Raw genomic sequence first — 192,772 nt, 5'->3', positions numbered from 1 at the left:
CACCCGCCTGCAAGCCACCTACGACAGCGACTTCATCAGCGGCGGCAACACCGCCATCAACAAAGGCAACTACCTCCCCGGCGTCCCGCAAACCACGCTCTTCGCCGAACTCAACTGGAAGCCCCGCGACTGGGTCAGCACCGCCCTCGAGGGCATGTACCGCAGCAAGGTCTACGTCGAAGACACCAACCAGCAACACGCAGCGCCGGGCTACAGCGTATTCAACTGGCGCGCGCGCTTCGAACAGAAGGTGGAGCACTGGACCTTCCACCAAACCCTGCGCCTGGACAACTTGCTCGACCGCCAGTACGTCGGCTCGGTGATCGTCGGCGACAGCAACAACCGCTATTACGAAGCGGCGCCGGGCCGCTCCTGGTATGCGGGGGCAGGCGCTGAGTACCAGTTTTGATTAATGGCTTTCCAGCATGCGCCGGCTGGCGAAACTGAAGGTCAGCACCACAAAGATCAAAACTCCAGTCGCCACCTGCTGCCAGTAAAAATTCCAGCCGATCAGCAACAGACCGTTGGCGATCACGTTGATGAACAACACCCCCAACAGGGTCCCGGGAATATTCGCGCGGCCCTGACGGCTCAGCGTGGTGCCGATAAACACCGCACCAATCGCGTTGAGCAGGAACGCATTGCCGGACAACGGCACGTAGGCGCTGACCGTCGAGCTGAGCAACACACCCGCCACGCCGCAGGCCAAGGCAGTTGCCAGGGCCACGACGGTGACTATGCGCCGCACCGACAACCCCGAGTAATACGCCAGCAGCGGCTGGGTGCCCTGGGCCAGCAGTTCGCGGCCCAGACGCCCACGCGCTAATGCCAAGCCGTAGAACAGCGCCAGGCCCAACACCACCAATAATGGCGTCAGCCCTGTCAGTTCAGGCTTCAAGCCTTGAGTGATATAGATTGGCTGGCCACCATCCGAGAGTAATTGTTGGGCACTGGTGCCGATAAACAAGGTGCCCAAGGTGGCCAGGAAAGGACTGATCCGCAGCCCGGCAATCAGCCCGGCATTCAACACCCCCACCAGCAATGCAGCAGCCAGCGCACCGGTTGCGGCGACTGCCCAGCCGTGCCCGCCATTGAGCAGCACCACGAAGCTGAAACTGGCGAAATCCAGTGCCGTGCCCACCGACAGGTCGATGCCACCGGCGGCCACCGCATAGGTCATGCCGATGGCAACAATCGCCAGCAACACGAAGTTATTCAGCACCAGGCTTTTCAAGTTACCGCCACTGAGGAACCCCGGCGCCTGCACGGCAAACACCAGCACAATGACCACAAACACCAGCGGTAAAGTCAGCGGCAGTAATGAGCGCGCGTTCATGAACTGACTCCTCGCTTCAATGCACTGGACGCCGCCACCACCAGCAGAATCAGCACACCTTGCACCCCGTTGACCCAGAAGTTTGAGACGTTGAGCAACTGAAAACCGTTGATCAAAAAACCAATCAACAAGGCCGCGAGCAAGGTGCCCGGAATACTCGCGACCAGTCGCCGGGAAAACACCACGCCCAGAAAAGCGATCGCCACCACCGACAGCAACATGTCGCCGGAACCGGTGGTGCTGCCACTGAAGAACGCGGCCGAACACAACGCGGCCACTGCGGCACAAGCGCCCGACAGCAGGTAACTCGACAGCACATAGCCCGCATTGCGAATGCCTGCCGCTTCGGCGGCCTGAGGGTATTCGCCCACCGCATGCAAGCGCAGCCCATAGGCTGAATGTTGGATCAGCAACGTCAGCAGTCCACCCGTCACCAGCAACACCCACGCCAGCACCGGCACTCCCAACCATGCACCGCTGCTGAGCACATCGAGCAACGGCGAGTCCGTGGAGACCACGGTGTTTTCGGTCAACACCAGTTCGAGCCCGGCCAATACATTCATGCTCGCCAGCGTCGCCAACAACGGTGGCAAGCGCAGCACCACCACCGCCAAACCATTGAGCAGGCCGACCACCACGCCACAGCCTAACGTCAGCAGCAAGGTGATCCAGAGATCCAACCCAGCATTGTTGAGGCGACTGAACACCGCAGCACATAACCCCAGATTGGCCGCCAGCGACAGGTCGAGGCCGCCGGCAACCACGTTCGAACCACCACCGATAATTACGCAGGTAAGCCCGAAGGCCAGCACCCCGAGGATCGCCGACTGGCTGAACACATTGGCGAGGTTACTCACCGACAGAAAGTTCGGTACCGCCAGGGTAAACCCCAGCAGGATCGCGAGGAATACGCCCACAGAGCCTCGGCGCAACACCAGCACCCACAAGCGCTGCGACAACCCTGGCGTCGCGACTTCAAGCATGCTCAACCTCCCGAACGTGCACAGCAACAGCCGGCACCGCGCCCGTGGCACACGCCAGCAACTGATCACTGTCGGCCTCTCCCGCGCGGAACTCCCCGGCAATTTCACCGCGATGCAGCACCAGAACTCGATCGCTGATCCCGAGCAGTTCCGGCAAATCCGACGACAACACCAACACCGCAGCGCCCTCTTCCACCAAGCGTCCGATCAAACGATAGATCTCCACTTTGGCGCCAACATCCACGCCCACACAGGGCTCGTCCAACAAGTACACCGCCGAGCGACGGCTCAGCCATTTACCCAAGGCGACTTTCTGCTGGTTGCCACCGCTAAGCTGGCTGACTGCCGCGTGAGGCCCGGACGCCTTGATCGCCAATTCGTCGATCAACCGCAGGCTTTGTGCCTGCTCCTTGCGACGGTTCAACAGACCCCAGCGAGAGAACTGCTCGAGCCCCGCGAGCGTCAGATTCTCCAGCACCGACAGCACCGGAGAAATCCCCTGGCTGCGCCGCTCCTCCGGCACCAGGGCAATCCCCGCCGCAATCGCCTGACCGGGGGAACGCAGGCGTAGCAAACGCCCCTCCAGATGAATGCTGCCACTGTCAGCTCGCTCAACGCCGAACAGCGTCTTGAACAACTCCTTGGCGCCCGAGCCCACCAGCCCGGTCAACCCGACGATTTCACCGCGCCGTACTTCCAGGTCAATCTGGCGATACCGCCGTGCCAGGCTCAGAGAGCGCACTTGCAGCAAAGGTTCGCCAGACTCGACCACCGCCTTGGGGTACATCTCCTGCACCTCACGGTTAACCATCAGCCGTGCAATCTCGCGACTGTCGGTATGCCGTGGCTCCACCACCGCCACATCCCGGCCATTGCGCAGCACCGTAACTTCATCACACAGACTGTCGATTTCTTGCAGGTAATGGGAGATGTACAGGATCGACAAACCCTGGTCCCGCAGATGCTTGACGATGCGCAACAACTGATCGACTTCGCGTTTGACCAGCGCCACGCTGGGCTCGTCGAACACCAAAATCTTGGGCTTGCGAATCAACGCCCGAGTGATTTGCAGCACCTGGCGCTCGGCGCTGTTCAGCTCGCCCACCAGCGCACCAATCGGCAATTGCAGATCGAAATATTCCACCAGCAAACGCTCGGCTTCACGTGTCTGCCTGCGCCGATCCACGAAGGGGCCGCGCCGCAACTCATGCCCGAAAAACAGCGCCTCGCCCACGGTAAAACTCGCCGGCAGCAAGCGCTCCTGGTGGATGAACTGCACACCCAACGCGTCCACCTTGCGCGGCGACAGCGACGTGTATAACTGGCCGTCGATACTCACCTGCCCCGCGTCCGCCTTGTGGATACCGGCGAGGATCTTGATCAAAGTCGACTTGCCCGCACCGTTCTCGCCCACCAAACCGTGAATGGTGCCGCGCTCAACCTTGAGGCTGGCATCATCCAGCGCCAGGGTGGCGCCGAAGCGCTTACGCAGGTTTTGCAGGTGCAACGCTGTCATCAATCACCCCGCAGTTGCTGAACCTGCGCCAGGTTGGCGGCGGTGGTCAGCAAGGTCGCCACGTGGGTTTCCTTGGGCAAGTCACGCTGCCCGGCGAGGTAACGCGCCACGTTCTGCACGGCGGTCTTGCCGATCAACGCCGGCTGCTGAGCCACCACCGCGCCGACCGGCGAATTCGCCTGGCCGAGCAACTCCAGCACTTGCGGAGTGCCATCGACGCCATAGGTTTTGATTTCGGTGCGCTTGGCATCGATCAGCGCCTTGCTCGCACCCAGTTGCGGAATATCCCACGCCGACCAGATCGCCGAGACGCTGCCCGTCGGGTACTTGTTGAGCAACGCCGACACCTGGGAGTAGGCGTCCTGCACGGTGTTGGGGATGACGTCGCGCAGCTCCGGCTGGATGATTTCCAGTTGTGGGTAATCCTTGAGCGCCAGCTTCAACTGGTCATAACGAATCGCACAGACCGGCACGCCGTAGAAGCCGTTGAACACCAGGATTTTGCCTTTGCCACCGGCGTCCTTGATCAACTGATCGGCCAGCGCTTTGCCGGTGGCGACGTTATCGGAGGTGGTGTTGTTGAGGCTGTATTGCGAGGGGGCATCGATGGTGAACAGCGGGATGCCGGCCTTGCTGATGCGCTTGAGCCAGGGGTCGATGACGCTGAGGGTGCCGAGAGTCTGGATGACGGCGTCGGGCTTTTGGGTGACCACGGTTTGCAATTGGGTAACGAGGTTTTTGTCGTTACGCCCAGCGTCCAGGGTAATCGGCGTGCCACCTAGGCGTTTGATTTCGTCGACCTGGGCTTGGAAGGCTTTGATATCGAAGTAGTGACTGGTGCCGGTCATGCTGACGGCGATGCGCTTGCCGGCGAGGGAGGGGACGGCGTCGTCGCCTTCGGTGGCTTGGGCGGCGTGGCTCAGCAGTAAGGCGGCGCCTAAGCAGATCAAACGGGAAATAGAAGAAAGGCTGGAAGACATACAAGGCTCCGCTTGGACGACCGATGAAAGGATTCACCGGATGGCATTGCAGAGCGCATGCCAGGATTTTTTATCCAATAAAATCAGCGAGGTATGATTTTTTAGCGAGTGAAGACTGTCGTTATCGGGCGCCAAGTGTTCGATTGCTGTTGATCAGGCAACAGTTGATTCGATCTGGGGGGACATATCCGTTTCTGCGGTAACGGCTGCTATTGGTTCCGCTCTTACAGCCAGCCCTTTCAAGGTCTTTGAAAAACTGGCCATATCTGGCTGATACCAACCAGTTAAGGGCGAACACTGTCCCTGTGGCGAGCGGGCTTGCCCCGCGTTGGGTTGCGAAGCGACCCCAAAAGGAAGAATGCGGTGAGTCAGGCACTCTTCGGCTGCTGGTTTTGGGGCTGCTTCGCAGCCCAACGCGGGCGATGCGGCGACCCGACAAGCCCGCTCGCCACAGGTTACTTATTGCCTGTTCTACCTAAAGACCTTGAAAGGGCTGGCTGTAAGAGCGAAACCATAAGCAGCCGTTACCTAAATAACGGATATGCACCCAATCAAACCGACCCACCAACCAACTTGGGCAACCGCTGATCAATCACCTGATACAACGCACTACCCACCGGCCAATTACGCATAAACCGCGCCCGGTCCCTGGCAAACGCCGGAGCAAAACTCGCAGCAGACCCATGCTGACGCATAGCATCCAGATCGATCAAAACCCATCGATCCCGATCCCAAAACAAGTTGTGCCCCTTGAAATCCCCATGGCTGATCCGCTCACGGATCAACTCCGCAAACAACCGATCCAACGCCACCAGCTCAGCCTCAGGCGCATCCCCGCCCTCAACATACGGCGCAAAACGCTCAATGAGATCCGGCCCCGGCAAATACTCAGTAACCAGATAAGCCCGACTGCGCAGCCATAAAAACCGCTTCTCCAACACCGCCAACGGCTTGGGCGTAGCAATCCCAAGAAACGCCAGGCGATTGCCCTCGTACCAGGAATGCCACGCACGGCTGGGCCGCCAGAAGCGCCTGAGCCAGTGGGTAAAACCCTTGATGTTGTAGCGTTTGATCACCAGCGGCCGACCGGCCACCTCGACCTTGGCCACAGTAGCCGAGCCACCGGTCTTATACAGATGCCCCTGGTCCAGCAACGCATCAGCACGCTCCAGCACCGGCAACATCGCAGCCTCTTCCTCGCGACGAATTGCGCGCAAGGCAAAGGCGCCACGCACCACGCTGAACAGCGTGCATTCGCGGCCGACCTTGTTCAAAAAGTCCTTCAAACGCCAGGCGCTGACCTTGCGTACCTGCTTTTCCAGGGCTTCCAGCGGCAGAGCGTGCTCGCCGTTGGCCAGGAGGTAATACACGAGCAGTTCTTCGGTAAACGGCTCAAGATTCTTCGGCAACTGGGCAAAAAATACACCGAGGTTTTCCAACACCCGGTTGCGCGACAGCGGCTTGCCCGCGTCTTCGACGCGAATCCCGGCACCATCGATCAAGTACAGCTTGCCGCCCTGGCGCAGCAGGTTGTCCAGGTGCAGGTCTTCCTGCCACAGCCCTTTGGCGTGCATCTGGGCAATCGCACCCAGTGCTTCGGCCAGTACGGCGGTCTGTTCATCCGCCAGCGGCGGCAAACCTTCGACCGCCTGCCAAGCATCGGCGAGGCTTTCAGCGCCTTCAATAAACTCAAACAGCAGCCACCCACCCTCGCCTTCCTGCAAGCCATCGGCCAGCAACAACGGCGTGATCAAGCCTTGCTCAGCCAGTAGGCGCACACCGTTGCGCTCTCGCTGAAAATGCCGCGCGGCCTTGCTGCCCACCAATAATTTGGCCAGCACCGGGCGCCCGCGCCAGACCGCCGCGCCCACATAGCGCTCGCCCGGCAATACTCGCAGCAGGCTGAGCAATTGCAACTGCCCTGGGCCTGCCGCGTCCGCCAATTCGATAGTCAGCGGCAGGCTGGGGGTGCGGCCGGCGGTTTTCAGCTCGGACAAACGCATCAGCGGTTCTCCTTGCGACTGCGGCGGGCCGTCAGGCGCTGGAACCAGGCGCCTACCAGCGAGCTGTCTTCAGGCTGTTCCAGGTAGGCTGCCAGCAGTTGCCGCACTTGGGTGTCCGACCACTGCGGCGCACGCCGCAACAGCGGCTCCAGATCCTTGACCCGATCGCGCACGCCGAACAACAGCGGGCGGGTTTTTTCCAGGTCGATCAACTGCGCGGTGTAACCGTCGCCGGCGGCCTGCAGGAAAATATGTTTAGGGTAAAAACAGCCGTGCACCTGACCCACATTGTGCAGGTGGCGAGCCAACTGACCACAAGCCAACAGGATCGCCCGGTGCTGGGCGTCGCTCAATTGCGACCACTGCTCCAGCAACGAATCCAAGTCGTTCCAGCCGTCGAGCGCGCGGGTCAACAACATCGCGCGGCGCGCGCCATTGACCTTGCGCTCACCGAAGAACGCGGCCTGCAACGCAGGGATACCGAGCTTTTGGTAACGGCTGATATTGCGAAATTCACGGGCAAAGCTGGGCTCGCCAAACGGCTTGTACAACGTACGTGTCAGGTAGTTGCTCTGGCGCTTGAGGTAGTACCCCTGGCCTTCGAGCTCCAGGCGAAACACGCTGCTCCAGCCGCCATCACTGGTATTGGGCTCATCCACCGCCTCCAGTTGCCGGGCCCACAGGGCGTCGAAGGTTGCGAGGCCGTTGCGCTCCAGCAGAGCGCGGTCTTCGGCCGCCAGAAAATCACTCATTCGCGCCCCTCGAAAAACTTCACCACGTGGCGAATTCGCTGTTTGTCCGACGCCGTCAGGTGCGTGCGTTGGCGATATTGCATGTAGAAGCGCAGGCGCTGGGTGGCCGACAAGTGATACTTGGCAACCTTGTCCAGGCAGGCCAGGTCTTTGGTAATACGGTATTTGAGCCAGAAACCGCGCCAGAAATCACCGTTGGGGCAATCGATCAGGTACAGGGTTTTCTGGTCATCGACCAAAAGATTGCGCCACTTCAAGTCGTTATGGGTGAAGCGATGTTCGTGCATCGTTCGGGTGTATTCGGCGAGCTGACGACTGACCACATTGACCCACTTTGGGTCTTTCAAGCAGGCGTCGTTACGGTCGGCCAACACTGACAAGTCTTCGGTTTTCGGCAGCTCGCGGGTGATCATCGCGCCACGGTCATAGGCCAGTCCCTTGCGCTCCAAACCCCAGGCCACCACGTCAGCGGTGGGAATACCCCACTTGGCGAAGCGCTTGAGATTCTGCCATTCGGACTTCACTCGAGGTTTGCCCACGTAGCGGCGCAAGCCTTTGCCGGCACCAATGTAGCGCTTGACGTAATAGTTGACCCCACCACGCTCCACCCGAATCACTTCCGACAACGGGTCGCGCGTCAGTTGTTCGCCTTGCAAGGCAAACACTGCCTCAAGGCTTCCAAAATCATCTGCCAGGTTGGCGTAAGCCGGTTCGAGGTTCCAACCAGCCATCAGATCGCATCCCCCAAGCGTTGCTTACGCGCGTAAAGCTTGTCGGCCTTGCGTTGCAACACGCTCAGGGACGCCGACTGCTCGGCGAGAATCTGGCGTAGCGGCTGACGGAAGTAACCTTTGAGAAAACGCAACTTGTCACGCAGGGTCAGGCCAATTTCCATCGCTGAGTAATACAGCGCGGACAGGTCTTTGTTGCGCCAGCGCAGCGGCAGATGGGCACGCAGTTGGGCGCGGTGCAGGTCGATCACCGACAGCTTGATGTCGCGGGCGTCGATCGGTTTTGCGGTGTCCAGCAGAAAGTGGCAGAGGTAGCAGTCGCGGTGATTCACACCGCCACGGTGCATATCGCCAATCATACGCGCCAGTTCCGCCGTCAATGCATGGCGCAGGGCGGGCGTGGGCGGCTGCGTGACCCAGTTGATGGTCAGGTCTTCCAGGCTGATGGTCGGGGCCAGTTCCTCGGTGATAATGAACGAGTGTTGGTTCGCCGGGTTGCTGCCTGTTTCGCCGAATGCCACGCCGGTCATGGTCGGTACGCCGAGCTGTTGCAGACGGTGGATGGCCGCCCACTCAAGGCCTGCGCCCAGTACTGGCAACTTGACAGTAATCAGATTCTTGAAAATTTCGCCCCAGCCGACGCCGCGGTGGATTTTCACGAAATACGGGCGCCCCTCCACCTCGGTGCGCAAGGTGCGACGCGCCGCCAGTTCACGAAACACTTGGCCTTGCAGTTTCTCGACTTCGGCGAAGGCATCACGCCCGGCCCATAAGGTCTTGAACGGTTCGGCAAGAATCAACTTCATCGCTTTGGCTCCGCCAGAATCACATCCGCAGCGTGCTGCGGCATGCTATAGAGGTCAGCCGTCTCGGCGAAGGCCAACCCATTGCGGCCCCAGGCCGCGCGCTGTTCAGTGTCGGAGAGCATTTGCGCCAGGTATTGGTTGAGCTGCGCTTGTTCAAACGGCTCATCCAGCACCCGACCGCTGTCGGCTTCGGCGATGTAATGGGCATAACCACACACGGCCGAAACCAGCACCGGCAACCCGGCCACCACGGCCTCGAGCAACACGGTGCCGGTATTTTCGTTGTACGCCGGGTGGATCAACAGATCGGCGCCCAACAGGAAACGCGGGATGTCGCTGCGGCCCTTGAGGAACTGCACATTATCGCCGAGCCCCAATGTGGCGCTCTGCAGTTGGAATACTTTGGGGTCGTCCTGGCCAATTACAAACAGGCGCGTACGTTTTTTTAGTTCCGCCGGTAGAGCGGCCACGGCCTTTAGGCTGCGATCGACGCCCTTGGTCTTGAAGCCGGAACCGATTTGCACCAGCAGCAGGTCGTCATCACCCAGGTTGAATTCCTTGCGGAAACCTTCGCGAATCTCGGCGGCGTTCGGCGGTGCGCGACGGTCCAGGGCAATGCCCGGCGGCAGCAGGTGGAAACGCTCAAGCGGGGTGTCGTAATGCTTGATGAACAGCGGCTGTTGCACTTCGGAGATCATCAAGACTTCGGTCTTGGCGTCCTTGGCAAACACCGCGCGCTCGTACTCGGCAAAGTGCCGATAACGGCCAAAGCTGCGGTACAGCGAGTGACGCAGGTTTTGCGCCTTGTCTTCATAGCAGCCGTCGGCGGCGTAGTACACGTCCAGGCCGGGCATTTTGTTGAACCCGATCAAGCGGTCCACCGGGCGCTTGGCCAGGTCGGCTTCCATCCAGGCGCTGAGCTTCTCGTTGCGCCGATGGTTGAAGAACGCCTTGACCGGCGCCACCAGCACTTCGAAACCGGGCGGGATGTCGCCTTCCCAGATCAGCGTGTAGACACGAATCTGATGGCCGCGCTGCTGGCACTCCAGGGCGATGCGCATGAAGTCACGCTGCAGACCGCCGAAGGGGAAATATTTGTACAAAACAAAAGCCAGTTGCATCAGTGCAGTTCCTCAGCCAGTAACAACGTGCTCAGTCGGCTTGCCACACGCTCAGGGTTCAGGCGCGTGAAGCACAGGGGCGACTCGCGCTTGATGTCGAACCGACGCAGGTCGTCGGCCGTCGGTTGATAGGTACATTGCTTTTGCAGACACGGCGCGCATGGGAAGTCGCTGGCCAGGTGAATCTGGCCCTTGCCGTAGGCACCGGTCAGGCCTGGGTTGGTCGGGCCGAACAAAGAAATGGTCGGCACATCCAACGCGGCGGCCAAGTGGCCGAGCCCCGTGTCCACCGCCACGCAGGCGCGGGCGCCCGCCAATACACGGGCGACACCGGCCAGGTTGAGCTTGGGCAGCACTTCAGCGTGTTGCAGGCCTTGGGCCAGGCGTTCGGCTCGGGCCTTTTCGGCGGCGTTGCCCCATGGCAACTTCACGTCCACACCCAGGCGTCCCATGCGTTCGGCCAGCTCGCGCCAGTAGGCTTCAGGCCAGTGCTTGGTGTCCCAAGTGGTGCCGTGCAGCAACAGAACGAAGGGTTTCGTTGGCGGCAGGCCGAGCAGCTTGTCGACGTTCAGGCCATAGTCGCCCAGGCCTTTGGGCAAGTCGTAGCCGAGGGCCACGGCGAACAGCTGGCGCAGACGCTCCACCGCATGTTGCCCGCGCGCCACGGCCAGGCGTCGCGAATAAAAGCGGGCGGCGATGGGCTCGCGGGCAGAATTTTTATCGAAGCCCGCCACCGGAGCGCGCACGTAGCGCGTCAGCCAGGCGCTTTTGAGCAGGCCCTGGGCGTCGATCACCAAGTCGTATTTGGTCGACTGGATGCGCTGCTTGAAGCGTCGCCACTCACCACTTTTGATGGTCTGCCAGATGTTTTTGCGCCAGCGACGAATCGCCACCGGGATCACCTTGTCCACCGCCGGGTGCCAAGTGGGGATCTCGGCAAAACCTTCTTCCACCACCCAGTCAAAGCGAATGCCGGGGATCGCCCGCGCCGCGTCAGTCAGTGCCGGCAAGGCGTGGATCACGTCACCCAGGGACGAAGTCTTGATTACCAGTACTCGCAAACTAACGGACCTCGACCACAGAGCCCTGCAACCGCTGCAAGGCATCGCTGACCGGTTGCGGCAGCAACTGGCGCAGACAATTGTAGTGGCCGAATCGGCAAGTGCGATCGAAACACGGGCTACATTCCAGACCCAAGCGTACCACTTCGACCTTATCAGCCAATGGCGGGGTAAAGCCTGGAGAGGTCGAGCCGTAGACCGCCACCAGCGGACGGTTCAGCGCAGCGGCCACATGCATCAGGCCGGAGTCGTTGGACACCACCGAGTCGGCACAGGACAACAGGTCGATGGCTTCAGCCAGGGACGTGTCGCCACTGAGGTTCACCGCCTCCTCGCGCAGGCCGGGAATCAAACGCTGGCGGATGTCTTCACCCACCGAATGATCGTTCTTCGAGCCGAACAGCCACACCTGCCAACCTTCGCGGATCTTCATCTCGGCGACTTTGGCGTAGTGCTCCGACGGCCAGCGCTTGGACTCGCCAAACTCAGCGCCTGGGCACAGTGCCAGCACCGGGCGGTCGAGCATCAAGCCGAACTTGGCCAGGGCCGCGTCGCGAGTCACCGGGTCGATCTGTAGGCTGGGGCGCGGGTAAGGCGTGGGCAATTCGGCACCCGGCTCATAGGCCAGAGCCATGAAGCGCTCGATCATCAGCGGGTAGCGCGCCTTGTCGAGCGTGCGCACATCATTGAGCAGGACATAGCGAAACTCGCCGCGCCAGCCGGTACGTTTAGGAATGCCGGCGAAATACGGCACCAGCGCCGACTTGAGCGAGTTGGGCAACAGGATGGCCTGGTCGTACTGCCCGGCCAGGGATTTACCGATACGACGACGGGTTGCCAACTCCAGGGCGCCATGGCCGAGCGGAAAGCTCAAGGCCTGGCGCACTTCGGGCATGCGCTCGAGGATCGGCCGGCTCCACTCAGGGGCGAGCACGTCGATTTGGCAGTCGGGATGACGTTGCTTCAAACACTGGAACAGTGTCTGTGCCATTACCATGTCACCGACCCAACTGGGCCCAACGATCAGAATATTCATCTAGTTTCCACAAACGATGCGGGGAGGCTTATGCCTCCCCGCCCTAATAGTGTTTCAGCTCAACCCCAGCTCCTGCCAGATTCGCATTACCTGACGCCGTTCGTCGGCGAACTGATCCCCGGTGACCGTACCGGCCTCATTTTGCAAAGCCTGTCGATGCGCGGCGGAACGGTAGGCCTTATACACCTCGCGCAGCAAATGGGCATCGGCGGCGGGCATCAACCCCACCTGCTCCAGGCCTTCCAGAATGCGGATATTGTCGGTATAGCGCAGCAACAATGGATGCTGCGCAGACCACGCCAAAGCCGCGTATTGCACCATAAATTCAATATCGACGATACCTCCGGCGTCCTGCTTGAGGTCGAACACGACGGTAGGTTCGAAGGCATTGGCGCCGGTACCGGCCGCCGTGCTCTTGGTCCCCAGGTTGTCGCGCATCTTCGCACGCATCTCGCTGACCTCTTGGCGCAGCTTTTCCAAGTCGCGTTCACGCCCTAACACTGTAGCGCGTACTTGCTCAAACGCATGGCCCACATCCTGACTACCCACCAGCACCCGCGCGCGGATCAGCGCCTGGTGCTCCCAGGTCCAGGCTTCATTTTGTTGATAACGCTCGAAAGCCCCCAGGGAGCTGACCAGCAAACCGGATGCACCTGAGGGCCGCAGCCGCATATCCACTTCATACAGTTGCCCGGAGTTGGTCTGGGTGGTCAGCAAGTGGATGATCCGCTGGCCCAGGCGCGTGAAGAACTGCGCACCGTCAATCGGTTTGGCACCATCGGTCTCGGCCTGCGGATCACCGTCGTGGATAAACACCAGATCCAGGTCCGAACCATGCCCCAGTTCGATGCCGCCCACTTTCCCATAACCGACAATGATGAACCCAGGGTCGCACAAGGTGCCGTCCACCCGTTGTGGCGAGCCGTGGCGGGCCACGGTCTGGCGCCAGGCCAGGGCCAGCACTTGCTCGAGAATGGCTTCGGCGAGCCAGGTCAGGTAGTCGCTGACCTTCATCAGCGGCAAGCTGCCGGCGATTTCCGAGGCAGCGACGCGCAAGCGGTGGGCCAGCTTGAAATGGCGCAGGGCTTCCATCTGCTGCTCAAGGTCATCCTCGGGGATACGCGTCAGGCGCTCGCGCAGCTCGGCGGCCAGCTCCGGCGCCAATGGCGGTTTGAACAGGCGACCTTCATTGAGCAGTTCGTCGAGCAACAGCGGAAAGCGGGTGATCTGTTCGGCGATCCAGGGACTGGCGGCACACAAGGTCAGCAAGCGACGCAGGGCGCCGGGGTTTTCCGTCAGCAGCACCAGGTAGGCGGAACGACGGGCGACCGCTTCCACCAGCGGCAGCACGCGCTCCAACACCAAGTCAGGGTTGGCGTGCTCGACGGCTTGAGCCAACAACCGCGGGATAAATGCATCCAGCCGCTCACGGCCCAGACGCTGCATGGCGCGCAATTGCGGACTGTTTCGCAGGCCGGCCAAGGCTTTGAGGGCTTTGGTCGCGTCGGTAAAACCGCCTTCGGCCAGTTGGCGACAAGCGGCCTCTTCGTCCTGAGACTCTTCCCACAACGGCAACCATTCACCGCCCACCACCAGCTCGCTTTCTTCGCCCTCTTCTTCGTCCGGATCAGCGATGACTTGGCGGAAGTGCCAGTCCACTCGGCCACGCCAGTACATCAAGCGCTCGTGGAAAGCGGCCCAATCAGCGAAGCCCAACATAAAGGCAATACGCGCCTGGTCTTCCGGGCTGTCCGGGAGCATTTGCGTCTGCCGGTCGGCAATTGCCTGGATCGCGTGCTCGGTGTAGCGCAGGAATTCATAGCCATTGCGCAACTCGGCGATCACCGCCGGTGGCAAATAACCTTGACCTTCCAAGGTGCCCAGCACCTTGAGCAGCGGCCGCTGTTGCAGGCTCAGGTCGCGGCCACCGTGGATCAACTGGAAGGCCTGGGCGATAAATTCAACTTCGCGGATGCCACCCGAACCCAGCTTGATGTTGTCGGCCATACCCTTGCGCCGCACCTCCTGCTGGATCAACTGCTTCATGGTGCGCAGCGCTTCGATGGCGGAAAAGTCCAGGTAACGCCGGTAGACGAACGGCCGCAGCATCTCCAGCAATTGCGCACCGGCGACTTGGTCGCCGGCGACTACGCGCGCCTTGATCATGGCGTAGCGCTCCCAGTCGCGGCCCTGGTCCTGGTAATACTGTTCCAGCGCGTTGAAGCTGAGCACTAGGGCGCCGGCCGAACCGTAGGGACGCAGGCGCATATCGACGCGGAATACAAACCCGTCGACGGTCATCGGGTCGAGGGACTTGATCAATTTCTGACCAAGCCGGATGAAAAACTCCTGGTTATCCAGGGCACGCTTGACCCCTACCGTCTCGCCACCTTCGGGGTAGGCGAAGATCAGGTCGATATCCGAGGACAGGTTCAGCTCCACGGCGCCGAGCTTGCCCATGCCGAGGATGACCATGTGCTGCGCTTCACCGCTGCGCCGGCCGGTGGGTGTACCGAATTGCACGCAGTGGCGCTGGTACAACCATTGGTAAGCCTGGTCGATGCTCGCGTCGGCCATGTCGGAAAGGTCACGGCAGGTTTGCACCAAGTCAGCCTGGCGTGTCAGGTCGCGCCAGATGATGCGCACTTGTTGGCGTGTGCGCTGGCGACGCAGCACACGACCCAACTCATCTTCCGTTTCAGCTTGTTGCACGACGCTGGCGATCTGCCCGCACAGCTCGCCGGGCGCAAAGCTGCGGTCCAACTCGCCCCAGGCCACCAGCTCGAGCAACATCAAAGGGTCACGAAGGCTCTGTTCAATGACGAAATCACTGGCGGCGCACACGCGGGCAAACTCAGCCCACCGTTGCGGCGTCCACGCAGAAAGGCCATGATCGTCGCCCAGCGCGGCCACTGCGTCACGAAATGACTGCTCGGCCCGCTTGGCGTATGGCAAGAGAATGGCCGGCAATTGGGCCAGTGTTGGAAGGCTCATGGTCTATCCTTGATCGGCGCGTAAATGGCTTGTTGCTGTGAACGCAAGAGGCACGCTCGGTGAAGGAGTGTCGAACAAAGGTTATAAATAGCTGAAATTAATTTAATCTTGGCAGGCAACATCAAACTTTCACCTTTTCTTGTTCGCAATAGATCAACAATAACGATTATGCTCACCAGCCAGACCGAGCCATACGCTCAGTCTTGTGTAGTTTTACTACTCGTATATACATTCGAAAGGCTGAAATGGCCGACGATTTGTAGTAAAACTACAGGACGCCGAAGCAACCTTCGGCCATCCAAGAATTTATGTCGTCTGCCCACAAGGCCAGTCGCAAACTTCAGGCAACCGATTCTGGTAGCCTTTCCGCCCTGGAGCAAGCCATGCAAGACCTCGATCCCGTCGAAACCCAGGAATGGCTGGACGCCCTGGAATCGGTTCTCGACAAAGAAGGCGAAGACCGTGCTCACTACCTGATGACCCGTATGGGCGAACTCGCGACCCGCAGCGGCTCGCAACTGCCCTACGCCATCACCACGCCATACCGCAACACCATCCCCGTTACCCACGAAGCACGCATGCCTGGCGACCTGTTCATGGAACGCCGCATTCGCTCGCTGGTACGCTGGAACGCCATGGCGATGGTAATGCGCACGAACTTGAAAGATTCGGACCTGGGCGGTCACATCTCCAGCTTCGCTTCCAGCGCAACGTTGTATGACATCGGCTTCAACTACTTCTTCCAGGCCCCGACCGACGAACACGGCGGCGACCTGATCTACTTCCAGGGCCACACCTCGCCAGGCGTCTACGCCCGCGCGTTCATGGAAGGCCGCATCAGCGAAGACCAGATGAACAACTTCCGCCAGGAAGTCGACGGTCAGGGCCTGTCGTCCTACCCGCACCCTTGGCTGATGCCTGACTTCTGGCAGTTCCCGACCGTATCCATGGGTCTGGGCCCGATCCAGGCGATCTACCAGGCACGCTTCATGAAGTACCTGGAAGCACGCGGTTTCATTCCGGAAGGCAAGCAGAAAGTCTGGTGCTTCCTGGGCGACGGCGAGTGTGACGAGCCGGAATCCCTGGGCGCCATCTCCCTGGCCGGCCGCGAGAAGCTGGACAACCTGATCTTCGTCATCAACTGCAACCTGCAGCGCCTCGACGGCCCGGTTCGCGGCAACGGCAAGATCATCCAGGAACTCGAAGGCGTGTTCCGCGGTGCTCAGTGGAACGTGACCAAAGTCATCTGGGGCCGTTTCTGGGACCCACTGCTGGCCAAAGACGTCGACGGCATCCTGCAACGTCGCATGGACGAAGTCATCGACGGCGAGTACCAGAACTACAAAGCCAAAGACGGCGCGTTCGTACGTGAACACTTCTTCAACTCGCCTGAACTCAAGGCGATGGTTGCTGATCTGTCCGACGACGAGATCTGGAAACTCAACCGTGGCGGCCACGACCCGTACAAGGTCTACGCGGCGTACCACGAAGCGGTCAACCACAAAGAACAACCGACCGTCATCCTGGCCAAGACCATCAAGGGTTATGGCACCGGTGCCGGCGAAGCGAAAAACACCGCACACAACACCAAGAAAGTCGATGTCGACAGCTTGAAGTTGTTCCGCGATCGCTTCGACATCCCGGTCAAAGACGACGAGCTGGAAAACCTGCCGTTCTTCAAGCCGGAGCCGAACAGCGCCGAAGCCCGTTACCTGAGCGAGCGCCGCACCGCGCTGGGCGGTTTCGTGCCACAGCGTCGCGCCAAGAGCTTCGACATCCCGACACCACCACTGGATACCCTCAAGGCAATCCTGGACGGCTCGGGCGACCGTGAAATCTCCACCACCATGGCTTTCGTGCGGATCCTCGCGCAGCTGGTCAAGGACAAGGAAATCGGTTCGCGTATCGTACCGATCATCCCGGACGAAGCTCGTACCTTCGGTATGGAAGGCATGTTCCGTCAGTTGGGCATCTACTCCTCCGTCGGCCAGCTCTACGAGCCAGTCGATAAAGACCAGGTGATGTTCTACAAGGAAGACAAGAAGGGCCAGATCCTCGAAGAAGGCATCAACGAAGCGGGCGCCATGAGTTCCTTCATCGCTGCCGGTACTTCGTACTCCAGCCACAACCAGCCGATGCTGCCGTTCTACATCTTCTACTCGATGTTCGGCTTCCAGCGTATCGGCGACCTGGCTTGGGCAGCAGGCGACAGCCGTACCCGTGGCTTCCTGATCGGCGGCACCGCCGGCCGTACCACGCTGAACGGCGAAGGCCTGCAACACGAAGACGGTCACAGCCACATCCTGGCTGCCACCATCCCGAACTGCCGCACCTTTGATCCAACCTACGGCTATGAGCTGGCGGTGATCATCCAGGACGGCATGAAGAAGATGACCGAAGAGCAGCAGGACGTTTTCTACTACATCACCGTGATGAACGAGTCCTACCAGCAACCCGCCATGCCGGCCGGTGTTGAAGAAGGCATCATCAAGGGCATGTACCTGCTCGAAGAAGACACCAAGGAAGCGGCGCACCACGTGCAGCTGATGGGCTCCGGCACCATCCTGCGTGAAGTCCGTGAAGCGGCGAAGATCCTGCGTGAAGAGTTCAACGTCGGCGCTGACGTATGGAGCGTTACCAGCTTCAACGAACTGCGTCGCGACGGCCTGGCCGTAGAGCGCAACAACCGCCTGCACCCAGGTCAGAAGCCTGCCCTGAGCTACGTCGAAGAGTGCCTGGCCGGCCGTAAAGGTCCGGTGATCGCCTCTACCGACTACATGAAACTGTTTGCTGAACAAATTCGCCAGTGGGTCCCGTCCAAGGAATTCAAAGTCCTGGGCACCGACGGTTTCGGCCGCAGTGACAGCCGCAAGAAGCTGCGTCACTTCTTCGAAGTTGACCGTCACTTCGTGGTGTTGGCAGCCCTGGAAGCCTTGGCTGACCGTGGTGAGATCGAACCTAAGGTGGTGGCTGACGCTATCGTCAAGTTCGGGATCAACCCGGAAAAACGCAACCCACTGGACTGCTGAGGAGATTTTTTGTGAGCGAACTCATTCGCGTACCTGACATCGGCAGCGGTGAAGGTGAAGTAATCGAGCTGTTTGTGAAGGTTGGCGACAAAGTCGAAGCCGACCAGAGCATTCTGACCCTGGAATCGGACAAGGCGAGCATGGAAATCCCTGCTCCCAAGGCCGGCGTGGTCAAGAGCCTGAAAGTGAAGCTGGGCGACCGCCTGAAAGAAGGCGACGAACTGCTGGAGCTGGAAATCGAAGGTGCCGCTGCTGCGGCCCCTGCGGCTCCTGCTACTGCACCCGCTGCTGCTGAAAAGCCAGCCGCTGCCGAGGCCCCTGCGGCCCCGGCTGCTGCACCTGCCGCAGCCAGTGTTCAGGACATCCATGTTCCGGACATCGGTTCGTCGGGCAAGGCCAAGATCATCGAGCTGCTGGTCAAGGTCGGCGACACCGTCGAAGCCGACCAGTCGCTGATCACCCTGGAGTCCGACAAGGCCTCCATGGAAATCCCATCGCCGGCTGCCGGCGTAGTGGAAAGCATTGCAGTCAAACTGGAAGACGAAGTCGGCACTGGTGACTTCATCCTCAAGCTGAAAGTACAAGGCGCTGCGCCTGCTGCTGCTCCAGCTCCGGCCGCTGCACCGGCGGCCAAGGCTGAAGCGGCTCCGGCCGCCGCTGCTCCGGCACCTGCTGCAAAAGCCGAGGCCGCACCAGCCCCTGCTGCTGCACCTGCGCCTAGCGGTGCCAAGGTTCACGCCGGCCCAGCCGTACGCCAACTGGCACGTGAATTCGGTGTTGAGCTGAATGCCGTATCGGCCACTGGCCCTCACGGTCGCGTACTGAAAGAAGACGTGCAGGCTTACGTCAAAGCCATGATGCAGAAAGCCAAGGAAGCTCCGGCTGCAGGCGGCGCTACCGGTGGTTCGGGTATTCCTCCGATCCGCACCGTGGACTTCAGCCGCTTCGGCGAAATCGAAGAAGTGCCGATGACCCGCCTGATGCAAATCGGCGCGGCAGGTCTGCACGCCAGCTGGCTGAACATCCCGCACGTGACTCAGTTCGACCAGGCCGACATCACCGACCTTGAAGCTTTCCGCGTTGCGCAGAAAGCCGTGGCCGAGAAGGCCGGCGTGAAACTCACCGTGCTGCCACTGCTGCTCAAGGCGTGTGCTCACCTGCTCAAGGAACTGCCGGACTTCAACAGTTCGCTGGCACCAAGCGGCAAAGCGATCATTCGCAAGAAATACGTGAACATCGGCTTTGCCGTCGACACCCCGGATGGCCTGCTGGTACCGGTCATCAAGAACGTCGACCAGAAGAGCCTGCTGCAACTCGCTGCCGAAGCCGCTGCACTGGCAGCCAAGGCCCGCGACAAGAAGCTCACCCCGGACGACATGCAGGGCGCGTGCTTCACCATCTCCAGCCTCGGTCACATTGGCGGCACTGGCTTCACGCCAATCGTCAACGCGCCGGAAGTGGCAATCCTGGGTGTTTCCAAGGCCACTATCCAGCCTGTATGGGACGGTAAAGCGTTCCAGCCGAAGCTGATGTTGCCGCTGTCGTTGTCCTACGATCACCGCGTGATCAACGGCGCCGCTGCTGCACGCTTCACGCAGCGCCTGAGCCAACTGCTCAACGACATCCGCACCATCCTGCTGTAAGCCACAGCGGGCCTCCCCTTCACCGGGGAGGCCTGGTTGCAACGATTTCCGAGCGCCACGCTCGTACCTCAACCCCGCCAATTGGCGGGGCTTTTTTTGGTCTATTTTCAAGCAAGAACTTGGACATAAAAAAAGAGGTTGTACACCCCCTTCACCCAGATTGTAGAAATCCCCCGCCCGGCCGATAACAGCCTTATAGCACTTAGCCTTTATCCTCTCTTGTCAGTCCGTGCTGCATGATGCAACCTTGCCGCAAACGACAGTAAAGAGGGCGTAAGCCCGGCGCCGTAGGCATCTTCCCAAGCGAGTTTCCCCATGAAAAGCCAATCCGATGTCGCCCGAATGGCGGCCGAGGTAGTGACGCAGTTACCGGTGCCTTCGCGCCTCGGTATGTTGCGTTTCGAACGGCTTAATGAGGCTAGCTGGGCTCTTTTGTACCTCGACCCCAATTGCGAGCGCCAATTCGGCCTGCCGGCGGTCGAACTGTGCGCCTTGATCGGCACGCCCTACGCCAGCCTGATGGAACCCCAGGCGCGCTATCAGTTGCACGACACCATCCAGCAGCAACTGACCCAGAGCCCGCATTACCTGGTGCGCTACACCCTGCACACCAACGACGGCCCGCTGAGCCTGCTGGAAATGGGCGAGGCCTACAAACAACACAACCGCCATCTGTTGCGCGGCTACCTGATGGTAGTCGATGGGCTGTTCAGCGAGATCCCTGCACCCGCGCCGACCGCAGACCTGGAAAACCAGAACAGCCGCCTGCAAATTGCGTTGGAACTTAATCAACGTGCCCAGCAGGAACAGTTGCAGCACCTGGAACGCGTGCGCGCCCAACAGGAGCTGATTCTGTTGCTGGCGCGCCAGCGCTACACCACCCCCAACTCGCTGCAGGAAGCTGCCGAGCTGATCACCCGTAGCGCTTGCGACATCTACCAGATTGACTGCGCCAGCATCTGGAACCTCGAAGGCCAGCGCCTGGTGCCGATCTCGGCGTACCAGCGTACCGAACAACAGCACCATCTGCCTGAACCGATCGACGCCAGCAGTTTCCCGGACTACCTGGAAGCCCTGCATTCCAGCCGCGCCATCGACGCCACCCACGCGATGCGAGACCCGCGCACCCGGGAAATGGCCGAGAGCCTGCGCGCCAAGGATGTTCACGCGATGCTCGACGCCAGTATCCGCGTCGACGGCCAAGTCGTCGGCGTGTTGTGCCTGGAACAAAGTGGTAGCCCGCGGGACTGGCAATCGGATGAGATCGCCTTTGCCGGAGAGTTGGCGGACCAGTTTGCGCAAGTGATCAACAACCACAACCGCCGTACCGCCACCAGCGCCCTGCACCTGTTCCAGCGCGCCGTGGAACAAAGCGCCAACGCCTTTCTGCTGGTCAATTGCGACGGCGTGGTGGAGTACGTCAACCCAAGCTTTACCGCAATCACCCAGTACAGCGCCGAAGAAGTCCATGGCCATCGCCTGGCGCAACTGCCGGCCCTGGAGAACCTCAGCGAGTTGCTGTTCGATGCGCCGTCGAGCCTGGCCAAGAGCAACAGTTGGCAAGGTGAATTCAAGAGCCGTCGCAAGAACCTGGAACCCTACTGGGGCCAGTTGTCGATCTCCAAGGTCTATGGCGACAACCGTGAGCTGACCCACTACATCGGCATCTACGAAGACATCACGCAGACCAAGCTGGCCCAACAGCGCATCGAACGCCTGGCCTACACCGACAACCTGACCAACCTGGGCAACCGCCCGGCATTCATCCGCAACCTCGATGAACGCTTTGCCCGAGACAGCGATACCCCGATCAGTCTGTTACTGGTGGATATCGACAACTTCAAGCGGATCAACGACAGCCTCGGCCACCAGACCGGCGACAAACTGCTGATCAGCCTGGCCCGCCGCCTGCGTAACAGCCTGAGTGCCGGTGGGAGCCTGGCGCGCTTTGCCAGTAACGAATTTGCGGTGCTGTTGGACGACGCCGACCTGGAGACGGGCCAACAAGTCGCCAGCCAGCTGTTGACTACCCTCGACAAACCGATGTTCGTCGACAACCAGTTGATCAGCGTTACCGGCTCCGTGGGCTTGGCCTGCGCTCCGCTGCATGGCCGCGACCCGCAGACCCTGATGCGTAACGCCGGCTTAGCCCTGCACAAGGCCAAGGCCAACGGCAAACACCAGGTGCAGGTGTTCACCGAAGCGCTGAACGCCGAGGCCAGTTACAAACTGTTCGTGGAAAATAACCTGCGCCGCGCCTTGACCCAGAACGAGTTGGACGTGTTCTACCAGCCCAAGCTTTGCCTGCGCAGCGGTCGCTTGCTGGGTATGGAAGCGCTGCTGCGCTGGAACCATCCGGAAAAGGGCATGATCCGCCCCGACCAGTTCATCAGCGTGGCCGAAGAAACCGGGCTGATCATCCCCATCGGCAAATGGATCGCTCGCCAGGCCTGCCGTATGAGCAAGCAATTGAGCGCCGGTGGCATGGGCAACTTGCAGGTGGCGATCAACCTGTCACCCAAGCAGTTCTCCGACCCCGACTTGGTGGCCTCGATCGCCACCATCCTCAAAGAAGAGCAGCTACCGGCCAACCTGCTGGAGCTGGAGCTGACCGAAGGCTTGCTGCTGGAAGCCACCGAAGACACGCGCCTGCAACTGGACCAGCTCAAAAGTTTTGGCCTGACCCTGGCCATGGATGATTTCGGCACCGGTTACTCGTCGCTGAGCTACTTGAAAAAATTCCCCATCGACATCATCAAAATCGATCGCAGCTTTATCCACGAAATCCCGGATAACCAGGACGACATGGAAATCACCTCGGCAGTGATCGCCATGGCCCACAACCTCAAGCTCAAGGTGGTGGCCGAAGGTATCGAGACAGGCGAGCAGCTCGCGTTCTTGCGTCGACATCGCTGCGATGTGGGCCAGGGCTACTTGTTCGACCGGCCGATCCCCGGTGCAGACCTGATGAAGATGCTTAAACGCTACCCGCGCGGGCCAATCGCCTGACAGCGCTGTAACACTCGGGCACACTGGCTACCTGACTACTTACCTAACTCAATCTGACTGAGAGGACTGATCATGGTCTTGCGCTCGGAAATTCTGGTGAACAAAAACGTGCTTCCTACTCAAGAACAGGCCTTGCCTGGCCGTGAAACGCCGATGTCTTTACCCGAGACTCATTTCGTCAACGGCAACCCGCTGCTGGGCCCATTTGTCGACAACGTAGAGTTTGCGATCTTTGGCCTGGGTTGCTTCTGGGGCGCAGAGCGCCGTTTCTGGCAGCGCGAAGGCATCGTCAGCACGGTGGTGGGTTATGCCGGCGGCTACACGCCGAACCCGACCTATGAAGAAGTTTGCTCGGGCCTGACCGGCCACAGCGAAGTGGTTCTGGTGGTGTTTGACCAGGACAAGATCAGCTACGAAGAGCTGCTGAAAATGTTCTGGGAACTGCACAACCCAACCCAGGGCATGCGCCAGGGCAATGATATCGGCAGCCAGTACCGTTCGGTGATCTATGCGGTCAAGCCGGAGCATCTGGAGGCGGCGAAAGCCAGCGCCCAGGCGTATCAGAATGAACTGACCAAGGCTGGCCTGGGCACCATCACCACGGAAATCGAAGAAGCACCGACCGTGTACTTCGCCGAGGCGTATCACCAGCAGTATTTGGCGAAGAATCCACAGGGTTACTGCGGGATCGGCGGCACAGGCGTGACCTGCCCGATCTAAGAGTGACGCTGATCTAAAAATGTGGGAGCGGGCTTGCTCGCGCCCACATTTGCTCTGTGCATGGCTGTAGATCGGATTACTCAGCGATCAACCAATCCATCTGCCACCCGCCCTGGGTCTGGCCAAGTTTCTTGGACAGCCACGGCAGCAGCTCGCGCAACTCCTCCTCCAAACCCCACGGCGGGTTGGCAATCGCCAGGCCCGAACCGGTCAAGGTGTTGGGCGTGTCCAGCGGATGCACCAATAACTCCACCCGCAACAACTTCGGCGCACCAGTACCGGCCAGGTCCTGGTAGAAGCGGCGCAACATGCGCTGGTCCTTCACCGGATACCAGATCGCCGCGACGGTCTGGCGCATGCGGCTGACCGCTTCCTTGAGGGACGCCGCGCAGCGCTGCATCTCGTCGAGCTTTTCGAACGGGGGGTCGATCAGCATCAACGCGCGCTTTTCCGGCACCGGCAGCAAGGCACGCGGAACATGCCAGCCTTCGCCCAGGTGCACTTTGACCCGGCGATCGCCTTTCATGTTGTCCTTGAGCAGCACACCGTCTTCCGGGTGCTTTTCATTGAGCAACACACGGTCCTGGGGCCGCGTGAGGCGCCGCGCCAGCTCCGGCGAGCCCGGGTAGTAGCGCAACTGGCCATCCGGGTTCATCTCATGCAGCACGCGCATGTAATCGGCGGTCAACGGCGGCAGGTCGTTCTCGCCCCACAGACGGGCGATGCCTTCCAGGTATTCACCGGTGCGATTGGCCTGGTCGCCTTGCAGGTCGTACAGACCGATCCCGGCGTGGGTGTCGAGGTAGGCGAACGGCTGCTCCTTGCGCGACATCAGGGCGATGAGACGGGTCAAGGTCAGGTGTTTGAAGACATCGGCGTGGTTGCCGGCGTGAAAGGCGTGACGATAATTCATGGTTGCTCCTGCGCAGGGGGCGAAGTTTACCTTCTACGGGGGCAAAGGTGCAGAGTTGTGGTGAGCGGGCTTGCCCCGCGTTGGGCTCACCTCAACTCTAAAGCCAGATAGTCGGTCAGCGCTTTGTGGCCGATATCCGGCATTCGCGCAAAATAGGCGACCTTGTGCTGCAAGGTCGTTGGCGTGAAGGCGGTGTACAGATCCGGGCGCTGCTCTTCGAGCCATTGCAGCAGGTTGTCGATCAGCACTTGCGGTGATTGCTCCGCCAGGTGTTCCAGAATCGGTGCCGGAACTCGCCACCATGGACTGGTTTTGGCAGCCGTAACCTCGCCCGTCGCCACCGACAGTGCCTGGCCATTGATCAGGTAACGTTGGAACACCGGCAACACCTTTCCCGCCTCATCGCCCAGCGTTTGCAACATCGGCAAAAACTGAGCGCCATCCCAGAAGCGTAAAAAGACCTGCTGGTCATCCGGCAAATACACCTTGGTCAGGCTTTGCAAGTGCGCCACCACCGTTTCCAGTGGGCTCGACGACACCGCCAGCCAGCCCCAGTCTGTCGACTCGGTCGTTGCTATCCAATCGAGAAAGGGGCTGTCGGGTTCGACGATGCCGACATAGGGCATTACTTCATCCCACTCGGCGTAGGCCGTGCCTGCCCAAATTGGTTGGGGTAGGATCCCGGCGGCTGTGCTTCGCCAGGTATCGAGAGGTTTGGCGTCGCTGGCGTTACTAAGAATGGCGAAGAGGTGTTCGGTAGACTGGAAGGAGATTAGCCACTCGCGAGGCAATAATTGTTTCGGCATTGGAGATACTCCTATTACAGTAAGACGTGAGCAAATAAAGCAAATTCAAAAATACAATCTAAAACCAGTCAACATCTTGCCACCCCATGAAATCGCCAATTGCGAGTAAGATAAAAATTCCAAAAAAAGCTCCCACCGTAGATCCACCTAAACACCTCAAATTCAGCTTTAGCCCCTTGGGAAATTCAGCATAATCTTCAGCACTGAGGCGCCCAAGATTTATCGCCTGGGTCGGAAAGGCGAAAGCACCAATCACATCCCTAACCGCCCACGATCGACTTATAGGGTCCCAACCAATACTTACATCTGCATCTATAAGATGCCCGCTACGCCTTAAATGCAGACTTATTTTTTCAACTTTGAAATAGGCAATATATAAAGCCCACACAGGCATTAAAACCACCAGCAAAAAAAACACAAACAAAAAATAGAGTATACGTCTTGCGCGCCATATATTTGCACTGTAAATCCTCCCTCCGTTAGCCTGACCTTCTTACACTTAGCCTCACGACGGACCTGCTATCAGACTGCGAAAATACTCCTCACGCTTGGGAGATAAATAATCAGCATTAATACCTGCGACCCTCGAATGGGTTACTTAATCCAACCCATATATTTACCGACGACCCATAACGTTATGGCGTACACCCCAACCAACATCAAGAAAAAACCCCACAGCCTCAACTCACGCATTAGCTTGCAGGGAACACTTTCAAGCTCCTCACGAGTAACCGCCCCATCATTAATATGTATTCTCTGGAAGACAAACATTCCCGAAACCGCATTTACGAAAAACACCCTACCGAAAAAGCTAGAGCCGACGAATCCCTTCCGATACGACACTAACTTACAGGACCCTAAACATTTAAAAATCTCGTCAACTTTAAAATAGGCAATGTAAACCTGAGCCAAAAAAACGATAACAACCAAGATAGCTAACACCCCAACGCAGTACATATAGACAGTTCGACCGTCGCCCATGACTACTGAGTCCTCTCGTAAATATATTCCCCAAAACTTTCTCCAACACTGGCCAGGCCCTTTCCGCCTAAGGCGCTGGCAGCGCCGACTACAACTAAACCGCAAACTAATCCGCCTACTCCGACCGTCGCAACCCCAATTCCGGCGCAAGCGGCTGAAGCCCCATAAGCACCCAAAGGCTTGGCAACGATGGAGCTGCTAAAAATGACGAAAATGTTTTCGGTCGATTGAATCGGGGAGTGGAATAGCCATCTGCGGGGTATGGACTGCATTAGCATTAAAGAATACTCCTTCACGATAAAATATGGGTAAATAATCCACCAATAACCGAGCCTCTAAAAATTTTTATCAAGCCACCCCATATACTTACCAACACCCCACAAAGCGATACACACTCCAACCAAGAAAAACAAAACATATACCAAAGCCTTTAGTTGAAATTTAAGCCGATAAGGAACTCCTTCAAACTCCTCACGAGTAAACCCACCGTCTTTTATATGTGTTTCAGGAAACACAAGCATCCCCGCAATCGTCAGTACAAAAAACGACCTACTAAAAAATCCTCTCCCAAGAAGACATTTACGAACTAAAACAACATTTGAATTACCTAGGCACTCCAATATCTCATTAACTTTAGAATAAGAAAAATAAACTTGAACCAAGAAGGTCAAAAAAATAAACATAAATACGCCTAACCAGCACCACATATAAAACGCGTAAAACTCACCTTTCATTACTTCCCCCCTCATAAATAAAATCTCCGATCCTCTCTCCAGCTAACGCCCCACCCGCACCACCGAGAGCAGTGCCTGCACCTATAGCAACACAAACTGTGCCCGCACTCGCCGCTGCTGAAGCACCACCTAACCACCCCCCCCAGCGCTCCCGACAAAATTGCCACCTTCTGTATATTTCACTCTTTGACAATCATCCTCACTTCCAACTCGACACGTTTCCCTCACCTTCAATGCCGAGGCTGATGCCCCTAGTCCAATTCCAACAAACCCGCCGACCTTCATATACTGACTCGCTCGAGCAACACCCCGAATGTGTGTTGCATATCCAGGAATACCTTCTGATACACCGGCCTTACTCCAATGATGAACCAAGCTGCGACTGGAAATCCCTAATACGCTTTTGAGCTTTGGGTGATCGGCAATACCAACACCTTTTCGCACCAGTGGTCCGAGGCTATTATCCAACTGAGTTAGCAATCGCTTACGCTCAGCGAGAAACTCAGCACCTTGCAAATTGCCCTGTATTTTGAAGGTTTTGACGTGCAACTTTTCGATATCCACGAGGATGGACTGGGTTCGCGTCAAGTGACTCGCAACCATTGACGACCCAACCCCCACCGCCATCGAACTCTGCGCCAAAAACGCACCAATCTCCTGCTGGTGTTCAACCATAAACGCCGCCTCGTCATCACTCATTGGCTTCAGCGCTTCATTCACCTCCTGCGCCGCTTCCATGAGCAACGCCTCTTCGCGGGTGCATTGGCTATTGAGCGGATCACTGAGTACGAGCATTTGCCCCGGCCTGGTGTATTGCGTGAGCTGTGGATTGAGGCTACGAAAACGCTCCAAGACGATCGCGCTGGGCGATTCGAACAGCGACTTTTCCAACGCATCCCGAGACATCGCACGCTGCACAATATGGAACCCCGGCTCGACGCCCGAGGTTTTACCAGCAGTGGCTCCCGCCCCCTTACCGCCGTGTTGCGTGAGATCACACTGACCGTTTTTGCAGCGCTCACATTCTTCACAAAACGGCGCGCTGCGCCTCAGGCTGGTCACTTGCACGGGGCTTAGCGGTGCAGGGATAACCGCCAGCAGCTTTTCCTTGATTCCCGGCATTACCGGGGCAGCTGTGGGAGCAGGCGCACCGCCGAGCTGGATCGGCACGCTGCTGAATATGCCGCCCGCCGACAGCGTGATCGACTGCCCGCCCGCCTGGATCGTAACGGTGGCACCCGCATCGATAACGACACTTTGCCCTGCACCTATTTGAATAGTCCGCCCGGCACGCATCTGCTGCGAACCACCGACCACCAGATGATCATCCTGCTTGAGCTCGGTCAGGCGGTTGCCATGGGTAATACGTTGCTCTTCGCCTCGCAGCTCATGGTGCGACTCCCCTCCCACCTTCACCCGACGCTGGTTATCGACCTGCACCTGCTGGTCATGCAACACATGTTGAGTCCAATCACGCTGGGCCCGCAGGTAGATTTCTTCAGCGCCCTTGCGGTCTTCGATGCGCAGTTCGTTGTAGCCACCGCCGCCGGGGCTGCTTTGACTGCGGAAAATACTGCGGGTCATGGCGGCTGGCAGGTCGAGCGGCACGGGGGTCGCCGCATTGGGCAGGCAACCCACCACCAGCGGCATGTCCAGGTCGCCATTGACGAAGCCCACCAGCACCTCCATACCGACCCGTGGAATCAGCACCGAACCGTAACGGTCATGGGCCCAGCCGCTGGCAACGCGCAGCCAGCAACTGGAGTGGTCGTCGTGCTTGCCATTGCGGTCCCAGGCCATTTGCACTTTCACCCGACCGTATTCGTCGCAATGGATTTCGCTGTTAGCAGGGCCGGTGACTACCGCGTTCTGATAGCCCGAGATAGTTGGGCGCGGCTGCTCAGGCAGTGGCGGTCGAAAGATCACGTCCCACGGTGCGGCGACAAACTCGTTGCGATAGCCCTGGCGAAAATCCCCTCCTGATACTTCGGTTACGGCCTCCTCCAGCACTTGGGGCTGCTTGCCTTCGTGGGTGACTTGCGTCACCAGCCATAAGTCATTCCAGCCCTCGCGTGAATGCCCGCTCAGCTTGAGGAAGCGGCCGCTGACCAGCGCAGGCTCGTCACCCTCGCCATGGGCAATTCGGTAGTCACTGCGATGGCGCTCCAGCCCACGTTGAGCGAGGTATTTGCCGTGGGGTCGATCGCTGAAACCACCGGGGTAATCCTGCTCTTCGAGGTTCGGGAGCTGCTCGCCAGCCACCGCACTTTCCAACCCCAGGCGCGGCTTGCGGAAGTCGTAATCGCGCAGGTTCACCGCCGTGGTGCGGGTCTGCAATTGCACGGTAAATCGCTTGATCGCCGGGGTGCCGGCCACCATCCCGGAACCGGCAGTGTAGGGGGTTGGCTGGTCGGGCTCGGCAAACACCGTCTGGTCATCGCCAAACACCAGCAGGTGTCCCTCGGGCGAATGCTGGAAGTGATAGTGGATGCCAAGCTCGGCACACAACCGCTGAATGAACGCGAGATCAGTCTCACCGAACTGCACACAGTACTCTCGCGCAGGATAAGTACCGCTCAGGCGAAACTCGAATCGGTCACTCTGAATCCCCTGCCCCACCAGCACTTGCGCGACAATCTGCGGCACCGTCTTGTGCTGGAAAATGCGCTGGTGACTGCTGTGTTTCAGATACGCCAATTGCGGCACCAGACTGATCTGATAACGCGTGAGGCGCCGCCCGGAGTCGCCTTGCGCCACTCGGCAAACCAGGCCGTGGATGCCATGGCCCTGATCATCAAAACCGAGATACGCCTGGCGATGCAGCAAGCTTTCCAGGTCGAGATCAGGCTGCTCACTGACCAGCTCAAGGTCAAAACGGTAGGGCTGACTGATGATTTCGGCCCCCTTGAACTCAAACACCTTAAGTTCAATGGGCCCCCCGTCGAGGGTCAGGGTAAAAGCACTTTGATTGGCAGGAGCGAACATCCGGTGTTTCTCTGCGAGGAGTAGGCGGCCGATTCTGCACCACTGTTCCACCCTACTGAGCACACCCAAAACAAATCAGTAAATACCTACAAATAAGCGTCCGAACTTTCTTCAGACCGGCGTAAATCACACGCAAAAAAAGGCCCGCCATCCGTAGGACGCGGGCCTTTTTTCCAACTCAGCGGGTGCTTAGCACCCGACGAATTACTTGTTGAGGTTGTAGTCTTTTTCCGCTGCATCAAAGCGCTCGACCATGCCCGCAGTCGGTGCGCCCAGCTTGCTCACGAAGTAGATCGCCAGGCTGGCGAAAATGAAGCCTGGAATGATTTCGTACAGACCCAGCAGGTTAAAGTGCTTCCAGACGATCACAGTGGTCGCGCCAACCAGAATGCCGGCGAGTGCGCCGTTACGGGTCATGCCTTTCCAGATCACCGAGATCAGCACCACAGGGCCGAATGCTGCACCGAAACCGGCCCACGCGTAGCTGACCAGGCCGAGTACGCGGTTATTTGGGTTGGCCGCCATGGCGATGGCGATCAGGGCGACCAGCAGCACCATAGCGCGGCCAACCCACACCAGTTCAAGCTGGGAGGCATTTTTGCGCAGGAAGGTTTTGTAGAAGTCTTCGGTCAGGGCACTGGAGCACACCAGCAATTGGCAGCTCAGGGTGCTCATGACGGCCGCGAGAATGGCCGACAGCAGCACACCCGCAATCCATGGATTGAACAGCAACTTGGCCAGCTCAATGAACACACGCTCATGGTTCTCGTTGACGGGGCCAGCCACTTCCGGGTGCGCCGAGAAGTAAGCGATACCGAAGAAGCCCACGGCCACGGTGCCACCCAGGCACAGGATCATCCAGGTCATGGAAATGCGACGCGCGTTGGCGATCGACTTCACCGAATCCGCCGCCATAAAGCGCGCGAGGATGTGCGGCTGGCCGAAGTAGCCCAGGCCCCAACCCATCAGCGAGATGATGCCGATGAAGCTGGTGTTTTTCAGCATGTTGAAGTTGTCAGGGTTCTTGGCTTCGATCGCCAGGAAGGTGGTGTCGACGCCGCCGGTGGCCAGCAGCACGATGATCGGCGTAAGGATCAGCGCGAAAATCATCAGCGTGGCTTGTACGGTGTCGGTCCAGCTGACTGCCAGGAAACCACCGACGAAGGTGTAGGCAATGGTCGCAGCAGCACCGGCCCACAGCGCAGTCTCGTAGGACATGCCGAAGGTGCTTTCAAACAGGCGGGCACCGGCGACGATGCCGGAGGCGCAATAGATGGTGAAGAACACCAGGATCACCACCGCGGAGATGATCCGCAGCAGGCCGCTTTTATCTTCGAAACGGCTGGAGAAGTAATCCGGCAGCGTCAGGGCGTCGCCGTTGTGCTCGGTCTGCACCCGCAGGCGACCGGCCACGAACAACCAGTTCAGGTAAGCACCGACGATCAGGCCGATGGCGATCCAGCTTTCCGAAAGGCCTGACATGTAGATCGCGCCCGGCAACCCCATCAACAACCAGCCGCTCATATCGGAAGCGCCGGCCGACAAAGCTGTCACCACGCTACCGAGGCTGCGACCGCCGAGGATGTAATCGGAAAGGTTGTTGGTGGAGCGATAGGCCATGAAGCCGATCAGCACCATTGCTGCGATGTAGATCACAAACGTGATCAGGGTTGGATTACTAACGCTCATAAGAGTGACGCCCTGGCTTTGTTTTTATGTAGCAGCGGTCTGTCAGACGACCACCCGTTGGTAACCGGGTAGACGAAACTGTGTGCCGCGCATTTATGACTGACGTTTCCCCAGGAAAGCCGCCAGCCGATGAACCGAACCTTTGAGGCGGTTGCACCTTGGGCGCGAATGCTATTCAACAAAGCAAATAAGGTGCAACCAGTTTCTTGAGAATAAGTTGCACCTAAGCGTGTTTTGCGTAAAACACCGTGTTTTTGCTCCTTTTCGGAGCAAGAACAGCCGATATAAGAAGTAAATGCACCAAGGCGAAGCGGATTCCGTCGAAGGCCGGATTTTTTCCTGTTGAGCTTCAAAAAATTCATGAACAAAAGGGTTGCACCCGGTTGCACCTCTTCATGGGCAAAGCTAATCTTGCCGCCAGCAGATGCCACTCGGTAGTGGCACCCATGAGGATAAAAAGATGGCAACGACCACCCTTGGGGTCAAACTCGATGACCCGACCCGCGAGCGCCTTAAGGCCGCCGCGACCTCCATTGATCGCACGCCGCACTGGCTGATCAAGCAGGCAATTTTCAATTACCTGGAGAAACTGGAGGGTGGTGCAACCCTGACCGAGCTCAATGGCTTGAGCACCAAGGACGCTGAAGACGCAGGCGAAGTCCAGAACGACCACGCCCACCAGTGTTTCCTGGAGTTCGCCGAAAGCATCCTGCCGCAGTCGGTACTGCGCGCCTCGATCACCGCTGCTTACCGTCGCCCCGAGCCGGAAGTGGTGCCGATGCTGATCGAACAGGCTCGCCTGCCGGCCGCGATGGCCGAAGCGACCAATAAGCTGGCCGCCTCGATTGCCGAGAAGCTACGCAATCAGAAAAGCGCTGGCGGCCGTGCCGGTATTGTTCAGGGCCTGTTGCAAGAATTTTCCCTGTCGTCCCAGGAAGGCGTGGCACTGATGTGCCTGGCCGAAGCGCTGCTGCGCATCCCGGACAAAGGCACCCGCGACGCGCTGATCCGCGACAAAATCAGCACTGGCAACTGGCAGCCGCACCTGGGCAACAGCCCGTCGCTGTTCGTCAACGCCGCCACCTGGGGCCTGCTGCTGACCGGAAAACTGGTCGCCACTCACAATGAAAGCGGCCTCACCTCGTCCCTGAGTCGCATTATTGGCAAGAGCGGCGAGCCGATGATCCGCAAGGGTGTCGACATGGCCATGCGCCTGATGGGCGAGCAGTTCGTCACCGGCGAAACCATCGCCGAAGCCCTGGCCAATGCGAGTAAGTTCGAAGCCAAGGGCTTTCGATATTCCTATGACATGCTCGGTGAAGCCGCACTCACCGAACACGATGCGCAGAAGTACCTGGCGTCGTACGAGCAAGCCATTCACTCCATCGGCAAAGCTTCTCACGGCCGTGGGATTTATGAAGGCCCGGGCATCTCCATCAAACTCTCGGCACTGCACCCGCGTTACAGCCGCGCGCAGTACGAGCGCGTGATGGACGAGTTGTACCCGCGTCTGCTGTCCCTGACCTTGCTGGCCAAGCAATACGACATCGGCCTGAACATCGATGCCGAAGAAGCCGACCGCCTGGAGCTGTCGCTGGACCTGCTGGAACGCCTGTGCTTCGAGCCGCAACTGACCGGCTGGAACGGCATCGGTTTCGTGATCCAGGCTTACCAGAAGCGCTGCCCGTATGTGATCGACTACGTCATCGACCTGGCGCGCCGCAGCCGCCACCGCCTGATGATCCGCCTGGTGAAAGGCGCGTACTGGGACAGCGAAATCAAGCGCGCCCAGGTCGAAGGCCTGGAAGGCTACCCGGTCTACACCCGCAAGGTGTACACCGACGTTTCCTACATCGCCTGTGCACGCAAACTGCTGTCGGTGCCGGAAGTCATCTACCCGCAGTTCGCCACGCACAACGCCCACACCTTGTCGGCCATCTACCATATTGCCGGTCAGAACTATTACCCCGGCCAGTACGAGTTCCAATGCCTGCACGGCATGGGCGAACCGCTATACGAGCAAGTGGTAGGCAAGGTCGCCGATGGCAAACTGAACCGTCCGTGCCGCGTGTACGCCCCGGTCGGCACTCACGAAACATTGCTGGCTTACTTGGTACGCCGCCTGTTGGAAAATGGCGCGAACACCTCGTTCGTCAACCGTATTGCCGACCAATCCATCTCCATTCAGGAGCTGGTAGCCGATCCGGTGGCCAGCATCGAACAAATGGCCACGCTGGAAGGCGGCTTCGGTCTGCCACACCCGCGTATTCCATTGCCGCGTGACCTGTACGGCAGCGACCGCGCCAACTCGGCGGGTATCGATCTGGCGAACGAACATCGCTTGGCGTCACTGTCTTGCGCCCTGCTGGCCACTGCTCACAACAACTGGAAAGCTGCGCCGATGCTCGGCTGTACATCCAGTGAGCAGCCGGCTGCACCCGTGCTGAACCCGTCCGATCTGCGCGACGTGGTCGGCCACGTACAAGAAGCCACCGTCGAAGACGTCGACAATGCAATTCAGTGCGCAATCAATGCTGGCCCGATCTGGCAGGCCACCCCGCCCGCTGAGCGCGCAGCCATCCTGGAACGCGCCGCCGACTTGATGGAAGGCGAGATCCAACCGCTGATGGGCCTGCTGGCCCGCGAGGCCGGCAAGACCTTCGCCAACGCCATCGCCGAAGTGCGCGAAGCCGTGGACTTCCTGCGTTACTACGCGGTGCAGGCCCGCAACGATTTCACCAACGACGCCCACCGCCCATTGGGCCCGGTGGTCTGCATCAGCCCGTGGAACTTCCCGCTGGCGATCTTCAGCGGCCAAGTGGCTGCTGCTCTGGCCGCCGGTAACCCGGTATTGGCCAAGCCTGCGGAACAGACTCCGCTGGTTGCAGCCCAAGCCGTGCGTATCCTGTTGGAAGCCGGTATTCCGGAAGGCGTGCTGCAACTGCTGCCGGGCCAGGGAGAAACCGTCGGTGCTCGCCTGGTCGGCGATGATCGCGTCAAAGGCGTGATGTTCACCGGCTCCACCGAGGTGGCGCGCCTGCTGCAACGCAATGTCGCCGGTCGCCTGGACGCCCAGGGCCGTCCGATTCCGCTGATCGCCGAAACCGGTGGCCAGAACGCGATGATCGTCGATTCCTCGGCACTGACCGAACAAGTTGTGATCGACGTTGTGTCGTCAGCCTTCGACAGCGCCGGCCAGCGTTGCTCGGCCCTGCGCGTGCTGTGCCTGCAGGAAGATTCGGCAGACCGCGTGATCGAAATGCTCAAGGGCGCCATGGCGGAATGCCGTCTGGGCAACCCGGAGCGCCTGTCGGTCGACATCGGCCCGGTGATCGATGCCGAAGCCAAGGCGGGTATCGAGAAACACATCCAGGCCATGCGCGACAAAGGCCGCAACGTCTACCAAGTCGCCATTGCCGATGGCGAAGAGATCAAGCGCGGCACCTTCGTGATGCCGACCCTGATCGAGCTGGAAAGCTTCGACGAGCTGCAACGGGAGATCTTCGGCCCGGTGCTGCACGTGGTGCGCTACAAGCGTAAAGAGATCGACCAATTGATCGGCCAGATCAACGCTTCGGGCTACGGCCTGACCCTGGGCGTGCACACTCGCATCGACGAGACCATCGCCAAGGTGATCGACAACGTCAATGCCGGTAACGTCTACGTGAACCGCAATATCGTGGGTGCCGTGGTCGGCGTGCAGCCGTTCGGCGGCGAAGGCCTGTCGGGTACTGGCCCGAAAGCCGGTGGTCCGCTGTACCTGTACCGCCTGCTGTCAACTCGCCCTACGGATGCAATCGAGCAATCCTTCGCTCGGGGCGACACGTTAGTCGCACCGGATGTACGCCTGCGCGATGCCATGAGCCAACCGCTGACAGCCCTGAAAACCTGGGCAGACAGCAATAAGCTCAGCGACCTGAGCGCGCAGTGCAGCCGATTCGCCGCGCAATCGCAAAGCGGTATCACCCGCCAACTGGCCGGCCCGACCGGCGAGCGCAACAGCTATGCGATCCTGCCCCGCGAGCACGTGCTGTGCCTGGCGGAAGTGGAAGGCGATCTGCTGACCCAACTGGCGGCGGTACTGGCCGTCGGTGGCTCGGCGGTATGGCCGGAAACTGACCTGACCAAGGCCTTGTTCACACGCCTGCCGAAGGAAATTCAGGCGAAGATCAAGCGTGTGGCCGACTGGACCAAGGACGAGGTGGTATTCGACGCGGTCTTGCACCACGGCGATTCCGACCAACTGCGTGCGGTGTGCCAGCAAGTGGCGCAGCGTGGCGGGGCAATTGTCGGGGTGCATGGTTTGTCGCAGGGTGAGACAGCGATTGCGCTGGAGCGTTTGGTGATTGAGCGTGCGTTGAGCGTCAACACCGCTGCGGCGGGTGGTAACGCCAGCCTGATGACCATCGGCTAACTACCCCTTCAGTGATCGTTCCCACGCTCTGCGTGGGAATGCAGCCAGGGACGCTCCGCGTCCCAAAGCGTGACGCAGAGCGTCACAAGAGGCATTCCCACGCGGAGCGTGGGAACGATCTCGTACTCTTCCTTGTTTTGCCCTTCCATCACGCAAATCAATCTTGCTATCCAGCCTCTATTCGCGCACTTAGACTCAGGCCATTCCCTTAGAAGGTAAGCCGCCATGTCCGAGACGCTGCTCAGTTCCCGCAATCTGGCTTTCGAGCTGTACGAAGTCCTCGATGCCGAGAGCCTGACCCAGCGCGAGCGGTTTGCCGAACACAATCGCGAAACGTTCGATGCCGCCATCAGCACCGCGCGCAGCATTGCGGAAAAATATTTCGCGCCCCACAACCGCAAAAACGACGAAAACGAACCGCGCTACGAAGACGGCAAGGCGATCCTGATTCCAGAAGTGAAACCGGCGGTTGATGCGTTTCTTGAAGCGGGCTTCCTCAACGCCGCTCGCAGCTTCGAAGCGGGTGGCATGCAGCTTCCGACGCTTTTGTCGCAAGCCTGTTTCGCGCACTTCCAGTCCGCCAACGCGGCCTCCACGTCCTACCCGTTCCTGACCATGGGCGCCGCCAACCTGATTGAAAGCTTCGGCACCGAGGAGCAGAAACAACGCTTCCTGCAACCGATGATCGACGGCCGCTTCTTCGGCACCATGGCCCTGACGGAGCCGCATGCGGGATCTTCTCTGTCGGATATTCGTACGCGTGCAGAACCTGCAGCTGACGGCAGTTATCGCCTCAAGGGCAACAAGATCTTCATCTCCGGCGGCGACCACCCGCTGTCGGAAAACATCGTACATATGGTGCTGGCCAAGTTGCCGGATGCACCGCCTGGGGTGAAAGGTATTTCGCTGTTTATCGTGCCAAAGTTTCTGGTCAACGATGACGGCAGCCTCGGCGAACGCAACGACGTGCTGCTGGCCGGGTTGTTTCACAAGATGGGATGGCGCGGTACTACGTCCACCGCGCTGAACTTCGGCGATAACGGTAACTGTGTCGGCTATCTGGTGGGCAAGCCGCATCAGGGTCTGAGCTGCATGTTCCAGATGATGAACGAGGCGCGCATTGGCGTGGGCATGGGCGCAGTCATGCTCGGTTACGCGGGCTACCTGTATTCACTGGAATACGCCCGCGAACGGCCGCAAGGTCGCCTGCCCGACAGCAAAGACCCAACCACCGCACCGGTCTCAATCATCCAGCACGCCGATATCAAGCGCATGCTATTGACCCAGAAAGCCTACGTTGAAGGCGCCTTCGATCTGGGGCTGTACGCCGCACGCCTGTTCGACGACACCACCACCCTGGAAACCGATACCGAACGCAAGAGAGCCCACGAATTGCTGGACCTGCTTACGCCCATCGTCAAATCCTGGCCGTCGGAGTTCTGCCTCAAGGCCAACGAACTGGCGATCCAGATTCTCGGCGGCCACGGCTACACCCGTGAATACCCGGTAGAGCAGTATTACCGTGACAACCGCCTGAACCCGATCCATGAAGGCACCCACGGCATCCAGTCCCTGGACTTGCTGGGGCGAAAGTTGGCGCAAAACGGCGGCGCAGGCTTGAAGCAACTGATCCGCCTGATCGCCGAAACCGGCGCGCGGGCACAGGAGTATCCATCACTGACTGCACTGCGAGAGCCGCTGGAGCATTTGGTCGGCCGCCTGCAAAGCGTGACGATCGGCCTGTTGACGGATCTCGCCCAAGGCAAGGTCAACAGCAGCCTGGCAAACTCGGCGCTGTACTTGAAGGTGTTCGGGCATACGGTGATTGGCTGGCGCTGGCTGGAGCAGGCGATCCGCGCCGAGGAAGGACTGGCCAAGGGCAATGCGGCCGATGTCGCCTTCTATAAAGGCAAGCTCCAGGCCGCTCGGTACTTCCTGACCTGGGAAGTGCCGAGCTGCCATCATGAACTGGCGATTCTGGAGGCACGCGACGATACGTGCCTGGGGATGCAGGACGCGTGGTTCTAAGGCTGTCCAATCGCCTTGGAAATCACATCGACCGTGGCGCTGACTTGCTCTTGGTAACGGTCGAGTTCCTGCTGGTGATGCTTTTGCATTTCGATCTGCTCGGCGCACAGGTTCAGCGCAGCCAGTACCAATAGTTTGTCGCCGATCAGGGTCGGGTACTTTTTCTTGGTGGTGGCCAGGGAGGCCTTGAGCATGGTCACGGCGTGCATCAGGGTTTGGTCTTCCCCGGCCGGTGCCTTGATCGAGTAATCCTCTCCGAGAATCGAAACGACCTTTATCCCTTCATTCATGCGCCGACAGGACCTGCGCTCACACGCTCAACCAACGCCTGGATGCGCGCGGCGGTGGCGCCGTTCTTTTCTTCCTGCTCCATCAGGTTCAATTGCAGGCTGTCATTTTCATCTTTGGCACGGGCCAGTTCTGCCTTGAGGGATTCGTTGCTGCCCAGCAGGTCCTGATTCTGCTGTACCAGGTCGCTGACCAGTTGTTCCAATTGGCTCAGGGATGTTTCTAACATTTTGATTTCTCGGGCTTTTTCAAAGGGCGGTGACGATAAAGAATATTCACCTCGGATGCCAGGGTTATCCCAGGCGCGCAGCCCGTTTTTTAAGGGCCGGGCCGCACTTTCGAGCCTTAGTGACTCCAATTCCCCCTTCTGGTTCCTGAGCCCACCCAAACCTCCGCCAGATGCGACAAAAGCGCGCACTGCCTTAAGACTTTAGTCGCATGGCCGATAGGTGACTTACACCTCGTCTCATGGCCGCACGGATCGCGCTTCCCCCCAGGACTCCAGCATGTCTCTTCGTAATATGAATATCGCTCCGAGGGCCTTCCTCGGCTTCGCGTTTATTGGCGCATTGATGTTGTTTCTCGGTGTGTTCGCCCTGAACCAGATGGGCAAGATCCGTGGTGCGACCGAAGACATCACCCTGTCCAGCGTGCCGAGTATTCGCGCCCTCGACGAATTCACCCAACTGACCCTGCGCCTGCGGGTGCTGTCGTACCGCTTGCTGACCAACCGCGAGCCGGACGTGCAGCAAAAGACCCTGGAAGCCTTCGAAGTACGCAACCAGCAAATCCGCACCGCCCAGGGCATCTACGAAAAGCTGATCGACAGCGGCGAAGAACGCGCAGCCTACGATGAATACGTGCGCCTGCTCGGCCAGTACCATCAGATCGAAGAGCGCATGAAGAGCCTCTCGCGGGCCAATCAGGTAGAGGAGTTGCGCACCCTGCTTAACACCGAACTGCTGGCCAACTCGGAGCAGGTCAACGCGGTACTGACGCGCCTGGTGGAGATCAACAACAAGGCAGCCGACGCTGCCAACCAGCAAGCCGAAGACCAATACAACATGGCGTTTGACCTGGTGGTCGGCCTGTTGATCGTGGCCACGGCGCTGACCCTGTTGTTCGCCTGGCTGCTGACCCGCAGCATCACCCTCCCTATTTCCCAAGCCCTGGAAGCGGCTGAAGAAGTGGCCGAAGGCAACCTGACGCGCCCGATCAAGGTTGACGGTAACGACGAAGCTGGCCGCCTGCTGGCCGCCATGGCCAAGATGCAGGACAAGCTGCGCGACACCCTGCAACGCATCGCAGGCTCCGCCACTCAGTTGGCGTCCGCCGCCGAGGAACTGAACGCCGTCACCGACGAAAGCGCCCGCGGCCTGACCCAGCAAAATAACGAAATCGAACAAGCCGCAACCGCCGTCAATGAAATGACCAGCGCCGTCGAAGAAGTCGCGCGCAACGCGGTAAGCACCTCCGAAGCCTCGCGTAACGCTACCACCTCCGCCGGTGACGGCCGCGACCTGGTGCAGGAAACCGTCAGCGCCATCGAGCGCATGAGCGGCGATGTGCAAGCGACCGCCACGCTGATTGGTGATCTGGCCAATGAGTCCCGTGATATCGGCAAGGTGCTGGACGTGATTCGCGGCCTGGCCGACCAGACCAACTTGCTGGCCCTGAACGCGGCGATTGAAGCCGCGCGCGCTGGTGAAGCGGGCCGAGGGTTTGCGGTGGTAGCCGATGAAGTGCGGGCCCTGGCCCATCGCACTCAGCAATCGACCAGTGAAATCGAGCGGATGATCGGCAGCATTCAGACCGGCACCGAGCACGCGGTGGACTCGATGCGTAACAGCACCGAGCGCGCCGAATCGACGTTGAACATCGCCAAAGGCGCAGGGATGTCGCTGGATACCATCAACACGGCCATTATCGAGATCAATGAGCGCAACCTGGTGATCGCCAGCGCGGCGGAAGAACAGGCGCAAGTGGCGCGGGAAGTGGACCGTAACCTGGTGAACATTCGTGATTTGTCGGTGCAGTCGGCGACCGGTGCCAGCCAGACCAGTGCGGCGAGCAGCGAGTTGTCGCGCCTGGCGGTGGATTTGAATGGGATGGTGGGGCGATTTCGTCTCTAACTCCCCTTGATCGCTCCCACGCTCCGTGTGGGAATGCCTCTTTGGATGCCCTGCGTCCGCTCCAGGGCGTGACGCGGAGCGTCACAAGCTGCATTCCCACGCAGAGCGTGGGAATGATCTTTTGACAGCGCAGCAATTCAACAGGTTAGAATCGCTGGCACGCAGACTGCATGGTCAGTTTGTGCCTGTTTTTCCTGCTCATGGAGTACTGCCTTTGAATGCGACGACCATCAACAGCCTGTTCTTGATCGGCGCGTTGCTGGTGGGTGCGAGCATTCTGGTGAGTTCTCTTTCGTCCCGACTGGGCATCCCGATTCTGGTGATCATCCTGGCTGTGGGCATGGTCGCCGGTGTCGACGGCGGCGGCATCATCTTCGATAACTACCCGACCGCCTACCTGGTGGGCAACCTCGCCTTGGCCGTGATTCTGCTCGATGGCGGTTTGCGCACACGGGTGGCGAGTTTCCGCGTGGCACTGTGGCCGGCGTTGTCGCTGGCCACCGTGGGGGTGTTGATTACCACCGGCCTCACCGGCATGGCGGCGGCCTGGCTGTTCGACCTCAATATCATTCAAGGCTTGCTGATCGGCGCCATCGTCGGCTCCACAGACGCCGCCGCCGTGTTCTCGCTGCTGGGCGGCAAGGGCCTCAACGAACGGGTGACCGCCAGCCTGGAAATCGAATCCGGCAGCAACGACCCGATGGCGGTGTTTCTCACCGTTACCCTGATCGACATGCTCGCCAGCGGCCAGACCGGGCTGCACTGGAGCCTGCTGGGCCACCTGATCCGCGAATTCGGCATCGGCGGCATCATCGGCCTCGGCGGCGGCTGGTTGATGTTGCAGATGGTCAACCGCATCAACCTGGCCAACGGCCTGTACCCGATCCTGGTGATTTCCGGCGGTCTGGTGGTGTTCGCCCTGACCAACGCCCTGCACGGCAGCGGCTTCCTCGCGGTGTACCTGTGCGGCCTGGTGATCGGTAACCGCCCGGTGCGCAGTCGTCATGGCATTTTGCATATGCTCGACGGCATGGCGTGGCTGGCGCAGATCGGCATGTTCCTGGTGCTGGGCCTACTGGTCACACCCCATGATTTGCTGCCAATCGCATTGCCGGCCTTGGGCCTGGCGTTGTGGATGATCCTGTTTGCACGGCCGCTGTCGGTAATGGTCGGCCTGCTGCCGTTCAAGGCCTTCCACGGTCGTGAAAAAGCCTTTATCGCCTGGGTCGGCCTGCGCGGTGCGGTCCCGATCATTCTGGCGGTGTTCCCGCTGATGGCCGGCCTGCCCCATGCACAGCTGTACTTCAACCTGGCGTTCTTTATCGTGCTGGTGTCGCTGCTGGTGCAGGGCACGAGCCTGCCGTGGGTGGCCAAGCTGCTGAAAGTGACCGTACCGCCAGAACCTGCGCCGATTTCCCGCGCGGCGCTGGAAGTGCACGTTACCAGCGCATGGGAGCTGTTCGTCTACCGACTGGGTGCGGAAAAATGGTGCATCGGCGCGGCACTGCGCGAACTGAAAATGCCCGAAGGCACACGCATCGCCGCACTGTTCCGTGGGCAGCAACTGCTCCATCCGTCGGGTAGTACGGTGCTGGAAGTCGACGATTTGCTCTGTGTAATCGGCCATGAACACAACCTTGCGGCCCTCGGCAAACTGTTCAGCCAGGCACCGCAACGCGGCCTCGACCTGCGCTTTTTCGGCGACTTCGTACTGGAAGGCGACGCCCAACTGGGCGCGGTTTCCGCCCTGTACGGGCTCAAGCTCGAGGGTATCGACCCGGATATGCCACTGAGCAGCTTCATCACCCAGAAAGTTGGCGGGGCACCGATCGTCGGCGACCAAGTGGAATGGAACAACACGATCTGGACCGTCGCCGTCATGGACGGGAACAAGATCGGAAAAGTCGGCGTCAAATTCCCCGAAGGGAGTCGCCCAGGTCCTGGGCTCTTCCTCTAAACTGCGGGGCTATTGGCGCCACGCCCCCACCTTCTTTGCCTAGCTAGACCGGTACCCATGACACTACTGCGCACCTTCTTAGCCACCACCTTGCTGGGCCTGACCCTTTGTGTCGGCAACGTTTACGCCGCCGACCCGCCCAGCGCCGACGCCATCCAGCAAACCCTGGACAAGCTGCCCGACCGCAAGCTGCCCGACGCCGACATGAAGGCGCTGCAAACCATCCTGCAACAGACCCTGACCTACCTGGGCAACAAGCAGGATTACGAGCAGCGCCTCGTCGACCTCAAGCGCCAGCTGGAAGACGCCCCGCGCCAGACCACCGATAACCAGCGCGAACTGGTCCGGCTCAAGGCCACCAAGGTCATCCCGGTGGCGCAGCGCTACGCCACCCTGCCGGTACCGCAACTCGAGCAATTACTGGTGCAACGCACCACCCAGCAAGGCGACCTGCAAAAAGAACTGGCCGACGCCAACAGCCTGACCATCGCCGCCCAGACCCGCCCCGAGCGCGCGCAAACCGAAATCAGCAACAGCCAGACGCGCATCCAGCAGATCAACACGACCCTCAAGCTCGGTAAAGACAACGGCAAAACCCTCAGCGGTGACCTGCGTAACCAGTTGAACGCGGAACTCGCCGCGCTGAACGCCCTGATCCCCCTGCGCCGCCAGGAACTGGCCGGTAACAGCCAATTGCAAGACCTGGGCAACAGCCAACATGACCTGGTGGTAGAAAAGACCGCGCGCCTGGAGCAAGAGATCCAGGACCTGCAAACCCTGATCAACCAGAAACGCCTGGCCCAGTCCCAGCAGACCGTTACCCAACAGTCCATCGAAGCACAGAAAGCCGGTGGCAGCAGCCTGCTGGCCTCGGAAAGCGCCGACAACCTCAAGCTGTCCGACTATCTGCTCAAAAGCACCGACCGTCTCAATGAGCTGACCCAGAAAAACCTGCAAACCAAGCAGCAACTGGACACCGTAACCCAAAGCGACTCGGCCCTGGACGAGCAGATCAACGTGCTCAAGGGCAGCCTGCTGCTCTCCAAGATTCTCTATAAACAGAAACAAGCACTGCCACGCCTCACCGTGGACCGTAACCTGGCAGACGATATCGCCAACATTCGTCTGTACCAGTTCGAGGTCAACCAGCAACGCGAGCTGATCAGCTCCCCCGCCACCTATGTGGATAACTTGCTGGCCAACCAGCCGCCGGACGACGTCACCCCGCAACTGCGGCGCACCTTGCTGGAACTGGCAGTCACCCGTAGCGATCTTCTGGAACGCCTGAGCCGTGAATTGAGCGCACTGCTGAACGAATCCATCACGTTGCAGTTGAACCAGAAACAGTTGCTCAGCACCGCCACCACCTTGCGCGCGACGCTCGACGAGCAGATGTTCTGGATCCCCAGCAACAAGCCGCTGGACACCGAATGGCTGGAAACCGTACCGGATCACCTGAGCAGGCAGGTCACTACGTTGCCGTGGGCCTCCAGCGTCAGTGAACTGTATGACGGCCTGACCCAGCGCCCGCTGCTGTTCCTGCCGTTGCTGCTGTTGATCGGTGCCCTGTTGTGGCGTCGCAGCTACCTGTACCTGCGCCTGAAAAAGATCCACCTCGATATCGGCCACTTCAAGCGCGACAGCCAATGGCACACGCCAGTGGCGATCCTGGTGAATATCCTGCTGGCGTTGCCGGTGACCCTGGGCCTGGCGCTGTGCGGTTATGCGTTGCAGATCGACGCCCGTGGGCAAAACGCCAACCTCGGCGCGGCGCTGTTGCAGATCGCCCAGGCATGGCTGGTGTTCTACACCGCCTACCGCATCCTCGCGCCGGGTGGCGTGGCGGAACTGCACTTCCGTTGGGAACGACCTCAAGTGGCCTTTCTCCAAGCGTGGATACGCAAACTCGGGTTGGTGGTCCTGGCCCTGGTGGCCGTGGTGGCCATCGCTGAACATCAGCCTGCGGCGCTGTCCGACGACGTGCTGGGCATCGGCGTGGTGCTGACCTGCTACGCGCTGATGGCCTGGCTGCTGGGGCGCCTGCTGCTGAACAGCCCGACTCACGAAAAAGCCTCGTTGTTCCGTAAAGCCATGGGTTTGCTGTTTACCGCCCTCCCGATAGCCCTGTTTATCGCAGTGTGCTTTGGCTACTACTACACCGCGCTCAAACTCAGCGACCGGTTGATCAATACCCTGTACCTGCTGATGTTCTGGCTGGTGATCGAAGCCACCTTCGTACGGGGCCTGGGGGTTGCCGCACGGCGCCTGGCCTATGCCCGGGCTTTGGCCAAACGCCAGGCCGCCAAGGAGGCCGGCGATGGCGAAGCGGTGATCGAGGAACCGACCCTGGACATCGAACAGGTCAACGAACAGTCGATGCGACTGATCCGCCTGGCCTTGCTCGGCGGCTTTATCGCGGCGCTGTATTGGGTGTGGAAAGACCTGATCACGGTGTTCTCCTACCTGGACAACATCACACTCTACGAATACACCAGCGGCACCGGCGCCAATATCAGCATGGTGCCGATCAGCATCGGCGACTTGCTCGGGGCGTCGATCATCGTCGGCATCACCTTCGCCCTGGCGCGCAACTTGCCCGGTTTGCTGGAAGTGTTGGTGCTGTCCAAACTGGACCTGGCCCAAGGCAGCGCCTACGCCACCACGACCTTGCTGTCCTATGTGATTGCCGGCGTCGGCTTTGTCTCAACCCTGTCCACCCTCGGCGTGAGCTGGGACAAGTTGCAATGGCTGGTCGCAGCGCTGTCGGTGGGATTGGGCTTCGGGATGCAGGAGATCTTCGCGAACTTTATCTCCGGCATCATGATCCTGTTCGAGCGTCCGGTACGGATCGGCGACACCATCACCATCGGCAACCTGTCGGGTACGGTGAGCAAGATTCGTATCCGCGCCACAACCATTACCGACTTTGATCGCAAGGACATCATTGTCCCGAACAAGACTTTCATCACCGGGCAACTGATCAACTGGTCGCTGACCGACACCATCACCCGCGTCACCCTGAAGCTGGGTGTGGATTACGGCTCCGACCTGGATCTGGTGAAGGAACTGTTACTTCGGGCCGCGCGAGAAAACCCGCGGGTGCTGAAAGAACCGGAACCCCATGTGTACTTCCTCAACTTCGGCGAAAGTACCCTCGACCACGAACTGCGCATGCACGTGCGCGACCTCGGTGACCGTAACCCGGTGATCGACGAGGTGAACCGCTTTATCAACCGCGAGTTCAAAAACCACCACATCAACATCTCGTTCCGCCAGATGGAGGTCTACCTCAAGAACCTTCACGGCCAGGAATACAAACTGGTGGAAGTCGACACCCCGGCCAAGCCCGCCAACGACGGCGGCGTGCAAGCACCACCGCCGAGCAAACTCGACTAAAACGCCTATCCCCAGCAGAATGCTCGGACATTCTGCTGGAGATGGCCGGTGAAAGCCCTCGACGAACTGACCTTCGACAACCGCTTCGCACGCCTGGGCGACGCGTTCTCAACCCACGTATTGCCCGAACCCCTCGACGAACCGCGCCTTGTGGTGGCGAGCAATGCCGCCATGGCCCTGCTCGACCTCGACCCGGCGGTGGCTGAAACGCCGGTATTCGCCGAGCTGTTCAGCGGACACAAGCTGTGGGCGGAAGCGGAACCGCGGGCGATGGTCTATTCAGGGCATCAGTTTGGCGGCTACACGCCGCAACTGGGCGATGGCCGAGGGTTGTTGCTGGGCGAGGTGTATAACGAAGCGGGCGAGCATTGGGACCTGCACCTCAAGGGCGCCGGGATGACGCCTTACTCGCGGATGGGCGATGGCCGCGCCGTGCTGCGCTCATCAATTCGTGAGTTTCTCGCCTCTGAAGCGCTGCAGGCGCTGGGCATCCCCAGCAGTCGCGCGTTATGTGTGATCGGCTCCAGCACCCCCGTGTGGCGTGAGAAGCAGGAACGCGGCGCGATGGTGTTGCGCCTGGCTCACAGCCATATCCGCTTCGGGCATTTCGAATACTTCTATTACACCAAGAAGCCTGAGCAACAGGCAGAGCTGGCGGAACACGTGTTGAAACTGCACTTCCCCGAGTGCCAGGAACAGCCTGAGCCGTACTTGGCAATGTTCCGTGAAATCGTCGAGCGCAACGCCGAGCTGATCGCCAACTGGCAGGCGTATGGCTTCTGTCATGGGGTGATGAACACCGACAACATGTCGATCCTCGGCATCACCTTCGACTTCGGGCCATTTGCGTTTCTTGATGATTTTGACGCGCACTTCATCTGTAACCATTCCGACCATGAAGGGCGTTATTCCTTCAGCAATCAGGTGCCGATTGGGCAGTGGAACCTCAGTGCGCTGGCCCAGGCATTGACGCCGTTTATCAGCGTCGATGCCTTGAAAGAAGCGCTTGGCCTGTACCTGCCGCTGTACCAGGCACATTACCTGGACCTGATGCGTCGCCGGCTGGGGCTGACTACCGCCGAAGAGGATGACCAGAAGCTGGTGGAGCAGTTGTTGAAACTGATGCAGAACAGCGGCGTGGACTACACGCTGTTCTTCCGCCGCCTGGGGGATGAGTCAGCGGCGTTGGCTGTGGCGCGGTTGCGTGATGACTTTGTCGACCTTGCCGGGTTTGATGCCTGGGCCGAGCTGTACAAAGCCCGCGCAGCGCGGGACGGCGATGACAGCGAAGAACAGCGCCGTGAGCGGATGCACGCGGTAAATCCGCTGTACATCCTGCGCAACTATCTTGCGCAGAACGCCATCACCGCCGCAGAGTCAGGGGATTACAGCGAAGTGCGGCGGCTGCATGAAGTGCTGTCCAAGCCGTTTGAAGAACAGCCGGGGATGGAACAGTACGCCCAGCGGCCACCGGATTGGGGCAAACATTTGGAGATTAGTTGTTCGTCGTAAAAGCCTCAGATAAAGGTTTCTACTGAAACGCCAAAACGCTCGGCTAGCCAACGAATTTGCCGCAGGTTGAGCTGGCGCTTGCCGCTCAAGACCTCAGAGACGACCGACCGGGCGCCAACGCCTGGCAGGTCGCTCTGGGTGAGATTATGTTCGCGCATCATGTAGCGCAGCACATCGACACCACTGGCGACAGGCATGGGGCGATGCTCATGATCGTAAGCCTCGATCCAGTCACTGAGGATATCCACCAGGCTCATCAGCGGGCTGTCCTCGTCCTGAATATCGCAATTTGCTATAGCTCAAAACAGACCAATGGTTCAAAACAAAACAGGCTCTAACAGCCTAGATTGGCGACTCACATCAGCACGGGCGAAACTGTGAGTGGATGAGTCATCCTCCTACACGCCTTGATAAACCCAGTATCCGGCTCCAAATACACTCCATTGGCCACATCAGAGGAGCCCTCCATGTCCGAACCTTTTGTAATCCCCTGCCCGCATTGCAACGGCCTCAACCGCATCCCCGGCGAGCGCCTGGGCGATGCGCCGAAATGTGGGCGCTGCAAACAACCAGTTTTATTGAACAAGCCTTTTGAGCTGAAACAAGGCGACTACGCCAGCCAGATCAAGGGCGACCTGCCGTTGCTGGTGGATGTGTGGGCCGATTGGTGCGGGCCGTGCAAGTCGTTCGCGCCAGTGTTCGAGCAGGCGGCTGGACAGTTAGAAGGTAAGTGCCGGCTAGCCAAGCTCGACAGCGAAGCCAACCAGCAGTTGTCGGCGCAGCTGGGGATTCGCTCGATTCCCAGTTTGATCCTGTTCAAGAACGGCCGCGAAGTGGCGCGCCAAAGCGGGGCGTTTGCGCTGCCGCAATTGATGAGTTGGCTGCGTAGCCAGGGCGTGTAAACACGGTCAAATGCGGGAGATTCTATGTTCAGTGACCGAAGAACCTTAGAAATGCCCATCCAGACGCACAAGCCGGGCGACTCTGGCTTACCTGTAGGCAACGATAAAGGCCACACCCTTCTTGCCAGATCGTTCCTACGCTCTGCGTGGGAATGCATACCGTGACGCTCTGCGTCACCCATGCGCAGATCTTAAGGTGTGCGGCGTCAGGCGGGACGCGGAGCGCCCCAGGCGGCATTCCCACGCAGAGCGCGGGAACGATCAGTGCATCAGGCGTTTTCCAGCAGGTTATGCAACTCCACAAACTGCTGTGTCAGCTTATGCCGAGGGTCCAGGTGGATCAGCGGCTTGCTCTCCTGGTGCGACTCGCGCATGCGCACGGAACTGGCCAGGTACACCGGCAGCACCGGCAGGCCTTCAGCAATCAATTCATCAAGCATTTGCTGCGGCAGGCTCGCCCGAGCCTGGAACTGGTTGACCACGATGCCTTCCACTTCGAGGCCTTCGTTGTGGTCTTCCTTCAACTCTTCAATTTCAGCCAGCAGGCCGTACAGGGCCTGACGAGAGAAGCTGTCGCAGTCGAAAGGGATCAGCACTCGATCAGCGGCAATCAGCGCTGAAACCGCGTAAAAATTCAGCGCCGGCGGCGTATCCAGGTAGATCCGATCGTAATCTTCGCTCAGCTCATCCAGCAGCTTTCGCAGCTTGTTGATCTTGTGCTTGGCCTCAAGTTTGGGCTGCAGGTCTGCCAGTTCTGCGGTAGCGGTGATCACGTGCAGGTTGTCGAACGGGGTTTCGTAGATATCCACCTGGTTTTTCTTGGAAAACGGCCCGGAAGACAGGGTTTGCTTGAAAAAATCTGCGATCCCCATGGGGATATCGTTGCCGGTCAGCCCGGTGAGGTACTGGGTTGAGTTGGCCTGTGCATCGAGGTCCACCAACAGGGTTCGATAGCCTTCACTGGCACTGACCGCCGCCAGGTTGCAGGCAATGCTGGACTTGCCAACGCCGCCTTTCTGATTGAACACCACACGCCGCATGGAAAAACCTCCGTGTATCAATGAATGTCCGAGTGTAGAGGGCAAAAGCGCCTGTTAGCTACCTCGTTCATCCATGCACTGCTGCATCACAGGCACTCTGCGCACCGACGGCGATCCGAACCCGACAAATTAAAAGGAAGAGTCCGACAATCCAACCCACCCTCCGGTAAAGGACAATCTGTAAATCTTCACCATCTATTTGTAATCAGCCGTGAACAATTCTTTACCAAAGTTTGCTAGAACCCCACAGCACCGGGATAATGCGCGCCATTCGGCCATTGTTCCCTGTCCCGGTATTCGGGGCCAACGACCGCACATGGAAGCCCGCAGGGGCGGGATAACTTCTCAGTGATCACTTTCAACATCGCCCAATGGCGTGCGTGGGCGCCTGGCCTTGACAGCGCGGACGACTGGCATGCCTGGTGCCGAGCCCCGGTGGTGCTGCCTGCCAGCGACGCCTCTCCCGACGTGTCATTCCTGCCGGCCATGCAGCGCCGGCGCCTGAGCCGCCTGGCGCGCATGGCGTTCAGCGTGGGCTGGCCGCTGGCCGAGGGGCTGGAAGACCTGCCGCTGGTGTTTATTTCCCGGCACGGTGAGACCCCGCGCACCCTCGATATCCTCAGCGACCTGGCCAACGACCAACCGCTGTCGCCCACCCAGTTCAGCCTGTCGGTGCATAACGCGGTGATTGGCCTGTGGTCGATCCTGCGCAATGAAACCAGTGAAATGACCGCCCTCGCGGCCGCCGGTGATGGCCTGGAGCACGGCATGCTTGAAGCCGCCGCACTGCTTAACGAAGGTGCTCCGGCGGTATTACTGGTGATCACCGAAGAACAGCCACCCGAGACCTATGCCAGCTGGATCCACGATGTACCGTTCCCCTATGCCCTTGGCCTGCTGCTGACACCGGGCGACGAGTGGCAACTGGAACTCACAACCGGCGCTGTCCAACCCACTCAAACCCAGTGGCCTCACGCCCTGAACCTGCTGCGCACCCTGCTCACTGAACAGGCCGCCTGCCAACATGCCTGGAAGAACCGCGTATGGAACTGGCAACGCAAGCCCTGACCGACAAGCCACGGGACGCCTATTACTGGCGCCTGTTCGCCACCGCCGCGAGCTTCTTCCTATTCGGCGTGGGCGGACTGTGCCTGCGTTTACTAGTGTTTCCATTGCTCGGTTGCCTGCCAGGCAGCGCTGAAAAGCACCAGCGCCGCGCCCGCCACACCATCAGTTGGCTGTTCTGGTGCTTTGTTCGCCTGATGCAACGCGCCGGCGTGTTGACTTACAGCGTCGAAGGCGCCGAAAAGCTTGGTCGTCCGGGCCAGATGATCATCGCCAACCACCCGTCGCTGATCGACGTGGTGTTCCTGATCGGCCTGGCGCGCCAGGCCAACTGCGTAGTTAAGCAGAGCCTGTGGCAAAACCCCTTCACCCGTGGCCCGGTGCGTGAAGCCGGCTACATCAGCAACGATGGCAGCGCCGAAATGCTCGATGCCGCCGCCGCGGCCCTGCGCGAAGGCCAAACCCTGATCATTTTCCCCGAAGGCACCCGCACCCCACCCGGCGCAGCGCCTGCCTTTCATCGCGGAGGCGCCGCCATCGCGCTGCGCGGTGCGACAATCATCACCCCCGTGGTGATCAAGGTCAGCCCCACCACCCTGACCAAGGCCGAACCCTGGTATCGCATCCCAAAATGCCGCGTGCACTTCAGTTTGCGGGTGGGTGCCGATATAGAACCACAGGCGTTTGCCGCACTCGGGCCCGCGCCCCAGGCTTCACGCAAGCTCAACGATTACCTGCACCACTATTTTATTAAGGAGCTCGCCGAAGATGAGCGACAGACACCGCCTTGAGCACGACATAAAGACGCTGATCATCGAGGCCCTGGGCCTGGAAGACATCAGCGTCGACGACATCGGTAGCGACCAAACCCTGTTCGGCGAAGGCCTGGGCCTGGATTCGGTAGACGCCCTGGAATTGGGCCTGGCGATCCAGAAAAAGTACGGCATCAAGATCGATGCCGACGCCAAGGACACCCGCAATCACTTCACCAACGTGGCCAGCCTTGCGGCGTTTGTCACGGCCAGACAGGCAGCTTGAGACCGGACCATGCAAACTCGTGACGATATTTTCAACACCCTGCGCGATGCCTTGGTGGAACTGTTTGAACTCCCCCCGGAGCGTGTCACCCTCGATGCCAATCTGTATCAGGACCTGGAAATCGACAGCATTGATGCCGTGGACCTGATCGACCATATCAAGCGCCAGACCGGCAAGAAGATCGCCGCCGAAGAGTTCAAGGCGGTGCGTACCGTAAACGACGTGGTTGAGGCGGTGTACCGTCTGGTCACGCCCGCCGCATGAGTCGGCTGATCGGCCTTGGCCTGTTGTTGGCGGGGCTGCTGTACCCCTTCGCGGTGTATTACGGCACCGAACACTTTGCACCGTGGCAATTCGGCCTGCTGCTGGGCAGCCTGTGGCTGATGCGTGCGCTGACGGGTGCACGTCGCCCCGGCAGCCGCTGGATGGCCGTGGCGGTGATCGTGTTCTGCTTGGTGCTGGCATGGTTCGATAACCCGCACCTGCTGCGTTGGTACCCAAGCCTGGTCAGCGCCTTCATGCTGGCGCTGTTCGGTTTGAGCCTGAAATACGGCCCGCCGATGGTCGAGCGCCTGGCGCGCATGACCGACCCGGTACTGCCACCGCACGCGATTGTGTATACGCGCCAGGTCACCGTGGTGTGGAGCGCGTTTTTTCTATGTAATGGCCTGCTCGCCGCCGCTCTCACCCTGTGGGCGCCGCTGAGCTGGTGGACGTTGTACAACGGCCTGATCGCCTACGGGCTGATGGGGCTGTTGTTTGCCGTGGAATGGCTGGTACGACAAAGGGTTCGAGGCCGCGTATGAATGGGTTGAAACTTGAGCACGTGTTGCTTGAGCCGCTGGAACAGCGTTTGGTCACCACCGAGCCTGCGATGAATCACGCTCAACTGTGGGCGCACTCCCTGAGCCTGGCCGCAGGCCTGCAAGCACGTGGCATCCAGCGTTTGGCGGTGCATCTGGAAGATGCCGGCTTGCTGGCCATTGCCTTGCTAGGCGCTTGGCGGGCCGGGGTCAGCGTGTTGCTGCCCGCCGACTTGCAGCCTCAGACCCGACAGCGCTGGGATGATGCCGTTGACGCATGGCTGATCGAGGCCACTGACCTCGACGCGCTGTATCAGGCACCTTTGAGCCCTGCCGAACTCGATCTGGACACTTGCCAACTGAGCCTGTGCACCTCCGGCTCCAGCGGCGAGCCCAAGCGTATCGACAAGACCCTGCGCCAACTGGCCAACGAAGTTGAGGCCCTGGAAGCCCTGTGGGGCGCGGACCTCAAGGGCGCCTGCATCATCGGCAGCGTCGCCACACAGCATATCTACGGCTTGCTGTTCCGCGTGCTGTGGCCGTTATGCGCCGGTCGCACCTTTGTGCGCCAACAGTTGGCCTTCCCTGAAGATTTACAACGCGCCAGTCGCGAACACCCGCAGTTCGCCTGGGTCGCCAGCCCCGCGCTGCTCAAGCGCATGGGCGATAACCTCGATTGGCCTGCGCTGAGCAAAGTGGCGCGGGTGTTCTCGTCTGGCGGCGCCTTGCCTATCGAGGCCGCAGGTGAGCTTTATGATCGCTTGCAACAATGGCCGACGGAAATCCTCGGCAGCTCGGAAACCGGCGGCATCGCCTGGCGCCAAGGTGCACAACCCTGGCAGCCTTTTGCTGACGTTCAACTGAGCCAGGACGCCGACGGCGCCCTGCGCATTGCTTCGCCCTACCTGCCCGACGGGCATATCGAACAGACCGCTGACGCTGCGCGCATCCACGCCGATGGGCGCTTCGAACTGCTCGGTCGCCTGGACCGCATCGTCAAACTGGAAGAAAAACGCATCTCCCTGCCGATGCTGGAACAGGCGCTGATGGCCCACCCGTGGGTCACCGAAACCCGCCTGGGCGTGGTGCAGGAAAACCGCGCTTCCCTCGGCGCGCTGGTAGTGCTCAGTGCCGACGGCCTGCATGCCTTGCGCAACCAGGGCCGCCGCGCCGTCACTCAAACCCTGCGCCAACACCTGAGCCAACACTGCGAAGCCCTGGCCCTGCCCCGCCGCTGGCGTTTGCTGCGCCAGTTGCCACTGAATGCCCAAGGCAAACTGCCCCAGGCCGATGTCGCCGCACTGTTGCTCGCGCCCCGGCCGAAAACGCCGGAAGTGCTGGAGCAGGTCGAAGCCGACGGTGAATGGACCTTGCAACTGAGTATCCCGCCGGACCTGGCCTATTTCAGCGGCCACTTCCCGGCAACGCCGGTACTTCCGGGCGTGGTTCAGGTGGAATGGGCGTTCAACCTGGGCCAACAACTGCTCGATTTGCCGGCGACCTTTGCCGGCATGGAAGTGCTCAAGTTTCAGCAACTGGTGCGCCCCGGCGACAAAATCGAGCTGCACCTGCGCTTCGACCAGGAACGCAGCAAGCTGTACTTCGCCTACCGCAACGGCGTTGCAGCTTGCTCCAGTGGTCGAATTCAACTGGTAGCCGCCCATGCATAACCCCTGCGCACTGATTCCGGTCTATAACCATGAAGCCGCCGTGCCGGCCGTGGTTCACAGCCTGTTGAACAGCGGCCTGCCGTGCCTGTTGGTGGACGATGGCAGCAGCCCGGCTTGCGCAGCGGTACTCGCACAATTGGCGACGCTTGAAAACGTCACCTTGCTGACGTTGCCAAACAACCAAGGCAAGGGCAGCGCGGTCATGGCCGGTTTCCGCGAAGCCGCGCGCCAGGGCTTTACCCACGCGTTGCAAGTGGACGCTGACGGCCAGCATGACCTGCGCGAAGTCGAAGCCTTTATCGATGCCTCGCGCACCCATCCAACCGCCATCATCTGCGGCTACCCCGAATACGATGAGAGTGTACCCAAGGGCCGTTTGTACGCGCGCTACCTGACCCACGTGTGGGTATGGATCAACACCTTGTCGCTGCAGATTCGCGACTCTATGTGTGGCTTTCGCGTGTACCCGCTCGCGCCCACGCTGGCGCTGATGGACTCGGCCTACATCGGCACGCACATGGATTTCGACTCGGACATCCTGGTGCGCCTGGCCTGGCGCAACCAACCGATGCGCTGGCTGCCGACGAAGGTGCATTACCCCGCCGACGGCCTGTCGCATTTCCGCCTGTTCCGCGACAACGTGCGCATCTCCGTCATGCACACCCGCCTGTTCTTCGGCATGTTGGTGCGCGCGCCGATGATTCTGTGGCGACGGTGGCAGGCATGAGCGACAGCACCAAGCACTGGGCCGACCGCGAGGAGCGCGGCAGTTTCTGGCTGATGAAACTCACCGCCGTCGCCGCCAAGGTGCTCGGCCGTCGACTGCTGAGCCCGGTGCTGTACGGCATCGTTCTGTACTTTTTCCTGTTCGGCCGCACCGCGCGCCAGAGCGCCTGGGAATACCAGCAGCGCCTCGCGCAATGGAGCGGTCGCGATGAGCTGCGCCCTACCCACAGAAGAGTCTTCGGCCAATTCATGGCCTTCGCCGACGCCTTGCTCGACAAGCTCGACGTGTGGAACGGCAAGCTGCGCATCGAGCAAATCGAAATCAACGACCCCGCGCAATTGCGCGGGCAACTGCGCGGCGAACGTGGGCAGATGCTGGTGGGTGCGCACCTGGGCAACCTGGAAGTGTGCCGAGCGCTCGCGGAGATCGGTGAACAAGTCACCATGAACGTGCTGGTGCACACCAAGCACGCCGAACAATTCAACCGCCTGCTGGGCGAGGCCGGGGCCACCCATCTGCGCCTGATTCAAGTCAGCGAGTTGGACCCGGCCACCATGCTGCTGCTCAGCCAGCGCCTGGACGAGGGCGAGTGGCTGGCCATCGCCGGCGACCGCGTGCCGCTGCATGGCGGGCGCACGGTGCGCGTGGATTTCCTCGGCGTTGACGCCGCCTTCCCCCAAGGCCCGTGGCTGCTGGCCGGCCTGCTCAAATGCCCGGTCAACCTGCTGATGTGCCTGAAACACAACGGCCGCTATCGCCTGAGCATCGAGCCGTTCGCCCAATTGATCGAATGGAAGCGCAGCACCCGCGAGCAGGTGATCGCCCAGTGGACCGCATGCTACGCCGCGCGCCTGGGCCAGTTCTGCCTGGAAGCGCCCCAACAATGGTTCAACTTTTACCCTTTCTGGAAGACCGATGACGACGCATCTTGAGCCGGTAACCTTTGGCGAACGCCCATTGCGCATTGAAGACGTGCTGGCCCTGGCCAACCGTCAGGCGCCCACGCAGTTGCAAGATGACGCGGCGTATCGCCAGCGCATTGCCAAAGGCGCGCAGTTCCTCGACTCGCTGCTGGACAAGGAAGGCGTGATCTACGGCGTGACCACCGGCTACGGCGACTCGTGCGTGGTGGCGGTGCCGTTGCAACACGTCGAAGCGTTGCCGCGTCACCTCTACACGTTCCACGGTTGCGGCCTGGGCAAGTTGCTCGATGCACAAGCCACCCGCGCGGTACTGGCGGCGCGTTTGCAGTCGCTGTGCCACGGCGTGTCCGGCGTGCGCGTTGAGTTGCTGGAGCGCCTGCATGCGTTTCTCGAACACGACGTTCTACCGTTGATCCCGGAAGAGGGCTCGGTGGGCGCCAGCGGCGATCTGACCCCGCTGTCCTATGTGGCCGCGACCTTGTCCGGCGAGCGTGAAGTGATGTTCCGTGGCGAGCGTCGCCAGGCCGCCGACGTGCACCGTGAGCTGGGCTGGGACCCGCTGGTTTTGCGCCCAAAGGAAGCCCTGGCGCTGATGAACGGCACCGCCGTGATGACCGGCCTGGCCTGCCTGGCGTTCGCCCGTGCCGACTACCTGCTGCAACTGGCCACACGCATCACCGCGCTGAACGTGGTGGCGTTGCAAGGCAACCCGGAACACTTCGACGAGCGCCTGTTCGCCGCCAAGCCGCACCCGGGGCAAATGCAAGTCGCCGCCTGGCTGCGCAAAGACCTGGCGATTGATGCACCCACCGCACCGCTGCATCGCTTGCAGGATCGCTACTCGCTGCGCTGTGCACCCCACGTCCTCGGCGTGCTGGCCGACAGCCTGAACTGGCTGCGTTCGTTCATCGAGATCGAACTGAACAGCGCCAACGACAACCCGATCATCGACGCCGAAGAAGAACGTGTGCTGCACGGCGGCCACTTCTACGGCGGCCATATCGCCTTCGCCATGGACAGCCTCAAGACCCTGGTGGCCAACGTCGCCGACCTGCTCGACCGTCAACTCGCGCTGCTGGTGGACGTGCGCTACAACCACGGCCTGCCGAGTAACCTGTCGGGCGCGCCGGCCGACCGCGCGATGATCAACCACGGCTTCAAGGCGGTGCAGATCGGTACCAGCGCCTGGACCGCCGAAGCACTGAAAAACACGATGCCGGCCAGCGTGTTCTCGCGCTCCACCGAGTGCCATAACCAGGACAAGGTGAGCATGGGCACCATCGCCGCGCGCGACGCAATCCGCGTGCTGGAGCTGACTGAACAAGTCGCCGCGGCCACCTTGCTCGCCGCCAACCAAGGTGTTTGGCTGCGTGCCCAAGCTGAAGATGCGCGCGCCCTACCGCCGGCCTTGGCCGCCATGCATGCAGAACTCGCCAAGGACTTCCCGCCGGTCATCGAAGACCGTGCCCTGGAAGGCGAGCTTCGCCTATGCCTGAAGCGCATTGCAGAACAACATTGGAGGCTGCATGCGTAGCCAGGGCGTACTGCACAGCGACACCGAAATCCTCGTGCCATTTTTCGACGTCGACACCATGAACGTGGTGTGGCACGGGCATTACGTGAAGTACCTGGAAGTGGCGCGCTGCGCACTGCTGGATAAGATCGGCCACAACTACACGGCGATGCTCGAGTCGGGCTACGCCTGGCCGGTGATCGATATGCAGCTGCGCTACGTGCGCGGCGCGATGTTTGGCCAGACGATCAATGTGCGCGCCAGTTTGGTGGAGTGGGAGAACCGCTTGAAGGTCAATTACCTGATTACCGACCTTGCCAGCGGCGAGCGCTTGACCCGTGCCAGCACCGTGCAGGTAGCGGTGGACGTCGCCAGCCGTGAGATGCAATTGGCGTCGCCGACAGTATTTGTGGAAGCGGTTGAGAGGGCCTTGGCATGAGAGTATTTCTCCTGTTGGCGGGCCTATTGCTGAGCCTCAGCGCCCATGCCTTCGACCTGCAACAACTCAGCGATCAATTGGCGAAACCGTCAGTGATCCACGGCAGCTTCATTCAAGAAAAACACCTCCGTGCCCTGCCCCAACCCTTGGTCAGCAAAGGCACCTTCGTGCTCGCCAAAGACCACGGCCTGCTGTGGCTGCTGAAAACCCCGCTGCAACAGGACTACCGCATCAGTGCTCAGGGCATCGCCCGCCGTGACGCCAATGGCTGGCAACTGCTGCCGAACAAGAGCGCCGGTGCCGAGCAGAATCGTCTGTTCCTCGCCGTGCTCCAAGGCGACAGCAGCGGCTTGCAGCGTGATTTCGAATTGCAGCTGCAAGGCGAAGCCAGCCAATGGAAGCTGACGCTGATCCCGCGTTCGCTGCTGTTAAAACAAGTCTTCACCCAGATCAACATCGACGGTGGCGAGCGGGTGCAAAAAATCGAACTGCTGGAGACCCAGGGCGACAGCACCGTGCTGCGTATGCAGGACAGCACTGCAGCTCTTCCACTGAGTGACGCGGAGCAACACGACTTTGCCCAGTGAGCGCCTGCTGCCGCGCCTGTTCCTGATTCTGCTGGTAGGCGTGCTGGCCCTGGCCGGCTGGCAATGGCGCCACGGTGCACCGCTGTCGGCCAACCTGATGGAGCTGGTGCCGGGCAACACGCCGGACGCTCTGGAGCAGCTAGCCGAGCAGCGCATGCAGGAACCGCTGAACCGCGAGATGCTGGTGCTGGTCGGCCATACTGACCGCCAGCAAGCAGTGTCCATCGCGCAGCAATTGAGCGAGCGCTGGCAGGCCAGTGGCCTTTTTGAAAAGGTCCAGTGGAACCTGCAAGCCGACTTGCCGGCACTGCGTGAGCAACTGCTGCGCGGGCGTCTGGCAATGCTGTCGGCCAAAGACCGCGAGCAACTGATCGACCACCCCGACGCATTCATCCAACAGCGTGTGCAGTCGCTGTTCGACCCTTTCACCGGATTCAGCCTGGTCCCGAGCCAGGACGATTGGCTGGGCCTGACCGGACGCATCCAAAACAGCCAGCCGCAGCACGGGTCGGTGCAGCTGGATATCGGCAGCGGCGCATTGATCGCCGACGCCGACGGCAAGAGCTGGGTGTTGCTGCGGGCGCGTACTACCGGCAATGCCTTCGATATGAAACTGCCGGTGCAAGTGGCGGACTTACTTAAAGCGAGCCGTGAGCAAGCCAGCCAGCAAGGCGCACAACTGCTCGCGGCCAGTGGATTGCTGTATGCGGCGAATGGTCAGCAGCAGGCCACGCGGGAAATCACCTGGGTCGGTGGCGGCGCCACCCTTGGCATTCTGTTGCTGCTGTTGTTGGCCTTCCGCCGCTGGCGCGTACTGCTGGCGTTTGTGCCGGTGTTGGTGGGCATGCTGTTTGGCGCGGTGGCCTGTGTGGCGCTGTTCGGCCATATGCATGTGATGACACTGGTGCTGGGCTCCAGCCTGATCGGCGTGGCGGTGGATTACCCGCTGCACTATCTGTCGAAAAGCTGGAGCATGAACCCGTGGCGCAGTTGGCCTGCGCTACGCCTGACACTGCCAGGGCTGAGCCTGAGCCTGGCCACCAGTTGCATCGGCTACCTGGCGCTGGCGTGGACGCCCTTCCCGGCGCTGACGCAAATCGCCGTGTTCTCCGCAGCCGGCTTAGTCGGTGCCTACCTGTCGGCAGTGTGCCTGTTACCGGCGCTGCTCAAGGGCATCGAATTGCGCCCGGCGCAGTGGCCGCTGCGCATCGCCGAATGCCTGTGGCTAGTGCGTGCTTCGTTGATCAAACGCGTGCCGAGCCCGGTGCTGCTGGCGTTGGTACTGCTGTTCTGCGCCGGTGGCCTGTGGCACTTGAACAGTAAAAACGATATTCGCCAATGGATCGGCGCGCCGCCGCAATTGCTGCAAGAGGCGCAGGCCGTAGCCCGCATCACCGGCTTCCAACCCACCAGCCAGTTCTTCCTGGTGCGAGCGGACAATCAGCAGCAGTTGCTGGAACGCCAAGCCGCCCTGGGCCAACGCCTGGACCAATTGGTGAACATGGACAAGCTTCAGGGTTACCTGGCGCTCAATCAGATCGTCAACCTCCCTGCCGAACAACAACGGCTGCGTGATGCGCTGAACACGCTGCCGCAACACTGGCAGCCGCTGCTGGACCTCGGCGTCCCCGCCAGCGCCCTGCAAGCGGAGCTTGGACACTTGCAGGCGCTGCCCATCGAAAACATCGATGCCGCGCTGATCGGCCCATTGGCCGAGCCTTGGCGCATGCTGTGGCTGGGCCCGGTGGACAGCGGCGTGGCGGCGATGGTCAGCCTGCAAGGCTTGAATAACCCGGCGCTGCTGCGAGTCCAGGCCGTGGATTTGCCGGGGGTGCAGTTGGTGGATCGCTTGGGGGACTTGAACCGGGTATTCGCCGACACGCAGATCAGCGCCGCTGAACTGAAATTGATGTCCTGCGTGCTGATCGTACTGCTGCTGATCCTGCCCTTCGGTTTTGGCGGTGCCTTGCGTATCGTCGCCCTGCCATTGCTCGCCGCACTGTGCAGCCTGGCCAGCCTGGGTTGGCTGGGCCAGCCGCTGACCCTGTTCAGCCTGTTTGGCCTGCTGTTGGTCACGGCCATCAGCGTCGATTACGCGATTTTGATGCGCGAGCAGATCGGCGGTGCCGCCGTGAGTCTTTTGGGTACGCTGCTGGCAGCGCTGACGACCTGGTTGTCGTTTGGCCTGCTGGCGGTATCGAGTACGCCGGCTGTGAGTAATTTCGGCTTATCGGTCAGCCTGGGCCTGGCATTCAGCTTTATGCTGGCGCCCTGGGCCGGGCAACAGAAACACGCCTTATGAATGAGATTATCGCCAAAGTGGCAAGGAGCCCTCGTGCCCACAGTTGAAATGGAACGTCGCCAGGTGGTGGTGATCGGTGCCGGGCCGTCCGGTGCCATCGCCGCCGCGCTGTTAAAGCGCAACGGGCATGATGTATTGATTATTGAGCGCCAGCATTTCCCACGCTTCTCGATTGGCGAAAGCCTGTTGTCCCACTGCATCGACTTTATCGAAGAAGCCGGCATGCTCGACGCCGTGCAGGCGGCGGGCTTCCAGGTGAAAACCGGTGCCGCGTTCGCTTGGGGCGAGCACTACAGCGCGTTTGATTTCGGTGACACGTTCAGCAACGGCAAGCCCACTACCTTCCAGGTGCAGCGCGGCGAATTCGACAAGTTGCTGGCCGATCAGGCCAAGTTGCAAGGTGTGGACATTCGCTACGGCGAAACCATCGTCGGTGTGGATCTGGGTGGCGAGTGCCGCTACCTGCACGTACGCCGAGAGAACGGCAGCGAGTACCACCTCAAGGCCAAGTTCGTGCTCGACGCCAGCGGCTATGGCCGCGTGCTGCCACGCTTGCTGGACTTGGACATGCCGTCGAATTTCCCGGTGCGCCAGGCGGTATTCACCCACATCGAAGACCGCATCGAACACTCAGGCTTCGACCGCACCAAAATTCTCGTAACGACCCACCCGACGAAGCGCGATATCTGGTTCTGGACGATCCCGTTCAGCAACGGCCGCTGCTCGGTGGGCGTAGTTGCCGCCAAGGAACACTTCGATGGCCGCGACAGCGATCTCGACGCCTGCCTGCGTGGATTTATCGACGAAACCCCTAGCCTGTCCGGCGTGCTACAAAACGCCGTTTGGGATACGCCCGCGCGCACCATCGGCGGCTATGCAGCCAATGTCAAAACCCTGCACGGCCCAGGCTTTGCGCTGCTGGGCAACGCGGCGGAATTCCTCGACCCGGTGTTCTCCTCCGGCGTGACCATTGCCATGCGTTCGGCGAGCATGGCCGCAGGCCTCCTGCATCGCCAGCTAAAGGGCGAAACGGTGGATTGGCAAACCGAGTTTGCCGAACCTTTGAAGCGCGGCGTCGATACCTTCCGCTGCTACGTCGAAGGCTGGTACGCCGGGACCTTCCAGGATGTGATTTTCCACCCCGGCAGCTCGCCGGAGATTCGCCGGATGATCTGTTCGATCCTCGCGGGTTACGCCTGGGATGAGCGCAACCCGTTTGTCAGCGAGCCCAAGCGGCGGCTACGGATGTTGTCGGAGATTTGTGCAGGGGATGCAGTGTGAGCAGTCAGTACCTGAGTAAAAACTACGTCGAAGAAACCAAGTTCGGTTTCTGGTTCCTGCGCAGCCACACTTGGCAGCACCACGTGTTGCGCGTGGCGATCAACGACCTGCGCAGCCTGTTCAGCGACCCGCTGCCGGTGGCGCCAGTATTGCTGGACGCCGGTTGCGGCCAGGGCAAGTCGTTCCGATATTTGCAGCAAGTGTTCACGCCAGAGCGCCTGATCGGCCTGGATGCCGACCCCCACAGCCTGGAACTGAGCAAGGCCGAAGCGGAACGCCAAGGTTTGGCCATCGAACTGATCGGCAGCGACTGCGCTACGCTCAACGTACCGGACGCCAGCGTCGATATCCTGTTCTGCCACCAAACCTTCCATCACCTGGTTGAACAGCATCGCGCACTCAAAGAATTTTATCGGGTACTCAAGCCGGGCGGCTATTTGCTGTTTGCCGAGTCAACTGAAGCCTATATCGACACCTGGGTGATTCGCTGGCTGTTCCGCCACCCGATGCACGTGCAAAAAAGCGCCGAAGAGTACCTGGAAATGATCCGCGAACAGGGCTTTGAATTCGGCCCGCAGAATGTCTCGTACCCGTACTTGTGGTGGAGCCGTTCCAGTGATTTCGGCCTGCTGGAGCGCTGGGGCCTGCGCAACCCGCCGCCGGTGGGCCAGCGCGAAGAAACCCTGGTCAACTGCGTGGCGCGTAAACCCTTGGAGAGCGTCGCCCCATGATCCGCTTGCTGTTGATGGGTTGCCTGTTGCTGCTGAGCGCTTGCGCCAGCCAGCCACCGCTGCCCGAAAAAGTCCCGGCCCTGGCCTTGCCGATGCAACTGCATGTGCAGCGCCTGGCGGACGGCCAGAGCCAGGACTGGTTGCTGGTGATCCAGCATGAAGGTGGCGGGATTCGCTGGTCGATGATGGACCCGTTGGGCATTCCCCAGGCACGGCAAAAGCTGATCAATGGCGAGTGGCAAGCCGATGGACTGTTGCCGCCCAACCCCCAGGCACGGGAGTTGTTTGCCGCGCTGCTGTTTGCCCTGACCTCGGCGGATGACGTGCCTGCGCTGTATCCGAACGCCCAGGCGATGGACCTCACACGCACCCTGCCGGGTCATTGGCAAATCGTGTATCAGTCCTCAGAGGTGTTCAGCGTGAACATGGCGGGGCAGCCGTTGAGCTATCGCATCACGCCGCTGGGTGCTGCCCGATGACCGCCTATCTGAATGCGCTCGGCGTGATTTGCGCCTTGGGCCGTGGCCAGGCCGAAGTCAGCCGCAGCCTGTTTTCCGGTGACTGCTCCGGTATGCGCGCCGAAAGCGGCTGGGTGCCGGATCGCGTGCTGCCGGTGGCCGGTGTACATGGCGAACTGGCGACCATCCCTGTGGAACTGAACCAGCAAAGCAGCCGCAACAACCAGTTGCTGCTGGAAGCGGCGCTGCAGATTGAGGATGAGATCCGCCAGGCGATCCACACCTACGGCGCCTCGCGGATCGGCATTGTGCTGGGCACCAGCACCTCGGGTATCGACGAAGCGAGCCGTGGCATCGCGCATTACCTGCGCGACAAGCAGTTCCCCGGCGACTACGACTACCAGCAACAGGAACTCAGCGCCCCGGCAAACTTCCTTGCCGACTGGCTGCAACTGAGCGGCCCGGCCTATGTGATTTCCACCGCCTGCACCTCCAGCGCTCGCGCACTGATGAGTGCCCAGCGCCTGCTGGATCTGGGCGTGTGCGACGCGGTGATCTGCGGCGGTGTCGACAGCCTCTGCAAGCTGACCCTCAATGGGTTTAGCTCGCTGGAAGCGGTGTCGAGCGAGCGCTGCAATCCGTTTTCGGTGAACCGTAATGGCATCAATATCGGCGAAGCGGCCGTGCTGTTTCTGATGACTAAACAGCCAGCACCTATTGCCCTGTTGGGCAGCGGAGCCAGTTGCGACGCGCACCATATTTCCGCGCCAGAGCCTACCGGCAAAGGCGCGTTGCTGGCGATGCGCAAGGCCCTGGCCAGCGCAAAACTTGCGCCTGAACAAATCGGTTACCTGAACCTGCACGGCACCGCGACCCAACATAACGACGCCATGGAAAGCCTGGCGGTAGCCAGCCTGTTTCCGAATGGCGTGGCCTGCTCGTCGACCAAACCCATGAGCGGCCACACCCTCGGTGCAGCCGGTGCGTTGGAAGCGGCGTTCTGCTGGCTGAGCCTGACCCACGGTGTGGTACCGCCGCATGTGTGGGACGGCAACGCCGACCCGACGCTGCCTGCCTTGCAATGGGCGCACACCGGCGACACCTTGAAAAAACGCTGCCTGATGAGCAACTCGTTTGCCTTCGGTGGTAACAACGTCAGCCTGATAATCGCAGAGGCCCCATGATCAACTGGCCACTCGCCGAACTGCTGCCCCATGCGGGCGACATGATCCTGATCGACCAGGTGCTGTCGTTCGATGAAGAGCAGATTCACACCCGCGTCACCGTCACGCCCGGCGGCCTGTTCAACCAGCCCGACGGCAGCCTGCCGGCCTGGGTCGGCATTGAGTTGATGGCGCAAAGCGTCGCCGCCTACGCCGGTTGCCGCGCCCGCCAAAAAGGCGAAGCGGTGGAACTGGGTTTCCTGTTGGGCACACGTAAGTTCGAGTGCAATGTGGAGCACTTCCCGGCAGGCGCCGAGCTGACCATCCACGGCCTGCGCTCCCTGGAAGACGATAACGGCATGGGTGTGTTCGAATGCCACCTCACCGGCGACGGTATCCAGGCCAGCGCCCGCTTGAACGTATTTCGACCGCCCCAGGCGGCCAACTATTTAGATGAATCGAAGGACGAAACGCCATGACTGAATCCGTACTGGTCACCGGCTCCAGCCGTGGCATCGGCCGCGCCATTGCCCTGCGCCTGGCCCAGGCCGGGCATGACATCGTGCTGCATTGCCGCAGTGGTCGTGCTGAAGCGGAGGCGGTGCAGGTCGAAATCGAGGCACTGGGGCGTAAGGCGCGGGTGCTGCAATTCGACGTGGCGGATCGCGCAACCTGTAAAGAAATCCTGGAAGCCGATGTGGAGCTGCATGGTGCCTACTACGGCGTGGTGCTCAATGCCGGCCTGACCCGCGACGGCGCGTTCCCCGCGTTGTCCGAAGACGATTGGGATGTGGTGATGCGCACCAACCTCGACGGTTTCTACAACGTGCTGCACCCGGTGATGATGCCGATGATTCGTCGTCGCGCTGCCGGGCGCATCGTGTGCATCACCTCGGTCTCCGGGTTGATCGGCAACCGTGGCCAAGTCAATTACAGCGCTTCGAAAGCCGGCTTGATTGGCGCCGCCAAGGCCCTGGCCATTGAGTTGGGCAAGCGCAAAATCACCGTCAACTGCGTGGCACCCGGGCTGATCGACACCGCGATGCTCGATGAAAACGTACCGGTGGATGAACTGATGAAGATGATTCCCGCGCAGCGTATAGGTACGCCGGAAGAAGTGGCCGCAGCGGTGAACTTCCTGATGTCGGCCGAAGCCGGCTATATCACTCGCCAAGTCTTGGCCGTGAATGGAGGTCTGTGCTGATGAAGCGCGTCGTAGTGACCGGCATGGCCGGCGTCACCTCCCTGGGCAGCGATTGGGACAGCATCGCGGCCAACTTTCGCGCCAACCGCAGCGGCATTCGCCGTATGGATGAGTGGGACCGCTTTACCGAATTGAACACCCGCCTGGCCGGGCCTATCGACGACTTCGCCGTGCCCGCCCACTGGACCCGCAAGCAACTGCGCAGCATGGGTCGCGTCTCGCGCCTGGCGGTGTGGGCAGCGGAGCAGGCGCTGAAGGACGCGGGTTTGCTCGGTGACGAATCGATCAAGGACGGGCGCATGGGCGTGGCCTGCGGCTCGTCCACCGGCAGCACCGACGAGATCAAGGCCTTCGGCAATATGCTGCTGAACTCGGTGGCCGAGGGGCTGAATGCCAACTCCTATGTACGGATGATGCCGCACACCACGGCAGCGAATATCAGCATCTTCTTTGGCCTCACCGGGCGCTTGATCCCCACGTCCAGCGCCTGCACCAGTGGCAGCCAGGGCATCGGCTATGCCTACGAGGCGATCAAGTTCGGTCGCCTGCCCTTGATGCTCGCCGGCGGCGCCGAAGAACTGTGCCCCACCGAAGCCATGGTGTTCGATGCGCTGTACGCCACCAGCCTGAAAAACGACGCCCCTCAAACCAGCCCGCGCCCTTACGACAGTGCTCGTGACGGCCTGGTGATCGGTGAAGGCGGCGGCATGCTGGTGCTTGAAGAACTGGAGCACGCCTTGGCGCGCGGTGCGCACATCCACGCCGAGCTGGTCGGTTTCGGCAGCAACGCCGACGGCCAGCACACCACTCGCCCTGAGCAGAAAACCATGCGTCGCGCGATGGAACTGGCCCTGGAAGATGCCGGGCTGGAGCCCTCCGCCATCGGCTACGTCAACGGCCACGGCACTGCCACCGACCAAGGCGACATCGCCGAGACCCTGGCCACCAGCAGCCTGTTTGGCAGCCGCATGCCGATCAGCTCGCAGAAGAGCTTCCTCGGCCACACCTTGGGCGCGTGCGGGGCGTTGGAGTCTTGGTTCAGCATCGAGATGATGAACCGCGATCAATACGTGCACACCTTCAACCTGGATTCGGTCGACCCGCAGTGCGGCGAGCTGGATTACCTGCAAGGTGAATTCCGCGAGATGCACCACGACTACGTAATGAACAACAACTTTGCCTTTGGCGGCGTCAACACGTCGCTGATCTTCCGCCGCTGGTCTTGAATTTTTAATCGATTGGAGAAAACGGAATGTCTTCCTTGCTACGCGCCACCCTGATCACCCTGGCCCTGCTGACCACCGCCGGTTGCACCAACAAACCGGTACTCAATACCCAGCATGAGCTGCCGGTCGATACCCAGGTCAGCGAAGAAAAAATGAAAACGGTCATCATCAACGCCCTGCAAAAACGCGAGTGGACGGTGCAGCGCCTGAGCCCGCAATTGGTGCAGGCCGAGATCAACGTACGCAACCAGTACTACGCCGCAATCGACATCCGCTACACCCGTAACAGCTACGCTATCACCTACCGCGACAGCCGCGATCTGGGCTACAAGGACGGCAAGATCCACCGCAACTACAACCGCTGGGTAAGCATGCTGGACCGCGACATCATGGCCGCGCTGCACAGCAATGGCGTGAACGAAGCGGGCTCGGCGGCGCAGTTGTTTGAGCAGACGGGGACGTCGAAGCAGAATTGAGGCTCGCTGCTCTCCAGAAACGACAAAGGGCGCCTTTCGGCGCCCTCTTCACAAACAGGTTGGCTTGTCATCGCCGCTTCCTGCCTGGCTCTGCGATGGCTGGTTGCCCAGGATCCTCAGAGTCTCACAAGCCCCTTTCGGGAACGTGGGCAGTATGCCTGAAAACGGCTTCCCTGCAATCCGTGGCAATGTGCCGCTCATTACTCATCGCAACCCTAGCGCACTGCGTACCGCCGCTTTTATCGCGAGAAACTGATCATTGGTGAGCTCAGCGATTGTGTAAGTTCGTTTGCCATGACGGTCCTTACTTTTGATTCGATCAAGTCGGCCCAAGCTGACGGTGGCGACAATGTCGCATTTTGCCCAGCAGATTGGACTCGCGCCTTGAAGATGACTGTCGAGTTGTAAATGATGCTCCAAAACCGTCTGCGGAGCGGTAGTGCTCAAGGGCACAACCGTCACCAGCAGCTTATTGGTTCGGTGCTTGCGTATCACAATGACGGGCCGGATCTTGATAATTTCCGGGACTTCATAGCCTCGAAAATCACAAATCAACACGCTGCCCTCCTTGGGCTGGTAGAGAAGTGCCATCCATATCACTCGCTTGAAAAAAGCGATTCTGCGCAAGTTTCTTGCGAATCACTAAGCCGGTTGCGTTACCTGATATGTGACGATACCTACAGCTCCGCCTTACGTGTCAGCAACTCCACAAACGCTTTCGCCATCGGCGTTTGCGCGCCCTTGCGCTGCACCAGCCAGACTGACGTCACCGCCTCCTGATCCAGCAAGGTGCGATACACCACGCCATCGATACGGATGCGCTGGTATGAGGCCGGAAGCACCGACACCCCCAAACCCGCCGCCACCAAACCGATGATGGTCATCGCCTCCCCGGCTTCCTGGGCGAAACGCGGGCTGAAACCCGCGTCACGAGCCAAGTTGAGCAGTTGGGCATAGAGACCACTGCCGTAGGTGCGAGGGAAGAATACAAACGGCTCGTCGGCCAGTTGCGCCAGGTGCAAGCCACGCTCGGTGCCCTCAACCAGCGGATGACCGGCGTTCAGCACCGCGACCAAGGGCTCACGCATCAACTCAATAACGCTCAGCGAATCCGGCAACGGCAGCGGGCGCATCAAGCCTACTTGAATCGACTCATCCACCAACGACTCTGCCACCTCAGTGCTACTCATCTCCTGCAAGTTCAGGTGCACCGCCGGGAAGGCCTGGCGAAACGCAAAAATCGCCTGCGGAATGCTGGAGTTGAACGGTGCCGACGAGGTGAAGCCAATCTTCAGCTCCCCGAGTTCCCCCAACTGCGCACGTCGGGCCACATCTGCCGCCTTGTCGACCTGCGCCAGCACCAATCGCGCCTCTTGCAAGAACAGTCGACCGGCCTCGCTCAGCTCGACCCGACGATTGGTACGCTCAAACAAGCGCGCGCCCACCTCCTGCTCCAGCGCCTGGATCTGCTGGCTCAGCGGTGGTTGCGAGATGCCCAGCACCTGTGCGGCGCGGCCAAAATGCAGTTCTTCGGCGACGGCGATGAAGTACCGCAGATGACGCAATTCCATGCAAGCCTCATTAGGTCGTAAAAGCTATCAAACAGGTCGAACAATATATTGGAAAGAATCATTAGGCAGCTATATTCTTTTTTTCATTGCCAGTCCTGGCAGGCTTTCCCTCGCCGAGGTCCCCGTGAAATCTGCTGTCGCGCCATTTGCTCAAGAAGTCCCGCCTACCGCCCTGGATGAGGTGGTGGCCCAGCTCAACGAGCAGTACATCGAAAAAGACACGCCGATGTTCATGCGCACGGTGCTGGCGCTGTTCTCCGGCGGGTTTGCCACGTTTGCCTTGCTGTATTGCGTGCAGCCGATGATGCCGGCGCTGTCCCACGAGTTTTCCATCAATGCGGCGCAAAGCAGCCTGATCCTGTCAGTGGCCACGGCGATGCTTGCCCTGGGCTTGCTGGTCACTGGGCCGATTTCCGACAGATTGGGACGCAAGCCGGTAATGGTTTCGGCACTGTTCTGCGCCGCACTCGCGACCATCGCCAGCGGCTTGATGCCGACCTGGGAAGGCATTCTGCTGATGCGGGCGCTGGTGGGCCTGTCGCTGAGCGGGCTGGCTGCTGTGGCGATGACCTACTTGAGCGAAGAGATCCACCCGCAACACATCGGCCTGGCCATGGGCTTGTACATCGGCGGCAACGCAATTGGCGGTATGAGCGGGCGCTTGATCATCGGCGTATTGATCGACTTCGTCAGTTGGCACACCGCGATGCTGATCATCGGCGCCCTGGCCCTGATCGCGGCCACGGTGTTCTGGAAAGTCCTCCCCGAATCACGCAACTTCCGCACCACCAGCCTCAAGCCGCGCAACCTGCTGAACGGGTTTGTCATGCACTTCAAAGACGCGGGCCTGCCCTGGTTGTTCCTTGAAGGTTTCCTGCTGATGGGCGCCTTCGTCACGATGTTCAACTACATCGGTTATCGCCTGCTGGCAGAACCGTACGGGTTGAGCCAAGCGGTGGTCGGCCTGCTCTCGCTGGTGTATCTCACCGGCATCTACAGTTCGGCCAAGATCGGCTCCCTGGCCGACCGCCTCGGCCGCCGCCGCGTGCTGTGGGGCACCCTCGTATTGATGCTCGCCGGCATGGCCCTGACCCTGTTCACGCCGTTGTGGCTGGTAGTGCCCGGCATGCTGATCTTCACCTTCGGTTTCTTCGGCGCCCACTCGGTGGCAAGTAGCTGGATCGGTCGCCGCGCGGTGAAGGCCAAGGGGCAGGCGTCGTCGTTGTACTTGTTCTGCTACTACGTGGGATCGAGCATTGCCGGTACGGCGGGCGGGTTCTTCTGGCACTTTGCAGGCTGGAACGGGATTGGCGGATTCATCATCGCGCTGCTGATCGGCGCGTTGCTGGTGGCGTTGAAGCTGGCGAAATTGCCGCCACTGGGAGAAGTAAAGGCCTGACGCGATCCCATATTTGTTTTGTATTAACCCCAATAAAAAGCCCGGCATTTGGCCGGGCTTTTTATTGAGCAGCGATCACTCGTGATACTGCGCCGACAACTCATGCACTGCGCGCAGGAACGCACCGGCATGTTCCGGGTTCACTTCCGGCGTGATGCCATGGCCCAGGTTAAACACGTGCCCGGTGCCCTTGCCGTAGCTGGCCAGAATGCGGCCGACTTCGGTGCGGATTGCTTCGGGCTTGGCGTACAGCACGGTCGGGTCCATGTTGCCTTGCAGCGCTACGCGGTTGCCCACGCGTTGACGGGCTTCACCCAGATCGCAGGTCCAGTCCAGGCCCAGTGCATCGGCGCCAGCGTCGGCAATGCTTTCAAGCCACAGGCCGCCGCCCTTGGTGAACATGATAACCGGCACTTTGCGGCCTTCGTGTTCGCGGATCAGGCCACTGACGATTTTGCGCATGTAGGCCAGGGAGAACTCCTGGTATGCCGCCGCCGACAGGTTCCCGCCCCAGGTATCGAAAATCTGCACCGCTTGGGCGCCGGCCATGATCTGGCCGTTGAGGTAAGAGGTGACCGACTGCGCCAGCTTGTCCAGCAGCAGGTGCATGGCTTGCGGGTTGTCGTAGAGCATGGCCTTGGTCTTGCGGAAGTCTTTCGACGAGCCACCTTCGACCATGTAGGTGGCCAGGGTCCATGGGCTGCCGGAAAAGCCAATCAGCGGCACGCGGCCGTTCAGCTCGCGGCGAATGGTGCTCACGGCGTCCATCACATAGCCGAGGTCTTTGTGCGGATCGGGGATCGGCAGGGCTTCGATGTCGGCCAGGGTGCTAACGACTTTCTTGAAGCGCGGGCCTTCGCCGGTTTCAAAGTACAGGCCTTGGCCCATGGCGTCAGGGATGGTGAGGATGTCGGAGAAGAGGATGGCCGCGTCCAGTTGTGGGTAGCGGTCCAGCGGCTGCATCGTGACTTCGCAGGCGAACTCCGGGTTCATGCACAGGCTCATGAAGTCGCCGGCGTTGGCGCGACTGGCGCGGTATTCCGGCAGGTAGCGACCGGCTTGACGCATCATCCACACGGGCGTGACGTCTACAGGTTGCTTGAGCAGGGCACGAAGGAAACGGTCGTTCTTGAGGGCAGTCATGTCGGCATCCGCAAAAAAAGTGCGGGCATTTTCTCAGAGCGCGACGCAAAAGGCACGGTATGAGCCGTGCCTTTTGTCTATCGGGTCAATTTGTCGCGGTAATGCCGCTGCAAGATCGTTCCCACGCTCCGCGTGGTAACGCCTCCTGTGACGCTCCGCGTCACGCCAGTCGGGACGCAGAGCGTCCCTGGCTGCATGCCCACGCAGAGCGTGGGAACGATCATCAGACCTGCAGGTAATCCAGGATGCCTTCAGCGGCATTACGCCCTTCGAAGATCGCCGTCACCACCAAGTCAGAACCACGAACCATGTCGCCACCGGCGAAGATTTTCGGGTTGCTGGTCTGGTGCTTGTACTGGCCTTGTTCCGGGGCCACAACGCGGCCCTGGCTGTCGGTCTGGATCTCGAACTGCTCAAACCACGGCGCCGGGCTTGGGCGGAAACCGAAAGCAATCACTACGGCGTCAGCCGGGATGATCTCTTCGGAACCCGGGATCGGCTCAGGGCTGCGACGACCACGGGCATCCGGCTCGCCAAGACGGGTCTCGACCACCTTCACGCCTTCAACACGATCTTCACCGACGATAGCAATCGGCTGACGGTTGTAGAGGAATCGCACGCCTTCTTCCTTGGCGTTCTTCACCTCTTTGCGCGAGCCGGGCATGTTGGCTTCGTCACGACGATAGGCACAGGTCACCGACTTGGCGCCCTGGCGAATCGAGGTACGGTTGCAGTCCATCGCGGTGTCACCACCGCCCAGCACCACGACCTTCTTGCCTTTCATGTCGACGAAGTCTTCCGGCGACTTTTCAAAGCCCAGGTTGCGATTCACGTTGGCGATCAGGAAGTCCAAAGCGTCATAAACGCCCGGCAAATCCTCACCGGCAAAGCCGCCCTTCATGTAGGTGTAGGTACCCATGCCCATGAACACGGCATCGTATTCGGCGAGCAGTTGCTCCATGGTGATGTCTTTGCCGATTTCGGTATTGAGACGGAACTCGATACCCATGCCGGTGAACACTTCACGACGGTTGCTCAGGACGGTTTTTTCCAGCTTGAACTCGGGGATGCCGAAGGTCAGCAGGCCGCCGATTTCCGGGTTCTTGTCGAACACCACCGGGGTCACACCACCACGCACCAACACGTCGGCACAGCCCAGGCCCGCTGGGCCCGCGCCGATGATCGCAACACGCTTGCCGGTCGGCTTGACCTTGGACATGTCCGGGCGCCAGCCCATGGCGAACGCGGTGTCGGTGATGTACTTCTCCACCGAACCGATGGTCACCGCGCCGAAGCCGTCGTTGAGGGTGCAGGCACCCTCGCACAGACGGTCTTGCGGGCACACCCGGCCGCAGACTTCCGGCAGGGTGTTGGTCTGGTGCGACAGCTCGGCGGCGGCGAGGATGTTGCCCTCGGCTACAAGCTTCAGCCAGTTGGGAATGAAGTTGTGCACCGGGCACTTCCATTCGCAATACGGGTTACCGCAACCCAGGCAGCGGTGGGCCTGGTCGGCCGAGTGCTGGGGCTTGAAGGGTTCGTAGATTTCCACGAACTCTTTCTTGCGTTGACGCAACAGTTTCTTCTTCGGATCTTTGCGCCCGACATCGATGAACTGGAAGTCGTTATTCAGACGTTCAGCCATGTTAAAACCTCATCAAACTGTTCAGGCGCATATCACTGCGGGTTGGCACGGATGCTGGAAAGCAACGATTTCAGGTTGGCAGCCTTGGGCTTGACCAGCCAGAAACGACGCAGGTAATCATCAAGGTTTTCAGCGAGGTTACGACCCCATTCGCTGCCTGTTTCCTCGACGTACTCGTCCAGCACGTGTTGCAAGTGGTTCCGGTAGGATTCCATGGCTTCGCCGCTGATCCGCTGGATCTCGACCAACTCGTGGTTGACCTTGTCGACGAAGGTGTTGTCCTGGTCAAGCACATAGGCGAAACCGCCGGTCATGCCCGAACCGAAGTTGTAACCGGTCTTGCCCAATACTGCGACAAAGCCCCCGGTCATGTACTCGCAGCAGTGATCGCCAGTGCCTTCCACCACGGTGTGAGCACCGGAGTTACGCACGGCGAAACGCTCACCGGCAGTACCGGCGGCGAACAGCTTGCCACCCGTGGCGCCGTACAAGCAGGTGTTACCGATAATGGCACTGTCCTGGGTCTTGTAGACGCTGCCTTTAGGCGGAACGATCACCAGCTTGCCGCCGGTCATGCCCTTGCCCACGTAGTCGTTGGCGTCGCCTTCCAGGTACATGTGCAGGCCACCGGCGTTCCACACGCCGAAGCTCTGGCCCGCAGTGCCCTTGAAGCGGAAGGTGATCGGCGCTTTCGCCATCCCCTGGTTGCCATGCTTGCGAGCGATTTCGCCGGAGATGCGGGCGCCGATGGAACGGTCGCAGTTGCAGATATCCAGGACGAATTCGCCACCGCTGGCGTCGTTGATCGAGGAGCTGGCCATCTCGACCATCTTCTCGGCCAACAGGCCTTTGTCGAACGGTGGGTTGCGGTCAACCTGGCAGAATTGTGGCTTGTCTGCCGGGATGTGGTCGCTGCCCAACAGCGGCGTCAGGTCCAGATGCTGTTGCTTGGCGGTCTGGCCTTCGAGGATGTCCAGCAGATCGGTACGGCCGATCAGCTCTTCCAGCGAGCGCACGCCCAGCTTGGCCAACCACTCACGGGTTTCTTCGGCGACATAGGTGAAGAAATTCACCACCATGTCGACGGTGCCGATGTAGTGATCTTTACGCAGCTTTTCGTTCTGCGTCGCAACGCCGGTGGCGCAGTTGTTCAGGTGGCAGATGCGCAGGTATTTGCAGCCCAGGGCGATCATTGGCGCAGTACCAAAACCGAAGCTTTCGGCGCCAAGGATCGCAGCCTTGATCACGTCGAGGCCGGTTTTCAGGCCGCCGTCGGTCTGTACCCGAACCTTGCCGCGCAGGTCGTTGCCGCGCAGGGTCTGGTGAGTTTCAGCCAGGCCGAGTTCCCACGGTGCGCCGGCGTACTTGATGGAGGTCAGCGGCGATGCGCCGGTACCGCCGTCGTAGCCGGAGATGGTGATCAGGTCGGCATAGGCCTTGGCCACACCGGCGGCGATGGTGCCCACGCCAGCTTCTGCTACCAATTTCACCGAGACCAGGGCCTGCGGGTTGACTTGTTTCAAGTCGAAAATCAGCTGCGACAAATCTTCAATCGAGTAGATGTCGTGGTGCGGTGGTGGCGAAATCAGGGTCACGCCCGGTACTGCATAACGCAGTTTGGCGATCAAACCGTTGACCTTGCCGCCTGGCAGCTGGCCGCCTTCACCGGGCTTGGCGCCCTGGGCAACCTTGATCTGCAACACTTCGGCGTTGACCAGGTATTCCGGGGTCACACCGAAACGGCCAGTCGCCACCTGCTTGATTTTCGAGCTCTTGATGGTGCCGTAGCGCGCCGGGTCTTCACCGCCTTCACCGGAGTTGGAACGCGCACCCAGGCGGTTCATGGCTTCGGCCAGGGCTTCGTGAGCCTCAGGCGACAAGGCGCCCAGGGAAATACCGGCGGAGTCGAAGCGCTTGAGGATCGACTCCAGTGGTTCGATTTCGCTGATAGCCAGAGGCGTGTCCAGGGTTTTCACCTTGAACAGGTCACGGATCATCGACACCGGGCGGTTATCCACCAGCGCGGTGTATTCCTTGAACTTGGCGTAGTCGCCCTGCTGCACGGCGGCTTGCAGGGTGTTGACCACGTCCGGGTTGTACGCGTGGTATTCGCCACCGTGCACGAACTTCAGCAGGCCGCCTTGCTGGATCGGCTTGCGCGCGCTCCAGGCTTCGGCCGCCAGGGCTTTCTGTTCGGCCTCAATGTCGACGAAACGTGCGCCCTTGATGCGGCTTGGTACGCCACGGAAGCTCAGGTCGCAAACTTCTTCGGACAAGCCGATCGCTTCGAACAACTGAGCGCCGCGATAGGACGTGACGGTGGAGATGCCCATCTTCGACAGGATCTTCAACAGGCCCTTGGTGATGCCCTTACGGTAGTTCTTGAACACCTCATAGAGGTCGCCCAGCACTTCACCGGTACGGATCAGGTCACCCAGCACTTCGTACGCGAGGAACGGGTACACCGCCGAGGCGCCGAAACCGATCAGCACCGCAAAGTGATGCGGGTCGCGGGCGGTGGCGGTTTCCACGAGGATGTTGGAGTCGCAACGCAGACCTTTTTCGGTCAGGCGGTGGTGTACCGCGCCGGTGGCCAGGGATGCGTGGATCGGCAACTTGCCTGGGGCGATATGGCGGTCGGTCAGTACGATCTGGGTACGACCGGCGCGCACGGCTTCTTCGGCCTGGTCGGCGACGTTGCGCACAGCGGCTTCAAGGCCGAGGCTCTCGTCGTAGTTCAGGTCGATGATCTGGCGGTCGAAGCCTGGGCGATCCAGGGTCATCAACGAGCGCCACTTGGCCGGAGAAACCACAGGCGAACTGAGGATTACGCGGGACGCATGCTCAGGCGATTCCTGGAAGATGTTGCGCTCGGCACCGAGGCACACTTCCAGGGACATCACGATGGCTTCGCGCAGCGGGTCGATCGGTGGGTTGGTCACCTGAGCGAACTGCTGGCGGAAATAGTCGTACGGCGTACGCACGCGCTGGGACAGCACGGCCATCGGCGTGTCATCGCCCATGGAGCCGACGGCCTCGTAGCCTTGCTCGCCAAGCGGACGCAGCACTTGGTCGCGCTCTTCGAACGTGACCTGGTACATCTTCATGTACTGCTTGAGCTGGTCGACGTCATAGAAAGCCGAACCGTGGTCGTTGTCTTCCATGGTCGCCTGGATACGCAGGGCGTTCTTGCGCAGCCATTGCTTGTACGGGTGACGCGACTTCAAGCGGTTGTCGATGGCATCAGTGTCGAGGATCTGACCGGTTTCAGTGTCCACGGCCAGGATCTGGCCAGGGCCTACGCGACCTTTGGCAATAACGTCTTCGGGCTTGTAGTCCCACACGCCGATTTCCGACGCCAGGGTGATAAAACCGTTGGTAGTGGTAACCCAACGCGCCGGGCGCAGACCGTTACGGTCGAGCAGGCACACCGCGTAGCGACCGTCGGTCATTACCACGCCGGCCGGGCCGTCCCACGGTTCCATGTGCATCGAGTTGTACTCATAGAACGCCCGCAGGTCGGGGTCCATGGTCTCAACGTTCTGCCACGCTGGCGGAATGATCATGCGCACGCCACGGAACAGGTCGATGCCGCCGGTGACCATCAGTTCGAGCATGTTGTCCATGCTGGAAGAGTCGGAACCCACGCGGTTAACCAGCGGGCCGAGCTCTTCGAGGTCCATCAAATCGTTGGCGAACTTGGTGCGACGGGCCACAGCCCAGTTGCGGTTGCCGGTGATGGTGTTGATCTCGCCGTTGTGGGCGAGGAAGCGGAACGGCTGAGCCAGCGGCCATTTCGGCAGGGTGTTGGTGGAGAAGCGCTGGTGGAACACGCAGATTGCGGTTTGCAGACGCTCGTCTTTAAGGTCTGGATAGAAGGCGGTCAAATCCGCCGGCATCATCAGGCCTTTATAAATAATGGTCTTGTGGGAAAAGCTGCAGATGTAGTGGTCGGTGTCGGCGGCGTTGGCCACGGACGAACGACGACGCGACGTGAACAGCTTGATCGCCATGTCCTGATCGCTCAGGCCGTCGCCTGCGATGAACACTTGTTCGATCTGCGGCAGGCGCTCGAGGGCCAGGCGGCCAAGCACGCTGGTGTCGATCGGCACTTTGCGCCAGCCGACAAGTTGCAGGCCGGCGGCGAGGATTTCGCGGTTCATGTTTTCGCGAGCGGCTTGTGCTTTAACCGGGTCCTGGTTAAAGAACACCATGCCCACAGCGTATTGCTTGGGCAGGTCGACAGCAAAATGCTCTTTTGCGACAGCGCGCAGGAACTGGTCGGGCTTTTGAATCAGCAAGCCACAACCGTCACCGGTCTTGCCGTCGGCGTTGATCCCACCGCGGTGGGTCATGCAGGTCAGGGCCTCGATGGCCGTTTGCAAAAGGGTATGACTGGGCTCGCCCTGCATATGGGCTATCAGGCCGAAACCGCAGTTATCCTTGAATTCATCGGGTTGGTACAGACCTGCTTTCATAGACACTTTCTCACCAGGCTGCCTCTTATATCGAGGCAAATTTCTTTTCAATTCAACCGGTTACCTTCCACGCCGAACGTACGCCGGCTTAGCGGGGGCAAAAGGGAGGTCATTGTACACACCGACACGGACGCTCACAAATTTAGCGACGAAATGTCGCAAATCTATGTCGCATTTATGAAAGGTTTAAAGCGATATGCTGTGCTAGTCAAAACTTTTTTAGTTCGGACCGCTACGACTCAAAAGCCACTGTGACGCAGACACCACAAAGCGCGCGGCCTTGAGGGCAGCACGCACTTGCGGATTTTTTTGAGGTGCCGGGAGAGGCGGCCTGGGTAAGGCCGCCGAATCTTCAGCGAGTTGTTGCCAGTTCCTGTTGGACGCTGGCGACAGTGCGAGGCCAAGGTTTACCAGCCTGAACCTTCGCTGGCAAGGCCTTGATAGCGGAATCGGCTGCTGCACGGCTTGGGAAGCTACCGTAGGTGATCACGTAGAGAGGCTTGCCGTTGAGCACTTTCTTGAAATAACGGTACTCGCCGCCCTGCTCTTTTACGAAGGCCTGGGCATTGGCTTCGGAACTGGTGCCGAGGATCTGCACCACAAAATGGCCAGCAGGTTGGCTGGTGTACCAGCTGCTGCCGGTAGCGCCAGCCTTGGCAACGGTGGCGGCTGGTTTTTCAATCGGCTTGGCCGCTGGAGCAGGCTTGGCCACTGGTGCAGGTGCGACAGGCTTAGCGACCGGAGCCGGCTTCGCGGCGGCGACAGTCGGTGCAGGAGTCGGCTTGGCAGCTGGGGTCGCTGCCGGGCCAGCCGGAACGCCTGCAGGCGGTGCGGTAGTGGTCACGGTCGGAGGTGTAGCACTGGAGCCTGCCACCGGCACACCGTCGTCGCCTTCGGAGATACCACCGGCTTCTTCGGCGAGCGGGCCGCGCATCACCGGTTGGCCGACCATCGGCAGGTTGGTCGGTTGGCCGGAGTTGGCGAACTCGACGTTTGGCGTAGGCTTGCCCAGTGGCAACTGCGCCTGTTCGGTTGGCGCGCCAGCGGTGGCGGGGGCCTTGCTACGACCTGGGATCAACCAGGCGGCGGCGACAGCGACCACGACAACGGCAGAAATCGCCAATACGTGCTTCTTAGGCATAGTGAACCCCATCTTTGGACGCTTGACCGCAGAGCGGCTAGCAATCATGGCTTCGATCAAGGCATCCCGGGCGACCTGGTTGATGGTGCCAGGCCAGCCGTCGGAGCTTTCGTGAATATCAGAGATCTGCGAAGCGGAGAAAAGTTCGATACCGGCCCCTGCGCCCTCAAGGCGTTGAGCCAGGTATTCGCGGGTTTCTTCCTCTTCGTATGGCTGCAATTCGATGACGTGGAACAGTTCCTGTTCGCCGCTGATCTGCTCCAGATCGGCGATCAACGACGATTCACCAAACAGGAACACGTGCGGGCGACCTTCCGGCGTGCCCGCCGCCAGCGCCAACAGCGCTTCCAGGGCAGATTCGTCGAGCTGCTCGGCGTCGTCCACCAGCAAGTAGACTTCCTGACCGGTCAAGCCAAGCTGCACGACTTGCTTGAGGATCGCGTTCGGCTCAGCCGTGGACACACTCAGGGCTTGGGCCACTTGGCGCAACACACCTGCCGCATCACCCGCACCACGGGCCGACACCACCACGCTCTGCACCGATTGCTTGTTGGTGCTGGCGACCAGCGCCTGACGCAGCAAGGTCTTGCCACTGCCCAGCGGGCCTGTCACCACCAACAGCAGCTGGCTGTAGCGCGCCAGATGGTGCAATTGGCCAAGTACCGGCTTGCGCTGGGCAGGGAAAAATTTGAAGCCCGGCACCCGAGGAGCAAAGGGGTCGTGGCTTAACTGGTAATGGCCGAGGAAGGCCTCGTCGGCATGCAAACTAGTCATCGGGATCTTATTAACCTTTAAGCTGGGCCAGGGCGCGGTAATCCGCTCCCAGCGTGGCCTGTAAAATCTCTTTCGGATAATCGTCGGTCACCACCGCTTCGCCCATATGGCGCAGCAGCACCAGTCGCAGTCGACCGTCGATCACTTTCTTGTCTATTGCCATATGTTCGAGGAAATCCGCCTCGGTCATCTCTTCCGGAGGGATGACCGGCAAGCCGGCGCGCAGGAACAGGCGGATGCCGCGATCCCGCTCCTGGGCGCTGATCCAGCCCAGGCGCTGCGACATTTCCAATGCCATCACAGTGCCAGCCGCTACGGCTTCCCCATGCAACCACACACCATAGCCCATGTGCGTTTCGATCGCATGGCCGAAGGTATGGCCCAAGTTCAAGGTGGCCCGTACGCCGGACTCCCGTTCGTCGGCATTCACCACCAGCGCCTTGGCGGCGCAAGAGCGGGAAATCGCTTCGGTCAGCGCCACCTGGTCCAGGGCGCGCAGAGCATCTACATGCTCTTCGAGCCAGGTCAGGAAGGGCTCGTCGCAGATCAGTCCGTATTTGATGACTTCCGCCAAGCCCGCCGACAGCTCGCGCGGCGGCAAGGTGTTGAGGGTCGCGGTGTCAATCAGCACGGCGTTGGGCTGGTAGAACGCGCCAACCATATTCTTGCCCAGCGGGTGGTTGATACCGGTCTTGCCGCCCACCGACGAATCGACCTGGGACAACAAGGTGGTCGGCACCTGGATAAAGTCCACACCACGCTGGTAGCAGGCTGCCGCAAAACCGGCCATATCGCCGATCACACCGCCGCCCAGAGCGATCACGGTGGTTCGACGATCATGACGAGCGGTCAGCAGGCCATCAAAGATCAGTTGCAGGGTTTCCCAGTTCTTGTGGGCTTCGCCGTCAGGCAAGATCACCGAGATCACCGAATAGGCAGCAAGGCTGCGGCTCAGACGCTCAAGATACAGCGGCGCGACCGTTTCGTTGGAGATGATCGCCACTTGCCGCCCGGCAATATGCGGTGCAAGCAACTCGGGTTGGTCCAACAAACCTTCGCCAATATGGATTGGGTAGCTGCGCTCGCCTAGATCAACCTTAAGTGTCTGCATGTGTCCCCGCGTGAAGATATATTTACGATCGGCAACGCTCGGATCTGACGTTGCCTGATGGCTCTACGCCACACCTCAAAGGGTGATGACGCGCCGCCGAGAATAGCGCATTTCTGGCCTGGCTTTAACGGGGTGGCAATTGCTGCAAGCGCTCGAGAATGTCGAGAACGACCATCCGTGGCGGCCGCTCATCGGTTTCCACCACCAGATCGGCGATTTCCCGATAGAGCGGATCGCGCAGCGCCAGCAAGTCCCGCAAGGTTTTTGCAGGGTCCGCTGTACGCAGTAACGGGCGATTACGATCACGGGCGGTGCGACCCACCTGCTGCTCAACCGAGGCATGCAGATAGACCACGCGACCACCGGCGTGCAGCGCCCGGCGGTTTTCATCGCGCATGACTGCGCCACCGCCGGTGGCCAATACCACGCCATCGCAGCCGCACAGCTCGGCAATCATCGCCTGCTCGCGGTCGCGAAAGCCCAGTTCACCTTCTTTATCGAAGATCCACGGGATATTGGCGCCCGTGCGCAATTCAATTTCCTTATCGGAGTCTTTGAATGGCAGGCGCAGCTCTTTGGCCAGCAAACGGCCGATGGTGCTTTTTCCAGCCCCCATCGGTCCTACAAGAATCAAATTTCGCACAGAATCAACGACTCACAGCAATCGCCTGGTTATTCATAATACGCGGAGTCAGGAATACCAGCAGCTCGGATTTTTTCTCCGCCAGCACATCGCGCCGGAAAAGGCGGCCAAGATACGGCACATCGCCCAAAAATGGCACTTTATCTACCACTTTGCTTTGGGTATTGGAGAAAACCCCGCCAATGACGATGGTCTCGCCATCCTTGACCAACACCTTGGCGTTGACTTCGTTTTTCTTGATCGGCGGTACGTCGTTGAGCTTGTTCAGATAATCGGGCTCATCCTTGGTGACCTTGACCTCCATGATCACCCAATTGTCGGGGGTGATTTGCGGGGTCACCTCCAGCGAGAGCGAGGCCTCTTTGAAAGACACGGAGGTGGCACCGCTGGAACTGGACTCCTGATAGGGAATTTCGGTGCCCTTGAGGATGCGCGCAGTTTCTTTGTCGGAGGTAACTACCTTGGGCTGCGAGACAATTTCACCGTTGCCGGTTTTCTCCATGGCGGTCAGTTCGAGGTCCAGCAACAGGTTGTCTGTGATAAAGGCGATGCCCACACCAGAAGTACCGGTGAGTGAACCCAAGTCGACAAACGGTGAGCTGGGCGAATTTTCCGGTGGCTGCGCACCTTCGGCCAAGGGCTTGCCGATACCACCCGCGCCCCAGTTTCCGGGATTGAGTCGCCCACCCCAGCGCACGCCCAGGCTTTTGTCGTAATCGACATTGGCTTCGACGATCCGCGCTTCGATCATCACTTGGCGCACTGGAATATCCAGTTGCGCCACGATCCGCCGCAACTCTTCCAATCGTTCGCTGGTCTGGTAGGCGATGATGTTATTGGTGCGGTCATCCACTGCCACCGAGCCGCGCTCATCGGTGACGCCTTCAAAGCCCGTCACAGATTGGAACAACTTGGCCAAGTCCGCCGCCTTGGCGTAATTGACCTGCAACAACTCCCGACGCAGTGGCGCCAACTCGGCCATCTGCTTGCGCGACTCCAGTGTCAGCCGTTCGCGAGCCGCCAACTCGTCGGCGGGCGCTACCAGCAAGACACCGGCTTTTACCCGTTTATCCAACCCCTTGGTCTGCAATACCAGGTCCAGCGCCTGATCCCAAGGTACATCCCTGAGTCGCAGGGTGATTGAACCCTGCACCTCGTCGCTGGCGACCAAGTTAAGGCCCGCCACATCGGCGATCTGCTGCAGCACCGCGCGCAGTTCGATATTCTGGAAGTTGAGGCTCAGCTTGTCGCCGGTATAAACGCCCGAAACTGCCTTGCCTGGCGGCGGCAGTTGGATCAGGTCCACACGATTGGGCACAGCAAAAGCCATCGGTGCCGTGAACGCTATCCATAGCGCCACACCGAAGGACGAGAAAGTCCTTTTCATTGTTTGATTCCGTTATGAGTTGACGTTCAACACGAGGGTTCGCGAGCGCACCAGCCATGCGCCTTGTTCATCGGGGAACAACTCGGCCAGCTCGATGTGGCCGTCATGAATAGCCGTTACTCGGCCGTGGTTCGGCCCCACATAGTCGCCGACCGCAAGCCGATGCACCGTTGAGGCTACGCGTAATAATGCGAAGGACTGCACGCCTCGGGACAACGTGCCGACCATTTCGAACTGATCGACCGCCAGACCTTCCAGCAAACCCCTTGGCCGAGTTAGATCTGGCGCAAGAGCTGGCTGGCCGCCAAGGTGCTCAGCCTGCAATGCGGGCAGCTGAAACGGGTCACGCAGGGAGGATGGGTCGTAGACAAAGCCCGACCCTTGTTTGGCGGCGTAGCCAGATTTATCGCCTAGCGAAGCACTTCGATAAATCTTGGCCAGCAATTCAAGCCGCAGTAGCGCCCCATCACGCCGAAGCGCGACATCATGCACAGTGACGATTCGCGCCAAGCCACCCAAAGCATTCACGAACGTCACCAGATCGTGAAAAGCCCCAGAAGCGCCAATCTGCATGGGTTGCTCGACATAGTACGGCCGAATCTGCTCATCCAACACCGCGATGCTCTCAACCATCAAGCCATTGGCAACGGCCAGCCGAGCAATATCTTCCAGCAAGCCCGGCACCTCGGACTCGCTCGGCAACTGCCGCAATAGCTCGGCAACCCCTGCCTGATTCAGCTGGAGCTGACGGGTGCGCTCTTCAAGGCTGGCGGACAAACCAGTTTTTTCCACGAGTTGTTGTTGCAGGGCCATTTCCTGCGCCCCTAACGCGCGCTGGCGCTCACGTGATGGGGCCAGCAGCAAACTATCGCCCACCACCAGTACCAAGCCTGCCAGCGCGCAGCCCAACAGTGCCTTGCCTGGCAAGGGCCATTTGGCAGCGTTGTGAGTCAGCGTGGAAAAATCGAGCCTGGGCAGGCTCATGGTTGGGCCTCGGTGGATTCCCCTTGGCGCACCATCAGTTGAAACCCGTTGCTACCCTGTTCATCGTCCGCCCGCACATGCTGCAACCGAGTGGCGTGGGCACCTTGCGAGGCCTCCAGACGACGCATCAGCTCGGCGATATCCTGGCTGGTTTCAGCACTGCCACTGACACTCACCGTATCACCCTTCGCTACAACCTCATGCAAATGCACCCCATCGGGAACTGCACGGGCCAATTGATCCAACAACTGGGCGCCAGCCGAGCGGGCTTCGTGGAGGTCCTGCACGACTTTCATGCGTTCCGCCAATTGCTGGCTTTGTTCTTGAAGGTCGTCGATGGTCTTGATGCGCGAATCCAGGACGCTGACTTCCTTGCCCAAGTGATTATTGCGCGTCACTTGCCGGTCGATAGCCTGGCCAATCACTTGATCCGCCAGCCACACCGCCGCGAGCGCCGCACAGGCTAACGCCAGCAGAAATATCAGGAAGTACTTGCGCCGCCGCTCCGCCAGCGCCTGGCGCCAAGGCAAAAGGTTGATTCGTGTCATCAAGCGAAACTCCTCAGGGCCAACCCGCAAGCAATTCCCATCCCTGGTGCATCCATGGCCCATTGCGTGCCATCGACTCGATGACCCGGCATGAAGCTGGCAAAATCCTGACTGCAAGCGCGCTCCAATGCAAACCCTTCGACGTCCACCACCCGTGGCACAAGCCCAGCCAGGGCCAAAACCGCTTCGCGAGCCTCTACGTGCTCCTTGAGACACGCCGCCAGCAACACCTCGACCCGAGCCGGGTCCTGGGCCGAAAGGCCGCGAACCTGAAAGTCGATAGCTACGTCATCCAATGGGTAAGGAACATACTGATCGGCTTCCATCTGGATCTTCCAGGCCATCTCTTCATCACTGAGCCCTGCCTCCATTTCGATCACCCGTGTGATGACCGACGGGCCCGCTACAGCCACCGCCGCCTGCCGCGCCGACGTACGCAACCGAGATAACGCCTGCTGCAGCGCGCGCCCTATGCCCTCGAGGTCCAGCAATGCGCCATCGACTACCGCCAGGGTTGGCAGCACCTGCGTGGCATAGCCTTCAACGGTGTACCCGCGGGCTGAGCGACTCAGCTCTATCAGCTTGATGCCTGTGCCATTGATGTCGACGCCCAGAAGGGTGTCGACTTTTCGCCTGAAAATTCCCTTTCTCATAAAACTCCCCAAAACTTTCCTTGTCATACCGGCTGATTGCCGCAGGGCGTCGTGCATTCGGTCGACTTGTTTGAGTGGCACGAATGACGCCCCAAGCCGAAAAATGCTTTAATGCCCAGCGTTTTTTCCCGCTTTTTATCTGCAGCTCGGGTCGATCCATCGTTTGCCATGCATGCCCCGACGCCTAACTCATTCTTTTCTCTGGAAATCCAAAAGCCTTGATTCGTCTGCTGAAGTTTTTCGGGTACTCCATTGTCGCGATCGTCTGCGGGCTACTGCTCGTACTCAGCGGTGCTTACCTCTACCTTAGTCCGGGTTTGCCTTCCGTAGAGGCACTCAGAAGTATCCAGTTGCAGATTCCTTTGCGGGTTTACAGCAGCGATGAAAAACTGATCGCGGAGTTCGGCGAAATGCGCCGCACCCCGATCCGTTTCGCCGACATTCCACCCAACTTCATCAGTGCTCTGCTGTCGGCTGAAGACGACAATTTCGCCAATCACTACGGCGTCGACCCTAGCAGCCTGGTGCGCGCAGCCACCCAGTTGGTAAAAAGCGGACACATTCAATCCGGCGGCAGCACCATCACCATGCAGGTGGCGAAGAACTTCTTCCTCACCAGCGAGCGTAGTTTTTCGCGTAAAGCCACCGAGATCCTGCTGGCACTGCAAATCGAACGTCAGTTGACCAAGGACGAGATCCTCGAGCTGTACGTTAACAAGATCTATCTGGGCAACCGCGCCTACGGGATCGAGGCCGCTTCCCAGGTGTACTACGGCAAGTCCATTCGTGATGCCAGCCTGGCGCAGATGGCGATGATTGCCGGCCTGCCCAAGGCCCCTTCGCGCTTCAACCCGTTGGCTAACCCGGCGCGCAGCAAAGAGCGTCGTGACTGGATCCTGGGCCGTATGTACAAGCTGGGCAAGATCGACCAGGCCGCTTACGACAGCGCCGTGGCCGAACCGCTGAACGCCAGTTACCACGTGCCGACGCCGGAAGTGAACGCACCGTACATCGCCGAAATGGCGCGTGCCGAGATGGTCGGCCGTTATGGCAGCGAGGCCTACACCGAAGGCTTCCGCGTGACCACCACCGTTCCGAGCAGCCTGCAGGACATCGCCAACAATTCGGTGCATTCCGGCCTGATCGCCTATGACCAGCGCCACGGCTACCGCGGCCCAGAATCGCGCCTGCCGGGCAAGACTCTGAGCGCCTGGACCACCGAGCTGGGCAAACAGCGTGCGATCAGCGGACTGGAACCCGCCATCGTCACCCAAGTGACGAAAGATGGCGTGCAAGTGCTGACCCGCTCCGGCGAAGCCCATGTGGCGTGGGACAGCATGAAGTGGGCGCGCCCCTTCCTGAACACCAACAGCATGGGCCCGATGCCCAAGCAGCCGTCGGACGTGGCCCAAGTGGGCGATTTGATCCGCGTGCAACGCCAGAAAGACGACAGCCTGAAATTCAGCCAAGTGCCGTTAGCCCAGGGCGCCCTCGTTTCCCTGGACCCGCAGAACGGTGCGATCCGTGCCTTGGTCGGCGGCTTTGCCTTCGAGCAAAGCAACTACAACCGCGCCACCCAGGCCAAGCGTCAGCCGGGTTCGAGCTTCAAGCCATTTATTTATAGTGCCGCGCTGGATAACGGCTACACCGCCGCCAGCCTGGTCAACGATGCACCGATCGTGTTTGTCGACGAGTACCTGGACAAGGTCTGGCGCCCGAAGAACGACACCAATACCTTCCTCGGCCCGATCCGCGTGCGCGAAGCGCTGTACAAGTCGCGTAACCTGGTGTCGATCCGCTTGCTGCAAGCGATGGGCGTAGGCAAGACCATCGACTACATCACGCGCTTTGGCTTCAACAAATCGGACCTGCCACCGAACCTGTCGCTGGCCCTCGGCACCGCGACCCTCACGCCGATGGAAATCGCCACCGGCTGGAGCACCTTTGCCAACGGCGGCTACAAAATCACGCCTTACTTGATCGACAAGGTCGAAAGTCGCAATGGCGACACCCTGTTCACCGCCAACCCGCCACGCGTGCCGGGTGACGTGGTCAACGGTGTGGCAGCCACGGATGGCCTTGCGGCACCGAGCCACGGCGGCATCACCATCGAGCCGACCCCAGGTGCAGCGCCAGCCACAAATGCCGCGGCTCCAACTGAGCCACAAGCGCCAGCGGTCGCTGAGCGTGTAGTGGATGGCCGTACCACCTATATCCTCAACAGCATCCTGGAAGACGTGATCAAGAAAGGTACCGGCCGTCGTGCACTGGCCCTGGGCCGTGCCGATATCGCGGGCAAAACCGGTACCACCAACGACTCCAAGGATGCCTGGTTCTCCGGCTACAACGGCGACTACGTGACCACCGTATGGACCGGCTACGACCAGCCGGAAAGTCTTGGCCGCCGCGAGTTCGGTGGCACCGTCGCGCTGCCGATCTGGATGAGCTACATGGGCGCAGCCTTGAAGGACAAGCCGTTGAACACCCAACCGGAACCGGAAGGCATTCTCAGCCTGCGGATCGATCCGGTGAGTGGCCGTGCAGCATCGCCAAGCACACCAAACGCATACTTCGAGCTGTTCAAGAGCGAAGACACACCGCCGTCGGTCAACGAGCTGGGCAATGGCGTTGTTCCGGGCAGCCCGCTGCCGGCGGATGAGGCGGCGCCAATCGATTTGTTCTGATGGAGTCTGTGGCCTAGCCCCCACAGGTTTCACCTTTAAATCCGGACAGCCACAAAAAAGCCCCGGCTCGTGAGAGCCGGGGCTTTTTGTTGGTGCGCTACAACGGCTTAGCCGTTGAACACATCATCCACGCTTTTCAGCGGGTAGTGCTTCGGATACGGCAGGGTAGCCACACCGGTCTCGATGGCGGCTTTGGCCACGGCATCGGAGATCAGGGTGATCAGACGCTTATCCATTGGTTTCGGGATGATGTACTCACGACCGAACTCCAGCTTGGCGCCGCCGTAGGCATCGCACACGTCCTGAGGTACCGGCAGCTTGGCCAGTTCACGCAGGGCGTTGGCGGCAGCCACTTTCATCTCTTCGTTGATGCGCTTGGCGCGAACGTCCAGGGCACCACGGAAGATGAACGGGAAGCCCAGTACGTTGTTGACCTGGTTCGGGTAGTCCGAACGACCGGTGGCCATGATCACATCGCTACGGGTAGCGTGAGCCAGTTCCGGAGAGATTTCCGGATCAGGGTTGGAGCAGGCGAACACGATCGGGTTAGCCGCCATGGTTTTCAGGCCTTCAGCGCTCAGCAGGTTCGGGCCGGACAGGCCAACGAACACGTCTGCACCGTTCAAGGCGTCAGCCAGGGTGCGCTTCTCGGTCGCGTGGGCAAACATCGCCTTGTACTGGTTCAGGTCGGTACGCTCGGACTGAACGACGCCCTTGCTGTCGACCATGAAGATGTTTTCCAGCTTGGCGCCCATGCTCACCAGCAATTTCATGCAGGAGATGGCCGCAGCGCCGGCGCCCAGGCAAACGATCTTCGCGTCAGCCAGGGTTTTGCCGGCGATTTCCAGGGCGTTGATCATGCCTGCCGCAGTAACGATCGCGGTGCCGTGCTGGTCATCGTGGAATACCGGAATGTCGCACTGCTCGATCAGGGCCTTTTCGATCTCGAAGCACTCAGGTGCCTTGATGTCTTCCAGGTTGATGCCACCGAAGGTGATGGAGATGCGCTTTACGGTGTCGATGAAAGCTTGCGGGCTCTCGGAGTCGACTTCGATGTCGAAAACGTCAATGCCGGCGAAGCGCTTGAACAGCACGCCTTTACCTTCCATGACTGGCTTGGAAGCCAATGGGCCGAGGTTACCCAGGCCGAGAATCGCGGTGCCATCGGAAATCACTGCAACCAGGTTGCCTTTGCCGGTGTACTTGTACGCCAGTTCAGGGTCGCGGGCGATTTCACGTACGGGCTCGGCAACGCCAGGGCTGTAGGCCAGCGACAAGTCGCGAGCGGTGGCAGTGGCTTTGGTGAGCTCTACACTCAGCTTTCCTGGACGAGGATGGGCATGATATTCGAGAGCGGCAGTTTTCAAATCAGACATATCGGCATTCCGCTTTTACTGTTGGTCGACGGACCGCCGAGGATACGCGTGTCGCAAAGTCCCTACAAGACTGGGCAGTCACAGGTGTCAAGGGCCCTGCACTAAGACTTTTGGCCAAGAGCCACGGGATACAAGGGCTCAACTGTTCACAATTGAATTAAAAAATGTCTACAATTTTTTCTTGAAAGTCTACTTATCCAGTCCACAGCCAAATTCCAGGTACAAAAAAGGCGTCCACTAGGGACGCCTTCTTGAACAGCAAGCAAAAGCCCAAAAGGCTTTTGAGCCTTACTCTGCTGGAGTAGCAGCAGGCTTCTTGCCGAAAGTACCGAAACGATCAGCAAAGCGCTGTACACGGCCGCCGGTGTCCAGAGTTTTCTGCTTACCGGTGTAGAACGGGTGGCACTCGTTGCATACGTCAGTACCCAGTGGCTTGCACAGGTTCGAACGGGTCTGGAACTTGTTGCCGCAGCTGCAAGTTACGTCGATGACTTCGTACGCTGGATGGATATCGGCTTTCATGGTGACTTCCTCGGGCTAGCGTGCCGCCACTCGACACTATTGTCGAATACCGCACGTAATTAGGCCGCGGATTCTACCAGACCTTTTTAAACACGCAAGCAGCCCTTGCGGCCGATTCCCCACGTAAAAGCCCCTTTCATCAGAAAACCACGGCATACCCAAGCCTTCCCCTGTCTGCTAGGCTCCCGCCCCTGCACCACCGCCTGCCTTATATGAGACCCTCCGCGTGCCCGACGCCATTTTGCGCCTAGCCCTGCCCTCGCCCCTGCGCCGCCTGTTCGACTACCGTGCCCCGGCCGGCGTGTTGCGGGCACAGTTGCAGCCGGGCATGCGTGTGCGTGTGCCGTTTGGGCGCAGGGAAATGATCGGCATCCTGGTGGAAGTCGCCGACCACAGCGAAGTCCCGGCTGAAAAACTCAAACCAGCCCTGGCGATCCTCGACGCCACGCCGCCACTGCCGCCGGCGCTGTTCAAGTTATGCCTGTGGACCGCCCAGTATTACCAACACAGCCTGGGCGATACCTTGAGCTGGGCGCTCCCGGTGCTGCTGCGCCAGGGCGAACTGGCCGAATCGCGCCAGGAACGCTTCTGGTCGACGGTGCCCGGCGCACGCCTCGACGACCCGCGCATCGCCCGCGCCCCACGCCAACGTGAAGCCCTGGCGACCCTGGCCCAGCACCCCCACGGCGTGGCGCATCAGCTATTAAGTAAGCTGATGCTGAGCAAAGACAGCCTCGACCTGTTGCTCGCCAAGGGCCTGGTACAGGTAGAAATCCGCAAGCACGCACCCGATGCTCGCCATGAACATTGGCTGGCCCAACCGGAATTGCCGCTGAACACCGAGCAACGCGCTGCGTATGAAGCGATCCGCGCAGGCTTCGACAGTTTCCACGCCTTTCTACTGGCCGGCGTAACAGGCAGCGGCAAGACCGAAGTCTATTTGCAGTTGATCCGCGAAACCCTGCAGGCCGGCAAACAAGCGCTGGTGCTGATCCCGGAGATCAACCTGGGCCCGCAAACCCTGGCGCGCTTCGAGCAACGCTTCAATGCCCGCATCGCCTTGGTGCATTCGGCGGTCAACGACCGCGAGCGCCTGGAATCCTGGCTGGCGGCGCGGGACGGCGACGCCGACATTATTATCGGCACCCGTTCGGCACTGTTCACCCCGATGAAAAACCCCGGGCTGATCATCATCGACGAGGAGCACGACGGCTCCTATAAACAGCAGGAAGGCCTGCGCTACCACGCCCGCGACTTGGCGCTGGTGCGGGCGCGCCAGGAAGACATCCCGATTGTGCTGGGCTCGGCGACCCCATCCCTGGAAAGCCTGCACAACGCCTACACCGGCCGTTACGGCCTCCTACGCCTCAACGAACGCGCAGGCGGGGCCAAGCAGCCACGTTTCCTGCGCCTGGACGTAAAAAGCCGTCCACTGGACAGCGGTATTTCCGGGCCTATGCAGCAAGCCATTGGCCAGACCCTTGCCGCCGGCCAGCAAGTCTTGGTGTTCCTCAACCGCCGCGGCTTTGCGCCGACACTGCTGTGCCACGACTGCGGCTGGATGTCCGAGTGCGAGCGCTGCGATGCGCGCATGACCGTGCACCAGCGCCACGGCGAGCTGCGCTGCCATCACTGCGGTCATGTGGAGCGGTTGCCGCGCCACTGCCCGCAGTGCGGCAAGGTGGATTTGCGCCCGGTTGGCGCGGGTACCGAACGCGCCGAAGAGCGCCTGGGCATTCTATTCCCGGATTACCCGGTGCTGCGGGTCGACCGCGACAGCACCTCGCGCAAAGACGCGATGACCCAACTGTTCGCCACCATCCAGAAAGGCCAGCCGTGCATTCTGATCGGCACACAGATGCTTGCCAAAGGTCATCACTTTCCACGGGTGACCCTGGTGTCAATTCTGGATGCCGACGGCGGCCTGTTCTCCGGCGACTTCCGCGCCAGCGAACGCATGGCGCAGTTGATCGTGCAGGTCGCAGGCCGCGCCGGGCGGGCCGAAGAACCGGGCAGAGTGATTATCCAGACGCACCTGGCCGATCATCCGCTGCTGATTCAGCTGACCGAACAAGGCTACTTTGCTTTCGCCGAACAGGCATTGAGCGAACGCCGCTCCGCCGGCCTGCCGCCCTTCTCTCATTTGGCGCTACTGCGCGCAGAAGCGCATAAGCCGGGGCAAGCCGAAAGTTTTCTCGATGAAGCGTGCAGCGCCGCCGAACGTTTGCTCGGCGAACTGAGTCTGACCGGCATCGAATTGCTCGGCCCGGTGCCCGCCCCCATGGAACGCCGCGCCGGACGTTATCGCGCTCAGCTACTCTTGCAGGCAACGTCGCGTGCACCGCTGCATCGGCTATTAAGTAGCTGGTTGCTTGCCTTGGAGCAAATGCCCAGCGGTCGGCAAGTGCGATGGTCGTTGGATGTGGACCCGGTAGATTTGTATTGATAACGATCTCAGGCAAACCAGCGCCCACATGTAGAAGTATTCACACGTTAAAATGTGGCAGCGGGCTTGCCCGCGATGAGGCCCGCAGGTCCGCCATCTGGCCTGAACGGTTGGCAAGCCCGCCCTCGCCACGGATAATGCCCAGTTTTTCCACCTGCGCATCGCGCGCCGCCGCTTGCGGTCGAAAGAGAACACCATGAAAGACACCATTCGCCAGCTGATCCAACAAGCCCTCACCCAACTCGTCAACGAAGGTGTGTTGCCTGAAGGCCTGACGCCGGCGATCCAGGTGGAGAACACCCGCGACAAGACCCACGGCGACTTCGCCAGCAACATCGCGATGATGCTGGCCAAGCCTGCGGGCCTGAAACCGCGCGACTTGGCGGAGAAAATCATCGCCGCCCTGCCTGCCGACCCACAGGTCAGCAAAGCTGAAATCGCTGGCCCTGGCTTTATCAATTTCTTCCAGAACACCCAGGCCCTGGCTTCGCGCCTGGACGCGTCACTGGCCGACGCCAAGATCGGCGTGCGCAAGGCTGGCGCGCTGCAACGCGTGGCTGTCGACCTCTCTGCGCCGAACCTGGCCAAAGAGATGCACGTGGGCCACCTGCGCTCGACCATCATTGGCGACGGCGTGGCACGCGTGCTGGAGTTTCTCGGCGACACCGTAATCCGTCAGAACCATGTGGGCGACTGGGGCACCCAGTTCGGCATGCTGATGGCTTACCTGCAGGAAAACCCGATCACCAGCAATGAACTGTCGGACCTGGAAAACTTCTACCGCGCGGCCAAGAAGCGCTTCGACGAATCCGAAGAGTTCGCCGACCGTGCCCGCGGCTTGGTGGTCAAGCTGCAAGCCGGTGACAAGGAATGCCTGGAACTGTGGGGCCGCTTCCGTGAGATTTCCCTGTCCCACTGCCAGGAAATCTACGAGCTGCTCAACGTTAAATTGACCATGGCTGACGTAATGGGCGAAAGCGCCTACAACGACGACCTGATCAACGTGGTCAACGACCTCAAGGCCAAGGGCCTGTTGGTTGAAAGCAACGGCGCGCAATGCGTGTTCCTCGAAGAGTTCAAGACCGCCGATGGCGAGCCGCTGCCGGTGATCATCGTCAAGGCCGATGGCGGCTACCTCTACGCCACCACCGACCTGGCGGCCGTGCGCTACCGCAGCGGTGTGCTCAAGGCTGATCGTGCGCTGTATTTTGTCGACCAGCGCCAGGCCCTGCACTTCCAACAGGTGTTCGAAGTGGCGCGCCGCGCCGGTTTCGTGACCCACCCGATGCACATGGAACACATGGGCTTCGGCACCATGAACGGCGCCGACGGCCGCCCGTTCAAGACCCGCGACGGCGGCACCGTGAAGCTGATCGACCTGCTGAACGAAGCCCAGGAGCGTGCCTACAACCTGGTGAAGGAAAAGAATCCGGAGCTGGCCGAAGCCGACCTGCGCAACATCGCTCGCGTGGTGGGGATTGGCGCGGTGAAATACGCCGACCTGTCCAAGCACCGCACCAGTGACTACAGCTTTAACTTCGAACTGATGCTCAACTTCGAAGGCAACACCGCGCCGTACCTGCTGTACGCCTACACCCGCGTGGCGGGTGTGTTCCGCAAGCTGGGCAAAGACTTCAGCGAAGTCGAAGGCCAGATCGTCCTGGATGCACCGCACGAACAGGAACTGGCGGCGAAACTGGCGCAGTTCGGCGAAGTGTTGAACAGCGTCGGCGAGAAAGGCACGCCGCATATCCTGTGCACCTACCTGTACGAGGTCGCCGGCCTGTTCTCCAGCTTCTACGAGAACTGCCCGATCCTCACCGCCGACGACGAAGCCCAGAAGCAAAGTCGCCTGCGCCTCGCCGCACTGGCTGGACGGACCCTCAAGCAAGGCCTGGAATTGTTAGGCCTGGAAACCCTGGAGCGTATGTAAGTTGGCTGCCAAGAAAAAACCAGCACCCAAGCGCGGCGCCAGCCGCTACCAGGCACCCGCGAAGAAGCCAATTCCGGGCTGGCTGTGGATGGCCATCGGCCTGGCGGTCGGTGCGTTTGTCGTGATTCTGATGAAGCTGGAGCCGGGCAAGGGCGATGACGTCAAACGCGTCAAGCAAGAGCAGCAGAAGGCCACAAAAATTGCCGAGGCCAACAAGACTGCGCCGAGCCCAACGGCTCCGGTGAAGCCGAAGTACGATTTCTACACACTGCTGCCGGAATCGGAAGTGATTGTGCCGCCTGACGCCGTGCCGGAGAAAACCCTGCCGACGCCGCAAGTGCCGACCACGCCGGTCACCCCAGCGGAAGCGGCAAAAATCGACACCGCACGCGCCCAAGCCGCGCTGGCAGGAATTACCCCACCGCCACCGCCGCCGGTGGCGACCACCAAGGCTGCACCGGTGACCAAGTTCTTCCTGCAAGCGGGCTCGTTCCCGAAACAGGCGGATGCGGATCGGGTGCGCGCGCAGATCATTCTGCTGGGCCAGGCCGTGACGGTGGAGTCCGGCACGGTGAAGGACGCGACGTGGTATCGCGTACTGGTAGGGCCGTTCAGCAACCGTGAACAACTGACCGTGGCGCAGAAGCAATTGGCTGGCGCAGGGTTTAGCAACCTGTTGTTACAACAACGCCAGAGCCGGTAATTTCGTAATCGCTCAATGGACGAGCAGTTGTGGCGAGGGGGCTTGTCCAGCGTTGGGCTGCGCAGCAGCCCCTCAGATCCAGCATCACCGCCTGTCTGAAAAATGCGTCGCTCCTATTCGGGCTGCTACGCAGCCCAACGCTGGACAAGCCCGCTCACCACAGTCCTACAGTTGAAATCCCCCCCGCCACCCCCATATGAGTTTCCATCAGGGCATTTTCGCCCCGCTGCGTGGAGACTCTCCCCTTGACCACCATCGTTTCAGTTCGTCGCCACGGCAAAGTCGTCATGGGCGGCGACGGCCAGGTTTCCCTTGGCAACACCGTGATGAAAGGCAACGCCAAAAAAGTGCGTCGCCTGTACCACGGCCAGGTTCTGGCAGGCTTTGCCGGCGCCACCGCCGACGCCTTCACCCTCTTCGAGCGTTTCGAAGGCCAGCTGGAAAAACACCAGGGCCACCTCGTACGCGCCGCTGTCGAACTCGCCAAAGAATGGCGCACCGACCGCTCCCTCAGCCGCCTCGAAGCCATGCTGGCTGTTGCCAACAAAGACGCCTCCTTGATCATCACCGGCAACGGCGACGTGGTAGAGCCGGAAAACGGCTTGATCGCCATGGGTTCCGGCGGTGGCTATGCACAAGCTGCAGCCAGCGCGCTGTTGAAGAAAACTGACCTGTCAGCCCGGGAAATTGTCGAGACTGCCCTGGGTATCGCCGGCGATATCTGCGTGTTTACCAACCACAATCTGACCATTGAGGAGCAGGACCTCGCCGAGTAAGCCGTAGGCTTATTCCCGCTTGAGGACCGCCAAATACTATGTCCATGACTCCCCGCGAAATCGTCCATGAACTCAATCGCCATATCATCGGCCAGGACGATGCCAAGCGCGCTGTTGCCATTGCGCTGCGTAACCGCTGGCGCCGGATGCAACTACCCGAAGAACTGCGCGTTGAAGTAACGCCGAAAAACATCCTGATGATCGGCCCGACCGGCGTCGGTAAAACCGAAATCGCCCGACGCCTGGCCAAACTGGCCAATGCACCGTTCATCAAGGTCGAAGCCACCAAGTTCACCGAAGTGGGCTACGTAGGCCGCGACGTTGAGTCGATCATTCGTGACCTGGCCGACGCCGCCCTGAAGCTGCTGCGCGAACAGGAAATGACCAAGGTCAGCCACCGCGCTGAAGACGCCGCCGAAGACCGCATCCTCGACGCCCTGCTGCCACCGGCACGCATGGGTTTCAACGAAGACGCCGCCCCAGCCTCGGATTCCAACACTCGCCAACTGTTCCGCAAACGCCTGCGCGAAGGCCAGCTGGACGACAAGGAAATCGAGATTGAAGTCGCCGAAATCTCCGGCGTGGATATCTCTGCCCCGCCTGGCATGGAAGAAATGACCAGCCAGTTGCAGAACCTGTTCTCCAACATGGGCAAGGGCAAGAAGAAAAGCCGCAAGCTCAAAGTGAAGGAAGCACTGAAATTGGTGCGTGACGAAGAAGCCGGACGCCTGGTGAATGAGGAAGAGCTCAAAGCCAAGGCCCTGGAAGCAGTTGAGCAGCACGGTATCGTGTTTATCGACGAGATCGACAAGGTGGCCAAACGCGGCAACTCCGGCGGTGTCGATGTGTCCCGTGAAGGTGTGCAGCGCGACCTGCTGCCGCTGATCGAAGGCTGCACCGTGAATACCAAGCTGGGCATGGTCAAGACCGACCACATCCTGTTTATCGCCTCTGGTGCGTTCCACTTGAGCAAGCCAAGCGACCTGGTGCCGGAGCTGCAAGGCCGTCTGCCGATTCGCGTGGAACTCAAGGCACTGACGCCGGGCGACTTCGAGCGCATCCTCAGCGAGCCGCACGCGTCGCTCACCGAGCAATACCGCGAGCTGTTGAAAACCGAAGGTTTGGGGATCGAGTTCCTGCCAGACGGTATCAAGCGCCTGGCGGAGATCGCCTGGCAGGTCAACGAAAAGACCGAGAACATTGGTGCTCGTCGCCTGCACACCCTGCTTGAGCGTCTGCTTGAGGAAGTGTCCTTCAGTGCTGGCGATTTGGCCGGTGCGCAGAATGGCGAAGTGATCAAGATCGACGCCGACTACGTCAACAGCCACCTGGGCGAATTGGCGCAAAACGAAGATCTGTCTCGTTATATCCTGTAAGCCTCACACAGGACCGCTTTGCTTTAATGTGGGAGCAAGCCCGCTCCCACATTTTTGAGCCGGTTCCTTCAGGATCATCTTTGGGCGGTTCACTATGTCTAAACTCCCTACCGCTATAAACCTGCACAAAACCTCCAACACCCTCGGCCTCACCTACGGGCCCGACGAGGTCTATCAGTTGCCCGCCGAACTGTTGCGGGTGCACTCACCTTCCGCCGAGGTCCAGGGCCACGGCAAACCCATTCTCCAGTTCGGCAAGCTCAACGTCCGGTTGACCAAGATAGAACCGGCCGGGCAGTACGCACTGAAATTGACCTTCGACGACGGGCATGACAGCGGACTGTTCACCTGGGACTACCTTTACCAGTTGGCCATGCGCCAGGATGCGTTGTGGGCCGATTACCTGGCTGAGCTCAAAGCCGCTGGAAAAACCCGCGATCCGAGTGAGTCGATCGTGCGGCTGATGCTCTAGTCCAGGCTTCTTGCTCTTTAGAGGGCATTTTCTAATTTCATCTGCTTGAATGCCCTCTCTCGTGGCCAACGATTGGCCCGCTTGCGAAAAAAATTAAACTCGGGTAACCAATGGAACTGGCAAGTTCCCTGCATTTGACGATGCGGTATCAACGGTCACCCGAGTCGCAGTACCAGGCTTGTGTTGTGTATCGAAATTGGGTGCACAGCAGTACCCGGTACTCGTCTTTCGGACAATGGAGCGTCGTAGATGAGTAACAAGAACAACGATGACTTGAAACGCCAGGCCTCAGAAAACACCCTGGGGCTGAACCCGATCATCGCGTTACGTAAAAAGGATTTACTGGCCTCGGCGAAGATGGTGCTGACCCAGGCCATCAAGCAACCGTTGCACAGCGTCAAGCACGTCGCCCACTTTGGCGTCGAATTGAAGAACGTGATGTTCGGCAAATCGCAACTGGTGCCCGAAAGCGACGACCGCCGCTTTCATGACCCTGCGTGGAGCCAGAACCCGCTCTACAAACGTTACCTGCAAACCTACCTGGCGTGGCGCAAGGAACTCCACGACTGGATCGGTGACAGCAACTTGTCGGAACAGGACATCAGCCGCGGTCACTTCGTGATCAACCTGATGACCGAAGCCATGGCCCCCACCAACAGTGCGGCCAACCCGGCGGCGATCAAACGCTTCTTTGAAACCGGCGGCAAAAGCCTGCTCGATGGCCTGTCCCATCTGGCCAAGGACATGGTGCACAACGGCGGCATGCCGAGCCAGGTCAACATGGGCGCCTTTGAAGTCGGCAAGACCCTGGGCACCACCGAAGGCGCGGTCGTGTTTCGCAACGACGTGCTGGAGCTGATCCAGTACAAGCCCATCACCGAGCAGGTGCACGAGCGCCCATTACTGGTGGTGCCGCCGCAGATCAACAAATTCTACGTATTCGACCTGAGCCCGGATAAGAGCCTGGCGCGCTTTTGCCTGCGCAACGGCCAACAGACTTTTATCGTCAGTTGGCGCAACCCGACCAAGGCCCAGCGCGAATGGGGCCTGTCGACCTATATCGAGGCACTCAAGGAAGCCGTCGATGTGGTCACCGCCATTACCGGCAGCAAGGACGTCAACATGCTTGGCGCCTGCTCCGGCGGCATTACCTGCACCGCGTTGCTCGGCCACTACGCGGCACTGGGAGAGAAGAAGGTCAACGCCCTGACCCTGCTGGTGAGCGTGCTGGACACCACTCTGGACACCCAGGTGGCGCTGTTCGTCGACGAGCAAACCCTGGAGGCCGCCAAGCGCCACTCCTACCAGGCTGGCGTGCTGGAAGGCCGCGACATGGCCAAGGTGTTCGCGTGGATGCGCCCCAACGACCTGATCTGGAACTACTGGGTCAATAACTACCTCCTGGGCAACGAGCCGCCGGTGTTCGACATCCTGTTCTGGAACAACGACACCACGCGCTTACCTGCGGCATTCCACGGCGACTTGATCGAACTGTTCAAGAACAACCCGCTGGTGCGCGCCGATGCACTGGAAGTGTGCGGCACGCCGATCGATCTCAAGAAGGTCACCGCCGATATCTACTCATTGGCCGGCACCAACGATCACATCACACCATGGCAGTCCTGCTACAAATCAGCCCAGCTGTTTGGCGGCAAGGTTGAATTCGTGCTGTCCAGCAGTGGTCACATCCAGAGCATCCTTAATCCGCCGGGCAACCCCAAGGCGCGCTACCAGACCAGTGACAGCCTGTCGGGCAAAGCGCTGGAATGGCAGGAGAATGCCACCAAGCACACCGACTCCTGGTGGCTGCATTGGCAGGTTTGGCAGGCAGAGCGCGCGGGTAAGTTGAAGAAAGCGCCGACGAGTTTGGGTAATAAAGCCTATGGCGCAGCTGAGGCGGCGCCGGGTACATATGTGCATGAACGATAAGCAAATTTTGTGGTTGAAATGAGGTCAGTGTGGGGGCCGGCTTGCCTGCTCCCACATTGACCGAGTTCCTACAGACAAGTAGTGCCACTTCACAGGGCTTGAGCATGCCGCAACCGTTCATCTTCCGTACCATCGACCTGGATGGCCAGACCATCCGCACGGCGGTACGCCCGGGCAAGCCTCATTTGACGCCGTTGCTGATCTTCAACGGCATCGGCGCCAACCTTGAGTTGGTGTTTCCGTTCGTCCAGGCCCTGGACCCGGACCTGGAAGTGATCGCCTTCGATGTGCCAGGGGTGGGCGGGTCCTCGACACCCAATCGGCCTTATCGATTTCCCGGCCTGGCCAAACTCACTGCGCGCATGCTCGATTACCTCGACTACGGCCAGGTTAACGTGGTGGGAGTTTCCTGGGGCGGGGCTTTGGCGCAGCAATTTGCCTATGACTACCCGGAGCGCTGCAAGAAGCTGATCCTGGCGGCCACGGCGGCGGGCGCGGTGATGGTGCCGGGCAAGCCGAAGGTGCTGTGGCTGATGGCAAGCCCTCGGCGCTACATCCAACCCTCCCACGTGGTGCGCATTGCGCCGATGATTTATGGCGGCTCGTTCCGCCGCGATTCGAAATTGGCCGCCGAGCACGCCAGCAAAGTGCGCTCGGCCGGCAAGCTGGGTTACTACTGGCAGCTGTTTGCGGGGCTGGGCTGGACCAGCATCCACTGGCTGCACAAGATCCGCCAACCGACCCTGGTGCTGGCGGGGGACGACGACCCGCTGATCCCCCTGATCAACATGCGCATGCTGGCCTGGCGCATTCCCAACGCACAGTTACACGTCATCGATGACGGCCACCTGTTCCTGATCACCCGCGCCGAAGCCGTAGCGCCGATCATCATGAAATTTCTCGAGGAGGAGCGCATGCGGGCAGTGATTCACCCGCGACCCGCGGTGTAAGGACCACACCGCCGCGCAACTTGCCAAGAACCGACTATGGTTCTGAATTGGCGTGCCTGTTGATGATGGCTTGACGAAGGAGTGTTGGCTCATGCGAGAAAGACCCGTGACGAACCCGGCGCCCACCCCGGCGGCGTTCATCAATGCGCAAAATGCGATCACCGGCCTGCGCGGTCGAGATTTGCTGTCGACCCTGCGCAGCGTAGCCGCCCACGGCTTGCGCAACCCGGTGCATACCGCCCGTCATGCCCTGGCCCTGGGCGGACAACTGGGCCGCGTCTTGCTGGGTGAAGCCGTGCATGAACCCAACCCCCACGACAGCCGCTTCAGTGACCCCACCTGGAAGCTCAACCCGCTGTACCGGCGTAGCCTGCAAGCCTACTTGAGCTGGCAAAAGCAAGCCCGCCACTGGATCGACGACAGTACGCTGAGTGCCGATGACCGGGCCCGTGCGCACTTTGCTTTTTCCCTGCTCAACGATGCGGTCTCTCCCTCAAACACCCTGCTCAACCCGCTGGCCATCAAGGAGCTGCTCAACTCCGGCGGCAACAGCGTGGTGCGCGGCGTGAGCAACCTGTTCGAAGACCTGCTGCACAACAATGGCCTGCCGCGCCAGGTGAGCAAGCACGCCTTTGAAGTGGGCAAAACGGTCGCTACCACCCCAGGCTCAGTGGTGTTTCGTAATGAGCTGCTGGAGTTGATCCAGTACAAGCCCATGAGCGAAAAACAGTACGCCAAACCGCTGCTGATAGTGCCGCCGCAAATCAACAAGTACTACATCTTCGACCTCAGCCCAGCCAACAGCTTTGTGCAGTTCGCCCTGAAAAACGGCCTGCAGACGTTCATGGTCAGTTGGCGCAACCCGGATGTGCGCCACCGTGAATGGGGGCTCTCCACCTACGTTGCGGCCTTGGAGGAAGCACTCAACGTATGCCGAGCCATCACTGGCGCCCGCGAGGTCAACCTGATGGGCGCTTGCGCAGGCGGCCTGACCATTGCCGCCCTGCAAGGTCACCTGCAAGCCAAACGTCAACTGCGGCGCATCTCCAGTGCCAGTTACCTGGTGAGCCTGCTGGACAGCCAGATCGACAGCCCCGCCACCCTGTTCGCCGACGAACAGACTCTGGAAGCCGCCAAGCGTCGTTCCTACCAGCAAGGCGTGCTGGACGGCCGCGACATGGCCAAGGTGTTTGCCTGGATGCGCCCCAACGATCTGATCTGGAACTACTGGATCAACAATTACCTGTTGGGCAAGGAGCCGCCGGCCTTCGACATCCTGTACTGGAACAACGACAACACGCGTCTGCCCGCCGCGCTGCATGGCGACCTGCTGGACTTCTTCAAGCACAACCCGTTGAGCCATCCCGGCGGCCTGGAGGTATGCGGTACACCGATTGATTTGCAGAAGGTCACGGTGGACAGCTTCAGCGTGGCCGGGATCAACGACCACATCACGCCATGGGACGCGGTGTATCGCTCGACCCAACTGCTGGGTGGTGACAAGCGCTTTGTGCTGTCCAATAGCGGGCATATCCAGAGCATCCTCAACCCGCCGGGCAACCCCAAGGCTAACTACGTCGAGAACCCCAAGCTAAGCAGCGACCCGCGCGCCTGGTACTACGACGCCAACCACGTCGAAGGCAGCTGGTGGCCGCAGTGGCTGGAGTGGATTCAGCAACGCTCAGGCGTACAGCGCGAAACCCTGACTGCCCTGGGCAACCAGAATTACCCACCGATGGAAGCGGCGCCAGGCACTTACGTGCGTGTGCGCTGAGCTCAACGATCACATTAAGAAGACTGGATGAAGACCCGCGACCGTATCCTTGAATGTGCCCTGCAGTTGTTCAACCAGAAGGGCGAACCGAACGTGTCGACCATGGAGGTGGCCAATGAAATGGGGATCAGCCCGGGCAACCTCTACTACCACTTCCATGGCAAGGAGCCGTTGGTGCTCGGATTGTTCGAGCGCTTTCAATGTGAGTTGGCACCGCTGCTCGACCCACCGGCGGATGCGCAGTTGGAGGCCGAGGACTATTGGCTGTTCCTGCACTTGATCGTCGAGCGCATGGCCCATTACCGGTTTCTGTTCCAGGACCTGTCGAACCTGGCCGGGCGCCTGCCAAAACTGGCCAAGGGTATTCGCAACCTGCTGACGGCGCTCAAGCGCACCCTGGCGTCATTGCTCGCGCGGTTGAAGGCATCGGGGCAGTTGGTCAGTGGCACCCAGGCGTTGGGGCAACTGGTGGAGCAGATCACCATGACCTTGCTGTTTTCCCTGGATTACCAGCGGATTCTGGACCGTGAAGGTGAAGTGCGAGTGGTGGTGTACCAGATCATGATGCTGGTGGCGCCACATCTGTTGTTGCCGGCACGGCTGGCAACCGAGAAATTCGCGCTGAAATACCTGGATGACATAGATTAAAAATGTGTGGCGTTGAAGAAGCTGCGCCATAAAAAAATGCCCGACCTTTGCAGGCCGGGCATTTTTTACGCCCTGATAAAATCAGGACTGACTGGATGGCGTCGGGGTTACCGGCGTTGCAGTCGAGGTTGCAACAGCGTGTGTCGGTGCGGAAACCGAGTTGGCTGTCGAAGCGGTTGGCGCCGAGGTAGCAGGCTTGGCCGCAACAGCAGGTTTGGCGGCTGCTGGTTTTTTGGCTACCGCTGGTTTCTTCACTGCAGCAGGTTTTGCCGCCGGCTTGGCAGCCACAGGTTTTGCCGCAGCTGGCTTGACGGCTGGTTTTGCAGCAGCCGGCTTGGCGGCAGGTTTGGCGGCGGCGGTTTTAGCCGCTGGTTTGGCGGCTGGTTTTGCAGCAGGCTTGGCAGCAGCTTTAGCGGCCACGGGTTTAGCGGCAGGCTTGGCAGCCGGTTTGGCGGCTGCGGTTTTCGCAGCAGGCTTGGCGGCAGGTTTTGCTGCTGCTTTGGCTGGAGCCTTGGCCGCAGGTTTTGCAGCAGGCTTGGCCGCGGCTTTCACCAGAGGCTTGGCCGCAGGTTTAGCCGCGGGTTTGGCAGCTGCGGTTTTAGCGGCAGGCTTGGCAGCAGGTTTTGCAGCGACAGCTTTCACGGGAGCCACTTTAGCGCCGGTGAGTTTTTCGATTTGCTTGGTCAGGGTATCGACCTTGCTGTGCAGCGTTTTGAGCTCTGCTTTGCTAGGTACGCCCAGTCGCGAAATGGCACTGTTGAGGCGCTTGTCGAAAGTTTCTTCCAACTTGCCCCAGGTGTCAGAAATGCTCGACTTGGCGGAACCGGCAGTTGCCTTGGCCGCTTCAACTTTTTTACCAACCGTGCTCTTGGTCAACTTCTCGGCCTTCTCGCCGTCCTTGACCAAAGTATCGAAGTATTTGCCGCCGTCACTGCTAACCTTCGAATACACGCCTAAACCAGCCAGCCAGATCTTACGGGAATATTTTTCAACTTCCCCGATCCACGAGCTGTTTTCTTTCTGAGTAGTCTTCTTAACAGCCATCCCGATGTCTCCTTAGTGTTTACGCGCGACACGTTCTAGCAATGCCGTCAGCTCTTCGAGCTTAGCAGAGAGTGTCTCAACGTCATGTTTAGACGCAATGCCGATCCGATTCAAGGCACTTGCAACACGCGTGTCAAAAGCTTTTTCAACTTTATCCAGTTGAACTTCAACCAAACCTTTGACGCTCGAGACGTTACTCTTTACTTGGTCAATCTGACTGTTGGCGGCATCAAGTTGTTCAACCACAACTTTTTTGCCTTTACTTTCAACATGTTGACCGGTCTTAACCAGCTCTTTGAAGTACTCGCTGCCCTCGCTGCCGACCTTGGCATAGGCGCCAAGTCCCGCCAGCCAGATCTTGCGGGCATAGCTTTTAACGTCACTCAGGGCGGTGGATTGAACGTCGATTTTTTTCTTCAAAATAACTTTGGCCATGGTGCACCTCACGCAAAATAGGGTGGAGGAACGGCCCACAGGAGTTGAGGGCTTGGGCACAAAGTAGGGTGAAAAATTAGAATCGGCACCCTAAGAACACATCGATCAGGCCAGTGCCTTATCCAGGGCCTTCTCGATTTCGGACTTGATGGTGCCACTCATGGCCGACATCAACAGGCCCAGTTCCACATCAATGCGCAGTGAGTCATCGGCGACTAATACCGTGCCTTTAACCCCCGAACGCTTGAGGTTCAAGGTATCGCCGGACCACGACGGCTCCAGGCCATATTGTTCCTTGAGTTTGTGCGCCAACTTCTCGGCCTTTGCCCGCGCGCCTTCTTTACCCAGGGTATGTGCACGCTCAACGGTAATACGGGCCATTGCTATGACTCCTCTTTATAACGACTGGAACACCTTCCGTGCGGCAAAAGGTCTCGGTGACCGCCTATCTTACCTTCAGCCTTGCCAAGACAAAGCAGGCCTTGGGGATTATCATGTCCCGCATTCTCTTTTGGTGACAGCGATATGACTGATCAGCGCAAAGGCAGCGATGCCGAACCCACCACTCACTTCGGCTTCAAGAACGTCCCGGAAAGCCAAAAAGCGGAAAAAGTCGCTGAGGTGTTCCACTCCGTAGCCGCCAAGTACGACCTGATGAACGACGTGCTGTCGGGCGGTATGCACCGCCTGTGGAAGCGTTTCACCATCGAGCTGTCGGGCGTACGCACCGGCAACCGCGTACTGGATATCGCCGGTGGTACGGGCGACCTGGCAGCCAAGTTCTCCAAGCTCGTCGGCCCCACTGGCCAAGTGGTGCTCGCGGACATCAACGGCTCGATGCTCAAGGTCGGTCGCGATCGCCTGCTGGATAAAGGCGTGGCCGGCAATATCGAATTCGTCCAGGCAGATGCTGAAAAGCTGCCGTTCCCGGACAACCATTTCGACTGCGTGACCATCGCCTTCGGCCTGCGCAACGTGACCCACAAGGAAGACGCGATCCGCTCGATGCTGCGCGTACTCAAGCCGGGTGGCCGTCTGTTGGTGCTGGAGTTCTCCAAGCCGACCAACGCGCTGATGTCCAAGGTCTATGACACCTACTCCTTTGCCTTCATGCCGTTGATGGGCAAGCTGATCACCAATGACGCCGAAAGCTATCGCTACCTGGCTGAATCGATCCGCATGCACCCCGACCAGGAAACCCTGAAGTCGATGATGGTAGAGGCCGGCTTCGACCGCGTGACCTACCACAACATGACCTCGGGCATCGTCGCCCTGCACCGCGGCATCAAGCCCTGATGCTGCTCAAAGGTCTTCTGGCCAGCGTTGAACACGGCCTCAATCGTGTACTGCGCCTGGACAGCACCGCCCTGGCGCGGCTCGCGCACTTGAACGGCAAGGTGATTGCCGTCGACTGCCGCAGTCCCGCCTTGCAACTGTTTATCCTGCCCAGTGATGAAGGCCTGCTGCTCGCGACCGACTGGGCCGCCGAGGCCGACTGCACGCTACGCGCACCGGCGTCGAGCCTGTTGCACCTGGCCCTGAGCCGCAACAAGACCGCCATACTGCACAGCGCCGAAGTGGAACTGGAAGGCGACAGCGCGGTGCTGATGGACCTGGCCGCCGTGCTGCAAGACCTGGAGTTGGACTGGGAATACGAGCTGTCACGCTGGATCGGCCCTGTGGCCACCCAGTTGATCAGCGGGCACCTGCGCAGCCGCGCACGCTGGTACCAGCAAGGATTCGCCAGCCTCAACCAGAACCTCGCCGAATACTTGAGCGAAGAATCGCGCACCCTGGTCGGAGAACGGGAAGCGCAAGCGCGCTTTCGTGAACTCGACAAGGCCAAAATCGACCTGGAACGCCTTGAGGCGCGCTTCGAGCGCCTGAGCCGTTCCCTTGATCCAAGCGATAACGCATGAAGCTGCTCGCCGTCCGCCGTTTGTTTCGTATCCAGCGCGTCGTAATCCGCTACCGCCTCGATGACCTGCTGTTCGCCCTGCCCCTGCCGTGGTTCCTGCTGGCGGTGCGCTACGTGCTGCCGTGGCGCTGGTTCCCGCGCAAACAGCTGGAGCTGAGCCGTGGTGCGCGCCTGCGCCTGGCGTTACAGGATTTGGGGCCGATCTTTATCAAGTTCGGGCAAATCCTCTCCACGCGCCGCGACTTGCTGCCTGAAGACATCGCCGACGAGCTGATGCTGCTGCAAGACCGCGTACCGCCGTTCGACTCCCAGCAATCGGTCAACCTGATCGAAGAGCAGCTTGGTAAAAAAATCAGCGAAGTGTTCAGCCGCTTCGACATCGAACCGCTGGCCTCGGCCTCCGTGGCGCAAGTGCACGCCGCGCAGCTCAAGACCGGCGAAGAAGTGGTGGTAAAGGTGATCCGCCCGGGTCTCAAGCCGATTATCGGCCAGGACCTGGCGTGGCTGTTTATCCTCGCCCGCGCCGCCGAGCGTTTCTCGGCCGACGCGCGCCTGCTGCACCCGGTGGATGTGGTCGCCGACTACGAAAAAACCATCTACGACGAACTCGACCTGCTGCGCGAAGCCGCCAACGCCAGCCAGCTCAAGCGCAACTTCGAAGGCTCGCCGCTGCTGTACGTGCCGCAAGTGTATTGGGACTGGTGCCGCCCGAAAGTGCTGGTGATGGAGCGTATCTATGGCGTACAGGTCACCGACCTCGCCACCCTGGCCGACCAGCGCACCGACATGAAGATGCTCGCCGAGCGCGGCGTGGAGATTTTCTTCACCCAAGTGTTCCGCGACAGCTTCTTCCACGCCGACATGCACCCGGGCAACATCTTCGTCAGCACCGTCAACCCGTGGAGCCCGCAGTACATTGCGATCGACTGCGGCATCGTCGGCAGCCTGACCCCGGAAGACCAGGACTACCTGGCCCGCAACTTGTTCGCTTTCTTCAAGCGTGACTACCGCCGCGTGGCGCAGTTGCACATCGATTCGGGCTGGGTGCCGGCGGAAACCAAACTCAACGAATTCGAAGCGGCGATTCGCACCGTGTGCGAACCGATCTTTGAAAAACCGTTAAAAGATATTTCCTTCGGCCAAGTGCTGATGCGCCTGTTCCAGACCGCGCGCCGCTTCAACATGGAAGTACAGCCGCAGCTGGTACTGCTGCAAAAGACCTTGCTGAATATCGAAGGCCTGGGTCGCCAGCTGTATCCGGACCTCGACCTGTGGAACACCGCCCAACCGTTCCTGGAACGCTGGATGCGCGAGCGCGTCAGCCCGAAAACCCTGATCGGCAACCTGCACAGCCAGTTCGAACAGCTGCCACACTTGGCCAACATGACCCGCGACCTGCTGGAACGCATGTCCCAGCCCCACGCCGAGGACCCTGCGCCGCCGTGGCACAAGCGCAAGGACGATTGGTTCCTGCGTCTGCTGGGCGCCGCGCACCTGGTGGGCGGCGTAATTTTGGCCATTGGCGGGCCACTGAATGAGCTGGGCCACTGGCCCGCTGGCATCATGGTCGCCGTGGGTGTTTATCTGATCGTGCGTCGATAGCCAATCCGGTTATACACTGTCGCAAATTGCCGGAGCCGAACATGAAAGACTGGCTGGACGAGATCAAGTGGGACAGTGACGGCCTGGTGCCGGCCATTGCCCAGGACTACAAGACCGGGCGTGTGCTGATGATGGCCTGGATGAACCGCGAGGCCCTGAGCCTGACTGCCACTGAGCAGCGCGCCATCTACTGGTCACGCTCGCGTGGCAAACTATGGCGTAAGGGCGAAGAGTCCGGGCACGTGCAAACCCTGCACGAGATGCGCATCGACTGCGACGCCGACGTGGTGATCCTCAAGGTCGAGCAAATCGGCGACATCGCCTGCCACACCGGTCGCCACAGCTGCTTCTATCGCGTGTTCGAGAACGGCGAATGGAAGGTTGTTGAACCGGTACTCAAAGACCCGCACGCTATCTACTCGGCAGGACACTGAACATGAGCGATACCCTGAACCGTGTGGCCCAGGTGTTGGAAGACCGCAAAGGCGCGGATGCCGACAGTTCCTATGTCGCCAGCCTGTACCACAAAGGTCTGAACAAAATTCTGGAAAAGCTCGGCGAGGAATCCATCGAGACGATCATCGCAGCCAAGGACGCGCAGATCAGCGGCGACTGCAGCGATGTGATCTACGAAACTGCCGACTTGTGGTTCCACAGCCTGGTCATGCTCGCCCAACTGGGGCAGCATCCACAGGCAGTGCTGGATGAACTGGACCGTCGCTTCGGCTTGTCCGGGCATGCCGAAAAGGCCTCGCGCCCGTCCGCCTGAATAACTTTCACAGAGGAATTGCAGCATGGGCATTTTTGACTGGAAACACTGGATCGTCATTCTGGTGGTAGTTGTACTGGTGTTCGGCACCAAGAAACTCAAGAACCTGGGCACCGACGTAGGCGAGTCGATCAAGGGCTTTCGTAAAGCCATGAACGACGATGAAAAACCTGCTGACCCCGTAGTTAACCCAGCGCCGCCGGTCCAGCCTGTGCACCCGCAGGCCGCCCAGCCAATCACCGAGCGTCGTACCTTCGACGTGCAGGCTGAGAAAGTCGAAGAGCCGACCCGCAAAGACTCGTGAGCACTGACTAATGTTTGGTATCAGCTTCTCTGAACTGCTCCTCGTCGGCCTGGTTGCCCTGTTGGTGCTGGGGCCGGAACGCCTGCCCGGTGCCGCGCGCACCGCAGGCCTATGGATCGGGCGCTTGAAGCGCAGCTTCAACGCCATCAAACAGGAAGTTGAACGGGAAATCGGCGCCGACGAGATCCGTCGGCAACTGCACAACGAACATATCCTGTCGTTGGAGCAGGAAGCGCGGAAGATTCTTTCCCCGGTCCAGGAGCCCGCCAAACCGGCCGAACCTGTGGCCGAGCACAGCATCGCGCCGACACCTGTGGTTGAAGCCCCACCTGCTGCTCCGATCCCGACCGCTCCAACCGCGACAGAGCCCGCCGCGCCGACGCCCGTTGCGTCGCCCGCGCCCCATGACCCTACATTGCCGCCGCGAGCCCCATGAGCGCTGATAAACCGGAAAACGACCAGCACATGCCGCTGGTCTCGCACCTCACCGAGTTGCGTACCCGCCTGCTGCGTTGCGTGGCGGCGATCTTCATCATCTTTGCCGGGCTGTTCGCCTTTACCCAGCAGATTTATACCTTCGTCTCCACCCCGCTGCGCCACTACCTGCCGGCCGGCGCGACGATGATCGCCACCGACGTGTCGTCGCCGTTCCTGACACCGTTGAAGCTGACCATGATGGTGTCGTTGTTCCTGGCGATTCCGGTGATCCTGCATCAGATCTGGGGCTTTATCGCACCGGGCCTGTACAAGCATGAGAAGCGCATCGCGGTGCCATTGCTGGTGTCGAGCATCCTGTTGTTCTACACCGGCATGGCCTTCGCCTACTTCCTAGTGTTCCCACTGATCTTCAAGTTCTTCGCCTCCGCCACCCCGGCCGGCGTTGAAATGATGACCGACATCACCAGCTACCTCGACTTCGTGATGACGCTGTTCTTCGCCTTTGGCGTGGCCTTCGAAATCCCGGTGGCGGTCGTACTGCTGGTGTGGATCGGTGTGGTCAACGTCCAATACCTGAAGAAGATCCGCCCATACGTGATCATCGGCTGCTTCGTGGTCGGCATGATCCTGACGCCGCCGGACATCTTCTCCCAGACCCTGCTGGCCGTGCCAATGTGGATGCTCTTCGAGATCGGTATCCTGTTCGGCAGCCTGATCAGCAAACGTGGCGATCATCCGGATGACCAACCCGACGACGACCAGCCGCCAGCGACCCAACCGTGAACCTGCTGCTGCTTGAAGAGGCCGACTTTGTTGCGGCCGACCGGGTGGTCCTGCGAGATCGGCGCCTGGTGCATATGCAGGAAGTCCACCGCGCCGTGGTGGGCGACAACCTGCGGGTTGGGCGCATCGGCGGGCTGATGGGCAACGCGCAACTGCTGCGCCTGGAAGCTCGCGAAGCCGAGTTGCAAGTCAGCTTTGACCTGCCGCCTCCGGCCAAACTGCCGCTGACTCTATTGCTGGCCCTGCCGCGCCCGAAAATGCTGCGCCGGGTGCTGCAAACCGTGGCCGCCATGGGTGTGCCCAAGGTAGTGCTGGTCAACAGTTACCGGGTGGAAAAGAGTTTCTGGCAAACCCCGTTCCTGGAGCCTGAAGCGGTTCGTGAGCAATTGATCCTCGGCCTGGAACAGGCCCGGGACACCGTGCTGCCCGAAATCATCATTGAAAAACGCTTCAAGCCCTTCGTCGAAGACCGCCTGCCGGCCATGACCGAAGGCACTCTGGGCCTGATCGGCCACCCCGGCGATTACCCGCCCTGCCCGCGTGGGCTGGATGAGCCAGTCACACTGGCCATCGGCCCGGAAGGTGGCTGGATTCCCTACGAAGTGGACCTGCTGGCCAAGGCCGGCTTACAACCGGTGCAGTTGGGTGCACGCATCCTGCGCGTCGAAACCGCCGTAACCGCACTGCTCGCGCGCCTGTTCTGACAACACGCCCACAATGGATTTGCGTCACTACAGAATCTCCCTACGCTGCCGATAACCTTTGAATAAGTCCAAGCCTTGTTCCAAAGGAGATCGCAGCATGTACCGTTGGTTAGCCGAAAATCTGGGGAATGTGAGCGTCAATCGCAAGCTGAGCATTGGCTTTGGCTTGGTGTTGATCCTGACGCTGCTGATCACCTTCACCGGTTGGACCGGCCTGGGCGACGTGACCAGTCGTGGCGACAAGCTGGGCTTTATCTCCAGCCTCAACAGCCTGACCAAAGACCTGCGCCTGGCGCGCCTGGACTTCGAAATGCGTCGCGGCGAACAAGGCACGGGCGCGGTCAACGACCTGATCACACAACTGGACAGTGGCCTGAAAACCGCCGAAGGCCTGATCGAGCAACCCGACGACAAGGCCCTGGTAGAGCAACAACTGGACGCCTTGAATCAATACAAAAAAGCCTTTGCAACCATGGTCCAGGCCGGCCTCAAGCGTGAAGGCGCGCGCAGTAAGCTCGGAGATACGGCCGATAACGCTGTGGCCAAAACCAGCGAAATTGAGAAATCTCTGCTGCAAGGCGATAGCGTCATCCAATTCAACAGCGTGGTCGACCTGAGCAAGCTGATTCAGCAAGCGCGCTTCCAGGTTCGCGGCTACACCTACAGCGGCAAGACCGAAGCCGAGCAGCCCGCGCTGGATGCCATCGACAACGCCCTGAAGAAAATCACCGAACTCCAAGGCCAACTGCCAGCGCAGTACCAGGCCAACCTGCAAGAGGCCAGCACCTCGCTGCAAGCCTACCGCGCCGCCGTCAGCCAGTACCGTGACTCCCAAGTTGCAACAGCGGCAGCCCTGAAAATCACGACCGAACAAGGCGCCATCCTGCTGGGCAACAGCGACAAACTCACGATTTCCCAGACCGTGGTGCGCGACACCGATGCCGCCCATGCCAAACAACTGTTGCTGCTGGCCACAGTATTGGCGCTGATCTTCGGCATGGTCGCCGCCTGGGCCATCACCCGTCAGATCGTCATACCGCTGAACCAGACCCTCAAAGTGGCTGAGCGCGTGGCCTCCGGCGACTTGAGCCACAACCTCAACTCCGGACGCCAAGACGAACTGGGCCAACTGCAACGTGCCATGCAGAGCATGACCGTGGGCCTGCGCGAGCTGATCGGCGGCATCAGTGACGGCGTCACTCAGATCGCCAGCGCCGCCGAGCAACTGTCGGCCGTGACCGAGCAGACCAGCGCCGGGGTCAACAGCCAAAAAGTGGAAACCGATCAGGTAGCCACCGCCATGAATGAAATGGCCGCCACCGTACAAGAGGTCGCGCGTAACGCCGAGGAAGCCTCCGAAGCCGCCGTAGCCGCTGATCAACAAGCCCGTGAAGGCGATAAGGTGGTGGGTGAAGCCATCGCCCAGATCGAGCGCTTAGCCACTGAAGTCGGCAACTCCACCGAGGCGATGGGCCATCTGAAACGCGAGAGCGACAAGATCGGCAGCGTACTCGACGTGATCAAGTCCGTAGCTCAACAAACCAACCTGCTGGCGCTGAACGCGGCGATTGAGGCGGCACGTGCAGGTGAGGCCGGACGTGGCTTCGCGGTGGTGGCTGACGAGGTGCGCAGCCTGGCCCAGCGCACCCAGAAGTCCACCGAAGAGATCGAAGAACTGATAGTCGGCCTGCAAAGCGGCACCCAACAGGTGGCGACCATCATGGACAACAGCCGTGGCCTCACAGAGAGCAGCGTGGAGCTGACCCGCCGCGCCGGCAATGCGCTGGGCAATATCACCCGCACGGTCTCGACCATCCAGGCAATGAACTCGCAGATCGCCACCGCCGCCGAGCAACAAAGCGCCGTGGCTGAGGAGATCAACCGCAGCGTGCTGAATGTGCGAGACGTGTCTGAACAGACCTCTTCGGCCAGTGAAGAAACCGCCGCGTCCAGCGCCGAGCTGGCACGCCTGGGGATTTATTTGCAGACGCTTGTAGGGCGCTTCCGCGTCTGATCGGCCCTTTGCGGCGGCTAATCGAGGCCGCCGAACACAGCACCTTGTGAAACGTCCTACGCAATTATCAGCCCGCCATGACTCCGAATCGAATTAGCGTTCCCAAGCGCTCTTTCTGATTTGGAGGCTCCTCATGTTTCCTCGGCTGACCCGCCTGCTGGGTAACACCAGCGTCACGCTTAAACTGGCCCTAGGCTTCGGCCAGGTGCTGCTCCTCAGCGTCATCATCGCAATTACCGGCTGGCAAGCCGTGAATGCTGTACTCAGCCGTTCGAACAATTTGATTGTGTTGGGGCAACTCGCCGTAGTGGCAGAGGCTATGCGCGCCGATCGCATCGTGTATCGCACCCTCACGGACACTGCCAGTCTCAGCAAGATGAGCACTCAGATTAAAAAGATCGACCAGTATCTCGCCGACCTCTCCAGCAACCTGAAAGACCCGAACAACCAACTGAGCGTCCAAGAGGCGACTCAGTCGATCAACAGCTTCAAGGCTGGGCTGGCGCAGCTGCCACCCTTGATCGAGAGACGCGAGAACACCCGCACCCTACTGAAAAATGCTGCGCTCCAGGCGGGTGATACCCTCGCCCAGCTGGCCAGCAAGTTGCCCGACCAGCAGGACCAAATGGCCCTGGATACATTAGAAAACCTGCGTCAAGCCATCGCACTGGCGCAGGACCGTACACAAAGCCCGGCCTGGTCAGCCGATTCGCTGAACGCCTACGAACAGGCCGTGAGCCAAACCCTCGACGCATTGGAAATCTCCCTGGCCGCCGTTACAACGCTCCCCGTTGACTCCACCCTGCTCAAAACCGACCTGGCGGACTATCGCGTGCAACTCAATGCCCTCAAGGAGACCCAGCTCACCACCGAAGCCGTGCAAAATCGCCTAGAGCAACAGCTCAACCAATTGCTCGAACAAAGCGACCTGCTAAGCCAGGACCAGACCCTCAAGCGCGACAACGAAGCGAGCCAAACCCGCACGCTGCTGGTGGGTGTCACCCTGACCGCGCTTCTACTAGGCAGCCTGGCCGCGTGGTGGATCGCCCGGCAAATCGTGGTGCCATTGCGTAAAACCCTGACCACCGCCAACCGTATCGCCGACGGCGACTTGAGTGACAACCCTCAGGTCGAACGCCATGACGAACTCGGTCAGTTGCAGCAGAGCATCGCGCAAATGACGCTCAATCTACGCAGCCTCATCGGGGGTATCAGCGATAGTGCCCGGCAAATAGCCGGTGCTGCCAACCAACTGTCAGCCGTCACCGAACAGACCCGCAGCGGGATCAACTATCAGAAAGAGGAAACCGACCAGATGGCCACGGCCATGAATGAAATGCTCGCCACTGCGCAAGAAGTCGCTCGTCACGCGGAACAGGCATCCACAGCCACCAGCGAGGCGGACCAACAGGCAAGCGCGGGAGAACAGATTGTCACGCAGGCCGTTGAGCAAATCGATCATCTGGCCCATGAGATGGCACGCTCCAGCCAGGCGATGCTCGCGTTGCAGCGCCAGAGCCAAAAGATCGGCAGCGTGCTGGACGTTATCAAGTCAGTGTCCCAGCAGACCAACTTGCTGGCACTGAACGCCGCGATCGAGGCGGCGCGCGCAGGCAGCGCCGGTAGAGGTTTCGCCGTGGTGGCCGATGAGGTTCGCAGCCTGGCCCAACGTACCCAAGAGTCCGCCGAAGAAATCGAAGGGCTGATCCTCCGCCTGCATAACGACACACAACAGGTCGCCGACATCATGGACAACAGTCGTACGCTGACCGACAACAGCGTCGGCCTGACCCGAGACGTCGGCGACGCGCTGGCGGCGATTGCGCGAACCGTGTCGCTCATCCAGGAAATGAACCCGCAGATTGCTGCCGCTGCCGAGCAGCAAAGTGCGGTGGCCGCGCAGATCAATCGCAGTGTGTTGACGGTGCGGGATGTGTCGGAACAAACGGCAGTCGCCAGTGAGGAAACCGCAACTGCGAGCGTTCAGTTGACGAGGCTGAGCCTGGACTTACAGACGCTGGTTGGCAAATTCAGGCTCTAGCCACCGTAGCAGCTGTCGAGCCCCAGCGAGGCTGCGTGAGGCGCGACACGCGCCTGTATCGGCAGCGCGCCCGACGCAGCCTCGCTTAAGCTCGACAGCTGCTACGGGTGAGGTGATTACAGGACTTGGCGTAGGAAGGCCTGGGCCCGTGGGTCTTTCGGCGCATCGAAGAATTCGGCTGGGGAAGCGTCTTCGAGCAGCTTGCCGTGATCGAAGAACAGCACACGGTCCGCGACTTCGCGGGCAAAACCCATCTCGTGGGTGACGCAGACCATGGTCATGCCTTCCAGGGCCAGGGTCTTCATCACGTCCAGTACTTCGCCGACCATTTCCGGGTCGAGGGCCGAAGTCGGTTCGTCAAACAACATCACCTTGGGTTCCATGGCCAGGGCCCGGGCAATCGCCACCCGTTGTTGCTGACCGCCAGACAGGCGTGACGGGAATTCGTTGGCCTTCTGCGCGATCCCGACCTTCTCCAGTAGCGCCAGGGCCTTGGCCTCGCGCTCTTGCTTGCCGCGCTTGCGCACGACTTTTTGCGCAAGGCACAGGTTTTCCAGCACGGTCATGTGGGGAAACAGGTTGAAGTGCTGGAACACCATGCCGACTTCACGGCGGTAGGCGTTCACATCGGTTTTCGGGTCGGCCAGTTGCAGGCCGTCGATGCTCACCGAGCCGGAATCGAATTCTTCCAGCCCGTTAAGGCAGCGCAGGAACGTTGACTTACCGGAACCCGACGGGCCAATCACAACCAACACTTCGCCCTTGGCGACTTGGGTGGTGACGTGGTCCACCGCGCGCACCACATGGCCACGGGTGTCGAAGACTTTTACCAGATCGCGAACTTCAATCACTTTGCGCGAGCCTCCGCTCAAGCCGGCTGGCCATTTTCGACAGCGGCAGGTTGATCAGCAGGTACAGGCCTGCCACACAGAACAGGATTTCAAACGGCGAAAACGAGGTGGTGATCACTTCGCGACCGCTTTTGAGCAGCTCAGTAATGGCGATCACCGAGACCAGGGACGTGTCTTTCACCAGACTGATAAATTGCCCGGCCAGCGGCGGTAGCACGCGCTTGAAGGCCTGCGGCAACACCACGTGGCGCATAGACTGACTGGCACTCAGGCCCAGGGAGCGCGCGGCTTCGTTCTGACCACGGGTGATGGACTGCACGCCGGCGCGGACAATTTCCGCCACGTAGGCGCCGGTGAACAGCGACAGTGCGGCGATCCCGGCGAATTCCCGAGACAGGTTGAGCACCGTGCCGATGAAGAAATAGAAAATGAAGATCTGCACCAAAAGCGGCGTGCCGCGCACCAGCTCGACGTAGATCGTCGACAGGTCGCGCAGGGTCGGGTTACTGGAGAGACGGCACAACCCCGTCGCCAAACCAATCGCCAAGCCCAGAATCCCGGACACCACCGACAGCCACAACGTGGTCCACAAGCCCCACATCAGCGGGCCCAGCGCCCAATGGCGGGTCACGCCCACCACATCGCCTTCGGCCACGTCATCGCCACGTGCAACTTGCAGACTGTTGTCGGCAACGGTCAGTTTTTGCTCCACTCCGGCGTCGTTGCGCAGGGTGACTTCGGCTACATCGCCTTTGCGTACCAACTCAACGACGGTGGAAATGTCGGCGGCACGCTGCGACGTTTCGGCCTGATAGGCGAAGTACTGCGGCACGCGGTTCCAGCGCCATTCGTAGGACATCAGCGAGGTGGCGTAGTACAACGCGCCAGCCAGGCCAACCAACACGACCACGGTCAGCAGGTGCCAGGGCCATTGGGCTTTTTTCTGTTTCATTGCGAATTCCGGGATTGATTGAGATCGTTCCCACGCTCTGCGTGGGAATGCCTCACTAGACGCTCTGCGTCCGCTTTGTGACGCGGAGCGTCACGGGCTGCATTTCCACGCAGAGCGTGGGAACGATCGACTCGATGTCAGCCCTTATTCCATGTCCTTGAGCCACTCGGAGCTCTTGAACCACTTGTCATGGATGCGATCGTAGGTGCCGTCGTTGCGGATCTGGTGCAGGAAATTATTGATGTAGTTGAGGCTGTCGTAATCGCCTTTTTTCAGGCCGAACGCCAGAGGCTCGAAAGTGAAGGGTTCGTCGAGGAACACCAGCTTGCCGTTGCCGACTTTCTTCTCAGCCACTACGTTGTACGGCGCGTCATAGACGAAGGCGTCGGCTTTGCCGTTGACCACGTCCAACACGCCTTCTTGCTCGTTGTCATAGCCGTGGTACTTGGCTTTGGAGATCATCTTCTTGGCGATCATTTCACCCGTGGTGCCAAGCTTGGAGGTCAGGCGATATTTCTCGTCGTTCAGGTCTTTGTAAGACTTGATGGTGCCTTCCAGGTCCTTGCGGATCAGCAAAGTCTGGCCGACCACAATGAAGGGTTCGCTGAAGTTCAGGCGCAGGTTACGTTCCTGGGTCAGGGTCATGCCGCTGCCGATCATGTCGAACTTGCCGGTCAGGAAGGCCGGGATGATGCCATCATAACCGGTGGACACCAGCTCCAGCTTGACGCCCATGGACTTGGCCATGGCCTTGAGGATGTCGACTTCAAAACCGATGATTTCACCGCGTTTATCTGTCATTTCGAACGGCATGTAGGTCGGGTCCATGCCGACTTTCAGCGTGCCGCGCTTGACCGCATCATCGATGGCTCCGGCTTGGGCCGCAGCTGCGGCGACCAGCGTAGTGACGCCTAGCAGCAGCATCGAAAGATACTTTTTCATCATCAAGTCCCCTGAACGATTCTTGTAAGGCCGGTGCGCAAAAGGGCTGCACCATTGCGGGGTGCGATCCTAACTCACTCGTCCCCCGTCACAAAGGTTTCACGGGTAAATGTTATCGGCGTATGTCGGAAAAGCCCCACAACGGTGCAGCCAAGAGCCTGTGTTCGGCAATTGATTGATGTGTAAGCAGTTATGACACTCAATCGATCTCCGCCATCCAGGTGGTGTCCTTAAACCACTTATCGTGCAGGCGATCGTAGGTGCCATCCTGTGCCACCTGATTGAGGAAATGGTTGATCCAGTTAAGGCTGTCGTAATCACCTTTTTTCAGGCCGAACGCCAGGGGCTCGAAGGTAAAGGGTTGTTCAAGCGCCAATAACGTGCGGTTTTCCGGCCGGGTCATCGCGATCAGGTTGTAGGGCGCGTCATGAATAAAGGCATCGGCCTTGCCCTCGACTACCTGCCGTATAGCTTCTTCCGAGGTGGTGAAACTACTTAGACGAGCCGCCCCCAGAAAGCGTTGTGCAGCAGCCTCTCCAGTGGTGCCTTCAGTGGCAACGATCCGGTATCCAGCCTCGTTCAGGTCTTCAATACTCGAAACCATGCCGGCCAGGCGGGGGTGCAACAGTACCGTTTGGCCAACCACGATGAAGGAGTCGCTGAAATTCAGCTTCAGGTTGCGCTCCTGAGTAACCGTCATGCCGCTGCCAATCAGATCAAACTTCTTCGCCATCAGACCCGGCAGCAACTCGGTATAAGGCACCGCAATCAGTTCAAGCTCAACGCCCAACGCGCGGCTCATCGCCTGGAGCAAGTCGATCTCAAAACCGACGATGCGCCCCTGTTTATCCGTCATTTCAAAGGGGACGTAAGTGGGCGTGGTGCCGACTTTAAGCACACCGCGTCGAACGGCGTCGTCAAGGGCGCCAGCATTCACCAGACCTGCGTAAATCAATACGACAGCGCCGATCAGCCATGCCAAACAATACCTTTTGCTCATGAATCCCCCGTGGCAAATCAAATTTGGGGGGCGATGCTAACCCAGGCACGGGCACGGCAATACGTCTCGAACAAAGGTCTTTTGTTTCGAAATAACAAGGAGTTAGCGTTAAATGGAAGAGGCGGGGAACGCTGTAGGATCAGCGCTTCGAACGCCCCCGAGATGAACACTCGGGGGCGTCTGAATCAGGCCGGTTGAGCCTGGGACGACAGCGGTTGCAGCGGCAGCAACGGCGCGTGAGGATCAGCTTTGATCGATTCACGCCAAGCGCCGAGCCACTCGGCATGACCTTCGCTCCAGACCTGCTCATGCAGGCGAGCCAGGGCCACCGGGTCGCTGAGCAAGGCCAGGCGCTCGCTGTTGTTGAGGCCGGCAGGGCCGACTTTCAACGCGTGGCGAACACGCTCAAGGCGCAAGTACTCGATCGGCTCCGCCTCGCGGTGACGCGAGGTCGCCAGGGCACAGGCCAAGGCGTTCTGCTGCGGATCGACTACCGAACGCACAAACCCATCATTCAGGGCGTGCCAACGATTTTCGTGGGTGTACTTCTCGGTCGACAGCAACGCTTGCGGCGGATTGTATTCCTCAGGAATCAGGAACAGGCTCTCGTCGCGAGACTTGAGGCCCAGCTTGACCCGGCTGGAAATCACCGACACCGGGATCGACAGCATCAGCGAACCGACGATCGGAATCAGCCACCACAGGAAGCTTGGGTTCAACCACACCACCAACAGCGCCCACAGGAAGCCGAGCACGGTTTGCGGACCGTGGCGCTTGACCGCTTCACTCCATGGCGTGGAGTCGTCGTCACGCTGCGGCGAGTTCCAGGTCGCAGCCCAGCCGAGGAACGCGGCGAGTACGAAGCGGGTGTGGAAGATCATCCGCACCGGCGCCAGCAGCATGGAGAACAGCATCTCCAGCAGCATCGACAAGGTCACCTTGAACTTGCCGCCGAACTCTTTCGCGCCCTTGGCCCAGATCAGGATGATGCTCAGCAACTTCGGCAGGAACAGCAGCACGATAGTGGTGGAGAACAGCGCCACCGCCTTGTCCGGATGCCATTGAGGCCACAGTGGGTACAGCTGGCGTGGTGCCATGAAGTACTGCGGTTCCATCAAGGTGTTCACCGCCAGCAACGCCGTCGACAGCACCAGGAAGAAGAACCATAAAGGCGCCGACAGGTAGGACATCACGCCGGTCAGGAACACCGCACGGTGCACCGGGTGCATACCCTTGACCAGGAACAGGCGAAAGTTCATCAGGTTGCCGTGGCACCAGCGACGGTCACGCTTGAGTTCATCCAACAGGTTCGGCGGTAGCTCTTCGTAACTGCCCGGCAAGTCGTAGGCAATCCACACGCCCCAGCCGGCACGGCGCATCAGCGCAGCTTCAACGAAGTCGTGGGAGAGGATCGCACCGGCGAACGCGCCTTTCCCCGGCAATGGCGCCAGGGCGCAGTGCTCGATAAACGGCTTCATGCGGATGATCGCGTTGTGACCCCAGTAGTGGGATTCACCCAGTTGCCAGAAGTGCAGGCCGGCCGTAAACAGCGGGCCATACACGCGGGTGGCGAACTGCTGCATGCGCGCATACAGGGTGTCCATGCCCGACGCCCGTGGCGCGGTCTGGATAATCCCGGCATCCGGCGTGGCTTCCATCAAGCGCACCAGGCTGGTCAGGCATTCGCCGCTCATCACGCTGTCGGCGTCGAGAACGACCATGTACTTGTAGTCACCGCCCCAACGACGGCAGAAGTCGTCGAGGTTGCCGCTCTTGCGCTTTACGCGACGGCGACGGCGGCGATAGAAGATCTTGCCGAAACCACCGGCTTCGCGGCACACGTCGAGCCAGGCTTGCTGCTCGGCGATACAGATATCAGCGTCGTTACTGTCGCTGAGCACGAAGAAATCGAAGCGATCCAGGTCACCCGTGGCGGCCACCGATTCGAACGTCGCACGCAGACCGGCGAATACCCGGGGCACGTCTTCGTTGCAGATCGGCATCACCAGCGCGGTGCGGGCGTCTTTCGGAATTGGCTCGTCGCCGGCACTTTTACCGGAGATTCGGTATTTATCGTGACCGGTGAGCAACTCCAGGAAGCCCATCAATGCAGTCCAGAAACCAGCCGACACCCAGCAGAACAAGATCCCGAACATGATCAGGATGCTGGTTTGCAGGGCGTAAGGCAGTACTTGGGTGGCGGTTTGCAGCAGCGTCTGGTTACGAACTTCGTCGAAGTCGACCAGCGACCAGCCTTGGTACGGCATGATGCCTTTCATGTACCAGCCGGCAATGATGGTCTGGCCGAGCATCAGCACCAGCAGGATGTAACGACGGATCGAACCCACGGTGCGCCAGCGCGCCGCCGGCAATACACGTTCATCCTTCGGCGGGGCCGGAGGGTTGGTACGACCGGTCAGCCGGCGCCAACCGCGCACCAGAATGTTGGTACGCCAAGGCTCAGGCACCACTTTGGTCCGACGAATCGGCGGCGTGGCCTTCAGGCAAACCCGACCACTGGCGTCGAGCGCCAGCATTTCCGCGTCTTGCAGCTCTTCGGCGGTGTTGAGGGTCAGCCGGCGGCCAACCGACGCTTGGGCAGCGTCGGTCGGTGCGTCGAAGGCCTTGGACGACAAGCGTTCGTGCAGTTCGCTGAAGGATGTGCAGCCCGCCAGTTCGGCGCGCTGCTCAGCAGTCATCGGGAGATGCGCCAGGTACTCGGACAGAGTCTCGGGCGTGGCTTGGGAATTACTCATCGGCAGGCAACTGATAGCTCCAGGTTTCGGTCAGGACTTGTTCTGTCTTGGCCGGCTCCGGTGTGGCTGGGGCAGCTTCTGGCTGCTTGGCTTCCTTGTCTTTCGCGTCTTTCTTGGCCTGCTTTTCGTGCTGTTTAGCGAGCACTTTGTCAGCCTTGAGCACTTGGGTCGAAACCTTCTCAGGCTCAGGCTTCACGATGTCCTGGACCAGGGCCGCACGCATTTCGGTCGGTTTGCCTGCGTCCTTGATCTTCATACGCAGGGTCAGACGCCAGCCTTTGGTGTGCTCGTTGTAGCGCACGCTGTTCTCAACGATCTCGGCGTTGTCGCCAACGCTGACCTGGCTGCGAACCGGCGCATCAGACGGCAGGGCTTTCAGGGACGGGCCCTCGAAGTCCACCAGGTAGGCCACGCTGCCATCGGGTTGACGGATCAGGTTGGACTGTTTCACGTCACCGGTGGAACGCAGGGTCTGCTTGACCCAGGCGCTGTCGGTCGGGTGCAGGGCCTTTTCGTCCATGGTCCAGTGCAGGCGGTAGCTGACGTTCAGCGGTTCGCCGACTTTAGGCAGCTCGGCCGGGCTCCAGAACGCAACGATGTTGTCGTTGGTTTCATCGGCGGTCGGAATCTCTACCAGGTCGACGGAACCCTTGCCCCAGTCGCCTTCAGGCTCGATCCAGGCGCTTGGGCGCTTGTCGTAGTTGTCGTCCAGGTCTTCGTAGTGGCTGAAGTCGCGGCCACGCTGCAGCAAGCCGAAACCACGCGGGTTCTCTACGGCGAAGTTGCTGACCGACAGGTGTTTAGGGTTGTTCAGTGGGCGCCAGATCCACTCGCCGTTACCGGCATGGATCGACAGGCCGCTGGAATCGTGCAGTTCACGACGGTAGTTGAGCACCTTCGACGGCTGGTTCGCGCCGAACAGGTACATGCTGGTCAACGGAGCAACGCCCAGTTTGGTGACCTTGTCACGCAGGAACATCTGCGATTTGACGTCGACAATGGTGTCGGTGCCAGGGCGCAGGGTCAGGCGATAGGCACCGGTAGCCCGAGGCGAGTCCAGCAAGGCAAAGATCACCAGCTGTTTTTCACCCGGTTTTGGACGCTCGATCCAGAACTCAGTGAAGCGCGGGAATTCTTCGCCGGACGGCAATGCCGTGTCGATCGCCATGCCACGGGCGGACAGGCCATAGGACTGGCCCTTGCCAACGACGCGGAAGTAGCTGGCGCCGAGCATGGTCATGATTTCGTCTTGCTTGTCAGCCTTGTTGATCGGGTACAGCACACGGAAACCGGCATAACCCAGTTGTTCGGTGGCTTTAGGATCAAACTTCACGTCGCCGAAATCGAAACGAGTCGGGTCGTATTTGATTTCCTGGACGCTGTCGGCAGTGACTTCGTTGATTTTCACCGGCGTGTCGAAGTGCATGCCCTGGTGATAGAAGGACAGCTTGAACGGCGTGTTCTGATCAGCCCACTCGGCTTTCTCGTTGCGGAAACGAATTTTTTGGTAGTCAGCGAATTTCATTTCGCGGAATTCGTTTGGCAGATTGCTGCGCGGAGCTTCGTATTTCTGCCCGGCCAGCTCTTTTGCCTTGGCCGACACATCATCCAGACTGAATGCCCACAGTTGACCCGCGCCGAACAGGCAAAACAGGGCAGAGCCCGTCACCAGTGCGTTTCGTAACCGTTTGGCAGACAATTTTGGTGCATTACAGGGACTAACAATCACGAGCAACCCTCGCCGAAAACAGATCAAAAAACCAACGGCCAGCTATCTATATGCCAGGTTGGCGAGCATTGTTCCGACTCCCCTGGGGCTAAATGATTCCCCAACGGCTGCCGGACAAGTCTCTACCTAAGTCAAAAATGGACCAAACAACGCTGATCCCCGTAGCGCGCGATTATCTAGTAGCCCGCGAGACAACGCATCAGGGACAACGAAGTATTTGTAGCGAAATCCTGCGTTTTTAGGCATTAAAAGTCGTTTTTAATACATTCACGTCTGTAAGAGGAAGGTCACAGGGCCATCATTGACCAAATGCACCTGCATATCAGCGCCAAAACGCCCCGACGCCACCTTGCCATGCAATTGTTGCGCTTGTAACAGCAAGTGATCGAAAAGCGCTGCACCCAAGGCCGGTGGGGCCGCAGTAGAGAAGCTCGGACGCAGCCCGCTTTTGGTATCCGCCGCCAGAGTGAACTGTGACACCAGCAGCAAACCGCCGCCGATGTCCTTCAAGGACACGTTCATCTTGCCCTCTTCGTCGCTGAACACCCGATAGTTAAGCAGCTTGTGCAAAAGTTTGTCGGCGCTCTCGGGCGTATCGCCAGGTTCGACGGCCACCAACACCAGCAAACCCTGATCGATCGACCCCACTACTTCGCCCGCGACCTCAACCCGGGCGCCACGCACCCTTTGCAACAGGCCCTTCATGCTTCTTCTGGCGGCAAGTCAAGCAGGCGCCGTGCCATCTCGCCGGTCGCACGCACCAACGCATCAGTGATTCCCGGCTCGGATGCCGCATGGCCAGCCTCGCGGATCACTTGCAGTTCGCTGTTGGGCCACGCCTGATGCAGCTCCCAGGCGTTATCCAGTGGGCAGATCATATCGTAGCGGCCGTGAATGATTACGCCAGGCAGATGGGCGATCTTGTGCATATCGCGAATCAGCTGGTCAGGTTCCAGGAAGGAGTTGTTGGTGAAGTAGTGGCACTCGATACGCGCGATGGACAGGGCGCGCTGGGGCTCGGCAAACCGCTCGACCTGCTGAGGGTTCGGGCACAGGCCCAACATGCGACCTTCCCAGGTGGACCAGGCCTTGGCCGCATGCATCTGGGCAATCTGGTCGTTGCCGGTCAGGCGCTTATGGTAGGCCGTGAGCAGGTCGTGGCGTTCTTCTTGAGGGATCGGGGCAAGGTAGTCCTGCCAGTAATCCGGGAACATACGGCTGGCGCCGGCCTGGTAGAACCACTGAATGTCTTGGGGACGGGCCAGGAAAATACCGCGCACGATCAGGCCATGGACCCGCTCTGGGTGGGTTTGCGCGTAGGCCAGGGCCAGGGTCGAACCCCAGGAACCGCCGAACAACACCCATTTCTCGATGCCCAAGTGTTCGCGGATGCGCTCGAGGTCGGCGACCAGGTCCCAGGTGGTGTTGTTTTCCAGGCTGGCGCGAGGGGTGGAGCGACCGCAACCACGCTGGTCGAAGGTGACAATGCGGTACAGGCTCGGATCAAAGTAGCAGCGACTGTTGGCATCACAACCGGCACCAGGGCCGCCGTGGATGAATACGACGGGCAAACCTTCGGGGGAGCCACTTTCATCGACATACAGCGTGTGGGTTTCATCGACTGCCAGATCGTGCCGGGCGTAGGGTTTGATCTGCGGGTACCAAGTCTGCATTGCGCGCTCCGTAGGGTGTCGGGTTCATCCCTGGGGGGACGTCTATTATTTTGCCGTCTGGCATCATAAACCCGAATTGTGCAATGAGCATGTCCTTGAGCGCTTAGACCTGTGTCAGCCCTTCGCTCCTCAGGTAATACAACAGATAGTCGTACAACTGATCCACCTCCGGCACTTGGCCGCGCGCCCTTAGGCAGCCATGGATCAGGCCTTTCCCGGGATAAAGCACCGCTGCTACGCCCGCCGCCTGAAGGCGTTCGGCGTAGAGCATGCCGTCATCACGCAGCGGGTCAAACTGCGCCACGGCGATCAATGCCTTGGGCAAATCGCTGAAGTCTTCAGCCAGCAGCGGCATGGCATAGGACGACGGCTGGCCCGCACCCAGCAGGTAGAGCGCCAGATAGCAGTCTGTGTCGGCGGTGGTGAGCAATGGCGCATCCCTGCAATCGCGGCGTGATGGCAAATCGGCCGGGCCACCCAAGCCTGGATAGATCAACACTTGGGCCCGGGGCCGCGGCTGGCCGTCATCCCGCAGGCCCAGGCACAACGCCGCCGCCAGATTGCCGCCCGCGCTGTCACCTGCCACCACCAGACGCCGGAGATCAATGGCGTACGGCCCCTGCCCCGCCTGGATCGCTTGCCACACCGCGCGGCAATCTTCGTAAGCCGCTGGGAATGGGTGTTCAGGCGCCAGGCGGTAATCGATGGCGATCACCAGCACCTGTAACGCGCTGGCCAGTTCGAAGCAAATGAAGTCATGGGAATCCAGCCCGCCGACCACCCAGCCGCCGCCGTGCATATAAAGGAGGCAGGGCCAGCCATCAACCGGAGTGGGAGTCGTAGGCTTATAGCTACGCACCTTCACCCCACCCAGTGAAAAGTCCGAAACTTGCAGTCCTGGCGGCTGTGGCGGGGTAAATGCTTGGCACATGCGGTCGTAGCCTTGGCGTAATCCTGCCAGCGACGAGTCGTCACTGGTGAAGGACTCGGTTTTGGCGACAAAGGCGGCAAGCTGCGGAGAGATCGAATACATGCGCAAATATCCCTGACGCTGGAGATCCAAACGTGTTGTTTTATCTGACAAGTTCGGCTCAGGGTTTGAGGCTGGCCTGCACCGCTGCCACGCCATCCTTGCCATCAAACGCCGTGACCCCGGCCAACCAGCGCTGCAAATCCTCAGGGTGATCACGCAGCCATTGCTTGGCCACATCCTGGGGCGACTGGCGCTCCATGATCGGCACCATCAACTGGCTTTCCTGGGCGGCGGTGAAGGTCAGGTTTTCCAACAGTCGATTGGCGTTGGGGCAGCGCTCTGCGAAGTCCGGCGCGGTGACGGTGGAGACCGTGGCGCGACCTTCGTCAGGGCCGAACACATCTTCACTGCCGGTGAGGTAGGCCATTTTCATGTTGATGTTCATCGGGTGCGGGGTCCAACCGACAAACACCACGAACTCCTTGCGGTTCACCGCGCGTTGCACCGCCGCCAGCATGCCCGCTTCACCCGAGGCGACCAGCTTGAAGCCGCCGAGGCCGAAGTGGTTGGTGTCGATCATTTTCTGGATATCGGTATTGGCGCCGCTACCGGGCTCGATGCCATAGATCTTGGCGCCCAACTTGTCTTTGAAGCGGGCGATATCGGCAAAGGTCTTCAACCCGGCATCGGCCACGTATTGCGGCACGGCCAGGGTGGCCTGGGCGTCGGCAAGGCTGGGTTTATCGAAGACTTTGACCTGTTTGGCCGCCAGGAACGGTGCGATGTTGTTATCCATCGCCGGTTTCCAGTAGCCGAGGAAAACATCCAGACGCTTGTCGCGGATGCCCGCGAAGATGATCTGCTGCACAGCGCTGGTCTGTTTGCTGTCGTAGCCCAGGCCGTTGAGTAACACATCAGCCATGCCCGAGGTGGCGATCACGTCGGTCCAACTGACCACGCCCATGCGCACGGCTTTGCAGGAGGCCGGCTCGGCGGCCATGGCGTGTGCACTGAGCAGTGCGGCGCCGGTGAGGGTCAACAGGTAACGGTTGAACAGTCTTTTCATGAAAGAGGTCTCACTCGGCAGCTTTTATTGTGGGGAGTGGCGTCTGACGCGCCGTACCCACAACCTTACCCAGCGAGACCTCTATCAACACGACCTGTGGCGACCGGCAGTTGCACTGCGGCGACTGTGAGGCTTGCCGGCGATAGCCATTTCAGCCGTAGCGCTTTTGCCCCCAAGCCAGGAACCCTTCCAGCAACTGCTTCAACACCACCTGGGTTGGCTCGGCCAAATCCGTCCGATAACGGAACGGCTCGAACTCTTCCATATAAGCGCTCTGGCACAACTCCAACTGCACGGCGTGGATGTCCTGCGCCGGGTTGCCGTAGTGCCGGGTGATATGGCCACCCTTGAAGCGCCCGTTCAGCACATGGGTGTACTGGGGATATTTGGCGCAGATGGCTTCGAGCTGGCTGGCCAACTCGGCGTCGCAGGCAGCGCCATTGAAGGTGCCGAGGTTGAAGTCCGGCAGTTTGCCATCGAACAGGTGCGGGATCACCGAGCGGATCGAGTGCGCATCGAACAGCAGCGCATAGCCGAACTCGGCCTTGAGCCGGGCCAGTTCCTCTTGCAGCGTACGGTGGTATGGGCCCCAGACCTTTTCCAGGTAGGTTGCGCGCTCTTCCTTTGACGGCTCCAGACCTTCGCGGAACAACGGCACGCCGTCAAACAGCGTCGCCGGGTACAAACCGGTGGTGGCGCCGACATACAACGGTTTGTCGTCGGACGGCCGGTTCAGGTCGATCACAAACCGCGAGTACTCGGCCGCCAAGGTGCTGGCACCGAGCTCTTCGGCAAAGTCATACAGCGTGGGGATGTGCCAGTCGGTATCCGGCAGGCTCTGCGCCTCGGGGATCAACCCGGCCTGCACCGCAGGCGTGAGACGCAGCCCGGCGTGGGGCATGCTGATCAGCAGCGGCACGCGGCCTTTTTTGAAGTTCAGAACCTTGTCCACAGCATTGCTCCTCAAACAGTGACGTCGACGCCGTGGCGCACGACGCGTTTATCCAGCTCGCCGCCCAGCCAGTAGGCAAGGTCGGCGGGGCGATCAATCTGCCACGCGACAAAATCCGCGACCTTGCCCACTTCCAGAGACCCATGGGTGTCACCCATGCCCAGCGCGGTGGCCGCATGCTGGGTGGCGCCGGCCAGGGCTTCTTCCGGGGTCATGCGGAACAAGGTGCAAGCCATGTTCAGCATCAAGCGCACCGACAACGCCGGTGAGGTGCCGGGGTTGAGGTCGCTGGCTATAGCGATCTTCACACCGTGCTTGCGCAGGACCTCCATCGGCGGCAACTGGGTTTCACGCAGGAAGTAGAAAGCGCCCGGCAGCAAGACGGCGACGGTGCCAGAAGCGGCCATGGCGATGGCGTCTTCTTCGGTCATGAACTCCAGATGGTCCGCCGACAACGCGTGGTAACGCGCCGCGAGGCTGGAACCGTGCAACGACGACAGCTGCTCGGCATGCAGTTTCACCGGCAGGTCCAACTGCTGGGCAACCTTGAACACGCGCTCCACCTGTTCGGTGGAAAACGCTAGGTACTCGCAGAAAGCGTCGACCGCATCCACCAGCCCTTCCGCCGCCAAGGCTGGCAACATCTCGGCGCAGATGTGATCGATGTAGTCATCGGCACGGTCCTTGTACTCCGGCGGCAACGCGTGCGCCGCGAGGCACGTGGCGCGCACGCTGACTGGCAGCGCTTCGCCGAGACGACGCGCAACCCGCAACATCTTGCGTTCATTGGCCAGGTCCAAGCCGTAGCCGGACTTGATCTCAACCGTGGTCACGCCGTCACGCAGCAAACTGCGCAGGCGCTTTTCAGCGCTGGCAAACAGTTCATCTTCTGTCGCGGCGCGGGTGGCGCGCACCGTGCTGGCAATACCGCCCCCTTTGGCCGCGATTTCGGCGTAGCTCACCCCTTCAAGGCGCTGCTCGAATTCGCCGCTGCGATTGCCGCCAAACACCGTGTGCGTGTGGCAGTCGATCAGCCCGGGGGTAACCCACGCGCCTTGCAGGTCGTGAACCTGCGCATAGTCTCCCTCCGGCAGATCGGCCAAGGGGCCGATCCACTCGATGAGCTGACCTGCGGTGACCATGGCGGCATCCTCGATGATCGAGTATTTGCCGTGGGCCATGGTTGCGACGTGGCAGTGTTGCCAAAGCGTTTTCATCAACGCCTCCCTAAGTTATCGATGAGACAAAACCGGGTCGTAATGGACCTTGGCCGCTTGCCCGGCAGCGGGTTTGACCCACAACAGGTAGGCGACGACCAACAGCACGATCCACACGGCGCCGACCAGCAATGCAGCCTGGGTGTCCGGGAAGTAGCCCAGCACGCCAAATACAAACAACATGAACACGATGGCCGCCGCAGGCGCATAAGGCCAGAACGGTACCGGGAATTTCAGCTCGGCGACTTGCTCTTTAGTCATCGAGCGGCGCATCGCGACCTGGGTGAACAGGATCATCAGCCAGACCCATACGGTGGCGAAGGTGGCAATCGAGGCAATCACCAGGAACACGTTTTCCGGGATCAGGTAATTGAGCACCACGCCGCCGAGCAGCGCCGCGCCCATCACCACCACGGTCATCCACGGCACGCCTTGTTTGGACAGCTGGGCAAAACCCTTGGGCGCCTGCCCTTGCTGGGCCAGGCCGTACATCATGCGGCCGGCGCCAAAGATGTCACTGTTGATGGCCGACACCGCCGCCGAGATCACCACGATATTGAGAATGGTCGCCGCCGAGCCGATGCCCAGGTTGCTGAATATCTGTACGAACGGGCTGCCCTGGGTGCCGATCTGCGGCCACGGGTAGATCGCCATCAACACAAACAAGGTCAGCACGTAGAACAACAGGATGCGCAGCGGCACGGCGTTGATCGCCTTGGGGATCACACGTTGCGGGTCCTTGGCTTCACCGGCGGTGATGCCGATGATTTCGATGCCGCCAAACGCGAACATCACCACCGCAAACGAGGCGATCAAACCGCCAACGCCGTTGGGCATAAAGCCGCCGTGGGCCCACAGGTTGCTGAGGCCGCTGGCTTGGGTGTCGCCGGCAGTGTGAATGCCGAACAGCATGATGCCGAAGCCGCCCAGGATCATCGCGACAATCGCGCCAACCTTGAGCAGCGACAGCCAGAACTCCATCTCGCCAAACACTTTGACGTTGCACAGGTTCAGGCCGCCGATCAAAAACACGATGCCGAGCACCCAGACCCAACGTGCGACTTCGGGAAACCAGAAGCCCATGTAGATGCCGAAGGCGGTCACGTCGGCGAGGCAGACGATGATCATTTCAAACGCGTAGGTCCAGCCGAGGATAAAGCCGGCCATGGGGCCCAGGTAGGTGCTGGCGTACTGGCCGAAGGAGCCGGCCACCGGGTTGTGCACGGCCATTTCACCCAGGGCGCGCATCACCATGAATACCGCGGCGCCGCCGATCAGGTAGGCCAACAACACGGCGGGACCGGCCATCTGGATGGCGGACGCGGAGCCATAGAAAAGCCCGGTACCGATCGCCGAGCCCAGAGCCATAAAGCGAATATGTCGGGCGTTGAGCCCGCGTTTCAAACCCTTTTCTTGCGTGTGCATTTCTCGTCCCTAATTATTTTTATAAGAAGAGGATCGTTCCCACGCTCTGCGTGGGAATGCATCCTGTGACGCTCAGCGTCACGGCTCTAAAAGTAGACGCAGAGCGTCCAGGGCGGCATTCCCACGCAGAGCGTGGGAATGATCAGTTACAGGCTTGGCAGCAACTTGGCCGGCACCAGTTCATTCAGGCAGCGGCTGGCAAGCAGCTCGCTGGCGGCGTTGATGTCAGGTGCAAAGAAGCGGTCCTTTTCATAGAACGCCACTTTGTCGCGCAGAATGCCGCGAGCCTTTTCAAGCTTGGTCGAGGTTTTCAAGCCGTCGCGCAGGTCCAGGCCCTGGCACGCTGCCAGCCACTCAACCGCCAACACACCACGGGTGTTCTCGGCCATTTCCCACAGGCGCTTGCCCGCAGCCGGCGCCATCGAAACGTGGTCTTCCTGGTTGGCGGAAGTCGGCAGGCTGTCCACGCTATGCGGATGAGCCAGCGCCTTGTTCTCACTGGCCAACGCTGCTGCTGTCACCTGGGCGATCATGAAACCGGAGTTCACCCCGCCATTGCCCACCAGGAACGGCGGCAATTGCGACATGTGCTTGTCCATCATCAGCGAGATACGGCGCTCGCTCAGGGAGCCGATTTCCGCGATGGCCAGCGCCATGTTATCAGCGGCCATGGCCACCGGTTCCGCGTGGAAGTTACCGCCGGAGATCACGTCGCCTTCGGCTGCAAACACCAGCGGGTTATCCGACACGGCGTTGGCTTCCACCACCAGCACTTCGGCGGCCTGGCGGAACTGGGTCAGGCAGGCGCCCATGACTTGCGGCTGGCAGCGCAGGGAGTACGGGTCTTGTACTTTGTCGCAGTTCTGGTGCGACTGGGAGACCTGGCTGCTTTCGCCCAGCAGGTCACGATAGGCCGCAGCCGCATCGATCTGCCCACGTTGGCCGCGAGCGGCGTGAATACGTGCGTCAAATGGCGAACGCGAGCCCAGCACCGCTTCCACGGTCAGGGCGCCGCAGGCCAGGGCGCCCGCGAACAAATCTTCGCCTTCGAACAGGCCACGCAAAGCATACGCGGTAGATACCTGGGTGCCGTTGAGCAGCGCCAGACCTTCTTTGGCGGCGAGGGTCAGCGGGGTCAGGCCGGCGACTTTCAGCGCTTCGGTGGCCTCAAGCCATTCGCCCTTGTAGCGCGCCTTGCCTTCGCCCAGCAGCACCAGGGACATGTGGGCCAATGGCGCCAAGTCACCGGAAGCACCCACTGAACCTTTCAGAGGAATATGCGGATACACCTCGGCGTTGATCAGCGCGATCAGTGCGTCGATCACCTGGCGGCGAATCCCGGAGAACCCACGGCTCAGGCTGTTGACCTTGAGCACCATGACCAGCCGCACCAGCGCATCGCTGATCGGCTCACCGACACCGGCGGCATGGGACAGCACCAGCGAACGCTGGAGGTTTTCCAGGTCTTCGCTTGCGATGCGGGTCGAGGCCAGCAGGCCGAAACCGGTGTTGATGCCGTAAGCGGTGCGGTTCTCGGCGAGAATCTGCTCCACGCAGGCAACACTGGCTTCGATCTGCGCCGTGGCGCTGTCATCCAGGCTGAGGGTTACCGGCTGCTGGTAGATGGCCCGCAGTTGGGAGAGGCTCAGTTGGCCTGGAATCAGATTTAGCGCAGTCACATTCATGCTCCTTTTGAGAGTGTTGTTAACTACCAGTCGCTCCGGATGCTTCCGTTATCCGCCGCGGTGTTCTTTTAGAACGACTCGCGGCTTGGCACGCTGGTTATTGTTGGAAAAACGTTCAGTGCAAATTCGGCAAGGTGCGGTGCAGCAGGTTGGCATCCTTGAGCAGTGCGGCCGCCGTCGCGATGTCCGGCGCCAGCCAGCGGTCTTGTTCGTAAGGCGAGACCTTTTCACGCAACAGGCGCCAGGCGCTGTCAGTACCCGCGCCGAAACGCTGGTCCTTGAGAAACTCAAACGCCTGGGCCGCCAGCAGGTACTCAATGGCAAGGATCTGGGTGACGTTGGCCAACAATTGATGCAGCTTGAGCGCGGCATTGGTGCCCATGCTCAGATGGTCTTCCTGCAGGCCCGAGGTGACAAAGTTGTCGAGCACCGCCGGTTGCGCCAACTGGCGGTTTTGCCCACACAGGGAGGCGGCGACGTACTGCACGATCATCATCCCGGAGTTGACCCCGGGGTTGCTGACCAGGAACGCCGGCAGACCACTGACGTGCGGGTTGATCAGGCGGTCCAGGCGACGCTCGGCCACGGAGCCGATTTCGGCCATCGCGATGGCGAGCATGTCGGCCGCCAGCGCCACGGATTGTCCGTGGGGGTTGGCCTGGGACACCACGCGGTAGTTGTCCGGTGTGCCGAGCACCAACGGGTTATCGGTGGCGCTGTTGAGTTCGGTCTCGATCTGACGAGTGGCGTGTTCCACCTGGTCGCGCGCCGCGCCATGAATCTGCGGGATCGAGCGGATGCTCAGCGCGTCCTGGGTACGGATGCCTTTGCTGCTGGCGATCACTTCACTGCCGTCGAGCAAGGCGCGCAGGTTGATGCCGACTTGTTGCATGCCCGGGTGCGGCTTGAGGGCGATGATGGCTTCGTCGAAGGCGTCAATCTGACCGCGCTGGGCCTCAAAGCTCATGGCACCGATCACGTCGGCCCATTGCAGCAAATGATGCGCGTCAGCCAAGGCCAGGCAGCTCAGGCCGGTCATGCACGGCGTGCCGTTGACCAGGCACAGACCGTCCTTGGCACCCAGTACCACCGGCTGTAAACCTTCGGCGCTCAGGGCCTGTTGCGCCGGGACGACCTGGCCCCGGTAGCTCACATTGCCAACACCCAGCAAGGTCACGCCGACATGCGCCATGTGGGTCAGATAACCCACCGAGCCCTGGGACGGCACTTGCGGCGTGATGCCGTGGTTGAGCAGCGCCAGCAACGAATGCACCACCTGCGGATGCAGGCCGGATTTGCCGTGGCTGTAGTTGATAATTGCCGCACAAATGATCGCACGCGTTTGCTCATCGCTGAGTACCGGACCGACGCCGCAGGCGTGGCTCAGCAAGGTATTACGCGACAGTTGGCTGAGTTGCTCGCCCTTGAGCGACACATTGCACAGCGCGCCCAGACCGGTGTTCACGCCATAGGCGCGCTCACCGCTGGTGACGATGCGCTGCACGATGGCCTGGGCATTGTCGATACGCGCCCAGGCGTGGCCCGAGAGTTCGAGAACAGCACCGTGACGGGCCACGGCGACCACGTCCTGCCAGCGCATGGGGACGTCGGCGATGATGATTTTTTCAGCCAGGGACATCTTCATACCTTCTTCAATTTGATCGTTCCCACGCTCTGCGTGGGAATGCCACCTGGGACGCTCTGCGTCCCGCTGTCATCCGGATCAGACCACCGCCGCCCGCCGCTGTACAAACCGATCCACATACTCATCCGCCGGCGAATGCAGGATCTCGCGAGGCGTGCCGACCTGGATCAGCTTGCCGTCCTTGAGAATTGCAATGCGATTGCCGATGCGCACGGCCTCGTCGAGGTCGTGGGTGATGAACACGATGGTTTTGTGCAGGGTCTTTTGCAGCTCCAGCAATTGGTCCTGCATCTCGGCACGAATCAGCGGGTCGAGGGCACTGAACGCTTCATCCATCAGGATGATGTCGGTGTCGGCCGCCAGGGCGCGGGCCAGGCCGACGCGCTGACGCATGCCGCCGGAGAGCTGATGCGGGTATTTGTTTTCGTAGCCTTTGAGGCCCACGGTTTCGATCCAGTGCAGCGCGCGTTCGGCGCAGACCTGCTTGGTTTCGCCGCGCACTTTCAGGCCGTAGGCAACGTTGTCGAGCACGCTCTTGTGGGGCAACAGGCCGAAGCTCTGGAACACCATGCTGATCTTATGTCGACGGAATTGGCGCAGGGCTTCCATGTCCAGTTTCAGGATGTCTTCGCCGTCCACCAGGATCGCGCCGCTGGTGGGGTCGATCAGGCGGTTGAAGTGACGCACCAGGGTCGACTTGCCGGAGCCCGACAGGCCCATGATCACGAAGATCTCACCGGTGCCGATGCTCAGGGACAAGTCGTTCACGCCGACCACGCAACCGGTCTCGGCCAGTACCTGGTCCTTGGTCTTGCCCTGGCCGACCATGGCCAGTGCATCCTTGGAACGGGCGCCGAAAATCTTGAAGACGTTTTTTACTTCAATTTTGCTGACAGTAGTCATTTGCTCGCCTCGTGCCGTGGACGACCATAGGCCTGGGTAATGCGGTCGATGACCACTGCAAGAATCACGATCGCCAGCCCGGCTTCGAGCCCACGGCCAACGTTGAGAGTCTGGATGCCGACGAGTACGTCTTCACCCAAGCCACGGGCGCCGATCATCGAGGCGATCACCACCATCGACAACGCCATCATGGTGGTCTGGTTGATACCGGCCATGATGCTTGGCAGTGCCAGCGGCAGCTGCACGCCGAACAGTTGCTGCCAGCGGTTGGCACCGAAGGCATTGATGGCTTCCATGACTTCGCCGTCGACTTGGCGAATACCCAGATCCGTCAGGCGAATCAGCGGCGGCGCGGCGTAGATCACCGTGGCGAAAATCGCCGGGACCTTACCGAGGCCGAACAGCATCAGCACCGGGATCAGGTACACGAAGCTGGGCATGGTTTGCATGATGTCGAGCAGCGGCATCAGCACCGAACGCAGGCGATTGCTACGCGCCGAGAGGATGCCCAAGGGAATGCCGATCAGCACCGAGATCACTGTGGCGACCATCATCAGTGCCAAGGTTTGCATCAGCTTGTCCCACAGGCCAACGGCGCCCACCAGGAACAGCAAACCGACGATCACCGCCGTGGTCACCACCTTGCGGGTGGCGTGCCAGGCGACACCACCGACGATGGCCAACATCAGCCACCAAGGCGCCGCGCGTAGCAACCCTTCCAGGTTGACGATGGCCCATAACAGGGTGTCGGAGATGTGCCGGAACACATCGCCGTAGTTGGTAACCAGTGAATCCACCCAACCGTTGACCCAGTCGGCAATGGAAAACGTAAAACGCTCAGGAAACATATCGTGCTCTCGATCCAGTGGGTTGTGGCCGGGCGCCCGGTTGCCTGTTAAAGCAACCGGGAACGCTCAACCTACAAGGCCGCGTCGATTTTCTTGGCTGCGTCGTCGCTCACCCATGCGTGCCAGACTTCAGGATGTTCCTTGAGGAAAATTTTCGCCAGTTTTGGCGATTCAATTCGCTCTTTAGCCATGCGACCGAGGTTCTGGTTCAGCAGGTCGATCGGCAGGTTGACCTTTTCCAGCACCGCCACCAGTTCCGGGGCTTGCTCGTGGAACGTCTTGGACAAGCCGACCTTGATGCTCACGCTTTTATCCACACCGGGCTTTTCTTCCAGCTTCACCAGATCAACCTGGCCCATCAGCGGGGTAGGCGACCAGTAATAGAACAGGATCGGTTCGCCACGCTTGTAGCTCGACAGCACCGCTGCATCCAGCGCCGGGCCGGTGCCAGGGCGGAAGTTGGTGTAGGTGCTTTCCAGGCCGTAGCTTTTCAGCATCTCGCTGTTGTCCAGCTCGCAGGTCCAACCGGCCGGGCAGTTGTAGAAACGGCCTTTGGAAGGTTCTTCCTGGTCCTTGAACACCGAGGCGTACTTGGCCAGGTCGGCGATGTTTTTCAGGTCCGGCGCCTTGGGTTCCAGCTTGCGCTTGGCGTCGCCTTCGATCACATAACGCGGCACGTACCAACCTTCGACAGCGCCGATAACAGGGGCACCGACGCCGACGACTTTGCCGGCCTTCTCGGCCTTGTTCCAGACTTCGCTGCGGCCGACCCACTCTTCGGCAAACACTTGAATGTCATTGCTGCTCAGGGCGTTTTCCATAGTGATGGAGTTACCCGGCAGGCTGTCGGTTTTGCAGTCGTAGCCTTTTTCCAGAACGGTTTGCAGGATGTCCGTGAGCAACATGCCGCTTTCCCAGTTCAGACCGGCAAATTTCACCGGTTTACCCGATTCGCACCAACCTGCCGCCTGGGCGCTTGCACTTGCCAGTACGCCTGCTGAGAACAATGTGGCCAACAGGGTCTTATTCATTTTCATTGTTGTGACGCTCCCAATCTTGAAATGGATTACGGCAGTCAGTAGGCATCCTGCCCTGTCCACGTCCCATCAGGCCTGTGCAGCCAGCCCGTTTGTCGTTGGTATAGCGCCCTGCTCTACCGGCAGGATCAGTTTTTCAGGTATTGCGCTGTGCCACTTTTTCGCGGCCCAGTAATAAAGCGCAGCAGGCACCACCAGGCCGATGATCCAGGAGATATCGGTGTCGCCAAGGCTGGCGACCAGTGGGCCGGTGTAGAAATGCGTGGAGATGAACGGCATCTGGATCAGCACGCCGAACACATAGATGCTGATGCCCATCAGGTTCCAGCGGCCGTACCGACCATTGGGATTGGACAGCGCCGGAATGTCGTAGCGCTCTTTGGTGATGCAGTAGAAGTCCACCAGGTTGATCGCGCTCCATGGCGTAAAAAACGCCAGCAGGAACAGGATGAACGCGGAGAAATCCTTGAGGAACGAGTCCTTGCCCAGCAACGCCAGCGCGGCGGCAATCGACACCATCAGGAAGATGTACAGCAGGCGCACCGCACTCGAAATGTGCCGGCTGCCACGAAAGCCGCTGATGATCGTCGCGATCGACATGAAGCTGCCGTAGGCATTGAGCGTGGTCACGGTGACCTTGCCGAAGGCGATGCTGAAATACAGCAGCGCCGCGACAATGCCGGTGCCACCCAGGCCGACGATAAACGAGACTTCGTGGTGGGCGAATTGCGAACCGGCCAAGGCCGCTGCGAACACACCGAACACCATCGACGCCTGCGCACCGATCACTGAACCCAGGCCAACCGCCCAGAAGGTTTTCTTGGCCTCAGTGCTGCGCGGCAGGTAGCGCGAGTAGTCCGCCACATAAGGGCCGAACGCAATCTGCCAGGACGCCGACAGCGAAATCGCCAGCAGGAAACTGCTCAGGGAAAAGTGCTTGTTGCCCAACAACGCGCCGATGTCGTTACCGGCCAACAGCTTGTAGAACAGGTACGCGAACGCAATCACGCCAAGCACGCTGGCAATGCGGCCGATGCCATGGATAACCCGGTAGCCGAAGATGGTGAACACCATGATCAGCCCGGCGAACAACACAATGCCGACCCAGTCTTCCACGTGCAGCAGCTGCGCCACCGCCTGCCCCGCCAGCAATGAGCCGCTGGCCGAGAAACCGATGTACATCAGGCACACCAGCACCAGCGGGATCACCGCTCCATACACACCAAACTGCACCCGGCTGGAGATCATCTGCGGCAAGCCCAATTGCGGGCCTTGCGCCGCATGCAGCGCCATGACGCCGCCGCCCAGCAGTTGACCGATCAACAGACCGATCAACGACCAGAACACATCACCGCCCAGCACCACGGCCAAGGCCCCGGTGACGATGGCAGTGATCTGCAGGTTGGCACCCAGCCACAGGGTGAACTGGCTCAATAGACGACCGTGTCTTTCCGCTTCCGGGATGTAGTCGATCGAACGCCTTTCGATCAACGGGGTGGTGCTTGCACGTGCGTCATTTGCAGCCATGTGTGTTCAACCTCTGATGGATTGTTTTTCGGGTGGTGCCGGCTTACTTGATCATTGGGAGATTGAGGCCCTGCTCCTTGGCGCAGTCGATCGCGATCTGGTAACCGGCGTCTGCGTGACGCATCACACCGGTGGCCGGGTCGTTGTGCAGCACGCGGGCAATCCGCTCGGCCGCTTCGTCGGTACCGTCGCAGACGATCACCATGCCGGAGTGCTGGGAGAAGCCCATGCCTACGCCGCCGCCGTGATGCAGCGAAACCCAGGTCGCGCCGCTCGCGGTGTTGAGCAAGGCGTTGAGCAGTGGCCAGTCGGACACGGCGTCGGAACCGTCCTGCATGGCTTCGGTCTCGCGGTTCGGGCTGGATACCGAGCCGGAGTCCAGGTGGTCACGGCCGATCACAACCGGCGCCGACAGCTCGCCGCTGCGTACCATTTCGTTGAATGCCAGGCCCAACTTGGCGCGCTGACCCAGCCCAACCCAGCAGATACGCGCCGGCAGGCCCTGGAAGCTGATGCGCTCGCGCGCCATGTCCAGCCAGTTGTGCAGGTGGGCGTCGTCGGGGATCAGTTCTTTGACTTTGGCGTCGGTCTTGTAGATGTCTTGCGGGTCGCCCGACAGCGCAGCCCAACGGAACGGGCCGATGCCACGGCAGAACAGGGGGCGGATGTAGGCCGGTACGAAACCTGGGAAGTCGAATGCGTTTTCCACGCCCTCTTCCTGGGCCATCTGACGGATGTTGTTGCCGTAGTCGAAGGTCGGGATGCCTTGCTTCTGGAATTCCAGCATGGCTTTTACATGCACGGCCATCGACTGCTTGGCGGCCTTGATCACGGCGGCAGGCTCGGTCTTGGCGCGGGCGCGATATTCGTCCCAAGTCCAGCCGGCCGGCAGGTAGCCGTTGAGCGGGTCGTGGGCGCTGGTCTGGTCGGTGACCATATCGGGGCGCACGCCGCGCTTGACCAGTTCCGGCAGGATTTCAGCCGCGTTGCCGAGCAGCGCGATGGAGATGGCCTTGCCTTCTTTGGTGTATTTGGCGATGCGAGCCAGTGCGTCGTCGAGGTCGGTGGCTTGCTCGTCGACATAGCGGCTGTTCAAGCGGAAATCGATACTGACCTGCTGGCATTCAATGTTCAGCGAGCAGGCGCCGGCCAGGGTTGCAGCCAATGGCTGGGCGCCGCCCATACCGCCGAGGCCGGCGGTGAGGACCCAACGGCCGGTCAGGTCGCTGTTGTAATGCTGGCGACCGGCTTCGACGAAGGTTTCGTAGGTGCCTTGGACGATGCCCTGGCTACCGATGTAGATCCAGCTGCCGGCGGTCATCTGGCCGTACATGGCCAGGCCCTTGGCATCCAGTTCGTTGAAGTGTTCCCAACTGGCCCAGTGTGGCACCAGGTTGGAGTTGGCGATCAGTACGCGTGGTGCGTTGCTGTGGGTCTTGAACACGCCGACCGGTTTGCCGGATTGCACCAGCAGGGTTTCGTCGTCGTTCAGGTTGGTGAGGCTTTCGACGATCTGGTCGTAGCACTCCCAGTTGCGCGCTGCACGGCCGATACCACCGTACACCACCAGTTCTTTCGGGTTCTCGGCCACTTGTGGGTCGAGGTTGTTCATCAGCATGCGCAGCGGCGCTTCAGTCAGCCAGCTTTTGGCGGTGAGCTTGTTACCGCGAGCGGCGCGGATTTCAACGTCACGGTATTTTGTAGGCTTGGTCACAACTCAGACTCCTCAGCGATCGATGCGCGAACATGATTGGTGCGAAGAGTACTCTTACGCACACATCTCTACTTGTACATACAAGCATATGCAATCAAGCGGCCAACTTTCTGCGCGAGCTGTTGAGAATTTTTTGGAATGGGTGTGCGAGCCTTGAAAAATAAGGCTTAGGGGTTTGATGAAATTTCTTTCGGAGGAGTTTTGCAGCAGAGGAGGTTTGTCACTTCAGCATGGTTTTGCGCCACGCTGGGGCGTTCGGTAACAAATTGGTGCGCAGGCTGGAAACAAATCGTGTGAACACCACAAAACAAATGTGGGAGCGGGCTTGCTCGCTCCCACATTTTTTAACCGCGTGTAGTCAGTTCGATAATGCAGCTGCGGCCAGCTACGGCGATGTCCAACAGCCCAGTGTTACCGTCCACCTGCAGACAGTCGTGATGGCCCAGCACCTGGTCCAACACCTTCACTTCATCAGCAACGCTGAACACCAATACAGTCTGCGCCGTGCTGAAAAAGCGCTGCACGCCATCCACCCACTGCAACCGCGCGTGGTAACGCTGCGGCGAGTAGATCAGGTTGAAATCGCGAATCGGCCCGGAGATCAAGCGGCAAGACACTTGGCTTTCACCCTTGAAGGCGAAAGGTTGCAGCGGTAACAACCCACGCTGCTCTTCGCCATCCACCGTCAGGACCATGCCCGCGCCTTTGATCACCGTGATAACGCGCTGATAGCCGGCGAATGTGGAGAACCCACCCGACTCACCAATGTCGGCAATCGACAGGCGCCAGCCAAAACCATCCAGGCCTGTGCCTGCGTCACGGGTAATTTCTTCGGTGCTGCCGCCGCCGTTTTTCCACGGCATGCGCACGTAATCGGCGGCGCGCCAGACTTTCACTGCACTCATTTACTGAAACGTCCTTCCAGGCTGTGACGGGAACCGGGGTGGATCAAACGCGCAGCGGTCACCGGCTGGCGACCCGACCAGGTACGTCGACGAATCAACAGGCACGGCTCGCTCGGCTCGATCTGCAACAACTTGCACTCGGCGGCATCGGCGAGGATCGCTTCGACCACGTGCTCGCCTTCAGTCAGCGGTGCCACTTGGTTCAAGTAGGCGTAGGGGGTTTGCTGGGTGAAATCCTGCTGCAGGTATTCCGGTGCAACCAGGGCGTTGACGAAGCGGTCTTCGATTTGCACGGGAATGTCGTTTTCGAAGTGCACGATCAGCGAATGGAATACCCGCCCGCCTTCGCGCATTTCCAGGGCAACCGCGCGCTCGGAGCCGGCGGCCTCTTCGCCCAGCGTGATGACTTGGCAGGTATGGCGATGACCGCGGGAAGCGATCTCATCGGCAATGTTGTGCACTTCAAACAGCGCCGACTGGCTCTTGGGCTCAGCGACGAACGTACCGACGCCTTGCATACGCACCAGCAAACCTTCGGCGGTAAGCTCGCGCAAGGCGCGGTTGATGGTCATGCGGCTAAAGCCCAACTGGCTGACCAGTTCGCTTTCGGACGGCACGCGGTAATGCGGCGGCCAGTTGCCGTTGAGGATCTGCTGGCTGATCATCTGTTTGACGCGGGCATACAAGGGCGCCGGACTTTCGTCCATGTGGGCAGCCAGCGAAGACTTGGCAGGCGGAGTCGGCACAGGGAATCCTTGCAGGTTGAAAAGATGCATAGATTGCCGGAGTTTACCGAGCAGGCAAACGTCTGTATATGTATATACAAATAAACACACGACCGGGGTGCCTTGATCATGTCCGCTTTCTTTGCCGAACGCGCGCTGCTGCCTAATGGATGGGCCAACGATGTACGCTTTGAAGTCAGCGCCGACGGCCTGCTGACCCACGTTGAACCCAATGCCAGTGCAGACGGCGCCGAACGGCTCAGAGGCCCGGTGTTGGCGGGCATGCCGAATCTGCACTCCCATGCGTTCCAACGCGCCATGGCCGGTTTGGCCGAAGTGGCCGGCAACCCGAATGACAGCTTCTGGACCTGGCGCGACTTGATGTACCGCATGGTCGGCAAGATCAGTCCCGACCAACTGCACGTCATCGCGCGCCAGCTGTATATCGAGATGCTCAAGGCCGGCTACACCTCGGTGGCCGAATTTCATTACGTGCACCACGACGTCAGCGGCCAGCCGTATGCCGACCGCACTGAGTTGTCGCGACAAATCAGCCAGGCAGCCGCCAGCAGTGGTATCGGCCTGACGCTGCTGCCGGTGCTCTACACCCACTCCGGGTTTGGTGGCCAGCCTGCGAATGAAGGCCAGCGACGGTTTATCAACAGCACTGAAAACTATCTGGAGCTGCAAGCGCAACTCAAGCCAATCCTCGCCGCGCAACCGACGCAGCAGTTGGGCCTGTGCTTCCACTCCCTGCGCGCCGTCACGCCGCAACAAATCAATGAAGTCCTGGCCGCCAGCGACAAGGCTTGCCCGGTGCACATCCACATCGCCGAGCAGCAGAAAGAAGTCGACGACTGCCTGGCCTGGAGCGGCAAACGTCCGCTGCAATGGCTGTATGACAACGTCGATGTCGATGAGCGTTGGTGCCTGGTACACGCCACTCACGCCAACCCCGAAGAAGTGACGCGCATGGCCAAGAGCCGCGCAATTGCCGGTTTGTGCCTGACCACTGAAGCCAACCTGGGCGACGGGATTTTCCCGGCGGTGGATTTCCTCGCCCAAGGTGGGCGTATGGGTATCGGCTCCGACAGCCATGTATCACTGAGCGTGGTGGAAGAACTGCGCTGGCTGGAATACGGCCAACGCCTGCGTGATCAGCGGCGAAATCGCCTGTATCGCAGTGATCAGCCGATGGTCGGCCGCACGCTGTTCGATGCCGCGCTGGACGGTGGTGCCCAGGCGCTGGGCCAGCCAATTGGTCGGTTGGAAGTGGGCAAGCGCGCAGACTGGCTGGTGCTGGATGGCAACGATCCCTACCTGGCGACGGCGACCGAGGATGGGATTCTCAATCGTTGGTTGTTCGCCGGTGGTGATCGGCAGGTCCGCGATGTGCTGGTAAACGGAAAGTGGGTGGTGCGGGATGGGCGCCATGCTGGCGAGGAAGAAAGCAGCCGGGCGTTCACTCAAGTATTGAGAGATCTGCTGGGCTAACAGGCAACACATAACAAATGTGGGAGCGGGCTTGCCTGCGATGCAGTTACCTCGGTACATCAGGTACACCGAGTTGATGCCATCGCAGGCAAGCCAGCTCCCACATTTTGATTGGCGGCGATCGCAAAATTACTGCGAGGTTTTGGCCATCTGCTTGTCCGACGTACGCCAGATCAAACGAGTCGTGTCATAACCCTGCTGACGCGCCCTGCTTTGCAGGTCTTCGAGGGTATCGGCGCTGACCGTCGGGGTCCGGGACAACAACCACATATAGCGCCGGTTCGGGCTGCCGACGATGGCGGTCTTGTAGTCATCGCTGACGTACAACACCCAGTAATCGCCCTTGGCGACGCCCGGCAGCAGCGACGTAAACCAGTTATTGAATTCCACCCAGAGCTTGTCGGTCTTGCCGGACACTTGCGGCGTGGCCGTGCCCTTGGCCTCTTCCCATTTCCATTCGGTCGTCAGGCAGCGGTTGAACACCGACATGTCGCCATCAGGCAGCAAGGTATAACGGGCTTCGGACTGCGCGCAATTGCGCTGGAAGTACATCGGCAATCGGGCCAACTCATACCAGGTGCCCTGGTAACGCTTGAGGTTGACGTTGCCGGCTGTCTTGGGTTGCAGATCATCGCCAGAATGGCTGGCGCAGCCCGCCAAAAACAGGCTGGCACAAAGGTATAAAACAAAACGCATCATTCTTTTTCTCCCGTAGGCTCGCGCCCCGGTTTACTTCAGGCCTTGCCCGGAAAACATCAGAACTTTGTCACCGGCGTACTGCACGCTGATAAAGCTGTTTTTATCGCCCCAGGTGCAACTGGACATGCCCAGTGCGCCGGAACAATCGCTCGGCTTGCCCAGCAACGACTCCACCTCAGCCTTGGCCATGCCAGCCGAGAGCTTCGCGTAATTTTCTTGGTTGACCTTGCTGCAAGCGGCCAATAGCACGCAAAAAGCCAGCAAAGCGAGACGGCGTAACGACATGGAAAAACTCCTGGAGAGAAGAAGCAGCTGGGGTGTCTGCCAGAAGCTTAGAAGGGAAAAGGGGTGTCTGGTTCCCGACAAGCAAAAACAAAAAAGCCCCGAAAACGCTGAAACGTTTCGGGGCTTTTTTAAGGGTGAACCGGCTCACAACAACGCCGGCCACTTATCGCACAGACTTACTTCTTGTGATAAGCCGTCACACGCTCAACTTCTTCCTTCGAACCCAGGAATACCGCCACACGCTGGTGCAGGCCTTCCGGCTGGATGTCGAGGATACGCTGGTGGCCGTCGGTGGACGCACCGCCCGCCTGCTCAACCAGGAACGACATCGGGTTGGCTTCGTACATCAGGCGCAGTTTGCCCGGTTTGGACGGCTCGCGGCTGTCACGTGGGTACATGAACAGGCCACCACGGGTCAGGATACGGTGCACATCGGCCACCATCGCGGCGACCCAGCGCATGTTGAAGTTTTTCTTCAACGGGCCTTCCTCGCCGGCCATCAGCTCGCCCACGTAGCGGGTGACGGGTTCTTCCCAGTGACGCTGGTTGGACATGTTGATCGCGAATTCCTGGGTGGAGGCAGGAATGGTGATGTCTTCGTGGGTCAGTACGAAGCTGCCCATTTCACGGTCCAGGGTGAAGCCTTTGACGCCGTCGCCCAGGGTCAGCACCAGCATGGTCTGTGGGCCGTAGATTGCGTAACCGGCAGCCACCTGCTCGGTGCCTGGCTGCAGGAAGGCCTTTTCGTTCAGGGCTTCGTTCTGGCTCAGGTATTCGTTCGGGCAACGCAGTACGGAGAAGATGGTGCCGACCGGTGCGTTGATGTCGATGTTGGACGAACCGTCCAGTGGGTCAAACACCAGCAGGTAGGCGCCTTTCGGGTATTTACCCGGGATCTGGTAGGCATTGTCCATTTCTTCGGACGCCATGCCGGCCAGGTGACCGCCCCATTCGTTGGCTTCGAGCAGGATCTCGTTGGAGATCACGTCGAGCTTCTTCTGCACTTCACCTTGGACGTTTTCAGTGCCCATGCTGCCCAGGACACCACCCAGTGCGCCTTTGGACACGGCGTGGCTGATTTCCTTGCAAGCACGCGCCACCACTTCGATAAGGAAGCGCAGATCGGCAGGCGTGTTGTTGCTGCGGGTCTGCTCGATCAAATAGCGACTCAGGGTAACGCGGGACATGGAAGGCTCCGGAAAATGGGGGGCTTAAAAACCCGCGCAGTTTAACGCGAGTCGAGGGTTATTTCCTCTAATCAGAGGATTTAACGCCAACAGAGTTCACGGTTTGACCTGTGGCTTGCGCAACAAACTGTAGGCCATGGCCCCCAGTGCCGCCACACCCAGCAGAAGCACGGCCCACAGGCCGAGTTTCTTCCAGTTGGGGCCAACCTCAGGCGATGTGGCAACGGCGAGAGCTTTCACCACTGCCTCCCCCGCGACTTTGGCCTGGCCCAACGTCTTCAGACGCTCGGTGCTGTAGTCGGGGATCAGGGTGGATAACGGCAGATTGGCAGCTTTCACCGACGCATTACCCAATGCCAGGGTGAACGGCGGCTCACCCCGCGCCAGGAACACCAACTGCGTGGAGCGCACGGCAAAGCGCAGCGCCGGCGCTTCTACACCCAGGCCACCACCGCGTTCATCTACCTGCAATTTGAGTTCAGCAACGGTTACACCGGGCAGTTGCAGTTCGTCTTGCACCACATCCTGGCCGTTCTGGGTCAGGCGGTAGAGCAAGCCATTGCTCAGCGGCTGCCAGGCTTGATTGGCTTCCCGACGCCCCGACAAGGTCACCGGCGCCAGCGTGTTCGGCTGCTTCAACTCGATACGCAAGCGCTCGACATTCAGTCCTGTAGGCAACTGCCAACTGTATTCCCCGGCCTTGAGCCGCGCACCGGCCAACGGCTGCGACCACACCAGTGGCATCGGCAAACTGCTGCTGATGGCGCTCACCAGCTTGGCCGAGGTCAGCAAAGGCGCCTCCTGGCCTTGCCACACCAGGCGCAGGTAACGCGCCGATTGCCCCGGCAGGCTCACATCATGTTGCTCGACCCGCTCGTCGGCAAACGACAGGCGCGCTACCTGGCCGTCGCCCCAAGACTCCCAGTGTTGCAGGTCATCACTGGCTTCAATGCTGAAACGCTGGAAGCCGTCTCTTTCGCGGCTCCAATCCAGGCTCAGTTGCTGCAAAGGCGCCTTGATCGCGCTGGCGTCCAGCACCCAGCCACGCAGCACTTGCTTGCCCGCCTTGGTGGATGGGCGCACTTCCAGCAACGTGCCTTCAGACGTGGACTTCATCACCACGCCAGGCAACGCGGCCTGCGTGTCGACGGCGTACAGCGGAAACCACTTCACGTCAGTAACGTTTCGGTTCTCGGAGCGTTGCGCCGATTGACGGGATAGCGCATAGGCCTGCTGCTCGCCGGCAGCGTTGAACACGCGCACGTCGCTGAGATCAGCCTGGCGTGCACTCAATTGCACCGCCAAGGGCAGCTCCAGCCGATACCAAGGGCCGCTGCCACTCACGGCCAGCGGCACTTGCGTGGTGAAGTCAGCCGGACCTTCCTGCGCGTATACCGCCGAACACACCAGCCATACCGCCCACCCGCTCAGACTCAGCTTGCCCATCAAGAAGACGCTCCCTCAGTTTCAATCACAGGTTCGGCACGTTTCGGCGGCAGCGGTGCAAAGTAACCCACCACCAGCAGCAACCCGCCCACGCCGATAAACGACACGATCCGCGCCAGGCCACCACGGTTGCTCAGCTCGACAAAGAACAGCTTGGCGACCACCACCGCAATCAACGCGGCACCGATCAGCCACACTTCGCGACGATGGCGCAGGTGGCCGCCGATCATCAGACCGAGGGCGATCAGGGTCCAGACAATCGACAAACTGGCCTGTACCAGCATGGATTCCAATAGCGCATCCAGATGAAACGGCACGTCGCCCCAATGATGAGCCGCGCGCATCACCAACGCAGTAAAGAAGGCAAACAGCGAAACACCTGCGACACCTTGGGCGACCAGCTCAGCACGCGGCCCACGCTGTGGCGCCACGCTGCGCGACCACAAATACACACCCAGCAGCGCAAACAGCAGGCCCAGATCCAACGGGTTAAGCAGCGGCACATACGGCAGTGGCTTGGCCGTGCCATCGCTGAAAATATTCGCCAGCCAGAACCAACCAAGCATCAACACCGCCAATGGCAGCGCCGCCAGCACGCGGTATTCACGCGGGTAAGCCGACACAGGCCATGGCCAACTGCGCGGCGCGGCGGCCAGCACCAAATAGACACTCGGCAGAATCGCCCAACCCAACCAGCGCCAGGCGTTGTACTCGCTCGACAGCAACAACAAGCCGTAACGCAGCTCCAGCGCCAACACACCGATCAGCATCCAGCAGCCCAGCACGTGTGCCACGCTCAGCACTTTGGCGGGAACCACCGTCGCCAAACGACGCAACGAGATGAAATGCACCCCAAACACCGCCAACCAGGCCAGCCAACCGAACTGCGCCGCCGGGTGGTAATACGCGTGGGCAGATACCAGCAATACCAACCCCGCCGCCGGCATCAGCAAGGTGCACAGCATGCCCATCGACGCCCAACGCAAGCGTTCGGCCAACAACGCCCAGATCGCCACGCTCACCGCCGCGATCGCCAGCAGGCACTGCCCTTGCAACTCATCAGGAATAAACCGCAGCACTTCACTGATCAACGCCAACGCCCACCATGCCGCCCCCCACACCAGCAACAGGTCGGACAGGCGTTGCAGTTGCAACACGGCAAACACCGGAGCATGTGGCTCACGCTGCAAGCGCCAGGCGCCGACCAAGGCGGCCAGGCCGAGCACCATTGGCGTCCAGAAACCGCTGTGCGCCAATGGGCGCAGGCCCTCGCCGGTCAACGGCCCCAACAACTCCGGCACCGCGAGCAAGAACGAGCCGCCGCCGATCAGTTGCAGCAGCAAGCCAAACACAAAACTGACGCGCTGTTGCAGGTACAGGCTCAGCCAGATGATCAACAACCCACTGGCCGCCCACACGCCGCTCGCACTCTCCCATGGCAGTACAAACAGCACGGCCAGATTGATCAATGCCAAGCCCGCGAGCAGCACCACCGACAACCCGCGCAGCAGGCGTACATCGCTGCGCACCATATCGTCGCGCGCAGCCAGCAACATGCCGCCGACCAACGCCAAGCCGATCAGGGAAGCGGTCAGCAAGCCGGTCCAACCGGCACTGAATACCGCCCCTCCTTCACCCCCTTGCAAGCGCAACAGGAACAACGCACCGCCCAACAACTGCACGGCGAACGCGCTGAACAGGAAGGTGCGAGAGCCGATACGCAGGCCGACAAACAGGGTCACCAGACCGGCGATTGCCCAACTGATGGCAGTGCCTTGGGTCAGCAACAGTAACGGTGCGAGCAGGTACAAAAAGCCCAAACCGAGACTCGCCAGCACCGGCAAGCCTTGGCGCTCCCAATCCGCCGCCTGTTCGGTCGGCGCCTTGCGCAGTTGATGGAAGCTGAACAGTAACGCCGCGCCCAGCAGCAACGCGCCCAATGGCGCACCGTCGAGCAAGGTGCGTTCGCCAACGCGTAGCTCGCTGAGGAATGCCAGCGCCGAGCCCAACTGCAACAATAAGCCGAATGCTCGCGCCAACGGCCGCTGCTGACGCAAACCGAGCCAGAAGATCCCGGCGCCTTCAACGGCCCAGGCAGCAGCGGTCCAGCGGGCATCGAGACCCAGCGGGATAGCGAGACTGGCAAAGATCACGCCCAGCGCCAGGCAGGTTTCCGCCAGCAGCAAGGCGCGCCCGCCACTCAGCAACCGCGCCAGGCCCATATAGATAATGCCCAGGCCCAGCGCACTGAACGCCGCAGCGAACTCCATGTGCTGAACCAACGCGAACTGCAATCCAAAGCCCACCAGCGGTGGCCCGAACAACATACTGCCATCGACATAATCGCCTTTGGCCGCCGACCAACGCAGCAACGCGCCACGGCTGTCATCTTCGGGTGCATCGCTCATCTCCAGCAATTTGCGCCGGGCGAACAACAGGCCGATGGCCAGGTACATCAGGAAAAACACAATCAGGAACGGCTCGGTGCTCCACAGCAACTCCGGCGTATAGGAGCGCATGCCCCAAGCGAAACCGATGCCGAAGGTGCCGACAAACCCGATCAGGTTGAGCAAGCGCCAGGCCTTGAACCAGGCGATGCCGAGGATGCCGGCGTTGAGCAGGGCAAAGTAGCTGAATAGCGCCACATGGTTACCCGCGCCGGTGGAGGTAAGGATCGGCGCCGCAAAGCCGCCCAGCGCCGCCGCGCAAGCCAACCCCAACGCATCCTGGGTGATCGCCAGAATCGCGGAAAATACTGTGACCGCCACCAACAAGCCCAGAGCGGCACCCGGATCGATCAGCGGATGCAGGCGCATCGCGGCGAACACCGTCAGGTACAACACGGCAATACCGGTGCCTTGCAGCATCAAACCGTAATTGCTGTTACGCAGCCGCAGCCACCAACCCAGACCCAACAGGCCCACTGCGGCAGCGGCAACGCCTGCATAACGCAGTTCAATCGGTACCACCATGCCTTCGGTGGCATAGCGCAGCAGGAAGGCCAGGCCGAGGAACAACAACACCACACCGACCCGCAACACGGTATTGCCGCCAAACAGCCAATTGCGCGCGCCGCTGATAGCCCGTTCGATGAAGTTGGGGCCACGGGGGACAGCAGGTTCCGTAGGGCGCGGGGTCGGGGCAGGCGCCCAGACATCAGCCGGCAGCGGCTGGCTCGGCTCGGTTTCCATGGCAACCGGTGCGGGTATCAATTCGGCAGGCAGTTCCCAGACAAGATCGGGCGCCTTAGCCTCAGGTCCAGGTTCAACGACGGGGGATTGCGCAATGGCGGGGCCGACAAACACACCGCGCGCCAGCGGCGCAGGCTCTGGTTCGGAGGTTTCCAGTTGTGCCAGGCGTTGCTCCAGCGCTTTCAACGCCTTCTGCGCGGCCTCCAACTGACGACCCTGCTGATTCGCTTGAGTCGACAGCATCGACAAGCGAATCGCCTGGCCAATGCCCAACCCCAGCAGCGCGCCGAAACCGGCCTCCATGAGCGACTCATCGAGTGTCCAGCCGAGCGCCAGGCCAATCAGCATGAAAATCCATTGCATGGTCGATATCCCTAAGCAGCCCGAAGCGGGCAAACCGAGGCCTAGTATATCGACGCGGGAGCAATGTGGGAGCGGGCTTGCCCGCGAATGCGGTGTATCAGTCGACATATTCGTTAACTGACACACAGCATTCGCGAGCAAGCCTACTCCCACATTTTGGATCTGCGGTGTTTAGTCGAGGGCTTTCCAGATCTCGGTCGCGTACTCACGGATAGTCCGGTCGGACGAGAACCAACCCATGCGCGCCGTGTTGAGCACCGCCGACCGCCACCACGCCTTAGAGTCGTGCCAATGTTTTTCGACCGCGGCCTGGGCGTCCCAGTAGGAATCGAAGTCGGCACACACCAAGAAGCGGTCGTAATCAATCAACCCGTCGATCAACCCCACATAACGGCCCGGGTCATCCGGCGAGAACACCCCACCCCGAATTGCTTGCAGCACATCGTTGAGGCGATGGGACGCAGCAATATCCGGCCCGGCGTTGAATTCGCCGGCATGCTTGCGGGCTTCCACCTGCTGGGCGCTGAGGCCGAAGATAAACATGTGCTCGGCACCCACACGCTCGTGCATCTCCACGTTGGCGCCGTCCATGGTGCCGATGGTCAGCGCGCCGTTGAGGCCGAACTTCATATTGCTGGTGCCCGAGGCTTCAAAGCCGGCGGTGGAAATCTGCTCCGACAAATCCGCCGCTGGAATAATGCTTTCCGCCAGGCTGACGTTGTAGTTGGGCAAAAACACCACCTTGAGCAAACCGCGTACGGTCGGGTCGTTGTTGACGGTGCGGGCGATGTCGTTGGTCAGTTTGATGATCAGCTTGGCCTGGTGATAACTGGCCGCCGCCTTGCCGGAGAAAATCTTCACCCGAGGCACCCAGTCGGTGCCAGGCTCAGCACGGATCGCCTGGTACAGCGCCACGGTGTGCAGCAGGTTCAGCAGTTGGCGCTTGTACTCGTGGATACGCTTGACCTGCACATCGAACATCGCCGCCGGGTTGACCGAAATACCCAGGCGCTCATGGATGATGTCCGCCAGCGCACGTTTACTGTGCAGGCGCTGATCGGCGAAGGCTTTGCGGAACGCCTGTTTCTCGGCGAAGGTTTCCAACTCCGTCAGGCGGGTTTCCATGGTGTCGAGAATGTCCGGGCCCAGCGCTTCTACCAGCATCTCGGTGAGCTTGGGATTGGCCTGGTACAGCCAGCGGCGGAAGGTGATGCCGTTGGTTTTGTTGTTGATGCGCTGCGGGTACAGCTTGTGCAACTCGGAGAACACCGTGCTGCGCATCAGTTGGGTGTGCAAACCGGACACGCCGTTGACGCTATGGGAGCCGAGGAACGCCAGGTTACCCATGCGCACGCGGCGGCCGTTGTCTTCTTCGATCAGCGACACGGCACGCAATACGTCGAAGTCATGAATGCCCTTGGCGCGCAGCGAGTCGATGTGCTGAGCGTTGATCAGGTAGATGATCTGCATGTGCCGAGGCAGCATGCGTTCCATCAGGCCGACAGGCCAGGTTTCCAAGGCTTCGGGCAACAGGGTGTGGTTAGTGTAGGAAAGGGTTTCAACCGTGACATCCCACGCGGCTTCCCAAGGGATGTCGTGCAAGTCCACCAGTTGGCGCATCAACTCGGCCACGGCAATGGACGGGTGGGTATCGTTGAGCTGGATGGCGGCGTGCTCGCCCAGGCTCAGCACCGAACCGTGCATATTCTTGTGGCGGCGCAGCAGGTCTTGCAAGGAGGCTGCGACGAAGAAGTACTCCTGGCGCAGGCGCAATTCCTGCCCCGCTTCGGTGCTGTCGGCCGGGTAAAGCACCCGCGAGATGCTTTCGGCACGGGCCACTTCGGCTACGGCGCCCAAATGGTCACCGGCGTTGAAGCGCTCCAGGTGCAGGTCTTCCACCGCCCGTGCACGCCAAAGGCGCAGGGTGTTGACGCTAGCACCGCGCCAGCCGACCACCGGGGTGTCATAGGCGACGGCGCGCACGGTTTCACCGGGCGTCCACACCTGAATCATCTTGCCGGAGGCGTCCGCCAGGGTTTCGACGCTGCCGCCAAAGCCAATCGGGTAAATCACTTCGGCTCGCTCGAACTCCCATGGGTTGCCGAAATCCAGCCAGCGCTCGGTCTGCTCCTGTTGCCAGCCATCGACAATCGCCTGGCGAAATAAGCCGTGCTCATAACGGATGCCATAACCATGGCCGGCAATGCCCAAGGTCGACATGCTTTCCATAAAGCACGCGGCCAGGCGGCCCAAGCCACCATTGCCGAGCGCCGCGTCGGGCTCCAGCAGGCGGATGCGCTCCAGGTCGACGCCCAGCTCCACCAGCGCTTCGCGGGCGATCTCCAGCAAGCCGAGATTGCTCAGGCTGTCGTAGAGCAAACGGCCGATAAGGAATTCCAGGGAGAGGTAATAAACCCGCTTCTGACCTTTGCGGTAGATGTGCCGCGTATGGTTCATCCAGTGGTCGACCATCTGGTCGCGCGCGGCCAGGGCAATGGCTTCGAACCAGTCATGGTCGAAGGCGTGATCCGGGTCCTTGCCCACCGCGTAGGTGAGTTTGGTCAAGACGGCATCGCGAAATGCGGCTACCTCTGCTTCTCGTGCAAGCGGTTCCTGAGACATCGATGCGACCTCGGGCGAGATTGAAGGAGTTGCTAGAGCCTAGTCGGTCTGACAGACGGTAGACGCTCTGGTTCGGCAGTTTTTTAACTCATTCAGGGTTGCGTGGTTTTAATGCATTGGCCGTGCCTGCTTTTCACTCACGCGCACCTTTTGGCTGAAACCCAGAAAATATTGTTCAAAAAATCACCAATCCCGGTATGATCGCGCGCCCGGATACAGCCCCACCTTTTGGAACCCTGATGAAGCCTCAACTGATCGCCGCCGCGGAACTCGACCGACTTGAAACGTGGCAGAAATATTCCGCGCATATGTGCGGTGGCTGCGTGTCCAGCTGCTGCACGCTGCCGGTCGAAGTGAAGATCAAGGACCTGATCCGCATTGGCATCGTCGATGAGTTCGAGCTCGGCGACCCGCCGAAGAACATCGCCAAGCGTTTGCAGAAAGAAGGCATCGTCGAGCGCTTCAATTCCAAATCCGAAATTTTTACCCTGCAGCGCATGAGCAACAACGACTGCCTGTACCTGGATCGTAAGACCCGCTTCTGCACTATTTATGACAAGCGCCCGGATACCTGCCGCAACCACCCGAAAATCGGGCCGCGCCCAGGGTATTGCGCGTACAAGCCGAAGGAAGTGGTGCGCGAGACCAAGTTCAAGACCCTCGATAAGTTCTGATCCGATCGTTCCCACGCTCTGCGTGGGAATGCAGCCCTGGACGCTCTGCGTCCGCTCTTGAAAGCGGGACGCGGAGCGTCCCATGAGGCATTCCCACGCAGAGCGTGGGAACGATCAGGCATAAAAAAACGCCCCCGGCCTTTCGACCGGGGGCGTTTTTCATTCAGCCTGAGTTAACTCAGTTCTTGGCTTTCTTGGCAGCGCGGGTACGCTCGCCTTCGTCCAGGATCTTCTTACGCAGACGAATGGACTTCGGCGTCACTTCGCACAGCTCGTCGTCCTGGATGAATTCCAGAGCCTGTTCCAGGGTGAAGCGAACAGGTGGAACCAGGGCGATGGTTTCGTCTTTACCCGAAGCACGCATGTTGTCGAGCTTCTTGCCTTTGGTTGGGTTGACGCCCATGTCGTTGTCACGGCTGTTCAGACCAACGATCTGACCGTTGTAGATCTCTTGACCGTGTTCAACGAACAGCTTGCCACGCGCCTGCAGAGTTTCCAGGGAGTAGGTCAGTGCCTTACCGGTTTCTACCGATACCAGAACACCGTTCTGACGGCCGGACATGTCGCCGGACTTCATGGTGTCGTAGCGATCGAAGATCGAGGTCAGGATGCCAGCACCGTTGGTCAGGGTCAGGAACTGGTTACGGAAACCGATCAGACCACGAGCAGGGATGTTGTATTCCAGACGCACACGGCCTTTGCCATCCGGCACCATGTTGGTCAGGTCGCCTTTACGCAGACCCATCTCTTCCATCACCTTGCCCTGGGATTCTTCCGGGGTGTCGATGGTGACGTTTTCGAACGGTTCCTGCTTCACGCCGTCAACCTGACGGATGATCACTTCTGGACGACCAACGCCCATTTCGAAGCCTTCGCGACGCATGGTTTCGATCAGTACCGAGAGGTGCAGCTCACCACGGCCGGAAACTTTGAACTTGTCAGCCGAGTCGCCTTCTTCAACGCGCAGTGCAACGTTGTACAGCAGCTCTTTGTCCAGACGTTCCTTGATGTTACGGGAAGTCACGAACTTGCCTTCTTTACCGCAGAAAGGCGAGTCGTTTACCTGGAAGGTCATGGAAACGGTTGGCTCGTCAACGGTCAGAGGCTTCATCGCCTCGACGTTGTCCGGCTGGCACAGGGTGTCGGAGATGAACAACGAGTCCATACCGCTCACGCATACGATGTCGCCTGCGAAAGCTTCTTCAACGTCGATACGGTGCAGACCGTGGTGACCCATCAGCTTCAGGATACGACCGTTGCGTTTCTTGCCGTCGGCGCCGATGGCGACAACTGGAGTGTTCGGCTTGACGCTACCACGAGCGATACGGCCAACACCGATAACGCCCAGGAAGCTGTTGTAGTCCAGTGCCGAGATTTGCATCTGGAACGGGCCTTCACGGTCAACTTTCGGCGCAGGTACGTTGTCGACGATCGACTGGTACAGCGGGGTCATGTCTTCAGCCATGTCGGTGTGTTCCAGACCGGCAATGCCGTTCAGGGCCGAGGCGTAGACGACTTTGAAGTCCAGCTGTTCTTCGGTAGCACCCAGGTTGTCGAACAGGTCGAAGATCTGGTCCAGAACCCAGTCCGGACGCGCGCCTGGACGGTCAACCTTGTTGATGCACACGATCGGACGCAGGCCGGCTTCGAAAGCCTTCTTGGTCACGAAACGGGTTTGCGGCATAGGGCCGTCTTGGGCATCAACCAGCAGCAGAACGGAGTCAACCATCGACATTACACGTTCAACTTCGCCGCCGAAGTCGGCGTGGCCCGGGGTATCCACGATGTTGATGTGGTAGCCGTTCCAGTTGATAGCGGTGTTTTTAGCCAGGATGGTAATACCGCGCTCTTTTTCCTGGTCGTTGGAGTCCATCACGCGCTCGTCGTTGAGCTCGTTGCGCTCCAGGGTGCCGGATTGACGCAGGAGTTTGTCTACCAGGGTGGTTTTACCATGGTCAACGTGAGCAATGATGGCGATGTTACGTAGATTTTCGATCACTTGTGTATCTCGATCAGAGGATTCGGTGTGCTGACAGGTCGTGGCAGCGATTAACAGTAGAGTCAGGCCTTGCCGTTACAGCTTGACGGCAGAGTCGGGGGGCCGGTGACGCAGGCCACAGGCAAACAGCCCCGGGCTCTTAGCTCGGTCGATAAACGCGCACATTGGCATGCCCCTCACTGAGCAAATGGTGGGCATGCAGGCGACTCATCACGCCTTTGTCGCAATACAGCAGGTACTGACGGCTGTTATCCAGTTCCTTGAAACGCGCGTTCAGTGCGTAGAACGGCAGCGTTTGCACGTCGATGCCAGCGATTTCCAGCGGCTCATCTTCAGCAGCATCCGGGTGACGGATGTCGACGACGATCTGACCCGCCAGGGCTTCGCTGACTTCTTCGATTTTCACATCCTGGCCCAATTCGTCGATTACACGATCGATCGGCACCATTTTGGCGTTCTCGAGCGCACGCTCCAGAATCGCCATGTCGAACTGTTGTTCTTCGTACTCCACGCGGTTGCGCTTGGCGTGGGTCTTGGGGTTCACCGAGATGACCCCGCAATATTCAGGCATGTGCTTGGCAAAATCCGCCGTGCCGATTTCCTCGGCCAAGTCGATGATGTCCTGCTTGTGACTGGCGATCAGCGGGCGCAGCACCAGCTTTTCGGTCACACAGTCGATCAGCGACAGGTTCGGCAGCGTCTGGCTGGACACCTGGGAAATCGCTTCACCGGTCACCAGCGCGTCAATCTGCAACTGGTCGGCGATCCTGGACGCGGCGCGCAACATCATACGCTTCAATACCACGCCCATATGACTGTTATCGACTTTGCCGAGAATTTCGCCGAGCACTTCTTCAAACGGCACACTGACAAATAACACGCGCTGGGAGCTGCCGTACTTCTTCCAGATGAAGTGCGCGACTTCCATCACGCCCAATTCATGTGCGCGCCCGCCCAGATTAAAGAAGCAGAAGTGGCTCATCAGGCCGCGGCGCATGATCTGGTAAGCGGCAACCGTGGAATCGAAACCGCCGGACATCAGTACCAGGGTCTGTTCCAGGGCGCCCAAGGGGTAGCCGCCGATGCTGTTGTGCTGGCTGTGGATCACAAACAACCGTTGGTCGCGAATTTCCATGCGCACTTCAATTTGCGGCGCTTTCAGGGAAATTCCGGCGGCGCCGCACTCGCGACGCAGCTTGCTGCCGACGTATTTTTCGACATCCATGGAGCTGAAGGTGTGCTTGCCGGCACGCTTGCAACGCACCGAAAAAATCTTCCCCTCCAGCGCACTGCCGTAGTGCTGCTTGCACTTCTCGGTGATGTCGTCGAAGTCGCCCAGCGGGTACTCATCCACCTGCAGGAAATGCGCGATGCCCGGCATGCAGCTCAGGCGCTCGGTCATGTCCTTCAAGGCTTTGGCGTCGGTGATACGGGTTTCCAGCTCGAGGTTATCCCACACACCGTTCACCACCACAGCCGGGTCCAGATCGCGGAGCACGGCACGGATGTTCTTCGCCAATTGACGGATGAAACGCGTCCGTACCGGTCGGCTTTTGATGGTGATCTCGGGGAAGACTTTTACGATTAATTTCATGGAAACAGCGCGCGCCGGGCCTGCTGAAAAAGGGGGGCGCGGATTATAGCGGAAATCGCTCAAGGTTTAACCAGTTAATATGCATCGCACTCAATGCGCACCAAAACAGGTCATTTGCACAAAATGACGCTACATTGCAGTGCGTTATTTATTCCGTTTCAACGGATTGCACCTTTATAGGGGCCATTTTGAGGCAAAAAGGCCATGTTGGCGCACTGGCATGCAATTTGCTCTCTTGTGAGGCAGGTTGCCTTGGTCGAGTATTCGCGCCGGCATCACCCACATTCTAAGGGCTAACTCCACTACCCAGCCCGAAGCCACCCGGAGGACACCATGTCGAAGTCGGTTCAACTCATCAAAGATCATGACGTTAAATGGATTGATCTGCGCTTCACGGACACCAAAGGTACTCAGCACCACGTGACCATGCCGGCTCGTGATGCTCTGGATGACGCTTTCTTTGAAGAAGGCAAGATGTTCGACGGCTCCTCCATTGCCGGCTGGAAAGGCATCGAAGCTTCCGACATGATCCTGATGCCGGACGACAGCACTGCCGTTCTCGACCCTTTCACCGAAGACCCAACTCTGATCATCGTCTGCGACGTGATCGAACCTTCGACCATGCAAGGCTACGACCGTGACCCACGTGCGATCGCCAAGCGTGCCGAGGAATACCTGAAATCGACCGGTATCGGCGACACCGTATTCGTAGGCCCTGAGCCAGAATTCTTCATCTTTGATTCGGTCAAGTTCAAGTCCGACATCTCCGGCTCCATGTTCAAAATCTACTCCGAACAAGGTTCGTGGATGTCCGACCAGGACGTGGAAGGCGGCAACAAAGGCCACCGTCCAGGCGTCAAAGGTGGCTACTTCCCAGTTCCGCCATTCGACCACGACCACGAAATCCGTACCTCCATGTGCAACGCCATGGAAGAAATGGGCCTTGTCATCGAAGTTCACCACCACGAAGTGGCGACTGCCGGCCAGAACGAAATCGGTGTGAAGTTCAACACCCTGGTTGCCAAGGCTGACGAAGTTCAGACCCTGAAGTACTGCGTACACAACGTGGCTGATGCCTACGGCCGTACCGCTACCTTCATGCCTAAGCCTCTGTACGGCGATAACGGTTCGGGTATGCACGTTCACCTGTCCATCGCTAAAGATGGCAAGAACACCTTCGCCGGCGAAGGTTATGCCGGCCTGTCCGACACTGCCCTGTACTTCATCGGCGGTATCATCAAGCACGGTAAGGCCCTGAACGGCTTCACCAACCCAGCGACCAACTCCTACAAGCGTCTGGTCCCAGGTTTCGAAGCACCGGTAATGCTGGCCTACTCGGCCCGTAACCGTTCCGCCTCGATCCGTATTCCTTACGTGTCCAGCCCTCGCGCTCGCCGTATCGAAGCTCGCTTCCCGGACCCGGCAGCCAACCCGTACCTGGCCTTCGCAGCCCTGGTAATGGCTGGCCTGGACGGTATCCAGAACAAGATCCACCCTGGCGACGCCGCCGACAAAAACTTGTACGACCTGCCGCCTGAAGAGGCCAAAGAGATCCCACAAGTGTGCGGCAGCCTGAAAGAAGCCCTGGAAGAGCTGGACAAGGGCCGTGCGTTCCTGACCAAAGGCGGCGTATTCAGCGACGACTTCATCGATGCCTACATCGAGCTGAAAAGCGAAGAAGAAATCAAAGTACGCACCTTCGTACACCCACTGGAATACGAGCTGTACTACAGCTGCTGATCCGGTAGCGCCGCTTAACGTGGCGTGATGAAAAAAGACCTCCTTCGGGAGGTCTTTTTTTGTCCGGAGTTTTTAAAAAATGCTGCAGAAGGTTTGCCCGCGATTGCGCGGCATCAGGCACCTGTTGTATTGACTGACACACTGCCCACCGCCGCCCCACAGGAGATCACCTTTGAAGCTACGACTTGCATACGCTTTGTTGTTTGTCAGCGGCAGCGCACTCGCTGCACCGCCCACCCTGGAGCCCCTGCTCAACAGCATCGCCGAACGCCTGGCCATCGCCGACCAGGTGGCCCTGAGCAAATGGGACAGCCACAAGCCCGTAGAAGACAAGAAACGGGAACAGGAAGTGATTGCCAGCGTCGTCGCCCAGGCGCTCACTTACAAATTGGACCCCGCCGCTGCCGAGCAATTTTTTTCGGCGCAGATCGAGGCCAATAAACTGGTGCAATACACCCACCTTTCCGACTGGCAGTTCCAAGGCCAAGCGCCCGACGACCCGCGCCCGGATCTGGTAAAGCAAATTCGCCCGCAGCTGGACCAACTGCAAAAGCGTCTGCTCCAGCAACTGGCCGACTTCACCCCGCAGCGCACCGACCCGCAGTGCCCCCAGTGGCTGGCCGCAGCCGTTCATGAGCCGCTGAATGACCCGACGCGCCAGCTCGCGATGATCCGCGCCACTGCCGAGCTGTGCATCTACAAAGGTTAAAGACTGCAAACCCAATCAAAACTGTGGGAGCGGTCTTGCTCGCTCCCACATTTGGATTGCGGGCATTCAGATGCGCCCTCCACGCTTTCCTGAACAATCGTCACAAAACCGCACTATATTGGTGCGACAGCCTGCACTCTTCCCACCTTCCCAGCCCATTTTGGTTCGATTCTTCCCGAGCAAGCTGGCAGAACGCCACAGTTTCGCGCCTGAAACACCCATTTCAAGGCTTTCGCGCTTCTTTTCGGAGCCTTGGTTTGGTTTTTGCATTTTCCTTGTATCAGCGTGTGCCTCAAGCCCGCGCCTTGCTCCAAAAGAGGTCCTGATGACCATCAGCGATGCACTGCACCGTTTGTTACTCGACAACCTGACCACCGCGACCATCCTGCTCAATGACGATCTGCGTCTTGAGTATATGAACCCGGCGGCGGAGATGCTCCTGGCCATCAGCGGCCAGCGCAGCCATGGGCAGTTCATCAGCGAATTGTTCACCGAGTCGGCCGAAGCCTTGAGCTCGCTGCGCCAGGCAGTGGAGCAGGCACATCCGTTCACCAAGCGCGAGGCGATGCTCACGGCCCTCACCGGCCAGACCCTGACCGTCGACTACGCCGTGACCCCAATCCTGAGCAACGGCGCCACCCTGCTGCTGCTCGAAGTGCACCCCCGCGACCGCCTGCTGCGCATCACCAAAGAAGAAGCGCAATTGTCCAAACAGGAAACCAGCAAGATGCTGGTGCGCGGGCTGGCCCACGAGATCAAAAACCCGCTCGGCGGGATTCGCGGCGCCGCGCAATTGCTCGCTCGAGAGCTGCCGGACGAGCACCTCAAGGACTACACCAACGTCATCATTGAAGAAGCCGACCGCCTGCGCAACCTGGTGGACCGTATGCTCGGCTCCAACAAGCTGCCGTCGCTGGCGATGACCAATGTGCACGAGGTACTTGAGCGCGTCTGCCAGTTGGTCGAGGCCGAAAGCCAAGGCTGCATCACCTTGGTGCGCGACTACGACCCAAGCATTCCCGACGTGTTGATCGACCGCGAGCAAATGATCCAGGCCGTGCTCAACATCGTGCGCAACGCCATGCAGGCCATCAGCAGCCAGAACGAGCTGCGCCTGGGGCGCATCAGCCTGCGCACCCGCGCCTTGCGCCAGTTCACCATCGGCCACGTGCGCCATCGCCTGGTGACCAAGGTCGAGATCATCGACAACGGCCCAGGCATTCCTGCGGAACTCCAGGAAACCATTTTCTTTCCCATGGTCAGCGGCCGTCCGGACGGTACCGGGCTGGGCCTGGCCATTACCCAGAACATCATCAGCCAGCACCAGGGTCTGATCGAATGTGAGAGCCATCCTGGCCACACCACCTTCTCGATCTTTCTGCCTCTGGAACAAGGAGCCCCATCGACATGAGCCGTAGTGAAACTGTCTGGATCGTCGATGACGACCGTTCTATCCGCTGGGTCCTCGAGAAAGCCTTGCAACAGGAAGGCATGACCACCCAGAGCTTCGACAGCGCCGACGGGGTGATGAGCCGCCTGGCTCGCCAGCAGCCGGACGTGATCATTTCCGACATCCGCATGCCCGGCGCCAGTGGCCTGGACTTGCTGGCGCGGATTCGCGAACAGCACCCACGCCTGCCGGTGATCATCATGACCGCGCACTCCGACCTGGACAGCGCTGTCGCGTCCTATCAGGGCGGCGCGTTTGAATACCTGCCCAAGCCGTTCGATGTGGACGAGGCGGTAGCGCTGGTCAAGCGCGCCAACCAGCACGCCCAGGAACAGCAAAGCCAGGAAGCCCCGCCGACGCTGACCCGGACCCCGGAAATCATCGGCGAAGCCCCGGCGATGCAGGAAGTGTTTCGCGCCATCGGACGCTTGAGCCACTCCAACATCACCGTGCTGATCAACGGCGAGTCGGGTACCGGTAAAGAGCTGGTAGCCCACGCCCTGCACCGTCACAGCCCACGGGCGGCCTCGCCGTTTATCGCACTGAACATGGCGGCGATTCCGAAGGACTTGATGGAGTCCGAGCTATTCGGCCATGAGAAAGGCGCGTTCACCGGTGCAGCCAACCTGCGTCGCGGTCGTTTTGAACAGGCGGACGGCGGCACGCTGTTCCTCGATGAGATCGGCGACATGCCGGCCGACACCCAAACCCGCTTGCTGCGCGTATTGGCGGACGGTGAGTTCTACCGCGTCGGCGGGCACACGCCGGTCAAGGTCGACGTGCGCATCATCGCCGCGACCCACCAGAACCTGGAAACCCTGGTGCACGCGGGCAAATTCCGTGAGGATTTGTTCCACCGCCTCAATGTGATCCGCATCCACATTCCACGCATGTCGGACCGCCGCGAAGACATTCCGACCCTCGCCCGCCACTTCCTCAGCCGCGCCGCCCAAGAGCTGGCGGTTGAGCCGAAGCTGCTGAAAAGCGAGACAGAGGAATACCTGAAGAACCTGCCGTGGCCGGGTAACGTGCGCCAGCTGGAGAACACCTGCCGCTGGATCACCGTGATGGCGTCCGGGCGCGAAGTGCATATCAGCGACCTGCCGCCGGAGCTGTTGAGCCTGCCGCAGGATTCGGCGCCGGTCACCAACTGGGAACAAGCGTTGCGCCAATGGGCCGACCAGGCCCTGGCACGCGGCCAATCGAACCTGCTGGACAGCGCCGTGCCGGCCTTCGAGCGGATCATGATCGAGACCGCCTTGAAGCACACAGCCGGCCGCCGTCGCGACGCCGCCGTGCTGCTGGGCTGGGGCCGCAATACCCTGACTCGCAAAATCAAGGAGCTGGGTATGAAGGTCGATGGTGGGGATGATGATGAGGGGGATGAGGGCTGATCACCGCCCGTGATCGTTCCCACGCTCTGCGTGGGAATGCCGCCCTGGACGCTCTGCGTCCGCTTTTAGAGTCATGACGCGGAGCGTCACAGGATGCATTCCCACGCGGAGCGTGGGAACGATCAAACCCGATCTTCGTGCACCGCTTCAATGCACCACGAACCGGCATCGCGCACGGATGCAATGCTTAAAATCTCGGCCACGCTGAGAAAAATCTGAAAACCAAAAACACCAAAGCCCCGTATTCCGGGGCTTTGCGCTTTCTGGGAATTTTTTTCGGTACAAATTGCAAGTTCTGGCACGCGCCCTGCAATAACCCTTGTACAACCCAGTTTCGGGGACCTTGGTACAGGCAGGCCGAGAATCCCCTCTTTACACCCGGAGTGCTTGATGCGAACCGCGTCGCGCTCCACACCGCTTTGGGGAACCTCGGTACAGGCAGGCCGGGGACTCCCTCTTTAACACCGAAGCCTTTAAAGCTTCACCCCGTTTTGGGAGCCCTGGTACAGGCAGGCCGGGAACTCCCTTCTTTACACCCGGGGCTTATGCGGCACGCCGCCCATAGCCCCAGCCCGTTTTGGGAACCTTGGTACAGGCAGGCCGGGGATTCCCTCTTTTATTGCTCTTGGAGACGGATCTCCAGCCGCCAGCGGCCATCGACCTTCTCCCCTTTCCAGTCCCCGCGCAACGGCCGAGCCGCCACCAGGTTCAGCAGCAACCCGCCGTCGGTCTTGCGCACGCGCCAGTTCACATCCTTGTCATTGACCTTGAGTTGCCCGCTGGCAGCCTTGCCTTGCGCGTCGAACAGCAGCGCCACGGTGCCGTCGATATGCTCACCGTGCAGCTTGGGTTCGCTGTTGAACCACACCATCATCCCATCCGTCGCCGTCTCTACCTGTTGCAGCTCAACCGGGTCCGGGGTGGTCAGGCGGCCGATCATCAAGCCGATCATCAGGCCGACAATCGCCAATGAGCCCATAACCCTCGGCAATAGCTTCGGCCTTGGGTCCTCTTCGGGGGTAGAATGCAGCGCATCTTTGCCTTCGGAGCCGTGCATGTTTCACGTCATCCTTTTTCAACCAGAAATTCCGCCGAATACCGGCAACGTTATCAGGCTGTGCGCCAACAGTGGCTGCCACCTGCATTTGATCGAGCCTCTGGGCTTCGACATGGACGACAAGCGCCTGCGCCGCGCCGGGCTGGACTACCACGAGTACGCCACCCTCAAGCGCCACGCCGACCTGGCCAGCTGCCTGGAAAGCCTGGGCCACCCACGCCTGTTCGCGTTCACCACCAAGGGCTCGCGGCCGTTTCATGATGCCAGCTTCGCCGAAGGCGACGCCTTCCTGTTCGGCCCGGAAAGCCGTGGCCTGCCGGCCGAAGTGCTCGACGCCCTGCCCGACGGCCATCGCCTGCGCTTGCCGATGCGCGAGGGTTGCCGCAGCTTGAATTTGTCCAACACCGTCGCCGTTGCCGTCTACGAAGGCTGGCGCCAGCTAGGCTTTAAATAACACCCTCTCACTCTGTAGGAGCCGGCTTGCCGGCGATAGCGACCTCGAACATTACATCGATTTCAAGGGCCTCATCGCCGGCAAGCCGGCTCCTACAAGGGCATAAAAAAAGCGCCGGTTATGGCGCTTTTTTTACATCGTCGGCTTACTGAACGGTCGACGAACCTTCCTGTTGCATGCGCTGCAGCTCTTGAGCGTACAGGGCATCGAAGTTCACCGGAGCCAGCATCAGCGCAGGGAACGAGCCACGGGTGACCAGGCTGTCCAGAGTCTCACGGGCATACGGGAACAGGATGTTCGGGCAGAACGCGCCCAGGGTGTGGCTCATGGACGCTTCGTCCAGGCCCTGGATCAGGAAGATACCGGCCTGTTGCACTTCAGCGATAAAGGCCACTTCGTCGCCGTTCTTGACGGTAACCGACAGGGTCAGCACGACCTCGTGGAAGTCACCTTCCAGGGCTTTTTGGCGGGTGTTCAGGTCCAGCGCAACGCTTGGAGTCCATTCCTGGCGGAAGATAGCCGGGCTTTTCGGCGCTTCGAACGACAGGTCACGCACGTAGATCCGCTGCAGCGAAAACTGTGGGCCTTGAGCTTCTGCTGCTTCGGTGTTCTGTTGGTCAGTCATCGCAGATCCTTCTTGATCTTGGGGTCTTTTAGGGTTTAGGAGTCAGACGAGCAGCAGCGCATCGAGTTTACCGGCGCGCTCCAGGGCAAACAGGTCATCGCAGCCACCGATGTGCTTGGCGCCGATCCAGATCTGCGGCACGGACGTGCGTCCCGCCTTCTGGGCCATTTCGGCGCGCACTTGAGGTTTGCCGTCGACCTTGATCTCTTCGAAGGCAACACCCTTTTTCTCCAGCAAGGCCTTGGCCCGCATGCAGTAAGGGCACCAATCGCTGGAATACACGACAACCTGGCTCATATCACTTCACCAGCGGCAGGTTATCGGCCTTCCAACTGCCGATACCGCCGGACAGTTTGGCGGCGGTGAAACCGGCCTTGAGCATTTCGCGGGCGTGGGTGCCGGCGTGCTGGCCTTGGGCGTCGACCAGGATGATGGTCTTGGCTTTGTGTTTTTCCAGCTCGGCCAGGCGTGCGATCAGCTTGTCCTGTGGAATGTTCAGGGCACCGACGATATGGCCGGCGGCAAAATCCTTGACCGGGCGAATATCAACGACAACGGCCTCATCCTTGTTGACCAGCGCGGTCAGCTCCGACGTGCTCAGGCTGCGGCCACCACGGCTCATTTCATGAGCGATCAGCAGCGCCAGCAGGATGACGAAGGCACCCGCGAGCAGATAGTGGGCAGTGGCAAATGCAATCAGGTGATCAACCATCAAGGAGGTTCCAGGGCGTTAAAATGGCGGTAAGTATACACAGCCGCCGGGGGCGGCCAACCCCCGTAAAGCGGTGACGTGGTCGGAACTTCGCTTTAAACTGCCACTCCCTTTTCAATTGTCTTCCTTATTAGCGCCGCGAGAGGATCTATGACTACTACGCCTAAACCTTTGGTCCTGATAATTCTCGATGGCTTCGGACACAGTGAAAGCCACCACGACAACGCCGTGTACTCGGCCAACAAGCCTGTACTGGACCGCCTGACCGCCACCGTGCCTAACGGTTTGATCTCCGGCTCCGGCATGGACGTCGGCCTGCCGGACGGCCAGATGGGCAACTCGGAAGTCGGCCACATGAATCTTGGCGCCGGACGAGTGGTCTATCAGGACTTCACCCGTGTCACCAAATCGATCCGTGACGGCGAGTTCTTCGAGAATCCGACCATTTGCGCGGCGGTAGATAAAGCAGTCGCCGCCGGCAAGGCCGTGCACTTCATGGGCCTGCTGTCCGATGGTGGTGTACACAGCCACCAGGACCACCTGGTCGCCATGGCCGAACTGGCCTTCAAGCGCGGCGCCGACAAGATCTACCTGCACGCCTTCCTCGACGGCCGCGACACCCCACCGAAAAGCGCGCAATCGTCCATCGAACTGCTCGACGCCACCTTCGCAGCCCTGGGCAAAGGCCGCATCGCCAGCCTGGTAGGCCGCTACTTCGCCATGGACCGTGACAACCGCTGGGACCGTGTGTCCCAGGCTTACAACCTGATCGTCAACGGCCAGGCCGAATTCAACGCCGCCACCGCCCAGGAAGGCCTCGAAGCCGCCTACGCCCGTGGCGAGAGCGATGAATTCGTCAAAGCCACCACCCTCGGCGAGCCGGTGAAAGTGGAAGACGGCGACGCCGTGGTGTTCATGAACTTCCGCGCCGACCGTGCCCGCGAGTTGAGCCATGTGTTCGTTGATGCCGGCTTCAAGGACTTCGAACGCGCACGCCAGCCGAAGGTCGAGTTCGTGATGCTCACCCAATACGCCGCCAACATCCCGGCCCCGTCGGCTTTCGCCCCGGGCAGCCTGGAAAACGTGCTGGGCGACTACTTGGCAAAAAACGGCAAGACCCAGCTGCGCATCGCCGAAACCGAGAAATATGCCCACGTCACCTTCTTCTTCTCCGGCGGGCGTGAAGAACCGTTCCCAGGGGAAGAGCGCATCCTCATCCCGTCGCCAAAAGTCGCCACCTACGACCTGCAGCCGGAAATGAGCGCGCCGGAAGTGACCGACAAGATCGTCGACGCCATCGACAATCAGCGTTATGACGTGATCGTGGTCAACTACGCCAACGGCGACATGGTCGGCCATAGCGGCAATCTGGAAGCGGCAATCAAGGCCGTGGAATGCTTGGACCTGTGCGTCGGCCGCATCGTCGACGCCCTGGAAAAAGTCGGCGGCGAAGCGCTGATCACCGCTGACCACGGCAACTGCGAGCAGATGTCCGACGAATCCACCGGCCAAGCCCACACGGCCCACACCACCGAGCCGGTGCCGTTCATCTATGTCGGCAAGCGCGACCTGAAAGTGCGTAAAGGTGGCGTGCTGGCGGATGTGGCGCCGACCATGCTGAAACTGATGGGCCTGGAGAAGCCGGCCGAGATGACTGGCACTTCGATTCTGGTGTAACCGCTGATCGTTCCCACGCTCTGCGTGGGAATGCCGCCGGGGACGCTCTGCGTCCCACTTGCAATACCAAGCCCGAATTCTGCGCATTGGTGACGCAGAGCGTCACGCGATGCATTCCCACGCAGAGCGTGGGAACGATCAATATGCCCACCACTCGGCACCTATCTTGCTCCTCCGCCCGAATTGGGCGTTTTTTTTGCCGCGCTTGGCGGGCATACTAGGCCGTCCCTTTCCCTGGTGTCGCCCGCCTCTATGCTTCGCGCCTTGATTACCCTCGCTCTTGTCTGCCTGCTCCAACCGGCTTTTGCCGATGAGCGCGCGCAAACCCAACAACAGTTGGACGCTACGCGTCAGGACATTACCGAGCTGAAAAAACTGCTCGGCAAGCTCCAGGAAGAGAAATCCGGGGTGCAGAAAGACCTGCGCGGCACGGAAACCGAGATGGGCAAGCTGGAGAAGCAGGTCCAGGAGCTGCAAAAAGAATTAAAGAAGAGCGAGTCGGAACTGGAGCGACTCGACGCTGAGAAAAAAAAACTCCAGAGCGCCCGCGTTGAACAGCAACGCCTGATCGCAATTCAGGCTCGCGCCGCCTACCAGAGCGGCCGCCAGGAATACCTCAAGCTGCTGCTCAACCAGCAGAACCCGGAAAAATTCGCCCGCACCCTCACCTACTACGACTACCTGAGCAAGGCACGCCTGGCGCAACTAAAGGGTTTTAACGAAACCCTGCGGCAACTGGCCAATGTCGAGCAAGAAATTGCCGACCAGCAGTCACAGTTGCTCGACCAGAAAAGCAACCTTGACGCCCAGCGCGACCAGTTGGACACGGTGCGTAAGGACCGCCAGTTGGCCCTGGCCAAGCTCAATAACGACGTGAAAGCCCGTGACGCCAAACTCCAGGCCCGCGAGCAGGACCAGGCCGACCTGGGCAAAGTCCTCAAAACCATCGAAGAAACCCTGGCCCGCCAGGCACGTGAGGCCGAAGAAGCGCGGCAAAAAGCGCTGGTCGCCCAGCAGGAAGCCGAAAAAAAGCGCCAGCGTGAGGCCGAACTGGCAGCCACCACCGACGCCCCGGCGCCCCGTAAACCGGCGCATGCAGCCCCTGGCCCACTGGTTTCCAGCAGTGGCGAGTCGTTCGGCGGCCCTTTTGCTTCAGCTCGCGGCAAACTTCCATGGCCAGTTGATGGTCGACTGCTGGCACGCTTTGGTGAAACCCGTGGCGATGACACCCGCGCCAAGTGGGATGGGGTGATGATCAGCGCCGCCGCCGGCAGCCAGGTCCACGCCGTTCACGGCGGGCGTGTGGTGTTTGCTGATTGGCTGCGCGGTGCCGGTTTGTTGGTGATTCTTGACCACGGTAATGGCTATTTGAGCCTTTACGGCCACAATCAGACTTTACTCAAGTCGGCAGGTGATGTTGTAAAAGCCGGTGAATCCATCTCCACTGTCGGTAACAGTGGTGGCCAGGACACTCCGGCGCTGTACTTCGCTATTCGTCAGCAGGGTCGCCCGAGCGATCCCGCACAATGGTGCCGTTCCCAAGGATAGGGTCGCATCTACATTAGGAGTTCGTTCGACATGCTGCATTTGTCCCGCCTCACTTCGCTGGCCCTGACGATCGCCCTGGTGATCGGCGCGCCTCTGGCTTTTGCCGACCAGGCCGCTGTGGCTGCACCCGCCGCCACGGCCGCGACCACCAAGGCGCCGCTGCCGCTGGACGAGCTGCGCACCTTTGCCGAGGTCATGGACAGGATCAAGGCTGCCTATGTCGAACCCGTAGACGACAAGACCCTGCTGGAAAATGCCATCAAGGGCATGCTCAGCAACCTCGACCCGCACTCCGCCTACCTGGGCCCGGAAGATTTTGCCGAACTGCAGGAAAGCACCAGCGGTGAGTTCGGTGGCCTGGGCATCGAAGTGGGCTCCGAAGACGGCCAGATCAAAGTAGTTTCGCCAATCGACGACACTCCGGCGTCCAAGGCCGGTATCCAGGCCGGCGACTTGATCGTGAAGATCAACGGCCAGCCGACCCGCGGCCAGACCATGACCGAAGCCGTCGACAAGATGCGCGGCAAGCTCGGCCAGAAAATCACCCTGACCCTGGTACGCGACGGCGGCACCCCGTTTGACGTGACCTTGGCGCGCGCGACCATCACTGTCAAAAGCGTGAAGAGCCAATTGCTTGAGTCAGGCTACGGCTACATCCGTATCACCCAGTTCCAGGTCAAGACCGGCGACGAAGTAGCCAAGGCCCTGGCCAAGCTGCGCAAAGACAACGGCAAGAAGCTCAACGGCATCGTGCTCGACCTGCGTAACAACCCAGGCGGCGTGCTGCAGGCGGCGGTGGAAGTGGTCGACCACTTCATCACCAAAGGCCTGATCGTCTACACCAAAGGCCGTATCGCCAACTCCGAGTTGCGCTTCTCGGCCACTGGCAATGACCTGAGCGAAGGCGTACCACTGGCCGTGCTGATCAACGGCGGCAGCGCCTCGGCGTCAGAAATCGTCGCCGGCGCCCTGCAAGACCAAAAACGTGGCGTGCTGATGGGTACCACCAGCTTCGGCAAAGGCTCGGTGCAAACCGTGTTGCCGCTGAACAACGACCGCGCGTTGAAGATCACCACGGCGCTCTACTACACGCCAAACGGTCGCTCGATCCAGGCCCAGGGCATCGTCCCGGACATCGAAGTGCGCAAGGCCAAGATCACCAACGAGGCCGACAGCGAGTACTACAAGGAAGCTGACCTGCAAGGTCACTTGGGCAATGGCAACGGCGGCGCCGACCAGCCGTCCGGCAGCAGCACCAAAGCCAAGCCGATGCCGCAGGACGATGACTACCAACTGGCCCAGGCGCTGAGCCTGCTCAAAGGCCTGAGCATCACCCGCAGCCGTTGATATGCGTTTTGCACTGATCATCGCTGCGCTGCTCAGCCTGGCAGGGGTCGCCCAAGCGGCCCCTGCCGATGAGCCTCACAAAGCCTACCTGACCCTCATCATCGACGACCTGGGGCAAAACCTGCCCAGGGACCGTCGTGTGCTGGCCCTGCCTGGGCCGGTGACCACGGCAATCATGCCCGACACGCCCCACGCCGCCGAATTCGCGCGTGAAGCGCACAAGGCCGGCAAAATCGTCATCCTGCACATGCCCATGGACCCGGCCACTGGCCCCTTCGCCTGGCACCCCGACCTGCCTATCGAAGAACTCGGCAAACGCTTGGACGCCGCCTTCAAGGCTGTGCCCTACACCGCAGGCATCAACAACCACATGGGCAGCCGCATGACCGCGCAACCGGCGGCGATGGCCTGGTTGATGGCTGAACTGCAACGGCGTAACAAGTTCTTTGTCGACAGCCGCACCAGCGCGCAAACCGTCGCGGCCGCCGAGGCGCAGAAGATTGGTTTGGCCCATGTCTCGCGGGATGTGTTCCTCGATGACGAACGCACTGAAGGTGCAATTACCACGCAGCTGCAAACCGCAATCAAGCTGGCCCATAAACAAGGCTCGGTGGTGATGATCGGCCACCCTTACCCGCAAACCCTGGCGGTGCTTGAGCGCGAACTGCCCAAGCTCAAGGCCCAGGGCATCGACTGGATTGATATCAAGTTGATGATCAGCGTGCGCAGTAACCAGGCGATGGCTGGACATGGGAAAAACGGCACGTATTTCCCGGTGCCTAGATAAATACCCTTCTCGGCACGCACGTTCCTGAATAGTTGGCCCTTACGGTTCACCCATTCAGGACTCGCTTTGCCATGGAATCAATCCGCTATTCAAACCTACTGATCAACTTCACCACCGAGTTCAGCCCGCTCTGGAACGACAAAGGCGCGGGCAGTGAAAACCCGGTCAGTTTCTGGCGCCCCGTCCCGTCCTCAGACTTTCTCAATGACTTTTTCCCCCTCGGGGACTTGGTGGTTGGCGGCTACGACAACGTCAACAAACACCGTATTGTCGCTGTTGTCAGCGAAACACACGTTGTCGGGCTGCAAAGGGCTCTCAGTGCGCCCGTTGAATACGACCTTGTGTGGAAAGACTCAGGCTCAAACGCCTATGCCGACGGCTCCATATGGCGCCCTATTCCGCCCCAAGGGTACGTCGCGCTTGGTCTGGTGTGCGGCATCGGTCATGACAAGCCGTCGCGCAATGCCATCCGCTGTGTCAGAGCTGACTTGGTCATCGCTTCCTACATCAGCGATCTGGTCTGGAACGACAAAGGCAGCGGTGCCCTCAAGGACTTCAGCGCCTGGAACATTGCCCCGCCAGGCGCCGCTTCAGGGGAAGCGTATTTTTCGGCAGGTACGTTTGTGGGTGCCGACAGTTACACCAAGCCCACAACCCATATTGCCGCTTACTCATTGCGCATGCAGATACAACAGACTGTCAGCAACGCACCACCCGCCCCCGCACTCCCTGGCTATCGGCAACCCTCGCCGTTCGAGGCCGCCCACCTCACACACACCTGCGAGATTGCCTGGTTTACGGTAAAAGACCCTAATTTGCACCCGATCGAACAGTTGCGCACATCGCCCACCTATCGGTTGGAGCGCTCGGACCGGTACGTGTTGGTCGGGTTCGGGCATAACCAGACTTCGGTTAACCAGACCTTTAAATGGACTGCCACCCGAGGAGAAAACGGCGCAAATTCGACGACCCTCACCAACACCACCGCGATCGAAGTCGGCGGAGAATGGCAGTTTTCACTGTTAGGCTCCTCGATAAAATTCTCAGCCAAGTTGAGCAAGAGCCTGACGCATACCGAAACGTCGTCGAATGGATGGACCACGTCAACCGCGTTCGAAATTGCCGCCGCAGTCCCGGCAAACAAAGCTGTGGCGGTTTACCTGATCCAGAGTGACTACCGACTGCTGCGACACAACGGTACTCAGGTCGCTTCTGACGTCAGCTACACCGACGGCGACAGTGTGTACTGGAGCGAATACCCACCCACCCGCGAGTGCACGGTCACCTGTACACCCTTGCCCGACCAGGCTTTACGTGGCGCAAGTAAAACGCCAACACAGGCCCCACGCCCACCCGCTATATAACTACCGCTCTGCGCCAGACGAACTACTCGATAGTTGATGCTCCAATCAACTGGAGAGCCCTCCATGAAGCCTCTGCAATTCAACGACCTGCTCATCAGCTTTACCAGCGAGTTTCTACCTCTGTGGAACGACAAGGGGTCCGGCGCGCACAAAGCCGTCGGCCTCTGGAGGCCGAGCACTGCATCCGATGAACTGAGCCCGTTTTACTCCTTGGGTGATATTGCGGTGGATCACTATCGCAATATCAACCATGACAAGATCGTCGCAGTCGTCAGCGACACGAATAAGGTCAATGGCACGGCCCTGCGTCCGCCGGTCGATTACCACTTGGTGTGGCAGGATGAAGGAACGGGCGCGCGAAGCAACGCGTCCATCTGGCGCCCGATACCGCCAGAAGGCTATGTGGCGATGGGGCTGGTGTACGGCATGAACTACGACAAACCCTCGCGCCATGCTGTGCGCTGTGTACGAGAAGACCTGGTGGTGACGGCTCAAGCGGGCGAACTGATCTGGAACGATAAAGGTAGCGGCTCCGCCAACGATTTGAGCGCCTGGTCGATTACCCCTCCCGATGCATCAGTTGGCGAACTCTACCTGGCCCCCGGCACGTTCATCGGCAGTGACAGCTACGCCAAGCCAAGCCTTGCGGTCTATTCGCTACGCCTGACGCTGTCAGCGCAATTCAGCGACCTGCCACCACCGCCCGCCCTCACCGGGCATGAAAGCCCAACCCTTGATGAAACCACCCCCACGATCCAGGTGTGCGAACTGCCGTGGTTCTGTGTAAAAGACCCGGAACTGACTGCGATCGAACAGTTTCAGTCTTCGCCCACTTATCGGCTGGAGCGCATGGATCGTCACCTTTTCACAGGCTTCGGGCATAACACCGAAGCGACCAGTCAGCCGTTCATGTGGACCGCCACTAAAGGCGAAATAGGAGGACATGCCAAAGCTCTGGCAGCTAATACCAGCATCGACCTGTGCAACGAGTGGCCTGTGAGCGAACACGCCTTCGCGTTGAATTTTTCGGCGCACTTGGGTCGTGACTTCACACACACCCAACGCTCGGCGAAAGGCTGGAGCCATTCCTCGCCGCTGGAAATCATCACTTACGTTCCGCCGAAGAAAGCCGTTGCGGCTTACCTTCTGCAAAGTGAATACCGCCTGTTGCGCCAGGACGGCAGCCAAGTGTCAGGCGCCGTCTGCTACAACAATGGCGATCACGTTTATATGAGCGAGTCTCCAAACGCTGAGCCACTAGCCGATGAGGCGCATCAACCGGTAGAACGCCCTCAAGCAGAGCCTGAGCTAGAGGTAACGAGCCATGATTTGATCGACAACACCCTCACCCCGTAACTGATCGAGTGCCGCCTGAAGCTTGGTCACCACTTCATCCGGCACGTCTTTGTTCAGGGCCAGGTACAACTGGGCACTGTTGAAACGCAGGACCGTCTTGAGCTGGGTCACGCCGACTTGGCGTGCCAGATAGCGGCCCGCCGGATCACCGGTCGCCCACAAATCTATCTGGCCATCCACCAGCTTTTGCGCATTGTCCTGGTCACGTAGCGCAATGACCGGGTTGAGGCCCTGCTTCTCGAGGGTCTCGGCAATGGCATCGCCCTTATAGGCGCCGATCTTGTAGCGGCGGGCGTGCTCGAGGTCGTCCAGTTGAATCTTGCTGTCGGCCTTGGCCAGCATCACCCAATCGTCCGGACCGATGGGGCCGACCCATTTGAACAACGCTTCGCGATCCGGTAAACGCGCCATCACGAACACACCATAGCCAGGTTTTTCCAGGGCGAGTTTGTAGATTCGTTCCCAAGGAAAACGCAGGGTCAGGTTGTAGGAAACACCGGCACGCTTGAAGGTCTCGCGCACGATGTCCACGGCGATGCCTTCGATGTTCTCGTCCTTAGCGAAGTTCTTGCCGTTTTTCGCCATGTTGTAGGGCGGGAAGTTTTCCGTCAGCAACACAAGGGAGGCTTCGGACGGTTCTTCGGCGTGGGCAGTACCGACCATAAGCACGGAGGCACTGGCGAGGGCGAGCAACAAGGTCTTGAACATGAAGGCTACCGGAATCCATGGCAAGCGCAGAGAGTGCCGCGCGCCCGCCATGGTGTCCAGCAGCGTTTAGCGAACGACGATACCGCGCGCCGCCATGTAGGCCTTGGCCTCGGGAACGGTGTATTCGCCAAAGTGGAAAATACTCGCCGCCAGCACCGCGCTGGCGTGGCCTTCGATCACGCCGTCGGCCAAGTGTTGCAGGTTACCAACGCCGCCGGAAGCGATCACCGGAATACCCAGTGCATCGCTGATGGCGCGGGTGACGCCCAGGTCGAAGCCATTTTTCATGCCGTCCTGGTCCATGCTGGTCAGCAGGATTTCACCGGCGCCCAAACCCTCCATCTTCATCGCCCACTCCACCGCATCCAGGCCGGTCGGCTTGCGACCGCCGTGGGTGAAGATCTCCCAACGCGGGGTTTCACCCGGGCCGGAGACTTTCTTGGCGTCGATGGCGACCACGATGCATTGCGAGCCAAAGTGCTGCGCGGCTTCGCCGACGAATTCCGGGTTGAACACCGCAGCGGTGTTGATCGAAACCTTGTCCGCGCCGGCATTGAGCAGGTTGCGAATGTCTTGCACAGTGCGCACGCCACCGCCCACGGTCAGCGGGATAAACACTTGGCTGGCCATGCGTTCGACGGTATGCAGCGTGGTGTCGCGGCCGTCGACGCTGGCGGTGATGTCGAGAAAGGTAATCTCGTCGGCACCTTGCTCATCGTAGCGACGGGCGATTTCCACCGGGTCGCCGGCGTCACGGATGTTCTCAAACTTGACGCCCTTGACCACGCGACCGTTGTCGACGTCCAGGCAAGGGATGATGCGTTTGGCCAGCGCCATGGTCAGTTCCTCAGCCGTTGTAGGCGTCGCAGTAAGCCTGGGCTTCAGCGACGTCCAGGGTCCCTTCGTAGATCGCGCGGCCGGTGATGGCGCCGATGATGCCGGGGGCCTTGGCGTCCAGCAGCGACTTGATGTCGCCCAGGTTGTGAATACCGCCGGAGGCGATCACTGGAATTTTGGTAGCGGCAGCCAACGCAGCGGTGAACGGTACGTTGCAGCCCTGCATCATGCCGTCTTTGGCAATGTCGGTATAAACGATGGCGGACACACCGTCGGCTTCGAACTGCTTGGCCAGGTCGATCACTTGGATGGTGCTGATTTCAGCCCAACCGTCGGTGGCGACGAAACCGTCTTTAGCGTCCAGGCCTACGATCACTTTGCCCGGGAACGCGCGGCAGGCTTCGGCAACGAAGGCCGGGTCTTTCACAGCCTTGGTGCCGATGATCACGTAGCTCACGCCGGCTTTGACGTAATGCTCGATGGTTTCCAGGGAGCGGATACCGCCGCCGATCTGGATCGGCAGGTTCGGGTAGCGCTTGGCGATCGCAGTGACCACCTCGCCATTGACCGGCTGGCCTTCGAAGGCGCCGTTCAAGTCCACCAGATGCAGACGACGGCAACCACCCTCCACCCATTTGGCAGCCATGCTCACCGGGTCATCGGAGAACACGGTGGAATCTTCCATGCGGCCTTGGCGCAGGCGGACACAAGCGCCGTCCTTGAGATCGATAGCGGGGATAATCAGCATCTGGCAAACCTTATTCGATATTCAGCAATGCTTGGGAAATCAGGGTTTCTCAAGCGACCACAAGTCGCTTTCGATGCTTTCGAACCTTTCTTTAAGGAGCGTCTGCGTGTCGAAAATCGCCTTGTTGTAATAGTGCGGCGCAACTTCGGTAGTAAACAGCTCAAGAATCTCGGCGACCTCGAACGAGCCCAGCTTGAGCTCGAAACGGTCCTCCATGAAACGCTTGATCTTGAGGGTAGCCTCACTCTCCTGTTCGGGCGTGAGGTTCAAGACCGGCAATTTCGGCTTCTTGGTCATTTACCAACGCCCATCCCAGGCGGCGAAGTTCTGCAGCAATTGCAGGCCATGGGTATGGCTCTTCTCCGGGTGGAACTGCACGGCAAAGCGCGAACCTTCGGCCAGCGCGGCGGCGAAGTCGACGCCGTAGTGCCCGCCACCCACCACCTGGCGCGGGTTACCGGCGGCGATGTAGTAGCTGTGTACGAAATAGAAACGCGCCATGTCCGGCACGTTGTGCCACAGCGGGTGATCCACGGTCTGACGGACTTCGTTCCAGCCCATGTGCGGGACTTTCAGGTGGGCACCGTCTTCATGCAGGTCCTTGCCGAAGAACTTCACCTGGCCAGGGAAGAGGCCGATGCAATCAACGCCGTCGTTCTCTTCACTGCTGTCGAGCAAGGCTTGCATGCCTACGCAGATGCCGAGGAAGGGGCGATCCTGGCTGACTTCACGCACCAGGCTGTCAAAGCCCAGGCGGCGGATTTCGGCCATGCAATCGCGAATCGCACCAACGCCGGGAAACACCACCCGGTCGGCTTCGCGAATCACCTTGGCATCGCTGGTGATCAACACCTTACCGGCACCTACGTGCTCGAGGGCCTTGGCCACCGAGTGCAGGTTACCCATGCCGTAATCGATAACCGCGACCGTCTGCATTACAAGACGCCCTTGGTCGATGGCATTTGCCCGGCCATGCGGTCATCAAGCTCCACGGCCATGCGCAGCGCGCGGCCGAAAGCCTTGAACACGGTCTCGATCTGGTGGTGGGTGTTGGTGCCGCGCAGGTTGTCGATGTGCAGACTGACGAGTGCGTGGTTAACAAAGCCCTGGAAGAATTCCTGGAACAGGTCGACGTCGAAGCCGCCCACGGTGGCGCGGGTGTAGGGCACGTGCATCTGCAAGCCAGGGCGGCCGGAGAAGTCGATAACTACACGCGACAGTGCCTCGTCCAGCGGGACATAGGCGTGGCCGTAGCGACGGATGCCTTTTTTGTCGCCGATGGCCTTGGCAAAAGCCTGGCCGAGGGTGATGCCTACGTCTTCCACCGTGTGGTGGTCGTCGATATGCAGGTCGCCCTTGCTGACGATATCCAGGTCGATCAGCCCGTGACGGGCGATCTGGTCCAGCATGTGCTCAAGAAAAGGTACACCGATATCAAATCGGGCCTTTCCGGTGCCATCCAGGTTGATCGAGGCTTTGATCTGGGTTTCCAGAGTGTCGCGCTCGACGGACGCCTTACGTTCGGCCATCACCAGCTCCGCAAAATCATTGGGCGAAAAAGGCAGCCATTATAGGGGCGCGGGCGCTAAACAGAAACATCGGAGGGGATAAGACTGACGAGTTGATTCAGGCGCCCCAGCATGGTGCACAAAGATCGCTCCCACGCTCTGCGTGGGAGTGCCACCAGGGACGCTCTGCGTCCCAGTCACATCGCAAGGTTCAAGCCTAGCGCAAGGGTGACGCAGAGCGTCACGGGAGGCATTCCCACGCAGGAGCGTGGGAACGATCAGTACGGAGTTAGTGGAACAGCACTGCCGTCTTCTGCAGGGTCACCCACACACCCCACGCCAACGGAATACCCACCACCAGCCAGGCTGCGACCGCCAACGGCACGCTACCGGACGCTGCTTTCCACTCCAGAGAAGTGGAGGCATCAGCGCCTTTGTCATGGCCCAGCGCTTGTTCAGCGGCCAATTCTGCGTCGGTCATGAAGTACTTGTCGGCCACCGGGCGAACCAGCAGGTTGCAGATGAAACCCAGTACCAGCAGGCCTGCGAGGATGTACAAGGTGATGTCGTAAGCCGCAGCGCGTTCAACGCCGATGCTCAGCTGATACTCACGCAAGTAGTTCACCAACACCGGGCCCAATACGCCCGCCGCCGCCCATGCGGTCAGCAGGCGACCATGGATCGCGCCAACCATCTGGGTGCCGAACAGGTCGGCCAGGTAAGCCGGAACGGTCGCAAAACCACCGCCGTACATCGACAGGATGATGCAGAACGCCGCCACGAACAGCGCCACGTTGCCCAGGTGCCCCAGGTTCGGGATCAGCGCATACAAGGCAAAGCCCAGCGCGAAGAACACAAAGTAAGTGTTTTTACGACCCAGGTAATCGGAAAACGACGCCCAGAAGAACCGGCCACCGATGTTGAACAAGCTCAACAAGCCGGTGAAGCCTGCGGCGATGGCCGCAATGGAGGCCAGTTGACCGGCATCCAGTTGGCCAAACGTCAGGCCATTACCCAGCAACTTGCCACCGAACACTTCCTGCAGCAGCGGCGAAGCCATGCCGAGGATGCCGATACCGGCGGAGACGTTCAGGCACAACACCAGCCATACCAGGCGGAATTGCGGGGTTTTCCAGGCCACGTTCACGTGGACATGACGATGGGTGATCATCGCGTTGCTGGCTTTTTTCGCCGGGGCGGTCCAGCCCTCAGGCTTCCAGCCGGTCGGCGGAACGCGGTACGACAGTGCACCACCGATCATGAACACGAAGTAGATCACGGCCATGACCGCGAAACTCTGCCACACGCCCACGCTGGTCGGCGAGGCGAAATGCCCCATCAGCGCTGCAGCCAGGGGAGCACCCACCATCGCGCCGCCACCGAAGCCCATGATCGCCATGCCGGTAGCCATGCCACGCTTGTCCGGGAACCACTTGATCAGGGTCGACACGGGCGAGATATAGCCCAGGCCCAGGCCAATACCGCCAATGACGCCGGAGCCGATCCACATCAGCCAAATCTGGTGGGTATAGATACCCAACGCCGAGATCAGTAGGCCGCCGCACCAGCACAACGCCGATACAACGCCAGCCTTACGTGGCCCGGCATGTTCCAGCCAGCCACCCCAGATCGCTGCCGAGCAGCCCAGGAAAATGAAGAACAGGGTGTAGATCCAGCCCAGCATGGAGATGGGCCAGTCGCATTGGGACGAGAAGATTTGCGCGATGAAGCTCATGTCCGGCGCGCAGGCGACCGGTGACGTGATACCCAACGCTTTGGACAGCGGCAGCCAAAACACCGAGAAACCGTAGGCCATGCCGATGCACAGGTGGATGGCCAGGGCGGCCGGTGGAACCAGCCAGCGGTTGAACCCCGGCTTGGCGATGATGCGCTCCTTGGACAGGAACGCAGGCTGTGCGGCGCTAATACCTGCCGCAGTGCTAGTGCTCATTGGTGTTTCCCCCAGTTATTAGTATGTGTCCGTCAGGCGCTCTCTCCCTCGGCCTTGCACGCAAAGCGTTGGCCGTTGTTGTTGAGTAAAGCTCCTTTAAACGCGACGTTGTGTCGCAGACGACAGACGAACGTGCGCAGATTAGCACCAGTGGATGACAGAAAAACCAAACTGATATCACCTTTTTCGCGCAATCTGGTTTGTTTGACGCCAAAATCCCGTTTTGCCGCGGCTAGATACAATGTAACGATGCGTGAACTGACGTAAGCCGTCGGGCGTTATACTCTGCGGCTAATTTTTGAAATCGACATACAAGGACTCGCCCATGAAAGCGTTCGGCAAAATCCTGGGTCTGGTACTTCTCGGGCTGTTGCTGATCATTGTGGCCCTGGGCTTTGCCCTGACCCACCTCTTCGATCCCAACGATTACAAAGACGAGATCCGCCAGATTGCCCGCGACAAGGCCCACATCGAGCTGACGCTCAATGGCGATATCGGCTGGAGCCTGTTCCCCTGGCTTGGCCTGGAATTGCACGAAGCCAGCGTGGCGACCCTGACCAATCCGACCAAGCCCTTCGCCGACCTGCAGATGCTCGGCCTGTCGGTGCGTGTTTTGCCGCTGCTGCGCCGTGAAGTACAGATGAGCGACGTACGTGTAGAAGGCCTGAACCTGCGCCTGAACCGCGACAAGCAAGGTCACGGTGACTGGGAAGACATCGGCAAGATCGCCCCCGTGGCGAGCGTCGATGCCCCCGCCCCGGTGGAGCAGCCTGCCGCCGAGGAGCCTGAAAAGCCGCCAAAGCCGATCCGCCTGGACATCGACAGCCTGACCATCAACAACGCCCGCGTCGAATACAACGATGAGCAGACCGGCAAGCAGTTCAGTGCCGAAAGCATCCAACTGAGCGCCGGCGCAGTACACGAAGGCGCCAGCATTCCGCTGAAACTCACCGCATTCTTCGGCAGCAACCAGCCGCTGATGCGCGTCAAGGCCGAGCTCAACGGCAACCTGCGCATCCAGCGCGCCCTCAAGCGCTATCAGTTCGAAGACATGAAGCTCAGTGGCGAAGTCACTGGCGAGCCACTGCAAGACAAGACCGTGAGCTTTTCCACACAAGGTCAACTGCTGGTGGACCTGGCGGCCAACATCGCCGAATGGACCAACCTGAAACTCTCCGCCAACCAACTGCGTGCGTTGGGCGAGCTGAAGGTCAACGACCTGAACAAAACCCCGCAAATCAGCGGCGCCTTGTCCATCGCCCAGTTTGACCTGGCCAAGTTTCTCGACAGCGTCGGCCACCCGCTGCCGGCCATGGCCGAGGGCAGCCTGAGCAAGGTCGAGTTGGTCAGCCGACTCAAGGGCACGCCCACCAGCGTTGCTCTGGAAGACCTGAACCTGAAGCTTGATGGCAGCACCTTCACCGGTCGCGTCGCGGTGGATGATTTCGCCAAGCAATCCCTGCGCGTACAGCTCAAAGGCGACACTTTCAACGCCGACAATTACCTGCCGGCCAAGTCCGAATCCGCCAAAGGTGCAGCCGCTGCCCGCCAGGCCGAAGTACAGAACAGCGAAATGGGTGCCATGGCCGCCGGTGGCACTACACCGCTGCCGGACGCCCCCACCAAAGGCGCGTGGAGCACCGACAAACTGCTGCCATTGACCCGCCTGCGCACGCTCGATATAGACGCCGACCTGGCCTTTGGCCAACTGACCCTGAGCAAGCTGCCGATCCAGAATGCTGCACTGAAAGCATCCGGCATCGACGGCCAGCTCAAGCTCGACACCCTGAGTGGCGGTCTCTACAACGGTACGTTCCAGGCCAACGGCACGCTCGATGTACGCCAGGACATCCCGGTGCTAGCGCTGCAAAGCCACATCAAGCAAGTGCCGGTTGAACGCATCCTGCAAGCCCAGGGGCAAAACCCGCCGGTGAAAGGCCAGATCACTCTGGACAGCAACCTCAGCGGCCGTGGCAACAGCCAAAAAGCGCTGATCGACAGCCTCAATGGCACGGCGAGCTTCGTGATCAACAACGGCATGTTGCTCAACGCCAACCTTGAACAACAACTGTGTACCGGCATCGCCCTGCTCAACCGCAAAACCCTGAGCAGCACGCCGCAAGGCAAAGACACGCCATTCCAGGAACTGCGCGGCAACCTGACTTTCCGTAACGGCGTGGCCAGCAACCCTGACCTGAAAGTGCGCATTCCGGGCCTGACGGTCAACGGCAATGGTGACGTCGACCTGCGCGTGCTGGGCATGGATTATCGCGTCGGCATCATCGTCGAAGGCGACCAACGCGATGTGCCGGACCCGGCCTGCCAAGTCGGCTCCAACTTCCAGGGCATCGAAGTGCCGCTGCGCTGCCGTGGCCCGCTGGAGCTGGGCGCCAAGGCCTGCCGCCTGGACAAGGACGGCTTGACCCAGGTCGCAATCAAGGCGGCCGGCAACAAGCTCAGCGAGAAACTTGAAGAGAAGCTCGACAAGGTCAACCCGCAGCTCAAAGACGCTCTGAAAGGCCTGTTTAAACGATGAGAAACGAGCAGTTTTCACAGGCGGTGCTGGACTGGTACGACCGCCACGGTCGCCATGACCTGCCCTGGCAACAGGGCATCACGCCTTACCGGGTGTGGGTCTCGGAGATCATGCTGCAACAGACCCAGGTCAGCACCGTGCTCAATTACTTCGACCGTTTCATGGCCTCCCTGCCAACGGTCGAAGCCCTGGCCGCCGCGCCGGAAGACGAAGTGCTGCACCTGTGGACGGGCCTGGGTTACTACACCCGCGCGCGCAACCTGCAGAAAACCGCCAAGATTGTCGTCGCCGAATACGCTGGCGAGTTTCCCAGGGATGTCGAAAAACTCACCGAGCTGCCCGGCATTGGCCTTTCCACCGCCGGTGCGATTGCCAGCCTGAGCATGGGCCTGCGTGCGCCGATCCTCGATGGCAACGTCAAGCGCGTGCTGGCACGCTTTACGGCGCAAGAGGGTTACCCGGGCGAACCCAAGGTCGCCAAGCAGCTGTGGGCCACTGCAGAGCGCTTTACGCCTCACGACCGCGTCAACGCCTACACCCAGGCGATGATGGACATGGGCGCCACGCTCTGCACGCGCAGCAAGCCCAGCTGCCTGCTGTGCCCACTGGAAAAAGGCTGCGAAGCCCATATGCTCGGCCTGGAGACGCGCTACCCGATCCCCAAGCCGCGTAAAACCATCCCGCAGAAGCGCACGCTGATGCCGCTGCTGGCCAATGCAGAGGGCGAAATTCTGCTTTATCGCCGCCCTTCTACGGGCCTGTGGGGCGGTTTGTGGAGCCTGCCGGAACTGGACGACCTGCAAGACCTGGAACACTTGGCCGACCAGCACGCGCTGGAACTGGGCAAGCACCAGGAACTGCCTGGGCTGATCCACACCTTCAGCCACTTCCAACTGGCTATCGAACCCTGGCTGGTGCACGTCGAGGAATCCGCCCATCACGTGGCCGAGGCCGACTGGCTCTGGTATAACCTCGCCACCCCGCCGCGCCTGGGCCTTGCCGCCCCGGTGAAAAAACTGCTGAAGCGCGCGGCCGATGTATTGAACGCAGGAGTTTTGTCATGACCCGCACCATCATGTGCCGCAAATACCACGAAGAATTACCCGCCCTGGAGCGTGCCCCGTTCCCGGGTGCCAAGGGCCAGGACATTTTCGATCACGTCTCCGCCAAGGCCTGGGCCGACTGGCAAAAACACCAGACCCTGCTGATCAACGAAAAGCGCCTGAACATGATGAACGCCGAAGACCGTAAATATCTTCAAGGCGAGATGGACAAGTTCTTTTCCGGCGAGGATTACGCCAAGGCTGACGGCTACGTGCCGCCTGCTCAATAATTGATCAAAATCCGGGGTCGGCACGTAAGCGACGGTAATAATTAAATATTTTTTGAAAACTTGCTTGACGACCCCCCGAAAAACCCGTTTAATGCGCCCCGTTGCCCAGATAGCTCAGTCGGTAGAGCAGGGGATTGAAAATCCCCGTGTCGGCGGTTCGATTCCGTCTCTGGGCACCACTAATTAGTTTCAGGTGGTGCAAATGTCATCTGAAACACACAAAAAACCCGCCTAGTGCGGGTTTTTTGTTGCCTGCGATTTGTCCTGCCGAGCAGGGGAAACTCACGAGCCCTTGATCGCTTGCAGGGTATAGCTCAGCGGCAACCGCCACGGCGCCTCATTCAGTCGCCACTCACCGTGACTGTCGCAGCTCATCTGACCCGGCAACGCCTCCCAAGGCACGCTCTGGTGCTCAGTCAGCCCAGTTATCTGCAGGCCGTGCTTGAGCAGCGCGCTGATGATTTCCCCCAACCCATGGTTCCATTGGTGAGTCACCGACGCCGTCAGCGTTTTATCGGTTTGCACATAGGTGTTCGCGTCATCCCACACCAGCGGTTCTTCTCGCTCGAAATACGGCAGCGTGAGGGACAAAAGGTCATCACGACGTTCGTCGACCGCCCACATCACCGGATGGCCTTCGCGAATGAACAACCGGCCGCCCGGCTTGAGCAGCTCACTGACGTTGCGAGCCCAGTCGTCAATGCTGGGTATCCAGCACAGTGCGCCGATGCCGGTGTACACAAAGTCAAAGCTACCGGCCGGCAGCACCGTCGAGGCGCTATAAACGTCCGACTCGACGAAGTCGATGTGCGCGCCGGCGCGCTCTGCCAGCGCACGCGCCTCGGCCAATGCCGCCGCAGAGAAGTCGAGCCCGCTCATCTGCGCGCCCAACCGGGAGAGCGACAAGGTATCGGTGCCAATGTGGCATTGCAGGTGAACACCGCGCAGGCCGGCAATACTTCCCAGCAGCGGCAGGTCAAAACGCACGACTTCGGAGAGGAAGCCTGGGTCTTCGACGAAGGCTTGAAAGGCATAGTCGGGCGACTCGGCGTGCAGCGCAGCGCGCTCATCCCAATTGGCCCGGTTCAGGTGCAGATAGTTGGTCATGTGAGTTCCCGGATTCAGGTTTGTGTCTAAACGACGCCGGGATTCTGGGACAGAGTTACGCTGCGAAAATAGGGGAGATTTGTAAGCACAGCGACTAAGGCGAAAGCATGGAGCCAGCGTCCCGTTGCGCGACAACGGGACTATTTACCCAAAGGCCTAGCCCTAACCGCCATGATGAGTACGGCGACTGACTCACTGCACCTGGAAAACCAACAGCGGATTGTCATTCAGTCGCCCATTGAATACCGGCGCAAGATGTTCCAGCGGCGTACCGCGCAGCAGCTCGGTTTCTTTGCGCGCCACAATGACCCAGGCCGGACGAGGTAATGTCTGCAACCGCTCTAACTGATTGCCACCAATAAACAGCGGCTGCTCGTCGTGATCCAGGTTCATGATGTAGCGAATCGCCCAGGTGTCTTTGTTGAGGTTGAGGAACACCAGCGTCCCCGGGTTCCCGGCCCGCAGTTTTTCTACCGCACCCACAAAGCTGCGGGTGTCGAATTGCAGGTCCTTGGACGGCTCAACCGCCTTGACCAGCACCAGCCACTGGGTGGCCAGGGCGATCAAACTGAGTATCACCAGGCGCTGCGCCACACGGCCCTGTAAACGCTGCCAGACAAGGATGGCAGCCAACTGCAAAACAATCAGCACGCCCACCAATACCGGCACGGAAACGTCAGGCCAGTAACCGTGCTTGTTCCACAAATAGCGGCAAACAAACACCGCGAGGATCGCCAGAGCCGGTAACAGCGCCACCAGCCACTCATAACCGCGGCGTACGCTAAGCAGCCAGCCTTGAGCCTGAAGCAGGCCATACGCAGCCACAGCGGCAAACATGGGCACCATGGGCACAATGTAATAGGCCCGCTTGAAGTGCGGGACCGACAACCCCAACAGAATCATCAGGCCACAGGCGCCCAGGCGCAGCATTAGCTGTACGTCGGCATCCGCATGACGCAGCGACCATTTGTGACGCAGGGCAATCAGCGTCGCCAGCGCCAGGGGTACCACCGGGAAATAGCGGTACAGGCTCAGCTTGAAGTAGAAGTAAAACGGCTCGCCGGTTTCGTCGAGGCGACCGGCCACCTGCATCCTGAGCACGTCATCGGCAAAGCTGTCACCCCCGCTGAACCGGGCCAGCTTCAACAGTACCCACCAGCAACCGGCGAGCAGGATCAGGCCGATAACACCGTGGGCAATCACCTTTTTCAGCAGGAAAATCCTGTCTTCCCGAGTACCGGCCGGGCTTAGCGCCCAATACACACAGGCAACCCCACAGACCTCGATCAACCCCAGCGGCCCACGAATAGCGAACGCCACCACAAACAAGGGGAAGACCGCATACTGCCGGAGCTTCGAGCCGGTGCGCTCACCGGTATGCAGTAGGTAGAAACACCCCAGGCACAGCAAGGAAACCATTTGATCCAGGCATACCGAGCGCGACTTTTCCAACAACTGAGCAGTCAATGCGGTAAGCAATACCGTCAGCAGCGCCCATGCTCGGCCGGAAGGCACCAGCAAGCGGTAGATCAGCGCCATCACCCCAGCAGAAGCCAAGGCGGTGGGCATGATGTTGGCCAAGACGTTGGGCGCTCCGAACAAGCGGGCGAAGAGAAAACTGAAATAGGTCGCGGTACCCGGGTAATCCGGATAAGGCTCGCCATAGGTGCTAGGAAAGAGACTCGCGCCGTGACGAAACATCTCTTGCATGAACACGGCCCAGCGGCCGTCAAAGCCCTGCGGGGCCTGATCCCAGATCCCCAGGGTAAACAGCAGCAAGGCAATCAGAAAAATACCCAGCGATTCCATTCGAAAGCGATTGTGTTGATCCATTGTTAAGCCTGTCAGGTGAAATGAGCCGCGCCATGTTGCCCGCCCCATCCCTGAATAGCGCCTGAACGAAGTCAAACATTCATCGCCCTAGCGATCGACGGGCCATACCAGCCGTGGCACCCAGCGCACGTAGATGAACTCGCCAATCAGCTCGAGCAAGGTCTGCAGGATCACCGCGGCAGCGGCCAACCCACGAATATCTTCAGGCAGCGCCAAGGCCAGTGGTAGCACCACCAGCGAGTTGCGCGTGGAAGCGCTGAACGTGACCGCCCGGGCCGTGACGGCCGGCAACTTGAACAGCCGCGCTGCCAGCGCTCCCATCAGCGGCGCCAGCAGCAAGAAGCCGACATACACCGGGATCACTGGAGCCAGCAGGGCTATATCGCGCACCACGGTAGTGATTTGCGAACCGATCACCACCACCAACACCAGCGCCATGGCCGGAACAGGCAGCCAGGCCCAGGCCTCGCTCCATGCGCCGATGACACGCGATCGCCGGGACAGGGAAGCGGTCAACACCGCCAGCACCATCGGCGCTACGATCAGCAACAGGAACGCCTCAATAAACGGCCCCGCCGAAACAACCACTTGCGACTGCGCCCCGAGCATCACCCCCAGATACACCGGCAACAGCACCAGTTGCAGCAGTAACAGAATCGGCGTCGCCGCCAGGATCAGCCGCGAATCGCCCTTGCCGATATGCGTAAACACCACCACGTAGTCGATACACGGCGTCAGCAGCACCAACAGCGCCCCCACCAGAATCGCCGGGTGGTCGACCAGCCCCCGCGTCAGCGCCCAGACCAGCAGCGGGATCAAAACGAAGTTGGCCAGCAACAATGCCGACATGAAGCGCTTGTTGCCCAAGCCTTGGCGCAGGTCCAGAAACGGGATTTGCAGGAACATCGCGTACATCAGCACCGCAATCGCGGGGGTGACCAGTACGCTCAGGCCATGCGCCAACGAGGGGGCCAGCACGCCGAACGCGACAGCCAGGAGGACTGCGACGAAGTAGATCGGGATCTGGTTGTGTTCGAGGGTGTCGCGGGTCATGGGCTGACTCTGGTCGATCAAAAGACCGTAAGCCTAAGCACCCAAGCAGATAAGGTCGAGCATCGCGACAATCCTTACGCCCACGCCGCGCTAAATTTGTTAATTTCGGTTTCTTATAAAAGCGCGCGGGCCTTCAAGCCCATACCGAAAGCGCAAGCACCGAGCCGCCCCATGAACCTGCCCACACGACCCGCTCCAGAAACATTCCGCGAGCCCGCTGCCGACGGCTACCTCCTGGGCGGCTTCACCTGGCGCCATATCAGAACCGACCCGACACGCCCCGTGGTGATCATCAACGCCGCCACCTCTGTGCGCTGCCGCCACTATTCGCGCTTCGCCGACTACCTGTTTGCCAATGGCTTCGACGTCATTACTTACGATTATCGCGGCATCGGTGAATCCAGAAGCGGTTCGCTGCGAGGCTTCAAGGCGTCATGGTCGGATTGGGGCGTGCTGGATTTCGAAGCGGTGCTGCAGCGGGCGCAACGGGAGTTTGCGGGGCAGCCAATTGACGTGGTCGGCCACAGTTTTGGTGGTTGTGCAGCGGGGTTGGGGGCGTCGGGCGCGGTGATTCGACGGATTGTGACAGTGGGCGCTCAGTTCGCTTACTGGCGCGATTACCAGGCGAGTGGGCGCTGGCGGATGTTTGGCAAGTGGCATGTGATGATGCCGCTGGTGACCGCGCTGTGCGGGTACTTCCCAGGCAAGCGACTGGGCTGGCTGGAAGATACGCCGGCAGGCGTGGTGCGCGACTGGGCAACACCGACGCCGACGTATGAAACACGCCCTAGCGGACGCACCTTGAGTGAGTTGCCATTTGGCCGCGTGAAGGCGCAGGTGCTGGCCGTCAGTATCACCGATGATCCATTCGGAACGGTGGCCGCAATTGAGCGCTTACTGAGCTATTTCAAAGGCAGCGTGCGCACTCATCTACGGATCGCCCCGGAAGATATTGGCGAAAAAGGCGTCGGACATTTTGCATTCTTTCGCAGTGAGTATCAGGACCGGTTGTGGCCGATTGCATTGGCATGGCTGCAACAAGGCGAGTTGGCGCAAGGCACACCAGGGCACCGTGTGACGGAACGCACTTAGATTCCCTTGGGATTTCCCCCAACCTGCGCTTCAATACGCCACCCAGATCCTGAACCAAGGACGTGAGCCCATGGCCTCGCCGAACAAGCAGCAAAAACGTGCCCACCGGGCAAAGGCCAAGGCCAAGCAGAACCGTACCCAGCGCGCCGTCGCGACCAAGCCGGATGCGTTTGCCGGCGATGACAGCCGCATTGACCTTGAGTCGGTGGACTTGACCGAGTTGTTTGTCGAGATGCGCACGGCGGGCGAGACCAGCCAGCAGGCGCTGTGTGCGGTATTCCTGGCGCACCCGTTGCTGGCACTGGTGCTGGAGCAGGAAGGCGAAGAGGAAGCCACCGACTTTATCCTGGCGGCGCTGATCGAATATCGGCAGTGGGCCACGGATAGCGATGATGAAGCGGCCGCGCTGGCGTGGATTGAATCGCCGCAGTTCCAGGCGGATTACGTTGCGGCGTCCCAGGCGCTGGTCAACTCGCAAGACTGACGCATAAGCAAATGTGGGAGCCGGGCTTGCCCGGCTCCCACATGGTTTAGCTGCGCTCTAACAACCGCACGCCATCAGTTCAGCACCGCAGCGCCTACTCTCTGGGCCTTGCGACGGCTCGCCACAAACAACCCCGCCAACACCACCAGCAAGCTCAGGATACCGGTTGCGATAATCTCGACCCGGTGCGCTTCCTGGAACAGCATGATGGTCAACGTGCCGACGATGAACACCATCACCGCGTAGGTCAGGCCCGGGAACAACCACATCTTGAACACAATTTTCTCGCCCGCCGCCGTGCGCTTCTGGCGCATACGCAGTTGCGATACCGCGATCACCAGGTACACCAGCAACGCGATGGCGCCGGAGCTGGCCAGCAGGAACTCGAATACCGCCGCCGGGGCCACGTAGTTAGCGAATACCGCCAGGAACGCTGCGCCAGTGGACAGCATCACCGCCCAGTAAGGTGTGCCGCTTTTGTTGGTGCGCTTGGCCACGGCCGGTGCATCACCGCGACGCCCCAGGGAAAACAGCATGCGCGAGGCGGTGTACAGCGCCGAGTTGAGGCAACTGGTCACGGCAACCAATACCACCAGGTCGACGATCAGCTTGGCATTCGGGATGCCCATGCGCTCCAGCACGGTTTGGTAGGAACCTACGGCCGCCAGGGTCGGATCGTTCCAAGGCACCAGCGACACAACGATGAAGATCGACAGCAGGTAGAACAAACCAATCCGCCAGATCACCGAGTTGGTGGCCTTGGTGATTTGCTGGCCAGGGTTCTTCGACTCAGCCGCCGCGATGGTGACAATCTCGGTGCCCATGAAGGAGAACATGGTGGTCAGGATCGCAGCCAATACTGCGCCCATGCCATTGGGCATGAAGCCTTGGGTGTCAAATAAGTGCGAAACGCCGCTGACCTGGCTGGTCGGCAGGAAGCCAAAGATCGCGGCCAGGCCAAGGATCACAAAGCCGACAATCGCCACGACTTTGATCAGCGCAAACCAGAACTCGAACTCACCGTAATTCTTCACGCTGAACAGGTTCGTCGCCGTCAGCAGCAAGGTGATGATCAGGGTAAACGCCCATATCGCCACGTCAGGGAACCAGGCATGCAAGATGGTCGCAGCGGCGTTGGCTTCCAACGGAATCACCAGCACCCAGAACCACCAGTACAGCCAGCCGATGGTGAAACCGGCCCAGTGACCGATCGCACGGTCGGCGTAGGTGGAAAACGAACCGGTGTCCGGCGAGGCCACGGCCATCTCGGCCAGCATGCGCATCACCAATACCACCAGCGTACCGGCAGCCGCATAGGCCAACAGCACAGCAGGCCCGGCGGCGGCAATCGCGTGGCCGGAGCCGACAAACAAACCGGCACCAATAACGCCGGCAATCGACAGCATGGTGACGTGACGCGGTTTGAGCCCCTGTTCGAGGTCATTGGAGCTTTGCGTACTACTCATTGACACACCTTTACGAGGAATTGCGAAAACAGTCCGCCCGGCCTGCGATCTTTCTCGTGAAAAGAAACCAACAGGGCGTTCTTTATTTTTTACGCAAGATTTGCGCCAAAATATTACAAAGCCACGATTGACGCGGGCTGTAGGACAACTCAACAGCTGTCGCAAGTCATTGAGAATAATGGCATTCCGCTATAGCGTTACCGGGCGACTCACTTTCAAGACGAGATTGCGCACCAAAAACGCACACGAAAAGTACGTGACGCTCCATAAAAGTGCTGATAAGCACCGTTTACCCGGTTAACCCTTCCAACACCCGGCCAAAGCTGGCACCATCGCGCCCTTTTTTACGCGAAGCCTGTGGATTTTCGGGTTCAAACGGCTGTTGGGTTGTTGATGGCGCGACACGCTGCTGTGCCGATGCGACACCCTGCCGCAGACCACCCGTTAACCGTCCGCAGCGCTGTTGGCTGTCATCCGAACGCTATGCTAGCTTGGCGCCTCGCCAGGAAGGCGGCCCAACAGCGTCGAACGCAATGAACACAATGAGGACCGCACATGGCCGAGGCCGCGCCCGCACTTGAAATCCGCAACTTGCATAAACGCTATGGTGAGCTGGAGGTACTCAAAGGTATCTCGCTGACCGCTCGCGACGGCGATGTGATCTCGATCCTGGGTTCCTCCGGTTCCGGCAAGTCCACGTTCCTGCGTTGCATTAACCTGCTGGAAAACCCGCACCAGGGGCAGATCCTGGTCGCCGGTGAAGAGCTCAAGCTCAAGGCTGCAAAAAACGGCGAACTGATGGCCGCCGATGGCAAACAGATCAACCGCCTGCGCAGCGAAATCGGTTTTGTGTTTCAAAACTTTAATCTGTGGCCGCACATGAGCATCCTCGACAACATCATCGAGGCGCCCCGCCGTGTACTTGGCCAGAGCAAGGCCGAAGCGATAGAAGTGGCCGAAGCCCTGCTGGCCAAGGTCGGCATCAGCGATAAGCGCCACGCCTACCCCGCGCAATTGTCCGGCGGCCAGCAACAACGGGCGGCCATTGCGCGCACCCTGGCGATGCAGCCCAAGGTCATCCTGTTCGACGAGCCCACCTCGGCCCTTGACCCGGAAATGGTTCAGGAAGTACTTAATGTGATCCGCGCGCTGGCCGAAGAAGGCCGCACCATGCTGCTGGTCACCCATGAAATGGGCTTCGCCCGTCAGGTTTCCAGTGAAGTGGTGTTCCTGCACCAGGGCCTGGTCGAAGAGCAAGGATCGCCACAGCAGGTGTTTGAAAACCCGCTTTCGGCGCGCTGCAAACAATTCATGTCCAGCAACCGCTAACGGAGCAACATGCATGCAGAACTATAAAAAATTCCTTCTGGCCGCGGCCGTCTCGATGGCGTTCAGCGCCACGGCCATGGCAGAAACCTTGAAAATGGGGATCGAAGCGGCGTACCCGCCCTTCAACAATAAAGACGCCAGCGGCAACGTCGTGGGCTTCGACAAAGACATCGGCGACGCCCTGTGCGCCAAGATGAAAATCGAGAAGTGTGAAGTGTATGTGTCCGACTGGGACGGCATCATCCCGGCCCTGAACGCCAAGAAGTTCGACTTCCTGGTGTCCTCGCTGTCCATCACCGATGAACGCAAGCAAGCTGTCGACTTCACCGACCCGTACTACTCCAACAAGCTGCAATTCATCGCGCCTAAAGCCACCAAAGACTTCAAGACCGACGCCGGTTACCTGAAAGGCAAGATCATCGGCGCCCAACGCGCGACGCTCGCCGGTACCTACCTGGAAGACAAGCTGCCGGAAACCACCGCCAAGCTCTACGACACCCAGGAAAACGCCTACCTCGACCTGACTTCCGGCCGTTTGGACGGGATCCTCGCCGACAAGTACGTGCAGTACGAATGGCTCAAGAGCAAAGACGGTTCCGCCTACGAGTTCAAAGGCGACCCGGTGGTTGAAAGCGACAAGATCGGTATCGCCGTACGCAAAGGCGACCCGCTGCGCGAGCGCCTGAACAAAGCCCTGGCAGAGATCAAGGCAGACGGCACCTACAAGAAGATCAACGACAAGTACTTCCCGTTCAGCATCGAATGATCTGAGCGACTTGCCCGGCGCGCACCTTCAGCGCGCCGGCTTTTAGCAATGCCTTGCGATATGAAAACACCATGAATTTCGATCTCTACGGGTTCGGCCCGGCGCTGCTTGCCGGCGCGCTGATGACCGTCAAACTGGCGCTCACGGCTCTGTGCCTGGGGCTGATACTCGGCCTTGCCGGCGCCTTGGCCAAGACTTCTGCGTACAAGCCATTGCAATGGCTGGGCGGTGCCTACTCGACCATCGTTCGCGGCGTACCGGAACTGCTGTGGGTCTTGCTGATTTATTTCGGCACGATCAATGCGATGCGTGAACTGGGTGAAATTTTCAACATCCCCGATCTTTCGCTCAGCGCCTTCGCTGCGGGCGTGATCGCCCTGGGGCTGTGTTTTGGTGCCTACGCCACCGAGGTATTGCGGGGCGCGATCATTGCCATTCCCAAGGGCCACCGCGAAGCCGGTGTGGCGTTGGGCCTGTCAAAGTTTCGCATCTTCACCCGCCTGATCATGCCGCAGATGTGGCGCATCGCCCTGCCGGGCCTGGGCAATCTGTTCATGATCCTGATGAAAGATACCGCGCTGGTCACGGTCATCGGCCTCGAAGAAATCATGCGCCACGCGCAGATCGCCGTCACCGTGACCAAGCAGCCGTTTACCTTCTATCTCGTCGCCGCGTTCATTTACCTGTGCCTGACGTCGCTATCGATGGTGGGTATGCACTTCCTGGAAAAACGCGCCGCCCGCGGCTTCGTGAGGACGACGTAATGGAATGGGAAGTCATCTATAAGTGGCTGCCGAAGTTTATCCAGGGCGCCGTCCTGACTCTGGAACTGGTGAGCATCGCGGTAATTCTCGGCCTGATCCTGGCGATCCCACTGGGCATCGCTCGCTCGTCCAAGCGCTGGTATGTTCGCTCACTGCCCTACGCCTACATCTTCTTCTTTCGTGGTACGCCGCTGCTGGTACAGTTGTTCCTGGTCTACTACGGCCTGGCCCAATTCGATGCTGTACGCGCAAGCTTCATGTGGACTTACCTGCGCGATCCTTTCTGGTGCGCCACGGCCACCATGACGCTGCACACCGCGGCTTACATCGCCGAGATCCTGCGCGGCGCCATCCAGGCCATCCCGCCGGGTGAAATTGAAGCGGCCCGGGCGCTGGGGATGTCCAAGCCGAAAACGCTGATCTACATCATCCTGCCTCGCGCAGCGCGCATCGGACTACCGGCTTACAGCAACGAAGTCATTTTGATGCTCAAGGCCAGCTCCCTCGCGAGTACCGTGACCCTGCTGGAACTGACCGGCATGGCCAGGACCATCATTGCGCGCAACTACCTGACGGTTGAGATGTTCTTCACCGCCGGCGTGTTCTACCTGCTGATCTCCTACCTCCTGGTGCGCGCCTTCAAACTGCTGGAACGCTGGCTGCGCGTCGATGCTTGCCAAGGACGTTGAAGCACGCTTCCAGGCGCTGGATGCGTTCCTGACTGAACATCAAGGGCTGTG

160 protein-coding genes, 1 tRNA gene and 6 pseudogenes (1 of these 167 cut by a window edge) are annotated in these 192,772 nt (G+C 60.1%); 81 read left to right on the top strand and 86 right to left on the bottom strand.

Translation table 11 applies throughout. The features are described from left to right. The coding region (locus BFL40_RS01430) for a TonB-dependent receptor domain-containing protein (RefSeq protein ID WP_143088326.1) at positions 1-409 on the top strand (409 nt) is incomplete at its 5' end. Here BFL40_RS01430 and BFL40_RS01425 read toward each other — a convergent pair. From BFL40_RS01425 to glnE, 12 genes are all read right to left on the bottom strand, one after another. Next, the gene (locus tag BFL40_RS01425; RefSeq protein ID WP_071482725.1) at positions 410-1,336 is read right to left on the bottom strand and encodes an ABC transporter permease; all 927 of its coding nucleotides are present in this window, start codon (positions 1,334-1,336) and stop codon (positions 410-412) included. Beyond that, positions 1,333-2,325, bottom strand: a complete 993-nt coding sequence (locus tag BFL40_RS01420; protein ID WP_071482724.1) for an ABC transporter permease — start codon at positions 2,323-2,325, stop codon at positions 1,333-1,335. Before BFL40_RS01420 ends, BFL40_RS01425 begins: the two co-directional genes overlap by 4 nt. Beyond that, entirely contained in the window at positions 2,312-3,835 is a 1,524-nt protein-coding gene (locus BFL40_RS01415) for a sugar ABC transporter ATP-binding protein (RefSeq protein ID WP_071482723.1), read from the bottom strand. The genes BFL40_RS01420 and BFL40_RS01415 overlap by 14 nt, the downstream gene beginning before the upstream one ends. Then, positions 3,835-4,815, bottom strand: coding sequence for a sugar ABC transporter substrate-binding protein (locus tag BFL40_RS01410; protein ID WP_071482722.1), 981 nt, complete (start codon positions 4,813-4,815; stop codon positions 3,835-3,837). The genes BFL40_RS01415 and BFL40_RS01410 overlap by 1 nt, the downstream gene beginning before the upstream one ends. Positions 4,816-5,366: 551 nt before the next feature. Further along, positions 5,367-6,818, bottom strand: coding sequence for a lipopolysaccharide kinase InaA family protein (locus tag BFL40_RS01405; protein WP_071482721.1), 1,452 nt, complete (start codon positions 6,816-6,818; stop codon positions 5,367-5,369). Then, positions 6,818-7,570, bottom strand: a complete 753-nt coding sequence (locus tag BFL40_RS01400; protein ID WP_071482720.1) for a lipopolysaccharide kinase InaA family protein — start codon at positions 7,568-7,570, stop codon at positions 6,818-6,820. Before BFL40_RS01400 ends, BFL40_RS01405 begins: the two co-directional genes overlap by 1 nt. Further along, the gene (locus tag BFL40_RS01395) at positions 7,567-8,301 is read right to left on the bottom strand and encodes a lipopolysaccharide kinase InaA family protein (RefSeq protein ID WP_071482719.1); all 735 of its coding nucleotides are present in this window, start codon (positions 8,299-8,301) and stop codon (positions 7,567-7,569) included. The genes BFL40_RS01400 and BFL40_RS01395 overlap by 4 nt, the downstream gene beginning before the upstream one ends. Continuing rightward, the gene (gene rfaP, locus BFL40_RS01390) at positions 8,301-9,107 is read right to left on the bottom strand and encodes a lipopolysaccharide core heptose(I) kinase RfaP (protein ID WP_071482718.1); all 807 of its coding nucleotides are present in this window, start codon (positions 9,105-9,107) and stop codon (positions 8,301-8,303) included. The genes BFL40_RS01395 and rfaP overlap by 1 nt, the downstream gene beginning before the upstream one ends. Next, positions 9,104-10,228, bottom strand: a complete 1,125-nt coding sequence (locus BFL40_RS01385) for a glycosyltransferase family 4 protein (RefSeq protein WP_071482717.1) — start codon at positions 10,226-10,228, stop codon at positions 9,104-9,106. The genes rfaP and BFL40_RS01385 overlap by 4 nt, the downstream gene beginning before the upstream one ends. Then, entirely contained in the window at positions 10,228-11,289 is a 1,062-nt protein-coding gene (gene waaC, locus BFL40_RS01380) for a lipopolysaccharide heptosyltransferase I (protein ID WP_071482716.1), read from the bottom strand. The genes BFL40_RS01385 and waaC overlap by 1 nt, the downstream gene beginning before the upstream one ends. Position 11,290: 1 nt before the next feature. Next, on the bottom strand, positions 11,291-12,325 hold the full coding sequence (waaF, locus tag BFL40_RS01375; RefSeq protein ID WP_071482715.1) for a lipopolysaccharide heptosyltransferase II: 1,035 nt from the start codon (positions 12,323-12,325) through the stop codon (positions 11,291-11,293). Positions 12,326-12,379: 54 nt separating this feature from the next. Next, positions 12,380-15,319, bottom strand: a complete 2,940-nt coding sequence (glnE, locus tag BFL40_RS01370) for a bifunctional [glutamate--ammonia ligase]-adenylyl-L-tyrosine phosphorylase/[glutamate--ammonia-ligase] adenylyltransferase (RefSeq protein ID WP_071482714.1) — start codon at positions 15,317-15,319, stop codon at positions 12,380-12,382. Positions 15,320-15,702: 383 nt separating this feature from the next. Here glnE and aceE point away from each other — a divergent pair, with 383 nt between their 5' ends. The 4 genes from aceE (at position 15,703) to msrA (ending at position 23,720) form a co-directional block, all read left to right on the top strand. Then, positions 15,703-18,348 carry a pyruvate dehydrogenase (acetyl-transferring), homodimeric type gene (gene aceE / locus BFL40_RS01365; protein ID WP_071482713.1) on the top strand — a complete coding sequence of 882 codons (2,646 nt, stop codon included), beginning with the start codon at positions 15,703-15,705 and terminating at the stop codon, positions 18,346-18,348. Positions 18,349-18,359: 11 nt separating this feature from the next. After that, the gene (gene aceF / locus BFL40_RS01360; protein WP_071482712.1) at positions 18,360-19,991 is read left to right on the top strand and encodes a dihydrolipoyllysine-residue acetyltransferase; all 1,632 of its coding nucleotides are present in this window, start codon (positions 18,360-18,362) and stop codon (positions 19,989-19,991) included. Between the two features lie 315 nt (positions 19,992-20,306). Beyond that, positions 20,307-23,000 (top strand): putative bifunctional diguanylate cyclase/phosphodiesterase, encoded by a 2,694-nt coding sequence (locus BFL40_RS01355; RefSeq protein WP_071482711.1) that lies wholly within the window; start codon positions 20,307-20,309, stop codon positions 22,998-23,000. 72 nt (positions 23,001-23,072) lie between these two features. Beyond that, positions 23,073-23,720: a peptide-methionine (S)-S-oxide reductase MsrA gene (gene msrA, locus BFL40_RS01350; RefSeq protein ID WP_063033432.1), complete on the top strand. Its 648-nt coding sequence runs from the start codon at positions 23,073-23,075 to the stop codon at positions 23,718-23,720. 76 nt (positions 23,721-23,796) lie between these two features. Here msrA and BFL40_RS01345 read toward each other — a convergent pair whose 3' ends face one another. From BFL40_RS01345 to BFL40_RS33535, 7 genes and pseudogenes are all read right to left on the bottom strand, one after another. Beyond that, positions 23,797-24,633: a 23S rRNA (adenine(2030)-N(6))-methyltransferase RlmJ gene (locus tag BFL40_RS01345; protein WP_071482710.1), complete on the bottom strand. Its 837-nt coding sequence runs from the start codon at positions 24,631-24,633 to the stop codon at positions 23,797-23,799. 86 nt (positions 24,634-24,719) lie between these two features. Next, a complete protein-coding gene (locus BFL40_RS01340) occupies positions 24,720-25,439 on the bottom strand; it encodes a DUF4123 domain-containing protein (RefSeq protein ID WP_071482709.1) in 720 nt (239 codons plus the stop codon). Positions 25,440-25,497: 58 nt separating this feature from the next. Further along, entirely contained in the window at positions 25,498-25,833 is a 336-nt protein-coding gene (locus tag BFL40_RS01335) for a hypothetical protein (protein ID WP_071482708.1), read from the bottom strand. Positions 25,834-26,755: 922 nt separating this feature from the next. Further along, complete coding sequence (locus BFL40_RS01320; RefSeq protein ID WP_139213520.1) at positions 26,756-27,154, bottom strand: hypothetical protein; 399 nt, start codon at positions 27,152-27,154, stop codon at positions 26,756-26,758. Between the two features lie 981 nt (positions 27,155-28,135). Next, a pseudogene (locus BFL40_RS01315) lies at positions 28,136-30,139 on the bottom strand (type VI secretion system Vgr family protein); the annotation flags it as partial. Between the two features lie 204 nt (positions 30,140-30,343). Further along, positions 30,344-31,828 (bottom strand): sodium/proline symporter PutP, encoded by a 1,485-nt coding sequence (putP, locus tag BFL40_RS01310; RefSeq protein ID WP_071482704.1) that lies wholly within the window; start codon positions 31,826-31,828, stop codon positions 30,344-30,346. Further along, positions 31,825-32,259: a hypothetical protein gene (locus BFL40_RS33535; RefSeq protein ID WP_139213519.1), complete on the bottom strand. Its 435-nt coding sequence runs from the start codon at positions 32,257-32,259 to the stop codon at positions 31,825-31,827. The genes putP and BFL40_RS33535 overlap by 4 nt, the downstream gene beginning before the upstream one ends. A 29-nt stretch (positions 32,260-32,288) precedes the next feature. Here BFL40_RS33535 and putA point away from each other — a divergent pair, with 29 nt between their 5' ends. Together putA and BFL40_RS01300 are read left to right on the top strand one after the other, a co-directional pair. Then, positions 32,289-36,242, top strand: coding sequence for a trifunctional transcriptional regulator/proline dehydrogenase/L-glutamate gamma-semialdehyde dehydrogenase (putA, locus tag BFL40_RS01305; RefSeq protein WP_071482703.1), 3,954 nt, complete (start codon positions 32,289-32,291; stop codon positions 36,240-36,242). A gap of 225 nt (positions 36,243-36,467) precedes the next feature. Next, positions 36,468-38,270 carry an acyl-CoA dehydrogenase gene (locus tag BFL40_RS01300; RefSeq protein WP_071482702.1) on the top strand — a complete coding sequence of 601 codons (1,803 nt, stop codon included), beginning with the start codon at positions 36,468-36,470 and terminating at the stop codon, positions 38,268-38,270. On the opposite strand, the gene BFL40_RS01295 is transcribed toward BFL40_RS01300, so the two are convergent. Beyond that, positions 38,267-38,560 (bottom strand): cell division protein ZapA, encoded by a 294-nt coding sequence (locus BFL40_RS01295; RefSeq protein ID WP_071482701.1) that lies wholly within the window; start codon positions 38,558-38,560, stop codon positions 38,267-38,269. The genes BFL40_RS01300 and BFL40_RS01295 overlap by 4 nt on opposite strands. Continuing rightward, a complete protein-coding gene (locus BFL40_RS01290) occupies positions 38,557-38,787 on the bottom strand; it encodes a hypothetical protein (protein WP_071482700.1) in 231 nt (76 codons plus the stop codon). The genes BFL40_RS01295 and BFL40_RS01290 overlap by 4 nt, the downstream gene beginning before the upstream one ends. A gap of 277 nt (positions 38,788-39,064) precedes the next feature. Between BFL40_RS01290 and BFL40_RS34505 the strand changes: the two are divergent. The 5 genes and pseudogenes from BFL40_RS34505 to selO all read left to right on the top strand — a co-directional run. Beyond that, a pseudogene (locus BFL40_RS34505) lies at positions 39,065-39,787 on the top strand (MCP four helix bundle domain-containing protein); the annotation flags it as partial. A gap of 30 nt (positions 39,788-39,817) precedes the next feature. Continuing rightward, positions 39,818-40,690 carry a methyl-accepting chemotaxis protein gene (locus BFL40_RS34500; protein ID WP_408003981.1) on the top strand — a complete coding sequence of 291 codons (873 nt, stop codon included), beginning with the start codon at positions 39,818-39,820 and terminating at the stop codon, positions 40,688-40,690. Positions 40,691-40,904: 214 nt separating this feature from the next. Then, on the top strand, positions 40,905-42,647 hold the full coding sequence (locus BFL40_RS01280) for a potassium/proton antiporter (protein WP_071482698.1): 1,743 nt from the start codon (positions 40,905-40,907) through the stop codon (positions 42,645-42,647). 57 nt (positions 42,648-42,704) lie between these two features. Beyond that, the gene (mscK, locus tag BFL40_RS01275; protein WP_071482697.1) at positions 42,705-46,043 is read left to right on the top strand and encodes a mechanosensitive channel MscK; all 3,339 of its coding nucleotides are present in this window, start codon (positions 42,705-42,707) and stop codon (positions 46,041-46,043) included. 48 nt (positions 46,044-46,091) lie between these two features. Continuing rightward, positions 46,092-47,555, top strand: a complete 1,464-nt coding sequence (gene selO, locus BFL40_RS01270; protein ID WP_071482696.1) for a protein adenylyltransferase SelO — start codon at positions 46,092-46,094, stop codon at positions 47,553-47,555. Positions 47,556-47,560: 5 nt separating this feature from the next. On the opposite strand, the pseudogene BFL40_RS01265 reads toward selO, so the two are convergent. Next, positions 47,561-47,833 (bottom strand): annotated as a pseudogene (locus BFL40_RS01265) (helix-turn-helix domain-containing protein); the annotation flags it as partial. Between the two features lie 189 nt (positions 47,834-48,022). Here BFL40_RS01265 and trxC point away from each other — a divergent pair. Beyond that, a complete protein-coding gene (gene trxC, locus BFL40_RS01260; RefSeq protein ID WP_071482695.1) occupies positions 48,023-48,457 on the top strand; it encodes a thioredoxin TrxC in 435 nt (144 codons plus the stop codon). A 269-nt stretch (positions 48,458-48,726) separates the two neighbouring features. On the opposite strand, the gene BFL40_RS01255 is transcribed toward trxC, so the two are convergent. Next, positions 48,727-49,497 carry a ParA family protein gene (locus BFL40_RS01255; protein ID WP_071482694.1) on the bottom strand — a complete coding sequence of 257 codons (771 nt, stop codon included), beginning with the start codon at positions 49,495-49,497 and terminating at the stop codon, positions 48,727-48,729. Between the two features lie 348 nt (positions 49,498-49,845). Between BFL40_RS01255 and BFL40_RS01250 the strand changes: the two genes are divergently transcribed. The 20 genes from BFL40_RS01250 to BFL40_RS01155 are packed head-to-tail and all read left to right on the top strand — an operon-like array spanning position 49,846 to position 67,103. After that, positions 49,846-50,565, top strand: coding sequence for a beta-ketoacyl synthase chain length factor (locus BFL40_RS01250; protein WP_071482693.1), 720 nt, complete (start codon positions 49,846-49,848; stop codon positions 50,563-50,565). After that, positions 50,541-51,353, top strand: coding sequence for a lysophospholipid acyltransferase family protein (locus BFL40_RS01245; RefSeq protein WP_071482692.1), 813 nt, complete (start codon positions 50,541-50,543; stop codon positions 51,351-51,353). The genes BFL40_RS01250 and BFL40_RS01245 overlap by 25 nt, the downstream gene beginning before the upstream one ends. Next, positions 51,331-51,600: a phosphopantetheine-binding protein gene (locus BFL40_RS01240; protein WP_071482691.1), complete on the top strand. Its 270-nt coding sequence runs from the start codon at positions 51,331-51,333 to the stop codon at positions 51,598-51,600. The genes BFL40_RS01245 and BFL40_RS01240 overlap by 23 nt, the downstream gene beginning before the upstream one ends. A gap of 9 nt (positions 51,601-51,609) precedes the next feature. Further along, positions 51,610-51,864, top strand: coding sequence for an acyl carrier protein (locus tag BFL40_RS01235; protein ID WP_016979215.1), 255 nt, complete (start codon positions 51,610-51,612; stop codon positions 51,862-51,864). Continuing rightward, positions 51,861-52,406 (top strand): COG4648 family protein, encoded by a 546-nt coding sequence (locus tag BFL40_RS01230; protein ID WP_071482690.1) that lies wholly within the window; start codon positions 51,861-51,863, stop codon positions 52,404-52,406. The genes BFL40_RS01235 and BFL40_RS01230 overlap by 4 nt, the downstream gene beginning before the upstream one ends. Continuing rightward, positions 52,403-54,073 carry an acyl-CoA synthetase family protein gene (locus tag BFL40_RS01225; RefSeq protein WP_071482689.1) on the top strand — a complete coding sequence of 557 codons (1,671 nt, stop codon included), beginning with the start codon at positions 52,403-52,405 and terminating at the stop codon, positions 54,071-54,073. Before BFL40_RS01230 ends, BFL40_RS01225 begins: the two co-directional genes overlap by 4 nt. Further along, positions 54,066-54,800 carry a glycosyltransferase family 2 protein gene (locus BFL40_RS01220; protein WP_071482688.1) on the top strand — a complete coding sequence of 245 codons (735 nt, stop codon included), beginning with the start codon at positions 54,066-54,068 and terminating at the stop codon, positions 54,798-54,800. The genes BFL40_RS01225 and BFL40_RS01220 overlap by 8 nt, the downstream gene beginning before the upstream one ends. Beyond that, positions 54,797-55,732, top strand: a complete 936-nt coding sequence (locus BFL40_RS01215; RefSeq protein WP_071482687.1) for a lysophospholipid acyltransferase family protein — start codon at positions 54,797-54,799, stop codon at positions 55,730-55,732. The genes BFL40_RS01220 and BFL40_RS01215 overlap by 4 nt, the downstream gene beginning before the upstream one ends. Beyond that, positions 55,716-57,257, top strand: a complete 1,542-nt coding sequence (locus BFL40_RS01210; protein WP_071482686.1) for an HAL/PAL/TAL family ammonia-lyase — start codon at positions 55,716-55,718, stop codon at positions 57,255-57,257. Before BFL40_RS01215 ends, BFL40_RS01210 begins: the two co-directional genes overlap by 17 nt. Then, positions 57,250-57,675 (top strand): acyl-CoA thioesterase, encoded by a 426-nt coding sequence (locus tag BFL40_RS01205; RefSeq protein ID WP_071482685.1) that lies wholly within the window; start codon positions 57,250-57,252, stop codon positions 57,673-57,675. The genes BFL40_RS01210 and BFL40_RS01205 overlap by 8 nt, the downstream gene beginning before the upstream one ends. Beyond that, positions 57,672-58,262, top strand: a complete 591-nt coding sequence (locus tag BFL40_RS01200) for an outer membrane lipoprotein carrier protein LolA (protein ID WP_071482684.1) — start codon at positions 57,672-57,674, stop codon at positions 58,260-58,262. The genes BFL40_RS01205 and BFL40_RS01200 overlap by 4 nt, the downstream gene beginning before the upstream one ends. Further along, a complete protein-coding gene (locus tag BFL40_RS01195) occupies positions 58,252-60,564 on the top strand; it encodes an MMPL family transporter (RefSeq protein ID WP_071482683.1) in 2,313 nt (770 codons plus the stop codon). The genes BFL40_RS01200 and BFL40_RS01195 overlap by 11 nt, the downstream gene beginning before the upstream one ends. Before the next feature lie 33 nt (positions 60,565-60,597). Continuing rightward, complete coding sequence (locus tag BFL40_RS01190) at positions 60,598-61,845, top strand: NAD(P)/FAD-dependent oxidoreductase (RefSeq protein WP_074851667.1); 1,248 nt, start codon at positions 60,598-60,600, stop codon at positions 61,843-61,845. After that, positions 61,842-62,576, top strand: coding sequence for a class I SAM-dependent methyltransferase (locus BFL40_RS01185; protein ID WP_071482681.1), 735 nt, complete (start codon positions 61,842-61,844; stop codon positions 62,574-62,576). The genes BFL40_RS01190 and BFL40_RS01185 overlap by 4 nt, the downstream gene beginning before the upstream one ends. After that, entirely contained in the window at positions 62,573-63,055 is a 483-nt protein-coding gene (locus BFL40_RS01180; RefSeq protein WP_071482680.1) for a hypothetical protein, read from the top strand. Before BFL40_RS01185 ends, BFL40_RS01180 begins: the two co-directional genes overlap by 4 nt. After that, complete coding sequence (locus tag BFL40_RS01175) at positions 63,052-64,218, top strand: beta-ketoacyl-[acyl-carrier-protein] synthase family protein (protein WP_071482679.1); 1,167 nt, start codon at positions 63,052-63,054, stop codon at positions 64,216-64,218. The genes BFL40_RS01180 and BFL40_RS01175 overlap by 4 nt, the downstream gene beginning before the upstream one ends. Further along, positions 64,215-64,676 (top strand): hotdog family protein, encoded by a 462-nt coding sequence (locus BFL40_RS01170; protein ID WP_071482678.1) that lies wholly within the window; start codon positions 64,215-64,217, stop codon positions 64,674-64,676. The genes BFL40_RS01175 and BFL40_RS01170 overlap by 4 nt, the downstream gene beginning before the upstream one ends. Continuing rightward, a complete protein-coding gene (fabG, locus tag BFL40_RS01165; RefSeq protein WP_071482677.1) occupies positions 64,673-65,401 on the top strand; it encodes a 3-oxoacyl-ACP reductase FabG in 729 nt (242 codons plus the stop codon). Before BFL40_RS01170 ends, fabG begins: the two co-directional genes overlap by 4 nt. Continuing rightward, entirely contained in the window at positions 65,401-66,627 is a 1,227-nt protein-coding gene (locus tag BFL40_RS01160; protein ID WP_071482676.1) for a beta-ketoacyl-ACP synthase, read from the top strand. The genes fabG and BFL40_RS01160 overlap by 1 nt, the downstream gene beginning before the upstream one ends. A gap of 26 nt (positions 66,628-66,653) precedes the next feature. Beyond that, positions 66,654-67,103, top strand: a complete 450-nt coding sequence (locus BFL40_RS01155) for a hypothetical protein (RefSeq protein ID WP_071482675.1) — start codon at positions 66,654-66,656, stop codon at positions 67,101-67,103. 204 nt (positions 67,104-67,307) lie between these two features. Here BFL40_RS01155 and BFL40_RS01150 read toward each other — a convergent pair whose 3' ends face one another. Then, a complete protein-coding gene (locus tag BFL40_RS01150) occupies positions 67,308-67,694 on the bottom strand; it encodes a type II toxin-antitoxin system PemK/MazF family toxin (protein WP_071482674.1) in 387 nt (128 codons plus the stop codon). Positions 67,695-67,780: 86 nt separating this feature from the next. Next, positions 67,781-68,674, bottom strand: a complete 894-nt coding sequence (locus BFL40_RS01145; protein WP_071482673.1) for a LysR family transcriptional regulator — start codon at positions 68,672-68,674, stop codon at positions 67,781-67,783. 172 nt (positions 68,675-68,846) lie between these two features. Here BFL40_RS01145 and BFL40_RS01140 point away from each other — a divergent pair, with 172 nt between their 5' ends. Then, positions 68,847-70,073, top strand: coding sequence for an MFS transporter (locus tag BFL40_RS01140; RefSeq protein WP_408003980.1), 1,227 nt, complete (start codon positions 68,847-68,849; stop codon positions 70,071-70,073). Positions 70,074-70,148: 75 nt separating this feature from the next. Here the strand turns inward: BFL40_RS01140 and hemE are convergent, their stop codons facing one another. The 10 genes and pseudogenes from hemE to pilM form a co-directional block, all read right to left on the bottom strand. Further along, positions 70,149-71,216: a uroporphyrinogen decarboxylase gene (gene hemE, locus BFL40_RS01135; RefSeq protein ID WP_071482671.1), complete on the bottom strand. Its 1,068-nt coding sequence runs from the start codon at positions 71,214-71,216 to the stop codon at positions 70,149-70,151. Positions 71,217-71,439: 223 nt separating this feature from the next. Next, positions 71,440-72,858 carry an FAD-dependent oxidoreductase gene (locus tag BFL40_RS01130; RefSeq protein WP_071482670.1) on the bottom strand — a complete coding sequence of 473 codons (1,419 nt, stop codon included), beginning with the start codon at positions 72,856-72,858 and terminating at the stop codon, positions 71,440-71,442. Positions 72,859-72,890: 32 nt separating this feature from the next. After that, positions 72,891-77,336, bottom strand: coding sequence for a glutamate synthase large subunit (gene gltB / locus BFL40_RS01125; protein WP_071482669.1), 4,446 nt, complete (start codon positions 77,334-77,336; stop codon positions 72,891-72,893). Between the two features lie 352 nt (positions 77,337-77,688). Further along, a complete protein-coding gene (locus BFL40_RS01115; protein WP_071482668.1) occupies positions 77,689-79,251 on the bottom strand; it encodes an SPOR domain-containing protein in 1,563 nt (520 codons plus the stop codon). A 10-nt stretch (positions 79,252-79,261) separates the two neighbouring features. Beyond that, entirely contained in the window at positions 79,262-80,362 is a 1,101-nt protein-coding gene (gene aroB / locus BFL40_RS01110) for a 3-dehydroquinate synthase (protein ID WP_071482667.1), read from the bottom strand. Positions 80,363-80,486: 124 nt separating this feature from the next. Further along, the gene (gene aroK / locus BFL40_RS01105) at positions 80,487-81,005 is read right to left on the bottom strand and encodes a shikimate kinase AroK (RefSeq protein ID WP_071482666.1); all 519 of its coding nucleotides are present in this window, start codon (positions 81,003-81,005) and stop codon (positions 80,487-80,489) included. 4 nt (positions 81,006-81,009) lie between these two features. Further along, positions 81,010-82,263, bottom strand: a pseudogene (locus tag BFL40_RS01100) (type IV pilus secretin PilQ); the annotation flags it as partial. A gap of 141 nt (positions 82,264-82,404) precedes the next feature. Beyond that, the gene (locus BFL40_RS01095) at positions 82,405-83,376 is read right to left on the bottom strand and encodes a pilus assembly protein PilP (RefSeq protein WP_071482664.1); all 972 of its coding nucleotides are present in this window, start codon (positions 83,374-83,376) and stop codon (positions 82,405-82,407) included. Continuing rightward, on the bottom strand, positions 83,373-83,924 hold the full coding sequence (locus BFL40_RS01090; protein WP_071482663.1) for a PilN domain-containing protein: 552 nt from the start codon (positions 83,922-83,924) through the stop codon (positions 83,373-83,375). Before BFL40_RS01090 ends, BFL40_RS01095 begins: the two co-directional genes overlap by 4 nt. Next, positions 83,924-84,577 (bottom strand): type IV pilus assembly protein PilM, encoded by a 654-nt coding sequence (pilM, locus tag BFL40_RS01085; protein ID WP_071482662.1) that lies wholly within the window; start codon positions 84,575-84,577, stop codon positions 83,924-83,926. The genes BFL40_RS01090 and pilM overlap by 1 nt, the downstream gene beginning before the upstream one ends. A 218-nt stretch (positions 84,578-84,795) precedes the next feature. Here pilM and BFL40_RS01080 point away from each other — a divergent pair, with 218 nt between their 5' ends. Beyond that, the gene (locus BFL40_RS01080) at positions 84,796-87,261 is read left to right on the top strand and encodes a penicillin-binding protein 1A (protein ID WP_071482661.1); all 2,466 of its coding nucleotides are present in this window, start codon (positions 84,796-84,798) and stop codon (positions 87,259-87,261) included. Between the two features lie 107 nt (positions 87,262-87,368). On the opposite strand, the gene BFL40_RS01075 is transcribed toward BFL40_RS01080, so the two are convergent. Together BFL40_RS01075 and rpmE are read right to left on the bottom strand one after the other, a co-directional pair. Next, the gene (locus BFL40_RS01075; protein ID WP_071482660.1) at positions 87,369-88,637 is read right to left on the bottom strand and encodes a malic enzyme-like NAD(P)-binding protein; all 1,269 of its coding nucleotides are present in this window, start codon (positions 88,635-88,637) and stop codon (positions 87,369-87,371) included. A 288-nt stretch (positions 88,638-88,925) separates the two neighbouring features. After that, positions 88,926-89,159: a 50S ribosomal protein L31 gene (rpmE, locus tag BFL40_RS01070; protein ID WP_071482659.1), complete on the bottom strand. Its 234-nt coding sequence runs from the start codon at positions 89,157-89,159 to the stop codon at positions 88,926-88,928. 226 nt (positions 89,160-89,385) lie between these two features. Between rpmE and BFL40_RS01065 the strand changes: the two genes are divergently transcribed. From BFL40_RS01065 to BFL40_RS01020, 10 genes are all read left to right on the top strand, one after another. After that, positions 89,386-91,605, top strand: a complete 2,220-nt coding sequence (locus BFL40_RS01065) for a primosomal protein N' (RefSeq protein WP_071482658.1) — start codon at positions 89,386-89,388, stop codon at positions 91,603-91,605. A 196-nt stretch (positions 91,606-91,801) separates the two neighbouring features. Continuing rightward, positions 91,802-93,538 carry an arginine--tRNA ligase gene (argS, locus tag BFL40_RS01060; RefSeq protein WP_071482657.1) on the top strand — a complete coding sequence of 579 codons (1,737 nt, stop codon included), beginning with the start codon at positions 91,802-91,804 and terminating at the stop codon, positions 93,536-93,538. Between the two features lies 1 nt (position 93,539). Next, on the top strand, positions 93,540-94,241 hold the full coding sequence (locus tag BFL40_RS01055; protein WP_016972721.1) for an SPOR domain-containing protein: 702 nt from the start codon (positions 93,540-93,542) through the stop codon (positions 94,239-94,241). A 245-nt stretch (positions 94,242-94,486) separates the two neighbouring features. Beyond that, a complete protein-coding gene (gene hslV, locus BFL40_RS01050) occupies positions 94,487-95,017 on the top strand; it encodes an ATP-dependent protease subunit HslV (protein ID WP_017738857.1) in 531 nt (176 codons plus the stop codon). 38 nt (positions 95,018-95,055) lie between these two features. Then, positions 95,056-96,393 (top strand): ATP-dependent protease ATPase subunit HslU, encoded by a 1,338-nt coding sequence (hslU, locus tag BFL40_RS01045; RefSeq protein ID WP_071482656.1) that lies wholly within the window; start codon positions 95,056-95,058, stop codon positions 96,391-96,393. A 94-nt stretch (positions 96,394-96,487) separates the two neighbouring features. Next, positions 96,488-96,865, top strand: a complete 378-nt coding sequence (locus BFL40_RS01040) for a gamma-butyrobetaine hydroxylase family protein (protein ID WP_071482655.1) — start codon at positions 96,488-96,490, stop codon at positions 96,863-96,865. Positions 96,866-97,114: 249 nt separating this feature from the next. Next, complete coding sequence (gene phaC, locus BFL40_RS01035) at positions 97,115-98,794, top strand: class II poly(R)-hydroxyalkanoic acid synthase (RefSeq protein WP_071482654.1); 1,680 nt, start codon at positions 97,115-97,117, stop codon at positions 98,792-98,794. 104 nt (positions 98,795-98,898) lie between these two features. Beyond that, entirely contained in the window at positions 98,899-99,744 is an 846-nt protein-coding gene (gene phaZ / locus BFL40_RS01030; protein ID WP_071482653.1) for a poly(3-hydroxyalkanoate) depolymerase, read from the top strand. A 91-nt stretch (positions 99,745-99,835) separates the two neighbouring features. After that, the gene (phaC, locus tag BFL40_RS01025; protein ID WP_071482652.1) at positions 99,836-101,518 is read left to right on the top strand and encodes a class II poly(R)-hydroxyalkanoic acid synthase; all 1,683 of its coding nucleotides are present in this window, start codon (positions 99,836-99,838) and stop codon (positions 101,516-101,518) included. Positions 101,519-101,545: 27 nt separating this feature from the next. Further along, positions 101,546-102,166 (top strand): TetR/AcrR family transcriptional regulator, encoded by a 621-nt coding sequence (locus BFL40_RS01020; protein ID WP_071482651.1) that lies wholly within the window; start codon positions 101,546-101,548, stop codon positions 102,164-102,166. An 81-nt stretch (positions 102,167-102,247) separates the two neighbouring features. On the opposite strand, the gene BFL40_RS01015 is transcribed toward BFL40_RS01020, so the two are convergent. The 3 genes from BFL40_RS01015 to BFL40_RS01005 form a co-directional block, all read right to left on the bottom strand. Next, positions 102,248-103,210 (bottom strand): phasin family protein, encoded by a 963-nt coding sequence (locus BFL40_RS01015; protein ID WP_071482650.1) that lies wholly within the window; start codon positions 103,208-103,210, stop codon positions 102,248-102,250. 12 nt (positions 103,211-103,222) lie between these two features. After that, positions 103,223-103,645, bottom strand: a complete 423-nt coding sequence (locus BFL40_RS01010) for a phasin family protein (RefSeq protein ID WP_071482649.1) — start codon at positions 103,643-103,645, stop codon at positions 103,223-103,225. A gap of 105 nt (positions 103,646-103,750) precedes the next feature. Further along, a complete protein-coding gene (locus BFL40_RS01005; protein WP_071482648.1) occupies positions 103,751-104,026 on the bottom strand; it encodes a polyhydroxyalkanoic acid system family protein in 276 nt (91 codons plus the stop codon). 144 nt (positions 104,027-104,170) lie between these two features. On the opposite strand from BFL40_RS01005, the gene ubiE reads away from it, so the two are divergent. The 12 genes and pseudogenes from ubiE (at position 104,171) to BFL40_RS00950 (ending at position 114,218) form a co-directional block, all read left to right on the top strand. Then, positions 104,171-104,941: a bifunctional demethylmenaquinone methyltransferase/2-methoxy-6-polyprenyl-1,4-benzoquinol methylase UbiE gene (ubiE, locus tag BFL40_RS01000; protein WP_003171186.1), complete on the top strand. Its 771-nt coding sequence runs from the start codon at positions 104,171-104,173 to the stop codon at positions 104,939-104,941. Next, complete coding sequence (locus BFL40_RS00995; RefSeq protein ID WP_071482647.1) at positions 104,941-105,564, top strand: ubiquinone biosynthesis accessory factor UbiJ; 624 nt, start codon at positions 104,941-104,943, stop codon at positions 105,562-105,564. The genes ubiE and BFL40_RS00995 overlap by 1 nt, the downstream gene beginning before the upstream one ends. Next, a complete protein-coding gene (gene ubiB, locus BFL40_RS00990; RefSeq protein ID WP_071482646.1) occupies positions 105,561-107,165 on the top strand; it encodes a ubiquinone biosynthesis regulatory protein kinase UbiB in 1,605 nt (534 codons plus the stop codon). The genes BFL40_RS00995 and ubiB overlap by 4 nt, the downstream gene beginning before the upstream one ends. Positions 107,166-107,206: 41 nt before the next feature. Continuing rightward, positions 107,207-107,599: a phosphoribosyl-AMP cyclohydrolase gene (hisI, locus tag BFL40_RS00985; RefSeq protein ID WP_012721796.1), complete on the top strand. Its 393-nt coding sequence runs from the start codon at positions 107,207-107,209 to the stop codon at positions 107,597-107,599. 2 nt (positions 107,600-107,601) lie between these two features. Then, positions 107,602-107,934 (top strand): phosphoribosyl-ATP diphosphatase, encoded by a 333-nt coding sequence (locus tag BFL40_RS00980; protein ID WP_027605032.1) that lies wholly within the window; start codon positions 107,602-107,604, stop codon positions 107,932-107,934. A 25-nt stretch (positions 107,935-107,959) separates the two neighbouring features. After that, positions 107,960-108,238: a twin-arginine translocase TatA/TatE family subunit gene (locus BFL40_RS00975; RefSeq protein ID WP_071482645.1), complete on the top strand. Its 279-nt coding sequence runs from the start codon at positions 107,960-107,962 to the stop codon at positions 108,236-108,238. A 10-nt stretch (positions 108,239-108,248) separates the two neighbouring features. Then, positions 108,249-108,674 carry a Sec-independent protein translocase protein TatB gene (gene tatB, locus BFL40_RS00970; protein WP_071482644.1) on the top strand — a complete coding sequence of 142 codons (426 nt, stop codon included), beginning with the start codon at positions 108,249-108,251 and terminating at the stop codon, positions 108,672-108,674. Continuing rightward, positions 108,671-109,459: a twin-arginine translocase subunit TatC gene (gene tatC / locus BFL40_RS00965; RefSeq protein ID WP_071482643.1), complete on the top strand. Its 789-nt coding sequence runs from the start codon at positions 108,671-108,673 to the stop codon at positions 109,457-109,459. The genes tatB and tatC overlap by 4 nt, the downstream gene beginning before the upstream one ends. Next, complete coding sequence (locus tag BFL40_RS00960) at positions 109,456-110,163, top strand: 16S rRNA (uracil(1498)-N(3))-methyltransferase (protein ID WP_071482642.1); 708 nt, start codon at positions 109,456-109,458, stop codon at positions 110,161-110,163. Before tatC ends, BFL40_RS00960 begins: the two co-directional genes overlap by 4 nt. A gap of 97 nt (positions 110,164-110,260) precedes the next feature. Continuing rightward, a pseudogene (locus tag BFL40_RS34495) lies at positions 110,261-111,319 on the top strand (methyl-accepting chemotaxis protein); the annotation flags it as partial. Further along, entirely contained in the window at positions 111,305-112,177 is an 873-nt protein-coding gene (locus BFL40_RS34490; protein ID WP_408003979.1) for a methyl-accepting chemotaxis protein, read from the top strand. The pseudogene BFL40_RS34495 and the gene BFL40_RS34490, both read left to right, overlap by 15 nt. A gap of 133 nt (positions 112,178-112,310) precedes the next feature. Then, on the top strand, positions 112,311-114,218 hold the full coding sequence (locus BFL40_RS00950) for a HAMP domain-containing methyl-accepting chemotaxis protein (protein WP_071482640.1): 1,908 nt from the start codon (positions 112,311-112,313) through the stop codon (positions 114,216-114,218). Positions 114,219-114,334: 116 nt separating this feature from the next. Here the strand turns inward: BFL40_RS00950 and BFL40_RS00945 are convergent, their stop codons facing one another. From BFL40_RS00945 to hutC, 22 genes and pseudogenes are all read right to left on the bottom strand, one after another. Then, positions 114,335-115,069: an amino acid ABC transporter ATP-binding protein gene (locus BFL40_RS00945; protein WP_071482639.1), complete on the bottom strand. Its 735-nt coding sequence runs from the start codon at positions 115,067-115,069 to the stop codon at positions 114,335-114,337. Beyond that, a complete protein-coding gene (locus BFL40_RS00940) occupies positions 115,062-116,021 on the bottom strand; it encodes an amino acid ABC transporter permease (protein ID WP_071482638.1) in 960 nt (319 codons plus the stop codon). Before BFL40_RS00940 ends, BFL40_RS00945 begins: the two co-directional genes overlap by 8 nt. A gap of 144 nt (positions 116,022-116,165) precedes the next feature. After that, positions 116,166-116,963: a transporter substrate-binding domain-containing protein gene (locus BFL40_RS00935; protein WP_071482732.1), complete on the bottom strand. Its 798-nt coding sequence runs from the start codon at positions 116,961-116,963 to the stop codon at positions 116,166-116,168. A 199-nt stretch (positions 116,964-117,162) separates the two neighbouring features. After that, positions 117,163-117,963: a transporter substrate-binding domain-containing protein gene (locus tag BFL40_RS00930; RefSeq protein WP_071482637.1), complete on the bottom strand. Its 801-nt coding sequence runs from the start codon at positions 117,961-117,963 to the stop codon at positions 117,163-117,165. 168 nt (positions 117,964-118,131) lie between these two features. Continuing rightward, a pseudogene (gene mdoH / locus BFL40_RS00925) lies at positions 118,132-120,719 on the bottom strand (glucans biosynthesis glucosyltransferase MdoH); the annotation flags it as partial. Continuing rightward, a complete protein-coding gene (locus BFL40_RS00920) occupies positions 120,712-122,448 on the bottom strand; it encodes a glucan biosynthesis protein G (protein ID WP_071482731.1) in 1,737 nt (578 codons plus the stop codon). The pseudogene mdoH and the gene BFL40_RS00920, both read right to left, overlap by 8 nt. A gap of 267 nt (positions 122,449-122,715) precedes the next feature. Next, positions 122,716-123,153 carry a D-aminoacyl-tRNA deacylase gene (gene dtd / locus BFL40_RS00915; protein ID WP_071482635.1) on the bottom strand — a complete coding sequence of 146 codons (438 nt, stop codon included), beginning with the start codon at positions 123,151-123,153 and terminating at the stop codon, positions 122,716-122,718. Further along, positions 123,150-124,121, bottom strand: coding sequence for a prolyl aminopeptidase (pip, locus tag BFL40_RS00910; RefSeq protein ID WP_071482634.1), 972 nt, complete (start codon positions 124,119-124,121; stop codon positions 123,150-123,152). The genes dtd and pip overlap by 4 nt, the downstream gene beginning before the upstream one ends. A 103-nt stretch (positions 124,122-124,224) precedes the next feature. Next, on the bottom strand, positions 124,225-125,154 hold the full coding sequence (locus BFL40_RS00905) for an alpha/beta hydrolase (RefSeq protein ID WP_071482633.1): 930 nt from the start codon (positions 125,152-125,154) through the stop codon (positions 124,225-124,227). 58 nt (positions 125,155-125,212) lie between these two features. Beyond that, positions 125,213-126,160, bottom strand: coding sequence for a choline ABC transporter substrate-binding protein (locus tag BFL40_RS00900; protein WP_071482632.1), 948 nt, complete (start codon positions 126,158-126,160; stop codon positions 125,213-125,215). Positions 126,161-126,311: 151 nt separating this feature from the next. After that, positions 126,312-127,112, bottom strand: coding sequence for an N-formylglutamate deformylase (gene hutG, locus BFL40_RS00895; protein WP_071482631.1), 801 nt, complete (start codon positions 127,110-127,112; stop codon positions 126,312-126,314). 11 nt (positions 127,113-127,123) lie between these two features. Continuing rightward, positions 127,124-128,329, bottom strand: coding sequence for an imidazolonepropionase (hutI, locus tag BFL40_RS00890; protein ID WP_071482630.1), 1,206 nt, complete (start codon positions 128,327-128,329; stop codon positions 127,124-127,126). Positions 128,330-128,344: 15 nt separating this feature from the next. Further along, positions 128,345-129,754: an amino acid permease gene (locus tag BFL40_RS00885; RefSeq protein ID WP_071482629.1), complete on the bottom strand. Its 1,410-nt coding sequence runs from the start codon at positions 129,752-129,754 to the stop codon at positions 128,345-128,347. 146 nt (positions 129,755-129,900) lie between these two features. Then, positions 129,901-131,439, bottom strand: a complete 1,539-nt coding sequence (gene hutH, locus BFL40_RS00880) for a histidine ammonia-lyase (protein WP_139213518.1) — start codon at positions 131,437-131,439, stop codon at positions 129,901-129,903. A gap of 115 nt (positions 131,440-131,554) precedes the next feature. Continuing rightward, complete coding sequence (gene hutH, locus BFL40_RS00875; protein WP_071482729.1) at positions 131,555-133,078, bottom strand: histidine ammonia-lyase; 1,524 nt, start codon at positions 133,076-133,078, stop codon at positions 131,555-131,557. A gap of 84 nt (positions 133,079-133,162) precedes the next feature. After that, the gene (locus tag BFL40_RS00870) at positions 133,163-133,987 is read right to left on the bottom strand and encodes a quaternary amine ABC transporter ATP-binding protein (RefSeq protein WP_071482628.1); all 825 of its coding nucleotides are present in this window, start codon (positions 133,985-133,987) and stop codon (positions 133,163-133,165) included. Further along, on the bottom strand, positions 133,984-134,835 hold the full coding sequence (locus BFL40_RS00865; protein WP_071482627.1) for an ABC transporter permease: 852 nt from the start codon (positions 134,833-134,835) through the stop codon (positions 133,984-133,986). The genes BFL40_RS00870 and BFL40_RS00865 overlap by 4 nt, the downstream gene beginning before the upstream one ends. A gap of 71 nt (positions 134,836-134,906) precedes the next feature. After that, complete coding sequence (locus tag BFL40_RS00860; RefSeq protein ID WP_071482626.1) at positions 134,907-135,872, bottom strand: ABC transporter substrate-binding protein; 966 nt, start codon at positions 135,870-135,872, stop codon at positions 134,907-134,909. A 69-nt stretch (positions 135,873-135,941) separates the two neighbouring features. Continuing rightward, on the bottom strand, positions 135,942-137,399 hold the full coding sequence (locus BFL40_RS00855; protein WP_071482625.1) for a purine-cytosine permease family protein: 1,458 nt from the start codon (positions 137,397-137,399) through the stop codon (positions 135,942-135,944). Between the two features lie 43 nt (positions 137,400-137,442). Continuing rightward, the gene (hutU, locus tag BFL40_RS00850; RefSeq protein WP_016972277.1) at positions 137,443-139,113 is read right to left on the bottom strand and encodes a urocanate hydratase; all 1,671 of its coding nucleotides are present in this window, start codon (positions 139,111-139,113) and stop codon (positions 137,443-137,445) included. A 344-nt stretch (positions 139,114-139,457) separates the two neighbouring features. Beyond that, the gene (locus tag BFL40_RS00845) at positions 139,458-140,018 is read right to left on the bottom strand and encodes a HutD/Ves family protein (protein ID WP_071482624.1); all 561 of its coding nucleotides are present in this window, start codon (positions 140,016-140,018) and stop codon (positions 139,458-139,460) included. Then, positions 140,015-140,725, bottom strand: a complete 711-nt coding sequence (gene hutC / locus BFL40_RS00840; RefSeq protein ID WP_173668614.1) for a histidine utilization transcriptional repressor HutC — start codon at positions 140,723-140,725, stop codon at positions 140,015-140,017. Before hutC ends, BFL40_RS00845 begins: the two co-directional genes overlap by 4 nt. Before the next feature lie 147 nt (positions 140,726-140,872). Here hutC and BFL40_RS00835 point away from each other — a divergent pair, with 147 nt between their 5' ends. Next, positions 140,873-142,237 carry a formimidoylglutamate deiminase gene (locus tag BFL40_RS00835; protein WP_071482623.1) on the top strand — a complete coding sequence of 455 codons (1,365 nt, stop codon included), beginning with the start codon at positions 140,873-140,875 and terminating at the stop codon, positions 142,235-142,237. 129 nt (positions 142,238-142,366) lie between these two features. On the opposite strand, the gene BFL40_RS00830 is transcribed toward BFL40_RS00835, so the two are convergent. From BFL40_RS00830 to BFL40_RS00805, 6 genes are all read right to left on the bottom strand, one after another. Then, on the bottom strand, positions 142,367-142,936 hold the full coding sequence (locus BFL40_RS00830) for a lipocalin family protein (protein WP_071482622.1): 570 nt from the start codon (positions 142,934-142,936) through the stop codon (positions 142,367-142,369). Positions 142,937-142,966: 30 nt separating this feature from the next. After that, positions 142,967-143,221, bottom strand: coding sequence for a hypothetical protein (locus BFL40_RS00825; RefSeq protein WP_071482621.1), 255 nt, complete (start codon positions 143,219-143,221; stop codon positions 142,967-142,969). A gap of 176 nt (positions 143,222-143,397) precedes the next feature. Continuing rightward, positions 143,398-144,408, bottom strand: coding sequence for a class 1 fructose-bisphosphatase (locus BFL40_RS00820; RefSeq protein WP_003237460.1), 1,011 nt, complete (start codon positions 144,406-144,408; stop codon positions 143,398-143,400). Positions 144,409-144,504: 96 nt separating this feature from the next. Next, a complete protein-coding gene (locus BFL40_RS00815) occupies positions 144,505-145,854 on the bottom strand; it encodes a DUF3999 domain-containing protein (RefSeq protein ID WP_071482620.1) in 1,350 nt (449 codons plus the stop codon). Beyond that, on the bottom strand, positions 145,854-149,408 hold the full coding sequence (locus BFL40_RS00810) for a DUF2339 domain-containing protein (protein WP_071482619.1): 3,555 nt from the start codon (positions 149,406-149,408) through the stop codon (positions 145,854-145,856). Before BFL40_RS00810 ends, BFL40_RS00815 begins: the two co-directional genes overlap by 1 nt. 171 nt (positions 149,409-149,579) lie before the next feature. Beyond that, complete coding sequence (locus BFL40_RS00805; RefSeq protein ID WP_071482618.1) at positions 149,580-152,030, bottom strand: glycogen/starch/alpha-glucan phosphorylase; 2,451 nt, start codon at positions 152,028-152,030, stop codon at positions 149,580-149,582. Positions 152,031-152,269: 239 nt separating this feature from the next. Here BFL40_RS00805 and BFL40_RS00800 point away from each other — a divergent pair, with 239 nt between their 5' ends. Further along, a complete protein-coding gene (locus BFL40_RS00800) occupies positions 152,270-152,704 on the top strand; it encodes a YkgJ family cysteine cluster protein (protein ID WP_071482617.1) in 435 nt (144 codons plus the stop codon). Positions 152,705-152,882: 178 nt separating this feature from the next. Here the strand turns inward: BFL40_RS00800 and typA are convergent, their stop codons facing one another. Together typA and thiI are read right to left on the bottom strand one after the other, a co-directional pair. Next, positions 152,883-154,703, bottom strand: coding sequence for a translational GTPase TypA (gene typA / locus BFL40_RS00795; protein ID WP_003217997.1), 1,821 nt, complete (start codon positions 154,701-154,703; stop codon positions 152,883-152,885). Positions 154,704-154,842: 139 nt separating this feature from the next. Further along, on the bottom strand, positions 154,843-156,297 hold the full coding sequence (gene thiI / locus BFL40_RS00790; RefSeq protein WP_071482616.1) for a tRNA uracil 4-sulfurtransferase ThiI: 1,455 nt from the start codon (positions 156,295-156,297) through the stop codon (positions 154,843-154,845). Between the two features lie 333 nt (positions 156,298-156,630). Between thiI and glnA the strand changes: the two genes are divergently transcribed. The 4 genes from glnA to ntrC all read left to right on the top strand — a co-directional run bounded on the left by glnA (position 156,631) and on the right by ntrC (position 161,590). Then, on the top strand, positions 156,631-158,037 hold the full coding sequence (gene glnA / locus BFL40_RS00785) for a glutamate--ammonia ligase (RefSeq protein ID WP_071482615.1): 1,407 nt from the start codon (positions 156,631-156,633) through the stop codon (positions 158,035-158,037). 172 nt (positions 158,038-158,209) lie between these two features. Then, on the top strand, positions 158,210-158,746 hold the full coding sequence (locus BFL40_RS00780) for a chorismate mutase (protein ID WP_071482614.1): 537 nt from the start codon (positions 158,210-158,212) through the stop codon (positions 158,744-158,746). A 325-nt stretch (positions 158,747-159,071) separates the two neighbouring features. Next, the gene (glnL, locus tag BFL40_RS00775) at positions 159,072-160,157 is read left to right on the top strand and encodes a nitrogen regulation protein NR(II) (RefSeq protein WP_024072896.1); all 1,086 of its coding nucleotides are present in this window, start codon (positions 159,072-159,074) and stop codon (positions 160,155-160,157) included. Next, positions 160,154-161,590, top strand: a complete 1,437-nt coding sequence (gene ntrC / locus BFL40_RS00770) for a nitrogen regulation protein NR(I) (protein ID WP_071482613.1) — start codon at positions 160,154-160,156, stop codon at positions 161,588-161,590. Before glnL ends, ntrC begins: the two co-directional genes overlap by 4 nt. A gap of 122 nt (positions 161,591-161,712) precedes the next feature. On the opposite strand, the gene BFL40_RS33995 is transcribed toward ntrC, so the two are convergent. Both BFL40_RS33995 and BFL40_RS00765 read right to left on the bottom strand, forming a co-directional pair. After that, complete coding sequence (locus BFL40_RS33995) at positions 161,713-161,892, bottom strand: hypothetical protein (protein ID WP_176999959.1); 180 nt, start codon at positions 161,890-161,892, stop codon at positions 161,713-161,715. A 314-nt stretch (positions 161,893-162,206) separates the two neighbouring features. Continuing rightward, the gene (locus BFL40_RS00765) at positions 162,207-162,647 is read right to left on the bottom strand and encodes a hypothetical protein (protein WP_071482612.1); all 441 of its coding nucleotides are present in this window, start codon (positions 162,645-162,647) and stop codon (positions 162,207-162,209) included. Here BFL40_RS00765 and BFL40_RS00760 point away from each other — a divergent pair. Continuing rightward, entirely contained in the window at positions 162,646-163,101 is a 456-nt protein-coding gene (locus BFL40_RS00760; protein ID WP_003171120.1) for a tRNA (cytidine(34)-2'-O)-methyltransferase, read from the top strand. The two genes, BFL40_RS00765 and BFL40_RS00760, sit on opposite strands and share 2 nt — an antisense overlap. Before the next feature lie 145 nt (positions 163,102-163,246). Here the strand turns inward: BFL40_RS00760 and secB are convergent, their stop codons facing one another. The 3 genes from secB to BFL40_RS00745 are packed head-to-tail and all read right to left on the bottom strand — an operon-like array spanning position 163,247 to position 164,438. Then, the gene (gene secB / locus BFL40_RS00755) at positions 163,247-163,726 is read right to left on the bottom strand and encodes a protein-export chaperone SecB (RefSeq protein WP_071482611.1); all 480 of its coding nucleotides are present in this window, start codon (positions 163,724-163,726) and stop codon (positions 163,247-163,249) included. Positions 163,727-163,768: 42 nt separating this feature from the next. Next, positions 163,769-164,023, bottom strand: a complete 255-nt coding sequence (gene grxC / locus BFL40_RS00750) for a glutaredoxin 3 (protein WP_010213876.1) — start codon at positions 164,021-164,023, stop codon at positions 163,769-163,771. A gap of 1 nt (position 164,024) precedes the next feature. Then, complete coding sequence (locus BFL40_RS00745) at positions 164,025-164,438, bottom strand: rhodanese-like domain-containing protein (protein WP_071482610.1); 414 nt, start codon at positions 164,436-164,438, stop codon at positions 164,025-164,027. Between the two features lie 150 nt (positions 164,439-164,588). Between BFL40_RS00745 and gpmI the strand changes: the two genes are divergently transcribed. The 6 genes from gpmI to BFL40_RS00715 all read left to right on the top strand — a co-directional run bounded on the left by gpmI (position 164,589) and on the right by BFL40_RS00715 (position 172,517). After that, positions 164,589-166,115, top strand: a complete 1,527-nt coding sequence (gene gpmI, locus BFL40_RS00740; protein WP_071482609.1) for a 2,3-bisphosphoglycerate-independent phosphoglycerate mutase — start codon at positions 164,589-164,591, stop codon at positions 166,113-166,115. Between the two features lie 252 nt (positions 166,116-166,367). Then, positions 166,368-167,663 carry a murein hydrolase activator EnvC family protein gene (locus BFL40_RS00735; protein WP_071482608.1) on the top strand — a complete coding sequence of 432 codons (1,296 nt, stop codon included), beginning with the start codon at positions 166,368-166,370 and terminating at the stop codon, positions 167,661-167,663. 30 nt (positions 167,664-167,693) lie between these two features. Beyond that, positions 167,694-169,010 carry a S41 family peptidase gene (locus BFL40_RS00730; RefSeq protein WP_071482607.1) on the top strand — a complete coding sequence of 439 codons (1,317 nt, stop codon included), beginning with the start codon at positions 167,694-167,696 and terminating at the stop codon, positions 169,008-169,010. Between the two features lies 1 nt (position 169,011). Continuing rightward, on the top strand, positions 169,012-169,797 hold the full coding sequence (locus BFL40_RS00725; RefSeq protein ID WP_071482606.1) for a divergent polysaccharide deacetylase family protein: 786 nt from the start codon (positions 169,012-169,014) through the stop codon (positions 169,795-169,797). Between the two features lie 32 nt (positions 169,798-169,829). After that, a complete protein-coding gene (locus BFL40_RS00720) occupies positions 169,830-171,161 on the top strand; it encodes a Vps62-related protein (RefSeq protein WP_256254330.1) in 1,332 nt (443 codons plus the stop codon). A 63-nt stretch (positions 171,162-171,224) separates the two neighbouring features. After that, positions 171,225-172,517 carry a Vps62-related protein gene (locus BFL40_RS00715; protein WP_071482604.1) on the top strand — a complete coding sequence of 431 codons (1,293 nt, stop codon included), beginning with the start codon at positions 171,225-171,227 and terminating at the stop codon, positions 172,515-172,517. Here BFL40_RS00715 and BFL40_RS00710 read toward each other — a convergent pair. The 7 genes from BFL40_RS00710 to BFL40_RS00680 form a co-directional block, all read right to left on the bottom strand. Beyond that, positions 172,470-173,225, bottom strand: coding sequence for a substrate-binding periplasmic protein (locus BFL40_RS00710; protein WP_071482603.1), 756 nt, complete (start codon positions 173,223-173,225; stop codon positions 172,470-172,472). The two genes, BFL40_RS00715 and BFL40_RS00710, sit on opposite strands and share 48 nt — an antisense overlap. Positions 173,226-173,291: 66 nt before the next feature. Beyond that, complete coding sequence (hisF, locus tag BFL40_RS00705; RefSeq protein WP_003171107.1) at positions 173,292-174,062, bottom strand: imidazole glycerol phosphate synthase subunit HisF; 771 nt, start codon at positions 174,060-174,062, stop codon at positions 173,292-173,294. Between the two features lie 10 nt (positions 174,063-174,072). After that, positions 174,073-174,810, bottom strand: coding sequence for a 1-(5-phosphoribosyl)-5-[(5-phosphoribosylamino)methylideneamino]imidazole-4-carboxamide isomerase (hisA, locus tag BFL40_RS00700; protein ID WP_029295899.1), 738 nt, complete (start codon positions 174,808-174,810; stop codon positions 174,073-174,075). A 39-nt stretch (positions 174,811-174,849) separates the two neighbouring features. Next, the gene (locus BFL40_RS00695) at positions 174,850-175,107 is read right to left on the bottom strand and encodes a DUF2164 domain-containing protein (RefSeq protein ID WP_071482602.1); all 258 of its coding nucleotides are present in this window, start codon (positions 175,105-175,107) and stop codon (positions 174,850-174,852) included. Then, complete coding sequence (gene hisH, locus BFL40_RS00690; protein WP_071482601.1) at positions 175,108-175,746, bottom strand: imidazole glycerol phosphate synthase subunit HisH; 639 nt, start codon at positions 175,744-175,746, stop codon at positions 175,108-175,110. Next, a complete protein-coding gene (gene hisB, locus BFL40_RS00685) occupies positions 175,746-176,339 on the bottom strand; it encodes an imidazoleglycerol-phosphate dehydratase HisB (protein ID WP_003218037.1) in 594 nt (197 codons plus the stop codon). Before hisB ends, hisH begins: the two co-directional genes overlap by 1 nt. A 268-nt stretch (positions 176,340-176,607) precedes the next feature. Beyond that, on the bottom strand, positions 176,608-178,269 hold the full coding sequence (locus tag BFL40_RS00680) for an OFA family MFS transporter (RefSeq protein WP_071482600.1): 1,662 nt from the start codon (positions 178,267-178,269) through the stop codon (positions 176,608-176,610). Between the two features lie 325 nt (positions 178,270-178,594). On the opposite strand from BFL40_RS00680, the gene BFL40_RS00675 reads away from it, so the two are divergent. From BFL40_RS00675 to BFL40_RS00660, 4 genes are all read left to right on the top strand, one after another. Next, positions 178,595-180,805 carry an AsmA family protein gene (locus BFL40_RS00675; protein WP_071482599.1) on the top strand — a complete coding sequence of 737 codons (2,211 nt, stop codon included), beginning with the start codon at positions 178,595-178,597 and terminating at the stop codon, positions 180,803-180,805. After that, the gene (gene mutY, locus BFL40_RS00670) at positions 180,802-181,869 is read left to right on the top strand and encodes an A/G-specific adenine glycosylase (RefSeq protein WP_071482598.1); all 1,068 of its coding nucleotides are present in this window, start codon (positions 180,802-180,804) and stop codon (positions 181,867-181,869) included. The genes BFL40_RS00675 and mutY overlap by 4 nt, the downstream gene beginning before the upstream one ends. Then, a complete protein-coding gene (locus BFL40_RS00665) occupies positions 181,866-182,138 on the top strand; it encodes an oxidative damage protection protein (RefSeq protein WP_071482597.1) in 273 nt (90 codons plus the stop codon). Before mutY ends, BFL40_RS00665 begins: the two co-directional genes overlap by 4 nt. 103 nt (positions 182,139-182,241) lie before the next feature. After that, a tRNA-Phe gene (locus BFL40_RS00660) sits at positions 182,242-182,317 on the top strand. A 103-nt stretch (positions 182,318-182,420) separates the two neighbouring features. Here the strand turns inward: BFL40_RS00660 and BFL40_RS00655 are convergent. From BFL40_RS00655 to BFL40_RS00645, 3 genes are all read right to left on the bottom strand, one after another. Further along, positions 182,421-183,245 carry a class I SAM-dependent methyltransferase gene (locus tag BFL40_RS00655; protein ID WP_071482596.1) on the bottom strand — a complete coding sequence of 275 codons (825 nt, stop codon included), beginning with the start codon at positions 183,243-183,245 and terminating at the stop codon, positions 182,421-182,423. Between the two features lie 192 nt (positions 183,246-183,437). Next, complete coding sequence (locus tag BFL40_RS00650) at positions 183,438-185,078, bottom strand: ArnT family glycosyltransferase (protein ID WP_071482595.1); 1,641 nt, start codon at positions 185,076-185,078, stop codon at positions 183,438-183,440. A gap of 87 nt (positions 185,079-185,165) precedes the next feature. Further along, positions 185,166-186,131 (bottom strand): arsenic resistance protein, encoded by a 966-nt coding sequence (locus tag BFL40_RS00645; RefSeq protein ID WP_071482594.1) that lies wholly within the window; start codon positions 186,129-186,131, stop codon positions 185,166-185,168. Positions 186,132-186,302: 171 nt separating this feature from the next. Between BFL40_RS00645 and BFL40_RS00640 the strand changes: the two genes are divergently transcribed. Then, the gene (locus BFL40_RS00640) at positions 186,303-187,223 is read left to right on the top strand and encodes an alpha/beta hydrolase family protein (protein WP_071482593.1); all 921 of its coding nucleotides are present in this window, start codon (positions 186,303-186,305) and stop codon (positions 187,221-187,223) included. Positions 187,224-187,293: 70 nt separating this feature from the next. After that, the gene (locus BFL40_RS00635) at positions 187,294-187,707 is read left to right on the top strand and encodes a hypothetical protein (RefSeq protein ID WP_071482592.1); all 414 of its coding nucleotides are present in this window, start codon (positions 187,294-187,296) and stop codon (positions 187,705-187,707) included. A gap of 74 nt (positions 187,708-187,781) precedes the next feature. On the opposite strand, the gene gabP is transcribed toward BFL40_RS00635, so the two are convergent. After that, positions 187,782-189,173: a GABA permease gene (gene gabP / locus BFL40_RS00630; protein WP_071482591.1), complete on the bottom strand. Its 1,392-nt coding sequence runs from the start codon at positions 189,171-189,173 to the stop codon at positions 187,782-187,784. A gap of 555 nt (positions 189,174-189,728) precedes the next feature. On the opposite strand from gabP, the gene BFL40_RS00625 reads away from it, so the two are divergent. The 5 genes from BFL40_RS00625 to BFL40_RS00605 all read left to right on the top strand — a co-directional run. Beyond that, positions 189,729-190,502 (top strand): ABC transporter ATP-binding protein, encoded by a 774-nt coding sequence (locus BFL40_RS00625; RefSeq protein WP_017138656.1) that lies wholly within the window; start codon positions 189,729-189,731, stop codon positions 190,500-190,502. A gap of 13 nt (positions 190,503-190,515) precedes the next feature. Then, positions 190,516-191,268: an ABC transporter substrate-binding protein gene (locus BFL40_RS00620; RefSeq protein WP_071482590.1), complete on the top strand. Its 753-nt coding sequence runs from the start codon at positions 190,516-190,518 to the stop codon at positions 191,266-191,268. 71 nt (positions 191,269-191,339) lie between these two features. Further along, on the top strand, positions 191,340-192,032 hold the full coding sequence (locus BFL40_RS00615; RefSeq protein ID WP_071482589.1) for an ABC transporter permease: 693 nt from the start codon (positions 191,340-191,342) through the stop codon (positions 192,030-192,032). Next, positions 192,032-192,721, top strand: coding sequence for an ABC transporter permease (locus BFL40_RS00610; protein ID WP_071482588.1), 690 nt, complete (start codon positions 192,032-192,034; stop codon positions 192,719-192,721). Before BFL40_RS00615 ends, BFL40_RS00610 begins: the two co-directional genes overlap by 1 nt. Beyond that, a protein-coding gene (locus BFL40_RS00605; protein ID WP_071482587.1) for a methyltransferase crosses the window boundary here: on the top strand, positions 192,702-192,772 show its start. The gene runs 1,117 nt beyond the window's last position; only the first 71 of its 1,188 coding nucleotides appear in the window; its start codon is at positions 192,702-192,704; the stop codon falls past the right edge of the window. Before BFL40_RS00610 ends, BFL40_RS00605 begins: the two co-directional genes overlap by 20 nt.

The sequence above is a fragment of the Pseudomonas costantinii genome, assembly GCF_001870435.1.
GTDB classification, from domain to species: Bacteria; Pseudomonadota; Gammaproteobacteria; order Pseudomonadales; family Pseudomonadaceae; genus Aquipseudomonas; species Aquipseudomonas costantinii.
This window is presented reverse-complemented; position numbering and strand designations above follow the sequence as displayed.

Coding starts and splice junctions, on each gene's coding strand:
- BFL40_RS01425 (WP_071482725.1), bottom strand. CDS start 1,336: ATGAACGCGCGCTCATTACTGCCGCTGACTTTACCGCTGGTGTTTGTG.
- BFL40_RS01415 (WP_071482723.1), bottom strand. CDS start 3,835: ATGACAGCGTTGCACCTGCAAAACCTGCGTAAGCGCTTCGGCGCCACC.
- BFL40_RS01410 (WP_071482722.1), bottom strand. CDS start 4,815: ATGTCTTCCAGCCTTTCTTCTATTTCCCGTTTGATCTGCTTAGGCGCC.
- BFL40_RS01405 (WP_071482721.1), bottom strand. CDS start 6,818: ATGCGTTTGTCCGAGCTGAAAACCGCCGGCCGCACCCCCAGCCTGCCG.
- BFL40_RS01400 (WP_071482720.1), bottom strand. CDS start 7,570: ATGAGTGATTTTCTGGCGGCCGAAGACCGCGCTCTGCTGGAGCGCAAC.
- BFL40_RS01395 (WP_071482719.1), bottom strand. CDS start 8,301: ATGGCTGGTTGGAACCTCGAACCGGCTTACGCCAACCTGGCAGATGAT.
- rfaP (WP_071482718.1), bottom strand. CDS start 9,107: ATGAAGTTGATTCTTGCCGAACCGTTCAAGACCTTATGGGCCGGGCGT.
- BFL40_RS01385 (WP_071482717.1), bottom strand. CDS start 10,228: ATGCAACTGGCTTTTGTTTTGTACAAATATTTCCCCTTCGGCGGTCTG.
- waaF (WP_071482715.1), bottom strand. CDS start 12,325: ATGAATATTCTGATCGTTGGGCCCAGTTGGGTCGGTGACATGGTAATG.
- glnE (WP_071482714.1), bottom strand. CDS start 15,319: ATGAGCCTTCCAACACTGGCCCAATTGCCGGCCATTCTCTTGCCATAC.
- aceE (WP_071482713.1), top strand. CDS start 15,703: ATGCAAGACCTCGATCCCGTCGAAACCCAGGAATGGCTGGACGCCCTG.
- BFL40_RS01355 (WP_071482711.1), top strand. CDS start 20,307: ATGAAAAGCCAATCCGATGTCGCCCGAATGGCGGCCGAGGTAGTGACG.
- msrA (WP_063033432.1), top strand. CDS start 23,073: ATGGTCTTGCGCTCGGAAATTCTGGTGAACAAAAACGTGCTTCCTACT.
- BFL40_RS01345 (WP_071482710.1), bottom strand. CDS start 24,633: ATGAATTATCGTCACGCCTTTCACGCCGGCAACCACGCCGATGTCTTC.
- BFL40_RS01340 (WP_071482709.1), bottom strand. CDS start 25,439: ATGCCGAAACAATTATTGCCTCGCGAGTGGCTAATCTCCTTCCAGTCT.
- BFL40_RS01335 (WP_071482708.1), bottom strand. CDS start 25,833: ATGCCTGTGTGGGCTTTATATATTGCCTATTTCAAAGTTGAAAAAATA.
- BFL40_RS01320 (WP_139213520.1), bottom strand. CDS start 27,154: ATGAAAGGTGAGTTTTACGCGTTTTATATGTGGTGCTGGTTAGGCGTA.
- putP (WP_071482704.1), bottom strand. CDS start 31,828: ATGAGCGTTAGTAATCCAACCCTGATCACGTTTGTGATCTACATCGCA.
- putA (WP_071482703.1), top strand. CDS start 32,289: ATGGCAACGACCACCCTTGGGGTCAAACTCGATGACCCGACCCGCGAG.
- BFL40_RS01300 (WP_071482702.1), top strand. CDS start 36,468: ATGTCCGAGACGCTGCTCAGTTCCCGCAATCTGGCTTTCGAGCTGTAC.
- BFL40_RS01295 (WP_071482701.1), bottom strand. CDS start 38,560: ATGAATGAAGGGATAAAGGTCGTTTCGATTCTCGGAGAGGATTACTCG.
- BFL40_RS01290 (WP_071482700.1), bottom strand. CDS start 38,787: ATGTTAGAAACATCCCTGAGCCAATTGGAACAACTGGTCAGCGACCTG.
- BFL40_RS34500 (WP_408003981.1), top strand. CDS start 39,818: ATGGCCAAGATGCAGGACAAGCTGCGCGACACCCTGCAACGCATCGCA.
- mscK (WP_071482697.1), top strand. CDS start 42,705: ATGACACTACTGCGCACCTTCTTAGCCACCACCTTGCTGGGCCTGACC.
- trxC (WP_071482695.1), top strand. CDS start 48,023: ATGTCCGAACCTTTTGTAATCCCCTGCCCGCATTGCAACGGCCTCAAC.
- BFL40_RS01255 (WP_071482694.1), bottom strand. CDS start 49,497: ATGCGGCGTGTGGTGTTCAATCAGAAAGGCGGCGTTGGCAAGTCCAGC.
- BFL40_RS01245 (WP_071482692.1), top strand. CDS start 50,541: ATGGAACTGGCAACGCAAGCCCTGACCGACAAGCCACGGGACGCCTAT.
- BFL40_RS01240 (WP_071482691.1), top strand. CDS start 51,331: ATGAGCGACAGACACCGCCTTGAGCACGACATAAAGACGCTGATCATC.
- BFL40_RS01235 (WP_016979215.1), top strand. CDS start 51,610: ATGCAAACTCGTGACGATATTTTCAACACCCTGCGCGATGCCTTGGTG.
- BFL40_RS01230 (WP_071482690.1), top strand. CDS start 51,861: ATGAGTCGGCTGATCGGCCTTGGCCTGTTGTTGGCGGGGCTGCTGTAC.
- BFL40_RS01225 (WP_071482689.1), top strand. CDS start 52,403: ATGAATGGGTTGAAACTTGAGCACGTGTTGCTTGAGCCGCTGGAACAG.
- BFL40_RS01220 (WP_071482688.1), top strand. CDS start 54,066: ATGCATAACCCCTGCGCACTGATTCCGGTCTATAACCATGAAGCCGCC.
- BFL40_RS01215 (WP_071482687.1), top strand. CDS start 54,797: ATGAGCGACAGCACCAAGCACTGGGCCGACCGCGAGGAGCGCGGCAGT.
- BFL40_RS01210 (WP_071482686.1), top strand. CDS start 55,716: ATGACGACGCATCTTGAGCCGGTAACCTTTGGCGAACGCCCATTGCGC.
- BFL40_RS01205 (WP_071482685.1), top strand. CDS start 57,250: ATGCGTAGCCAGGGCGTACTGCACAGCGACACCGAAATCCTCGTGCCA.
- BFL40_RS01200 (WP_071482684.1), top strand. CDS start 57,672: ATGAGAGTATTTCTCCTGTTGGCGGGCCTATTGCTGAGCCTCAGCGCC.
- BFL40_RS01180 (WP_071482680.1), top strand. CDS start 62,573: ATGATCCGCTTGCTGTTGATGGGTTGCCTGTTGCTGCTGAGCGCTTGC.
- BFL40_RS01175 (WP_071482679.1), top strand. CDS start 63,052: ATGACCGCCTATCTGAATGCGCTCGGCGTGATTTGCGCCTTGGGCCGT.
- BFL40_RS01170 (WP_071482678.1), top strand. CDS start 64,215: ATGATCAACTGGCCACTCGCCGAACTGCTGCCCCATGCGGGCGACATG.
- fabG (WP_071482677.1), top strand. CDS start 64,673: ATGACTGAATCCGTACTGGTCACCGGCTCCAGCCGTGGCATCGGCCGC.
- BFL40_RS01160 (WP_071482676.1), top strand. CDS start 65,401: ATGAAGCGCGTCGTAGTGACCGGCATGGCCGGCGTCACCTCCCTGGGC.
- BFL40_RS01155 (WP_071482675.1), top strand. CDS start 66,654: ATGTCTTCCTTGCTACGCGCCACCCTGATCACCCTGGCCCTGCTGACC.
- BFL40_RS01150 (WP_071482674.1), bottom strand. CDS start 67,694: ATGGCACTTCTCTACCAGCCCAAGGAGGGCAGCGTGTTGATTTGTGAT.
- BFL40_RS01145 (WP_071482673.1), bottom strand. CDS start 68,674: ATGGAATTGCGTCATCTGCGGTACTTCATCGCCGTCGCCGAAGAACTG.
- hemE (WP_071482671.1), bottom strand. CDS start 71,216: ATGACTGCCCTCAAGAACGACCGTTTCCTTCGTGCCCTGCTCAAGCAA.
- BFL40_RS01130 (WP_071482670.1), bottom strand. CDS start 72,858: ATGGCTGAACGTCTGAATAACGACTTCCAGTTCATCGATGTCGGGCGC.
- gltB (WP_071482669.1), bottom strand. CDS start 77,336: ATGAAAGCAGGTCTGTACCAACCCGATGAATTCAAGGATAACTGCGGT.
- BFL40_RS01115 (WP_071482668.1), bottom strand. CDS start 79,251: ATGACTAGTTTGCATGCCGACGAGGCCTTCCTCGGCCATTACCAGTTA.
- aroB (WP_071482667.1), bottom strand. CDS start 80,362: ATGCAGACACTTAAGGTTGATCTAGGCGAGCGCAGCTACCCAATCCAT.
- BFL40_RS01095 (WP_071482664.1), bottom strand. CDS start 83,376: ATGAGCCTGCCCAGGCTCGATTTTTCCACGCTGACTCACAACGCTGCC.
- BFL40_RS01090 (WP_071482663.1), bottom strand. CDS start 83,924: ATGACACGAATCAACCTTTTGCCTTGGCGCCAGGCGCTGGCGGAGCGG.
- pilM (WP_071482662.1), bottom strand. CDS start 84,577: ATGAGAAAGGGAATTTTCAGGCGAAAAGTCGACACCCTTCTGGGCGTC.
- BFL40_RS01075 (WP_071482660.1), bottom strand. CDS start 88,637: ATGTCTGATTTGAAAACTGCCGCTCTCGAATATCATGCCCATCCTCGT.
- rpmE (WP_071482659.1), bottom strand. CDS start 89,159: ATGAAAGCCGATATCCATCCAGCGTACGAAGTCATCGACGTAACTTGC.
- argS (WP_071482657.1), top strand. CDS start 91,802: ATGAAAGACACCATTCGCCAGCTGATCCAACAAGCCCTCACCCAACTC.
- hslU (WP_071482656.1), top strand. CDS start 95,056: ATGTCCATGACTCCCCGCGAAATCGTCCATGAACTCAATCGCCATATC.
- BFL40_RS01040 (WP_071482655.1), top strand. CDS start 96,488: ATGTCTAAACTCCCTACCGCTATAAACCTGCACAAAACCTCCAACACC.
- phaC (WP_071482654.1), top strand. CDS start 97,115: ATGAGTAACAAGAACAACGATGACTTGAAACGCCAGGCCTCAGAAAAC.
- phaZ (WP_071482653.1), top strand. CDS start 98,899: ATGCCGCAACCGTTCATCTTCCGTACCATCGACCTGGATGGCCAGACC.
- phaC (WP_071482652.1), top strand. CDS start 99,836: ATGCGAGAAAGACCCGTGACGAACCCGGCGCCCACCCCGGCGGCGTTC.
- BFL40_RS01020 (WP_071482651.1), top strand. CDS start 101,546: ATGAAGACCCGCGACCGTATCCTTGAATGTGCCCTGCAGTTGTTCAAC.
- BFL40_RS01015 (WP_071482650.1), bottom strand. CDS start 103,210: ATGGCTGTTAAGAAGACTACTCAGAAAGAAAACAGCTCGTGGATCGGG.
- BFL40_RS01010 (WP_071482649.1), bottom strand. CDS start 103,645: ATGGCCAAAGTTATTTTGAAGAAAAAAATCGACGTTCAATCCACCGCC.
- BFL40_RS01005 (WP_071482648.1), bottom strand. CDS start 104,026: ATGGCCCGTATTACCGTTGAGCGTGCACATACCCTGGGTAAAGAAGGC.
- ubiE (WP_003171186.1), top strand. CDS start 104,171: ATGACTGATCAGCGCAAAGGCAGCGATGCCGAACCCACCACTCACTTC.
- BFL40_RS00995 (WP_071482647.1), top strand. CDS start 104,941: ATGCTGCTCAAAGGTCTTCTGGCCAGCGTTGAACACGGCCTCAATCGT.
- ubiB (WP_071482646.1), top strand. CDS start 105,561: ATGAAGCTGCTCGCCGTCCGCCGTTTGTTTCGTATCCAGCGCGTCGTA.
- hisI (WP_012721796.1), top strand. CDS start 107,207: ATGAAAGACTGGCTGGACGAGATCAAGTGGGACAGTGACGGCCTGGTG.
- BFL40_RS00980 (WP_027605032.1), top strand. CDS start 107,602: ATGAGCGATACCCTGAACCGTGTGGCCCAGGTGTTGGAAGACCGCAAA.
- BFL40_RS00975 (WP_071482645.1), top strand. CDS start 107,960: ATGGGCATTTTTGACTGGAAACACTGGATCGTCATTCTGGTGGTAGTT.
- tatB (WP_071482644.1), top strand. CDS start 108,249: ATGTTTGGTATCAGCTTCTCTGAACTGCTCCTCGTCGGCCTGGTTGCC.
- tatC (WP_071482643.1), top strand. CDS start 108,671: ATGAGCGCTGATAAACCGGAAAACGACCAGCACATGCCGCTGGTCTCG.
- BFL40_RS34490 (WP_408003979.1), top strand. CDS start 111,305: ATGCAGAGCATGACCGTGGGCCTGCGCGAGCTGATCGGCGGCATCAGT.
- BFL40_RS00950 (WP_071482640.1), top strand. CDS start 112,311: ATGTTTCCTCGGCTGACCCGCCTGCTGGGTAACACCAGCGTCACGCTT.
- BFL40_RS00940 (WP_071482638.1), bottom strand. CDS start 116,021: ATGAAACAGAAAAAAGCCCAATGGCCCTGGCACCTGCTGACCGTGGTC.
- BFL40_RS00935 (WP_071482732.1), bottom strand. CDS start 116,963: ATGAAAAAGTATCTTTCGATGCTGCTGCTAGGCGTCACTACGCTGGTC.
- BFL40_RS00930 (WP_071482637.1), bottom strand. CDS start 117,963: ATGAGCAAAAGGTATTGTTTGGCATGGCTGATCGGCGCTGTCGTATTG.
- dtd (WP_071482635.1), bottom strand. CDS start 123,153: ATGAAGGGCCTGTTGCAAAGGGTGCGTGGCGCCCGGGTTGAGGTCGCG.
- pip (WP_071482634.1), bottom strand. CDS start 124,121: ATGCAGACTTGGTACCCGCAGATCAAACCCTACGCCCGGCACGATCTG.
- BFL40_RS00905 (WP_071482633.1), bottom strand. CDS start 125,154: ATGTATTCGATCTCTCCGCAGCTTGCCGCCTTTGTCGCCAAAACCGAG.
- BFL40_RS00900 (WP_071482632.1), bottom strand. CDS start 126,160: ATGAAAAGACTGTTCAACCGTTACCTGTTGACCCTCACCGGCGCCGCA.
- hutI (WP_071482630.1), bottom strand. CDS start 128,329: ATGAAAACGCTTTGGCAACACTGCCACGTCGCAACCATGGCCCACGGC.
- BFL40_RS00885 (WP_071482629.1), bottom strand. CDS start 129,754: ATGCACACGCAAGAAAAGGGTTTGAAACGCGGGCTCAACGCCCGACAT.
- hutH (WP_139213518.1), bottom strand. CDS start 131,439: ATGAATGTGACTGCGCTAAATCTGATTCCAGGCCAACTGAGCCTCTCC.
- hutH (WP_071482729.1), bottom strand. CDS start 133,078: ATGTCCCTGGCTGAAAAAATCATCATCGCCGACGTCCCCATGCGCTGG.
- BFL40_RS00870 (WP_071482628.1), bottom strand. CDS start 133,987: ATGACTACTGTCAGCAAAATTGAAGTAAAAAACGTCTTCAAGATTTTC.
- BFL40_RS00865 (WP_071482627.1), bottom strand. CDS start 134,835: ATGTTTCCTGAGCGTTTTACGTTTTCCATTGCCGACTGGGTCAACGGT.
- BFL40_RS00860 (WP_071482626.1), bottom strand. CDS start 135,872: ATGAAAATGAATAAGACCCTGTTGGCCACATTGTTCTCAGCAGGCGTA.
- BFL40_RS00855 (WP_071482625.1), bottom strand. CDS start 137,399: ATGGCTGCAAATGACGCACGTGCAAGCACCACCCCGTTGATCGAAAGG.
- BFL40_RS00845 (WP_071482624.1), bottom strand. CDS start 140,018: ATGAGTGCAGTGAAAGTCTGGCGCGCCGCCGATTACGTGCGCATGCCG.
- hutC (WP_173668614.1), bottom strand. CDS start 140,725: ATGGACGAAAGTCCGGCGCCCTTGTATGCCCGCGTCAAACAGATGATC.
- BFL40_RS00835 (WP_071482623.1), top strand. CDS start 140,873: ATGTCCGCTTTCTTTGCCGAACGCGCGCTGCTGCCTAATGGATGGGCC.
- BFL40_RS00830 (WP_071482622.1), bottom strand. CDS start 142,936: ATGATGCGTTTTGTTTTATACCTTTGTGCCAGCCTGTTTTTGGCGGGC.
- BFL40_RS00825 (WP_071482621.1), bottom strand. CDS start 143,221: ATGTCGTTACGCCGTCTCGCTTTGCTGGCTTTTTGCGTGCTATTGGCC.
- BFL40_RS00820 (WP_003237460.1), bottom strand. CDS start 144,408: ATGTCCCGCGTTACCCTGAGTCGCTATTTGATCGAGCAGACCCGCAGC.
- BFL40_RS00815 (WP_071482620.1), bottom strand. CDS start 145,854: ATGGGCAAGCTGAGTCTGAGCGGGTGGGCGGTATGGCTGGTGTGTTCG.
- BFL40_RS00810 (WP_071482619.1), bottom strand. CDS start 149,408: ATGCAATGGATTTTCATGCTGATTGGCCTGGCGCTCGGCTGGACACTC.
- BFL40_RS00805 (WP_071482618.1), bottom strand. CDS start 152,030: ATGTCTCAGGAACCGCTTGCACGAGAAGCAGAGGTAGCCGCATTTCGC.
- BFL40_RS00800 (WP_071482617.1), top strand. CDS start 152,270: ATGAAGCCTCAACTGATCGCCGCCGCGGAACTCGACCGACTTGAAACG.
- thiI (WP_071482616.1), bottom strand. CDS start 156,297: ATGAAATTAATCGTAAAAGTCTTCCCCGAGATCACCATCAAAAGCCGA.
- glnA (WP_071482615.1), top strand. CDS start 156,631: ATGTCGAAGTCGGTTCAACTCATCAAAGATCATGACGTTAAATGGATT.
- glnL (WP_024072896.1), top strand. CDS start 159,072: ATGACCATCAGCGATGCACTGCACCGTTTGTTACTCGACAACCTGACC.
- ntrC (WP_071482613.1), top strand. CDS start 160,154: ATGAGCCGTAGTGAAACTGTCTGGATCGTCGATGACGACCGTTCTATC.
- BFL40_RS00760 (WP_003171120.1), top strand. CDS start 162,646: ATGTTTCACGTCATCCTTTTTCAACCAGAAATTCCGCCGAATACCGGC.
- BFL40_RS00765 (WP_071482612.1), bottom strand. CDS start 162,647: ATGCACGGCTCCGAAGGCAAAGATGCGCTGCATTCTACCCCCGAAGAG.
- secB (WP_071482611.1), bottom strand. CDS start 163,726: ATGACTGACCAACAGAACACCGAAGCAGCAGAAGCTCAAGGCCCACAG.
- grxC (WP_010213876.1), bottom strand. CDS start 164,023: ATGAGCCAGGTTGTCGTGTATTCCAGCGATTGGTGCCCTTACTGCATG.
- BFL40_RS00745 (WP_071482610.1), bottom strand. CDS start 164,438: ATGGTTGATCACCTGATTGCATTTGCCACTGCCCACTATCTGCTCGCG.
- gpmI (WP_071482609.1), top strand. CDS start 164,589: ATGACTACTACGCCTAAACCTTTGGTCCTGATAATTCTCGATGGCTTC.
- BFL40_RS00735 (WP_071482608.1), top strand. CDS start 166,368: ATGCTTCGCGCCTTGATTACCCTCGCTCTTGTCTGCCTGCTCCAACCG.
- BFL40_RS00730 (WP_071482607.1), top strand. CDS start 167,694: ATGCTGCATTTGTCCCGCCTCACTTCGCTGGCCCTGACGATCGCCCTG.
- BFL40_RS00725 (WP_071482606.1), top strand. CDS start 169,012: ATGCGTTTTGCACTGATCATCGCTGCGCTGCTCAGCCTGGCAGGGGTC.
- BFL40_RS00715 (WP_071482604.1), top strand. CDS start 171,225: ATGAAGCCTCTGCAATTCAACGACCTGCTCATCAGCTTTACCAGCGAG.
- BFL40_RS00710 (WP_071482603.1), bottom strand. CDS start 173,225: ATGTTCAAGACCTTGTTGCTCGCCCTCGCCAGTGCCTCCGTGCTTATG.
- hisF (WP_003171107.1), bottom strand. CDS start 174,062: ATGGCGCTGGCCAAACGCATCATCCCTTGCCTGGACGTCGACAACGGT.
- hisA (WP_029295899.1), bottom strand. CDS start 174,810: ATGCTGATTATCCCCGCTATCGATCTCAAGGACGGCGCTTGTGTCCGC.
- BFL40_RS00695 (WP_071482602.1), bottom strand. CDS start 175,107: ATGACCAAGAAGCCGAAATTGCCGGTCTTGAACCTCACGCCCGAACAG.
- hisH (WP_071482601.1), bottom strand. CDS start 175,746: ATGCAGACGGTCGCGGTTATCGATTACGGCATGGGTAACCTGCACTCG.
- hisB (WP_003218037.1), bottom strand. CDS start 176,339: ATGGCCGAACGTAAGGCGTCCGTCGAGCGCGACACTCTGGAAACCCAG.
- BFL40_RS00680 (WP_071482600.1), bottom strand. CDS start 178,269: ATGAGCACTAGCACTGCGGCAGGTATTAGCGCCGCACAGCCTGCGTTC.
- BFL40_RS00675 (WP_071482599.1), top strand. CDS start 178,595: ATGAAAGCGTTCGGCAAAATCCTGGGTCTGGTACTTCTCGGGCTGTTG.
- mutY (WP_071482598.1), top strand. CDS start 180,802: ATGAGAAACGAGCAGTTTTCACAGGCGGTGCTGGACTGGTACGACCGC.
- BFL40_RS00665 (WP_071482597.1), top strand. CDS start 181,866: ATGACCCGCACCATCATGTGCCGCAAATACCACGAAGAATTACCCGCC.
- BFL40_RS00655 (WP_071482596.1), bottom strand. CDS start 183,245: ATGACCAACTATCTGCACCTGAACCGGGCCAATTGGGATGAGCGCGCT.
- BFL40_RS00650 (WP_071482595.1), bottom strand. CDS start 185,078: ATGGATCAACACAATCGCTTTCGAATGGAATCGCTGGGTATTTTTCTG.
- BFL40_RS00645 (WP_071482594.1), bottom strand. CDS start 186,131: ATGACCCGCGACACCCTCGAACACAACCAGATCCCGATCTACTTCGTC.
- BFL40_RS00640 (WP_071482593.1), top strand. CDS start 186,303: ATGAACCTGCCCACACGACCCGCTCCAGAAACATTCCGCGAGCCCGCT.
- BFL40_RS00635 (WP_071482592.1), top strand. CDS start 187,294: ATGGCCTCGCCGAACAAGCAGCAAAAACGTGCCCACCGGGCAAAGGCC.
- gabP (WP_071482591.1), bottom strand. CDS start 189,173: ATGAGTAGTACGCAAAGCTCCAATGACCTCGAACAGGGGCTCAAACCG.
- BFL40_RS00625 (WP_017138656.1), top strand. CDS start 189,729: ATGGCCGAGGCCGCGCCCGCACTTGAAATCCGCAACTTGCATAAACGC.
- BFL40_RS00620 (WP_071482590.1), top strand. CDS start 190,516: ATGCAGAACTATAAAAAATTCCTTCTGGCCGCGGCCGTCTCGATGGCG.
- BFL40_RS00615 (WP_071482589.1), top strand. CDS start 191,340: ATGAATTTCGATCTCTACGGGTTCGGCCCGGCGCTGCTTGCCGGCGCG.
- BFL40_RS00610 (WP_071482588.1), top strand. CDS start 192,032: ATGGAATGGGAAGTCATCTATAAGTGGCTGCCGAAGTTTATCCAGGGC.